This is a genomic window from Rahnella sp. ATs2 (assembly GCF_051851855.1).
GTDB lineage: Bacteria > Pseudomonadota > Gammaproteobacteria > Enterobacterales > Enterobacteriaceae > Rahnella > Rahnella variigena.
This window is the reverse complement of sequence record NZ_JBLYPL010000006.1, coordinates 1-230,686: the sequence shown is the minus strand read 5'-3', so window position 1 is coordinate 230,686 and position 230,686 is coordinate 1. Positions and strand designations below refer to the sequence as shown.

The following is a 230,686-nucleotide window of genomic DNA, read 5'->3' as shown; positions in this document are numbered from 1 at the left end:
ATTTGCCTGGGTAAGCTGGCAGGCCAGCAAAATTAAAACGGACTTCAATAATTTCATAAAAAGCTCTGTGTGCGATTCTTCAGGCAAAAAGGGATAGCGGTACAAACCACATCAATCTTTATGGTCATCGATAACGGCCAGCAATAATTTAATCGTTCCGAATAACAGGCAGCACACCAGCAGCCAGCTTGCGATCATATAAGGGATATTCGGGAACGTGGTTTCTTGCGGGAGCTGCGGTGAGCTGATCACCGAGAGCACCTTCAGTTTTCGTGCCGCTTCAACACGGGTTTTCTCCACCGATGTCAGCGTGAGTTTGTAGAGTTCAGTATCAAACTCGACTTTCGATTTAATGCTGTCGAAATCCACCGCCATGCTGTTCAGCTGATGGCCATCCGGCGCGGTGATTTTGCTTTTTTCCTGATCAATCTGCTTACCCAGAGAGGTAATGGCGTTCTGCGCGCTGATCACCTGCGGCGCATCATCGCGCAGGTAGGTCAGCAGATTGCGCAGTTCCGCTTCCATCTGGATTTTTTGCCCCATCAGCGTATTCACCAGCGTGGTCGCTGCAATCGCCTGAGCCTGCGGATCGAGAATATTGTTGTGGTTCTGATATGCCAGCAGCTGGGTTTTGCTTTCATCCAGACGGGCGCGGGCTTCACGCATTTCGTTTTCAGCAAAAGCCTGCTGATCACGGGCAATTTTATGCGTGATTTCGTTGATGAAACGTTCGGATTCTTTGAGAACGGCCTGGTTGAACTGCTCGGCAAATTCCGGGGTAAAACCCTGCGTGCCGATGGTCAGCATGCCCGATTTATCGTCATACGTGACGGCAATCCGGTCGCGGTAGTAATTCAGGAACTGCTCACTGCTCGCATCTTTTGGCAGGTGATACAGAAAATCCAGACCGCTTTTACCGAAAACGGAACGGAAATCGAGTTGCTTATCCAGAACGGCCAGCATGTCAGGCGAGTTGATGTATTCTTTTAAATACATAGCGTCCTGAGCGGTGCTGGGATTCCCTGCGCCCAGCAAGAGGCCAACGTTCAGGCTGGAACCGCTGATGTCGTTAGAGCTTTTGATGGCGACGGTAGATTCGCTGAGATAGCGCGGACGGCTGAAGATCACCAGATAGATGATCAGCAACGCCATCGGCAGGCCGATCACAATTTTGCCCAGATTGCGGTTCAGCGTGGCCATATTAAGATGAGGAGATCGACGAACCCGGGCAATGTGTTCCCCCGGCCATGCGGACTTCAATTTTTCAATAAACATTTATTATCATCATGACAAACAGCACGTTTTTAGTGTCGTGCTTTATTAAAAGTACCGTGAAAACCTCATTTCCCTCGCGTAAGGTTCACGGTGCGCAAAGAGTTTAATCGTGCTTTATCGTCAGTCGAAGATACGAACCAGGCCTGCGACGTTCTTTTCTTTATCCGTCACCAGCAACACCGAAACGCGGTGCTTTTGCATCAGCATTTCAGCATCCGTAATCATCATGTCAGCCGGTAAGGTCAGCGGCGAACGGGTCATCATGTCTCTGGCACACGCGCTGTCGAGCTGCGCATTCTTTTCCATATAACGACGTAAATCGCCATCGGTAATGATGCCGGCCAGCTGGTTCTGCGCATCATTTACCGCCACCATGCCCTGACAACCGCAGGTGATCGCCGAGATAACCTGGCGGAACTCCGTGTCTTCGGTAATGGTCGGCACATTTGCCTGCATCACGTCGGAAACGCGGGTCAGCAAACGACGCCCCAGCGAGCCGCCCGGATGGTAACGGGCAAAATCTGTCGGCAGGAATTTACGCTGATGGATAAGTGCCACCGCCAGCGCATCACCGATCGCCATGGTGAGCGTGGTCGATGTCGTCGGTGCCAGATTATTCGGACAGCTTTCGCTTTCCATCATCAGTTCAAGCGTCGCATCAGCATGTTTTGCCAGCGTCGATTCGCTGTGATTGGTGATCGCAATAATGCGGTTACCAAACTGACGTAATGAAGGGATAAGCTTAAGAATTTCGTCGGTTTCCCCGCTGGCTGAAATCAGGATCAGCAGGTCATACGGTGTAATCATCCCCAGATCGCCGTGGAAGGCTTCTGCAGGATGAATAAAGAAACTGGGGGTTCCGGTTGAGGCCAGCGTCGCAGAAATTTTGCGCCCGACATGTCCGGATTTTCCCATTCCGGAGAGGATCACGTGGCCTTTGCATTCAACAATCAGCTTCAGCGCCTTCTGGTACTGAACGCTGTCGAGGTGTGAAGAAAGACGGTGTAAGGCGTCAGCCTGTTCAGAAAGCGTACTGCGCACCGAATCAATCAGACCGGGCTGTAGTGATACAAGACCAGCGCTTCCAACTACCTGATTATCTGCCACTTTAATACCCTGAATACCCTTCCGGGATAAAACTCACTCAGCGACTACACTTAAGAGTGGTTATTTATTTTGGTTAGCCGATCAAGTAAATGCACGGAGACGAATTCCATTTCCTGGTCTGGCCGGTCGACGCTGCCTGGCAGCTGGAGGGAATTGAATGAGAAAAGCGAGAACCTGAACGATGCAGAGGCTCGCGAGCAAAATATGAACTTACAAACACGCGAAAAATGAAACAGATTCACATGGGTTATTGATAACCGAAACACATTCATTCAATTCACGCGTTTTTTAACATAGGGCACGAAATAACACAAACTCTATCAGACTTGTCCTAGGAATTTATGACATTTCGCTATGTTGTTGTGACAAATAAAAATTATCAACCCCCTGTTTTATAACCATTTACACTTAGCTAGCACAATTAATCATAGCGAATTAGCACTATAAGCAGCCTATTATTAACCAATAGAAATTTAGCCGTGAATAAATGTTTCAAATGAGTGATTTAAATTAATGTTTCGAGGAGGCCATTATGGCAAGCGGATGGGCGCAAGATGGCGCGGTACAAGATCAGATTGATTCCACAGTGAACGACGCAGTAGAACGAGCGCGTCAGTCGCTTGGCCATGGCGAAAGTGCGCATTATTGTAAGGAGTGCGGTGACCCCATTCCTGAAGCACGCCGGGAAGCGCTGCAGGGCGTGCAATATTGTGTGAAATGTCAGGCAGAGATAGACAAAAAACAGCAGGATCATGCCGGATACAACCGGCGCGGCAGCAAAGACAGTCAGTTGCGCTAGCATTTTTCCTTATGACCGGTTGCACCATTTTGGTTCACCCTGGGCGAATTCCGGCCTGAATTTCGCCCTTCCCTTCTTAACATCTGCTTCAAAACTGAGCACTGGTTTTGCTCAGGTTCTAATAAAGTTAGAGCGAGTTATCATTTGAGCAGCACAATTGTTAATTAATGATTGTTTAAAATACAACATCTGGTTAATGATGAAGCCATGCACCATCAAAGAACATTTCAACATGTAACAACGCACCATTATGGTGCTTTGGTTCATAAAAATGCCGCTTGATCGGTTCAGCAGCGCGATAACCTATTGAATTTTAATATGCATAAAGTCTCGCATAAATTCTGGCATAAATTTTGCATTAAAGCGCCGTAACCCAATGCCGTTCCCATAATATGTACAAAGGAAATTCACTGATGAAGTCACTGTTAAAAGTTTCCCTGGCCGCGTTGACTCTGGCCTTTGCCGTTAGCTCCCACGCAGCAGACAAAAAACTGATCGTAGCTACCGACACTGCGTTTGTACCGTTTGAATTCAAACAAGGCGACAAGTACGTCGGCTTCGACATTGACCTCTGGGACGCGGTCGCCAAAGAGATGAAAGTCTCTTATGAACTGAAACCAATGGATTTCGGCGGCATCATTCCTGCCCTGCAAACACACAACATCGACCTGGCACTGGCCGGTATTACCATCACCCCTGAGCGTAAAAAAGCCATCGACTTCTCTGACGGCTACTACAACAGCGGCCTGATGGTAATGGTTAAGAGCAATAACGACGCCATCAAAAGCGTTGCTGACCTGAAAGGCAAAACTGTTGCAGTGAAAAGCGGCACCAGCTCCGTTGATTACATGAAAGCCAACGTGCAGACCAAAGATCTGCGTCAGTTCCCGAACATCGACAGCGCTTACATGGAACTGGGCACGGGCCGTGCTGATGCGGTCATGCACGACACGCCAAACATTCTGTACTTCATCAAAACTGCCGGTAAAGGTCAGTTCAAAGCGGTCGGCGATTCACTGGCTGGCCAGCAATACGGTATCGCGTTCCCGCAAGGCAGTGACCTGCGTGAGAAAGCCAACGCCGCGCTGAAAACCATCAAAGAGAATGGTACTTACGCAGCAATCTACAAAAAATGGTTTGATACCGAACCTAAATAAGCTGTTTTTAATTTAAGTCGTTCCTTTTTTAAGAAAGAGCACTTGAGAAGAAGCGCCTGTCAGATGCAAATCTGCACAGGCGCAGTTTGTTGTTTTACCAGGAGATAATCCATGCAGTTTGACTGGAGCGTAATTTGGCCCGCTCTGCCTATCCTGCTCGAAGGCGCTAAAATGACATTGTGGATTTCGGTCCTCGGTCTGGTTGGCGGTCTGATTATTGGTGTGATTGCGGGTTTTGCCCGCGCGTTTGGTGGCTGGTTTAGCAGCAACGTCGCACTGGTCTTTATCGAGCTCATCCGCGGTACGCCTATTGTCGTACAGGTAATGTTCATTTATTTCGCACTGCCGATGATGGTTCCCGATCTGCGTATCGACCCGTTCAGCGCGGCGGTGGTGACCATCATCATCAACTCCGGTGCTTATATCGCTGAAATTACGCGTGGCGCGGTGTTGTCGATTCACAACGGATTCCGTGAAGCGGGTCTGGCGCTGGGTCTGTCGCGCCGTGCGACGCTGCGCTACATCATCATGCCGCTGGCGCTGCGCCGCATGTTGCCACCGCTGGGTAACCAGTGGATCGTCAGCATCAAAGACACCTCACTGTTTATCGTTATCGGTGTCGCCGAACTGACCCGTCAGGGACAGGAAATCATCGCCGGCAACTTCCGCGCCATGGAAATCTGGAGTGCGGTTGCTGTTATCTATCTGATCATCACGCTGGCTCTGAGCTTTGTTCTGCGCCGCTTAGAACGCAAACTGAAAATTATATGATTGAATTCAAGAACGTCTCAAAACACTTTGGTAAAACCCAGGTGCTCCACGACATCGATCTGAACATTTCTCAGGGTGAAGTCGTGGTTATCATCGGGCCATCCGGCTCGGGTAAATCCACATTGCTGCGTTGCATCAACAAGCTGGAAGAAATTACCTCCGGCGAGCTGATTGTTGATGGCCTGAAAGTGAATGACCCGAAAGTCGACGAACGCCTGATCCGCCAGGAAGCGGGCATGGTATTCCAGCAGTTTTATCTGTTCCCTCACATGACCGCACTGGAAAACGTGGCGTTCGGCCCGATCCGTGTGCGTGGCGCGTCGAAGGAAGAAGCCAATAAACTGGCGAAAGAGCTGCTGGCAAAAGTCGGTCTTTCCGAGCGCGGTAATCACTATCCGTCAGAGCTTTCCGGTGGACAGCAGCAACGCGTGGCCATCGCCCGTGCGCTGGCGGTTAAACCAAAACTGATGCTGTTTGATGAGCCAACCTCTGCGCTGGATCCGGAACTGCGTCACGAAGTGCTGACGGTAATGAAGCAGCTGGCAGAAGAAGGCATGACGATGGTTATCGTGACTCACGAAGTCGGCTTTGCCGAGAAAGTGGCTTCACGTCTGATCTTCATCGACAAAGGTCGTATCGCCGAAGACGGTAAACCGTCTGAACTGGTGAACAACCCGCCAAGCGAACGTCTGCGCGAGTTCCTGCAACACGTTTCCTGAGCGTGATGCTGCCCTTCTCCTCCCCCTGCGAAGGGGGAGGCAGGGAGGGGGTTTTAAGGGTTAACACCTTGTCGGAGAAAACTCTAACACCTTGATTTGACCTTAATACCCCACCCCAACCCTCCCCTTCGCAGGGGAGGGAGTTTTTCAGATTTACCCTTCAGGTTTGTGTCCCACTCACCCGCTTATGGCACGTCACCCCACAACTTTTTGCCACAAATTATCTACAATACGGCCACTTATGCTTTACCCTTAGGCAGCTTTACGCCGATTAATTGCTATTTTTGAGAGAGGAACAATGCCGCATAACGACAGGACTCCGTTGGCTCACCGCATCCAGACACACGTATTTTCCACCTTGCTGTTCATCACGCTGGCCCTGTTCAGCGCTTTCAGTCACGCGGCAGAACAACCTGCCGGTGCCGATCAGCAAAAAGCCTCATACACCGCGCTGGCCGATATACTTCAGGATGATAAGGCCCGGGCTGAATTAATTTCACATCTGCGTGAAGCCGCCAAAACTCAAACGGCAGAACCGGCTCCCGCCGCTGAAAAGAGCGAACCTAAGCCGGAACAGCTTTCCCTGATCGACGAACTGGTCGATACCACGCAAAGTACCGTCGCGCAGCTCAGACAGCGCGTAGAAAAACTCAAAGACACTATCGATTCCGGCCCGCAGCATAGCTTTCGCGCTGACCGCTTTTTTACGGCGCTGGGGTATTTCCTGCTCACCGTTGCCGTGACCTTTGCGCTGTTTCATCTGATCCGTAAGCTGGTGGGTCCGCTGTATGTGCGTCTTGGTCGCTGGGGAAATAACGCGCGGCTTAAACAGGCGCACTGGTATCAGCTGCCCGCCAGTATTCTGGGTGCATTCGTCATCGATTTGATTATTTTGCTGCTGACCGTCGCCGCAGGAAATCTGTTCACGCAATATATGAACGGCGGCAGCGCGCTGATTGCGCGTCAGCAGGCCTTGTTCCTCAGCGCCTTTGCGGTCATTGAATTCTTCAAAGCCGTATTGCGACTGATCTTTGCGCCCGGCTTCAGCTATCTTCGCCCGTTCCCGCTGACTGACATGACCGCCCGTTACTGGAATACCCGCCTGGCCTGGGTCAGCGGCCTGATTGGTTATGCGCTGATGGTCGGCGTGCCGGTAGTGGCAACGCAAATCAACTACACCACCGCCGCCGTGGTTAATTTTGTGGTGATGCTGGGGCTGACGATCTATGCCAGCTGGCTGATACTGCATAACCGGCGCACGATCCACCGCGAATTCAATCTGCTGGCCGAACGCTCGATGGCGTTTTTCAGCGTGATCCTGCGCGCCCTCGGACACGTCTGGCATCTGCTCGCGGTGAGTTATTTCGTGGTGCTGTTTTTCCTGTCACAGTTTGATTTTGCCGGCAGCCTGCGGTTTATGATGACCGCAACGGTGAAAAGTCTGGTGGTCATTGCGCTCGGCGCCCTGATTTCCGGCCTGCTTTCCCGCTGGATCAGCCGCCGCATTACCTTGCCTGATGACGTAAACCGCCGCTATCCGCTGTTGCAAAAACGCATCAACTCGTACATTCCGGCAGGACTGAAAATTATCCGCGTGCTGGTGGTGCTCAGCGTGACCTTGTTCCTGCTCGATGCCTGGCACATCTTCAATCTCAATAAATGGTTCATGACCGAAAGCGGCGAGAAGGTGATCAGCGGGCTGGGGCATATCCTGTTTATCTTGTGCTTTGCGATTGTCGGCTGGACGTTGCTGGCCAGCATGATTGAACACCGTCTGGGGCAGGAGCTGACTAACGGCGCACGACCAAGTGCCCGCGAGCGGACATTGCTGACGCTGTTCCGCAACGTGCTCGCTATCGTGATCTGCACCATCACCGTGATGATCATGCTCTCGCAAATCGGGCTGAATATTGCGCCTCTGCTCGCCGGTGCCGGTGCGCTGGGTCTGGCAGTCAGCTTCGGTGCGCAAACGCTGGTCAAAGACGTCATCACCGGGATCTTCATCCAGTTTGAAAACGGTATGAACACCGGCGAATACGTCACCGTGATGGGGATCACCGGCACGGTCGAAAGCATGACCATCCGCTCAATTGGCCTGCGCGATATTTACGGCGTGTTCCACATCGTGCCTTATTCTTCCATCACCACCCTCTCCAACTACGAGCGCGAGTTCGGCGTGTACCGCGCCAGCTATAACGTCAGCCGCGATGAAGACGTGGATAAGGCCAACGACGTACTGCGTCAGGCGGTAGAAGAGTTGCAGCAGGATGAGAAAATCAAACCACTGCTGCTCGGCGAACCGACCTTCCAGGGCGTCGTGGGATTAGGAGATCAGTTCTTCACTATCCGCGTACTGGTACGCACCAGAGCGCTGGAGCAATGGACGGTGCAATACGCGCTGGACAGACTGGTGAAAATTCACTTCGAGAAAGCGGGCATGGTGATGCCGAGACAGGCAGTGCAGATATATAAAGATGAAGGAGATGCTGGCGGTGGGGGCACCTTACCGGTTAGGGCTGAATTGTGAAAATTTCGGTTTCTTCACTCGCCGTGGGGGCTTGACTGAGAATATTTCGGTTTTTTAAGTGCGGTGAGGGCTTGATCGAGAATATTTCGGTTTTTTAAGTGCGGTGATCGCGCGGCCTCTCGCGCCGAAACCGCCCAAAAGGGGAAAGTGCTTTTCCCCTTTTGGATTTCCCCTCGCTTTTTACTCCGCCCTGCCGCTGGAACGACGGACATGTTCTGTTGCCTCGGCAAGTGGCGCAAAATGTCATCGCTCCGCGATTCCCTCATTTCAGGTTTCGAGCCTCGGGTCTCGAACCATTCATTCGGTGCCATTTTTAATCACGCCAATCAACTTTTCTAAAAGATGAATCCATCCCGTTTTTGAATTTAAGATCGTGCGGGCGCTTTCAGAAAACTTGCTGAACGGAGCGGCTTCGAGACTTATGGCTCGAAGACCGAGAGAAGGCACCGCGAAGCGGCAAGATTTCGCGCCTGTCGCTGTGATAACTGGAACATAGCCAGCCAGCGATAGCGCGGAGTAAAAAAGCGGGGAGAGATCCAAGAGAGGGAAAGCACTTCCCTCTCTTGGGCGGTTTCGGCGCAGCGCGTTGAGTGATCATCGCACTTGAGAAACCGAAATTTTCTCGCTCCAGCCCTCACGGCGAGTGAAATTCACTTATCCATTGGCCGCCTCGTTGCAGCGGCCCCCGTGCCACTAATGCCTCGTCTGCCCCTGATCCCCCGTGATAACGGAAAACTCCGCCATCATCCGCACCAGATCCTGCATCCCCAGGTTCACCTGATTGATCACATCACCCGCATTGCGGCTCAGCGCCACACCACCACCGGCGCGGTTGACGCAATTCCCCATGCCATCAATCGCCGCCATTACACCATCGCGGATGCTTTGCGTAAGCTGGTCAATTTCGACAGCGGCCTTGCGGGACTGATCGGCCAGTGAGCGGACTTCTCCGGCGACCACGGCGAATCCCCTGCCCTGTTCTCCGGCGTGCGCCGCTTCAATCGTTGCGTTGATGGCCAGCAGATTGGTCTGGGATGAAATCCTGCGGATGGTATCCACCATTTCGCCAATGCGTTCGGATGTCTGCCCCAGCTGCCCGATAATCTCAGAGGTCCGGCGCGCCAGCGCTTCCACTTCCTGCATATCTTCCACCGCTTTCTGCACGATGGTGACACCCTCAGCCGCCGTTTTATCCGTGGTCAGGGAAAGCTCATGCACATGCGTCATCATGCTTTCCTGCTGGCGCTGCTGCGCCATCTGACTGGTAATGTCCTGGGCGATTTTGACAATTTTTATCACTTTGCCGTCGTCGTCGATCACCGGGTTATAACTCGCCTCCAGCCAGATTGCCTGACCCCGGCCATTCATACGCTCGAAGCGCCCGAGAATAAACTCGCCGTTTCTGAGACGTTGCCAGTGATTGCGGTAATCGTGCGAATCGCGGTATTGCGCTAGACAAAACATCGAATGGGGATGACCCTTAATTTGCTGCAGAGAATAACCCATGACTTTCAGGAAGTTATTGTTTGCAGAAATTACATGACCGTCTGGGGTAAAGGTAATCAGCGCCATTGAACGTTCCAGCGCCTGAAGAATTCCCTGGTGTTCGTGAGATTCATTAATTCTTTCGGAGACATCACTGGCAATTTTAATTATCTCAGTGACTTTGCCTTGTTTATTTTTGACAGGTATGTACGTTGCTTCCAGCCAGATTAAGCTTCCGTTTTTCTGGACGCGTTTAATATTGCCGCTGACCGACTTTCCCTGCCGCAATGCTTCCCAGTGCAAACGATACGCATCGCTGGCAACAAACTCCGGCGTACAGAAAATCCGGTGTGGCTGACCCATTACCTCATTCCTGTTGTACCCCATGCTGCTCAGAAACAGATCGTTGACCTCAAGCACCACGCCTTCTGGCGTAAAAGCGATCATAGGAACTGCCTGCTGAATTGCAGCGAATTTATCACGCCATGCCGTACTAAACTGATGAGAAAATAATTGCATAGGACAGACACCCTGTGGCTGATAACGTGAATTAATGCGCGAACGCAATTAATTGAAATAAACACGTGCTAATTCCCGCAGGTTATTAGTAAGGTCACTAATAAATAGCGAAAAATAGTCTGGCCCCTGGGTGGGTGGCAGGAAGGTTGCTCAGGCAGTCAAAACATTATGCGGTGAAAAATAAAGTCACGCGCAAAATCATTACTTTGTTAATTAATCAATTTTCTTATAGTGAATTAAGCATAATTTATTCCACTGAAAAAGAAAGGGGGGCGCGGGAGTATTTTTTACAGCCTGTTCACCGTCAGATGAACAGGCTGAAATCAGGGCAGTTCACATCGTGATCAAACTGACCAGCGTTTGATTGCCCAGCTTTTTTGCTGTGAAGGCGTCAGGAATGTCCAGGCCACGAAACGGCTGATCTTGTTACCGTGAACCATTTCGACAGTGCGGACATCCGTCGCACCCTCTTCACTCAGCGCGTCATACAGTAACGGCAATGTCGTTTTTTTAGAAACCAGCACCGTGTACCAGAAACAGTTCTGCGCTTTACCGGCGCTCTCTTCGGCCATGCGAACCACAAACGCTTCTTCACCGCCTTCACACCATAATTCGTTGTGCTGGCCGCCAAAGTTCAGTTCTGCGGTACCGGCGCGACGATCCAGACCGAGATTCTGACGTTTACGCTGACTGCCAGACGCCGCATCTGCCGCCGAAGCATGGAATGGCGGATTACACAGCACCGCGTCATAACGCTCATCATGACGGATAATGGTGTCGAGAATACGCTGCGGTTTAGCCTGTAAACGGAAACGCACCTGATTGGTCAGCAGCGGATTGGTCGCGACAATTTTCTTGGCCGCCGCCATAGAAACCGCATCAATCTCACTGGCGGTAAAGCGCCAGCCATATTCACGCAGACCGATAATCGGATAAATACAGTTAGCGCCAACACCGATATCCAGCACGGAAATGTCTTTGCCCTGCGGGATCTTGCCGTTGTTGCTGCCTGCCAGTAAATCAGCCAGATGGTGAATATAATCCGCACGCCCAGGAATTGGCGGGCACAGGTAATCGGCAGGAATATCCCAGTTTTCAATCTGATAGCAATCGCGCAGCAAGGCACGGTTCAGGGCTTTAACTGCCTGAGCGTTGGCGAAATCAACGGACAAATCGCCCCATTTATTTTCGACAACAAACGGTGCCAGTTCCGGGCTGCTGGCAATCAGGGCCGGGAAATCATAGCGGCTGCGATGACGATTTCGCGGGTGAAGACCGCTTTTTTCCTGAGGGAAGACTTTCTTTTTTTCCACCTGAGTGACTCTCCGAGAGGTGTGCGCGACGCATAAAATATGCGATGGGGCGTTAGATATTCATCAATGGCGCACAAGATACCACAAAGCGCCGCCGCCTGCCGGATGCATCCGGGCTGACGCGGGCACATAAAAACGGTCAGCACCTGATTAAATCGGGTAATGTACAAATCATAGTCTTTATGAATTATTTGCTGAGGAAAATCATGAGCACTGATGAACGCTATTACTACGAACCAGCCAAAGGCCACGGCCTGCCCCATGACCCCTTAAACGCTATTGTCGGTCCGCGCCCGATTGGCTGGATTTCCTCCCGTAATGCCGCCGGAGAGCGCAATCTGGCCCCTTACAGTTTCTTCAACTGTTTCAATTACCGTCCGCCGATCATTGGTTTTGCCAGCAGTGGCTGGAAAGACAGCGTGGCGAATATCGTGGAAACCGGCGAATTCGTCTGGAATCTCACCACCCGACCGCTGGCGGTGAAAATGAATGAAAGTTCGGCCTCGCTGGAACACGGTGCGGATGAGTTTGATTTCGCCGGTCTGACACCGCAAGCGGGAACGCGGGTCGCGGCGGATCGCGTGCTGGAAAGTCCGGTGAACTTTGAGTGCAAACTGACGCAGTGTATTCAGCTTAAAACGGCCGCCGGTGGCGATATCGATACCTGGCTGGTGCTGGGCGAAGTGGTTGCCGTGCATATTGCGCCACATCTGCTGATTGACGGCATTTATCAGACTGCGCTTGCCGAACCGGTATTACGCGCCGGAGGCCCTTCCGCCTACTACGGCATTTCTGAAGATTTACGCTTTGACCTGATACGCCCGGACGCCCGCTGAGTTCTGATCTTCACTGTAAAAAAAAGCCACCGTGCGATTTACACCGCCGGTGGCTTTTTCATTAAAGGGATTATTTTGTAACCTGGCTATTTATGGTTGTAATTCTGCTCGACGAAATCCGCAAAATCCTGGCACATCGCGTCATCACCGTCGGCGCTGTCAGCTAAAATCCGGACACCATCCACCACGCGAATATGCACATTCAGGTCGAAATCGGCTGCGGGCTGCTCACGTTTTGAGGCCAGTTCAATGGTCTGCTGTGCATCCTGCCACGCCGCATCCACCGTCTGATTACAGGCCTGCGCCAGATAATCGGGATTGAACCCCTCGCCGGTCAGGCTGCGCAAGGTATCGTCGTGACTGACGCTGTTACCCGGCGTCCAGTAATGCTTCGCCAGATCCGGGCCGATAGCCGGATTGTCGGTCAGATAGCCATCGCGTTTCAGGAAGAAGGCGCGGGTCTGTTCCACGGCCATCATCGCCAGCAGATAGCCCTGATAAGAACAGGCGGACTCCATGGAAAGCAAATGCGGGATTGCCAGCGTCGGACGCGGGCTGCCGGTCACACCAAGAATATGCGTTTCAACGTCACGCGCCAGCGCCGTCATAGCTTCCGGCGTGCGTTTTTCATCCGGCCACTGATAAAGCTGCCACTCGAAATACGGCACCAGCAAAATGTGGCGCTCATTGAACGAACGCATCGGCTGACGGGCCTCGATACTGGCGCGGATCAGTTCGTCCGGCACCGGCTCACCGGCGGTATTTTTCGCATAACGCTTCAGCCAGTCAGCGTCATCGAGGAGGCTGTCGCAGAACATGGACTGCGTTTCAGCATACGCCATCGACGTCGGCGGGAATTCCTGTGAGAAGCACGGTGCGTTCTGGCGGATATTGGCGAAATGTGCCGCATGTCCTCCTTCATGGAACAAGGTGTTCAGGCCAGTCGCGCCGCTGCCAATCTGATCCGGTTTTGCCAGACTGGTGAAGTTAATCACCGCAGGCACCCATTTGCCGTTGTCATAGAACGGCGGCACCGGCCCGTGCATAAATCCGTTCTCGTATTTGCCTTCGCGGACCAGTAAATCGAGTTGCATTTCTGCGCCGTTAAAACCGATATTCAGGCGCTTGAAGCTGTCAATCCAGCGGCGCAGGGAATCGGCAAACGGGAAGTAAGGATCGAGCTGACGGGTGACGTCACCGGCGCTGGCGAAGCGGATATTCCACGGCAGCAGTGCGGCATCACCTTCGCGCGCTACCAGTTCATTGAGGCTGCGCGTGTTGCTTTCGCGGGTGCGTTCTTCGAACCGGTCGAGGATAGCGAATAACTGTTCCGGCGACATGCGCTCGGTTTTATTCACTTTATAGTCGAAATAGTTACGGTAACCGAGCTGGCGGGCAAAACGGTTACGCAGGCCGATCAGTTCAGGCAGTCCGTTGTGCAGCAGCCAGTCTTCCAGGTCGCGCAGCGCATTCTGGGAACTGCGGCGGTAAGCTTCATTTTCGTTATTGGCCTGATTAGTCAGCAGTTCGCCGAGAGAGGCACTGACGCGCTCGCCTTTGCTGTTGATGTGGGTCATGCGGTACTGCTTACGCTTACCAAACAGCACGGATTCGGCCTGAATGATTTCATCCATCAGCGCCTGAGCTTTGGGATCTTCAATCACATTACAGTCGAAGAAATTCAGCCAGCCGCGCAGACCGTGGAGCAGCGCATCACGCTCGTCGCTGGCACTGTGTTTTTCCAGACTGGCGATGGCGTCACGAATTTCCTGCGGACGGGAAGGCTCAGCGATAAAGCGTTTGTATGCAGTTTCGGCAGCGGAGAAAGCGTCCGAGACATTTTCATCACCGGTGCCCATGTAGTTTTGCCAGAACAAGTTTTCTTTGTTCTGATGCACGTTGAGGTAATCGCGATTGAGGGCGTTAAAATAGTCCTGAGCCTGTTTCATGTAATCTTCTCTGCTGAATGTTAAAGAGATTTTACATTGAGTGTATGTTCGCAAAGCGGTTATGTCGATATGGCAAAACCGCTTTTGAATGTCAGGCAGGATTGTGCGGAAATCAGTTTTTCTTCACGAACTCCGATTTGAGTTTCATCTGACCAAAACCGTCAATTTTGCAGTCGATATTGTGATCGCCTTCAACCAGACGGATACCCTTCACTTTGGTCCCGATTTTCAGCATCGAAGAACTGCCTTTCACTTTCAGGTCTTTGATTACGGTGACAGAATCGCCATCCGCCAGCAGGTTACCGTTGGCATCGACCACTTTCAGCACGTCATCCTCCGCGCTGTTTTCACCGCTCATTGACCAGACATGTCCACATTCAGGACAGTTAAGCATTTCACCGTCCTGCCAGGTGAATTCGGACTGACACGTAGGGCAAGCTGGCAACGTTTCCATATTTAAATCTCCATAAAACTTTATAAAAAAACGAATGAAATCAGTAAATAGATTTCGTAGTTCCTTTATTTTAGCCTTTAACCACACATTTGAACAGGGTAAGGGAGATTTTGGGGAGATGAGACAGGTATATGGAGTGAGTTTCTCGATGATAAATATGGTTTTTTAAGCTCCCTCCCCTGCGAAGGGGAGGGTTGGGGTGGGGTATTAAAGAAAAACTAAAAATTTTGAAGTATGCATTGACTATAGTTTTGACCTTAATACCCCCTCCCCGCCTCCCCCTTCGCAGGGGGAGGAGCTAACTGAGCTCATTCCCAGCTTTTAAAAAATCTGATCCACAATCATTTTGGCCTCAGCCATGTCGCCACACACTTCTGCTGCCACCAGACAACATGCCAGCTGATTCAGAATCGCCTGCGGGACAGCGCGTTCGCCCTTCAGGCATTCCTGAATGTAGTTAACGGTGGCGTCGACGTCTTTGGTCGACGGCACATCGGCGGCAAAAAACTCTTCTTTTTCTGCCAGCACACTCAGTTCACCACCGGCGATATAGTGCGTCTGCGGGAAACGTGACGGATTGGCATACACTTCCCCTTCCGTCCCTTGCGTCAGCAATGCACGGCCATCAATCTGGCGGAAAAACGAGGAGACGCGCTGAATATATTCGGGATGAGAAACGCTGGATAAACGCAACGCATCCTGCCCGATGAAAGGTGTGATGAGTTTCGCCAGCGTATGGCTGCTGTTGCGCACGCCCATCTGCCAGCGCAGTGCCAGTTGCTTTTCGATCGGCGCGCACAGAACAGAAACCGGCACAAAGACCGGGCCGTTTCCGGCATCAAGCTGCTGCTGAGCCTGTTGCTGATTTTGGGCAGCGTCGATACCTGATGCGCGGAAAATTTCCGCGCTGGTGATGCGGGTAGGATCTTCATCCACGCCATGCACCACCACCGGCAAACCCAGACGGCTGAGCAGCATCGCCAGCAACGGCGTCAGATTCGCCTGTTTGCGCGCGCCGTTATAGGTCGGAATGACCACCGGCAGCGGACGATTTACAGGTGCCTGCAGGCGCATAACGCGCTCTTCCATCGCCGCATAAAACCCGAGCATCTCTTCTTCCGCTTCGCCTTTGATACGAAACGCAATCAGCAACGCACCCAGCTGTAAATCCGGCACTTCACCGGCCAGAATTTCGCGGTACAACGCAAGCGACTGCTCACGATCCAAATCACGGGCATGATTTTTTCCACGCCCCACTTCTTTGATGAGTTTGGTGTAATCCATCGTAGCGTTACCTTCTCTGTGTAATGACTTTTCTTGAGGAAAAATTATCGCCGGCGGGCGCGACGGCGAACCGGATCTTTCTTCGCTGTTTTCAGGATATCAGGGCGTTTCACCGAACCGGGCGCTGGCATTTCACGCTGTTCAATGGGAAACACCGGTAATGCCGCGAGCAGGCGCGAACCGTAGCTTTTGGTCAGCAGACGCTTGTCATAAATCACGATTTCGCCAGTACATTCATGGCTGCGGATCAGACGCCCGACCTGCTGGATCAGGTTGAATGACGCACTCGGTAAACTCTGCACTTCAAACGGATAGCGCTTCAGCGTTTTCAGCCACTCGCCTTCGGTCAGGATCACCGGACTGTCGATCGGCGGAAACGCAATTTTATGGATGTGCACCTGCGTCAGCAATTCACCTTTCAGATCCAGCCCTTCCGCGAAAGATTGCAGGCCGATCAGCACGCTGGTCGTGCCCGCGGCGACGCGCTTGCGGTGCTCCTCGACCAGCCGGTAACGGGGCTGATCGCCCTGCACCAGCAGCATCAGGCGTAAATCCGGCAGCAAAGAAACAAATTGCTGCAACGCACGGTTACTGGCGAATAACACCAGCTGGCCGGTGTGCTGCCCTTTTGCCAGTTCTGCGCGGAAGAAATCGGCCATTTCCTGCAAATGCGCGGCTTCATTCGCCATCAGCGGCTCCAGCGTCATTTGCGGGATCACCAGTTTACCCTGCGTGACATGACTGAACGGCGAATCCAGGCTGACGAAAAGGTCGCCGGCTTTTTCCGTCAGGCCGGTCATTTCCTGCAAGCGGGAGAAACTGTTCAGCGAGCGCAGCGTCGCAGAGGTAATCACTACATGCGGCACTTTGCGCCACAGCATTTTTTCCAGCTGTTCGCTGACGCGGATCCCCGCGCAATGGAAGACCAGATGCGTCTGGTTATCGAAATAAGTCCGCGTCACCCATTTGCCAATCGGCGCATTGGACGCTTTATCCAGCGCCGCCAGCCGCCACAGTTTGCTCATGGTTTCGAGATAGCCCTGCATCCGGCTCATGTGCAAAATCGCGCGATGCAGACGCATAATGTCGTGTTTGCCGGTCTTCTCGCTGAGGTCATTCACCATGTATTCCGCCAGACTGCGCAAACCATCGGTGAGTTTAAACAGGCGGCTGCACTGCTCTGTCAGCTCCGGCGGCAATAGTCCCAGCTCGAAACGGTATTCGGCTTCCGGCTCATCCGGGGGTAAATACTGTCCCACGGTCTGTTCAATCGACAGCAGCAGTTCGCGCATTTCGGCGCAGTGATTATGCAGACGCTCGGCGTTGGTCAGCGGCGGCGGATTCTTCGGCGTAAACAGCGCCAGACATTGTTCAATCTGACGGACAAAATTATCGAGTTGCAGGTTGTTCCACATCGCGGTGATTTCCGCGTCAACTTCCAGCGCATCGCGGGCCACTTCCGGCAGATGATGTCCTTCGTCGAGCACCAGCAGCAGGTCTTTTGCCGGTGGCAGCACGGATTCGGATTCCAGCGCCGCCATCACCAGCGCGTGGTTGGTCACTACTACATCTGCGCTTTCAATTTCTTTGCGCGCCACAAAATACGGGCATTCGCGAAAGTAATGACAGTTACGGCTGAGGCAGTTGGCTTTATCTGTGCTGATTTTGATCCACAGCGGATCGTCGATGGTCTTCTGGTAGTGATCGCGTAATCCATCCCACTCGTAGCGTGACAGCGCGGTTTCCAGCGTTTTACACAGTTTCTGTTCTTCGCCGCTGGAAGGTGCCAGTTCATCACCAAGAAATAATCCCAGATCGCCCTGCGCGTTTTCATTGCTCATCGCCGCCAGATTTCGCGGACAAACGTAACGCCCGCGACCAAAAGCGCCGGTAAATTTAAGATCAGGAATGATTTTTTTCAGCAGCGGTAAATCCTTACTGAAAATCTGATCCTGCAACGCCACGTTTGCAGTGCTGACAATCAGCGGTTTTTCTTCCTCACGGCTGACAGCAATGCCGGGAATGAGATAGGACAAGGTTTTCCCGACGCCGGTCGGCGCCTCGATGGCCAGATGCCGTGCAGAATCCCCCGAGAACGCTTTAGCCACCTCAGCAATCATCTGACGTTGCGGAGCGCGGGAAATGAAATCCGGGATTTGCTGTTGCAGGGCTTTGTACCACTGGCTTATCTGATTTTTTACTGCGGGGGAAAGCGCCATGCATCTCTTTTTTGTTGGAAGTGAGACAGGAATGTCCCGGCTATTGTCCCACAGACCGGCTTCTGGCGCAGCCCGAAATCTTGGTTAAGGGCATTTCCTGTGGTGTAAATTTATGCAGAAAAAAAGGAGGACGTGTAAAAAAAGAAAAAGTTCATTTCTGACTGTCATAAATTGATCACAAATATACGGTAAAAAACTCTCGCTGAGAAAAATCCGAGTCCATACGGAATGCACAGCAAAAATGATGATTAGCGTCTTTCCACAAGACTTCATATAAAGCTTTTATGAAAAGCTTTTAATAAAGAATGCAGGGTAAAATTCATGAAACGTAATATTCTGGCACTTTTAATTCCTGGTTTATTGATTGCATCAGGCGCACACGCAGCGGAAGTTTATAATAAAGACGGCAATAAACTGGACCTGTACGGAAAAGTGAAAGGTCTGCATTATTTCTCTGATGCTCCCGGCAGTGATGGCGACCAGAGTTACGTGCGTTTCGGTTTTAAAGGCCAGACCCAAATTAATGACCTGATCACCGGCTACGGCCAGTGGGAATACAACGTCATGGCTAACCATGCTGAATCTGACAGCAAAACGCCAAGCACCACCGGCACCAAAACCCGTCTGGGCTTTGCCGGTCTGAAATTTGGTCAATACGGTTCCTTCGACTATGGCCGTAACTACGGCGCACTGTACGACGTTGAAGCCTGGACCGATATGTTCCCTGAATTTGGCGGCGACGGTTACACCAAAGCTGACCGCTTCATGACTGGCCGTACCAACGGCGTGGCCACGTACCGTAACCGCGGCTTCTTCGGCCTGGTTGATGGTCTGAACGTGGCTGTTCAGTATCAGGGCAAAAATGAAAATGACGGTCGTGGCAGCAGCACAGCCAACGGCGACGGCTATTCACTGTCTACCACTTACGCACTGGGTGATACCGGCGTGAGCTTCGGCGGCGCATATGCGTCTTCTGACCGCACCACGGCGCAGAGTAATTCCGCTTACGGCAAAGGCGATAAAGCTGACGCATGGACTGGCGGTATGAAATATGACGACAATGGCGTTTATTTAGCCGCCATGTATGCTGAAACCCGTAATATGCTGGCCATTACCGTGCCAGGCGGAATTGCAGGCGCACCGGCAGGAAGTGGTTTTGCAAATAAAACCCAGACCTTCGAAGCCGTTGCACAATATCAGTTCGAAAATGGCCTGCGTCCTTCACTGGGTTATGTCCAGACTAAAGCAAAAGATATTGAAAACATCGGTGATGCAGACCTGGTTAAATATGTTGACGTAGCAGCAACCTATTATTTCAACAAAAACATGTCTGCCTATGTTGATTATAAAATCAACCAGCTGTCCGACGATAATAAACTGGCTCTGAACAACGACGACATTACTGCCGTTGGTCTGGTCTATCAGTTCTGATAATTAGTTCTAAAAACAGGCGCTTTACCACCTCATTATTCTCTGTCTTGACATTCTTCGGCCGGACTCACCCTCCGGCCTTTTTTATTTGTGTTATTTTTCGGCACACCTCGCGTAAATCGCCATTTCGGCTTCCACACCCCGCTGAATCTGCTACAGTTTTAACGATTTTGATGAATGCGAATCTTTCTTAACAAGCAGGGATAACCCATGAATAAAATTTCGCTTTGCACCACCAGTGCTTTAATCATGCTGGCCCTCAGCGGCTGCGCGCAGCAAAAAACGGACGCCCAACAGAAACTGAACGATCAGTCGGTGATGGCGCTGAACTGGTTCCAGCAATCCGGCGAATATCAGGCGCTGGCGTATCAGGCATTTAACACGGCGAAAATGGCGTTTGATAACGCACAACCGCTGGCCGGACAGAAGAAAGCCGTCGTCGTCGATCTCGACGAAACGATGCTCGATAACAGCGCGTACAGTGCGTGGCAGGTGAAAGCGAATAAGCCATTCGACAGCAAAACCTGGTCCCAGTGGACAGCAGCGCGTCAGGCTACCGCCGTGCCCGGCGCGGTGGAATTTGCCAACTATGTCAACACACACGGCGGCACGATGTTCTACGTGTCTAACCGTAAAACCAGCGAATACGCCGCGACGCTCGACAACATGAACCGCCTGGGCTTTACCGGCGCGAATGAAAAAACCATGCTGTTAAGTTCAGACACGTCGAACAAACAAGCGCGTTTCGACTCGATTAAAGCCGCGGGTTATCACGTGGTGATTTACATCGGCGACAACCTGAATGACTTTGGTTCTGCGACCTATCATCAGGGTAATGAACAACGCCGTGCCTTTGTGAATCAGAACCATCAGCACTTCGGCACACAATATATCGTGCTGCCAAATCCGCTTTACGGCGACTGGGAAAGTGGTCTGGCGAAGGATTACAACAAGCTGACGCCTGAGCAGAAATTGAATGCGCGGGAGCAGAATCTGAAGGCGTGGAGCGGGAAGTAGGCTTTTAGAAAGCTAACAAATTTCTCACTTGCAGTGAGGGCAACACCTTGGGCTCGCCGCCCAAACTGGCCCAGAGGACGCGTAAGCGCGCGCCCTCTGGACTCCCGCGCTTTTTAACTGCGCGCTGTCGCGGGTATGACGGACATGTTCTGTTGCCCTGGTGAGTGGCGCAAAATGTCATCGCTGCGCGATTCCCGAATTTCAGGTTTCGAGCCTCTGGTCTCGAACCGTTCATTCGGTGCTATTTTTGATCACGCCAATCAACTTATCTAAAAGATAAATCCATTTCGTTTTGAATTTAAGATCGTGTGGGCGATTCAGAAAGCTTGCTGAACGGAGCGGCCTGGAGACCAGAGGCTCCAGGACCGAGTGAAGGAACCGCAAAGCGGCAAGATTTCAAGCCTGTCGCCGTGCTACCTGAAACATAGCCAGCGAGCGGTAGCGCGCAGTAAAAGAGCCGGAGATTCTTAAGAGGCGCGGCGATAGGCGCCTCTTAAGGCCAGTTTGGGTGGCAACCCAAGGTGTTGGTGTTGACCTTGAATTGGGCCCAGTTTGGGTGGCTTACCCGATGTCCCCCACTAATCCATCAATCAATATCTGCGGTGTCCCCTGCGAGCAGCGCTCAATCCGTCCGCGGACGCCGTAAACACGCGCCAGACTGTCGGCGGTGATCACGTCTTCCGGTTCGCCATCGGCAATCAGATTACCGTCTTTAAGCATCAGCACGCGGTCGCCATGGCGCAGCGCGATATTGATGTCATGCACAACTACCACGGTGACGATATTGCGTTTCTGCGTCTCTTTGCGTACCAGATCCATGACGTGGAACTGATAGTTAAGATCAAGCGCGCTGAGCGGTTCGTCGAGCAGCAGTAAGGAAGGCTGGCGGATCAGGGATTGCGCCAAACCGACCAGCTGTTTCTGACCGCCGGAAAGCTGATCGAGATAACTCAGAGCCAGATGCTCGATACCCAGCTGACGCAACAACGTCATCACTTTATCGGTGCCTTCCGAGACTTTGCCCTTCCCGCCAGACGCACGCTGCGCCACGATGATGGATTCCAGCACATGCAGATGCACACCCGCAGGCAGCGTTTGCGGCAGGTAAACAACCTGCTCCGCACGGCGCGCAAAAGGCATCGGCATTAAATCGTGCCCGTCGAGAAACAGCTGCCCTTCCGCGCGGTTAAGTCCGGCGAGGGAACGCAGCAACGTCGATTTTCCGCTGCCGTTTGGCCCGAGCAGCACGGTGATTTTTCCACGCGGTAGCATCGGCACATTGAGATGGCGGATCACATGGCGCTTCGGATAGCCAGCGTTGAAATCGCGGATTTGCAGCCCCTGCGTGGCCGCATTCAGTAAATCTTGTGGCTGCATTTCTGGTATTGCGGACATCAGACGTTCCCCCGGTGACGAAGAATAATACTCAGGAAGAACGGCACGCCGACCAGCGAGGTGACGATCCCCACCGGAATAATGACGCCCGGCACCAGATTTTTTGAGGCCACCGATGCCATTGAAAGCACCAGCGCACCAATCAGCGCACTGGCTGGCAGGTAGAAACGGTGATCTTCACCAAACATAAGACGGGCGATGTGTGGCGCGACCAGACCGATAAATCCAATCGGGCCGACAAATGCGACTGCCAGCGCGGAAAGAATACTGATACGCAGCAAGGTGCCGAGACGCAAACGGCGCACGTCGATACCAAAACTCACCGCACGATCTTCACCCAGACGCAGCGCCGTCAGCTTCCACGCGCTCATCATCGACCACGGCAACAGAACCAGGAACGCCAGCAGCATCACGCCCAGCTTCACCCATGACGCACGCGCCAGACTGCCCATTGTCCAGAAGACCAGTCCCTGTAAGGTGTCTTCGGTGGCGATAAACTGCATCAGAGAAACCAGTGCGTTGAAGGTAAACACCAGCGCGATACCGAACAGCACTACGCCGGAACTGGCGACACGCGTCCAGCGCGTGATCCCATCCAGCATCAGCGCGGCCAGTAAGGCAAAAATAAAGGCGTTAGCAGAGATAAACCACTGGTCGGGAATGCCCGGAATACCGATACCCAGCACAATCGCCAGCGCTGCGCCAAACGCCGCCGCAGAAGAAACACCGAGTGTGAACGGACTGGCGAGCGGGTTGTTGAGGATAGTCTGCATTTCCGCACCGGCAAGACCGAGCGACATACCGACTGCCACCGCCATCAGCGCATACGGCAAACGAATATCCCAGACAATCACGCGTGTACCCGGATCGGCTGCCGCCGCATCAAACAGGGTTTTCCACAGCGTACCGAGCGACAACCCCGACGGCCCCATAATGAAATCAATCACCAGCGAGACGACGATCGCCAGCACCAGGACCAGCATGATTAACAGACGGCGGCGTACGATATTCTGGTATCGCCCCATCACGCCGTCCGGGGCGTTGCCTTTCACCGCCAGGGCGGGTTCGGTTGTTGCACTCATTTTCGCTTCAATCTCATTAAGTTAAAAACTTATGGCGGGAACAGACGTTGTGTTGTTCCCAAAGAATGGGAACAAATGATAATAATTATCAATGTGTTTTGCAAAACCTATCAGACTCAGACGTTAAACGCAGCGGTAACAAAGCATGATGTTGTCCGCGTTGTTTTGCTGAATTGCAGACGTAAAAAAGCGGAGCCTGAGCTCCGCTAATTAACGATATGAATATTTCAAAATCCCAGCCGGTTACTTATCGACGTGATCCGGGAATTCCATTTCGCTGTATCTCACCACTTTGGTGCCTTTGGTCAGCTTGTAGCCGAACCAGATAATCAGGAACAGCGGCAGGCCGATGTAAGTCGCGGCCACGCCGTACCAGTCGATGGTGTCTTTCAGGAATGCCTGATAGTTCTGCCCCAGCGTAATAATCAGACACAACACAAAGGCAAACACCGGACCGAACGGGAAGAAGCCCGAAAGGTATGGCAGTTTTTTCAGGTCACGCCCCTGTGACACATAACCACGACGGAAGCGGTAATGGCTGATAGCAATGCCGAGCCAGGCAATAAAGCCGGTCATACCGGACGTGTTCAGCAGCCACAGGTAAACGGTCTGATTACCAAACATTGAGCTCAGGAAGCACAGCGCAGCCACAATCGTGGTGGCATACAGCGCGTTACGCGGTACACCGCCTTTCGACAGTTTGGCGAAAATGCGCGGTGCTTTGCCTTCGCTTGCCAGCGTAAACAGCATACGGGTAGACGCGTACATCCCTGAGTTACCGGCAGACAGCACGGCGGTCAGGATAACCGCATTCATCACCGCCGCCGCTGACAGCAGACCGGCATTACGGAACACCAGCGTGAACGGGCTGACCGAAATATCGCCGACTTCGTTACGCAGCAGGTTCGGATCGGTATAAGGAATGATCAGGCTGATGACCAGAATCGCCAGAATATAGAACAGCAGGATACGCCAGAATACCTGACGAACCGCACGCGGGATGTTTTTGCCCGGGTTTTCGGATTCACCTGCCGCGACGCCAATCAGTTCGGTGCCCTGGAAGGAGAAGCCGACGATCATCGCCACGCCTATCATCGACGCAAAGCCGCCTGCAAACGGCGCATCACCGATAGCCCAGTTATGCCAGCCAGCCGTTTCGCCGCCGCGCATAATGCCGGTGATCATCAGTACGCCCACGGCGATAAAGATGATGACAGTGACCACTTTGATCAGCGAGAACCAGTATTCCGCTTCGCCGAAACCGCGAACAGAAATGTAGTTCAGGAGGAAAATCAGGCCGAGGAACAAGGCGCTCCAGATCCAGCCCGGTGTGTCAGGGAACCAGTAGTTCATCACCAGTTGTGAGGCAACCAGGTCAACCGCGATGGTGACTGCCCAGTTGTACCAGTAGTTCCAGCCCAGTGCGAAACCGAAGCCTTCTTCTACATAGCGGGAACCGTAGGTGGAGAATGAGCCGGAAACCGGCATGAACGCCGCCAGTTCACCGAGGCTGGTCATCAGGAAGTACACCATGATGCCGATTAATGCGTATGAGAGCAGCGCGCCACCCGGGCCTGCCTGTGAAACTGTCGCACCGGATGCAACGAATAATCCCGTACCAATTGAACCGCCGATGGCGATCATCGTTAAGTGACGTGCCTTCAGCTCGCGACGCAGTGTGGGAGCCACCTGCGCATTTTTTGTAGGTTGTTGAGCCATTTTTTCCCTATATCCGCTCGTCATGTGGAAATTTAAGCGCGGATTGTAGCAAAACCTGCCGCTCTGAATAGCAGGAACGACCTGTTATAAGACACCTTCATAACAGGCCGTGGATCATTAGCGAAAGACCGTTATTGAACTTCACGGCAGTACGTTAAAAAACGCGATAACGCGCCGGAGATGTGTTTCTGACGATGATGTATAAGGTAAAGTTTGCGTACCAGCGGCGCGACCGGCAGGTGAATTTCCACCAGCGAGCCGCTGGCCAGCTGCTCAGCAATCACCCGCCGGGAGAGACAGCTAATGCCAATCCCGTGGCGGACGGCGTGCTTGATGGCTTCAGAATTACCCAGTTCCATCACCAGATTGAAATCAGGTAATTGCGGTAACAGCAAATGGTCGAGCACTTCGCGGGTACCCGAACCGCGCTCACGTAAGATCCACGGTTCACGCGCCAGTGATTCGAGCGAAACGACCTGCCCCGCCAGCGGATTTTCGGGGGCAACGAATACCACCAGCTCATCGTCCAGCCAGGGCTGAGTGATCAGCTCAGGCATCTGACAGGGGCCTTCGATCAGCCCCAGATCGACACGAAAATCCGCCACCGCATTGATGACGTCGTTGGTGTTGCCGACGTTAAGCTCGAGCGGCGTATGAGGAAAATCCAGCCGGTAATCAGCAATCATCCCCGGCAGCATATAGTTGCCAATGGTACTGCTGGCGCCAATGCGCAGCGAACCGTTGTCCTGATTAAACAGACGTTCGATTTCCCCCGCCTGTTCCAGCAATGCCAGGGCTTTCGGGTACAGCAGACGTCCGTGCTCATTAATCACCAGCCGCTTCCCGACACGGTCAAATAACTGCACGCCGAGCTGCCCTTCGATATCGGCCAGCGCCGCACTGACTGCCGATTGTGATAATGAAAGCACAACCGACGCCTGAGTGGTCGAACCGCTTTTCAGCACCTCGGCGAAAACTTCAAGTTGTCGCAATGTTATGTGCATAAATGTCCCGCTGTTCTCATGCGCCTGACTGCACGCTTGTTCTGTTTAGTATAGACCCTTGGCTTACAGGTCTCTTTTGAATGAAATTCTTATACCAGTTTTTCAGATAGGTTATAAAGTTATAATCAATTTCATTTTTATATAAGCGCGGCGTAGCCTTATGTCATCACTCCTGAACGAGGAACGGACGATGACCCAATTTTCACTCAATAAAAGCGACGCGCTTAAACATGATGTTGACCAGCCTGCGCTGCAAAAACGTGGCGGATATAGCCGCCTGCTGCCGGGCCTGGCCCTGACCGGTGCCATTACCGGGCTGGCGGTCTGGCTGAGTAATTTCCCGTCCCTGAGCCATCTCGGTCTCAGCGCGCTGACACTGGCGATTGTCATCGGCATGGTCGTCGGCAACACGGTTTATCCGGCCGCCAGACCCTGGTGCGACAGCGGCGTTACACTGGCAAAACAACGCCTGCTGCGTCTGGGGATTATCTTGTACGGTCTGCGTCTGACGTTCGCGCAAATCGCCGACGTCGGCGCAACCGGGATCCTCATCGATGCCCTGATGTTGTGCTCCACCTTCGCCCTTGCCTGCTGGCTGGGACAACGGGTATTTAAATTAGACCGTGATACGTCGATGCTGATCGGCGCAGGCAGCAGTATTTGTGGTGCTGCCGCTGTGATGGCGACCGAACCGGTGCTGGATGCCAAAGCAGAAAAAGTGACCGTCGCCGTCGCCACTGTGGTTATCTTCGGAACGGCGGCCATCTTCCTGTATCCATGGTTATGGCATCTGAATGAGCAATATCACTGGCTGAATTTTACCGCGTCACAGTTCGGGATTTACACCGGTTCGACGGTGCATGAAGTCGCGCAGGTGGTAGCCGCCGGTCAGGGTGTCAGCCCGGACGCTGAAAATGCGGCGGTGATCGCCAAGATGATCCGCGTGATGATGCTGGCACCGTTCCTGTTGCTGCTCTCTGGCTGGAAATCACGTAAAGAGGTTCAGCACGGCGGTCAGAACGGTGGTATGCGCAATATCACCATTCCTTGGTTCGCCCTGTTGTTTATTCTGGTCGCGGCGTTCAACTCGCTGGATATCCTGCCGCACAACTGGATCCCCCCGCTGATTACGCTGGATACCGTGTTGCTGGCGATGGCGATGGCGGCGCTGGGTCTGACAACGCATATGAGCGCCCTGCGTCAGGCGGGTCTCAAACCGATGCTGCTGGCGGCAATACTGTTCATCTGGCTGATTGTCGGCGGTGCGGGTATCAACCAGCTGGTTCATCATCTTTTTGGCTGATGTTGCGGCTTTTAACATTCCGATGCTGCGCCTCCTTCACGGAGGCGCTATCATTCGTGAATAAACGCGATGAAAACTGAGGAGCAAAAATGAAGTTTGTGGGAGCACACGTCAGTGCAGCCGGTGGTGTCGATCAGGCGGTATTGCGCGCACATGAGCTGGAAGCCACGGCTTTTGCGCTTTTCACCAAGAATCAGCGTCAGTGGAAAGCCGCACCTTTGCCAGAAGATGTGATTGAAAAATTCAAACTGGCTTGTGAAAAATACGGCTACAAGAGCAACCAGATTTTACCGCACGACAGCTATCTGATTAACCTCGGACATCCTGTGACGGAAGCGCTGGAAAAATCCCGTGAAGCTTTCCTTGATGAATTGCAGCGCTGTGAGCAGTTAGGTCTTTCACTCCTGAATTTCCATCCGGGCAGCCATCTGATGCAAATCGAGGAAGACAAATGCCTCGAGCGGATTTCTGAATCCCTGAACATTGCGCTGGATAAAACCAAAGGCGTCACTGCCGTTATCGAAAATACCGCCGGTCAGGGCAGCAATCTCGGTTTCCGCTTCGAACATCTGGCGAAAATTATCGACGGCGTGGAAGACAAAAGCCGCGTCGGGGTCTGCATCGATACCTGTCACGCGTTTGCGGCCGGTTACGATTTGCGCACGGCAGAAGAATGCGAGAAAACGTTTAAACATTTCGAAGAAGTTGTGGGCTTTAAATACCTGCGCGGTATGCATCTGAACGATGCGAAAAGTGAATTCAACAGCCGCGTTGACCGTCATCACAGCCTCGGTGAAGGGAATATTGGCAATACCGTGTTCAGCTGGATGATGAAAGATGTCCGCTTCGACGGTATCCCGATGATCCTCGAAACCGTCAATCCTGATATCTGGAAAGATGAAATCGCCTGGCTGAAAGCACAACAGACAGCGGATAACGACGAAGCCGCCGCTTAAGATATAGCATTTTCATGCGCTGTCATTGAGTAGGATTTCGGTCAGCTCCCTCCCCTGCGAAGGGGAGGGTTGGGGTGGGGTATTAAGGTCAAAAACGAAAGCTGAAGTGTGCATGGGCAAGGATGTGAGTCCTTAAAACCCCCTCCCCGCCTCCCCCTTCGCAGGGGGAGGCGTAAAAAAACAGAAAGACTCAGCTCCATACTCTCTTTTCTTTCGCAGGGGGAGGCGTAATAAAAAAGGCGCGACATACACATGTCGCGCCTTTCTGTTATTTACAGCCTGCTGATTATGCCGCGGCTTTCGCAGCTAACGCAGCATCTGAACGTTTGAGAATAGCGTAAGCACCGCCGGCCAGAACGGTACCGGCGATAATCGCCACCAGATAACCCAAGATCGGAGTGATTGCACCCGGGATTAACAGCACGAACAGACCGCCGTGTGGCGCCATCAGTTGTGCATGGAAGGCCATTGACAGAGCACCGGTCAGTGCGCCACCTGCGATACAGCATGGCAGAACACGCATCGGGTCACGGGCTGCGAACGGAATGGCACCTTCAGTAATGAAGCACAGACCCAGCACCATGGCAGCCTTGCCGCCTTCGCGCTCGCCCTGCTCGAACTTCTTACTCGCCAGAATCGTTGCCAGACCCATTGCCAGCGGTGGCACCATACCGGCAGCCATGATGGCAGCCATCGGGCCGTACACGGAAGAACTCAACAATGCCACGCCGAATGCGTAAGAGGCTTTGTTTACCGGGCCCCCCATGTCGGTACACATCATCGCACCGAGGATCGCGCCGAGCAGAACCGCGTTCGCTGTACCCAGAGATTGCAACCAGTTAGTCAGGCCAACCATGATTTTAGCGACCGGCGTACCAACGATATAAATCATCACCAGACCGGTAATCAGGCTCGCGACCAATGGAATGATCAGGATAGGCTTCAGGGCTTCCATACTTTGCGGTAATTTCAGCTTGCCGCTGATAGCTTTCGCCACATAACCCGCCAGGAAACCGGCGATGATACCGCCAAGGAACCCTGCACCCGTGCTCACTGCCAGCATACCGCCGATAAGACCCGGCGTCAGACCCGGACGGTCAGCGATGGAGAAGGCAATAAAGCCCGCCAGAACAGGTACCATCAGAGCAAAGGCTGAACCACCACCAATTTGCATCAGCGCCGCAGCCAGCGTGCCTTTCACTTCAAAGGCTTTGATACCAAACACGAATGAAAGCGCGATACACAAACCGCCCGCCACAACCATTGGCAGCATGTAAGATACGCCGGTCAGCAGGTGACGATAAGGCCCGGTGCCGCCCGCTTCTTTTTTCTTCGCACCTGTTGCCGCGCCCTGAGATTTCGGTTCAAAAACTTCAGCTTCAACCAGCGCTTTATCCAGTTCCTGTTTGGTCTTTTTCAGTGCCAGACCAGTAGAAGTGCGGTACATCGGCTTACCGGCAAATTTAGCCAGATCCACTTCGATATCAGCCGCGACAATCACCAGATCGGCCGCTGCAACTTCTTCAGGCGTGATGGCATTGCCCGCACCCACGGAACCGCGGGTTTCGACTTTTACCCACCAGCCACGTTTTTTCGCTTCACTTTCAATGGCTTCAGCAGCCATAAAGGTATGTGCTACGCCGGTCGGACACGCAGTCACAGCAACAATGCGTTTTGGACCGCTGGCAGCCTGAGCAGCGACAGCAGTAGCCACCGGAGCAACATAAGGTTTGGCTTCGGTCAGCGCACGTTGCAGGAATGCCTGCGGATCACGTACAGCATCCGCCACATCACCGGTATAAATATTTTTGCCCGCCAGTGCGGCGTCGTTTGGCACAGTTTCACCGGCAACAATGACGACTTCAGCGTCAGCGGCCTGTTCAACCACCTGATGCCCTGCCTTCACAGCAGCGGCAGCAAGCAAATTTTTCGCCAGATGGCTGCGAGCCTGTCCGAGCGAACTGTCTATCATCAGCAGCGTTTTCATTCTGCCTCCTGGGGATTAAAAGGGTTTCAGGTCAACACGGGCCATCATCGCCGCGAGCTGCGGACGATCGGTGACACCGACATTACTCTGGCTGACAGCCAGCGCGGCAACAGCCGTTGCCAGTCGCAGCGTATGTTCACTGGATTCGCGCATCAGTAAGCCGTAGATCAGGCCACCGACCATGGAATCACCGGCACCCACGGTGCTGACTACTTCACAGGCTGGCGGTTTAGCAATCCACGCACCGGATGCGTTAACCCACAATGCCCCTTCTGCGCCCAGTGAAATCACCACGTGGGCAATTCCCTGATCACGCAAGGCATGCGCAGCTTCTACCACATCGCTCAGTTCCGGCAATTTACGGCCAGCCCAGATTTCCAGTTCGCGACGGTTTGGTTTGACCAGCCACGGTGCCGCTTTCAGACCGGCGACCAGCGCTTCACGGCTGCTGTCAAAGATGATGCACGGACACTGCGCACGCAGGCGTTTCATCCAGTCGGTGAACGCGTCAGGATCAACGCCCGCTGGCAGGCTGCCACTGACGGCAACCATGTCAAACTGACCCAGCCAGGACAGAGAATCCGTCACGAAACGCTCCCAGTCGGCAGGAGTGACGTTGAAACCGGAGAAGTTGAAGTCGCTGACTTCGCCGTCTTTTTCGGTCAGTTTCACGTTGATACGGGTACGGCCATTCACCACCTGGAAGCGGTTAGCAATGCCCAGATCGCTGAATAACAGCTGGAACCCGTCCTGATTTTCTTTACCGAGGAAACCACCCACGGTGACGTCGATGCCGAGATCTTTCAGCACTTTCGCTACGTTGATGCCTTTACCTGCGGCGTGCAAACCAGTGGTTTGCACCAGATTGACTTCACCGCGTTCGATTTCCGGCACATAGCCGACTAAATCGTACGCCGGGTTTAAGGTAATTGTGGCAACTCTGCGGCTCATGCGCCCTCCCCAAGACCTTCTGAAATAGCTTCACCGATGGTTTTCAGCGCCAGTTCCGCGTCTTCACCTTTGGCGGTAAAGCGCAGGTGATGACCTTTTTTCACGCCCAGCGCCACGACTTTCATCAGGCTGCGGCCGTTGGCAGGTTTACCGCTGCCATCAAGATTCGTCACTGTGATTTCGCTGCTGAACTGTTTGATCACGTTCACCAGTGCAGTACCCGGACGGGCATGCAAACCGTGTTCGTTACGGATAACGTATTCCGCCGTCAGCACGTTGGCTTGTTCTTCGACTTCGCTGGTCAGCAATGCCAGCACACCCACAGGATCTGCCGTCAGCAAGCGTTCAGCTTTATTCGCTATCAGCAAATCACTGAGGTAATTCAGAATATTGAGCGGCTGATCATCTGCGACTGAAATCGTCAGCAACAATGAGACTTTTTCGCCATCGAGATCAAAGGCCTGCTTCGCACGGCTTACCGTTGCTGCACTTTTCAGGTTGCCTTCGGTGCTGTCACTCAGCCAGATGCCCTGCCCGAGGTTCAGCGGCTTACGGCTGATAACGTCGCTGACAAAAGCAGTATCCACTGCGCCGATCTCTTTCAGACGACCCGCGTTCAGCGCCTGTAAGGTGATCAGGTTTTCAGCAGCCACATCGACCGCGATCAGCTGAGTATCAAACAGGAATTCAGCGGCATTCTTTTCGCCCATCAGCAGGCTGCGTAATTCTTCAGCTGAATCTGTTTTTGCCAGACGGTCGGCCACGCTGTCGTCGCTTAAGACGTGCGTCAGCTGACGCAGCAAACCGAGGTGTTCGTCAGAACGCGCTGCGATACCGATAACCACATACGCGGTCTGGCCTTCGCCCCACGCAATACCCTGCGGGAACTGGAAAACTTGCACGCCGGTATCGAGCACCAGATCACGGGTATCAGTAGTGCCGTGAGGAATAGCGATGCCGTTACCCAGATAGGTAGAGGTTTGCAGCTCACGCGCTAACATGCCGTCTACATAGCCTTCGCTGACGCGACCGGCCTGTGTCAGTGCTGCTGCAACCTGGCGAATTGCTTCCTGCTTGTCGCTGGCAGCCGCACCGAGATGAATATCTTGCTGTGACAGTTGGAACATAATTCTCCTCTCCTGCTGAAATTGAATCGTTTCAGCTTTACTGAGAAAAAAGGAGCGCCATCAGATTTCATGAGAATAGCTGACAACGCTGAAACGTTTCAGGAAGTCTTAATCGGGGCTGTTTTTAAATCAAGCTTTCCCTGATTTTGCGTGACAATTTTTTGATGCTACGCACAGTTTACTTTCTAAACCCTTTCCGAAACAGATGATTTAACGTAAATGCTGAAGTCAGGCTGACGCGAAAAGCTGACGTAAGCTGAACCTCATTTGTGGTGACTATTTGGGTGGATATCAGAAACCTCGCCTGGTTGTTTTTGACACAAAGTGCGGTTTTATTATTCAGTATGGCAAATTCACTCCGGTTTACATTTTTGATGATCAAAACCTGTTTTTGTTTTTTTTAAACTGACGTAACATTCGCGCAAATTTCGTCCCCTTCCCGACTTCTGGTCCATATAACCCTGGTCCACATAACCCTGGTTCACATAACTCATGCGAATTTCTACAACGTCAGCCCGCCGTTTACCCGACATGACGTCGACCGCTTTTCTGATCATCGCTTTTCTGACCGGCATTGCCGGCGCTTTGCAGACGCCAACGCTGAGCCTGTTCCTGACATCTCAGGTTCACGTCAGTCCGTTCATGGTCGGGATTTTCTTCACCGGCAGCGCGGTGATCGGCATTTTCGTCAGTCAGTTGCTCGCGACGTGGTCGGATAAACGTGGCGACCGCAAAACGCTGATTTTGTATTGCTGCATTCTGGGGGCGCTGGCCTGTGTACTGTTCGCCTTCAACCGCAATTACTTCATCCTGCTGTTGATCGGCGTATTGCTGTCGAGCTTCGGTTCCACCGCCAACCCGCAGATGTTTGCTCTGGCGCGTGAGCATTCTGAAAAGACTGGCCGTGAAGCCGTCATGTTCAGCTCTATTTTACGCGCCCAGGTTTCGCTGGCCTGGGTCGTCGGCCCGCCGCTGGCCTTCGCCCTGTCGATGGGCTTTGGTTTTACCTTCATGTACTGCGCTGCCGCGCTGGCGTTCCTGCTTTGCGGAGTGATGGTATATATGTTCCTGCCCTCCATGCCTAAAGCACACATCAAAACCACGGCGACGCTGGAAGCGCCCCGTCGCAACCGTCGGGACACGCTGATGCTTTTCATCGCGTGTTCACTGATGTGGGCAGCTAACAGTATTTATCTCATCAATATGCCGCTGTATGTGGTGCGTGAATTAGGTCTGCCGGAAAAACTGGCGGGCGTGCTGATGGGCAGTGCGGCGTGTCTGGAAATCCCGACCATGCTGATTGCCGGATATCTGGCTAAACAGCTGGGGAAACGCTTCCTGATGCGTTTTGCGGTAGTCGCAGGGGTGATTTTCTACGGCTGTCTGTTGTTTACCACCGGCGCCGCCATGCTGATTGCTTTACAGCTGCTGAACGCGATTTTCATCGGCATTCTGGCCGGGATCGGCATGCTGTATTTTCAGGATCTGATGCCGGGCCAGGCCGGTGCGGCGACCACGCTGTTCACCAACTCCACCCGTGCGGGCTGGATCCTTGCCGGTTCTCTGGCGGGGGTGATTGCGCAGTTCTGGACATACCATGCTGTGTTTTATGCCGCACTGGCGATGGTGGTAGGTTCGGTGTTGTGTATCTGGAATGTGAAAAATGTCGATAAACCGGCAGAAGAAACGCCGGAAGCCGTCGCTTAAGGCGCGGTATCCGCTTCGAGCTTAATCAGATAAGTCAGCGCCTGGTCGCGATGGGTAAAACACATTTCGCGGCTGGCCTGTAAACTGGCGCACACTTTCGGGCGCAGCGGCGAGGTGAAAATCTTGCACATGAAATTATCAGCCAGTTGCACGCAACGGGTATTCGCCGGTTTGCCGTCAGGCATTCCGGGTATCGGGCTGGAAATTGAAGGCGCTATGCAACAGGCTCCGCAATCGGTACGACAGTCCATCAACAGCCTCCTCAGGCCTCATTTTGAGGCGCGACAATAGCAGGCGGTGATATGCGCCACCAGCGAAATATTTACTATCCTTTAACAGGCTATACCGAACATTTTTTACGCAGGCAGAACACACGCAAAAAATGCGTCAGAAAGCGGGTTTTTCGCGACTCTTTTTGCGCTATCTGCTTGCCTGAAATCAGCGGCGCGGGTAACGTGTCGCAAATTATTTATCTCTCTGCTGACAGGTTATTTATATGGCACGTGCTAACGAAATTAAACGCGGCTTCGTTGTGAACTACGACGGCAAATTGCTGCTGGTTAAAGATATTGATGTTCAGAGCCCAAGCGCCCGTGGTGCCAGCACCTTGTACAAAATGCGTTTCGCTGATGTACGTACTGGCGGCAAAGTAGAAGAACGCTTTAAAGGCGACGATATTCTGGATACCGTCAGCCTGACCCGTCGTAAAGTGAACTTCTCTTACGTCGATGGCGACGAATACGTATTTATGGATGATGAAGATTTCACACCATACACCTTCAATAAGGCGCAGATCGAAGACGAACTGCTGTTCATTCCTGAAGAAGGTTTACAGGGTATGCAGGTTCTGACGCTCGACAGCCAGCTGCTGGCGCTGGAAATGCCACAGACGGTAGATCTGGAAATCGTCGAAACGGCACCGGGCATCAAAGGCGCGTCAGCCAGCTCCCGTACCAAACCGGCAGTGATGGCAACTGGCCTGAGCATTCAGGTGCCGGAATATCTGAGTTCCGGCGATAAAATTCGCATTCATATCGCAGAACGCCGTTATATGGGCCGCGCGGATTAATCAGCGCCCTGCCTTGTCCCGCCAGGTTTGTCGCCAGGTAAGTTTGAAGGAACGCTCCGGCGTTCCTTTTTTATTGCCCTGATTTTGCCGTTAATGCGGCAGACTCTCGATCTGCATCACAAAATCAGTGGTCGTCCGGACTTACCAATTCCCCTTTCTATCATATGACTTTACACTCTAAGCCCTGATTTCGGCTTAAATCGTCGCTTTATCCAGCACAAAATTGAACTGACGGGTAAACTGCCCCAATTTGGCCTGACCAATTATTTATTTCTGACTTGCCTGGAGTATTGCATGAAAACTATTGCCACAGCGTCTCTGCCCGCAGCAGTGTCATTGCCAGCTTATGATCGCGATGCACTGAAAAGCCGCATCGTTCATCTCGGCTTTGGCGCATTCCACCGTGCCCACCAGGCGCTGCTTACTAACCGCGTCTTAAACCTTCAGGGCGGAGACTGGGGCATTTGCGAAATCAGCCTCTTCGGTAATGAAGCGTTGATAAAAAGTCTGCGTCAGCAAGATCACCTGTTTACCGTGCTGGAGAAAGGGGCGGAAGGCAATCAGGCGATTATCATTGGCTCTGCTCATGAATCTGTCCACGGCGGTATCGACGGGCTTGATGCCGTGCTGGAAAAACTGACCGAACCTCAGGTGGCGATTGTTTCCCTGACCATCACCGAAAAAGGTTACTGCATTGAGCCGGGAACGGGTGAACTTGATCTGCAAAATCCGAAAATTCAGCAGGATCTGGCCGGTGGTCAGGCGCCATGTACTGCGCCGGGTGTGTTAGTTGAAGCGCTGCGTCTGCGTCATGAACGCGGTCTGCCTGGCTTCACCGTTTTATGCTGCGATAACATTCCTGAAAATGGTCTGGTAGTGAAAAACGCCGTGCTGGGTATGGCGAAAGCACGCTCTGCAGAACTGGCAAAATGGATCAGCGAAAACGTCTCTTTCCCGAGCACCATGGTTGACCGCATCGTTCCGGCAGCCACAGAAACCACACTGGAAGAAATCACCGAAGCGCTCGGTGGTGTCACAGACCCTTGTGGTATCGCCTGTGAACCCTTCATCCAGTGGGTGGTAGAAGACCACTTCGTCGCAGGTCGTCCGGACTGGGAAAAAGCCGGTGCGCAGATGGTGTCCGACGTTCTGCCGTTTGAGCAGATGAAACTGCGTATGCTGAACGGCAGTCACTCTTTCCTCGCTTATCTGGGTTATCTGGCCGGTTATCAGCACATCAATGATTGTATGGATGACGATAACTATAAAGCCGCGGCGCATCACCTGATGCTGCATGAACAAGCGCCGACGCTGAGCGTTGAAGGTGTGGATCTTACCGCCTATGCCGACAGCCTGATTGCACGTTACAGCAATCCGGCGCTGAAACATCGCACCTGGCAAATCGCGATGGACGGCACGATGAAACTGCCGCAACGTATGCTCGATTCGATCCGCTGGCATGTGAAAAACGGGGGTTCTTATGAATTGCTGGCGCTGGGCGTGGCGGGCTGGATGCGTTATGTCGGTGGCACCGATGATGCCGGTCAGCCTATTGAGATTAAAGATCCGATGGCGGAAACGCTGGCAGAAATCGTCGCCTCTACCGCGGATGGCGAAGAACGCGTGAAAGCGCTGCTGGCGCTGAACGGCGTTTTCGGTGAGCAATTGCCACAGGAAGAGAAAGTGGTACAGGCTATTCAGGCCGCATATGCTGATCTGCAAAGGATCGGCGCGAAGAAAACCGTGGCTAAATACGTGGGTTAAGTCAGTACAGTGAGACGACTTAACGCGACATGACTATCGGTTAAAGAATATCGGTAAATATTGAACGGCTGCTCAGGCAGCCGTTTTTATTGGTGCTGCCGCCTCTCAGTCATTCAGCTCTGAAGGAACGGACGAAAACAGGAAACCATCAAAGGACGGATCGTCAGCGTCAGAAACCTGCAACAGCATATCTTTTACGTTCTCCAGATGCTGCCACATCGCCTGTTTCGCCGCTTTAGGATCCCGGCGTAAAACAGCCTGCAGAATGGTCTGATGATCCTGCAACCAGGTCTGATGGTAGCTTTTATCAACAACATGCTGATGGATCCCTTCCCACATCGAACTGCGCTGGCGGATCTGCCAGAGGTCATCGACCAGTTTTACCAGCACACTGTTCTGCGATGCCTGTGCCAGTAAAGCGTGAAACCGCTGGTCCTCCGCTTCGTCTGTCACGCCACGGGCAATGCAATCACGCTGGGCTTCAATCGCATCGCGCATCTGCAAAATATCCGTTTTCGTCGCCTGCATGGCGGCAAATGCGGCGACTTCGCTTTCCAGCAACTGACGCGCCTGCAGCAATTCGAACGGGCCGTAGCCGCTGTCAGCCAGTTCCGGCTGCGTGTTTTCAGGCTGATTCAGCACATACACACCCGAGCCTTTGCGCACTTCCACGATTTTCTCGAGCTCAAGCATGATCAGCGCTTCACGCACCACGCTGCGGCTGACGGAATAGGATTCTGCAATATCACGTTCAGGAGGAAGACGATCGCCGGACGTATATTTTCCGGCATGGATATCACGGCGCAAATGACCGCCAATTTCCTGATAAAGTCGCATATTTTCGCCCCTGTCTGTGACACGCACTCAATTGGTCTGACAACTGATGACATGCACTGATGCCTGAAATAAGAGAGAAAATTATAACATGTCGGCACAAAGGGAAAGGACGGGAGATGAAAACTGACGGCCCGATCAAAACAGGGCCAGCCAGTTTGCGAAGTTGTCCGACCAAATCAAGATAGATTGCGTTATCACGATCATTGTCCGGCGCGAAATGCATTAAAAATGTTAATTATTTACGGGTATTTAGTTATAGCTTACCGTGACCACTGCAAGATGAGGATCATTGTTGATATGCTTTGTGGTGACCTGTCCGAGAGACAGAGGCAGCGCAAAAGAAGAAGGTGTTTGCACATTCAACGTGTGAACTTGCGACACCTGTTTTCCACCGCGATCACAGTCGCTGATCACTCTGTTACTTGCGGCCTTGAAGTTACATCCCCCTTCAACAATTGCCCCAGTGAAATGTATGATGCCGCCTGTAGCAGCCGCATTGGCAAACTGAATCGTCCCTGAGGCCACAACTCCCAAAAACAGTAAAGCAGTCATTCTGTTCATGGTGACACCCCATTGTAATTATAGAATTTAAAATTCACGCAACCGCCATTTAACATTAATACATCTAATGGAATTTACATGGCGAACGGCAAAATAATTTATTGCCCTTTCGGGCTGAATTAAGCAATCCATGTTATTCATCGGCACAAAACTGGATTTTCTTAACCGGTCGCTGCAAATTGATGGGTGAATTTTTAAAAGGATGTGACCCATGACCAAAACCAACCTGATCACCGGCTTTCTGGGAAGCGGTAAAACCACCACGCTGCGCCACCTGCTGACGCTGAAGCCTGAAGGTGAAAAATGGGCCGTGCTGGTCAATGAGTTCGGAGAGATTGGAATCGATGGCGCGCTGCTGGCGGACAGTGGTGCAGTATTGAAGGAAATCCCCGGCGGATGCATGTGCTGCGTTAATGGCTTACCGATGCAGGTCGGGCTGAACATGTTATTGCAGCAGGCAAAACCTGACCGGCTGCTGATCGAACCCACCGGCCTGGGTCATCCGAAGCAAATCCTTTCTTTATTAACCTCTGACGTCTACAGCAACTGGCTGACGCTGAATGCCACTTTGTGCTTGCTCGATCCGCGCCAGCTGAGTGAACAGCGCGTGATTGAAAATGAAAACTTCCGCGACCAGCTTGCCGCAGCGGATGTGATTATTGCCAACAAAGCGGATGTGACGCAGGAAAGTGACCGGCAGGCGCTGGAAAAATGGTTCAGCGAACATGGCCGTGAACGCCGCCTGGTGGTGGCTTCTCAGGGTGAGATTGCCCCTGCCCTGCTGGATTTACCGCGCCTTAATCACACCGAATTGCCTGACGGCCAGCATCATCATGCTCATATATCAAAGCGCGGACTGGCGGCTCTGAGTCTGCCTGAAAAGCAGCGCTGGAGACGTGCGCTCAATGAAGCCGGCGGTTTTACCAGTTGCGGCTGGATATTTGATGGCGAAACGGTTTTTGACACCGCGGGCATACTCGACTGGGCACGAGCCGCGCCGGTTGATCGCGTGAAAGGCATCATTCGTATTAATGAAGGCGCGCTGATGATTAACCGCCAGGGCAATGATTTGGAAATCGAAACAAGGTCAATGGCGCCGTTAGACAGCAGAATTGAGCTCATTACGCAAAATGAAACCCAGTGGAATGTTCTACAATCGTCTTTGTTGAGGCTTCGTTTAAGTTGTAAGGATTAAGTTAACGTCCATTACTATAATCGTTACCCTGCTAAGAATAGGTCTTCATATATGTGGCGCCGAAATATTCCTGCAATCCTGGTACTCAATGTATTAGGTGTTGCTCTTTTTCTGTCTTTCTATTTACCTGCAAACCACGGTTTCTGGTTCCCGATTGATAAGTCGATCTTCTTCTTCTTCAACCAGCATCTGGCCACTGACGCGTGGTTCCTGCATCTGGTCGCAGTGACCAATAACCGTGCCTTTGATCTGATTTCATTGCTGGCCATGGGTTTGCTCTATCTGAGCTATTTCCTGAAGCAGGACACCGCCGGGCGCCGCCGTTACATCATTATTGGTTTCGTGATGCTGCTGACTGCCGTGGTGCTTAACCAGCTCGGTCATTTACTGCCGGTCAGTCACAAGAGCCCTTCGCTGAGCTTCCCGGGTGTAAACCGTGTCAGCCAGCTGACCGGTATCCCGACAAAAGATGCGTCATCTGACAGCTTCCCCGGCGACCACGGCATGATGCTGATTATTTTTTCCTGCTTTATGCTGCGCTATCTGAGTAAATCAGCCTTCTTTATTGCCCTGATGATCACCATCATTTTCTCGCTGCCGCGTGTGATGATTGGCGCACACTGGTTTACAGACATTGCCGTGGGTTCAATGTCAGTCGTCCTGGTCGGCGCAAGCTGGTGGCTGATGACACCGGCCAGCGATCTGTTGATTAACTGGCTTGAGAGCAAACTGCCGGGTAAAAAAATTCCTAAAACAACGGCGTAATTTTACATTCATACAAATAAATTATGGTCAGACGGATGTTGATGATCTGCCTGACCTTTTTTTCATACAATTCCCGGATATACTTTGCTGAAATTTGCACGTGGAACCCGCTTGTGACGCGGTTTTAACCCAAATTAGTATATAAATCACCCATTGTTTTTAACATCTTTACTTACATCGGCTTACATCACAATTTCTTATAAAAAATCCCACAAAACCTCTCGCAATCCCTTATTCATTACGGTACTCTCCAAATCGCCCGCATAGAAATGTGACAAAAACACCCGTATTGAAGGAAAAAACGTGCTCTAACGCACATTTTACCCGTCTGGTATTTGTCCCAGCTAATGGTGGCAGGTAGTCTCGCTTCGTTTGGCAATTTTAATAACGATTTCATCGTTAAGGACAGCAAGGGATAACAACAATAATGGTCAAGTCTCAACCGTTTATGAGATATATCACGCGGATGATTCCCGCAATTGGCGCAGCAATTCTTCTCTCTGCGTGTAGTGGTATGCATTCTTCGAACACAGAAAGCGCACAAACTGATATGCGTGCAGTAAATGACAAAGATGGTCTTCTACTGCAAGCCTCTCAGGATGAATTCGAAGCAATGGTTCGTAGCGTCAACGTTAAATCCAAAATTATGGATCAGTACGCTGACTGGAAAGGCGTTCGTTATCGGTTAGGCGGCGACAGCAAGCGTGGTATCGATTGCTCAGCGTTCGTTCAGGTAACATTCCGCGAACAATTTGGTATGGATCTCCCTCGTTCGACTTATGAACAGGAAGAAAAGGGCAAGAAAGTTCAGCGCACGAAATTGCGTCCGGGTGATCTGGTTCTGTTCCGTGCAGGTTCTACAGGCCGTCACGTCGGTATTTATTTAGGTAATGATCAGTTTGTTCATGCATCTACCAGCAACGGTGTGATGATTTCAAATCTGAAAGAGTCCTACTGGAATGCCCGTTATCGTGAAGCAAGACGAGTTTTAGCTAACGGTTAATCCCGTTAACTTATGATTTAGTTCTTGTTGTCCTATGCCAAGCGAATAAAAAAACGTCATCTCCGGATGGCGTTTTTTTATGCCTGTAATAAAGTGTATTTAGTGTCTGATGTTTTTTTGACTACGTTATACTTTTATTTCCTCGGCGAGAGAAAGGGCAAAACATATGGGTTTAAAAACGGCGTTAACACACACCGTATTACCCAAGCGCCGATATTTAAAACAAAGCATCCTTTTTTCAGCTCTGTTTTTTATTTTTTTTACTGCCGTCACCCTGACCGTCATTAAAACCAATACCCTTCGCGAGCAAGAACAAATCGCACAGCGAACCGCCCGTTATGCGGCTGACTATTTACATCAACTCTCCGACACGATGGGTAAAATTGCATTACTCACGGATGAGCCCTGCAACTCCATTGCGGGTGAATTAAATCGATATGCCGCATTCAGCGTAGGTGTGCGTGATTTTCAGCTGGTGCGCGATGGAATAGTTTTTTGTTCTTCTGCCTCCGGCAACCAGAGTATTCCCGCCAACAGTTCACTGCATGACATCAGTTTCGATAAAACGATGAGTATCGACCTGCAAATGGGGACGCCCGCCGTGCCTAATCGCGCGGTGATCATCGTCTGGCAGCGCAATCCCGGTGCGCATAATGATGGCGTGATTGCCACGCTCGAACTTACACTCTCGCCTTATATGCTGTTTGCTCAATCGGGTTCGGGTTATCGGGGATTCGCCTTGCTGGTCGGGGATTCAGCACTGATCTCAGCCCAGGATCAGCTGGTTCCAGTGAGTAAATTACCGGACAGCCATTTTACGGAGGCAAAAATTGAAGGCTATCCGTTTACCGTGCGTCTCTACTCCCCTACCCTGACCGGTGATGGCGTGCTGTTTACAATGTCCGGTGGATTGCTGCTCAGCCTGATGGTGTGCGCCCTGATTTATCACAGCCTGCTAAACCGCCATGATGTTGAGCGCGTGATCCTGCGTGGTCTGAAAAATAAAGAGTTCTTTGTTGAATACCAGCCGGTTATCGATTCAAAAAGCCTGAAAGTGACCGGCGTGGAGGCTCTGCTACGCTGGCAGCACCCGATTGAGGGCCGTATCCCACCGGATGTTTTTATCGGCTACGCCGAAAATCAGGGGCTAATCGTCGAACTGACCCAACACATGATGGCGCTGGTGGCGGCGGACGCCCATACCCTGCAGCATGCTTTTCCTGAACACGCAAAACTCAGTATTAACATTTCTCCTCATCATATGAATAAAATCAGTTTTCATGACGATGTGATGAATTTTATCGAGGCTTTACCGGAGAATGCTTTTCAGGTGGTGTTTGAAATCACTGAACGCGGCATGATTGATACCGAAGGTGCGTTAAGGGAATTTAACTGGCTGCGCCGTCATAAGATTGAAATCGCCATCGATGACTTCGGCACCGGCCACAGCGCCCTGATTTATCTTGAGAAGTTTACCCTGGATTATCTGAAAATTGACCGCGGTTTTGTAATGTCTATCGATCAGAAAACCCTGATTGCGCCGGTACTGGATACCGTCCTCAGGCTCACGGAAGAACTCAAGATCAAAACTGTTGCTGAAGGCGTCGAAACTGAGATGCAGGCAGAATATCTGCGCAATCACGGCGTGACCTATTTGCAGGGATATCTGTATAGCAAGTCGTTAGGCGTACCCGAGCTTCTGGTCTTTATCCGGGATTTCAATGAGAAAGATGCCACCTGGCAGATTTGACCTGCATCAGCCCCGCATCTTTTGTGCCATTTTTCTTTTAGGCGTCTGCATCCGGTTGTGATAAAAAGGCCGGAATCAGGGATGAAATCTATGGCTGATGCGTTACAAGGTCTTAGCGATCAATTGATTAAGCCCGAACAATAATCTGCGGCATTGCCGCACGATGCTCTCACCCTCACAGGAGTGCTGATTCAGGATGTTTTCTCGCGTGTTTGCCGGTGTGCTGTGCCTGCTGAGCCTTAGCGCACAAGCCGAAGTCATACAGGACAGCTATGCGTTTGCCATTTTGGGCGAACCTAAATACGTCTCTAACTTCACCAGTTTTGACTACGTCAATCCTGCCGCGCCGAAGGGCGGACAGATTACGCTGGCCGCTATCGGCACCTATGACAACTTTAACCGCTTCGCCTCACGGGGCAATCCGGCGGCACGCAGCGGCTCGCTTTACGACAGTCTGTTTACCACTTCCAGCGATGAAATCGGCAGTTATTACCCGCTGATTGCCGACTCAGCCCGTTATGACAGCCAGTACCGCTGGGTCGAAGTGGACATCAATCCGCGCGCACGTTTTAACGACAACACGCCAATTACCGCCAGCGACGTGGCATTCAGCTTCAAAAAGTTCATGACCGAAGGCGTACCGCAATTTCGTGTGGTTTATAAAGGTGTGGAAGTTAAAGCTATATCACGTCTGACGGTGCGGATGGTCTTGCCGAAACCGGATAAAGACATGATGCTCGGCCTGCTGGGTTTGCCTGTTTTGCCTCAGGTGTTTTGGGAAAAACATAAATTCAACGAACCGCTGAGCACGCCGCCACCGGGCAGCGGGCCTTACCGCATCAGCGATTATAAGCTCGGTCAGTACATCACTTATTCGCGAGTTCCTGACTACTGGGCGGCCAATTTACCGGTAAACCGCGGGCGTTATAATTTCGATACCATCCGCTACGACTATTATCTGGATGATAATGTCGCGCTGGAAGCCTTTAAATCCGGTGCTTTTGATTTCCGTATGGAATCCTCGCCAAAAAACTGGGCAACACAGTATCAGGGCGGCAATTTCAGCAAAAATTTCATCGTGAAAGCCGATGAAGAGAACCAGGCCGCGCAGGATACACGCTGGCTGGCTTTCAATCTTCACCGCCCGCAATTTGCCGACCGCAAAGTGCGTGAGGCCATTACTCTGGCGTTCGATTTTGACTGGATGAACAAGGCGCTCTATTTCGGTGCTTATCAGCGGGTGAACAGCTATTTCCAGAATACCGAATATGCGGCAAAAGATTATCCGAACTCTGCCGAACTGGCCTGGCTCGGGCCGCTGAAAGGTCAGGTGCCTGCGGAAGTTTTCACCTCGCTGTATCAGCCGCCACGTTCCGATGGCAGCGGCAATGACCGCGCCAATCTGCTGAAAGCCACAGCACTGCTGAAAGAAGCGGGTTGGGAAGTGAAAAATCAGGTGCTGGTGAATTCTAAAACCGGCAAGCCGTTTACGTTTGAACTGCTGCTGCCGGGCGGCGGAAACTCGCAGTACGTGTTGCCGTTCCAGCATAATCTGCAACGTCTCGGCATCAAAATGTCGATCCGCGAAGTAGATAACTCGCAGTTCGTGCGCCGTATGCGCCAGCGCGATTACGATATGATCCCGACGGTTTATCCTGCGACGTCTTATCCGAGCAGCGATTTGCGGATTTACTGGAATACCCAATATCTGGATTCCACGTATAACAAATCGGGTATCAGCGATCCGGCCATTGATAAACTGACCGATGAAATTGCTGCGAATCAGGGCAAACCCGACGCGTTGTTAGCGCTCGGACATGCGCTGGATCGCGTTCTGACCTGGAATAGGGTGATGATCCCGATGTGGTACACTAATCATGAACGCTATGCGTACTGGGATAAATTCTCGATGCCAGCTGTCGCCCCGTCCAACGGAATGGAACTCGACACATGGTGGTACGACGTAAACCGCGCAGCCCGTTTACCTGCGCAACGCCGCTGAGGAGCAGAGTGTGGCCGCCTATCTGTTAAGACGACTCCTTCTGGTGATCCCGACGCTGTGGGCGATCATCACGATTAACTTTTTCATTGTACAAATTGCGCCCGGCGGACCGGTCGATCAGGCCATTGCCGCCATTGAAATGGGGCAATCCAGTGGCTTACCTGGCGCCAGTTCCGGCAGTGGCAATGGTAAAGCGTCACCGGGTCTGGCGCAGTTTGGTGAAGGTCAGTATCGTGGCGCGCGCGGCCTTGACCCGGAAGTGATCGCCGAGATAACCCACCGTTTCGGTTTCGATAAGCCTCTGCATGAACGGTATTTTGAGATGTTATCAAACTACGTTCGCTTCGATTTTGGCGACAGCCTGTTCCGCGGTTCTTCCGTGATGGGTCTGGTGAAAAGCGCGCTGCCGGTTTCCGTCACTATCGGCCTGTGGAGCACGCTGATTATCTATCTGGTGTCTGTTCCGCTCGGCATTCGCAAAGCGGTACGCAACGGCTCACGGTTCGATACCTGGAGCAGTTCGGTGATTATCGTCGGCTATGCCGTTCCTTCCTTTTTATTCGCTATCTTATTGATTGTGCTGTTTACCGGCGGCAGCTACCTCGACTGGTTCCCGCTGCGCGGCCTGACGTCGCCGAATTTCGATACCCTGCCGTGGTACGGCAAAGTGACCGATTATCTCTGGCACATCACATTGCCGGTGCTGGCAACGGTGATTGGCGGATTTGCCACGTTGACCATGCTGACTAAAAACTCGTTTATGGATGAAGTGGGCAAGCAATATGTGGTGACCGCTCGCGCCAAAGGGCTGAACGAGAAACAGATTTTGTACCGGCATGTCTTTCGCAACGCGATGCTGCTGGTGATCGCCGGGTTCCCTGCCACTTTTATCAACATGTTTTTCACCGGCTCGTTGCTGATTGAAGTGATGTTCTCCTTACAGGGGCTGGGATTGCTGGGCTACGACGCCATCGTACAGCGCGATTTCCCGGTGATTTTCGGCACGCTGTATGTTTTCACGCTGATTGGATTGCTGCTTAATATCGTCAGCGATATCACTTACACGCTGGTTGACCCGCGTATCGATTTTGAGGGCCGCCAGTAATGCGCCTTTTTAAACTGAACTCCGTCAGTCAGGCGCGCTGGGCGCGTTTTTGCCAGAACCGCCGTGGTTACTGGTCACTTTGGATTTTCATGGTCATGCTGATCCTGGTGCTGTTATCCAACGTCCTCGCCAACGACAAACCGCTGCTGGCACGTTATCAGGGACATCTCTATGTGCCGTTTCTGGTCAATTACAGCGAAACAACCTTTGGTGGTGAGCTGGAAACGCCAACCGATTATCAGGATCCGTTTGTCGTGCGCCAGATTGAAGACCACGGCTGGGCGATCTGGGCACCGATCCGCAGCAGTTATAACTCCATTAACTTTTCTACCGCGCAGCCCTTCCCTTCACCGCCTTCTTCTCAAAACTGGCTGGGCACCGACAGCAACGGTCACGATGTGCTGGCGCAAATTCTCTACGGCCTGCGGATTTCTCTGTTCTTCGGCATTATGCTGACCGTGCTGACTTCAGTGATTGGCATTATGGCCGGTGCCACACAGGGCTATTACGGCGGGCTGATTGACCTGCTCGGGCAGCGTTTTATCGAAGTGTGGTCCAGTATTCCGACGCTGTTCCTGATTATCATTCTGGCAAGCGTCGTACAGCCGAATTTCTGGTGGCTGTTGCTGATCACGGTGCTTTCTGGCTGGATGACGCTGGTGAGCGTGGTACGCGCCGAATTCCTGCGTACCCGTAACTTTGATTACATCCGTGCGGCGCAGGCCATGGGCGTCAGTGACAGCGCTATTATGCGCCGCCATATGCTGCCCAATGCCATGGTGGCGACGCTGACGTATCTGCCGTTTATCCTGTGTGGTTCCATTACTACCCTGACGTCGCTGGACTTCCTTGGCTTCGGACTGCCGCTGGGTTCGCCGTCACTCGGTACCTTGCTGATGGAAGGTAAAAACAATTTGCAGGCGCCGTGGCTTGGCATCAGCGCATTCGTGGTGCTGGCTGCCTTATTGTCATTACTGATTTTCATTGGTGAAGCCGTTCGCGACGCCTTTAATCCGTCCGCACATCATCATGAGGCGCTCTGAAATGACAGACTCTCCTCTCTTACAAATCAAAAATCTCAGCGTCGCCTTCCGTCAGGGTAGCCAGCAGCGGGAAGTGGTCACCGATGTCTCGCTCGATATTCATGCCGGAGAAACCTTAGCGCTGGTCGGTGAATCCGGTTCCGGCAAAAGCGTCACCGCGCTGTCGGTATTACGCCTGCTGCCCTCTTCGGTGAGTTATCCGCAGGGCGATATTGTGTTTGCCGGGCAATCGCTTCTTCATGCTGACAGCACGACCCTGCGCCAGATCCGCGGCAATGAAATTTCGATGATCTTTCAGGAACCGATGGTGTCGCTCAATCCGCTGCATACGCTGGAAAAACAGCTCGCAGAAGTGCTGATGCTGCACCGTAATCTGCGCGGTGAGGCTGCACGCAGCGAAATTCTTCGCTGTCTGGATCGCGTGGGTATCCGTCAGGCCGCCTCGCGCCTGAAAGATTTTCCGCATCAGCTTTCCGGCGGTGAACGTCAGCGCGTGATGATTGCCATGGCGGTACTGACCCGCCCGAAGCTGCTGATTGCTGATGAACCGACGACTGCGCTGGATGTTTCCGTCCAGGCACAGATTTTATCGCTGCTCGACGAACTCAAGCATGAAATGGGCATGGCGATGCTGTTTATCACCCATAACCTGCGCATAGTGCGCCGTCTGGCGGACACCGTGGCGGTGATGCACAACGGTCGCGTGGTGGAACAGCAACCCCGCGCCACGCTGTTCAGCCAGCCACAGCACCCGTATACGCGCCAGTTATTACAGGCTGAACCTCAGGGTCGCCCGCAACCGCTGAAAGGTGATGCTTCCGTGCTGCTCGACGTCAAAAATCTGGATGTGGGTTTCCCGATAAAACGTGGACTGTTGCGCCGGACCGTGGGTATCAAACATGCGGTGAATCAGGTGAGTTTTCAGCTGCGTCGCGGCGAAAGTCTCGGCGTGGTCGGTGAATCCGGTTCAGGTAAAAGCACCACCGGTCTGGCGTTGCTGCGTCTGATGAGGTCACAGGGCGAAATCTGGTTCGACGGCCAGCCGCTGCACACCTTTTCGCGCAAAAAAATGCTGCCATTCCGCAGCCGGATACAGGTGGTATTTCAGGATCCGTTCTCGGCACTGAATCCGCGATTCACGGTCGGGCAGATTATTGCTGAAGGTTTGCTGGTTCACCGGAGAATCAGCGAACAGGAGCGGGAACAGGAAGTGATCCGCGCCATGCACGAAGTAGGATTAGATCCGGAGTCGCGACATCGCTATCCAACGGAGTTTTCCGGCGGTCAGCGCCAGCGTATTGCGATTGCCCGCGCGCTGATTTTACAGCCGGAAATGCTGATCCTGGATGAACCGACGTCATCGCTGGATAAATCGGTGCAGGCGCAGATTCTGACGATCCTCAGTGAGCTGCAACAGCGCCACGGCCTGACGTATCTGTTTATCAGCCATGATTTACACGTGGTGCGATCTTTATGCCACCAGCTGATGGTATTGCGAAACGGGGAAGTGGTCGAACAGGGAGATTGCGAGCAGATTTTTACCGCGCCGCAGCAGACTTATACCCGCGAGTTACTGGCAGCGTCGGACGCGTTCGACACAATCGAATAAGTGCCGCCTGAAAGCATGTCGTTTCAGGCGGTTCAGAAAGGATAAAGTGCGGTGACGGATTCTGCGATCGCGGCGCCGATATTCTTCAGGCAGCAAAGCGTGGCGCTTTCATCTTCACGATGAACAAACAGGCAGGGTTCACCGTCAATTTCTACGATTGCGGCTTTAACCTGAATATCTTCTAACGCATTCGTCAGCTGGTGCATAACCTGCCAGGCGAGTTCACCCTCATGGCTGAGCAGTTTCAGGCCAATCAGATTGTTATCTTCATCGTTACCAGGCAGCGGAATCGGTTCAACTTTGATACCGGCAAAACCCGACAACCAGCGATAACTTTGCGGTAAACGATGTACTACCGAAAGTTGGATATTATTCACGTGGTTCCCCAGACAGTGATTCACACATCTTATACGAGATGTTTTTACAAAATCGCTACAACCGTACAGCTTAAGTTATAGCCGACAGTCTTCGCTTTGCCCAACTTGCGCTCAAATAATTAACATTAAATTAACGTCGCCAGATACAAAACTACAGACTTAGCATATTTTTATGTCTGTCTCCGGATAATCTGAGAGGCAGATCTCATTTTGGCCTATTTGTAACCTTTTCCGGCTTGATCTACAACCATTTTAATCAACTGTCGTTACTTTTAATTGCCTATTTGTTTACATTTGATATACAAATGAAGTTTCATGAAAGCCCCGAATTCTCTTTTTATTGCTTAATTTTCAGATGAATAGAGATTAATCACGTGCCGTGACTGTCAAAGCCAGTTGTTAATTTCAGCCTGAAATGAACCAGTTGGTTACAAAATTTTCCGCGGCGCATCATACGTTAAAATCTGGATCTAATGTTAATAAATCCGCACAATTTGTTTGCACAAATCCCTCTTCTTTGGCTTATCATCCGCGCCGTTGTAAGTGGTATACCCTATCGGGACAGATATCGGCAGAAACTAACCCGCTGATAAATCTCGCATTACGCAGATTATAATAAAAATCAGATAAGCGAATTCACTGCCGTTTGGCAAAACAACCCATTCCCAGCGAGAAAGAGATGGAAAACGATCCTTCAATCATTGGAAGCAACTCACCCGAAAATGGAACCGGTTTCAGTCGTCGTGAACTGCTGAAAGGCCTCACCTCCGCGATGGTGGCGACCACCCTGCTCGGCTTCCCGTTTCTGAGCCTGGCGGAGAAAGAAACCGCCACGCAAGAGCCGGTCATCTTCGGTCAGTTCTATCTGGTATCACAGGCCATCACTGAGCATAAAAATATCAGTGAAGGTTCTTCCGCGCAGATTTTTAACGCCTTTTATCGTTCACAGCCTGATTTCCCTGCACAGGTCAGCAAGTTACATGCGCTGGTGAAACCGGGTCAGGCGGCGAAAGATTTGCAGGAAGTGGCAAAGCAAAACGGTCTGGGTGAACTGGTCACCAGTATCGTCACTGCGTGGTATACCGGCACGGTCGGACATGGAACCGATTCCATTTTGATTTCATACAAAGATGCGCTGATGTATCGCCCGGTGAGTGACGGCCTGATTGTGCCGACTTACTGCGGTAATGGTCCGCTGTACTTCACCGCTGCGCCTCCTGCCGCAGCGATGCCGGAATCCATGAACGCCGATCGTTTTACCAATCCTTCTGAAACAAATGTTGTGAGCAAAGCCTGATGAAAAAACCAGAATTTACTGCAGACGGCGATGCGTCTGCTGATGTGATTGTTGTCGGTTCCGGCATCGTGGGCGGCATGATTGCCGATCAGCTGGTCAGCCAGGGACATTCTGTGCTGGTGCTGGAAGCAGGCTTACGCATTGAGCGCGCTCAGGCTGTGGAAAACTGGCGCAATATGCCTTTCGAAAACCGCGCAGGCTCTGACTTCCAGGGTTTGTATCCGCAGTCAGAAAAAGCCCCCGCTCCGCTGTACTTCCCGGAAAATAATTACGTCCACCTGACCGGGCCGAGCGCCAGCAGTTTCAAACAGGGTTATCTGCGCACCGTCGGCGGCACTACCTGGCACTGGGCAGCGTCCTGCTGGCGTCACGTTCCTAACGATTTCAAAATGAAAACGTTATACGGCGTGGGCCGCGACTGGCCGATTTCATACGATGAACTCGAACCTTATTACTGCCGCGCGGAAGAAGAAATCGGCGTCGCCGGTCCGAATGATCCGGCGTTGCAATCCCCTTCCGAGCGCAGCAAACCCTATCCGATGGAACAGGTGCCTTACGGTTATGGCGATACGCGTTTCGCTGAAATCGTGAACCCGCATGGTTACCGTTCGGTGCCCATCCCGCAGGGTCGCAGCACGCGTCCGTGGAATGGTCGCCCGACCTGTTGCGGTAACAACAACTGCCAGCCGATCTGCCCGATTGGCGCGATGTATAACGGTATTGCTCACGTGGAGCGCGCAGAAAACAAAGGCGCCGTGGTGCTGGCTGAAGCGGTGGTCTACAAAATCGACACCGATGAAAACAACAATGTGACCGCCGTTCACTGGCTGGACAGCGATAAAAAATCGCACAAAGCCACCGGTAAAGTTTTCGCACTGGCCTGTAACGGTATCGAAACTCCGCGTCTGCTGCTGATGGCGGCTAACGAAAAGAATCCGAACGGCATCGCCAACTCGTCTGATCACGTTGGTCGTAACATGATGGACCACTCCGGTTTCCACTGTACGTTCATCGCCAAAGAGCCGCTGTGGATTGGTCGTGGTCCGGCGCAGAGCAGTTGTCTGGTCGGCCCGCGCGACGGCGATTTCCGCAAAGATTATTCTGCCAACAAAATGATCCTCAACAACATCAGCCGCGTGATCCCGGCGACGTCCAAAGCGTTGCAGATGGGGCTGGTCGGTAAAGAGCTGGATGAGGAAATTCGCCGCCGCTCGATCTTTGGCGTGGACTTATCTATCAGCCTGGAACCGTTGCCGGATCCGAATAACCGCCTGACGCTCAGCACCACCCGTAAAGATCCGCACGGTCTGCCGTGCCCTGACATTCATTACGATGTCGGCGATTACGTGCGCAAAGGTGCAGAAGCCGCGCATAAGCAGCTGGAACACATTGGCTCTCTGTTTATGGCCGAAGAATTCAACATCACCACCAGCCTGAACGCCAATAACCACATCATGGGCGGCACCATCATGGGCAGTGATCCGAAAGATTCCGTGGTAAACGGTGAATGCCGTGCGCACGACCACGCTAACCTGTGGTTGCCGGGCGGCGGTGCGATTCCGTCATCAAGCGTGGTGAACAGTACGCTGACGATGGCCGCACTCGGCCTGAAAGCGGCAGACGACATGGCGAAAAAACTGGCAGGTGCAGCATGAAAAAACTTCTCACCGCCTGTCTGCTGAGCGCTGCATTCGGGGGCTTTGCCGCCAGCGCGATGGCGGATGACACTCAGGCTGCACTTATCCATCAGGGTCAGGACGTCGCGACAGCCGCTGACTGTCAGGCCTGTCATACCGCGCCGGAAGGCGGTAAGCCGTTTGCCGGTGGCTATGAAATCCACTCGCCGATGGGTACGATTTACACGACGAACATCACGCCGTCAAAGCAGTTTGGTATCGGTAATTACACCGAAGAACAGTTTACCCGTGCGGTGCGTGAAGGCGTTCGCCCTGACGGTGCAAACCTGTATCCGGCCATGCCTTACACCTCTTACAGCCATATGAGCGATGCCGACATGCACGCGCTGTATGTCTATTTCCAGCAAGGGGTGAAACCGGTCGAGCAACCGAATGTTGAAACCGCCCTGCCGTTCCCGTTCAACATGCGTATTGCTATGGCGGGCTGGAACATGATGTACCTCGACAGCACGCCGTTTAAGCCGGATCCGTCTAAAAGCGAGCAATGGAACCGTGGCGCGTATCTGGTCAACGGTGCCGGTCACTGTGATACCTGCCACACGCCACGTAACCTGATGATGGGTTCGGTGACGGATAAACCCCTGGCGGGCGGCATGGTAGGCCCGTGGTATGCGCCAAATATCAGTTCTGATCCGGTCAGCGGTATCGGTAACTGGTCGCAGGCTCAGCTGGTGGAATACCTGAAAACAGGTCGTACCGCAGGCAAAAATCAGGCGGCAGGCGGCATGGCAGAAGCGGTGCAAAACAGCCTGCAATACATGTCTGACACTGACCTGAACGCGATTGCCTTCTACCTGAAAAACAGCACGCCGGTACGTGACCCGCGTGATACGCAGGCGGCGGATACTTTCGGTAAGCCGGTGAATGTCGAAGAAGGTCTGCGCGGTGCGCATCCGTATAACGCGAACAAAACCATCGATAACGGGGCGGCATTGTTCAGCGGCTATTGCGCCAGCTGCCATCAGCCGGATGGCTCCGGCAGCGAGAATCAGGCGTATCCGTCGCTGTTCAACAACACTGCGACCGGCATGGGCAATGCATCTAACCTGATTTCCGCCATTCTGTATGGCGTGGATCGTCAGGTCGGCGACCATCACGTGCTGATGCCGAAATTTGGCGTGGGTTCGTATGTCGGTCAGCTTGACGATCAGCAGATTGCCGATATCTCTAACTATGTGCTGAAGAACTACGGAAACGCGGCTATTCAGGTCAGCGCGCACGATGTCGCGGTGTTACGCGCAGGCGGGCCGGTCACCTTGCTGGCAAAACTGCAGCCGTTTATGGCTCCGGCAATGGTGGCTGGCGTCATAATTCTGCTGGTGCTGATTTTCTGGCTTGGCCGGAAACGCAAAACTAAAGCGGCATAATTCGTAAACTGAAATGCAAAACGGCCCATCACGGGCCGTTTTTTATGCCTGAAACTCAGCTTAACCGCGTCCCACCAGCGGCATGGCACTCGCCATCACGGTCATGGTCAGCACGTTGGTATCCAGCGGTAAACCGGCCATAAACGCTACCGCCTCGCCTACGCGTTCCACCGGGATCACCGGTTCTTCAGCAATATGCCCGTCGGCCTGCATTCTGCCCGCCAGCGCCTTATTGCCCATATCCGTCGCCGCATTGCCGACATCAATTTGCCCGCAGGCAATATTAAACGCGCGCCCGTCCAGCGCCGTGGACTTGGTCAGCCCGGTAATGGCGTGTTTGCTGGCGGTGTAGGGTACGGAATTCGGGCGCGGTGACTGTGCTGAAATCGAGCCGTTATTGATGATGCGTCCGCCCTGCGGCGATTGCTGTTTCATCAGTTTCACCGCCGCCTGCGTACACAAAAACGCACCGGTCAGATTGGTATTGATCACCGACAGCCAGTCTTCCACCGGCAGTTCTTCAATCGGCACATCTTTCACGTTATTACCGGCGTTATTGAACAGCAAATCCAGACGTCCAAAGGTTTCGTGAATATCCTGAAACAGCGCGGCGACCGATTGCGGGCTGGTCACATCCAGCTGACGCGCCACCGCCTGTCCCGGCGCAAACAGCGCAACGGCCTGCTCCAGCTTTTCTTTGTTTCGTCCGGCCAGGATCACGGTAAAGCCAGTCGCTTCCAGCGCTTTGGCAGCGCTCAGGCCAATACCGCTGCCGCCGCCAGTGATTAATGCGATTTTGTTCATTGGGCCTCCTATACCGCAGCCAGCATGCCGCCATCAATAAAGAGTAAATGACCATTCACGAAATCTGACGCCTTAGAGGACAGATAAACCGCGCCGCCGACCAGCTCTTCCGGATTGCCCCAGCGCGCGGCCGGGGTGCGTTTACACAGCCATTCGGAGAACTCTTTGTTGTCCACCAGTGCCTGGGTCATATCGGTTTTGAAATAGCCCGGCGCGATGCCGTTGACCTGAATATTGTAGCGCGCAAGCTCGACACACATGCCGCGGGTCAGCATTTTCACCGCGCCCTTTGAAGCGGCGTATGGCGTGATGGTGTCGCGCCCCAGCTCACTTTGCATCGAACCGATATTGATGATTTTGCCACGCTCGCGCTGGATCATGTATCGCGCCACCGCCTGAGAAACCAGGAACACAGATTTCTGATTCACGGCAATCACGTCGTCCCAGTCTTTTTCTGGAAACTCGGTGAATTTATGACGACGCTGAATACCGGCGTTGTTTACCAGCACATCAATCGGCCCGATGGTGCTTTCGATATGATCAATCGCCTGATTCACCGCCTGACTGCTGGTGACATCAAATGAGACGGCATGGGCGATAAAGCCTTCGGCACGCAGGGCTTCAGCGGCTTTTTGTGTCGATTCGGGCTGTGTGCCGTTGACGATAATTTCTGCGCCATGCTGCGCCAGCCCTTTCGCCAGCAGGAAACCCAGACCGCGCGTCGAGCCGGTAATCAGAATCTTTTTATTATCCAGTGAAAAGAGATTTGTCATGACGTTGGCCTTATTGAATGCTGATTTGAAAAGTTAGCTTCACTACACCGGTTTACCCCGCGCCAAACTGTGATGCAGATCACCTGCCGGAATGTTAAAAAACCCTGTTACTCTCGGTGTGATCCTCATCATTTTGATAACAATTTCCGGCGCTTTCTGTTTCAATAACAAGGTATCTTTGCAGGCCCAATCAGGAAAATCCCCCATGAGAAACCAGCGCGTGACACTACAGGACATCGCCCAACTGGCGGACGTCACAAAGATGACGGTCAGCCGTTTTCTGCGCACGCCGGAAAAGGTGTCTCCTGAAACCCGCGAACGTATTACAAAGGTGATGGAAGAAGTGGGATATCCGCTGGAAGAAGCCCGCGGACCGGCAAAAGCGCCGCGTATCGGCATCTTAGTGCCCTCGTTCAACAACCAGATTTTCTCCGATTTGCTGGCTGGCATTGAGTCGGTCACTTCCGCACAGGGCTTTCAGACGCTGGTGGTCAATTACGATTACAGCAAAGAACGCGAAGAAGAACATATCGTCAATCTGCTGGGTTATCAGCTGGCAGGGCTGATCCTGACTGATTCCGTTCACACGCTGAAAGCCGATAAGTACCTGAATGCTGCCGAAATCCCGGTCGCACAGGTGATGGATCTCGATGACACGCACGGGCGCATCGCGGTCGGTTTTGATAATCAGCAGGCCGGTTACGATATGGCGAATACGCTCCTCGCCAGCGGTAAAGAGCATGTGGTGTATTTCGGTTCTATGTCAGATGCCCGTGACCAGAAACGTTATCAGGGTTACAGCCGCGCTATGACTGAACGGGGTCTGACGCCGGTACATATCACGCCTAATAAAGTTTCATCGGTTTCTATCGGTGCCGGAATGTTAGCCATGGCGCGTCAGTTATATCCGCAAACCAACGCGATTTTATGTACCAATGACGATATTGCGGTCGGCGTGTTACAAGAATGTATCAAATTAGGCATCCGCGTTCCGCAGGACATGGCGATTTCCGGTTTCCATGGATTAGATATCGGGCTGGCGACCACACCATTACTGGCCAGCGTGATCACGCCGCGCTTTGAGATGGGTAAAGTAGTGGCGGAGATTTTGCTTAAAAAAATCAGAAAGTTGCCAACAATCGAACGCGTAGATCTGCACTACCGTATTTCCCTCGGCGGCACGATTTAATTCTTCTTTCAGCCTCCATTTCGCCCTTCCCTCCTGCACGCGAACTCCGGTGCAGGATCACGTATGTGGTAACACCTTTTCTTAACATAATTCAACGTGACTCCTGTCACGAAATACTTTCCTCAAAATGCTTTTATTAAGTCATCGCCGAAAGACGAAATAGTAATTAGTAAATTAAACGTCGCATTGAACATGCTCTAAATAATTCGGGTTGCGGGAAGGCGGCAAGGCCGTTAATCCCCGGGAGCTTACACAAGTAAGTGACCGGGTTGGCGGGCGCAGCCAACGCATCTGCAACCTGAAGTATGACGAGCATCACCGAGGATCACAGAATGGATAATAAGATTCCTAAGGCTCGCTGGCTTCGCGTAATAACACCAATACTTATCGCCTGCATTATTTCCTTCATGGACAGGGTTAATATTAGTTTCGCCATGCCCGGCGGTATGGACGCGGAATTAGGGATTACCGCTTCAATGGCCGGACTGGCCGCCGGTATATTCTTTATCGGTTATCTATTCCTGCAGGTTCCGGGTGGCAGTCTGGCGGTTCACGGCAGCGGACGGAAATTTATCGCCTGCTCGCTGATTGCCTGGGCGGTGATCTCCATCCTGACCGGCTTTATCACCAATCAGTATCAGTTGCTGTTCCTGCGCTTTGCGCTGGGTGTGGCAGAAGGCGGGATGTTGCCGGTGGTGCTGACCATGGTTAGCAACTGGTTCCCGGATAAGGAGCGTGGTCGCGCCAATGCTTACGTGCTGATGTTCGCGCCGCTCGGCGGGATGATCACCGCGCCGCTTTCGGGTCTGATTCTGGATACGCTCGACTGGCGCTGGTTGTTCATCATCGAAGGGGCATTGTCTTTCGTGGTGATGATTTTCTGGTGGTTCACCATCAGCGACCGTCCGGAAGAAGCGAAATGGCTGTCAGAGCGTGAACGCGACTACCTGGTGACTGAGCTGAACCGCGAACGTGAAGCCCTGAAAGCGCTGGCACCGGTGAATAACGCGCCGCTGAAAGAGGTGTTCCGTAACAAGTCTATCGTCAAACTGATCATCATAAACTTCTTCTACCAGACCGGGATTTACGGCTATACATTATGGCTGCCGACCATTTTGAAAAACCTGACCGGCGGTGACATGAGTTCAGTCGGCATGCTGGCGATTATCCCTTACGTCGGCACCATGCTGGGGATTTTGGCGATGTCGGTGCTGTCGGATAAAACCGGTAAACGCCGTATGTTCATCGCCCTGCCGCTGTGTGGTTTCGCAGCCTGCCTGGCGGCGTCCGTGGCGTTCGGTCATAACATTATGGCGGCCTACGGGTTCCTGGTCGGTGCCGGTTTCTTCCTGCAAGCCGCGACCAGCGCCTTCTGGACTATTCCGGGCAAAGTCACCACGCCGGAAGTTGCGGGCAGCGCACGCGGTGTGATTAACGGTCTGGGGAATCTGGGTGGTTTCTGCGGGCCATATCTGGTCGGCGTGCTGGTCAGCCTGTACGGTCAGAGCACCGCGATTTATGCGCTGGTAGCCTCATTGCTGATTGCCGCCGCAGTCACGACATTACTGCCTAAAGAGTGCGATATGGCGCTAGTGCCGGGCGCAAAAGCCAAAGCCATGGCCGACGAATATGCCCGTGCTAAAGCCGCGCGACGCGTTCAGGGAGTGAAAGCAGAAGTGATTTAATGATCCAGCACGAAGCAGAGAAAACGGTGCTGGTTTTGCTCCTCCCCCTGCGAAGGGGGAGGTTGGGAGGGGGTTTTAAGAGCTAACATCTTGTCAAAGCACACTTTGCCTTTTTGATTTTGACCTTAATACCCCACCCCAGCCCTCCCCTTCGCAGGGGAGGGAGTTATGCAGATACTGCTTTCGCCGGACGGCTGGCGTAGAGATACAGCAGCGTCGCAGCCAGAATACAGAACGCCATTGAACCGACCATCGGCCAGGCGCTTTTCGCGGTAAACAGTGACAGGACCGAACCAATCGCTGCACCGGTGCCGAAGCGGATCGTCCCCGCCAGTGAAGCCGCAGTACCGGCCATATGCGGGAAGTCATCCATAATCACCGCCATGGCGTTTGACGTGACCATCGCAATCACACCGACATATCCCGCCACACCAATCACCATCGCCCAGAACGGCAAACCGAAGGTACAGACGATCACCAGCCACATGCCCATCGTCAGCTGCACAAACAGCCCGAAGCGGAACATCTTCACCGCCCCCGCACGACGCACATTACGGCTGTTAATGAGGGTGAGGATCACCAGCGCCACAATGTTCAGCGCGAAGTAAAAACCGAAGTGCTGCGGCGAAACGCCATTCAGTTCGATATAGACAAACGGACCGGCGCTGAGGAAGGAGAACATCCCGGCGAACGAGAAACCACTCGCCAGCATATAGCTCAGCACGCGTTTATGACGGAACAGTGAGGCAAAGTTACCGACGCTGGTACGCAGATGAAATTTCTGCCGTCGTTCCCTGGGCAGCGTCTCTTTGATATAGACCCCCACCAGCGTGGCGGCGATCAGCGCGGCAATTGCCATCGCCCAGAAAATCGCGTGCCAGCTGAAAACCGCCATCAGCAGCCCCCCGAGCATCGGCGCCAGCAGCGGTGCGACGGTCATGACCAGCACCACAAAAGACATCATTCGCGAGAATTCGTCTTTGGTGAACATATCGCGCATCAGCGCATTGATAACGACACTGGCGGCGGCGGCGGCAAGACCATGCAGGAAGCGCATCCAGACCAGCTGTTCGACCGATTGCGCCAGCGCACAGGCACCGGCAGCGACGGCAAAAACCAGCACGCCCCAGAAGATAACCGGCTTACGCCCGAGGCTGTCCGCCATCGGTCCGTAAAACAACTGCCCTATCGCAAAACCCAGCACATAGGCGCTGAGCGTCATTTGCACACTGCCCGCCGGAACACCATATTCCTGCGCGATGACGGGCATACTTGGCAGATACATATCGATGGCCAGTGGCATCAGCATCGATATCAATCCCAGGATGAAAATCAGTCCGATGTGGGATACCGGTTTTTCTTGCACTTTCAGCTGCTCCAGTTTCAGGAAAAACTAGCGCGAGGGAACGCCAACGCTGGCAATTTCCTGCGCGGTTAAAGGCCGGTACTGACCCGGTTCTAAATCTTCATCCATCACGATTTCACCGATACGTTCACGATGCAGACCCACCACGCGGTTACCCACGGCGGCAAACATGCGTTTCACCTGATGATAACGGCCTTCGCTGATGGTCAGGCGCACCAGGCAATCTTCGATTTTCTCGAGTTGTGCCGGTTTGGTCAGGGAATCTTCGTTATGCAGCTGAACACCCGCTTCAAACTGCGCAGCGGTATCGTCAGCCAGCGGATGTTCGAGATTAACCAGATAGGTTTTTTCGCAGTGATGACGCGGTGAGGTGATGCGGTGTGACCACTGGCCGTCGTCGGTCATCAGTACCAGACCGGTGGTGTCGATATCCAGACGCCCTGCCGCATGCAGCTTGTAGGCCACCGGTTCTTCGAGGAAATACAACACCGTCGGATGATCAGGGTCATCGGTAGAACACACGTAGCCCTGCGGTTTGTTGAGCATGAAATAACGCGGGCCGGTGATTTGATCCAGTACGTTGCCGTCAAATTCGACACGCTGCTCAGGGCTGATTTTCATCGCACCCGTTTTAACGATTTCGCCGTCAACGGTGACACGTTTGTTGCGAAGCTCACGCAAAACCAGCGCGCGGCTTACACCTAATTGCTGAGATAGAAACTTGTCCAGACGCATTGAGTAGACTTGCCTTCATGGCGATCTGAGTGATCGCGTTACTGATAAAACACAAGACCCCGCCGTCGCTATAGGCAACTGACAGGGTTCAGGGTTGTTCGATTCGTAATAATTGCAACGAGTTATTATTACTTAGAGGAGGCAGACAGGCTGCCACATTGAGGCGAACAGTATAGCCGCGCAACCGGTCAGGAAGAAGGAAAATAAGCAGGCTAAACATTCACGTCAGGTGATTTTTTTGCTCATCGCTATGGGCCTGATTTCTTGGCATACTCCACTACTGTCTTTATTAACAGTAAAACTACAGGTGATTGTTGCCGTGACCGCTTTTACGCTTCGCCCCTATCAGCAGGATGCCGTGGATGCCACCCTGCGTCATTTCCGCCAGCATGACGAACCGGCAGTGATCGTATTGCCGACCGGCGCGGGGAAAAGTCTGGTGATTGCCGAGCTGGCGAGAGTAGCGCGCGGCCGCGTTCTGGTGCTCGCCCACGTCAAAGAGCTGGTGGCGCAAAACCACAGTAAATACCTTTCTTACGGTCTGGAGGCGGATATTTTCGCCGCTGGCCTGAATCTCAAGCAAAGCAGCGGCAAAGTGGTGTTTGGCAGCGTGCAGTCCGTCGCGCCTAATCTGGCAGAATTCAGCGGTGAGTTTTCCCTGCTGATTGTCGATGAATGCCACCGGATTTCCGACGATGACAACAGTCAGTATCAGCAGATCATCGGCCATCTTAAGGCACAAAATCCGCGTCTGCGCCTGCTCGGCCTGACCGCCACACCTTACCGTTTAGGCAAGGGCTGGATTTATCAGTATCACCATCAGGGCATTGTGCGTGGCGATGCGAACAGTCTGTTTCGCGACTGCATTTATGAACTGCCGCTGCGTTACATGATTAAAAACGGTTTTCTGGTGCCACCTGAGCGGCTCGATATGCCGGTGGTGAGCTACGATTTCAGCCGGTTACAGGCCAACAGCAGCGGGCTGTTCAGCGAAGCAGATCTGAATGACGAACTGCGTCAGCAAAAGCGTATCACGCCGCACATCATCAGCCAGATTGTTGAATTTGCGCAGGATCGCAAAGGCGTGATGATTTTCGCCTCGACGGTGGAACACGCGGGTGAAATCTTCGGGCTGCTGCCCGACGGCGAAGCGGCGCTGATCAGCGCACAAACGCACGCCGTCGAGCGCGACCGGCTGATCAATGCGTTTAAAGCGCAGCAGTTACGCTATCTGGTGAATGTGTCTGTGCTGACTACCGGCTTCGATGCACCGCATGTGGATCTGATCGCCATCCTGCGCCCGACCGAATCCGTCAGCCTGTATCAGCAGATCGTCGGCCGCGGGCTGCGGCTGGCACCGGGCAAAACCGACTGCCTTATCCTCGATTACGCCGGTAATCCGCACGATCTGTTTACGCCGGAAGTCGGCAGCCATAAGCCTGCGGGCGATAACAAACCGGTGCAGGTGTTCTGTCCCGCCTGCGGTTTTGCCAATATCTTCTGGGGGAAAACCACGGAAGACGGCACCATCATTGAGCATTTTGGCCGCCGTTGTCAGGGTGTGCTGGAGGATGACGAGGGCAATCGCGAACAATGCGATTTCCGTTTCCGCTTTAAAAGCTGCCCGCACTGCGGCGCGGAAAACGATATCGCCGCGCGACGCTGTCATCAGTGTCAGGAAATTCTGGTTGATCCCGACGATATGCTCAAAGCTGCGCTGCGCCTGAAAGACGCACTGGTGCTGCGCTGCGGTGGCATGAATCTGGAAAACGGCCGCGACGACAAAGGAGAATGGCTGAAGATCACCTATTACGATGAGGACGGCGCGGACGTTTCCGAACGTTTTCGCCTGACGACGCCCGCCCAGCGCATGGCGTTTTTGCATAATTTTCTGCGTCCGCATCAGCGTGCGCCGGGCGTGCCACTGGAATGGAATAGCGCTGCGGATATCGTCGCGCAGCAGGTTTTACTGCGCCATCCGGATTTTGTTGTGGCACGCATGAAAGGCCAGTTCTGGCAGGTACGCGAAAAAATGTTCGATTATGAAGGCCGGTACCGGCGCGCAAATGAGCTGCGCGGATGAGTAAACCGGCGATTTGTATTGCTGCCGCTGCCCTGCTCCGGTATCATACCGCCCGCTTTCGCCTTGTGTGAAAGCCGCAGTACTCAACTCGTCACTCGGTCGCAGGTGGCGGGGCACATTTTAGAAGTAGTTCTAATCGAGAAACATACAATGATCACTATCAATGTAGAAGTACGTCCACAGGACGAGCAGGGCAAAGGTGCGAGCCGCCGCCTGCGTACAGCTAACAAATTCCCAGCTATCGTTTACGGTGGCTCAGCTGCTCCGGTTTCTATCAAACTGGACCATGATTCTGTTAAGAACATGGAAGTTAAAGCGGAGTTCTACTCTGAAGCAATTACTCTGGTTATCGACGGTAAAGAAACCAAAGTTAAAGTTCAGGCTGTACAGCGTCACCCGTTCAAGCCAAAACTGGCTCACATCGACTTCGTTCGCGTTTAATCGCTGACTGAGTTGCTGCGCATCGGGACGCCGTGCGAGAACAAATAAAAAACACCGCCTGGGCGGTGTTTTTTATTGGGCGCTATTCTGATTTGCTCCTCCCCCTGCGAAGGGGGAGGCTGGGTGGGGGTTTTAGGGCTAACACCCTTTTCTAAAGCACACTTCAACATCTTGATTTTGCTTTAATACCCCACCCCAACCCTCCCCTTCGCAGGGGAGGGAGCGATTATTTATTGCCCGCTTTACGCTGTAACTGATCCCGCAGATTCGGCGGTGTGCCTTTAATGGTCAGGGTATCGGTCGCCGGATCCCAGAAAATGCGTTCGCCCATCAGCATGGCATCGAAGTTGATGCTCAGCCCGCCGCCGCTGCCGGCGAATTTGGTCAGCTGACGCAAGGTGCTGCGATCCGCCGGGAAGGTTTCTTCCAGCTGATAGCCCTGTTCCTGAGTAAATTCTTTGAATTTCTTATCATTCCACGGTGGCAGCTCTTCGGACAAATCATCCAGAGCGATTTCTTCACCCGCCTGCAACTGCTCGTTACAGTAGGTATAAACCTGCTGACGGTAATTCTGACGCTCGTTCTTATCGAGCTGCGCTTCGGTACAGAAATCATCAACCGCCTGCAACAGACCACGGTTCTGTGCTTTGGTATCCAGACCTTCAGACGCGCCCAGAAAATCCATAAAGAAGTCAGAGACTTTGCGCCCTACCCGGCCTTTGAGGAAAGTCAGGTAACGGGTTGATTCCGGATTGGTTTCCCATTCGGTCAGGTCAATACGCGCCACGATATCGGCATGATTGATATCGAGGTAATGAATGCTGCTGACATCCAGTTGCTCGTTGACGCGCATACTGCTGCGGCTGTTAAGCACCGCCACCAGTAAATATTCCACCGCCAGGAAGCGGTAATGACAAAACAGCACCACGCCGCCTTCGGCAAACGGATACTTCGCCAGCTCATCACGCAGACGGCCGGTCGCAGCGCGGCTGAATGACAGAAAATCATCGTCCCCTTTGCGGCAACTGCGCAACGCCACAGCCAGTTCGCTGTCTTCATTGAACAGACCGTAAGCTTTGCTTTTGGCGCTGTAGACGCGGTGCAGCTCGGCCATCATTTCATCAACGGCCGCATTCGGCGTCAGAAGCGTATCGCGCAGCACAACATCCAGCGTTTGCTCGTCACGTTTGTTCAACTGGTGCAGAGCAATCTGCTCAATATCCAGACTCATGGGGACTTTCTCCTGTGTGAATTGCAGCCGTGTAAGAAGGGTTTGCCTGCGGGGCGTATTCAAACACCGAAGCCCTAAAGCCGCAACCGCTCATACCTTAGAAATGGGGATTTAATGAGATAAAAACCCCAAAATAATTCGTGTTTCATGAAGGCGGCAAACGAAGAAATCCCGATGAGCTTACTCCGGTAAGTGATTCGGGTGACTGCGCGCAGCCAACGCATCTGTAACCCGAAGTATGAAGGGGTTATAAAAATGCGGAAAGTAGGTCTGTGATCGGCTAAGATATTGGACTTTGTCAGATCAAGAAGCACAATACTCTATGGCACAATCATCCCGTTACAGTGACGAACACGTTGAACAGATCCTTTCCGAGCTGGCGACTGTTCTCGAAAAGCACCGCGCCCCGACAGACCTTTCTTTGATGGTTCTGGGCAATATGGTGACTAACCTTATTAATACCAGCGTCGCTCCTGCACAACGCAAAGCCTTGTCCCAGTCTTTTGCTAAAGCGTTGCAAGCGTCGATAAGAGAAGATAAAGCCCATTAATTCACAAACTGCCCAATACCTCTCATGGTGACAAATCGTCAGCGCTATCGCGAAAAAGTATCCCAGATGATCAGCTGGGGGCACTGGTTCGCCCTGTTTAATATCCTGCTCATTCTTGGGCTCGGCAGCCGCTACCTGTTTGTTTCAGACTGGCCTTCTTCTTTGCAAGGGCGTATTTACGCGCTGGTTAGCTGGCTTGGGCATTTCAGCTTTATCGGATTCTCTGCTTATTTGCTGATTATCTTCCCGCTAACCTTTGTGGTGATGTCGCAACGGCTGCTGCGGTTCTTGTCTGCCATTCTGGCGACCGCCGGACTGACACTGCTGCTGGTTGATACCGAGGTCTTTACCCGTTTCCATCTGCATATCAATCCGGTGGTGTGGGAACTGGTGGTTAACCCCGGACAGGGCGAAATGGCGCGAGACTGGCAGCTGATGTTCATTGCTGTGCCGGTCATTTTCCTGCTCGAAATGCTGTTTGGCACCTGGGCATGGCAGAAACTGCGCAGCCTGAACCGCCGTAATTTCGCCAAGCCGATTGTGGTGCTTTTCATTGCCAGTTTCTTTGCGTCGCACCTGATGTATATCTGGGCGGATGCCAATTTCTATCGTCCGATCACCATGCAGCGCGCGAATCTTCCGCTCTCGTATCCGATGACGGCACGTAAATTCCTTGAGAAACACGGCCTGCTGAATGCCGAGGAATACCAGAAACGGCTGATCGAACAAGGGAATCCTGAAGCGCTGGCAGTGGAATATCCGCTGAACTCCATCAGCTTTGCGAAAACCGGTTCGAAGTATAATTTGCTGATGATTGTGGTGGATGGTGTTCATACCGCCACGCTGGATAAAGATATGCCAGCGCTGAGTGATTTCGCCAATCATAACATCCGTTTTGACCAGCATTTCAGCTCCGGCAACCGTAATGATACCGGCCAGTTCGGCCTGTTTTACGGGATTTCCCCAAGCTATATGCAGGGCATTCTGGCGGCTCGCAAACCTTCTGCACTGGTGACGTCGCTGGAGCAACAGGGTTATGAATTTGGTCTGTTTGCCTCCGACGGCTTTAACAGCCCGTTATACCGTCAGGCCTTGCTGACCGATTTCACCTTGCCGCCGCCGGTTAAACAGTCCGATGGGCAAACCGTGAGTCAGTGGCAGCAGTGGCTAAACGTGCGGGGTAATGGCCCGTGGTTCTCTTACGTCAATCTGAACGGCATCAGCGCGGCGTTACGTCAGGACAGTGAAAGTGTGCCGACAGGTAACACTTTCATTCACCGCTATCAGGCCGGTACTCTGAGCGTTGATGACCAGATCAAGTCCATCCTGCAATCGCTGAAAGACCGCGGTGAGCTGGATAAAACCGTTGTGGTGATCACGGCGTCTCACGGTATTGAATTCAACGAGAACGGCACCTGGGGTTCAGGCAATGCCATGAACCGCCGCCAGTTGCAGGTTCCGCTGATCATTCACTGGCCGGGCACACCTGCGCAAAGCATCAATAAACTGACTGACCATGCGGATGTGATGACGACGCTGATGCAGCGTCTGTTGCACGTCACGACGTCACCAGCGGATTATTCGCAGGGCGAAGATTTGTTTGCTGCCAAGCGTCGCCATAACTGGGTAACCACCAGCGATGACGGAACGCTTATCATCACGACACCCGATCAGACGCTGGAACTGGAAAGCAACGGCGATTACCGCGCCTTTGATACCGACGGCAAACGGATTAAAGATCAGAAACCGGAGCTGGGTTTACTGCTTCAGGTGCTGACCGACGAGAAACGGTTCCTCGCGAACTGATTTCCCTGCCATAAATGTAATATGAAGAAAGGCCTTCACCACGGTGAAGGCCTTTTGTTTTCTGAAAGCAGCAAATCAGGCGCGGATTTTCGCCCACCACATCCGCGCTTTCATCCCCCGGTAAGAGGTCCAGCCCGTTGTCGTGGCGATAACCTGCCCTTTATCAATAATGACAAACGTCGGGGTGACGCCGATATCCCATTGCGCCGACAAATCGCCGCGTGAATCGTTAACCACCGGCATCTGAATGCCCTTTCCTTGCAGATAACGCGCCAGCGCCGCGTTGTCGCCCGAACGCAACGCCACGGTCAGGACGTTCTCTCCTTCTTCTGCCAGCCGGGAAACTGAAGGTGTGGTCATTTTACAGACGCCGCACCACGTTGCCCAAAAGTAGACCAGCAGCGGGCGCTGCTGGCTTTGCTCGTCGAGCGTCAGGGACTGATTGCTGAGGGTCTGCAACGGCTGGCTGCCGAAACTTGCGGGAGCCAGCGGCGCACGCAAAAAATCCATTCCCAGCATCACCACCATAATCAGCACAACGAGAATTGCGCCTTCGCTCGCCCAGCGTTTAAGTCTGGTCATGTTTTGCCTTCGCCAGTTGTTCCTTCACGACTTTCTGCAAATCCTCATAAGAGATAGCGCCGGCGATCAGCTGATCGCCAATAATGGTCGCTGGCGTCCCCTGAATCCCCAACACTTCGGCAATTTCCACATTGGTTTTCAGTTCAAGATAGCTGGCTGGCGTCACGCGAATGGGTTCCAGTCCGGCATATTTCACGGCCTCCAGCGCGCTGGCTTCATCGTGTTGCCCTTTTTTAGACATCAGCCGCTGATGCACGAGCAGAAACTTTTCCGGATGTTGTTCCCACACGGTCATCGCCGCACGACCGGCAATAATGGAACTCGCACCGCGGAAAGGCAGCAGTTTAATCACCACTTTTACGTCAGGATTTTCTTCCGCGACCTTTTCCAGCATCGGGTCAAACTGCTTACAATAAGGACAGTTGTAGTCAGTAAAAGACACAATCGTCAGCCGGGGATTTTTCGCGCCAAACCACGGTGAGGCCGGATTATTAAACAGGGTATCTTCCGGCGTCATCGCCAGAACAGCCGGTGAAATAACCATCATCATAATCAGTATTAATGTTTTCATTATCGGGCTCCACGGGCATCTTCCAGCCCCTGTAATACGGCATCACGGGTAAGCAACGGCGATAAAATTTCACCGGCAGGATTATGCGGACCATAAATTTGATTAAACGGCACGGCGACGCTGCCGCGTTTTTGCAGGAATTCATTGATCGGTTTTGACGGTAACGTCCAGTCACCGCGCAGTGCAATGACGTCTTTTTCCGTCAGGGCTTTCTGCACGTCTTCACTCATCAGTACGTTGTATTTGTTGGCTTTACAGGTCACACACCAGTCGGCGGTAACATCCACAAAGACCACTTTTTTAGCCGCCAGCGCACTCTGAATCGCCTCTTCGGACAGCGGTTGCCAGGCAATATCATCGCGCAGCGGTTTGCCACCAGCGCCTGAAAACTGCGTGACAATCACCATCGCGGCGCCTGCCAGAAGTGCGCCCGCAACAGCAGTTAACGCACAATTGCGCAGGCCATAGCGTCGCAGGGATAAGGCAAACAGTGTCACCAGCAATACGCCCGCCAGCACGGCGACAAACAACGCAGAGAAATGGTTTTGCATCAGGCTCAGTAACCAGAGACAGGCCGACAGCATCAGCGCCCCGAGGAAAAGTCGCAGCCGTAACATCCAGCGACCGGGACGCGGCAGGCGCATCGCCAGTCCCGGCCACAGCGCAATCATCAGCCACGGCAGACTCATGCCGATGCCCAGCATCAGGAACATTCCCCACAGCACCGGCAGCGGTGCGGCCAGTGCAAACGCCACCGCGGTGCCGAGAAACGGTGCCGAACAGGGCGTCGCCAGCAGCGTGGCAAACGCACCTTCAGCGAAGTGTCCGCTGAGACCAGAACGCTGCTGCGTCGCCAGACGTGTCGTCATCTTTGACGGCAGATTGATTTCAAATAATCCCAGCAGATTGGCGGTAAACACCGCCGTGACCAGCACCATGAGACTAATAAACCACGGATTCTGAAACTGAATGCCCCAGCCCAGCGTCTGATTTGTGTAACGGAGCAGCGTCATCAGCAAGGCCAGGGCCAGAAACGAGGTGATGATCCCGCCTGACGACGCCAGAAATTGCACGCGAATGCTTTTGCGGTTGCGCTGTTCCACCTGCAAAATACTGCCCAGTTTCATGCCCAGAACCGGCAGAACACAAGGCATAAGATTGAGGATGAAGCCCCCGGCCAGCGCCATCAGTGCCACCTGCCAGAGAGCGATACTGCCGGGCGTGTCGGCGGGTAGCGCGCTCACGTCCAGGCTAATCTGCTGCGCCAGACCGTTATCAGACAACACAATACTCAGCGTTTTTCCGCTGATATCCTGTGCTTTATCGCCCCACTCGTCCGTCACCGGCAGCGTGAAAAGCGCCCGTTGCCCGTCCACTCTCACCACCGGTTTGCCCAGTGAACTGCCTTCCAGCGTATCGGTAAATAGCTCCGGATTTTGCCAGCCTTGCTCGCGGTGAGCGGCAATGTGCAATACGCCCGCACGATAGCCCGCTGTCACATTGTCCGCCAGACCTTCAGGAATCGGTACCTTGCCCATCGCTGCGGCGAACTGGCGCGCAAAATCTGCGTTGCCTCCGGCAGAACTGAGATCCAGACTAAAAGGATAGTCGGTGAGAATGCACACGTTGCTGCACACCGGCAGCGTCAGCGTTCCGGCGATTATGGCAGGCGCGCTGCCGCTGAGGGTGACAGGTAGCGTGACGTCATCGTGATAGCCCTGAGTTGTCATGCCCGCCACATCAAACCGTGCAGGCGTCGGCCAGAACCATTTAACCTGTTGCGCAGTGACCGGCTTTTGCCACTCTACCGACGGCGCAATACCGCCCTCGCCCGGCGAACGCCAGTAGGTTTTCCAGCCCTTTTCGAGGCTGACAGAAAGCAGCAGACGGGTTTCCTGCTCAGAAGAATCGGCGGACTGTGCCTGCAGGCGTACTTTTGCATGTGTATTTTGCGGGCTTTGCAGCCAGCCGGTATCAGCAGCATATCCGGTATGCAGCCAGAGCATCAGCAGGCAGCCAGCGGCCGCCCTGAATAAACTTCGCATAGATTTTCTCCAAAAATAAAATGTCACATCCTGATGAATAACAGGGGTGTTTTTATTCCCGGAGTTTTTATTCCCGAAATACACAGAGCCGCAAATGCACCCGCAGGCGCGGCACAGGGACGGCTTCCGGCACAAGCAGGCGGATCGCCGCCATATTGCCGCGCGACAAAAATGCCAGCAGCAGGATCAGCGCCAGAAACGCAAATTCTAAAAGGAGAGGAGGAACAGAAAGCAGCGATTTACTGCTGAGCTCACAGGGAGCCGGGATTTTGTCGATTTCGGAAATCGTGGATGACGCCTGAGCCGTCGTCGTTTCCTGATGCAGGATCGCGGACAACGCATTCAGCCCGGCAATACGCTGTGTCATACACGTCAGTATGACCAGACAGGCCAGGCAAAAAAATATCAGAGCTGAACGCCGTTGTTTATCCACATTTCCCTCACAGACTGGCCGCCATTCTAACGGCCGTCCAAACATTCACAAGATGTATGAATCATGAATTACATGAATTTACGCTCACAAATCTGTGCTGCATCTCCACGTTCAGGCGAAAAATCACTAGAGCGCCCCACGCGAATACTGTATATTTAGCCAGTTAATAAATTTATAAATAATGAGGAAAACCATGCGGGTTGAACTGATTTTTGACAAACGGAATGTCGCCGGCATCCCTAACGCCAGTGAAAAAATTGAAGCGGAACTGGTAAAACGCGTACACCGGATGTTTCCGGATGCGGAAGTTAAGGTAAAACCGATGCAGGCCAACGGGCTGAATACGCAAGGGGCCAGCAAGCAGGAACGTTCGCAATTAAACCAAATGCTGGAAGAAATGTTTGAAGAAGCGGACGAATGGCTGTCCGTCGAGTAAAAAAAAAGGTTTCGCCGTTGCACTTGCTTACAAAGAGCAATTGAAATAAACAATCCATCGCTATGGCTTAATATAAGATGTGCATGTACACGAAATTCATTATCTTTCAGAGCGATGAGCTGTATTTTATCGGACAACTAACGGCATCATTTGATGCGGTGAAAGGGTTCTCCGGCGCCATCGCTTTTCGCTTCAAACGCGTCAATGACTTTGCGAAACTGCCATGCCACCGAGCTCAAAAAAATCCAGCGCCCAACCGCATTTTTACACCAAGCGCTTTGCGCTGATTTGTCTCGGTATCGTCTTTTGTCTGGCGCTCCTCCTTGGCCGCGTAGGTTATCTGCAGCTTCTTAATCAGCCGATGCTGGAAAAAGAAGCCGATTCCCGCTCACTGCGCTCCAGCGTCATCCCTGCCGGACGCGGGACCATTGTTGACCGCAACGGACATCCGCTGGCACTGAGCGTCGCCTCCAAAGACATTATCGCTGACCCGTTCCGCGTGCTTGAATTGCACAGCGATCTGAACAGTCCGAAATGGCAATATCTGGCCTCTGCGCTGAATATGCCGCTTTCCCAGTTACAGCAAACCATCACCAGCGATCCGCAGCGCCGTTTTGTCTATCTTGGCCGCAAAATAGAAGAAGGCATTGCTGCCGATATCAGCCAGCTGCATCTGGGTGGCATCAGCACTCAGCTTGATGACAGCCGTTATTATCCGATGAGTGAGGCCGCAGCAAATCTGGTCGGCGTCGTCGGGACAGATAACGAAGGCCTGACAGGCGTGGAAAAAGGCTTTAACGCCCTGCTTCAGGGTAAACCTGGCATGCGCGAATACCGTCAGGATCGCCACGGCAATGTCATCGGTATTCTCAAAGAAGTCGCGCCACAACAGCCGCCGACCATTAATCTCAGCATCGACAGTTTTATGCAGTACGTATTGTATTCGCGGCTGCGCGATGGCGTGACGCTCAACCAGGCAGAGTCCGGCGCAGCAGTTCTGGTGGATGTGAACACCGGTGAAATTTTAGGGATGGCGTCCTACCCTTCCTATAACCCGAACAATTACGCCGGCGTGCAGCCAAAAAACATGCGAAATGTGGCGATCAGCGACAGCTTCGAACCGGGCTCGACGGTGAAACCGCTGGTGGTAATGGCGGGTCTTAACCGCCATATGATCCGCCCTGATTCCGTTCTCGATACTCATCCCTACACCGTTAACGGGCACCTGATCCGCGACGTTGGCCACTGGCCGGCACTGACCATCACCGGTATTTTGCAAAAATCGAGTGACATTGCGGTATCGCACATCGCGCTGGCGATGCCTGCGAACGTGCTGGTTCAGCTTTACCAGTCATTCGGTTTGGGTAAACCCACTGATTTAGGTATCGGTGGCGAGAGCAGCGGTTATTTCCCTGCGCACCGTGACCGCTGGGCAGATATCGAACGCGCAACTTTCTCATTCGGTTATGGCCTGCGCGTCACGCCACTGCAAATTGCCCGTGAATACGCCACGATTGGCGCGGAAGGCATTTACCGCCCGCTGTCGATTACCAAGGTTACACCGCCAGTGTTAGGCACCCGCGTAATGTCGGCTGACGTGGTCAGAACGGTCATTCATATGATGGAAAGTGACGCCCTGCCGGGAGGGTCCGGCCTCAGTGCGGCGGTGCCGGGATATCGTCTGGCGATTAAAACCGGTACAGCGGAAAAAATGGGGTCCAGCGGTAAATACGATGGCGGTTACATCAACTATACCGCCGGTGTAGCACCCGCCAGCAACCCGCGCGTGGCGCTGGTGGTGATGGTTAACAATCCGCAAGCTGGTAAACACTTTGGTGGTTCGGTAGCAGGGCCAATCTTCGGGCAAATCATGGGCGAAATTCTCAACCATATGAACATTGCTCCGGATGCGCTGGTACCCGAAACACCGCCAACCACGGTCATTAATGGCGGTCAGAAAACCGATCTGGTGCGACGCCCGGCAACCGATGGTTAAACGAAACCTATAAAAATCGTTTTAAATTCCTGACAGGCTGGATCTCAGCGTAAGAAGCGGTTAACGTTCGCAAGAATTAATCGTTGGCTAACGATCCACGCTGGAGGAAGAGCGCAAGCTCTGTAAAAAGAATGAAACGGCTTCTTATCGTTTTTCTGATATTTGTTGCGGTTTGTCTGGCTGTTATTGCATTGAATATGCGGGGCAGCGGCCCGTGGTAACCCAATTTTATGCCCTGCAAGGGGATGAAGGGAGGAACCACTTTGCCAACCGGTAAGAACTTTTACATCATCATTGTTCTTATCCTCGTCGGGATCGTTCTGGTGGACGACGGTATCGCCCGCTTGATTCACTGGATCCTGTTACGCTAAATCATGGCCCGTCAGGGTGTCTGCGCACTCCTTTCCCGCGGGCCATTTTGGTCACTTCGGTTGTCATACACCTCAGAGCAACACCTGCAACGCCATCACGGCGAAGTCGTGTATAATAGCGATATTCAACCTTAAAACAGACTGGTTATGGCTCAAGATATTCATATCGCTATCGTCTGCGCACTCAGCAAATGGATTGAAGGCCATCTTGGTCGTGTGATCCACCTTGAAGAACTGGCTGAGTATTCAGGCTATTCGCTCTGGCACATGCAAAAATTGTTCAAAGAATCGACAGGCATTTCTCTGGGGAAGTACATCAGGGAACGTCGTCTGGCGAGTGCTGTCTATCAACTGAGCAGCAGTGATACCCCGATTTTCGACATCGCGATGGATTTCGGTTTCGGCTCGCAGTCACACTTTACCTACATGTTCCGCAAGCGTTTCAATATCACGCCGCATGAATTCCGCCAGAATCCTGAAATCGAACTCGATGTTTCTCCCCCGCTGCATCTGATCCACCAGAAATCAGCCTGAGGCGGTCAGATCTCCTGCTTTTTGCCATAAAAAACGCGGCCATCAGAGACCGCGTTCTTTTTACTGCTTGTTCTTTTGACTCAAATCTAAACGCTATTCTGTGTCTGAGAAAGGCACGCTTAGAACTGATACACCAGACCTACAGCGGTAACGTCATCGGTGTTGATACCGGCGTTATCGGTGAAGGTGCTGCTGTCGATCAGGTTGATTTTGTAGTCAACATAGGCCGACATGTTTTTATTGAAGTAGTAAGTCGCACCCAGGTCGACAAATTTCACCAGATCCTGATCCTGGTAGTTGTTGCCCAGACGGTCGGAACCTAAATCTTTACCGCGAGTTTGGTTATAGGCCACGAACGGACGCAGACCGAAATCGAACTGATAGCTTGCGTAAGCTTCAAATGCCTGTGACTGGTTAGCATAACCGTAAGCTTCTGAATCGGTAGAACCGAAGCGTGAAGCGTTATAAGCCTGAGTAAACATGGCAGCAAGGTAAACGTTGTTAGCGTCATATTTCAGGCCACCGGTGTAGCCTTCCGCTTTTTTACCGTCGCCCATGATGCCCGGTGCACTATTTTGCTCATCAGTACGGTCAGAGTTGAAGAACGCACCTGCCACGCTGACGCCCGCGCCAATGTCGTAGCTCAGGGACATACCGTAACCGTCGCCGTTCTGAGTCAGCACATCACGTGTACCTGGCTCACCGCCGCCGCTGTCATTTTTACCCTGATATTGCAGAGCGAAGTGCAGGCCATCCACCAGCCCGAAGAAGTTGTCGTTACGATACGTTGCAACACCGTTGGTACGCTGATAAAGGAACTGGTCAGCGCCGTAGGTTGACCCATCGAACTCTGGCTGCAAGTCGGTCCAGGCGGCCACGTCATACATAACGCCGTTGTTACGACCGTAGTCAAAGGAACCCATATCGCCGAATTTCAAACCTGCGAAACCGTAACGGGTAAAGGCGCGGTCGCCGTCATCTGAGCTTTCAGCCTGGTTAGCCTGAACCTGATATTCCCACTGGCCGTAACCGGTCAGCTGGTCGGTGATCTGAGTTTCGCCTTTGAAACCAAGACGGATGTAGCTCTGATCGCCATCAGAACCCTTGTCGTTAGAAAAGTAGTGCAAACCATCAACTAAACCGTACAGGTCGAGTTTATTACCATCTTTATTATAAACTTCTGCCGCGCTTGCTGATCCTGCGACCACTAATGCAGGGATCATGAGTGAAAGAACACGGAGTTTCATTTTTCTGTCCTCGATAGGTGTCGGACCGTGCCACTGAATGTAAAGTACACGTTTTTACTGATTTGAATCTGCTTAACGCTTGTTGGTATCTGTATAAAAGTTGGCCCGACATGGCAAATCCATTCTCTTGATATAAATACTTTTAATCCAGAAAGAAAATGATACGAAATTAGTTTATATATTTCCGAAGCATTTAAAGGTGTAACATTTTATTAATATTGGATAAAATTAAACCTCAATTTAAATGTTAAAATAAAGCACGCAAAGCTAAATCAATAAATTAACCATAAATATCAATATTTTATTAAAAATAGTTACCGCACTAAGTGATAAAGCATCCATTCACCTTTAATATATAATGCTTTCGCTATCATCATTATTTGTTATTTATTACCCTCATTCCCCGTTTTGTGGAAACAACAGCCGACCCTTAGTGGTCGGTTTTTTTTTGTTTTGTTAAGAGATGATGACCGCCTGTGATATTCATCACTCATTATATTTTCCTGCTGAAATGTATTTCTCCATAATTACCTCAAACTTTCTCCATCTTTGATGATTCTGATTTTCTTAATAGATGATATCTAATCTCCTCGATTAATAAGGGATTTCAGGGGGATTATTAATCTTTATTATGCAGAGGCTTTGTTGGTCAGTAACGGTTCGGATCCGTTACTATAGCCAAAGTCAGACCAATCCCGCTGATCGCGCAGGGGGAGAAAGGTAGACTTCGGGTGCTGCGCAAACACCGTTTTTACTCAATAGCTCAGGGAACCTCATGCCACATCAGGACCAGCACGACAACATTTCCAAAGCCAGAATGCTTCTGGCGACCCGCCGTTTTCTTAAACTCGACGAGTGGCTGTTGTCACAGATGCGTGGCTGGCAGAATCAGGGCGAAGGTCACAGCGATTACGGGCTGCTGATGCATCCGGCTACACTGTTTACCGGCACGGAATCCCCCCCGCTCAACCCGCTGGAGATCCTCAGTGACTGGGCGCAGCAATGCCCGCAGAGCTATCATGCCCACGCTTTGCTGGGTATGGTCTGGCATGAAAATGCCTGGATTATCCGCCAGCCGCAGGAAGGTGAAGACGTCGCCGATCACCAGTGGCTGGGGGCACAGTTATGCTGTGATTACGCGGTACTGTCATTTTTACGTGCTATTGAACTGCACCCGCGCCCGACGCATGCCCTGCGCCACATGATGAATCTGAGTGGTGGTTTCGGGGAGCCTTACTGGCTGAAAGCGTTATTTGCCGGTGAAATCCCCAAACCTTTGCATGAAAAGTTTTCGATTCAGGGCAGTGAAATCTGGCTGGCGGGTGTCGCACACATTCACGCACTGGGATTCGAGCCCGCAACACACTGGCCGCAGATACTTCCCGCGGCGTTGCAACAAACCCGTAAAAATGATGAAGAAGCGCTGGATTACTGGCTGCGCATGGCGATGTCAGTCCGCCACGCCGACGTTGGCACCATGGAATCTTACCTTTTATTCCATTCCGCTTTCTGGGGGGGCAGTGACGCGCAACAGATGCAAATCATCGACAGTCCGCTGTGCGCAGAATTTAGTGAAGAAGAACGTAATCAGTTCCGCGCCAACGCGCTGTGCGATGCGCTTTCCGGTGATATCGCCGACAGAGAATCGCCTCAGGCGCTGGAACTCCAGTCGCGCTTAGCTGCATTACTGGCTCAACCGCTGGCGCCGGAAACGCGAGTCCGTCTGCTGGATCTGGCCGGGATCTGCATTGCCTACTGGCAGGACGACGATCAGGCGGGTCTGGCTGTCTATAACGATTTATTTGCTGTTTCACCCCAGGCGATACCCGGTCACGCCGCGCGGATGTTTATCTCCCGTGCCGTGCTGGCCAATGGCCATCAGGAAGGTTTGCCGGTACTGACCCAGCTGCTGACCCGGGGTCTGAGTCAGGCAAATGATCCGGTACTGGTGGCGTTTGCCGCAACGGCCTTGCAGTCAGGCCTGTACGGATTACCGGCGCGCCCTGAATTATGTCAGGGCCTGATGGAACATGCGTGGTCGCTTATTCAGCAAGCGGGCGATGAACAACCGGTAAACGATCTGGTGACACTGGCGCACGACATGGCGATCAATGACGATCTGGACGCCGCACATTTTCTGATGACCGAAATGGCCCGCCACGGCAGCGCGATCCACTGCTACGAGTTGTACTTTTTCTACCGCAACGGCTGGCATCAGGATGTTCCTGAGCAGTATCACAACGACAGTAATGCGATGGACTGCGTGCTGAGTGCCGCCCGTTCAGGCATGGTGCCCGCTATGTTCACCTGCGCCAATGCGCTGCGTGAAGGGCTCGGTGGCGAACCCGATTATGAACAAGCCATGCACTGGTATCAGCGGGCGATGGACGCCGGACATTTATCCGCCGCCTATTTCCGTGCGAGTTGCGCGCTGGATAACGGTTCAGACGCCGAAAAGCGTCAGGCTGCCGAAGTCTGGCTGCCGGAAATTCTGCATAACGCGCAACATCCCAATCGCGCCGAAGCCGCTTATACGCTGGGCATGGCGTGGCTGACCGGTACCGGCGTGAAGAAAAACCGTTATACCGCCGATAAATTCATGGAATTCGTTCTCGAACTCAATCCTGAATCCGAAGCCGCGAAGCAGGTGCATGAAGACCTCAGCGGCTCGCTGCGGGCGCGGATGAATTTGTGGCAGGACAAGCGGAAAGCGGAGGTGGAAGATCCGGTAGCCATTTACCACACCGTTCATCATGCTGACCCGGAAACTTCTCTGGAAGAAGTGCCGCAATCTGACAACAAGTAAAGCCCGTCCCCTCCTGCAAAAGGTTATTGTGGTTTACAGCTTGTAAACCACAACATTAACCTTTATATTGTTCACAGGATGTGAACTCAGGAGTGCTATGCATGTTATCGCCAAAGAAGCATTTGACCGGGCGATGCGGCAGTATCCCAATGATAAAACCGCCTTGCTGACAACCTATCGCGGGCTCAAAGAAGGCGACTTTCCGACGCCAGATTCCCTGAAATCCGTCTTTTCCAGCCTTAACAATTTCCGCTACCGGCCAAAATGGTGGGTTATGAACGTCGGCGGCAATAATCTTCGCCTCATTGCTTATATCAATTTCGTCAACAAGCGGGTGTATGTAAAACATATCGTCACTCATGCGCTTTACGACCAGTTGAACAAACATTACAGGACTTACACACAATGATTGCTGAAGCTATCGAAGCCAGTAAAGCGCTGGTTAAAGCGGTTCCTCTTCTGGGAGGAAGTACCAGCACAGCCGATTATAAAAGTGCGCTTGAGCTGATTGATTATCTGATTGAGCATGATGACGAAAACCCGCTAATCGAGTTTCTGAGTGCAAAGATTGAAAGCTATGAGCGCCAGCATACCGATTTCGTCCCCTTTAATCAGGCGTTGGAAAATCTCCCGCGCGGCGTGGAAGCACTTCGCCAGTTGATGAAAGATTACGGATTAAAGCAGAGTGATCTAAGAGAGGAAATCGGCGGAAAATCGCTGGTCAGTCAGATCCTGAGCGGTAAGCGTTCGCTGACTGTCGAACATATCCGGGCGCTGGCGGTGCGGTTTAATGTACCGACGAGTTTATTTATTGACTGAAGGTTTGCAGGAGCCGCTGCAATAGCGGGTGATATCCTGGGCTCGCCGCCCACACGGGCCCTAAGAGTTTTAAGCGAAACCCCTTGGAATCCTGCGTTTTTTAACTGCGCGCTATCGCCCGCTGGCATTGCGGTTTAATGTGCCGACGAGTGTGTTTATAGACTGAGGGTGGAAGCAGCAGAGGACAGCTCCCTCCCCTGCGAAGGGGAGGGTTGGGGTGGGGTATTAATGCAAAATCAAAAAGTTGAAGTGCTCACCTCAACTTTCTTTTCGCTTGTAAAACCCCCTCCCAACCTCCCCCTTCGCAGGGGGAGGAGCAAAATCAAAACCCCGGCCGACGCCCACGACCTTGAAGTTGAAGTTGAAGTTGAAGTTGAAGTTGAAGCCGCACAAGCAGCGGCCTCCCGCTTACCTCTCCCTCAATGATTCCTTCACCTTATTCAGCGGTTTTATCAAATAATCCAGCACACTTTTTTGGCCGGTTTTGATGTCTACGTTCGCCACCATCCCCGGCACAATCGGGAACTGGCGGCCGGCTTTGTTGGTCAGGAAGGCTTTGTCGGTGCGCACGTAGACACGGTAATAATACTGATCGCGTTTCACTTCATCCTGCAAGGTATCCGGCGAGACGCCTTCGACTTTGCCTTCGAGGTCACCGTAAATGGACGAATCGTACGCCGAGATTTTTACCGTCGCCGGTAAGCCCGGACGGATATAAGCGATATCACGCGGGTTGATGCGGGTTTCTATCAGCAGTTGATCTTCAATCGGCACGATTTCCATCAGCTTACCGCCTGGCTGCAACACGCCGCCGACGGTGGAAACCTGAATGTCTTTCACGATACCGTGAACCGGCGAATAAAGTTCGGAACGCGTCACCTGATCCTCTTTCCCTGCCATCACCTGCAATTCGGCGTCCAGATCGGCGTTGTTCTTCACCTGCTCCTCACGGGCGCGCACTGCGTACTGGTTCGTTGCATCGTCGATTTTGCCGCGCAGTTCGCTGGCCTGACGTTTAAGGCGGATCACTTCCACCTGCCCCGCCGCGCCTTTCGCCACCAGAGGCTGGGTCATGTTGATTTCATCATTCACCAGTTTGAGCGACTGCTGCAGGTTACTGACGGTTTCGTCGCGGTTCTGTTTACGCGATAAATACAGCTGGCGTTCACGCGCCACCAGCTCTGGCGATTTCATGGTCTCCGGGCTGAATTTCAGCGGCGCACCGGTCAGTTCAGCACTCAGACGTTCAGATGAGGCGCGCAGTGTCCGCACGCGGGAAGCGGCTTCACCGAAGTTCGACTGCGAGCGCGTCGGGTCGAGCTGCGCCAGCAACTGGCCGCGATTGACTACCGAGCCTTCCTGCACCATCAGTTTTAAAATAACGCCGCCGTCGAGCGAGTCGATTTGCTGCGCTTTACTCGATGGCGTGACCTTGCCGGTGCCGACAGTGACTTCATCGAGCAGGGCAAACCGCGCCCAGACGAAGAAAATCAGCAGGCAAGCCAGCGATACCCAGATGATCCACGACACTTTGCGACCTTCTGCTTCCAGTTCATCATGCAAAGTAAGATGTGCCATGCGATGTCCTCAGCAGCTCAGGCTGCGCCTTGTTTGTTGTCCGCCACCACGGCCGCAGCCGGAGCGGGCGTATTGCTGGCCGCTTTCGCGAGGATCTGATCCCGCGGTCCGTCAGCTACCACCCGTCCGTTGTCCATCACCACAATCCGGTCAACCAGCTTGAGCAGTGCCGGGCGGTGCGTGACAACAATCAGGGTGCGTCCGACCAGCCAGGCATGAAGCTGGCGGATCACATATTCTTCAAGCTGTTCATCCATCGATGCCGTCGGTTCATCCATCAGCACCACCTGCGGATTACGCAGGATCATGCGACTCAGCATCACCATCTGACGCTGCCCGCCAGACAATCCGCGCCCGCCCTCGTTTATGATTTTATCCAGACTCGAAGCATCGGCCTGCACCATACTCAGCGCGCCGCTGATGCGCAGCGCCTGTAGCATTTCCTGATCGGAGGCATGGGGATAACCGAGCATCAGGTTCTGGCGCAGCGTGCCGAAGAACAGCCGTGAATCCTGCGACAAATACCCCAGCTGACGGCGGATATCGGCCGGTTCGACTTTGGTCATGTCCACGCCGTCGATCAGAATTTTGCCTTGCGACGGGCTGGCCTGACCGGAGAGCAATTTCAGCAGCGTGGATTTCCCCGCGCCAACTTTGCCGAGGATCGCCACACGTTCACCAGGTTTGATTTCCAGCTGGCCGATGCCGAGCACATTCGGCGCATTTTCTTTGTCGTAGGTGTATTGCAGATTACGCACGTTGAAATGACCGCTGAGCGACGGACAATGCGACAGTTCCGCATCCGCTGGCCGGTCGATCGGTTTTTTCAGCAATTCATCCAGCCCGTGCATGGCACTTTTGGCATGCTGCCAGCGGGAAAACACCATCGTCAGCTGCATCAGCGGCGCAATGGTGCGTGAGGACAACATGCTGGCGGCGACCAGCGTACCGGTGGTGATATCACCGTTCAGCACCAGATACACCCCGAACACCAGCATCCCGCCATAGGTCAGCTGCTGGACGGTGGATGCCCAGCCGGTCAGGCGTGCGCCCCACAGACGCTGTTTCATGCCGACCGCTGCGCTGACTTCATGCGTCTGTTCCCACTGGCGCTGGAAATACGCTTCAGCCTGCAAGGCTTTGATGTCTTCGATGCCTTCGATAGTTTCCACCAGCACTGCGTTGCGCAGCGCACTTTCACGCATCCCTTCTTTCGCCAGTTTCGCCATCGGCCATTGGATCAGAATGCCGGGAATAACGATCAGCGGGATCGCCAGCAGCGGGATGATCACCAGCGGACCGCCGATGAAGAACATGATGCCGAGGAACAGCAGCACGAACGGCATATCAGCGGCGGCACTGACGGTCGTTGACGTCAGCAGTTCGCGCACCTGGTCGATCTCGCGTAACTGAGAGATAAACGAACCGGTGGATTTTGGCCGATCGTCATTTTTGATGTTCATCGCCCGCACGAAAAACAGCGAAGAAACTTTGAGGTCGATTTTCTTTCCCATTAAATCGGACACCAGCGTGCGCATCAGGCGGATGACATATTCCATACCTGCCGCCAGCACCACGCCGAAGAACAGCACCCATAAAGTCGGGAAAGATTGTGCCGGAATAACGCGGTCATAAACCTGCATTGAGAATAAAATCCCTGCCAGCGCCAGCACGTTGCCGAGAATAGATGCCAGCGAAATTTCCGCGATTTTCCGCCCGCTGCCGCGAAAGTTTTCCCAGAACCAGTGTTTTTTATGCGGCTGAACAAACTGGTCGATACGCTCATCACGCCCGCGCGCCGCCACACCCACCAGAAATACCGGCCCGGCGCTTTGTTCCAGCAGCGTAACCAGTTCCGCCGAGCGCAGCAGGTCACCGCCGTCACTCAGCCAGTAATCTACTTTGCCGTCATCGTGTAACTGCTCGAGCACCGCAATGCCGCCCTGTTCCAGGGTTATCACGGCAGGTAACACTTCCTGCCGCCAGCGCACCTGATTCCAGCTGACCATGCCCACCTGTAACCCCATCAGTCCGCTCAGACGGTCGAGCTGACGGCGCAGCGGCTGATGTTCAAACCAGCGCATTTGCTGGCGAAGATAGAGCGGATCTGCTGGCTTACCGAATGTTTCGGCCACGCGCCCCATGGCGCTTATCCAGACGTCGATCGACAAAGGTGTTGTTGTTTCGTTGCTCATTTCAACCTCGGTATCGAATGCTTCTGGGTTTTCCCACGGCCTGTTTCGCCTTACAGCGCCGGGATGGTGTCACCTGTTTGTTTCTGCCGGTCGATGCCTAACATATCGACCAGATTGTCCACGGCGGCGGCATAACGCACAGTGGCATCCCACCCGTCGTAGAGCGCGCCAATGCGCGATGTGTCGGCCTGAAATACGTCCTGCTCAACGCTGAGCAAATCGTTCAGGCTGCGTTTGCTGAGTTTGTATTCGTCCTGATAGACGCTGCGGGTGTGCGTGGCGCTGGCATACTGCTCTTCGCCCGCGACCTGCCGCTGCTGCCCGCCGATCATGTCGGCGTAAGCGGTGGACGCTTTTTGGTTGATATCCAGCTTGGCTTTTTCGACATCCGCCTGCGCGGCCTGCCGTTGCCCTTCTGCCGCCCGGACTTTGGCACTGACCGCGCCGCCCTGATACACCGGGGCATCTACCGCCAGCTGGAGCTGGTCATCCCAGTAAGAACCGGTGTTGCCGTTATTGTCATAACGGGTGCGACCGGCCTGAACTTTGACCGTCGGCCAGTGTTGCGCCTCCGCCTGATTGACCTGCTCAATCGCGGCCTGTTGCTTGGCCTGCGCGGCACGCACCAGTGTGCTGTTTTCGTAGGGGATTTTGTCGAGAGTGACTTTCTGATTGAGAAGACTTTCCGGCAGATCCGGCAAGTTATTTGAGACAACACCGGTCAGCACGGTCAGCTGCGCCTGTGCGGAACGCTCCTGAGCGCGATATTGTTCAACGGTGGCACGCATCCCGGCAATGCGGGTTTCCGCCTGCAACACGTCTGACTGAGAACTCAGCCCGGCGTCAGAGCGCAGTTTCGCGGTATCTTTCACGCGGGTGAGCGATTCGATATTGTCCTGCGCCGCCACGCTTAACGCCTGAAAGCGTTTCACCGAGAGATACGCCTGCATGGTGCTCAGCGCCACGTCAGTCATGGTGCTGTAAAGAGAAAAGCGATAGGAATCAGACAGGTATTCCTGCTCACCGATACTGCCGTTGGTTTTGCCAAAGTCCCACAGCAGCTGGCTGAGCTGAATACCCGCCGACCCGTTGCTGCTCTGATCGCCCGATGAATAGGTCTGCCGGGATTGCCCCGCTGACCCTTGTAATGAAACCTGCGGATACCACGCACTTTTCGCCGCATCCAGATTCCCGCCGCCCACGCGGATTTGCGCCGCCGCTTCCGCAATTTGCGGATTACGCGCGAACGCCCGCAAAATAGCATCCCGTAACGTCAGGCTGGCGCGCATTTCCTCCGTTGGTGCCGCCTGCCAGTTAAATTCCGGCTGTTTTTCCGCCGCCATCACACCCGTATTCCCTGTTAATCCCGTCAGACACAAGGTGCCCAACACAACGGCGATTTGCCGTATTGCTCTCTTTTTTTTCATTACCGACACCACTTAATTACGCCGATTTTTTTTGTTTTTTTACTGATTCCTCCCCTGCAAAGGGGAGGGTTGGGGCGGGGTATCAATGGCATCGCAGACGCCAGCAAAACCCCCTCCCCGCCTCCCCCTTCGCAGGGGGAGGAGTACAGAAATTAACTCTGTTGTACGTGCAGACCGTGTTGCACCAGAACGTCTCCCAGGGTGTTCGAGGTATCCATTGACGCGTTGTGGTAAACGTCGAAGGTCAGGCCATCCACCGTGCGTTGCCCGGTTTCGTTCCATGCGCCGTCGGTGCCCATTTGCAGATTGACCAGACTGCCCTCGCCCCCTTTGATGATCACTTCATCGGTCGGGTTATCCTTCACGTTCAGCGCCTCATGCAGGTTCAGGGAAATGCTGTTGGTGCCGGAATTGCCCAGGTCGAAGATGTCGATATGCTCGACTTTCAGCCCGAGTACGGTCAGATCCAGATGCTGATTGGTACCCGCCAGCAGTAAGGTATCGACACCGGTGCCGCCGTCGATTTGCGAGAAATCGAGGGTATGAACCGAGATGGTGTCGTCACCCGCGCCACCGATGGCCACGCCGTCAGTTGCCGTCAGGTCGATGGTGATACCGCCAATGGAGAACGCCGTGTCCGCGTGCGCGGTAGTGTCTGCCGTGGTGGTGTCGTGCGTGGTGGTGGTTGAAGCACTGGTGTCCGCAGTGACCAGCGGATCCGTCAGCGTGCTGGCGGCGTGCGTCACTGAGGTATCCGTAGTTGTGCTGGTATCGGTGGTGTGAACCGCCGCCAGCGTATGGGTATCGTCCACTGACAGCGACTGAACCTGCGCAACGTTGGCGTCCGCCGGCAATGTTGAACCTACCGTCAGCCCGACGTGCGCATCGAATCCGTTACCGGCCGCATCGACCGCTTTCAGTTCAACCACCGCGCCGAGCAGTGCGTTCAGTAAGCCCACCAGCCCGTAACTGCTCAGCAGCGCACTGGTCAGTTTCACCGTCCAGGTACCGTCCGCCTGCACGGTTCCCGCCAGCGTATTACCCAGCAGCGTGACGCTGACCAGACCACCTTGTGCGATGTTGCGGCTGGTTCCGCTCAGGGTCAGACCCTGACCACCCAAAATGCCGCCTACCACACCGAGCGTCAGCCCGAGCAGCGGGTTCAGCGCCACCAGCGGCAGTGCGTGCGTCAGTACGCTCAGCGGGTTAGAGATAATCGCGGTGTTACCCACAAGATCCGCAACCGAGACGGAAACCTGCGTTGAGCCATCCGCCAGCCCTTTCAGTTCTGCCGACGTAAACGGCACACTCCACGCACCGTTAGTGATGGTGCCGGTATGTGTCACGCCACCAATACTGACCGACACCGTGCCGTTGAGCAGGTTGGAGGTCCCGGTGATATTGGTGTTAGTGCCCGCTTCGGCGGCGTTCAGATAACCGTCACCGCCAAACAGTGAGCCGAGTGACAGCGTTGGCAGGGTGTGAATACCGACCGTTGCCGTTGCGCTGCCGCTGGTTGAATGGCCGGCGGCGTTAGTGATTGACGCACCGACATTCAGCGTCCCGTCGAGCAGGCTTGCCAGCGTCAGCTGCGGAACAGCGACGCTGAAGGTGCCATCCGCTTTTACCAGCGCCGTCAGGGTATTGCCGCCGACATTCAGGGTCACGGTCGATCCCTGCGCGTTAGTGGTGGTACCGCTGATGGTTTGTGTCAGCAATGCATCCGCCGCGTTCAGCAGGCCATCGCCAAACAGCGGATTCAGCGTAATGGTTGGCAGAGACTGCGCTACCACGCTCAGCAGATTGGTGACTGACGCCGTATTACCGGAACCATCCACCAGGCTGGCGACCACCGACTGTGTGCCGTTGAGAATGGCGCCCAGATCCGTCACCGGCACCGTCACGCTGAACACACCGCCGACACCCACATTGGCAAGGTAGTTTTTGCCATTCAGGGAAATCTGCACTTGTGTGCCCTGCGCGACATTAGTCGCGATACCGCTGATGATCTGGCCGGTCAGCAGGTCAACCACGTTCAGTACGCCATCGCCAAAGACCGGATTCAGGACAATCGACGGCAGATTGTGAATACCGACATTCAACCCCACGGTATTAGACGCCGTGTTACCCACTTCATCGGTCACGCTGGTGACAATGGTCAGATTGCCGTCAAGCAATCCGGCAAGTTGCAGCGGCGTCAGTGAAGCGGAGAATTTGCCGTCACTGCCGACGGTTGCCGTCAGGTTGATCAGGCCGCCGCCGACGTTAATGTTGACCGTTTCGCCGACATGCCCGTTGGTGACCGTACCGCTGATGGTTTGCGTCAGCAGTGCTTCCGCCGCGTTGAGGATGCCGTCTGCACCGAAAACAGGATCCAGCACAATTTTCGGTACTGCGTTGATGATGGAAGTCAGCGTGCTGCTGCTGGTGCTGGTATTACCGCCAGCATCCGTAACAGAAACCACGACCGGGAAGGTGCCGTCGCCCAGCGCTTTCAGGTCACCCGGTTGCAGGGTGATACTGAATGCGCCCGTACCATCGGTCGCGCCGAGGAAGGTTTTCCCGCCCAGCGAGACCTGCACCTGCGTGCCCGCCGCGACGCCGCCAACGGTACCGCCAATCACCTGCGTGGTCAGCGCGTCAGCCGCATTCAGCAAGCCGTCGCCCAGTACCGAGGTGAGGTTAATGACCGGTTGGACCAGATCCAGCACCGCGTTCGCCACAGCACTGCCGACGTTGCCTGCCGCATCCGCTACCGTCACGCTGACTGCTGCGGTCGTGCCACTCAGTAAGCCGAGAACGGACGGCGGAACGGTGACCAGGAAATGCCCCGTCGCATCCACTACGCCATTAATGGTTTGTGTCCCAACCTGCACCGCAATGGCTGTACCCGCCGCCACATTGGAAACAGTACCGCTGATGGTCTGATTAACCAGCAGATCGGCGATATTCAGCACGCCGTCGCCAAACACAGTGTTGAGCACCACCTGCGGCAGATTGTGGATGGCAATCCCCACCGGAATAGTGGTGGAAGAGGTGTTGCCTGCCGGATCTGTCAGGGTGATACCCAGATTCAGATTGCCATCAAGCAGTGCGCCCAGATCGCCCGGCTGAATCTGAATATTCCAGGTCCCCGCCGTCACGGTAGTGTTATAGGTTTTGCCGCCGAGGGTCACGGTGACCTGAGTGCCGTCAACCGCCGTCGCGACGCCGCCGATAGTTTGTGCCAGCAGGGATTCCGCCGCATTCAGCAGGCCGTTGCCACCGAACAGAGGATCCAGATTGCCCAGCACCGGCAGTGTTTTCAGCACATCAAGATTAAGTGCTTCAACCTTGGTGTTACCCGCCGCATCGGTCAGGGTCAGATCGATAACCTGCGCGCCATCGGTCAGTGCGCCGAGCACGGCTGCCGGTATGGTCATCGACCACACCCCGTTAGCGCCTACAACTGCCGACAGCGGCGTGCCGTCAATCACCGTCGAGATAACTGACCCGACACCCGCACCAATCGCCGTGCCGCTGATGGTTTGTGCTACCTGAGATTCCGCCAGATTGAGGAAACCGTCGGTCAGCCCCAGTCCGCTGGCCACGTTCAGGTCCAGCAATTTGTTGAAGAAGATATCCAGACCGGTACTGACGCTGGTGGTGTTACCCGCCTGATCCGTTACCGTCGCCGCCAGTGTCAGTGTGCCGTCGTTAAGCAGCAGCAACTGCGCTGGCGTCAGGTTGAGCGACCATGCCCCGCCCGGCTGAATAACCGCTGTACCGATGGACGCACCGCCCAGTGTGACGTTCACCGTCTGACCGTCAGCGCCGCTGGACGTCCCGCCGACCAGCACATTGAGCAAAGATTCCGCCAGGTTAATGACGTTATTACCGGCGACCACATCCAGCGCCAGTAACGGCGCGGCGGTATCGACGGTGACGGTGTGCGGAACGGCTGTTCCCACGTTGCCTGCCGCGTCCGTCAGGGTCGCGGAGATCACGTTAGTTGCGCCGTTGCCTTGTGGCAATGCCTGCAAATCGGCTGCCGGTACGCTGACCGACCAGGTGCCGCCCGTCTGCACGGTACCGTTGTAAGTTTTGCCATTCAATGTGACGGCGACAACACGCCCCACATCGCCGGTATCCGCCGTACCGGTAATCGCCTGCGCGGATTTCGACTCGGTACTGTTGAGGACATCGTCGCCAGTGAACGCATTGATCGTCAGGGTTGGCGCCGTGGTATCCACCAGTACGCCTTGTGTGGCACTGGTCGCCGGGATCAGTGTTGAAGCGGTAACGTTAGTGGTGGTGCCATTGACAAATTCAGCGGCAGCCACAGATACCGACCATGTTCCTCCAGTGACTGTCGCCAGATGCGGAACACCCCCGACCGTGATATTGACCAGCGTACCGTCAGGCACGTTGATTGATTTACCCGAAACGGTAATGTTCGCCGGATTGCCATCCGCCACGTTAATGATGTTATCGCCGGTCACCGGATCAATAGTGATGGCGAATGTTGGCGGCGTCAGGTTGACCGTAATGGCCTGAGGCAGCGGCAGATTTGCCGTGTTACCCGCCAGGTCATTAACAGAAGCGGTGATCGTGTCCGCGCTGTCCAGCGTTGCCAGTTCAGCAGGTGTAAAGGTGGCACTCCAGGTGCCGTCGCCCAGCACCGTTGCCTGATGGCTGATGCCGCCGACTGAAACCGTCACCTGCTGTCCGGCCTGCACGTTCACCGTGGTACCGGTGATAGTTTGCGTGCTCTGGCTTTCTGCATAGGTCAGGTCAAAACCGGCACCGGCAAAGGACGTAACCGCCACTGTCGGAAGTTGCGTCACGGCAATGCCGACATCGGCCGAGGCCGAACCGGTATTACCGCCAGCGTCAGTCACGGTGACGGAGATTTGCTGCGCGCCCTGCGGCAGATCGGCGATTTCACTGGTTGAAAGAGGTGCCGTCCAGTTGCCGTTCGCATCCACCGTCACGCCCGGAATTGTCAGACCGCCTATGGTGACCACCACCGTTTGTCCCGCGCCTGTCAGCCCGGTCGTTCCGGTAATGGTCTGTGCTGTCGCAGCTTCGGCGGCACTCAGATAACCATCGCCAAACGGCGTGTTGATAGTGACATCCGGTACGGTGAGGTAGCTGGTGAATGGCAATGTCGCTGGCGTGGTGTTGCCTGCAGCATCTGTCACCGTCACGTTGATATCGTGCGTGCCACTGCCCAGAGAGCTCAGCACGCCCGCAGGCAGGCTGACCGCCCAGTCGCCTGTCGTCGGATCGACGGTTGCGGTATAGGTGGTGCCGCCCACGTCGATGGTCAGTTTGACGTTCTGGTTGTCGCCGGTGATGCCGGTGTTACCGGTGATGACGTTCACACCCGCGGCTTCAGCGATATTCAGACTGCCGTCAAGGAAAGGTTCATTGATAACAGGTACCGGTCCGGACAGATGTGAAGTGAAGCTGATGGTCGTATCGTTATGGTTACCAACAGAATCGGTCGCCGTGACGGTAATATCATGCTGCGCGGTCGCCAGCCCAAGCGTTGCCAGCTGAGCCGGCGTCAGGTTCAGGGTCCAGTTTCCGGTATCCGGATCGACGGCTGCCGCAAACGGACTGCCGGTCATGCCCGCGATCGCCACGCTGACGGTTTGTCCTGTGCCAGTCACACCGGTGGATCCGGTGAGCGTCTGGCCGCCAACAGCCGCAGATTCCTCAATGTTCAGGGTGCCGTCACCGAATGGCAGATCAATCGTCGGTTGCGGAATGTTATTGATCCGCACATCAACCGATGCCGTCAGCGGCGAGGTGTTGCCCGCACTGTCGGTCACGGTCACGACAACCGGCCAGGTACCGTCCTGCAAGCCCAGCAACTGCGCTGGCGTCAGAGTGACAGTCCAGGTTCCGGCAGCAGAATCCACCACCACCGGCACTGCGTTACCGTTAATGACCACAGTGACGGTTTGCCCCGGCGAGGTGATACCGGTGGTACCGGTAATGCTGCCGCCCGCGGTCGCTTCATCCAGATTCAGAATGCCGTCACCGAATGGCACGTTAATGCCAGCGACTGGCAGAACCTGCGTCACCGACGTGAAATCAAGGGTACCGGCCGCACTGGTATTCCCCGCGCTGTCGGTGGCGGTCACGCTGATGGTGTGCGTGGCATCCGCCAGCCCCTGAAGCACGCCGGAAGGCACGGTCGCCGTCCAGGTGCCGTCATTGGCGACGGTGGCCAGCACCGGCGTGCCATCAACAGTCACCAGTACAGTCTGACCCGCGCCGGTAATCCCGGTTGTACCGGTAATCAGCTGATTACCCGCTGCTTCGGTGGCGTTAAGCACGCCATCCACAAACGGGGTATTGATGGTCGGTAAAGGCAGCGCAGACAGTTCGATATCCAGACTTGCGCTGGAAGACGCCGGGTTACCGGCCACATCTTCTGCCGTCACGGTCACCTGTACGATACCGGTAGTCAGCCCGCTGAGCAGGTTTGGCGCAACGATGGCAGTCCAGCCGAGTCCGTCCGGGTTCACCGTACCGGAAATCGGATCCGCCAGCCCAGGCACCGTAACCTGCACAACAGTTCCCGGCGCCAGACCTGAACTGCTTCCGCTCAGGTTAAAGCCGTTGGCCGCTTCAGTAATATTCAAAATACCGTCGCCGGCAATCACGCCAATGGTCAGCGTTGGTAACGCGTGCGAGGAGAGCGTGAAATCAGCCGAAGTAGTAAGATTGTTCCCGGCTGAATCGGTCACGCTGACACCGATGGTTTTAGTGCCATCAGTGGTAATGGCCTGCACATCCACGCCCGGAATGGTCAGGCTCCAGACGCCTGTACCGTCGGCGATGGTAGTGTAGTCTTTTCCGTTGAGCGTGACGGTCACGGTCAGGTTTGGATCCGTGGTGCCACTGACCGGAATACCCAGCGCAGCTTCTGCCAGATTGATGATGTCATCACCGCCGGTATCCACGGTCACAGTCAGTATCGGCGCAGTTGTATCAACAGCCACGTCATGCGTTGCAGTGGCGACGTTTTGCGCCACATCATCCGCAGTCGCGGTGAAGGTATTGTTGCCCGCCGGCATTGCCTGAACCTGCGCCGCCGTCATCGGGAAGCTCCAGCTGCCGTCAGCCTGCACGGTAGCGGTATAGGTCGCCGTGTAGGCTTCGCCGGTAATAACCACCGTCACCGTACCGCCCACAGGAACGTGGGTGGAGGTGCCGCTGACGGTCATCCCCTGATTGTGCTCAATGATATTGATGTAATCATCGCCGGAAATGGCGTTGATGCTCAGCGTTGGCAGGTCGCCCGGCTGGGCGATCACGGTGGCGTTATGCGACGCTGACGCCGGGTTACCGGCCAGATCAGCAGAGGTCGCTGTTACGGTAATTGGCCCGTCAGACAAGGTAGCCAGATCCGCCAGCGGCACGGTTGCCGTCCAGTCGCCATTCGCACCGACGAGGGCGTTGTAGTTTTTGCCGTTAAAGCTCACCACCACCGTCTGTCCGACTTCGAGATTGGTGGATGTCCCGGTGATCGGGATATCGGCGCCTTTCTCTGCCGCATTAATGTAATCATCTTCCGACACCGCCGTGATGGTCAGCGTTGGCAAGTCAGCCGCCGCTGCATCCACGGTGAAGGTATGATCGCCTGTGGTGGTGTTACCGGCTGCATCGGTGATCGTCGCTGACAGCGTGTAAGTGGTATCAGCCAGCGCCTGCACCACAGAACTTGGCAGCGTGAAACTCCAGGTGCCGTCCGGCTGGACGACTGCGGTATACGTCACGTTGTTGAAGCTCAGCACCACAGAAACGGTTTGTCCTGCATCCGGGATATCGGATGTGCCGCTGATCACCACCGGCTGCAAGGTTTCAGCAGCATTAATGATGTCGTCGGTCGCCACCGGATCAAAGCTCAGCGTTGGCAGCGTGTAATCCACGGTGATAGCGCTGTTGGCCGTGCCCGTGTTTCCGGCGCTGTCGGTAGCCGTGACCACAATGTTTTGCGGACCTTCGGTAATTAACTGCAAATCGGCCGCACTGATATTAACCGTCCAGATACCGGCCGCATCGACAGTCGCCGTATGATCCACACCGCCGATATTCACGACGACGGACTGACCTGCGCCCGTAACGCCGGTGGTGCCGGTGAGCGTCTGGTCGGTGTCTCCTTCGCGCTGATTAAGGAAAGTATCGCCAAATGGCGTGTCGATGGTCGGCACTGGAGGATTCGCGGCGACTACGGTGAACGTTTCCGGAACGGTCGTGGTATTACCCGCCAGATCAGCCAGCGTGGCTGTCAGTGTATAGCTGCCGTCTGCCAGACCGGCCAGCGCGCCCGCCGGAACGTTGGTTGACCAGGAGCCATCGCCCTGAACGGTTGCCTGATAGGTCTGACCGTTAAATTGCAGCGTGACTATCTGACCGGCATCCGCCACATCGGCAGTACCCGACAGCTCGATGACGCCCGCCACTTCCTGCGCGTTAATCACGTTATCCGTCGCCACCGGGTTGAGCGTCAGCGTTGGTGATGTGAAATCGACATTCACAGAACCGGTGGTGGTGCCCGTGTTACCTGCGGCATCAGTTACGTTGACTACCACCGGCGTCGGGCCTTCTGCCGAACCGGTTAATGTGCCAGCCGGTACGGTGACGGTCCAGGTACCGTCAGTCGCTACGGTACCTGTCAGGGTATTACCGTCAATCACCACGGTCACCGTCTGACCATCGCCGGTCAGCCCGGTAGAACCGGTCAGAGTCTGTGTTGCAGCCGCTTCGTCGGTGCCTAACTGACCATCGCCAAACGGCGGATTCAGGGTCGGTACCGGCAATGTGGTGTAAATGCCCAAATCCTGTGTGGTAGTCACCTGTCCCTGATCGGTGGTCACGGTGGTCACAATCACATGGCTGGTGCCATCCGCCAGATTGACGACATCCGTTGAAGGAACATTGACGGTCCAGTTGCCGTCAGCATCAGTCTGGGTGGTGTAAGTCACCGTGCCCAGCTGAACGGTAACGGCGGTTCCTTCCGGCACATTGACTGTTTTACCGCTAATGTCAAAACCGGTACCCGCCTCAGTGGCGTCGATTTTGTTATCGCCGGTGATCGGGTTGATGGTCACGCCGCCCAGCGCACTGTTAACGGTGAAGTCTTCACTGTTAACAGCAGGGTTACCGGCTATATCGGTGACGGATACCTCAATGGTTGCCGTGCCGTCCAGCAGCGTCTGCAAGGTGGCTGCCGGAACGCTAACACTCCATGCGCCGCTGGCCAGCACCGTGGCCTGATAATCAATGCCGCCGATGGTCACAGTGACGATTTGTCCGGCCTCCACGTGAGTGGTGGTGCCGCTGACGGTTTGCGGGTTGGTACGTTCCGCGCCGTCTAACGTGCCGTCTCCGGCAAAGAGATCAATGGCAATGGTCGGCAAAAGCGTCGGATCTGCGGTCACGGTGACCGGTGCCGTCGCTGTGCCTGCGTTGCCTGCGGCATCAGTGACCGTCGCGGTCAGGGTATAAGTCCCGTTTGCCACATTCGCCAGCGCATCGGCCGGAATGTTAACGGTCCAGCCGCCGCCTGCTGCTACGGTGCCGGTATAAGTGTGTCCGCCAAGGCTGAGGGTGACCGTGTCGCCCGCCTCACCCGCGCCCGCCGTACCGCTGACCGGAATAATCGCCCCGGCTTCGGCGGCATTGATGGTGCCGTCGCCCGCAACCGGGGTGGTGATGGTGACTACTGGCGCGACGGTATCCACTGATACCGGCACAGAAATGTTGCTGGTGTTGCCAGCCGCATCAGTCACCGCCACCTGCACAGCAGTCGGGCCTTGTCCGAGGGCCGTCAGTACTGATGACGGCACGGAAACCGAGAAGGAACCGTCGGCGGCGACAACTGCGGTGTAACCCTGCCCGCCAAAGGTCACAACAGCCGTCTGACCGCTGCCGGAAACGCCGGTATTCCCGGTCAGAGTCTGGCTGACACCGGCTTCGGCGGCATTAAGAATGCTGTCGCCAAAAGGCGTATCGAGTGTGGCATTGGGCAGATTGTTAATGATGACATTCAGCACATCGCTGCCGGTGACCGTTTGCCCGACGGCATCGGTCGCACTGACGGTGATGGTATGTTCACCGTCACTCAGCGTAGCCAGATCTGCCGCAGAGACCTGAGCACTCCAGCCGCCGCCCACGCCGACTGTTGCGGTATAGGTTTTGCCATTAAGGATAATCGTCACCACACCGTTGACCGGCACGTTAGCCGAGGTGCCGCTGATGGTGACGCCCGCTGCCGCTTCCTGGACATTCAGCTGGTTATCGCCGGTGACCGGATCCACAGACAGACCGCTTAGCGTGTTATCTACGGTAAACGATTCGCTGCCGGTGGCCTGATTTCCGGCCTTATCCAGTACAGCGACGTCAATTTGCAGTGTGCCGTTGGTCAGTGCGCCCAGCGCTGAAGACGGAATGCTGACGCTCCAGCTGCCATCGGCCTGCACGGTCGCGTTGTACACCACGCTGTTAAGGGTAATATTGACGACCTGCCCGGCTTCGACATGCGTCGTCGTCCCGCTGAGGGTCTGAGCCGTTTGCTGCTCTGCGCCATCAAGAATATTGTCGCCAGCAAAGGCATTCAGGGTGATGGTCGGCGCTGATGCCGGATCGGCTGCCAGCTGAACATTTGAAGTGATAGTGGTGCTGTTACCTGCGGCATCTGCAAGCTGCACGGTGACAGGATATTGCCCGTCCGCCACACCCGTCAGGGCGCCAGCCGGAACAGTCACCGTCCACTGACCGTTTGCCGCCACAATGCCGGTGTAAGGCTGGCCGTTTATCGTCACCGTGACGGTGTTGCCGGCCTCGGTAATCGACGCGGTACCGGTCACGGCAATATCAGCCGCAGCTTCGGCATTGTTGATATAACCATCGCCGGAAACCGGATTGATGGTCAGGGTTGGCGCGGTTAAATCGACAGTGGCAGTACCGTTAAGCGTCGCGGTGTTGCCCGCGCTGTCAGTCACATTCACCACAATCGCATTATTGCCTGGCGGTAATGCCTGCAAATCAGCAGAAGTCAGGCTCACCGACCATGCACCAGCACCATCCACCGTAGCGTTATAGGTATGCCCGCCAATCGTTACAGTGACTGTCTGACCATCACCGGCTTTGCCAGTGGTACCGCTCAGCGTTTCAGCCGTTGCCGCTTCGGCAATATTCAGATAGCCGTCACCAAATGGCGTGTTGAGGGTTGGCACGGGTGCCAGATTATCCAGCCCGACAGAGATGCTGTTATTCAGCGTGGTACCGTCTAGCGCTTCCACGCTGGCAGAAAGCGGCAGACCCGCCGGATCGGCACCCAGAGATTGCAGATCTGCTGATGACAGCGCCAGAGACCATTTGCCGTCTGGCTGAACCAGCGCCAGGCGGATCAGCGAACCGAAAGTCACCGTCACCAGCGCAAACGGCGCGACGCCCAGCGTGGTGCCGGTGATCAAAATACCGTCATTGGTTTCAGTCACGTTGATGACGTTATCGCCGGTCACCGGATCAATGGCGATGCCTTCCTGCGCAGTATCCACGTTAAAGGTGTCAGTGCCCGGCGCGGCTTCGTTCCCGGCTTTATCAGACACAGTAGCTGTAATGGTTTGCGGGCCGTTAGCCAGCACAATCATATCCGCCGCCGGAACAATCACGCTCCAGTTTCCGCTGGCACCGACGGTCGCCGTATAGGTGTGGCCGTTCAGGGTGATGGTGACAATTTGCCCGGCTTCAACGCGCGTCGTGGTACCGCTTAACGTTTGTGCGGTCTGGCGCTCGGCACCATCGACAATATTATCGGACGCGAACGTATTCACCGTGATCAGCGGCGGAAGGGTCGGGTCAGAAGCGACGTGAATAGTACTGGTATTGGTAGTGGCGTTACCTGCGGCATCCGTCAGCGTCGCAGTGACCGTCACATCCTGACTGAGATTGCTCAGGGAACCGGCAGGAATATTCACGCTCCAGCTGCCATCCGGCTGAACAATGGCGCCCGTATAATCGACGCCGTTAATAGTGACGACAACCGGACGACCGGCTTCAGACACCGACGCCGTACCGGTGAGGGTCATTTGTGATGCGGCTTCCGCCACGCTGATATATCCGTCGCCTTCCAGCGGATTGACCGTCAGGGTCGGCGCGACCGTATCCACGCTCACCGGCGTGGTAATGGTGTTGTGGTTGCCCGCCGGATCCGTCACGGTGACCACGATATTATTGCTGCCCTGCGGCAAAGTGCCGAGCACGGATGGCGGAACCGTGACGGTAAACGTGCCGTCAGGGGCTACGGTGCCGGTAATTTGCTGGCCGCCAATGGTGACGGTCACCGTCTGGCCGTCACCGGTCAGACCGGTGTGGCCGGTCAGCGTCTGGCTGGTGGTGGATTCGCTGGCATCCAGCGTATTGTCGCCACCGAATGCCGGATCAAGGGTCGGCGGAACACCGTGAATGGCGACAATCAGATCCGTCGTCTGGCTGATGGTATTGCCCTGAGAATCCACCATGCTGACCGTCACAGTTGTCGAACCGTCGGTGAGTGCCTGCAAATCAGCCGGGGAAAGGGTCAGGCTCCATCCGCCACCCGCCGTGGTGGTGGTGCTATACACCGTGCTGCCCACGGTGACGGTAATTGGTGTGCCGACGGGCACATTGGACGTCGTGCCGGTGATCACCAGCGCGCTTTGTGCTTCGCTGACATTGAGCTGCCCGTCACCGGAAATCGGATTAACGGTCAGCACGCCCGCGCTGTCACTGATGACAAAACTTTCCGGCGTGGAAGTCGAGTTACCGGCCGCATCGGTCAGGGAAGCCGTCAGCGTATAATTCCCTTCAGCCAGCGCAGAAACGACATTCGCCGGGATGGTCACAGACCAGACGCCGTCCGCGCCGACGGTGGCGCTGTAATGCACGCCGTTGAGTACCACATCCACTGACCGGCCCGCTTCAGAAACGGATGCCGTACCGGTGAGAGTCAGAGGTTGCTGATGCTCATTGGCATCAATCACATTGTCGCCGTCGATGGGATCAACGGTCAGCGTTGGCGGCGTGGTATCCACCACCACGGTCACGCTTTTAGTGACGGTTTCACCCGACGTATTGGTCAGGGTAACGGAAATAACATAAGTCCCGTCGGCCAGTGTTTGCAGTTCGCTGGCAGACAGCGGAACGTTCCAGTTACCGCTGCCATCCACCGTCGTGGTGAAGGTTTTGCCGTTGATGGTCAGCACGATGGTGCTGCCTGCTGCGGCGTTAGTTGAACTACCGCTGAAAGTCTGAGTACTTTGTACAGCAGACTGGTTGACGATATTTTCATTGGCAAAGGCTGCCAGCGTCAGGGTTGGTGCTGCTCCGCCGACAGTGCCGCCACCCGTATTGCCGCCACCGGTATCCCCACCGCCCGTATTACCTCCGCCGGTATTACCGCCACCGGTATTTCCCCCACCCGTATTGCCTCCGCCGGTATTGCCGCCACCGGCGTTTCCGCCGCCGTCGCTGCCGCCATTGTTACTGCTGCTGCCACCGCCACCACCACCGCCGCCACCTGCGGCAATGGCAATACCGGCACCGAGCGCAAGCACGCCCAGCACGGCACCTAAAACAGCGGGATCAAAATTAGAGGAGTCGATGACCAGCGCACCGACGTCAGGAATGGTTTCATACGCGGGAACAACCGGTACGGCTTCTGCCGTCGCGCCGGTATCGACAAACGCGGCATGTTCGATAGGGTGTACGCCGTCGTCAAAAATCAGTTCGCTGTGGTGCCCTTTGCCGTCGGTATCAAAGAAACTGTGGTAGCGGACTGTGCGGCCATCTTTCATGTGGATGACCAGATCGTTGCCGACACGCTCATAGCTGGTGACGGCGTCCCGCGTCGCGTGGACGCGTACGATACTGATTTGATTGAGGGTTACGTCCTGGCTGGCGTTTGAGACCTGAGAAACTACTGCGCCATTTGTACGAGAAAGAATATCAATAACAACGCTACCGTTCTGAGCCATGTTGTACCCCTGTTACACCAGTTGTTGCCCACACACGCTAAATACCGCTCTCTCCTTTTAAGGAAAAAGCGGCGTGTCGTGATGTGAAGACCATTAAAAAAAATGGGTATACTTCCAACTGGTGTCAGGGAATGCCATAGACTACAAATCGAACAAATTAAAGCGTGGTGAATACATTAAGATATTTTTTATGACTTTAATGATTCATTGTTTCGGTAGTTTTTGCCCGAAACTCCATAAGTTATATGCATGATTTGGGATAAGTGCTATAAAAAAACCAAATCATCATGACAAGAAAATTTCATCAATGAATTATAAAACATCCGTTTGACGAGGATTGGATCGTCATCTAGCTTACTGAGAATTAAAACAAATCCATAAAAAACAACATATTATTAACTTTTACGCAAAGAGTAAGCCAGATCATTATTAATGAAATCAAGCATTAGCCCGCTGAAACACCCATCAAAATGACTTACCAATTGTGTGATCGTGTTTTAGATTTTTTATCGCTAATGTATTGCCCTGAGAAATAATTAAGACTTTGTGCAATCACAGTAACTTATGCTTTCTGATAAAGTGTCCGGTCAGTCAGACAGGTGGAAACTGAGTCAGTGTTTTAGTATCGAAAAGGCATATCTGATAGGTACGCCTAAAAGGAATTTCCAAAGATGTCTTCAGAACCGATGACGACAGCTTCGTCACCTGAATATCCCCTGACTGCTGCGCCGGTTCCGGGCAGAGCGCAACAACATGCCACCCGGCTGATTTTCTTATTGTCCGGTTTTGCCATGGCCGCCTGGGCACCGCTGGTGCCCTTTGTTAAATTGCGGCTGGCAATCAGTGACGGCACATTAGGATTACTGTTGCTATGCATTGGCGCAGGTTCGACCTTTTCGATGCCGCTGACCGGTTTTCTCACCGGAAAACTGGGATGTAAAACCGTGATTTTGATTGCCAGCGTGTTACTGCTGCTGGCATTGCCCCTGCTGACGCTGATGGACAGCACCGCCGGTATGGCCGTGGTGCTGCTGGTGTTCGGTGCGGCGATAGGCATGATTGATGTGGCCATGAACGTCCACGCGATTGTGGTAGAAAAAGCCAGCAACCGCGCGATGATGTCCGGGTTTCATGGTTTTTTCAGCATGGGCAGTATTTTTGGCGCGCTGGCCGTCACCGGTTTATTATTTTTCGGGCTGACGCCTTTTGAGTCGGTGATGCTGGTCGTGATTTTACTGGCCGTTCTGACGGTGGTAACCAGCCCGCACTTGTGGCGCGAAACCCGTCATGATGGCGATGGCCCTATTTTTGTCCTGCCCCGCGGCTGGGTCATTTTGCTGGGCTTTTTATGTTTTGTGATGTTTTTGACCGAAGGGTCGATGCTTGACTGGGGCGCACTGTTCCTCACCACGGAACGCGGCGTTGCAGCACATCAGGCCGGACTGGGCTACGCTGTTTTCTCGGTCGCTATGACCGCAGGACGTCTGACCGGTGACAAAATTATCGCCGCGTTCGGGCGTTATAAAGTACTGATGTACGGAAGTCTTTGTGCCAGTCTCGGGCTGATTTTGCTGACGCTGGTGGATAATCTGTGGATTGCCGGTCTGGGCTTTGTCATGATCGGATTTGGTGCCTCGAATCTGGTACCGATTATGTTCAGCGCGGCAGGTAATCAGACATCAATGCCTGCCAGCATGGCTATCGCCTCCGTGACAACTCTGGGTTATGCCGGTATTTTGGCGGGCCCTGCGCTGATAGGTTTTATCGCACAGGTCAGTAGTTTGTCTTTTGCATTAGGTTGCGTAGCGGCGATGATGCTTTGTGTCACCGCCTGCGCCAGAGCCGTTGTCCGGTAAAGAGTAATAACAAGAATGAAGGAAAAAACTCATCATCATGGCTGGTAAATATTTATCGCTGACATCGACCAATATCACGCGCTTCTTTTGGTTGTTCATTGTCCTTCTGGTGATGGGACTGGGCCTGTATGGTTACAATTACACCAATGCCTATCTGAACGATAAGATGCGAACGGTGCAAAACACCGCCGAACTGCTGCAAAAACGTATCGATAAATTCCGTTACATGACCTACCAGATTTATGACAACTATTCGGGTCAGCCTATGACACCCGATGCGGTCAGTACGCAGGAAATCCGTCTGCGTCAGGACATGTATCTTGTCTCCAAACCTCATAAAAAAACCGATGCGCTTATTTTAGGCACCCATGACAGCTCTACGCTGGATTTAACCCTGAAAATCTCGTCGTTTCTGGATGATCAGTGGGGCTCAAACACACTGCCCTACTCGCTGTATTACCTGAATGGTCAGGATAACAGTATGCTGGTGGTGACGACCGTTCCCTTGCAGCAACAAGATTCGCGCCTGAAGGAAAACGCATTCACCAGCACATTGCAGGCGCGTCGCGCTGAAATGCTGCAACAGGCCAATACGCTGGATGAACGTGAAAGCTATTCCCCGTTGAGAAAATCGCGTCAGGGCAGCGACTACTCGTTCTCCCTGCGCACCACGTTTAATAATCCCGGACATCTGGCGACTGTTATTGCCTTTGATTTGCCGATAACTGACCTTGTGCCCTACAACATGGCGCGGGATAATTTCCAGTTAAACGGCAACACCACGGCGGTAAATGAAGGGGATCCGGAAGACGATAGCGCCGAGGCCAGCAGCATCGTGATGCAGGGCTGGACACTGGTGTTTGACGTTCCGCTGAGTAATTCGCCGCTGTCGCTGACCTATCATGTTCCCTTGTTCAGTCTGGTCGTTGACCTTTCACGCAATAACTTCTGGCTGATCCTGATTAATCTGTTCCTGATGGGTCTGGCGATGGCCAGCATTTACTTTATCCGCCATCAGTACATCCGCCCGAGCGAAAATATGGCCGCCCAGTTGCAGATGCAGCAGGCGCTGAACCAGGAAATCATCTCCGGACTGCCGCTCGGTTTGCTGGTGTATAACTTCAGCAATCACAGTGTGGTGCTGAGCAATAAAATTGCCGACCAGCTGTTACCGCATCTGAGCCTGAATAAAATCGCCAATATGGCCGAACAGCATCACGGCACCATTCAGGCCACGGTCAATAACGAAGTCTATGAAATCCGCATGATCCGCAGTCAGATCTCACCGGAAACTTACCTGTTTATGCTTCATGATCAGGACAAAGAAGTGATGGTGAACCGCACACTGCAACAGGCAAAACGCGAGTTTGAGAAAAACCTGCAGGCCCGTAAACTGATGCTGCACAATTTAGGCATTGAGCTGAATCAGCCATTGCAGGAGCTGAACGGACTGGCGGTGGCGCTGGTGGAAGAGCAAAGCCCGGAAGAGCGCCAGACGCTGGAAGGCAAGCTGCTCAATGAATCGCGCAATGCGCTGACGTTGGTAGACAACATCACATTGCTGACGCGGCTGGAAACGCAGGACTGGCAACCGGCTGGTGAAAAGTACGTGTTATCCGCCATGATTGATGAACTGTTGCTTGAAGCCCTGCCCCGCCTGAACCAGAAAGGTCTTGGCTTACTCAACCACTTCCAGATTGCCCCGGAAGCCACCTTTGTCGGCGACGTGCAGGCGGTGAAGAAAATCCTTTCGCTGCTGCTCGATTATGCCATCGTTACCACCTCTCTGGGTAAAGTGACGCTGACCAGCGAACAGGACGAAGATCGTCCGGATCAGTTGATTTTCCACATTAACGATACCGGTAGCGGAATTTCCAAGGAAGAATTAAGCAATCTGAATTATCCTTTCCTGAGCCAGACACTGGTTGACCGTTTCAATCACGGCTCCGGCCTGACATTCTTCCTGTGTAATCAGCTGTGTAAAAAGCTTGGCGGCCAGTTAGAAATCCGCAGCAAGCTAGATATTGGCACACGCTATACTGTACGTGTTAAACAGCGTCAGGAAGCGCAGGAGCTTGAAGCTGAGCATGAGAAATTACTGAATGATGTGACGGTCTTGCTCGACATCACGTCTGAAGAAGTTCGCGGTATTATCACCCGGACCATGAATGCTTATGGTGCCGTATGCATCGTGGCTGATGACCGGCAGGTCGCGCGGGAATACGACGTTTTACTGACAGATAACCCGCAGAACAGCGACAAATTTACGCTTTTGCTGACTGATGATGAGTCAGGTTTCCAGCAGCTTGAAAAGCATTATATTCGCGTCAATTACAACATCAGCAGTGCGCTGATTGACGCAACCCTACTGTTAATCGAACAGCAATTTTCTGTTTCCGATGACAGTGTTTCATCCGAAGAACCCGGTGAAGACTCTCTCGACTATTATGAAAAGCAGTTAAAATCAAGCGATTACTATCAGCTTTTCGTCGAGACAGTACCGGAAGATCTTGAGAAACTGTATAATGAGAACCAACGTCGTGATTTCACGTCACTTTCACAAACAGCACATCGTCTCAAGGGGGTGTTCGCTATGCTGAACCTGACCCCAGGCAAGCAAATGTGTGAATCGTTAGAGCAATACATCGCAGATGGCGATGCTTTACAGATTACTGAAACCATCAATCACATTGATTCTTTTGTCTCCAGACTGCTCCAGCAAGGTAGCTAATCACATGAATAATATGAACGTAATTATTGCTGATGACCATCCTATCGTCCTGTTTGGTATTCGTAAGTCCCTTGAACAAATTGAATGGGTGAATGTTGTAGGCGAGTTCGAGGACTCCACTGCACTGGTTAACAGCTTAAGCAAACTTGATGCTCACGTGCTGATCACCGACCTGTCCATGCCCGGCGATAAATTCGGCGATGGCATCACGTTGATCAAATACATCAAACGCCATTACCCGCAGTTATCCATTATTGTTCTGACCATGAACAATAATCCGGCGATCCTGAGCTCTGTTCTGGATCTGGATATCGAAGGGATTGTGCTTAAGCAAGGCGCGCCAACTGACCTGCCTAAAGCACTGGCTGCATTGCAGAAAGGCAAGAAATTCACGCCGGACAGCGTGGCTAAATTGCTGGAAAAAATCAGCGCCAACGGTTACGGCGACAAACGCCTGTCTCCGAAAGAAAGCGAAGTTCTGCGCCTGTTCGCAGAAGGCTTCCTGGTGACTGAGATTGCCAAAAAGCTGAACCGCAGCATTAAAACCATCAGCAGCCAGAAGAAATCTGCGATGCTGAAACTGGGCGTTGAAAATGATATCGCCCTGCTGAACTACCTGTCATCCGTCAGCTCACAGCCGGTGGATAAAGACTAACGTTTCAGTCTAAATGATTAAGAAATGAAAAAGGCACCTTCGCGGTGCCTTTTGTTTTGGTGTTTTAGCTGTCGCGCTTTCTGCGAACCAGCGCGCTGTAATAACGCAGCGTATCGCGCAGGGTTTCCAGCGTGACCGGCTTGGATAAACAGTTATCCATACCGGCCTCCAGACAGCGCTGACGCTGTTCGGCCAGCGCATTGGCGGTAACGCCAATCACCGGCAGCGTGTGACCGAGTTCGCGCAGTTTCTGCGTCAGGCCATAACCATCGAGTCGCGGCATGTTAACGTCGCTGAGCACAATATCAATTTCATGCGCACGCATGGCGTCCAGCGCATCCATCCCGTCATTTGCCGTCACCACGATATACCCCATGGTTCCCAGCTGGTCAGCAAGCAGACGACGGTTAATCGGATGGTCATCCACCACCAGCAAGGTCACATCGCTGTAATCCTGCGCCGTGGCTTCTGGAAGAGCCGGAATGCCCTCTTCCGTTTCAGCCTCAAGGCGGTAAATACGATTCAGCAGCGCGGTGATTTCCAGCGGCGTTGACGTGCTGTGAACCCAGTAACCCGGACGCGTTTCGACCGGCGGACCGATATGATCGATAGAAAACTCGATTTGCGCCGCCAGCTCACCATTATGGATGAACGGAGTATCGGTGATTAACACATCTTCACGCTGACTTTGCAGCCCCGCCTCGCAGCGCTGAACATTCGCACCGTAGTAGCGCATCAGTTGCATCAGATAGCTTTCCAGATACGCATTACGCACATCCAGCCAGACCGTTTTATCCTGCCAGTCATTCAGCGGCTCGCCCGACGGGAACGTGGCGTTATAGAGCGGAATTCGCACCGTAAACGAACTGCCCAACCCCGGTTCGGATTCAACGTCGATATCACCGTCCATCAGGTTAATCAGTTTTTCACAAATCGCCAGACCAAGACCGGTCCCCTGGAAGTGGCGCTGTACACCCGTACCGACCTGGAAGAACGGATCAAACAGACGGGTGATCTCACGTTCAGGGATCCCCACACCGGTATCGCGTACCTGGAATTCGAGGTAATTCCCGCAGGTTCTGACATTCAGGACAATGCAGCCGGTATCGGTAAATTTAATCGCGTTATTGAGAATATTGGAAATAACCTGCTGCAAGCGTACCGGGTCACCGTTAAATGACAGCGGTACGTTGTGTTCGATAAAGCAGTACAGCCCCAGACGCTTTTTCACCACCAGCGGCAAATAGTTACCGGCAATATGCGTGATCACTTCACGGCATGAGAATTCCTGTGGCTCAATTTTCAGCTGCTCGGATTCAATTTTCGAGAAATCGAGAATGTCGCTGATAATTTTCAGCAGCAGCGCCGAAGAGTTATTCATCGCCGTCACCAGCCGGTCAACGCCCTGCGGCAGCCCCTGCGTTTGCAGTAAATCCAGGTTACCGATGATGCCGTACAACGGCGTGCGTAATTCATGGCTGACCGTCGCGAGGAACATCGATTTCGACTGGCTGGCCTGCTCGGCGGCATTGGCCATTTCCTGCAAAGATTCTTCCATCCTGACCCGCGAACTGACGTCGATCAGCACACAGATCGCCACGTCTTCATTACGGTAACGCGAATGCACGAAGCTGAGCTGGATGTTGTTATTGTTCTTGGTGATGACATCGACGAAATTTGTTTGCTGATCGCAGATGATGCGCGTAATACGTTGCCGGTCTTCCTGCGTCAGCATATTGATGTAGTTATGCGCCAGTTCATTACTCAGAATATTGACGCCATCGCTGATACGCAGAATCGAAATACCGACCGGTGCCGAGGCCACGATTTTATGGTTGAACTGCTCATGCTCTTCAAGACGGAAGGCGTTTTCCTCGGCAGGTAAGAACATTTTGCGCTCAAAAACCCAGGCCAGAATAAACAGCAGCAGGCCTGAGAAAATGTTGAGTAACACGGCGTTGAATATCAGGATTTTAAAACGCTCGATGACGGTATTAAACGGCATCGAATACACCACGCTCAGCGAAGAAGGCGTCAGCGGCTTTTTATAGACCAGATCTTTATAGCCATTCACATAACCAAAGAATGAACTTTCTTCAGGAATATTGGCGATGGGCGCGGTGGCTCGGTTATCCTCAGAAATGTTGAGCAGCGGCTGATCGTCCGCATCCAGCAGCGTGACGGAGGTGTGTTGCGCATTCGGATTGACCAAATCTTCCATACGAAGATTTTGCTGAATGCCCATCAATGCTTCCAGCTTATTGCCGACATAAATCGGCGTCAGAACATACAGATAACCGGAATCTTTATTGCTGCCCTGCGACACCCAGTACAGGCTGTTTTCTTTGTCCTGGCTCTTGCCGTTGCGGTATTGCAGAATTTTTTCGTGCAGTGACTTGAGCTGATCCTGACTGGCGCGTTCGAACGGTTCGCTGCTGATACCAAAATCAACCAGGCACAGGTTCGCTCCGCCGATGAAGAACACCCGGTTCAGATCGTACGCATCGGAAAAATTATCTTTCCAGTAATGGATCATGTTACCGAGCGTACTCAGGGAGTTACGGTAGCTGTCATTAATCTGCGAACAATCGGACTCTGGGAAAAGGGAAAGATACGTCGGCTGAACGTTTTTGGTGCTGATCATGCCATTGATGATATCCAGCCCGTTCATTGAATCGCTAAGCCGTTTTTCCGCCATGAACTTAATACTGTGCATGACGTCATTAGAATTCTTGATGTAGCTCTGCGCGAGATCGTAATTGAAGTTGTCTTCATCACGGATTTCGGATTCTTTGTTGTGGAAAATATTGAGCACATAGAAGGTGGTGAGCAACACACCCAGTGTCCACAACATGAGCGCCAGCACCCGGAACAAATAGCGGGATATTTTTAGCGTTGTTCGAAACGAAGCAAGATATTTCAAGGATTAACCATTGATGTTACGGCTCTGTGAGCGGGTTAGGTTTTGAATTCAGAATACACTATTGTCGCAGTTTCTAAAAAATACGATGTTATAAAAAAGGGCATAACAATGTTATGCCCTTTTGTCATCTGACGAAGAAAACTTATTCTTCTTCGTCGTCAGCTGGCTGATCGTCTTCACTTTCCGCGTCGTCTGGCAAATCGGCTGCTTGTGCCGCTTCCAGTTCGCCCGCTTCGGTGGCTACGCCATCCAGTTCTTCGTCTTCTACCGGTTCTGCAACACGTTGCAGGCCGACCACGTGCTCATCGTCTGCGGTACGGATAAGCGTCACACCCTGGGTGTTACGACCTACAGTACTTACTTCGGAAACACGGGTACGCACCAGTGTGCCGGCATCGGTGATCATCATGATCTGGTCCGCTTCATCAACCTGGATCGCGCCAACAACCGGTCCGTTACGCTCGCTCACTTTGATCGAGATAACGCCTTGCGTTGCACGGGATTTGGTTGGGTATTCGGTGGATTCAGTACGTTTACCGAAGCCGTTTTCAGTCACAGTCAGGATACAACCGTCACCGCGTGGGATGATCAGCGATACAACGCTGTCGCCTTCGCCCAGTCGGATACCGCGAACACCGGTCGCCGTACGACCCATAGAGCGGACCGCTGCTTCAGAGAAGCGCACCACTTTACCGGCCGCAGAGAACAGCATGACTTCGTCTTTACCGTCAGTCAGGTCAACACCAATCAGCTCATCACCCTCATTGAGGTTGATGGCGATGATGCCGGCGCTGCGTGGACGGCTGAAATCGGTCAGTGCAGTTTTCTTCACGGTACCGCTCGCCGTTGCCATGAACACATGACGGCCTTCTTCGTACTCGCGTACTGGCAGAATGGCGGTAATACGTTCGTTCGGCTCAAGCGGCAACAGGTTGACGATAGGACGACCACGGGCACCGCGGCTGGCTTCCGGCAACTGATAGACTTTCATCCAGTACAGACGTCCGCGACTTGAGAACATCAGAATGGTGTCATGGGTGTTAGCCACCAGCAGACGGTCGATGAAGTCTTCTTCTTTAATACGTGCTGCTGACTTACCTTTACCGCCGCGACGCTGCGCTTCGTAATCGGTCAGAGGCTGATATTTCACGTAGCCCTGATGCGACAAGGTCACCACAACGTCTTCCTGATTGATCAGGTCTTCGATGTTGATGTCAGACGTATTGGCAGTGATTTCAGTGCGACGTGGATCGTTGTACTGATCGCGGATCGCTTCCAGTTCTTCACGAATGACTTCCATCAGACGGTCAGGGCTGGACAGGATGAACAGTAACTCGGCGATTTGCACCAGCAGCTCTTTGTATTCATCCAGCAGTTTTTCGTGCTCGAGGCCGGTCAGTTTCTGCAAGCGCAGATCCAGAATTGCCTGCGCCTGTTGTTCAGTCAGGAAGTATTTCCCGTCGTGAATACCAAACTGCGGCTCCAGCCATTCCGGACGCGCAGCGTCATCACCGGCGCTTGCCAGCATGGCAGACACGTTGCCCAGATCCCATGAACGCGCAACCAGGCCAGCTTTCGCTTCTGCCGGCGTCGGTGCAGCACGGATCAGTTCAATAATTGGGTCGATGTTTGCCAGCGCGATGGCCAGTGCTTCAAGGATATGAGCACGGTCGCGGGCTTTACGCAGTTCGAAGATGGTACGACGCGTGACGACTTCGCGGCGGTGACGAACAAATGCAGACAGGATTTCTTTCAGACCGAGAATTTTCGGCTGACCCTGGTGCAGTGCCACCATATTGATACCGAAAGAGGTCTGCAGCTGCGTCAGTGAATACAGGTTATTCAGAACCACTTCACCAACTGCATCACGTTTGATTTCAATGACGATACGCATGCCGTCTTTGTCAGACTCATCGCGCAGCGCACTGATACCTTCAACGCGTTTTTCTTTCACCAGCTCGGCGATCTTTTCGATCAGACGGGCTTTGTTCACCTGATACGGGATCTCGTGAACAATGATGGTTTCGCGACCGGTTTTTGCATCGGCTTCCACTTCAGCACGGGCACGGATATAAATTTTGCCACGGCCGGTACGGTAAGCTTCTTCGATACCACGGCGACCATTGATGATGGCCGCTGTCGGGAAGTCTGGCCCCGGGATGTGTTCCATCAGCCCTTCAATGCTGATGTTTTCATCTTCAATGTACGCCAGACAGCCGTTGATAACCTCGGTAAGGTTATGCGGCGGAATGTTCGTCGCCATACCTACCGCGATACCGGACGAGCCGTTAACCAGCAGGTTTGGAATGCGCGTAGGCATAACAGAAGGAATTTGTTCGGTGCCGTCATAGTTTGGCACGAAATCGACAGTTTCTTTTTCTAAGTCTGCCAGCAATTCGTGAGCAATTTTTGACATGCGGATTTCGGTATAACGCATGGCTGCTGCGGAGTCGCCATCCACTGACCCGAAGTTACCCTGCCCGTCCACCAGCATATAGCGAAGTGAGAAAGGCTGAGCCATACGAACGATGGTGTCATAAACCGCGGTATCACCGTGTGGGTGATATTTACCGATAACGTCACCGACCACACGGGCCGATTTTTTGTAGGCTTTATTCCAGTCGTTACCGAGGACATTCATTGCGAAAAGTACGCGGCGGTGCACCGGTTTCAAACCATCGCGCACATCTGGTAACGCACGTCCGACAATAACGGACATCGCATAATCCAAATAAGAGTTTTTAAGCTCTTCTTCGATGTTAATCGGTGTGATTTCTCTGGCAAGGTCGCTCATGGAGCTGCTATCCCTCTACTGATTATTCATGGCCGCTGCCCACGTAGGCATATATAGCGCAAAGGTGTAAAACTATACCACAAACCAGCCAAACGTGGAAAACAACCGCCCCCTTTTGCGTACTATTATCCAACGCGTTTCAAACCTTTGCACGCAGGGATTCATTTCGTATAAACATTAACCAAAACGACAAAACTGAGCCAAAGCAGATGGAATATGTATAATCCGCTAATCAAGTGATAAGGAGTTACTCACGCTCATGACAACCACACCGTCTGCAAAACCGCAAAACATCGACCACGAAGAAATCGCCAAATTTGAAGCCGTCGCCTCGCGCTGGTGGGATCTGGAAGGCGAATTCAAACCTCTGCACCGTATCAATCCGCTGCGCCTGAACTACATTCTCGAACGCGCTGATGGCCTGTTCGGCAAGAATGTGCTGGATGTCGGTTGTGGCGGCGGGATTTTGAGTGAAAGCATGGCGGTAGCAGGTGCGAATGTTACCGGTCTGGATATGGGCGGTGAGCCGTTACAGGTGGCGCGTTTACATGCGCTGGAAAGTGGCGTGAAAGTCGATTATGTACAGGAAACGGTAGAATCTCATGCCGACGCACATCCGCAGCAATATGATGTGGTGACCTGCATGGAAATGCTCGAGCACGTGCCGGATCCGGCTTCCGTCGTTGCCGCCTGCGCGCGTCTGGTGAAACCCGGCGGTCATGTGTTCTTCTCTACCATCAACCGCAATAATAAAGCCTGGCTGATGGCGATTTTCGGCGCTGAGTATGTGCTGAAAATGGTGCCTAAGGGCACGCACGACATCAAGAAATTCATCAAGCCTTCTGAATTGCTGGGTATGATCGACCGCACATCGCTGTTTGAGCGTCACATTATGGGTCTGCACTACAACCCGCTGACCGACCATTTCAAGCTTGGACCAAATGTAGATGTGAACTACATGATCCATACTCAGGCACTGTAATATTTTGCCTGCAAAAAAGGGTACAGTTTGCGCTGTACCCTTTTTTTATGTTGCAGCTATTCCACTGACTTACCAGCGAACACTCACACCTACTGACGCTTCGGTTTGTGAAAAATCATCTGACCCTTCCTGTTGCCCGATCTTGCCCCAGACCGTGGTATTTGCGCCCAGATTGCCACTGACCCCGGCACTCAGTTCCGCACTGTCTTTTGCGGTGTTGTCGGTAAAACTCACGCCATCGACATTCAGCGCTGTTTCCGCACTGTTATGGCGATAATTCGCTTCGATAAAGGGTTTGAGATGCAGCGCCGGTGCCGTATGAATATCCCATTCGCTGCGCAGCCCTAAGCGTGTCTGAACGTTATTATCGCCTTCTTGTGTCACTTTCGACTGATTCGAGGCGGTAAAGTCTTTCTGTTTCACCCCCTGATAAGTCACCTCCGCCTGCGGTTGCAAGGTCCAGTTCCACTGTTCTCCCTGCATCAGAGTAAAGCGATAACCGCCTTCCAGCGAGGCCAGAAGACCGGAGGAGTGATAATTATCGTCACCCGTGCCGTCTTCGCTGACGCTGTTATCAAACCAGGCATATTGCAGCCAGCTGTCGAGATACGCGCCCTGATGATCCCGCGCATCCTGATACCAGGAAGCGGTCAGCCCTGCGGCATAGCCCTGAATATCATTATCTGATTTTCGCCCGGTCAGCGCGCTGGTGCTGTCGCCGTGGCTGTTACTGTAGCCGCCGACGACACCGGCCAGAATTTCGCCGTCACCCACATTATCGCGCAGGAAATTGGCGCTGATCTGCGCGACGGTAGTGTCATTGCTGCTGTCAATCTGGTTGCTGAATGTGGAACTTTCATGCGCAGACTCTACACGCAATTTGATGTTGTCATGCGCTGCACCGGCGTGATCTTGTGCTGTCATGCTGAACGCATTATTGGCGATACGCAGGTTGCTCACGTAGCTGCCCGTTTTAGGGTTCAGCACCGGGGTAAAATCTTCCCCGCCAGAGGCTGGCACAGGTTGTGGCTGCGGTGCTGGTTGTGGCTGGACATCAGGATCGGGCTCAGGTTGCGGATCAGGCGTCACCACCTGCGACCGCAGATACCAGTCCTGATTATCCTGCACCAGCGAATAATCGTAGGCACCCATATTGATATATTGCTGATCGCCCGCCAGATGGAAATTTGCCGCGTTATTATAGTTTTGCGGATCAGCAGCAAAATCGACGACTTTGATGCCGGTTTCTGTGGCCTGCCCGACGCCGCTGACCGGCACAATCGCCAGGGCGGTATCACCGGAAGTATTGCCATTCAGGATCAGTTGATCGGTAGCCGATGCGTCGCCATTCATTTCCGTTTCCAGCACCACGGTACCGCCGCCGGTGTAATCACCGTTGACCGTCAGCGTATCGCCAACCTTGCCATTCTCCAGACTGGCGGTTCCTGCGCTGTTATCAAGGCTGCCGTTGACCGTCACGCCGGATAAATAGGTTAATGCGTCGAGGGACATATTAGTGTTCAGCGTGCCTTGCAACGCCATACCGGACGTGGCATTCACCAGTGTGCCGCCCGTGTCGGTAAACAGGCTGGCATCCAGCGCCGAGGAAGTGTCCTGATTTGTCAGGACCAGCTGAGTGTCATCGGAAATCAACACCGTACCAGCGGAATCTGTATCGATGCTTCGCACCTGCTGATCCATGCCGGTGACGAACATGGCATTTTCACCGACATACAATGAAGAGGCGTCAGCGATAATATTTTCAGCGCCGCCCTGCAAGCTGCCCTCTTCGACACGCACAGCGGAATGGCTGTTGCCCGAATCGTTCAGAATCAACGTACCGTTACCGGTTTTGGTGAACGTGCTGTCAACGTCTGCCTGCCCGCCGGTACTGTCAGCGGTTAAGCCGCCCCATTGCGTGGTCACGCCGTCGTCCACTTGCATCGTCCCTGAGGCCCGCATTTCAATATCTCGTGCCTTACCGGTTTGTGCTGATGTGGTATCAACCTGCCCGCTGGTATCGCCCGGCGCAGAAATCTCCAGCGTACTGGCCTGTGACGGATCGGTGAAAATGACCTGACGGTTATAGGCTTCGTCGCCCAACTGAGAGTTACCGGTGACCTGCAATGTCCCGGAAGCGATCTGCGTCGTGCCCAGATAAGTATTGTTATCTGCCAGCGTGACGCGTCCGTTTCCGGCATTAATCACCACATACACACCGTCACCGGCTGAGGTACCTTCACCGATGTGATAGTCATTGCCCGTACCAAGCGTAACCAGATCGGCATTGCCAATCACCGTGCCGCCGGAACCCGTGATCGTCAGGCCGTCGTTTATCTGATTCGTGGTACCGTTAAACGTCGACATATCTGATAAATCCAGTACACCGCCGTCTAACACAATGGACTGCGGGTCGGCCTGCAATATCGCTAAGTCTTCAGCATCACCCTGAACGCTGAGCACAGCGTTTTGTTCCACCACAATGTCGCCCTTCAGCCCCATGGACTGTGCGCCGTTGAGCGTGAAACTGCCGTTTTCGGCGACGGTCAGGTCGCCTGCGCCGGAAGTGGAACCCGCCATGGTGCCGCTGTTAACAATCACATTGCCGCCGTCATCAATATTCAGCGTGCTGTTTTCGTAGCCGGTAAAGGTATTTTTGAAGGTTTGCTCTGTACTGCCGACATTGAGGATCGCGGTATCATTCGCGGGAGAGTCGCTGCCTAATATTATGCCCTGACAGGAATCCGGTTCAGCCTGGCAATGGGTATCGCCGACGTTAATTAAGGTGTTGTCACGCCCGAGCGTGACCGTACCTTCTAAGACCTGGAAGATGCCGGTAAAGCCACTGTTATCAGCATTCAGTACCAGTTCACCCTCGCCGCGTTTGAAAATAGCCCCTTCACCCGCAATAGAGTCATAAGCACCGTCATTAGCCGTGTTGCCGATGATCAGCGTTTTATCTTTGGCAATATCAAAATCGGCCTCGCTTTGGCCGAGGTACATGAAACCACCGCCAGCCGCGTCCGCATCATTACCGTAGCTGTACGCAACATTATCGTGGTAATAGGCCACGCCGTCGTTATCTTCATAGTTTTCATCAATATTGATATCGACGAGGAACGGTGTGGATGCACTGTTAGTATAAATCGCACCGCCCTGCCCCTCTGCCTGATTGCCGGTAAATTCGCTGTTGGTGATTATCAGGTTGCCATGCGAATTTGTCGTATTGTCAGTGGCGTCTATCGCGCCGCCGCTGCCATTTCCGTTGTTACCGTTTCCGCTGGTTTTTGCCTGATTATCCTCAAATAAAACATTCGTCAGGCGAACTTTATTATTCAGAGAATAGATGGCACCGCCCTTCCCTTCACTGGCAATATTGCCTGAAAATACGCCATTGATAATGGTGAGATCACCCACACCACGGTCATTCGAACCATTCATATAAATGGCGCCGCCATAGTCATTGGCAACATTATCCGTAAAACCCGTGTTTTCTAAATAAACGGAAGAGTCTTCATTGGCATAAATCGCCCCGCCGCTGCCATTGCTTTTATTTTGGGAGAACAGGCTATAACCGGTAGAGTTTTCAGGAATGATCGCCAGTGACGTATTGCTGTCCAGGTGAACAGCGCCGCCGGATGCGTCTGAGACCGTCAGCCCGGAAAACTGCATTTCAGCGCCATCGGCAACGGTGTAGGTGTTGAGTGTTTCATTTCCCAGGGTGGTGGCATTTGCATGACAGCTTTCGGTAATTTGCATACCCGAACAAGCCGGCAGGGTTTCAGCAAAAACAACGTTTGCCAATGGCAGTAAGTTAAAGGCTAAAAATAAACACACCGTCACTTTATTGAACATCATTCAATTTCATTCCCACGCCTGATGAAGAGCGGGAAAGTTAATACTGACGCGGCATGGAGGCCACTTAATGATAAATTTAGAATATGTAAACATCATCATTTATTCATGATATGTATTTATAATGCAGCTCATTTTTCTCAAAAGTGCATCTTTCAGAAAGTGAACAAAAGAAGGGTTCTGATGTTGTCCCCGAGCGCCTTCCCGGTAGTACGGCAACGCTAAATTGTTAGCAGTTGCAAGTCATTTTTTGGGGTAGCCTGGTGTGATTTGCGTTAGGGAACGGCGAGTTTGAGTGTTAAAACCTTAGTTTTTAGGGCGTTGGTTCGCAGCGACGCCGGAACATGATTTTTTAGAATAGTTATCCAGATCAATATAGCGTTTTTTTCTAACGTTTAATAAACCGGCAGTCGATCACCTTTCTTAAAAATATAAGAAAATCGTATCTCAGATATTGACAGGATTGTCGCGCCAGCAATGGCGGACTCCTCAGGCAGGGCTCAAAAATTTCTCCCCAACTTATCCACAAATCTGCCCGTTTTGTTCACTTGCAAAAGGGCCATTCAGTCACTATCTTGTCATCAGAAAATAACAAACCCACAATATATTGTGTTTATATCCTGACCAGCACACTAGGGACCTCTTGTGCTGCTGCGCGTGTTTTACGCGGCCAGGTCAGACCCTTTATAAACCTTTGAGGTATCGCCCCGAATGAACCAAAGTCTGCTTGTAACTAAACGTGATGGCCGCACAGAACGCATCAATCTTGATAAAATCCACCGTGTCATTGACTGGGCAGCGGAAGGTCTTCAAAACGTATCAGTTTCTCAGGTAGAACTTCGTTCACACATCCAGTTCTATGACGGGATTAAAACCGCTGACATTCATGAAACCATTATCAAAGCAGCGGCTGACCTGATCTCTAAAGATGCACCGGATTATCAATATCTGGCTGCACGTCTGGCTATCTTCCACCTGCGTAAAAAAGCCTACGGCCAGTTTGAACCACCAAAACTGATCGACCAGGTAACCCGCATGGTTGAAATGGGTAAATACGACAAACATCTGCTGGAAGACTACACGACTGAAGAGTTCGAGCAGATGGACAGTTTTATTGACCACTGGCGTGACATGAATTTCTCCTACGCCGCTGTGAAGCAGCTGGAAGGGAAATATCTGGCACAGAACCGCGTGACCGGCGATATCTACGAAAGCGCACAGTTCCTGTACATTCTGGTCGCGGCTTGCCTGTTCTCCGGCTACCCGCGCGAAACCCGTCTGGATTACATCAAACGTTTCTACGACGCGATTTCTACCTTCAAAATTTCTCTGCCTACGCCAATCATGTCCGGCGTGCGCACCCCAACCCGTCAGTTCAGTTCTTGTGTTCTGATCGAATGTGGCGACAGTCTGGATTCCATTAACGCCACCTCCAGCGCCATCGTGAAATACGTTTCTCAACGTGCAGGTATCGGCATCAACGCCGGTCGCATCCGTGCGCTGGGTAGCCCGATCCGTGGCGGTGAAGCGTTCCACACCGGTTGTATCCCGTTCTATAAACATTTCCAGACCGCGGTGAAATCCTGTTCTCAGGGTGGCGTTCGTGGCGGCGCAGCGACGCTGTTCTACCCGATGTGGCATCTGGAAGTCGAAAGCTTGCTGGTTCTGAAAAACAACCGTGGTGTTGAAGGCAACCGCGTCCGTCACATGGACTACGGCGTGCAGATCAACAAACTGATGTATCAGCGTCTGGTGAAAGGCGGCGACATCACCCTGTTCAGCCCTTCTGACGTGCCTGGCCTGTACGATGCATTCTTTGCCGATCAGGACGAGTTCGAGCGTCTGTATGAAAAATACGAGCAGGACGCCAGCATCCGTAAGCAGAAAGTGAAAGCGGTTGAACTGTTCTCCCTGATGATGCAGGAACGTGCATCTACCGGACGTATCTACATTCAGCACGTTGACCATTGCAACACGCACAGCCCGTTTGATCCGGCTATCGCGCCTGTTCGCCAGTCCAACCTGTGTCTGGAAATCGCACTGCCAACCAAACCGCTGGACGATGTTAACGACGAAAACGGCGAAATCGCGCTGTGTACGCTGTCTGCCTTCAACCTCGGCGCGATAGAAAGCCTGGACGATCTGGAAGAGCTGGCAGTTCTGGCGGTTCGTGCCCTCGACGCCCTGCTCGATTATCAGGATTACCCGATTAAAGCCGCAAAACGTGGCGCGATGGGGCGTCGTACTCTGGGTATCGGCGTGATTAACTACGCTTACTATCTGGCGAAAAACGGCGTGCGTTATTCCGACGGCAGCGCAAACAATCTTACGCACAAAACGTTTGAAGCCATTCAGTATTACCTGCTGAAAGCGTCGAACGAACTGGCGAAAGAGCAAGGTGCGTGCCAGTGGTTCAATGAAACCACTTATTCACAAGGCATCATGCCGGTAGATACTTACAAGAAAGATCTGGATGCGATTTGCAACGAGCCGCTGCATCTGGACTGGGATACGCTGCGTGAAAGCATCAAAACGCACGGCCTGCGTAACTCCACGCTGTCTGCGCTGATGCCGTCCGAGACCTCTTCGCAGATCTCCAACGCCACCAACGGTATCGAGCCACCGCGCGGCCACATCAGTATTAAAGCGTCGAAAGACGGGATCCTGCGTCAGGTCGTGCCGGAGTATGAGCGTCTGAAGGATCAGTACGAACTGCTGTGGGATATGCCGAACAACGACGGCTATCTGCAACTGGTTGGCGTGATGCAGAAATTCATCGACCAGGCGATTTCGTCTAACACCAACTATGACCCGTCGCGCTTCCCGAACAGTAAAGTGCCGATGAAACAGTTGTTGAAAGACTTGCTGACAGCCTACAAATTTGGCGTCAAAACGCTGTATTATCAGAACACCCGCGACGGTGCTGATGATGTGCAGGAAGATATGAAAGCCGACGTGGCTGACGACTGCGAAAGCGGCGCCTGCAAAATCTAATCATCTGTTTTAACTAAATATATTATTCAAAACCCCCGTCAGGGGGTTTTTGCCGAGAATGTCGAGGAAGTTATGGCTTACAGTACTTTTTCCCAGAATAAAAACGATCAGCTTCTTGAGCCAATGTTCTTTGGCCAGTCGGTTAACGTTGCCCGTTTCGACCAGCAGAAGCATGAAATCTTTGAAAAACTGATCGAAAAACAGCTGTCCTTCTTCTGGCGTCCGGAAGAGATTGATGTTTCCCGCGACCGTATCGATTTTCAGGCGTTGCCGGATCACGAAAAACACATCTTCCTGAGCAACCTGAAATACCAGACGCTGCTCGATTCCATTCAGGGTCGCAGCCCGAACGTGGCACTGTTACCCCTCATTTCTATTCCTGAGCTGGAAACCTGGGTCGAAACCTGGGCGTTTTCAGAAACCATTCACTCACGCTCTTACACGCACATCATCCGTAACATCGTGAACGATCCGGCGATTGTGTTTGACGATATCGTCACCAACGAAGAAATCCTCAAGCGCGCGAAAGACATCTCCGGTTATTACGACACACTGATCGAGATGACCAGCTACTACCATCTGCTGGGCGAAGGTACGCATCAGGTCAACGGCAAAACGGTCGTGGTAAACCTGCGCGAGCTGAAGAAAAAACTCTACATCTGTCTGATGAGCGTGAACGCGCTGGAAGCCGTGCGTTTCTACGTCAGCTTCGCCTGTTCATTTGCGTTCGCTGAACGTGAACTGATGGAAGGCAACGCGAAAATCATCAAGATGATCGCCCGTGACGAAGCCCTGCATCTGACCGGTACTCAGCACGCGCTGAACCTGCTGCGTTCAGGTCAGGACGACCCGGAAATGGCAGAAATCGCGCTGGAATGTCAGCAGGAATGTCACGACCTGTTCGTGCTCGCGGCACAGCAGGAAAAAGACTGGGCGGAATACCTGTTCAAAGACGGTTCGATGATTGGCCTGAACAAAGATATTCTGTGTCAGTACGTGGAATACATCACCAACATCCGTATGCAGGCTGTGGGTCTGGACGCGCCATTCAAAACCCGCTCTAACCCAATCCCGTGGATCAACGCCTGGCTGGTATCTGATAACGTGCAGGTTGCGCCGCAGGAAGTAGAAGTCAGCTCCTATCTCGTGGGTCAGATTGATTCTGAAGTTCACGCAGACGACCTGAGTGATTTCGAGCTGTAAATGACGGACAGAACCATCACACTTTCAGCAAATGGCCAGCAACTGGCCTGCAAGTCAGAGCACCGAAATTTGCTGGAAGTGTTTGAACATCATCAGGTTGAAGTCGAATACCAGTGTCGCGAAGGTTATTGCGGATCTTGCCGGATGAAGCTGATCAACGGTGTCGTTGAGTACAGTGAGAAGCCTTTAGCTTTCATCTCTGACGGCGAGATTTTGCCGTGTTGTTGCATGCCGGTTGGGGATATTGAGATTGAGTTTTAGTCTTTACTCCTCCCCCTGCGAAGGGGGAGGACGGGAGGGGGTTTTAAGGGCTAACATCTCATCAAAGCCAACCTCAACTCTTTGATTTTGCTTTAATACCCCACCCCAGCCCTCCCCTTCGCAGGGGAGGAAGCTAAAGCTAAACCTTAGCAACCCGATCCAACCACGGATAATCCGCCACCGGTTCCCACCCGTTCAGATAACGCCTGAGAAGATCCATCGCCACCATTGCCATCGTCTCCTGCCGTAATGCCAGACCGTGACGCGTCGCGGTATAACGAATGGTTAATCCGCTGGTACCGGATGGCGTATGAAGCGCCAGACTGAGTTGATCCCCTGACAGCGCACCGACGGCAAGAGCCAGTTGTGCGCCGGTGCTTTCTGCCAGACTCTGCGCGCGCGCCAGCAGGCATTCGAGGGATTTCTCTGGTGAGGCTTCGTCGCCCTGTGGCAATAACTCGCCGTTGACCAGCGGAACGCCGGCGCTTTGCAGACGCCAGTTCAGCAGTCCGCCGGTGAAACTTTCGCTGACCGCCAGACGTAAATCCTGCGCCAGCAGACGCTCAGCCAGACGATCCGGCAGGCTGCCCAGTCCTTCGAAAATGGTGCTCTCCCCCGCCACTTCGCGCACGCGCTCAAATGCTTTGTGCATGGCGGCTTCCTGCGAGCGCGGGCCGGTGACTTTCAGCTCGATAATCGGTGAAGAAGAACGGTAACCCATCACCACGCCTTCCGGCAGTTCGAGTTTATCCAGCTCCGTCGCAAGATCACTTTCACCGCGACCAAACGTCGTGAGACGCAGACACAGCGGGGCTTCCAGCGCCGGAAACTGTTTATGCAGACGCGGAACGATTTGCTGCTCCACCATCACTTTGAATTCAGAAGGCACGCCCGGGGTGAAGAATATCTGGCAACGGTTAAGCTTCACGCTGAAGCCGCAGGCAGTGCCGACCGGGTTATCCAGCAACTCAGCATTGGCCGGGATCTGCGCCTGTTTACGATTAGATTCGGCCATCGGGCGGCCACGTTCGTTAAAGAACGCCTGCATGGTTTTAATCCAGCCGGCATCTTCAACCAGCTCAACGCCGCAGGCTTTCGCCGCAGCCAGCGCGCTTAAATCATCCGTCGTTGGCCCTAAGCCGCCGTTCACGATCAGCACATCGGCGATATGGCTGCGTTCTTCGAGAACAGCCACCAGCGCGTCCAGGCTGTCGCCCACGGTTTCACGGCTGGTCATCGGTAAACCCTGTTCGAACAGATAATTCGCCAGCCACGCCGAATTGGTATCCACAATCTGGCCATGCAACACTTCATCACCCGTACTCAGCATCTCAACCCTAAGCATCCCGTTCTCCTTCTGTTTTTTTGTCATTCCACTGTAGAAAGGCTGAGACAGAAAAACAATCTTTGGGGCACAAAGTGATATTACAGACAATAAAAAAGCCTGCTAAGCAGGCTTTAAACAGAGTAATACCCAAAAGATTTCATGGTGCAGGAAGGCGGCAAGCGCGCGAATCCCCGGGAGCTGACACAGGTCAGTGACCGGGGTGAGCAAGTACAGCTAACGCATCTGCAACTTGAAAGATGACGGGTATTTAGAAGTTGATGGCGCCGCCTAAATATGCGCCATCTGCCACCACGTTATCGCGGTTGCCGTCTTTGCCGTCCATCGCCATGTAGCGGTAACCCACGCTCACGGTCACCAGTGGAATGGCGGTCAGACGGATGCCTGCGTTCGCTTCTTCATAGTTTGCGATGCCACTGGAGAGTGAATCCGGGGAATAGTAATAGTCACCGTACAGGGTGAACATTTTTGCGATTGGCAATTGCAGACCACCGCCGACCGCAGCCGCGTAACCTTCGTCGCCGTCTTTCGGATTGGTATACAGACCTTTACCGCCAACGGTTGCCATGAAAGGCCCTAAAGGAATGTTGTAACCTAAACCAACGCCAGCCACATCACCGTCGTCATCGTTGTGAGTGTAGTCACCGCTCAGAGCCAGTCCCGGAGAAGTGGTACCAAAGCCCACGCCCAGGTGCGTGTAGTGTTCGCCGACTTCACCGTTAACACTGATGGCGTTCGCAGAAGCCGCGGCAAACATCAGGCTGGCAGCGGCGCCAGCGACAAGGATCTTTTTCATTATTTTTCCCAAATAATAGCTAAACGACATTAAATCTTCCGCTGGAAGTCTAAAGCAATTCACTCTGTTGTAACAACTTTTTGGGACTTTTAAACATTCAGCGGAGCATAGAAAATTGTAAGAAACATCGTTCTCATTGATGAAACGAAGTTTTCACGTCGAAATGATAACTCCCACCTATTTGCCCCTGATCAACATATGGTTTATTTGTAATGGGTAGAGTTAATTTGGCTTAGGAGAGCAACCCGCAAACAAGGAATGTTAACGATCTACAACGCTTCTTTTACCTACACACCCCGTTTTCACTGGAAGGAATTTGTTATGACCAAGAAAGGTTTAACTACTGCCGCTGGCGCGCCCGTCGTCGATAATAATAACGTAATAACGGCGGGTCGCCGTGGCCCGTTACTTCTGCAGGATGTCTGGTTTCTTGAGAAATTAGCGCACTTCGACCGCGAAGTGATCCCTGAGCGCCGTATGCACGCAAAAGGTTCCGGCGCTCACGGTACATTTACCGTCACCCACGATATTACCGCTTACACCCGCGCGAAAATCTTCTCCGAAATTGGCAAGCAAACTGACATGTTTATCCGTTTCTCGACGGTGGCCGGTGAACGCGGTGCGGCAGATGCAGAGCGTGATATCCGCGGTTTCTCGATGAAGTTTTACACCGAAGAAGGTAACTGGGATTTAGTCGGCAATAATACGCCGGTATTTTATCTGCGTGACCCGCTGAAATTCCCTGACCTGAACCACGTCGTTAAACGTGACCCGCGCACTAACTTGCGTAATCCGGCGTATAAATGGGACTTCTTCTCGCATCTTCCGGAAGCTCTGCATCAGCTGACCATCGACGTCAGTGACCGCGGTCTGCCCGCCTCTTACCGTCATATTCACGGTTTCGGCAGCCATACATTCAGCTTTATTAATGCAGAAAATGAACGTTTCTGGGTGAAATTCCACTTCCGCTGCCAGCAGGGTATTGAAAACCTGATGGACGACGAAGCAGAAAAACTGGTGGGCACCGACCGCGAAAGCTCCCAGCGTGATCTGTACGAAGCGATTGAACGTGGCGATTTCCCTCGCTGGAAGCTGTTCGTGCAAATCATGCCGGAAGCGGACGCCTCAAAACTGCCGTACAACCCGTTTGACCTGACTAAAGTCTGGCTGCATAGCGATTATCCGCTGATCGAAGTCGGTGAATTCGAACTGAACCGCAATCCGGAAAACTACTTTGCCGAAGTGGAACAGGTCGCTATGAGCCCGGCGAATGTGGTCCCTGGTATTGGTTTCTCACCAGATCGCATGTTACAGGGACGTCTGTTCTCCTACGGCGACGCGCACCGCTACCGTCTGGGTGTGAACCATCATCAGATCCCAGTGAACGCGCCAAAATGCCCGTTCCATAATTATCATCGTGACGGCGCAATGCGTGTGGACGGTAACAGCGGCAACGGCGTGACGTACGAACCGAACAACGCCGGTCTGTTCCAGGAACAACCTGATTTCAGCGAACCGCCACTGAGCATTGAAGGCGCGGCCGATCACTGGAATCACCGTGAAGATGACGATTACTTCACCCAGCCGCGTCTGCTGTTCAATTTGCTGTCTGAGGCCGAACATCAGCGCATGTTTGCGCGCATTGCCGGTGAGCTGAAACATGCGTCGCCGGACACGCAGGCACGTCAGGTCGCACTGTTCTATAAAGTCGACCCGGCTTATGGCGCAGGTGTTGAGAAAGCCCTGAAAGACTGATTTTAGCGCCGCATACATGACAAGGGCCGCAATGCGCGGCCCTTTCTATTTTTTGCAAAAGAATGTTTTCTGCAAAAGCATATTTTACGAAAGCATGTCTATCCACTGGCGGACGCTGGCCCGCGAGATTTTAATCCCGCCCTGTGCCAGAGTTTCAGGCAGCGAATGATAAGCCACCGGTAGCTGAAAGCGCGGGAGTTTATTGCTCAGCCAGAGATTGAGTTCCTCATACAGCAGCCCGGCTTGTGCTTCGAGCACGGCGACCGGCCGCTGTCCAAATTGCTCGTCTTCCACCGGTATCACAAACGCCTGAAAAACCTGCGGATGGCTTACCAGCACTTTCTCGATATCTTCAGGCTGTATCCCTTCCCCGCCGCTGAAAAATAGATTATCCAACCGCCCGGCGATCAGCAGTTCGCCATCCCGCCATTCTCCCCGGTCACGCGTATGTAACCAGCCGTCAGTACTGACAACCGGCGTCAGTGCGCCATTTTTCCAGTAACCGCAGGCCAGACTGTCGCTGCGGATCAGGACTTCCTGATCAACAATTTTGACGTCTTTACCGCTGAGCGCCAGCCCGACGCCCGCAGATCCATCTGCCCGTTTTGCCGTCACGGTCGACGCCGTTTCGGTCATGCCATATCCGCACCAGCAGCGGATACCGGCGCGTTCTGCTTGCAGGGTTAATTCCGGCGGGATCTGCGCGCCACCCAGCAGGACATCTTTGAGCTGTTCAGGCAACGGCGTGCCTTTGAGCAGGCGCCAGAGTTGAGTCGGCACCAGTGAGGCATGGCTGCATTCCTGCAGCGCCGCTTCAAACGGTTGTCCGTCAGCCAGCACCAGCGTCGCGCCAGCCAGCAACCAGCGCCAGATGATGCCCTGTCCGGAAACGTGGAATTGCGGCAACGAGAGCAGCCAGCTGTCGTGCTGTGTGAAATTAATCAGCCCCAGCACCCCGGCCGCACTGGCGAGATGAGCGGAGACGGTATGCGCGGCGGCTTTAGGTAAACCCGTGGAGCCGGAGGTCAGCGTCAGAGTTGCCACGCGATCCGGTTGCCATGCGACAGCGCTGACGGACCAGGCATTTTGCAGCGAAAGCGCGGGGATATTTAAACCCAGCGCCGTTTCAGCCAGGTCGAGCATAAAATCAATATTGAGCTGAGAAAGCAGTTCCTCGCATAACGTCTGAGGCAGTTGCGGATTAAGCGGCAATAAACGCGCACCGGTCTGTAACAGCGCCAGATAACACAGCAACGCATCCAGATTATTTTTACTGCGCAACACCACGCCGGTGCCTTCCGTCACGCCCTGCGCAATAAATCCGGCGGCCAGCGAATCAACGCGGTGCTGTAAATCGCGCCAGCACCAGCTGACGTCTCCGGCTTTGAGCGCCACAGCAAAAGGGGTTTGCGCAGACCTCTGACGCCACGGCCAGTCCGTCATTATTTGCTCTGCCATACTATTTATCTGCTTCTCTATCTGCTCTGCCATACAATCTCCAGCGCGGAAACATCGGTCAGCGGAAGCGCGGAATCCGGCCAGCGGCGAACCAGTTGCGCCTGCATCAGATCCAGCGTATCCAGACCGGGAACCGCATCCGGTGTCAGCCACTGCGCGATACGCGCCAGTTGTGTCAGTCCCAGACTGGATTCAATGGATGAGCTGATCACCGCTTCCAGCCCGGCGGCGTGTGCCTGCGCTATCAGTTGGCGGCAACGCATCAGACTGCCGGTGAGCGTAGGTTTAATGATAATCGCTGCCACACCCGGCTCAGCCTGCACGGTAAAACCCGTTTCACGCACGCTTTCATCCCAGGCGATTGCGATACCGGTCAGACGGGCAAAGTCGCGGGATTGATCGCGGCTCAGGCAGGGTTCTTCGATAAACGTGATGCGGGATCGCAGTTCCGGCGCGACGTGGCGGGCAAATCCTGCGGCTTTAACCGGCGTCCAGCTGCGGTTAGCATCGAGACGCAGATGCAAATCCGGTAAGGCTTCCAGCAGCATACTGACATTCAGGCCGTCACCGACAGATTCGTACAACCCGACTTTTACTTTGGCGACCTTGCGGCCATGCGCATCTGCGGGTAATGCACCGAGACGTGCATAAAGCTCATTCGGATCACCGTGGCACAAAGGCGCACAGCGCGTACTCAGCACCTGCGGCAGTTCATCGCGCAGTTCGGCATCGGCACAGCTCAGCCCGAAAGCCACTGAGGGCAGCGTGCTGAATGCTGACGCAACCGCCGTCAGCGACGCGCCCTGCATCCACTGACTCAGACCATGCTGAACGGCGTCCTGCGCTTGAGGCAAATCTTCCTGACTGAATCCGGGCAGCGGCGCAATCTCGCCCCAGCCTGTTTTATCGTCCTGCCACAATGAAACCAGCAGCCCGTCGCGCGTTTTGAGACGCTGGTTGCGCAGCACCACGCCCGCTTCCATCGGCAGGCAATACCGGTACACCGTGGCGCGGCGCATTATGGATTCCGCTTAAATGTGCTGAAGTCCGGCTGGCGTTTTTCGTTAAACGCGTTGCGGCCTTCCTGACCTTCGTCAGTCATGTAGAACAGCATGGTGGCGTTACCCGCCAGTTCCTGTAAACCGGCCTGACCGTCGCAATCCGCGTTCAGAGCCGCTTTCAGGCAACGGAGCGCCATCGGGCTGTTTTCCAGCATTTCACGACACCAGCGCACGGTTTCTTTTTCCAGATCTGCCAGCGGAACCACGGTGTTGACCAGTCCCATCTCCAGCGCGGCTTTAGCATCGTACTGACGGCACAGGAACCAGATTTCGCGGGCTTTTTTCTGGCCGACGATACGCGCCATATAAGATGCGCCCCAGCCGCCGTCGAAAGAACCGACTTTCGGGCCGGTCTGGCCGAAGATGGCATTATCTGCCGCAATCGTCAGGTCGCACATCATATGCAGCACGTGGCCACCGCCGATGGAATAACCCGCCACCATCGCCACAACCGGTTTTGGGCAGGTGCGGATCTGGCGCTGAAAATCCAGCACATTCAGATGATGCACGCCGCTGGCATCCTGATAGCCGCCGTAGTCGCCACGGACTTTCTGATCACCGCCGGCACAGAAGGCTTTTTCGCCTTCACCGGTCAGCACGATTACACCAATACCTTCGTCGTTACGGGCGTCATCGAGGGCGCGGATCATTTCTTTCACCGTCAGCGGGCGAAAGGCATTACGCACCTGAGGGCGGTTGATGGTGATTTTGGCGATGCCATCGGTGGATTTGTGATAACGAATATCTTCAAACTCACCGGTGCAGTCACGCCATTCGACCGGCGCGTAAAGTTCTTTTTCATCAGGATAAATCATGTGCAACGTCCTTTAAGACAGGTGAAGTAATAAATGCCAGCGCCTGACGGACAAATTCCGCCGGATTTTCACGGTGGGCGTTATGCCCGGCATTGGCGATAGTGCGCAGTTCGAAACCGGAATGCTGCGCGAGATGAATAAATTTGGTGTCATGACTGCCGCATAACCAGATCAGGGGCAGCGAAAGCTGATGCAGTTGTCCGCGCAAATCGGGTTGGACAGAAAGCGATGTCGCGGTGAGCATCGCAGCCACAGTGTGGGGATTGTTGTTTTCCCGCAGCAAAATCAGCTGCTGTCGCTGTTCATCGGTCAGGCCGGAAAACACAGGCTGGCGATACCAGCTGGCGAGCGCCTGTTTCCACGGCAGTTGCAAAAAGCGCGTCGCCCATTGCTGATCGTGATGACGACGCTGCGCGCGTTCGGCCTGACAGGTCAGCCCGGGATGCGCACCTTCGATCAGCACGCCCTGCAATCCGCTGCGATCCCCCTGGCACGCGTGATACAAACTGATGCGTCCGCCGAGCGAGTAGCCAATAAGCCAGTACGACGATATCCCCTGCTGATGCAAAGTATCGGTCAGTAACTGGCTGACATCCGCAAAACCGGCGGCGGTTAATTGCGCTGAACGCCCGTGTCCCGGCAAATCGACAAATAGACAAGGCCAGCCTTCGAGCGACGCCTGTAACGGCTGCCAGTCTTGCGCGCTGCCCAGCAGGCCATGGAGAAATACCAGCCACGGACGGCCTGTGGCTCCGGCATTTAGCGAAGTACAGGCCAGCGTCATGATGCGCTCATCTGGCGGACCAGCGTGCGCAGGCTTTCTGCTCCATCCGTCTCACTGACTTTCAGCTCGATCAGCTTCACGCCGCCGTGCTGCCAGCATTCGCTGACAGCCTGATACAGCGCAGGCACTGACGTCGGGCAGGCATAATCCAGACCAAACATCGCCGCCGCGTGACTGAAACTGACGTTCTGCGGCATGCAGTAAAATCGCTGGCGCTCAGCTTCCGGCGTCGGTAGCAGCGAGAAAATCTGTCCGCCGTTGTTGTTAACGATAATGATGACGGTTGGCGCTGAGCACTGACGCATCAGCGCCAGTGCGTTCAAATCATACAGCGCAGAGATATCGCCGAGCAGCACCAGCGTCGGTTTGCAGGTTGCGCGCTGCACGCCCGCAGCGGTGGAAAGCAAACCATCAATACCGCTTGCACCGCGATTGGCATAAACAGGATAACCGGCGGGCAGTTTTGCAAAGGCATCGACCAGCCGGACAATCAGGCTGTTGCCGAGGAATAACTGGCCGTGCGCGGGCAATAATGCCGGAAGCTGCCATGCGGCGGCGGCCTCTCCAAAAGTGCCATCGAGATGAGTTTTCACCGCCTGACTGGCACGTTGCGAACAGGATCCAAGCTCTTCCGCCCAGTCAGGCTGTGGCTGAGCCGGATGCGTCAGCAACCAGTCAGCGACGGTCGCCTGTATCCTGCGGCCACGGTGCTGCGCCGGATCCTGACGCCCCGGCAGCGTATCAATCAGCCAGTATTCCACGGGTTCGCACGCCGCCTGCCATTGCAGTAAACGTTTACCGGTTAAACCGCCGCCAAACTGAATCACCAGCTGAGCGCGTGCCAGCACAGCCTGCGCCTGCGGTGAAGCCAGCCAAAGATCGGCACAGGGAAGCGGGTTACCCGTTGAAGCCTGAACGTCGCTGATCAGCGGCCAGCCAAGCACTTCAGCCCAGCGGGCGACGGACTCGCTTTCCTGTGCTGAAATGCGACCGGCAATAATCACGCCGCGCTTTTGCCGCCAGGAAAACCAGTCTGGCTGTGCGGTCGTATGCTCAACCGGCGAGTAATTCAGCCACGGCTGATGCCCCTGCCACCAGTCGCCCAGCTGTTGCAACCAGTCCAGATGTTCACCGCTGTCTTCACCATACAGCGGTTCGGCGAACGGACAGTTAATATGCACCGCGCCGTGTGTCTGCTGCGCCAGTGCATTATCCAGCGCGGAGACCAGCCAGCGGGCGCTGATTTCCGGCGTCGGACGCGGCAAATCCAGGGTGTGTACAGGATGGCTGGCAAACATGCCGGTCTGGCGGATAGCCTGATTCGCGCCACAATCGATAAGCTCCGGCGGACGGTCGGCAGTGAGCAATACCAGCTTTTCGCCGGTCAGCCCGGCTTCGATCAGCGCCGGATAAAGATTGGCTACCGCTGTGCCGGAGGTGACAATGATCGCCACACGCTGCCCGCTGGCTTTTGCCAGCCCGAGCGCCAGATGGCCGAGGCCACGTTCATCAAAATGGGTATGGCAGATAAGGTGCGGATGCGCCGCGGCGGCAAGGGTCAGCGGCGTGGATCGGGAACCGGGCGCAATGCATACGTGTTGCACCTGATGGCGGGTCAGGCTTTCGAGGAGCAACGTCGCCCAGCGGCGGTTAAAAACGGCAACAGACATGGTCAACTTACTCCGGCAAAGGATTATCCGGCCTGAACGGCAGGCGTGTAGTGCTCTTCCAGCAAAGTACGCAGACCTGCGGCTTTGTTTTCGATTTCCTGCCATTCCTGTGCAGCGTCAGAACCCGCGACAATTCCCGCGCCAGCGTAGAGTTCCAGATGATGTCCTTTCACCGCCGCAGAACGCAGCGCGACGGTAAACTCCGTCTGTTCAGCGCTGATGTACCCGGCGGAACCGGCATACCATTCGCGGTCAAAAGGCTCAAATTCAGCGATAAATTCGCGGGCTGCCTGACGCGGCAATCCGGCGACGGCCGCCGTCGGTTGTAAACGTTGCAGACAACCGGCGTCATCGGATTCCGTCAGTTCGCCATGAATACTGCGGCGCAGATGCTGTACTTTGCGCAGACGTAAAATCTCGGCAGGCATGATGTCGAGCGTTTGCGCCCCGCCCTGCAAACGCTGGCAAATGTCATCCACCACCAGCAGGTTTTCTCGCTGATTTTTGCCGTCGTTCAGCAGCCAGTCGCCCAGTTCCTGTGCTTTAAAATCATCAGGATCGTTGGCGACGGTGCCCGCCAGCGCTTCGGTATATAACTCATCGTGGTTGCGCAGGAACAGGCGTTCAGGGCTGGAACCCAGGAAAGCCTGTTGTGGCGTGAATGCCAGCATAAAGTGATAGCAGTGGTGGTTCACCGCACGACTGGCAGCCAGAAATGCGCAGGCGTTCAGCGGCTGACTGAGAGTCAGCGTGGTTTTTCGCGCCAGCACGACTTTGTCGAATTGCTGCGCTTCAATGCAGTTCAGTGCGCGGGTAATCAGCTGATTCCACTGCGGCTGCGCCGGTAAATGCTGGTGCTGTAATACGCGGGAGGCGATCGGCGGTAAAGCCTGACTGGCGACCAGAGATCGCAGGAACAAACGTGTGCGGCGAGCTTCCTCACGTAAAGAGTGTGCACTGAAAAGCGTACACCGCAACCAGTAGCGGCTGCCCTGACGGCAAAGTTCGATGCGTGGGAGAAACAGTGCGTTGGCAGCAAAGGTCGAATTGTCGGCGCCGTTGAAGGCGTTCAGTCCCCAGATGTGCAGGTCAGGTACATCCTGATGCTCGCGAATGAAAGCCTGCGCCTGTGCCGTATCGCCAAAAGCGTAAGCATCGCCACAAACGGCGGCTTCTTCATTGCCATCACGCTGTTGCCAGTAGAATTTCGGGTAGCAGGGTTGCGCAGACAACCATTCCAGCAGGCCGGTGTCTGGCTGTTTTTGCAGGGAATAACTGAACTGCCGGATCCCCGCTGTATCAGGCCATTCGCCTGCCAGCGTTGTATCAAGCTGCTCAATGATTGCTGATATTTGTTTCACCGCTACCTCGGGCCATACCGGATGTTTAGTGACGGGTAGAAATACCCTTCTGGATCAAAAAACGGGTTGGATCAATTACGGATGAATTATGCGGCGATACGAAAAATGAAAATATGCGACAGATCAAGCTGAAGTGAGTGCTGTTAGCTAAGAGGGAGTATAGGAGCAGACAAAGGAGTTATCAAATGCGTTAAGAGCAGGAGCAGCAAGACGCTGCCCCTGAAGTAATGACATTAGCGACGCAACAACAGGCCTACAACCAGGCCGACGGCGGCACCGACGCCCACGCCATGCCACGGATTTTCACGCACATAGCTGTCAGTCTGTTCCGCGACGTGACGGGCTTTCTTGCAGTAAGAACGGGCGGAAGGGTCAATACGGGATTTAATGTCTTTCAGTGCGTTTTCAGCACGTGCTTTAATTTGCACGTATTTCTCATCCGCTTTATCGCCGGAAGATTTCAGCACTTCTTCCAGAGTTTCAGTCAGCATACGCAAATCGTCATCTAACGAATTCTGCTGTGTCTCAAATTGGTCAGCCATGGTTATCTCCTTATGATGTGTTCGGGTCTTCTAAAAACTTATGCTGCCATTAACCCTAGCGCAGTTCCGCCTGAATTGCCCGACAGATCATCAGAAAACTGTCGTAAAAACGGGGTTTTAAGAACCTTCTGACCCTTTAACGTCCGGGAAAATAGCAGCTTTTTTAGCGCCATTCAGCTGCTTTTCGCGCTGTTTCGCCAGCCATAATCCGCTGTTTTTCATCGCGTAACCAAACACCAGACCGACCAGCAATGACACCACCACCTGCCGCCAGTCGCCCTGTGCGGCGAAAGTCGCACAGGCACCGATAAAGGTGCCCGGAACAAACGCCAGCCACTGCTGACGCGCCTGAATACACATCAGGAAGGCGACGATGCCGGTCAGCATATAACCCAGAATGCTCCATTCGGGACGCATGGCGCTGCCCGCGATGATCACTACCGCCCAGAACACGCCGCTGAGACAGGTCAGCGTGCTGATAAGCAATCCGCGCAGCCCGCCCTGCGGACAGGCGAAATACGCCGTGCATCCGAGGAATCCCGCCCAGCTTATCAGGCCAAGGCTGATAGCCACCCAGCCCCAGATACCGGAGAGGATGCCGGTGGTAATGGCAATCATCACTAAAACATTCATGGTGTAATTCCATACGAATTTGAACAAGCGCGCAGTGTACGCATTGGCAGGAATAATGGAATGGGGAAGATCACAAAATGAATGTAATATTTAGCTGAACGTACATATAAATGTGATATGAATCACATTTATCAACTAATACGATTAAAAAAGCCGCTCATGTGAGCGGCTTCGTCAGCTTTTCAGACTGCATTTGCAGACTTTATCAGAGCAGCGGTTGCGCCATCTGTACCAGCGAAATCAGCGGTTGCGGGAAGATACCCAGCAACAGCACCAGAATCGCGGAAATCAGTACAACTACCCCACCCGCCGTGAGCGCCCAGTTGTTTGGCGTATCACGAACCAGTGTTTCAGGCGCGCTCAGATACAAGCTCACCGTTACACGCAGGTAGTAGTAAAGACCAATCGCAGAACCGACAACCACAGCACCGGTCAGCCACCACAGATGCGCGGTCACACCGGTCGCAATCACGTAGAACTTACCGATAAAGCCCAGCGTCATCGGAATACCGGCCAGTGACAGCATCATCACGGTCATTACCGCAGACAGGATTGGCTTATGCCAGAACAGACCACGGTAGGAGAACAGCGATTCTGCGTCCGGGCCTTTGTACGGGCTGGACATCAGGCTGACCACACCAAAAGCACCGAGGCTGCTGAACAGGTAACCAGCCAGATACACACCAACGGTTTCCATCGACAGCTGATGCGTTTGTACGGCAATCAGCGCCACCAGCAGATAACCCAGGTGAGCGATGGAAGAGTAACCGAGCAGACGTTTGATGTTGCTCTGGCTGATCGCCATCAGGTTACCGACCAGAATCGAGCAGAAGGCGATAATCGCCAGCACGATACGAATCGATTCGCTGTCAGCCACCGGCGCGTACAGGAACAAACGCATCACCACAGCGAAGATTGCGATTTTGCTGGCGGTTGCCAGGAAAGTCGAAACCGGTGCAGGTGCGCCCTGATACACGTCTGGCGTCCACAGGTGGAACGGAACCAGCGACAGCTTGAAGCCCAGACCGACAATCATCATGCCCAGACCGGCCATCAGCAACGGCTGGTGCAGCATCACGCCGTCGCCCAGGTTTTTGCCCAGTGACGCAAAGGACAAATCACCGGACTGTGCGTACAGCAGCGCCATACCAAACAGCAGGAAGGAAGACGCAGCAGCCGACAGCAGCATGTATTTGATCGCCGCTTCCAGCGAGCGTTTCTGGCGGTAGGCGTAACCAATCAGGCCGAACAATGGCAGGGAAATCAGTTCGATCCCGAGGAACATTGACGCCAGATGGTTAGAGCATGCCAGCAGAATGCCGCCCATGGCCGCAATGAGAACTAACAGGTAGAACTCTTCGCGGTTGTCCGGATAACCGGCCAGCCAGGGGTAAGCAAACGTACTGGTGGCCAGACTCGCCAGCAGCACCAGCCCGATGTAGAACATCGAGTAGCCGTCAACGCGCAGCAACGGTGTGACGTCCTGCGGGCCGACCTGCCCGACGTAGTAAAGGGAAAGTAAGGCAACGTTCAGCCCGATGACTGTCAGTGTGGCATTAAGAAAATGGTCGCGTCGCCACGCAATGGACAGCATCACCACCACCACCGTCAATCCGACGATCATCAGCGGTAATAGTGCGATCAGATTTTGAAGTGTAAATGTCATGGCGAGTTACGGCCTTGTCGTTGAAATAGTGGAAACTGAAGACCCGAACCAGTGCTGAATGTTGCTCATCGCAGCACTTGAAGTATCCAGAATTGGCTGCGGGTATAAACCCAGCGCCACCAGCAATACAACAAGTAACAAGATGATCGACAGTTCGCGTGAGGTCATGCCCGGCAGCGGTTCGTCAGATTTTGCTTTGCCGTAGTAAGCGCGCTGCATCATCACCAGTGAGTAAACCGAAGCGAACACCAGACCAAAGGTTGAGATGACAGTGATCACCGGCACAACCGGGTAGCTGCCGAACAGGATCTGGAATTCACCGACGAAGTTACCTGTACCCGGCATCCCTAAAGTGGCGACGGCGAAGAACAGAGACAACGCTGGCAGGTATTTAATACGGCCCCACAATCCGCCCATCTGGCGCATATCACGGGTATGCAGACGTTCGTACAGCTGACCACAGATGATGAACATACCGGCTGCGGACAGACCATGTGCAATCATCTGGATAACTGCGCCCTGGTACGCCAGCTGGCTGCCGGTGTAGATAGCAATCAGCACGAAGCCCATGTGCGAAACGGAGGTGTAAGCAATCAGACGTTTAATATCAGTCTGGCAGAACGCCATCCACGCACCGTAGAAGATACCAATCACCCCCAGCCACATAGCAATCGGTGCGAACTGGTGAGACGCTTCCGGGAACAGTGGCAGACAGAAACGCAACATCCCGTAGGCCGCGGTTTTCAGCAAGATACCGGCCAAGTCGACGGAACCGGCGGTTGGTGCCTGACTGTGCGCATCCGGCAACCAGCCGTGCAGTGGCACAACCGGCATTTTCACCGCGAAGGCGATGAAGAAGCCCAGCATCAGCAGATATTCAACACCGTGCGACATTGGCGTTTTCAGCAGGTCAGCGTAGTTGAATGTCCACACGCCGGTGGCGTTGTAATGCACAAACACCAGACCGAGGATGGCAATCAACATCACCAGACCGCTGGACTGCGTATAGATGAAGAATTTGGTTGCTGCGCTGATACGCGTTTTACCGTCTGACGCTTTGTGTCCCCACAAGGCAATCAGGAAGTACATCGGCACCAGCATCATTTCCCAGAAGAAGAAGAACAGGAACATGTCGATGGCGAGGAACACGCCGATCACGCCGCCGAGGATCCACAGTAAGTTCAGGTGGAAAAAACCCTGATACTTCTGGATTTCACGCCACGAACAGAGGATCGCCAGAACACCCAACAGACCGGTCAGAACCACCATCAGCAGGGACAAACCGTCCAGCGCCAGATGGAAGCTGATGCCAAAACGAGGGATCCACGGCACCGAAAACTCGGATTGCCACTGTGGAATACCCGCAGGCGTCGTTAATGAATATCCTCCCTGCAACCACAATTGCACGGAAAGAGCCAGCGTCAGCCCCATCGCAATTAACGCGATCCAGCGCGGTACTTTGCTCCCAAAGCGCTCAGTCTGCCAGCACAGCAGCCCGCCGATAAAGGGGATAAATATTAGCCAAGGTAATAGCATGGCGTGTCGTTCCCTTCTTTTATGCCCGAAGGCTATTTCACTTGCCGGTCGGTTACACGAACAGACCGGCATTGATAACTACACCCGTAATGCAGGCTTAAATCACCAGCAGCAGCGCCAGAACGACCACTGCACCGAGCCCCATTGACGCGACGTACCAACGAACCTGACCGTTTTCGCTGAGAGTCAGACCACGGTTACCCAGACGGGCAAACAGCGCAGGCAGATTCATCATTGAGTTCAGCGGATCACGTTGCAGGAGTTTCGCAACCAGCAGATAAGGTTTCACGAAAATCATGTCGTACAGCCAGTCGAAGCCCCAGGCATGGAACCACCAGGTCGTGAAGAAACGGCCCGGTGCGCTTTTCGCAATGCTGTTGACCAGCGAGCGTTTCCCCAGATACAGGGCAGCCGCCAGCAGAATGCCCGCAATTGCAATCACGCCTGATGTGATTTCCAGCGTCAACACACTGCCATGCGCCAGCTCAGTGGTATCCGGCAGTACGCCTTTCAGTGGCGGAACAATCATCGCGCCAATAAAGGTGGACAGAACCAGTAACACCAGCAGCGGCAGGTGGTGAGTGATGCCTTTACCCGCATGTGCTTTGATTTTCTCTTCGCCGTGGAAGACGATGAAGATCATGCGGAAGGTGTACAGCGAGGTCATAAACGCACCGACCAGCCCAGCAACCATCAGATTCAGGTGGCCGTTAGCCAGCGCACCCGCGAGGATTTCATCTTTACTGAAGAAGCCCGCAGTGATGATTGGTAAGGCGGACAGCGCCGCGCCACCGACCAGGAAGCAGATATAGACAAGAGGAATGGATTTACGTAATCCACCCATTTTGAAGATGTTCTGTTCGTGGTGGCAGGCCAAAATGACCGAACCGGAAGAAAGGAACAACAGTGCTTTGAAGAATGCGTGCGTCATCAGGTGGAAGATAGCGGCATCCCACGCCTGAACGCCCAGCGCCAGGAACATGTAACCAATCTGGCTCATGGTCGAGTACGCGAGAACACGTTTGATATCGGTTTGCACCAGCGCCGCGAAACCGGCCAGAACCAGCGTGACCGCACCGATAATGCCCACCAGATGCAGAATTTCAGGCGCCATCAGGAACAGGCCATGAGTACGTGCAATCAGGTAAACACCGGCGGTGACCATGGTCGCGGCGTGGATCAGCGCGGAAACCGGCGTCGGACCGGCCATGGCGTCTGCCAGCCAGGTCTGAAGCGGAAGCTGTGCGGATTTACCCACTGCGCCGCCCAGTAACATCAGGGTCGCCCAGGTAATTGCCGTGTCGCCTACTGCCAGTTTCTGCGGTGCCAGGACCATCAGTTCACGGAAGTTCAGCGTACCCAGTTCGCGGTACAGGATGAACAGTGCGAAAGCCAGGAACACGTCACCCACACGGGTTACGATAAATGCTTTCATCGCTGCCGCGCCGTTAGCCGGATGGGTATAGTAGAAACCGATCAACAGGTAACTGCAAAGACCCACGCCTTCCCAACCGAGGTACATCAGCAACAGGTTGTCTGCCAGTACCAGAATCACCATGCTGGCGATAAACAGGTTGGTGTATGCGAAGAAGCGTGAGTAGCCTTCTTCACCGCGCATGTACCAGGAAGCGAACATGTGGATGAAGAAACCGACGCCGGTCACCACGGACAGCATGGTCATCGACAAACCGTCGAGCGTCAATGTGACAGGAATATTGAAGTCACCGACCTGCATCCAGTTCCACAGATGCTGATTAAAGACTTCCACGCCCGCCGCTTTCTGGCTGAGGAAATTGATGCCCACATAAAGGGTGGTCACTGCTGCCAGACCAATGGAACCTACGCCAATGGTAGCAGAGGTATTTTCAGACCAGCGACCGCGTGAAAAGGCCAGTAACAGGAAGCCAATCAGCGGGAACAAAATTGTTAAATAGAGTAAGTTCATCCGCGCATCTCACTGACAGTATCAATATTGAGAGTGTGGCGACGGCGATACAGTTGCAGCAGCAACGCCAGACCAATACTGGCCTCCGCCGCAGCCAGGCTGATAGCCAGAATGTACATCACCTGCCCGTCTGCCTGACCCCAGTAGCTTCCCGCCACGATAAACGCCAGCGCTGCCGCGTTAATCATCACTTCAAGACTGATCAGCATAAACAGCAAATTACGACGAACCAGCAGCCCGGTAAGCCCCAAAACAAAGAGGATCGCGGCCAGTATAAGACCATGTTGTAGAGGGATCATGCTCTCTCCTCCGGTTTTCTTTTTGTTGCCATTTCGGTCGTGACCGGTGCGTCACCGAAGACTTCACCCGGTTTATGTTCACGACCAATATGGAATGCCACGACCAGACCGGCCAGCAGCAACATTGACGCCAGTTCAACAGCCAGAACGTAAGGCCCGAACAGCGCGATGCCCACCGCTTTCGCGTCAATCATGTCGCCTTTGATGCCGTGGTCATGCACGCCGAGGATTGACATGATCATCACCACCAGCAGGATGACTGACAGAACCGAAGGTCCGATCCAGGTAGCAGGTTTAAGCCATGCACGTTCCTGTTCTTCGACATTGCCGAGGTTGAGCATCATCACGACGAAGACGAACAGCACCATAATGGCGCCGGCGTAAACGATGATCTCCAGGGCACCGGCGAAATACGCACCGAGCGAGAAGAAGACCGCAGCAATCGCCAGTAAAGAGACGATCAGATACAGCAGTGCATGAACCGGGTTGGTATGCGTGATAACACGCAATGTCGCCAACACGGCCACCAGGGCTGCAATATAAAATGCAAATTCCATGCTTGCGGCTCCTTAAGGCAACAGACCTTTGACGTTGATCGGTTTGGCTTCGTTTTCAGCTTCGCCTTTCGACTTGCCGTCAATCGCCATACCGGCCATCCGGTAGAAATTGTATTCCGGATATTTACCCGGCCCAGAAATCAACAGATCTTCTTTTTCATACACCAGATCCTGGCGTTTGAATTCGCCCAGCTCGAAGTCCGGCGTCAGCTGAATGGCTGTTGTCGGGCAAGCTTCTTCACACAGACCGCAGAAAATGCAGCGTGAGAAGTTGATGCGGAAGAATTCCGGATACCAGCGACCGTCTTTCATTTCTGCTTTTTGCAGAGAAATACAGCCTACCGGACAGGCTACCGCACACAGGTTACAGGCAACGCAGCGCTCTTCACCGTCCGGATCGCGCGTCAGCACGATACGGCCACGGTAACGCGGAGGTGGATTGACCGGAACTTCAGGGTACATCTGGGTTTCGCGCTTGGCGAAGGCGTGCATGCCTATCATCCACAAGCTGCGAACCTGGGTACCGAACCCGACCACTATGTCTTTCAATGTCATGGTTTCATCACCCCTTATTGCGCGTTGTACAAGATGACCGCAGCGGTCGCCAGCAGATTAAGCAAGGTCAATGGCAGGCAAACTTTCCAGCCAAATGACATCACCTGGTCGTAGCGGGGACGCGGTAAAGCAGCACGGATCAAAATGAACATCACCATGAAGAACGCCGTTTTCAGCGCAAACCAGATCACCGGATACAGGAACGGCCCCTGCCAGCCACCGAAGAACAAGGTGACGATCAGCGCAGAGACAGTCACGATACCGATGTATTCCCCCACGAAGAACAGACCGAATTTCATACCGGAATATTCAATGTGGTAACCATCGGCCAGTTCCTGCTCGGCTTCCGGCTGGTCAAACGGATGACGGTGGCAAACAGCAACGCCGGCAATCGCAAAGGTCACGAAACCAAAGAACTGCGGGATGATGTTCCACATGTGCGACTGAGAAATGACGATGTCTTGCAGATTGAAAGAACCCGCCTGCGCTACAACGCCCATCAGCGATAAGCCGAGGAACACTTCGTAGCTCAGCGTCTGAGCGGACGCACGCATCGCACCCAGCAGCGAGTATTTGTTATTACTGGACCAGCCAGCGAACAACACGGCATAGACGGTCAGACCGGCCATCATCAGGAAGAACAAAATGCCGATGTTCAGGTCTGCGGCGAACCAGGTCGGACTGACCGGAACAATCGCAAAGGAGATCAGCAGGGACGTAAATGCAATCATCGGTGCCAGCGTAAAGATGGCTTTGTCGGTGAATTTAGGTACCCAGTCTTCCTTAAAGAACATCTTGATCATGTCAGCGACCAGCTGCAGGGAACCGCCCCAGCCGACACGGTTTGGCCCGTAACGGTTCTGGAACAGCCCCAGCAAGCGACGCTCACCAAAGCTCATAAAGGCCCCGCAGGTCACAACAACCAGCAGGATCACGACAGCTTTCAGAATGGCGATCAATGAATCAATGACTACAGGTGTAAACCAGCTCATTGTGCTGCCTCCCGCAGATTTTCAACCGTTGCGCCAACCAGTATCGGAGGAATGCCCGGCAAGCCCAACGGCAGGCCAACCTGGCCCTGACTCAATGTTTCGCTCAGACGAACCGGCAATCTGAGGGTCTGACCGGCACAGGTGAATTCCACCTGAGAACCTGCGTTCACCCCTAATTGCGCGGCATCTGCCGGGTTAACCATCACATACGCCTGTGGCATACGTTGCTGGATCACCTTAGAGCGCTGTGTCATTTCTTCGCTGCCGAACAGGTGATAATAAGGCGCAACACGCCAGTTATCGCTCTGCGCAGTAAAGGCAGCCGGAATAGTGGTGAAGTAATCGAGTGTCCCCTCACCTGCTTCAATCAAGCGCACACCCGGATCACCATGGCGCAGACTGCCGCCGACTTCGCTCTGGAATTTGTTCCAGGCTTGTGGTGAGTTCCAGCCCGGCGCCCAGGCGAATGGCACCTGATTGCGGTTGGCTGTCGGGCTGTTGTTCCCTTCCATTGAGAAGGCAAACATGGTGTCTTTATCTTGCGGCTGACGCGGTTCATGAACGCTGATGTTTGCGCGCATGGCGGTACGACCACTGGAACGTGCCGGAGAACGCGCCAGTTTCTGACCACGGATACGGAAGCTGGCGTTTGGCGCAGCTTCTACCATGCCTTTCAGCTGTGGCAGTGCTTCAACGCAGGCTTCAATGACGTGATCCAGCTGCGTCCAGTCAACATGGCGGCTGTTGATGGTGGAATGCAGCGAGTGCATCCAGCGCCAGCTTTCCAGCATGGCAACCGTTGTGTCGTAGTAAGCCGGATCGTAAACCTGGAAGAAGCGCTGTGCGCGGCCTTCCTGGTTCACCAGCGTGCCGTCGCTTTCTGCGAAACTTGCCGCAGGCAGGATCAGGCTGGCTTTATCCATAATGCGCGTACGCTGATGATCAACGACCAGCAAGTTCTGCACATTCGCTAATGCCGCATCAACTTTCGCTTCAGGCGCCTGACGGTATAGGTCATTTTCCATCACGATCGCGCTGTCAGCTTCGCCGCGGGTCAGCAATTCAAGAGCTTCGTCCAGCGTACCACCACCAATCATCGAAAGACCGATGCTGTTTGCCGCAGAAGCCACGAACGTAATGCCGACATCGCTGCCAGCCACTTTCAGGGCTTTGGCGATATTTGCAGCGGCTTCGATGATGGCATCAGAACCGGCGCTCGTACCGGTGATGATCAGCGGCTTGCGCGCACCGGTCAGTGCCTGCACGATCACGTCGATTTTCTTGTTCAGGCCATCAGCAAGGTCGCTGACCGCGGGCGCAGAATTATCCAGCGCATGGGCGATAGCAAAGCCGAAACGCGCCTGCTCATCGACCGGTGCACGGTAATTGTAAGCCGCGATATCGTCGAGTTTGGTGTTGTCCACGTTAGTGATGAACAGCGGATGTTTGGCGTGCTGACCGATGTTCTGGACAGCGGCGATTTGCCAGTCGGCTACGCGCTGAGCCGCAGCCATCGCACGGGCTTTGCCTTTAACGGCCTGACGAACAGATAACGCGATGCGCGCGCCGGTCTGAGTCAAATCTTCGCCCAGTACCAGAACGGCATCGTATTCTTCGATTTCACGCAGCGCCGGTGTGTGAACACCGCTGTTGCGCAGAACGTTCAGCATCAGTTGCAGACGGCCCTGCTCTGCCGCGTTGATACCGGTATAGAAGTTTTCGGCGCCGACCAGTTCGCGCAACGCAAAGTTGCTTTCCAGACTCGCGCGCGGAGAACCGATACCGATGGTTTTCTTCGCCTGACGGATAATGTCTGCCGCGCCCTGCATCGCCTGTTCAGCGTTAAGTTCGATCCAGTCGTTACCACGCAGCTGCAATGGTTTCTTCGGACGATCTTTCAGGTTCACGTAGCCATAACCGAAACGACCACGGTCGCACAGGAAGTAATGGTTTACGGTACCGTTATAACGGTTTTCGATACGACGCAGTTCACCGTAACGCTCACCCGGGCTGGTGTTACAGCCAACAGAACATTGCTGACAGATGCTTGGCGCAAACTGCATGTCCCATTTACGGTTATAGCGTTCGGAGTGCGTTTTATCGGTGAATACGCCGGTCGGACACACTTCTACCAGGTTACCGGAGAACTCGCTTTCCAGCGGGCCATCTTCCGGACGACCGAAATAGACGTTGTCGTGCGCGCCATAAACACCCAGATCGGTACCATCTGCGTAATCCTTGTAGTAGCGGACGCAGCGGTAACAGGCGATACAGCGGTTCATTTCATGGGAGATGAACGGACCGAGATCCTGGTTGTTATGGGTACGTTTGGTGAAACGGTAACGGCGCATACTGTGGCCGGTCATGACTGTCATATCCTGCAGGTGACAGTTACCGCCTTCCTCACACACCGGACAGTCGTGCGGGTGGTTGGTCATCAGCCATTCCACGACGCTTTCACGGAATTCTTTCGCTTCAGAGTCGTCGATGGAAATGAAGGTGCCATCAGACGCTGGTGTCATACATGACATCACCAGACGACCGCGCGTGTCTTCCGCGTTTTGGTATTGCTTAACCGCACATTGGCGGCAAGCGCCGACGCTTCCCAGCGCCGGATGCCAGCAAAAATAAGGAATATCGAGGCCGAGAGAGAGGCAAGCCTGTAACAGGTTGTCCGCTCCGTCTACGTCGTATTCTTTGCCGTCTACATGAATCGTAGCCATAGTCAGCATGCTTCCACGTGGCCCGCCTAAACGGGCGTTAATCAAAAATTCTTGCCGGGTTGGCGTATATCATTCGACAGCGCGTCCCTTGTTCCGGAAATTCGCGCACAGCGGGCTCACGTCCGCTGCCTGTTGCCTTCACTACCAGCGCTCTTTCAGCAGATTGTTTGGCTGAATGCCCGCAATCGCATGTGCGTTGTTGTAATGCTGTTTGGCGATACCCGCCTCAAACTCTTCCCGGAAATATTTAATCGCACTCTGCAATGGTTCCACGGCACCTGGCGCGTGTGCGCAGAAGGTTTTGCCGGGGCCAAGCTGGCGGCAAAGCTGCAGGAGAGTTTCGATATCCCCCGGCTGGCCTTCACCACGTTCCAGCGCACGAAGAATTTTCACACTCCACGGAAGACCATCGCGGCACGGTGTACACCATCCGCAAGATTCACGGGCGAAGAACTCTTCCAGGTTACGCACCAGCGGAACCATACCGATTTCATGATCGACGGCCATCGCCAGTGCGGTCCCCAGACGGCTACCCGCTTTACCAATGCTGGCAAAGTCCATCGGCAGATCCAGATGATCGGCGGTCAGGAAGTCAGTCCCTGCCCCGCCCGGCTGCCAGGCTTTAAATTTCAGGCCATCACGCATACCACCGGCATAGTCTTCGAGAATTTCACGTGCGGTAGTCCCAAACGGTAACTCCCAGACGCCAGGATTTTTTACCCGACCAGAGAAGCCCATCAGTTTGGTGCCGGCATCTTCACTTTTGCCCGCAGACATACCTTTGTACCAGTCCACACCGTGCTCCAGGATAGCTGGCACGTTGCACAAGGTTTCGACGTTGTTCACACAGGTCGGTTTACCCCATGCACCGGCAGACGCCGGGAACGGTGGCTTGGAACGCGGGTTAGCACGGCGGCCTTCCAGCGAGTTAATCAGTGCGGTTTCTTCACCGCAGATGTAACGCCCTGCGCCGGTGTGGACAATCAGTTCAAAATCAAAACCGGTGCCGAGAATATTTTTACCCAGCAGGCCCGCTTCTGTGGCTTCCGCAATCGCACGACGCAGATTCACAGCCGCTTCGATGTATTCGCCACGCAGGAAGATGTAACCACGATAAGATTTCAGCGCGAATGCCGAGATCAACATGCCTTCCACCAGCAGGTGCGGCATTTGCTCCATCAGCATACGGTCTTTATACGTACCCGGTTCCATCTCATCGGCGTTACACAGCAGATAGCGGATGTTCATGCTTTCGTCTTTCGGCATCAGGCTCCACTTCAGACCGGTGGAGAAACCTGCGCCGCCGCGCCCTTTCAGGCCAGCGTCTTTTACCAGATTGACGATTTCTTCCTGAGCCATACCTTTAAGTGCTTTTTCTGCACCGACGTAACCGTTTTTGCTGCGGTATTCGTCAATCCAGACAGGCTGCTTATCATCACGCATACGCCATGTCAGCGGGTGCATTTCTGGCGTGCGTTCGATGTGTCTTGGAATGTAGGTCATGCGTAGCGCTCCAGTAGCGAACCGATCGCTTCTGGCGTCAGATGGCTGTGCGTGTCCTCATCAATCATCATTGACGGGCCTTTGTCACAGTTACCGAGGCAGCAGGTCGGCAGCAGGGTAAAACGTCCGTCTTCGGTCGTTTCGCCCGGCTTGATGTGCAACTGTTGTTCCAGAGCAGCCTGGATCCCCTGATAACCGGTGATGTGGCACACCACGCTGTCACAGTAACGGATCACATGGCGGCCCACCGGCTGACGGAAGATCTGGCTGTAGAATGTCGCCACACCTTCAACGTCGCTGGCAGGAATGCCCAGAACATCGGAGATCGCGTAGATAGCGCCATCAGGCACCCAGCCACGCGCTTTTTGCACGATCTTCAGCGCTTCGATAGAGGCCGCACGGGCATCCTCGTAGTGATGTTTTTCGTGCTCAATCGCTTCACGTTCAGCGTCGCTCAGCACAAACACCGGCGGCGCGACGGGCTCGCTGACGTTGATGTACTGAACTTCTGAGTCTTTATTGATATCTGTCATCGTTAGCGGTCCACATCTGACATTACAAAATCGATACTGCCCAGATACACGATCAGGTCGGATACCAGGCTGCCACGGATTACGGACGGGATCTGCTGCAAATGCGGGAAGCTTGGCGTACGGACACGGGTGCGGTAGCTCATGGTGCTGCCGTCACTGGTCAGGTAGTAGCTGTTGATCCCTTTGGTTGCTTCAACCATCTGGAAAGATTCTTGCGCAGGCATGACCGGCCCCCACGACACTTGCAGGAAGTGCGTGATCAGGGTTTCGATGTGTTGCAGCGTGCGCTCTTTCGGTGGCGGCGTGGTCAGCGGGTGATCCGCCTTGAACGGGCCTTCCGGCATGTTTTTGTAGCACTGTTCCAGAATGCGCAAGCTCTGACGCAGCTCTTCTACTTTGAGCATCACGCGGGAATAGCAGTCACTGACGCCATCACCTGTCGGGACTTCAAAGTCAAAGTTTTCGTAACCAGAGTATGGACGCCATTTGCGCACATCGAACGGGATACCCGTTGCGCGCAGGCCAGCACCGGTGGTGCCCCAGGCCAGAGCGTCGTCTGCGTTATACGCAGCTACGCCTTTTGAACGGCCAATCAGAATGGTGTTTTTCAGCGCCGCTTTGACATAGGAATCCAGACGCGCTGGCATCCAGTCAAGGAACTCGCGCAGCAGACGATCCCAGCCCTTCGGCAGGTCATGCGCTACGCCACCAATACGGAACCAGGCCGGGTGCATACGGAAACCGGTGATCGCTTCCACCAGATCGTAGATTTTCTGACGATCGGTAAAGGCGAAGAACACCGGAGTCATTGCGCCCACGTCCTGAATAAACGTAGAGATGTACAGCAGATGGCTGTTGATACGGAACAGTTCAGACAGCATGACACGGATGGTGTTAACGCGATCCGGCGTCACGATACCGGCGAGTTTTTCAACGGCCAGCACGTAGGGCATTTCGTTAACACAACCGCCGAGGTATTCGATACGGTCGGTGTAAGGAATGTAGCTGTGCCAGGACTGGCGTTCGCCCATTTTCTCAGCACCACGGTGGTGGTAACCAACGTCCGGAACACAGTCGACAATCTCTTCGCCATCAAGCTGCAGGATGATACGGAAAGCACCGTGCGCGGACGGGTGGTTAGGACCGAGGTTGAGGAACATGAAGTCCTCATTTTCGGTACCACGCTTCATGCCCCAGTCTTCAGGCTTGAAGGTTAACGACTCCATCTCGAGTTCTTCTTTCTGCTTGGTCAGCTCGTAAGGATCGAACTCGGTGGCGCGTGCCGGATAGTCTTTACGCAGCGGGTGCCCTTCCCAGGTCTGCGGCATCATGATGCGCGTCAGGTGCGGGTGGCCATCGAAGGTAATACCGAACATTTCCCACGTTTCGCGCTCATACCAGTTAGCGTTCGGGAACACTTTGGTGATGGTCGGAACATGGAGATCGTTTTCTGCCAATGCCACTTTGATCATGATGTCGCGGTTACGCTCGACCGAGATCAGGTGATAGAAAACGGAAAAATCCGCGGCCGGTAAACCGTCGCGGTGAGTACGTAAACGCTCGTCAAAGCCATGCAAATCGAAAAGCATGACATAAGGTTTTGGCTGTTTTCGTAAAAAGGTAATCGCTTCCAGTAACTGTTCACGTTTGAACCACACCACGGGAATTCCGGTGCGGGTCGCCTGAACAGTAAAGGCCTCTGGCCCAAAACGGTTACGCAATTCGCCGATAACCGGATCATCGAGATGATCACGGGTATGCCATGCTGGCAGGGCGGAATCTTGCGTCGTCAAATCTGTCATATTTTTTTCACCACACTAAATGGTCATTTATGCCGTAAGGGGGATATTCATAAACACCTCCCCTCAGGGTTGACTCTCAGACCGCAGTGTTAAATCTCGTCCGGCGAACGCAGATTTGTCACTGCAATACGCTCAGCACGTTTACGCTCTTTTTCAGACTGCATATTCGCGCGGTAAACACCCTGATCGCCAACAACCCATGACAATGGGCGACGTTCTTTGCCGATGGATTCCTGCAGCAGTAACAGAGCCTGCATATAGGCTTCCGGACGCGGCGGACATCCCGGGATGTACACATCGACAGGCAGGAATTTATCCACGCCCTGAACGACAGAATAAATATCGTACATACCGCCGGAATTCGCACAGGCACCCATCGAAATGACCCATTTTGGTTCCAGCATCTGATCGTACAAACGCTGAATAACCGGCGCCATTTTGGTGAAGCAGGTCCCGGCTACCACCATAAAGTCAGCCTGACGTGGTGAAGCACGCAGAACTTCTGCGCCAAAACGTGCAACGTCATGCACCGCAGTGAATGACGTCACCATTTCCACGTAACAGCATGAAAGACCGAAGTTATACGGCCAAAGGGAATTCTTACGACCCCAGTTCACCATGCCATGCAGTGATTCCTGGAGATTTCCCATGAAGACGCTGCGTTTAACCTGTTCCTGAAGAGGATCGCCGACGACCTCCTGAGATTGCAGGGGGTAACGGTCGTTCTCACCGTCCGGGTCTATGCGGGTGAGCGTATAGTCCATCTTAATGCCTCGCTATGACTGCTTACTGAGGGTGACTGTTGGTATTAATCGCCGGGCTTGGTTTAACAGGTCCTTTCGAACGTGTTGGTGTCCAGTCGAGTGCGCCAATACGCACCAGATAGAACAAACCAGCCAGCAGTACCAAAATGAAAATGGTGGCTTCAACGAATCCGGTCCAGCCGCTTTCGCGAATAGATGTTGACCATGCATACAGATACAGGGCTTCAACGTCGAAAATGACGAAGAACATGGCGACCAGATAGAACTTGGCGGACAGACGCAGTCGGGCAGTGCCGACAGAGGCGATACCTGATTCAAAAGGCGTGTTTTTGTAACGCGCTCTGGCTCTCCCGCCAAGAAACGCGGCGCCCAGTAACATCAGGCAACAAAGACCCATTGCGACGACAAGAAAAACGGCGAACGCCCAGTGTTGAGCGATGACTTCAGTGGCTGTTGACATACTCATTGCTTACTCATCAAAAGTGGCACTTTGGCATCTGCTCTGTAAGGTCGGCAGCTTGCGCACCACATCGATTCAAGGGAAGGATTAAAAACCACACAGTTCACGGCTCAACAAGGCATTAAGCCAGTGATTTGTTGTGGGCTTTTTACCCTTTTCTATAACCTTTTGTCAACTTTGACAAAAGTATCTCCACATTAGTTTACATGCATAGCATTTAATTAACATATCATGCGCCGGTACTTAAGCTAAATCGTGTCAGTAAAATACTCTGGTAAAGCATGAGCCTGTGATGGGAGTTATGACATCTTTCGTACTTTCCTATTGTCGCAGGAATAGGCAGCGCTTCCACTCTCTTAATAGGGTTATTTTTTTGATCTGTGTCAGAGTTCTGTCAATTTTGATAGATAAAAAGGCACACTTTTAACAAGTTTTGTTGATTTTCAAAAAACGACAAGCGATTTACGGAAAAATTTGATGCTATTTTTTAACGTTGAAAAGTGCTGGATTTTTCGCCATTTAGTCGCTTAATTGTGGACGCGGAGTGTTGCAGACAGGGGTCTTTACGGATAGCGGAAAGAGATAAGGGTATAAAAGACGGCTTTTACGCGAAATAGTAAACAGAAGCACTAAAAGTATAACTCTTGCACCTCAAAAGAGGTAGGAGCCTTTACCCCCGCCCCGTTAAGCGGAGGCGGAAGGTAAAGCTGGGAGTAAATCTTAGTTTTGGGAATCTGCTAGGAACTCCTGATCATCATCCACTACGGGACGCGGACCATAAGCGCTAAGCGAATAAGGATCATTCCCCTGCTCAACGGCATTGAAAATCGCCATGGCCAGTTCATTTTCACAACGCGCATTTTTGTACAGCACATATTGCGTGTCAGGCAGTCGTGGTAAACCGTCCTGTTCGCCCAGAACACGTAACTCCGGACTCATCATTTCGATAGGTCGCGCAGTCACGCCCAGACCGGCACGCACTGCCGCACGAATGGCTGACAATGTAGAAGCCACATACGCAATACGCCACGGGATCCCCGCCTGATTAAGATGTTCTGTCGCCATTAAACGATAAGGGCTTGGCTCATCAAGCACCACCAGTGGCACGCTGTCCCCTGAAGGATAAGCGAAATCCGCTGAACAGTACCAGAGCGTTGGCGAAGTGCGCAGAACGATGTGCGGATGGTCGGTATTGGTCATCGTAGTGATGGCCAAATCCACTTCCTCACTTTCAAGCATCGATAGCATGAAAGGACTGCGTTTCACGCGGACATCAATCGACAACTTAGGATAGATCGACGTCACCCGGCTGAGCAGGAAAGGCAAAATGGTGTCAGCTGTATCATCTGACGCACCAATCGTTATCCCGCCCTGAACATTGCTGTACATCAAAGAGGTGCAGGCTTCATCATTGAAACGAAGGATTTTGCGTGCATACCCCAATAACTGAATACCATGTTCAGTTAATAATTTATTGCGTCCATGTCTGGCAAACAGTTCTTTTCCAACGAGTTGTTCTAGACGTTGCATTTGTTGGCTTACCGCCGACTGAGTACGACACACAGCAGCAGCAGCCGCAGCGAACGTATTTAAATCAGCAACAGCTACAAATGTCCTCAACAGGTCAAGGTCGAGATTGAGGATTGGACGATTTGCAATTGTCATAGTTTTTCTTCACTTTATAGAATCTAATAACAAGCTACCCTGATGGTGCGTCAAAGTACCCGCAAAAAGCAGAATACCAGATATGTCGGATACTCACTCATTTGATAAGCTAAATTGAGAAATATTTGTGCATGAAAATTTTCGCCATTGCGAGCATGCGGGCATTAACTTCGCCCACTCTAAATCCACATAAAGGCTAAATGATTAGAGCATCTTAATTAATATAGTCTGTCCTGCTGAACCCTTCCATAACCCGCCTGCGTGCGCTTTCTGTCTGCAACAGCCGAAAATCCGCACGATCTCACGCGCTGAAAACATAAGCCAAATTAATTAATAAAATCAGCCAGTGGAAATATAATTCAACAAATTCATTGAGTCACGCGAATAACGGAATTTCTCCTCCCTGTATAGTTAAAGCCAGATTAAGATTTTTCTAGTTTCTTCAAAATTTGTTTGCGCTGACAAATTAAAATATAGGGTACTAAAGCATTTACCTGCTTTAATAAAATAGCTTTCAGATATCATTAAGAACATGATCATCTATCCAGCATTAATTATTATACATTAGCGAAATAACACTGACTCTTGTTAAGAATGTTTATCAATAAAGCAGGACTGCCCAATTTTTTTTCAGAATTTATCGAGCTTTGGTAAGTTTTCATGATGTTCAGCTCAAAATTCGCTCTGATGGGATTAACGCATAAAGCGGCGCAGCCAGCGAAAACAGTGAATTTATTGTTCGCAAAGCGTACTTTTGCAAAATATAAAAACGCATAAAACACAAAAATAAGAATTAAAAACCACATGATGATTCAAACACTTTGTTAAAAGCCCGCCTCAGTTGACTTTACTGCTGTTTTTCACCAAAACGGTGCAAAGCCCTTCTCTTGCCCTCTGTCGGGGAGTAAATTGTGCCATTCGCACTGCTCTGCGGCCGCTCGTCGCCAGGGAAGAACAGGCTTTACTGCAAAAGGCTCTCATTTACATGTCCCCGATTGAAAAATCCCACAAACTGGACAACGTCTGTTATGACATTCGCGGCCCGGTGCTTAAAGAAGCAAAACGCCTTGAAGAAGAAGGTAACAAAGTCCTTAAACTGAACATCGGCAACCCGGCGCCATTCGGATTTGACGCACCGGACGAAATTCTGGTCGATGTCATCCGTAATCTGCCCACGGCGCAAGGCTACTGTGATTCCAAAGGTCTGTTTTCTGCCCGTAAAGCGATCATGCAGCACTATCAGGCGCGCGATATGCGCGACATCACGGTTGAAGATATCTATATCGGCAACGGTGTTTCTGAGCTCATCGTTCAGTCAATGCAGGCATTACTGAACACCGGCGACGAAATGCTGGTGCCTGCGCCGGACTATCCGTTGTGGACTGCAGCGGTTTCACTTTCCGGTGGTAACGCGGTGCATTATCTGTGTGACGAGGGCGCGGACTGGTTCCCGGACATCGCCGATATCCGTGACAAAATCACCCCGCGCACCCGCGGTATAGTGATCATCAACCCGAACAACCCGACGGGTGCGGTCTACAGCAAAGAATTGCTGATGCAGATCGTGGACATCGCCCGCGAGCACAACCTGATCATCTTCGCAGACGAAATTTACGACAAAATTCTGTATGACGAAGCCCAGCATATTTCAATCGCTTCCCTGGCACCGGATCTGCTGACCGTCACCTTTAACGGTCTTTCAAAAACCTACCGCGTGGCCGGATTCCGCCAGGGCTGGATGGTTCTGAACGGGCCGAAGAAACATGCGAAAGGTTATATCGAAGGTCTCGAAATGCTGGCCTCTATGCGTCTGTGTGCCAACGTGCCGATGCAACATGCTATACAAACCGCATTGGGCGGATACCAGAGCATCAGCGAGTTTATTCAGCCGGGCGGACGTCTGGTTGAACAGCGTGACCGCGCATGGGAGCTGATCAATGAAATCCCGGGAGTTTCCTGCGTGAAGCCGAAAGGCGCGCTGTATATGTTCCCGCGTATTGACGCCAAACGTTTCAACATCCATGACGACCAGAAAATGGTGCTCGACTTGCTGCTTCAGCAAAAAGTCTTGCTGGTTCAGGGTACCGCCTTTAACTGGCCGTATCCGGATCACGTCCGCATCGTCACGCTGCCGCGCGTGGACGAACTGGAAATGGCCGTCAACAAACTGGGCCGTTTCCTCGAGACCTACCGCCAGTAATGTTCAGGGCGCAGCATCCACGGCTGCGCCCTTTTCTCTTTCGCCTATTTACATCACTGCCCCGCACTGCTCACAATGGACGCTCATTCACCGTTGTTATTGAGAGTGCTATGAATCAGAGTCATTTTTTCGCCCATCTTTCCCGCCTCAAACTGATCAGCCGCTGGCCGCTGATGCGCAACGTCCGCACAGAGAATGTCTCTGAGCACAGCCTGCAGGTTGCCTTCGTGGCTCACGCTTTAGCTGTCATTAAGAACCGTAAATTTAACGGCAATCTGAGCGCTGAACGCGTTGCCCTGCTCGCGATGTATCATGACGCCAGTGAAGTGCTGACCGGCGATATGCCGACGCCCATCAAGTATTACAATCCGCAAATTGCGCATGAATACAAAAAGATTGAGAAAATTGCTCAGCAAAAGCTGATTGAAATGTTACCGAAGGAATTGCAGGAAGATTTCCGCCCGCTGATTGACGAGCATTATTACACTGAAGATGAAAAGCTGACGGTCAAACAGGCTGACGCCCTGTGCGCTTATCTGAAATGTCTGGAGGAATTGTCCGCCGGAAACAATGAATTCACCCTGGCAAAGGCACGCCTGGAAAAAACGCTGGCAGACAGAAAAAGCCCGGAAATGGACTACTTTATGGAAGTCTTTATTCCGAGCTTCAGTTTGTCACTGGATGAGATCAGCCTCGATTCCCCGATGTGATCAGAACGGGAAAAGCACCGGCACCAGAAACACGCTGACGACCATCACCATCAGCGTAAAAGGCACGCCGATGCGGATAAAGTCGCCGAATTTATAGTTACCCGGCACCATCACCAGCGTGTTCACCGGTGAAGATACCGGTGTCATAAAGGCAGCAGACGCGGCAATCGCGATGATCATGGTGAACGGGTAAGGCGAAACGCCCATCTGATGCGCCGCCGCAATCGCGATTGGCGCCATCAGCACGGCAGTCGCCGTATTGGAAATAAACAGCCCGATCCCCGCGCAGAGAATGAACAAACTCAGCAGCATCATATAAGGGCCGTAACCGCCGCTGACTTCCATTAACCCCTTCACTATCAACGCCACACCGCCGGTTTTTTGCAGCGCCAGCGCAAAAGGCATCATCCCGATGATTAACAGCAGGCTAGGCCAGTGAATGGCTTTATAAGCACCTTCCATCGTAATGCAGCGGAATTTGCCCATCAGAATGCAGGCGATAATGGCGGCAATCGCATTGGGCACGTCGTCGGTGAGCATCAGCGCGACCATCAGCGCCAGACAAAACAGCGCATGAGGTGCCTGGCTCAGCGCAGGCGCGACTTCGTCCACTTCAGCGGGAAGATTTAGCACGATGAAATCATGCATCTGTTGCTGAAGCTGGCGGATAAGTTTCCAGTCACCAATCACCAGCAACATATCGCCCAGCTGTAATTCCTCATCCACCAGTCTGCCTTCGAGCGCTTCCCCCTGACGGCGGATGCCGACAACGTTCAGGCCGTAGGTCGAACGGAAAGCCACGTCACGCAGTGTTTTGCCTAACAACTCGGAATCAGGGATTAACGACACTTCGGCCATACCGACATCTCTCGATTGTTCAGAGAAATACTCGCCGCGTAGCACCATCGGCTCAAGCATTTCATCGGTACAAAACTGCCTGAATGATATGCCGGAATCGGACATATCAATCAGCAAGACATCGCGGGCAAACAGTTCGGTATTCCCTGTCGCGCTGACCATCACACGGCGAAACTTACGCCAGCGTTCAATGCCCACCACGTTGGCGCCATAACGCGAACGCAGGTGTAAATCATCCAGCGTGCGTCCGACCAGCGGAGAACCGGGGCGGACGGTTACCCTTCGCGCCCGGCCGGTCAGACGATAGTCGCGGATCAAATCGCGAAAAGTCCGGCGTTTCCAGCGCTGTTTATCCTGCAAAGCGTTATCGGATGAGAGCCAGCGACGGGCGATCAGCATATAGCCAACGCCCATGACCAGCACGACCAGTCCGACCGGTGTGACCCCGAAGAAACCAAAACCATCAAATCCTTCACGCAGTAATTCACTGTTAACCACCATATTCGGCGGTGTCGCAACCAGCGTCATCATGCCGCTGATAAGCCCGGCGAAACTCAGTGGCATCATCAGCCGTGCGGGAGAGGTTTTCATGCGGGCAGAAACGCTGATGACAACAGGAATGAAGATCGCGACCACACCGGTGGAGCTCATAAAAGCACCGAGACCGGCCACCGTGAGCATCAGCAAAACCAGCATCCGTGTTTCACTGTTACCGGCGACTTTCATCAGCCAGTCGCCAACCTGATAGGCCACACCGGTTCTCACCAGACCATGCCCGACGACAAACAGGGCAGCAATCAGAATCACGTTGGGATCACTGAATCCCGCCAGCGCTTCATTGATGGTCAGCGTGCCGCTTAGCACGAAGGCAATGATCACCAGCAACGCCACAATATCCATTCGCAGCGTATTGCGTGCGAACAGCACCATAGCAATAACAAGTAACGTGACTACCCAAAATAATTCACCGGTCAAAACACACTCCGTTTGCGTTGAGATTGAGAGGCAGGACGGGTATCAGAATGGCATAAAAAAACCCCGCATAAGCGAGGTTTATATCAATTTAAAGAAGGAAACTGTGTTTTTTCTGTACTTAACGCAAGCTGACTTTTACGCCTTCGTCGGAACTGCTGACCAGCAGAATTTCCAGCGTCGACAGGTCAAAATCAACGTTTTCAATGCCCGGAGTGTCATCAGGCGCATTAACCGCAATGACTTTGCAGCCCGCAGCCAGACCTGCCATTACACCGGCAGCGGCATCTTCGACAACCACACAATCTTCCGGGGCCAGGCCTAAGCGTTCTGCGCCAAGCAGATAGGCATCCGGTTGAGGTTTGCCGTGTTTCACCTGCTCGGCAGTGATAAATACTTCGGGCTCTGGCAGATGCGCCGCTTTATGGCGGGCACTGGCGACAGGCATCGAACCGGAGGTCACAATCGCCCAGGGAATGTTCTGGCGGTTGAGCTCGCTTAACAGTAAATGCGCGCCGGGAAGCGCAGTGACGCCTTCGGTGTCGGTCGCCTCGATTTGTTCCAGTTTTATAAACTCTTTCTGAATTGTTTCTTCACTTTCGCCTTCCATGAAATGACGTAAGGAAGTAATCGCCTGTTTGCCGTGAATAAACGCCAGAACATCCTGAGGATTGACTCCCCAACTGAGCGCCCAGTTAATCCATGAACGCTCAACTGCCGGTAATGAATCCACTAACGTCCCATCAAGGTCGAACAAGAAACCTTTGCACTCCACAGGCAATTCCCCTTTGGTTATTTCGCATTAAGCATTAATGATTTGCGCGATCTCTACCGCACTCAGATGGTACTGACGCGGGCACGATTGCCATACCGCCAGCATACGCTGGTATTTATCCCACATTTTGGTCTGCGAGTTAAAGCCATGCGTGCCTGCATCGAAGTCAGTGTAACGCCCTTCGGTATTCACCATAAAACGAACATAGCTTAAATAACGGGATTCAGTGGCGGCATCGAAACCAAGGAAATCAATACGGCGACGATCCAAATCCTGTGTATCTTTCAGATTGGTCCATGACACCTGCATGGCATGGTGCATTTCCATAATATTAATCACTGTGCGACAGGTTTCTTCCGGCAGCTCACCGAAATCTCTGTCCAGCTCGCGCATTTGCAAACCAAAACCGCGTTCAATTACCGTCTGTAACCGGCGATACCGTTCCGCATTATCGGGATCCAGCATGGTCATCATTTTGTATTGATTCGATAAAATCAGGCGTTGAGCGTTAGTCATTTCCATCGTGAAAATCCTCATGTCTGCATAATGAGCAAAGCATGGCATAGCGCAAAGTTCTGCGAAATCGCAAGCACACCATTCTTTGATTTGAGTCGGGATCTCATCTGAAATAATCACCGGAGGGGACTTTCCTCCGGTGTCATGCAACTCATGAAAGACTATAGATGATGGCTGACAGGGTCAGTGGGGAAATCAGGCTTACAGATCGTCTAAAAATGTTTTATCGAGTTGCTTGAACGCGCGTTTAAGCACGTCAGCTAAAGACTGATAGGTCGGGGTGCCTTCAATCGGTGCCAGCGCTTGCCCGGCTTCTGCAAGCTTATTGCGCACATCATGGAACCAGCCGAGTAAACCAGGAGGCAGAGGCGTCACGGAACGGCGACCGAGCCACCACAAGCCCTGCATTGGCAAACTGCAGGCAAAAATCGCTGTAGCTACCGCCAGCCCGAGCTGACCACCGAGGGCAATTTGCCACGTCAGGGTAAATACCGCCACCGGCGGCATAATACGCACGGCAAAACGGGTGGCCGTAGAGATGCGGTTCTCCGGAAACATAGGAGCCAGGCGCTTATCTGACGGCCATGTCTTCATATAGTGCTGTCCGCGCTGGAAGATCTGAAACCAGCTTACGGAGCCTGTTGGCTTACTCGTCATCTTTGCACCTCAACTTCACGTATAAAATTTAAAAAATAGTTGTAAAACACAAACTGGAGTTTACCACGATAAAATATATTTTGTTTTTACTGACACTGTCGGTATTCTATCGCAGCCTCGCAACCCTCTCAGGCAACGACATCATAATAAAGTTGGGATACAAACGGTAATTTGCAATGTTTGCTCCCTATATTAAGCATAGTGCCTTGCTCTGGGTGGTTTTGTAATTAGTTATTGTATTTTTTGTTAGTGTTTTTACTGATTAGTAACATCCTGAAGGCGCATAACAGAGATACTTTGTGCCCGTGCACAGATTATTCCCCTGTTATCAGAGGGCTTGAACAACCAGAGCCCGGCGATTCTCCAGCTTTTTCATCATCATGCCGGTTTTGGCTCTCCGGCATGATGTTAATCATAATTGTCACCGCCATTATGCGCTACGCTTGATGTCAGATTGACGATTTATTAACCACGTGTATTGTTTTTCTTAAACAGCACCAACAATAAATAGGTACTTCCATGTCGAGTAAGCTTGTACTGGTTCTTAACTGTGGTAGTTCTTCCCTTAAGTTTGCCATCATTGATGCTGCAAATGGCGAAGAACACATTTCAGGTTTAGCCGAATGTTTCCATCTGCCAGAAGCACGCATTAAATGGAAAATGGACGGTGGCAAAGAAGAAGCCGCTTTAGGTGCGGGTGCCGCACACAGTGAAGCGCTGAAGTTTATCGTTAACAACATTCTGAGCAAAAAACCTGAGCTGTCCGCAGAGCTGGTTGCAATCGGCCACCGCATCGTTCATGGCGGCGAAAAGCTGACCAAGTCCATGCTGATCAACGACGCTGTCATCGAAGGTATCAAAGAATCTATCCCGTTTGCACCGCTGCATAACCCGGCTCACCTGATCGGTATCGATGAAGCGCTGAAATCTTTCCCTAAACTGGCTGATAAAAACGTTGCCGTTTTCGACACCGCTTTCCATCAGACCATGCCGGAAGAGTCTTATCTCTACGCCCTGCCGTACAGCCTGTATAAAGATCACCATGTCCGTCGTTACGGCGCACACGGCACCAGTCACTTCTATGTGACTCAGGAAGCCGCAAAAATGCTGAACAAGCCAGTGGAAGAAGTGAATCTGATCACTTGCCACCTGGGTAACGGCGGTTCTGTCAGCGCCATCCGTAACGGTAAATGTGTAGACACTTCCATGGGTCTGACCCCGCTGGAAGGTCTGGTGATGGGTACGCGTAGCGGTGACATCGACCCGGCTATCATCTTCCATCTGCATGATTCTCTGGGCATGAGTGTTGATCAAATCAACAAAATGCTGACCAAAGAATCTGGCCTGCTGGGTCTGACCGAAGTCACCAGCGACTGCCGTTATGTGGAAGACAACTACACCACCAAAGCGGATGCAAAACGTGCAATGGACGTGTTCTGCCATCGTCTGGCGAAATACATCGGTGCGTATACTTCACTGATGGAAGGCCGTCTCGACGCCGTGGTATTCACTGGCGGCATCGGTGAAAACGCCGCAATGGTTCGCGAACTGTCTCTGGCTAAACTGGGCCTGCTGGGCTTTGAAGTTGACCACGAACGCAACCTGGCTGCCCGTTTCGGCAAATCCGGCGCGATCAATAAAGAAGGCACCCGCACCGCTCTGGTCATCCCGACCAACGAAGAGCTGGTGATTGCACAAGACGCCGCGCGTCTGACTGCATAATCGATTCAAGACTGCCCGCGTCATGCGGGCAATTTTTCACTCAAAGGCAAACGCCGCCCGTTTGGACGCACCGCGCAGGATAATCATCGCGCTTATGCTGATCATTATCCCCTTTGCACAAACCTGCGAATGTCCCTGCCTGGCAACCGTTAAAGAGGTTTAGCCGTGTCCCGTACAATTATGTTGATCCCTACAGGCACCAGCGTTGGTCTGACCAGCGTCAGCCTGGGCGTGATCCGTGCCATGGAACAAAAAGGCGTCAGCCTGAGCATCTTCAAGCCAATCGCTCAACCGCGTGCTGGCGGCGATGCTCCTGACCAGACCACCACCATCATTCGTGCTAACTCTACCGTGACTGCAGCTGAACCGCTGAAAATGAGCCACGTTGAAACGCTGCTGAGCTCCAACCAGCAGGACGTGCTGATGGAAGAGATCATCGCGCGTTACCATGAAAATACCAAAGACGCAGAAGTGGTGCTGGTGGAAGGTTTAGTGCCTACCCGTAAACACCAGTTCGCCAACGCGCTGAACTATGAAATTGCTAAAACCCTGAACGCAGAAATCGTCTTCGTTCTGGCGCTGGGCAATGATTCTCCTGCGCAGCTCAAAGAACGTATCGAACTGGCCCGTTCCAGCTTCGGCGGCAGCAAAAATAAAAACATCACCGGCGTTATCATTAACAAACTGAATGCACCGGTTGATGATCAGGGTCGTACCCGTCCTGATCTGTCTGAAATCTTTGATGATTCAACCAAAGCCAGCGTGGCAAATATCGACCCGACTCAGCTGTTCGCCAACAGTCCGCTGCCGGTTCTGGGTTGCATTCCATGGAGCTTCGAGCTGATTGCCACCCGCGCAATCGACATGGCCAAGCACCTGAACGCCCGCATCATCAACGAAGGCGACGTTAAAACCCGCCGCGTGAAATCCGTGACTTTCTGCGCACGCAGCATTCCTCATATGCTGGAGCATTTCCGTCCGGGTTCCCTGCTGGTCACTTCTGCTGACCGTCCGGACGTGCTGGTTTCAGCCTGTCTGGCCGCCATGAATGGCGTAGAAATCGGTGCGATCCTGCTGACCGGCGGCTACGAAATTGATGAGCGCATCAACAGCCTGTGCGAACGCGCCTTCCAGACCGGTCTGCCAGTCTTCATGGTAGATACCAACACCTGGCAGACGTCCCTGAGCCTGCAAAGCTTCAACCTGGAAGTTCCTGCAGATGACCATCAGCGCGTAGAGAAACTGCAGCAGTACGTGGCGTCTCACATCAATGCTGACTGGATCAATTCCCTGAGCGCCCACTCCGAGCGTTCACGTCGTCTGTCTCCGCCAGCCTTCCGTTATCAGCTGACCGAACTGGCACGTAAAGCCGGTAAACGCATCGTTCTGCCAGAAGGCGACGAGCCACGCACCGTGAAAGCGGCAGCGCTGTGTGCTGAACGTGGTATCGCGGAATGCGTTCTGTTGGGTAATCCTGACGAGATCAAACGCGTTGCAGCGGCTCAGGGTGTGACGCTGGGTAAAGGCATCGAAATCGTTGATCCGGTTGTTGTGCGCGAAGAATACGTGGCACGTCTGGTTGAATTGCGTAAAAGCAAAGGCATGACCGAAGTGGTTGCGCGCGAACAACTGGAAGATAACGTGGTTCTGGGCACGCTGATGCTGGAACAAGGTAACGTTGACGGTCTGGTTTCCGGTGCTGTTCACACCACCGCAAACACCATCCGTCCACCGTTGCAGTTGATCAAAACCGCACCGGGCAGCTCACTGGTTTCTTCTGTGTTCTTCATGCTGCTGCCTGACCAGGTTCTGGTATACGGCGACTGTGCGATCAACCCGGATCCAACCGCTGAGCAACTGTCTGAAATCGCTATCCAGTCTGCGGATTCCGCTGCAGCATTCGGTATCGAACCACGCGTTGCGATGATCTCCTACTCAACCGGTAACTCCGGCGCAGGTAGCGATGTCGAGAAAGTGCGTGAAGCGACCCGTCTGGCCCAGGAAAAACGTCCTGACCTGATCATCGATGGTCCGCTGCAATACGACGCCGCAATCATGGCTGACGTTGCAAAATCCAAAGCGCCAAACTCGCCGGTTGCGGGTAAAGCGACCGTGTTCATCTTCCCTGACCTGAACACCGGTAACACCACGTATAAAGCGGTACAGCGCTCTGCGGATCTGGTCTCTATCGGGCCGATGCTGCAGGGTATGCGTAAACCGGTTAACGACCTGTCCCGTGGCGCACTGGTAGACGATATCGTCTATACCGTGGCACTGACCGCGATTCAGTCTGCTCAGGCAGAAGCTGCGGTTCCGGCTAAATAAGCCAGAATCTCTGAGCGTAAAGCTTCTGTACGCAAAACGCCGGGCTTAATGTCCGGCGTTTTTTTGTCGTTTTTTCGGTAAATCTCAGAGCAACGTTTTCGCGGCTTCAAGAATATGTTCAGCCGTCAGGCCATATTCCTGCTGCAAGAACTCCTGCGTCCCTACCTGACCGTAACGCTCTTTCACGCCCACACGGCGCATCGGCACCGGCTGGTTTTCCACCAGCACTTCCGCTACCGCCGATCCCAGCCCGTTGTGAATACTGTGGTTTTCACAGGTCACAATTTTGCCCGTTTTCGCGGCGTATTTGATGATAATGTCTCTATCAATCGGCTTGAGGGTGAACATATCGATGACCGCCGCACTCACGCCTTCGCGCTCCAGCATTTCTGCCGCTTTCAGCGCTTCTGCGACCATAATCCCGTTGGCGATCAGCGTAACGTCAGTACCGTCCCGCAGCAGATTAGCTTTGCCGATGGTGAACGTCGACCCTTCCTGATAAACCTGCGTGGCCTGTTTGCGTATGGTTCGCACCCAATAGAAACCTTTCAGATCCATCAGCTGCAACAGGATATTGCGGAACATCACCGCATCCGTCACTTCCATGACTACGGAATTCGCCAGCCCGCGCACGATGCCCATATCCTCAAACGACATATGCGTGCCACCGTTATGACAGGCGCTGACGCCCGCATCTGACGCGATAATTTTGACGTTATTCTTCTGATAATCCAGCGACATAAACAATTGATCGAAACAGCGGCGGCTGGCAAACGCGGTAAAAGTATGCACAAACGGCACGCGACCGGTCAGCGACAAACCTGCTGCAACGCCGATCACGTTGGCTTCCATAATGCCGCAGTTAATCACATGATCAGGATGATCTTTATGCACGCCGTCCATCGCCATCGAGCTCATCAGGTCGGCTTCAAGCGCAATAATCGGCGTATTTTCCACAATCTTTTCACGCACGGTATTGGCGTAAACTTTGCGCATTTCCACCGCGTCTTTTTGTAATTCAAGAGAGACTTCAAACATGGGTGGCCTCCAGCTCAGCGATAGCGTTTTCGATTTCCAGTTTCACATCCGGGGTTAACCGCAGATGGTGCGAGTTCGCCAGTTGTTCGAGATACTTCACGCCCTGCCCTTTGATACTGTCAAGTATCACCACCAGCGGACGCTGTTCGGCGTGACGAACCGGTGTGACCGCCTCGCTTATCGCTACAATGTCATCGCCTTTAATGGTCTCAACATCGAAACCAAACGCACTGAATTTTCCGGCCAGATCAAACGGTTTAATGACTTCATCCAGCGTGCCGTCGAGTTGCTGTTTGTTGTAATCGATGAACAGCGTCAGATTGTGCAAATTGTGGTGCGCAATAAACTGGAAGGCTTCCCAGCACTGGCCTTCGTTGAGTTCGCCGTCGCCAAGAATGCAGAATACACGGTTGCTGCGACCGGCCAGTTTATGCGAAAGCGCCATGCCTGCAGCAATGGAAACGCCCTGCCCCAGCGAACCGGTGGTAGCATCGACGCCGGTGGTGCGCAGCCTGTCCGGATGGCTCGGTAACCGGGTGCCATTCTGGTTCAGCGTTTGCAATTCACTGACCGGGAAATAGCCTTTCAGCGCCAGCGTCGCATACAGCGCCGGTCCCGCATGGCCTTTGGATAACACGAAATAATCGCGATCCTGCCAGTCTGGTTTTTTCGGGTCGATGCGCATGACATCGCCATACAGAACCGCCAGCGTTTCCACCACTGACATGCTGCCGCCATAGTGCCCGAATCCCAGACCGGTCAACATTTTCAGCGTCTCGATGCGGATATGGCGGGCCAGATCACGAACCTCCTGGACATCTTTCATCTTCATTGATCCTTATTTTAGTGAGCACTTATCCTGGCCTGTTATTTCTAACAGGCAGGACAGTGTTTCCCGGATGGTCTTACAAAACGTATTCGTTAAAAAACGGTGTGATGCAGGGATTTACTTCTCAGTGACTTCTTTCTCAGCTACCGGTTTTTTACCGAGATAGTTCCAGGCAACCAGTACCGCGAAGATACCGACGATCAGCGCCATGATGCCTTCCTTCGACATGAAGCGCGCCAGATTGCCCAGCAGGATGCCGATAACGCCGAAGTCCGCGTCAGAGAACGTTGCGTTGGCAAAGCCCAGCGCACCCAGCACCGGCAACAACAGAACCGGCAGGAAGGTAATCAGTATGCCGTTAGCAAACGCTCCGACCATCGCGCCACGACGTCCGCCGGTCGCATTACCGAACACACCCGCTGTTGCACCAGTGAAGAAGTGCGGCACCACGCCCGGCAGGATCAGCACCAGATGCATTTGCCCTAACAGGAACAGGCCGACCAGACCGCCGAGGAAACTGAACAGGAAGCCAATCAGCACAGCATTTGGTGCGTACGGATAAACCACCGGACAGTCCAGAGCCGGACGGGCATTTGGCACCAGTTTTTCAGAGAAGCCGACGAATGCCGGGACAATTTCTGCGAGGATCAGACGCACACCCTGCAGAATGATGAACACACCCGCCGCAAAGGTAATCGCCATGATGATGGCGTACACCAGATAGTTCTGGCCCGCGCTGTAGGTCGCTTCAACAAAGACCTGACCGGCGAACACCGCCATGATCAGATAGATAATGATCATGGTGAGGGAGATTGAAATGGAACTGTCGCGCAGGAAGCTCAGGTTTTTCGGCAGATTCATTTCTTCCGTAGAACGTGAACCTTTGCCAACTTTACTGCCGATCCAGCCTGATAAGACGTAACCGATGGTGCCGAAATGGCCGAACGCCACGTCATCGCTGCCGGTGATTTTGCGCATATAACGCTGCGCCAGCGCCGGGAAGAACGCCATGATAAGGCCGAGCGTCAGGGAACCGGTGAAGACCAGAGCAACCCCTTCAAAACCGGCAACGGTCAGAATGACGCTGATCATACAGGCCATATAGAACGTGTGATGTCCGGTCAGGAAGACATATTTCAGTCGGGTGAAACGCGCCACAATCAGGTTTGCCACCATACCGAACGCCATGATTAAAGCGGTCGGCGCACCGAATTTCTCCAGCGCGATGGAAACAATGGCTTCGTTATTTGGAATAATACCCTGGATATTAAAGGCGTGTTCAAACATACCGCCTAATGGATTAAGAGAGCCGACTAATACCGTGGCACCACCGCCCAATACTAAAAAGCCCAGTATTGTTTTTACGGTCCCTTTGACCACATCAGAAAAGTTTTTCTTTTGCGCGACCAGGCCGATTAATGCGATAAGCCCCACCAGTACGGAAGGTACTTTTAATATATCAACCACAAACTTGAGCGTTTCCTGGATAAACATATCCACCTCGTTTGTCTATTTGTTTTATTTGTAGGGTTATTCAGTGACGTCAGGACACTGGATGTTTTTCAAAATGCGCAATCAGTTTGGTTTCAAGTTCATTGATATCAATAATGTTAGTGATCACCACTAACTGATTTTCCGGGATGCTGGCGCTGGCAGCGATGTCTTTCGCCATCACGAACAGGTCAGCTTCACCGGGAATGGCAGAAGACAAATCAGAGTGCTGAACATCCGCCTGAATATTCAGTTTCTTCAGCACTTTTTTAATGTTCATTTCAACCATAAAGCTGCTGCCTAAACCGGAACCGCAAATCGCCATAATTTTCATTTTATTCACCTGTTCTTTATCTGTTTTTGAATGCGTAACATAGCGTATCAGTTGCCCGTATTCAGGCCTCTGACTGTTTATATTTCCTGATTGGAATGATCTTCCCTGTGACGGTATTAACTCAAATTAATAGTGGGAAATCACATCCTGTATTTCACTGATGCTTTTCGCCTGATGGATTTTCTGCATATCTTCATCACTGGAAAATAATTCAGCCAGCTCAGAAATTAGCTCAATATGACTGTGCTTATCAGGTGCGGACAACATGACGACCGTATACACGGGATCGTTATCCTCTGAATTAAATTTCACCCCCTGCGGTAACGTCAGCAGCGATAACCCCAGTCCATTAGCTCCCTCTTCCGGTCTGGCGTGTGGCATGGCGATGCCCGGTGCCAGAACAAAATACGGCCCCAGCTTTTCCCGCTGCGCAAAAATTGCGGTCAGGTAATCCGGGGTAATTGTCCCTTCTTTCAGCAGTGGCTCAGCGCTCACTTCCACTGCCTGCCGCCAGTCCGTGATATCCGTTCTGATCTGAATTCGTTCAGATGTCAGCCAATCATTCAGCATAGTGATGCTCCGTTATATTTTTGAAGATGGCCGGTCAAATTTCCCCCAGACCGCACCAACGATCCAGACTCTACTTCAGCGGTAGCGTTAACATCTGTGATATAACTCACAAAGATAGCGCTACCAAACTTCTATCATTGAGATCTGTGATAGCGCTATCAAAAATAATCGCGCTGCGGTATCACCGGCCAGCGGCTGTCACAAATAACGGTATACTTTGTCAGGAAATTGCCGATAATTTACCGAATTCTGCCGTAGTTCCCGTTATGCCGGTCCTGCTGCGGCCCGCTTTTTCGTTATGCCAGCAGGTATACATTGTGCGCAAGATGCGCAGTTAAGGTCAGGATCGTGAATGTCCATTAACAAGAAAAGACGCAGTACCGGAAGAGTCACACTAGCGGATGTCGCGCAGCTGGCCGGCGTAGGCAGCATGACCGTTTCCCGCGCGCTGCGAACGCCGGAGCAGGTTTCCGACAAGCTGCGGGAAAAAATCGAAGAAGCCGTCAGTCAGCTGGGTTATCTGCCTAATCAGGCCGCGAGTTCACTGGCTTCTGCCTCGTCCAATACCATTGCGATGATTGTGCCCAGCCTGTCTGAATCTGGCTGCGCGGAGATGTTTGCCGGATTGCAGAAAGTGCTGCAACCGGCGGGATACCAGATCATGCTGGCCGAGTCCCAGCACCGGATGGAGCGTGAGGAAAAGCTGCTGGAAACGCTGCTGTCTTACAATCTGGCAGCGGCTATTTTGCTTTCCGTCGAGCACTCCGCGAATGTCAGGCAATGGCTTGATAATCTGACCATTCCGGTTCTGGAAATCGGTGCGCTGACCGATTCACCTATCGACATGAATATTGGTATTGATTACGTCGAGGCGATGTTTCAGCTGACGCAGACCGTGGTGGCAAAGGGTTACCAGAACATCGGCATGCTGTGCGCTAATCAGGAACAGTGGATTTTCCAGCAGCATTTGCAGGGCTGGCGAAAAGCGATGCTGAAAGCGCACATGTCGCCGCACCGGGTGATTAATGCCGCGGAACCTGCCTGTTTTTCTACCGGAGCCCAGCAACTGCCTGAGTTTCTGCTGGCCTGGCCTGAACTCGACGCGCTGGTATGTGTGTCAGACGATCTCGCCTGCGGTGCGCTGTATGAATGTCAGCGCAGAAGAATCAAAGTGCCGGACGATCTGGCTGTGGTCGGTTTTGGTAATTCGGACGTCAGCAAAGTCTGTCAGCCACCGCTGACCACCATTGCTATTCCGCATAAGGAAATCGGGGTGCGTGCGGCACAGGCGCTACTGGCGAGGATTAACGATGAGGAATGGGAAGAGGTGACGATCGCATCGTCATTGTGCAAGCGGGACAGTTGCTAAAAAACCACGGGCGATAGTATATCGCCCGCGAGATGCCGATCAGATATCGTCTTCGGTCGACGAATCTTCATTAGCTTTCACACTTTCCACCGCCGGTGTTGCTTCTTCACGCGTAAGAGGCTTACCGTGTTCTTTCTCGTTATTGCGCGTCATCCACAATGACAGTGCTTTCAGAGAATCAGGCGTAAATTCATCACAGCGGGCAGTGATTTCTTCCGGAGTCATCCAGCGCACTGCGTCGATTTCTTCTTCCTGCAACGCGAACGGGCCATGAGATACGCAACTGAACAGTGCGCCCCAGACGCGGCATTTGTTCTCTTCCTCGAAGTAGAACTGACCGTGCTCAGCAAAAGGCACACCGGCAATGCCTAACTCTTCTTCGGCTTCACGACGCGCTGAATCCAGAATATTTTCACCGCTTTGCACCACGCCACCAGCCGTTGCATCCAGCCAGCCAGGGTAGAAATCTTTGGTTTCAGTCCGGCGCTGAATCAAAATGTTTCCCATGCCGTCATGAACCACGATATAGCTGGCACGGTGACGCAGGACCTGAGCGCGCATTTGTTGTCGGCTGGCCTGGGCAATGACTTCGTTATCTTCGTTGACGATATCAACCCACTCATCCGTACTGATGTTTTGCTCTTGTTCTGACATCCGCTGGAACCTTCTCTTTTAAGCGCTGGTCTGTGCGCAATAAGTCTGCGCGCTGTGATTTTGCAACACGTCGATAATGTCCGGAGATTCTATTGGGTCTGCTGGGTTGCTTCAATAGCTATGGGTGCGCAGATACACCGTAAAAGTTATGTCAGCCCACAAAGTTCGCCATCAGACAACTCTGACATAGACAGCCGTTCATATGCATTATGATAACCTATTACTCAGGATATAAAGTTTGTGATTATCAATCCCCCATTGGCGCATCCCGCCCCGCAAGTCGCGGAGTCTGATTAAAACGCAGGAGGCAATATGATCGATCTCTATTACGCACCCACACCCAACGGTCACAAAATTTCTCTTTTTCTTGAAGAGAGTGGGCTGCCCTACCGGCTGTATCGAATTGATATGAGCGCCGGAGAGCAATTCAGGCCTGAATTCCTGGCCATTTCTCCCAACAATAAAATCCCGGCCATTGTTGATAATCAACCCGTGGATGGCGGCGCACCGCTCAGCGTCTTTGAGTCTGGCGCAATTTTGCAATATCTGGCAGAAAAAACCGGCAAATTCCTCAGCCAGGAACTGCGCGAAAGAACGATCACACTGCAATGGCTGACCTGGCAGGTTGCCGGATTTGGCCCGATGCTGGGTCAGAATCATCATTTCACCCACTACGCCCCGCAGCCTGTGCCTTATGCCATCGAACGTTTCCTGCAGGAAACCCGGCGGTTGTATGGGGTGCTGAACCGCCAGCTGGAGAAAAATGCCTATATCGCGGGCGAGAATTACAGCGTTGCTGATATTGCCACTTACCCGTGGGTGGTGGCGCATGAGCGCCAGCGCGTTGATCTGGCGGAGTTTCCTGCCGTGCGCAACTGGTTTGAGCGGGTGAAAAGCCGCCCGGCGACGCAAAAAGCCTATGCGTTGGCGCAGGCATAATCCGCCCCGATGCCTCCGTACTTTGCCGGAGGTGTTTTCCCTTCTGCAAAATAAAAACACTTAATTGTGCTCCATATCGCGAGTTAATGGCGGTGACTCATCTATGATTATAGGCAGTTCATCCGCGAATTCAGACAGTTAAGGATCACGATATGAAAGTCCTGATAACCGGCGCAACCGGGCTCATCGGTCGAAAACTCACCGGGCGACTTCTTGAACAATCTCATCAGATTACCGCACTGAGCCGCGCCCCTGAACGAGCGGCGAAGCTGTTAGGCTCGCAGGTTCAGGTATGGGAAACGCTGGAAGGCAAAACCACCCTCGACGGTTTCGACGCCGTCATCAACCTTGCCGGTGAGCCGATCGCGGACAAACGCTGGACGAAAGAACACAAAGCCCGGTTATGTGAAAGCCGCTGGCAGCTCACTGAAAAACTGGCGACGCTGATTAATGCCAGTCAGACGCCACCTTCAGTCTTCATTTCCGGTTCAGCGGTCGGGTATTACGGCGATCAGGGGCAGGCGCTGGTGCCGGAAGATGAGCCGCCGAACAAGCAATTTACCTGGCAACTGTGCGCCCGCTGGGAAGCCCTGGCAATGTCCGCACAAAGCCCGTCCACGCGAGTTTGTCTGCTGCGAACCGGGATCGTACTGGCCGAAAAAGGCGGTGCGCTGGCAAAAATAGTGCTGCCCTTCCGCGCCGGTCTCGGTGGCCCGATCGGCGATGGTCAGCAATATATGCCGTGGATCCACATCAATGACATGATTGACGGGATCCTTTTCCTCCTCGCCCACGAAACGCTCTCAGGGCCGTTCAATATGGTATCGCCTTATCCGGCACGTAATGAACAATTCAGCGCCCTGCTCGGGCAAGTCCTCCACCGTCCGGCGTTTATGCGCGCACCTGCGCCTGTGGTTCGTTTGCTGATGGGTGAATCAGCGGTGCTGGTGCTGGGAGGTCAGCGAGCCGTGCCACGCAGACTGGAAGCCGCAGGGTTTGAATTTAAGCATCAGGAATTGAAGGAAGCACTGGAGGATTTGCTGGCGTGAAGGGTCTTGCAGCCCTTCACCCTGCTCAACCAGATGGGGATGTTTCGGCTTCTCATAGGTACAATGGCGCGGTACTGGCGCTTTTTAAAAACTGATCGGGGGGGATGTTTCGGTTTCTTAATAACTGAGATTACTTAACTTTCTGCACCGAAACCGCCCAAAGGAGGAAAGTGCTTTTCCTCCTTTGGATTCCTCCTCGCTTTTTCAACAAGCGCTTCGCTCGCTGGCTATGTTTCAGCTATCACTGCGACAGGCTGGAAATCTTGCCGCTGCGCGGTGCCTTCTCTCGGTCCTGAAGCCTTGGTCTTCAGGCCGCTCCGTTCAGCAAGATTTCTGAATCGCCCGCACGTTCTTAAATTCAAAAACAGAGAGGTTTTATCTTTTAGAAATGTTGATTGGCGAGCTCAAAAATGGCACCGAATGAACGGTTCGAGACCTATGGCTCGAAGCCTGAAATGAGGGAATCGCGGAGCGATGACATTTTGCGCCACACTCAGAACGATCAGAACATGTCCTTCGTTCCAGCGACAGCGCGCAGTGAAAAAGCGAGGGGAGTGCAGAGGGGAAAAGCCTTTCCCCTCTGCTCGGTTTCGGCGAAATATCTCGTGTGAGAACTGTTATTGAGAAACCGAAACGTCCACAATTCAATTCCCCCCCTCAGGTTCTACTCCTTCACATCCACCTGATAAAAAACATGTTTCCCAAACGGATCCACTTCATAGCCGGTCACTTCTTTGCGGACCGGTTCGAAAATGGTCGAGTGGGCAATCATCACCGCAGGGGCCTGATCGTGCATCATCTGCTGCGCCTGCTCGTAAAGTGCGACGCGTTTTGCATGATCGGTGGTTTCTTTCGCTTCGGTAATCAGCTTATCGAACGGTGCGTAACACCATTTGGCTGAGTTCGAACCGCCCTTCGCTGCATTACAGGTAAACAGCGGACCGAAGAAGTTATCCGGGTCACCGTTCGCCGTCGTCCAGCCCATCAGCGCTGCCATGTGCTCACCGTTACGGATACGGGTCTGATATTCGCCCCATTCGTAACTGACGATGTGCGCTTTCACACCGATTTTCGCCCAGTCCGCCTGGATCATCTCCGCCATGCGACGGGCATTCGGATTATAGGGACGCTGAACCGGCATCGCCCACAAGTCGATATCAAAACCGTTCGGCATTCCCGCTTCGGCCAGCAAGGCTTTGGCTTTCTCCGGTGAATAATCGTAATCCACCAGCTTGTCGTTGTAACTCCAGACACCCGTCGGCAGCAGCGTTTTGGCGACGGTTCCGGTGCCATGGAATACCGCTTCGATGATTTGCGGTTTGTTAATCGCCATGGTCAGTGCCTGCCGTACTTTCACATTATCCAGTGGCGCTTTCTGCGTGTTGAACGAGAGGAAACCGGTGTTAAGGCCAGCCTTGCTCATCAGATTGATGTCTTTATTTGCACGCATACGTTCAAGATCGGCCGGATTCGGGAACGGCATCACCTGACACTCGTTTTTCTCAAGTTTAGCAAGACGCATCGAAGCATCAGGCGTGATGGTATACACCAGACGGTCAATCTTAGATTTGCCCTGCCAGTATTCAGGGAACGCCTTGTACAGCAGACGCGTGTCTTTCTGGTATTGCATCAGCTCGAACGGGCCGGTTCCGACAGGATCCTGATCGACCTTTTCCGGCGTGCCGGCTTTAAGCATCTGATCGGCATATTCCGCAGAGAGAATCGATGCGAAATACCACGCCAGATCCGCCACGAATGGCGCTTCCGGACGGGTCAGATTGAAGCGGACAGTGTAGTCATCCACCTTATCAATGCTGCCGATAAGGTCACCCATTTTCAGGCTGTCGAAGTTCAGGTATGTGCCGCCGGAAATTTTATGGTACGGGTTATTTTCGTCTTTCTGGCGCATGAACGAGAAGATCACGTCGTCGGCGTTGAAGTCGCGCGTCGGCTTGAACAGTTTGTTGCTTTGGAATTTCACGCCCTTGCGCAAATGGAAGGTATAGGTTTTACCGTCCGCACTGACATCCCAGCTTTCCGCCAGGCTAGGGATCAGCTCCGTGGTACCGATTTTAAAATCCACCAGACGGTTATAAATTGGCGCCGCGCTGGCATCCACAGAGGTGCCAGAGGTGTAAAGTTGCGGGTTGAATTGCTCAGGCGAACCTTCAGAACAATACACCAGCGTTTTTGCAGAAACGCCACCTGTGATGGCCAGCGCCAGTAAACCTGTGCTTATTTTTAATATGTTGTGTTTCATTATTTTCCCTTTTTCCCTGTCCGGAGAGTGTTTAAATCTTCTTCATCGTGGAACATAAAGCAAAAACAGATTAACATCTGGATAACACGTAGTAATACTTTGTTATATATGAAAATCTTATAACAGGGAACAATATTTGCGCACATTCAGAGGTCAAGATGTCGACAACAATCGCAAAACAGCTTACCGAACGTTTCTACCGCTATCTCTCCGTAACATCACAAAGTGATGCCAGCGCGACCACTCTGCCAAGCACACCAGGCCAGCACGATATGGCGCGCTTACTGGCCGATGAGCTGCACCAGCTCGGTCTGGAAAACATTCAGATCGACGAATACGCGACAGTGACAGCAGTGAAATCCGGTACCAAAAAAGGTGGTCCGCGCATCGGTTTCATCACGCATATTGATACCGTGGATGTCGGCCTGCGCCCGGACATTCACCCGCAGACGTTGCGTTTTACCGGCGAAGATGTGTGCCTCAATAGTGAAAAAGATATCTGGCTGCGCCCTGCCGAGCGCCCTGAAATCCTGCCGTACAAAGGCGAAGACATTATTTTCAGCGACGGCACCAGCGTGCTGGGTGCGGATAACAAAGCGGCGGTGACTGTTGTGATGACATTGCTGGAAAACCTGACTGCTGAGCAGGAATACGGCGATATCGTGGTGGCGTTTGTGCCGGACGAAGAAATCGGACTGCGCGGCGCCAAGGCGCTGGATCTTGCGCGCTTCGATGTGGATTTCGCTTACACCATCGACTGCTGCGAACTCGGGGAAGTAGTTTACGAAAACTTTAACGCAGCGGCGGCGGAAATCACCTTTACCGGCGTAACCGCGCATCCGATGTCAGCAAAAGACGTGCTGGTGAATCCGCTGCTGATGGCACAGGATTTCATCAGTCATTTTGACCGTGCAGAAACGCCTGAAAACACCGAAGGCCGGGAAGGTTATGTCTGGTTCAATGGCATGAGCGCGTCGCAGCAAGGCGCTGAACTGAAAGCCTCCATTCGTGATTTCGACAGCGCCAGTTTTGCAGCACGTAAGCAAAAAATTCATGATGTCGCGAAAGAGATTGCCGCGCAGTATCCGACGGCGAAAGTCTCGGTTGAGATCAGTGACACCTACAGCAATATCAGCAGCGCCATCGGTGAAGATCGCCGGGCGATTGATCTGATCTTTGCAGGTTTGAAAGAGATCGGCGTTGAGCCAAAAGTGATCCCGATGCGCGGCGGCACCGACGGTGCAGCGCTGTCAGCCAAAGGTTTACTGACGCCGAACTACTTTACCGGCGCGCATAATTTCCACTCGAAATTCGAGTTCCTGCCGGTGAATTCATTTGTGAAATCCTATGAACTCACCGTTCAGCTTTGCCTGCTGGCAGCGAAAGGTTGATTCGACTCGCTTTTTATCTTGCTCCTCCCCCTGTGAAGGGGAGGAGCGTACGGATGTTACTTCAACGCACCTGAAAGGAACTGTTGCAGGCGGGCACTTTTCGGTCTGCCAAAGACTTCGGAAGGATCGCCCTGCTCTTCAATCACGCCCTGATGCAGGAAAATAACGTGGCTGGAGACATGACGGGCAAACTCCATTTCATGCGTTACCACCACCATGGTTTTCCCCTCCTCTGCCAGTTTTTGCATAATACGCAGCACTTCGCCAACCAGTTCAGGATCGAGCGCGGAAGTCGGTTCATCAAACAACAGCACTTCCGGTTCCATCGCCAGCGCACGGGCAATAGACACGCGCTGTTGCTGACCACCTGACAAATTCACCGGATACTTACCCTGTGCGCGGGCGTCAATGCCCACTTTATCGAGATACTTCACCGCACGTTCACGCGCTTCCGCTTTGCTTAACCCCAGCACCTGCACCGGCGCTTCCATAACGTTTTCCAGCACCGTCATGTGACTCCACAGGTTGAAATGCTGGAACACCATCGTCAGTTTGGTACGCAGCAGTTGCAGCTGTTTTTTATCAAACACTTTCAGCTGACCGTCGGTGTCGCGCACCATGCGGATATCCTGATTATTGACGCTGATCGAACCTTCGCTTGGTTTCTCAAGAAAGTTAATGCAGCGCAGGAAGGTACTTTTTCCGGATCCTGATGAGCCGATAATACTGATCACATCACCCGCATTGGCAGACAAAGAAACGCCTTTCAGCACTTCATGGTCGCCATAGCGCTTGTGGAGATCGAGAACCGCTAATTTGTTTTCTGGCATAGTTTTTATCCGCAATAATTATTGGTTGGCTTTTTTAATGGGCAGACTGAGGCTTAACATGCGCCAGCCAGCGTTTTTCCGCCTTGCGGAACAGACCAATCAGGACAAAAGAAACACAAAGATAAATCACTGCTGCGATCCCGAAAGCATAAAACGGCTGATAGGTCGCCGAGTTGATGTCGCGGGCGATTTTCAGCACGTCCGGTACCGTGGCGGTAAACGCCAGCGCGGTGGAATGCAGCATCAGAATGACTTCATTACTGTATGCAGGCAGCGCTGTGCGTAATGCCGACGGCAAAATAATGCAGGTATACAGTTTAAAGCGTGAGAATCCGTAGGCATTGGCCGCTTCAATTTCACCGTGCGGAACAGAACGGATCGCACCGGCAAAAATCTCGGTGGTGTACGCGCAGGTATTGAGCGTCAGCGCCAGAATCGTACAGTTCAGTCCGCTGCGGAAGAAGGCATTGAGAAAGTCTGTGCCACGCACGATTTCCAGGCTGTACATCCCGGAATAAAACACCAGCAACTGGACATACAGCGGTGTTCCGCGGAAAACGTAGGTATACAACCAGATCGGGTAGCGGATGAATTTGTTGGAAGACACGCGCCCCACGGCCATCGGCACTGCCAGTAACCCGCCGATAACGACGGAGCTGATCAGTAACCACAGGGTGATCGCCAGACCGGTGAAACGGTAGCCGTCGCTGTAGAGCAGGGACATTCCGTACTGTTGTAAAATCTCGATCATAGATCAGCCCTCTTCACACCCAGCGAATAACGGCGATCAAGCCATACCAGCACGCCGTTCGACAGCGTGGTGAAAATCAGATAAACCACACCCGCTACAATCGCAAAGTAGAACGGCTGATACGTGCCTTTACCGGCCAGCTGCGTGGCTTTGACCACGTCATTCAGACCGAGCAATGACACCAGCGCAGTGGCTTTGAGGATAACCTGCCAGTTGTTGGCAATACCCGGCAGCGCAAAACGCATCATGGCCGGGAACAGAATTCGACGGAAAATTTGTGAGCCGCTGAAACCAAATGCGGTCGCCGCTTCGATTTGCCCGCGCGGAACCGCCATAAACGCGCCACGGAACGTCTCTGTGAAATAAGCGCCGTAAATAAAGCCCAGCGTGATGATACCGGCGCTCATCGGGTCGATATCAATCTGCGACATGCCGATGGATTCGGTCAGGCTGTTGAGAGCAATCTGCAAACCGTAAAAAATTAATAACATCAATACCAGATCAGGTACGCCGCGGATAAGCGTGGTATAGCAACCAAAAAAACCAGAAATAATCCGGCTCTTCGACAGTTTCCCACCAGCCCCGATAAGCCCTATCACCAGCGCTAAAATAACTGACGAAATCGCCAGCTCCAGTGTCACCAACGTGCCCTGGATAATTACCTGGGAATACCCATACAGCATGGTTTTTTCCTGTCTTTAATGGATCCCTGCGCAGGCAAAACGGCAACCTGCGTCAGAACCGCAGGGAGCGGCAAACCGCTCCCTTTGGCTCATCTCACAGCGCAAATCAGCCGCCGTAAACGTCAAAATCGAAGTATTTTTTCGCCAGTTTGTCGTAAGTCCCGTCTTTACGCATGCTGTCAAACGCCTTGTTCAGTGCGTCTTTCAGGTCGGTTTCATTCTTGCGCAGACCCATGCCGGTGCCCACGCCAAAGAATTTATCGTCTTTCACTGAAGGGCCTGCAAACGCATAGTCTTTGCCCGCAGACTGTTTCAGGAAGCCTTCGCTGCCTGCCACTTCATCCTGAAATGCTGCGTCCAGGCGACCAGATGCCAGATCTGCATAAATCAGATCCTGGTTCTGGTAAGCCACTACGTTGATGCCTTTTGGCTGCCATTGTGCGTTGGCATAGGCTTCCTGAGTGGAACCCTGCAATACGCCAACGTTTTTGCCTTTCAGGGCATCCAGAGTAGGCAGAATTTTGGAGCCTTTAGGCGCGATAAGACGGGCGTTAGCGGCATATAGTTTTTCAGTGAAATCAATTTCCAGCTGACGTTTTTCAGTGATGGATAATGAGGAAATAATCGCATCAATTTTTTTGGCTTTCAGGGAAGGGATCAGTGCATCGAAATCACTTTCAACATAAGTACATTTGATGGCTGCACGTTTACACATTTCGTTAGCCAGGTCGATATCAAAGCCAACCAGCTTGCCGCTGGAGTCTTTTGATTCAAATGGGGCGTAAGTCGGATCAGTACCGATATTAATTGCTTTAGGCGCGGCAGCAAATGCACTACCTGCACTGGCTAAGACCAGAACCAGCGGAAGAACCTTGAACAACTTTTTCATACATTAGCCTCAGTGATTATTCATCTGTTGTGGTTGTGTGTGCGTGAATGAACGTCTTTTTATAGTTTGCTGAACGATGCAAATGGCTTTTTGCCAGATTTTCTCATGCACTTTTCGTGCCGTTTCTCAGCATAGCCACTTTCCGCTGTGAGAGAACGAAAACCGGTCAAAAAAGCATCGGGATAATGAAAGTTTTCAAAGGTCTGAAGAAAGAATAGCTGAAGGGGTGGCGAACACTGCACCTTAATGAATCAATTTGTGATCATTGTTGGTGCAATGTAACCGAACTGCGCGAAATGAGTGCGGATTGGGAGAAGAAAGATTAACGACTGCCCTGCCATCGAACAAATAAGTCTTCAGGGAGCTCAATATCAAACTGATCAATCACCCGGTTTACAGTCTGATCGATAATATCTTCGACAGATGTCGGGCGGTGATAAAACGCCGGAACCGGCGGCATAATAATAGCGCCTAGCTCAGCGGCCTGGGTCATGAGTCGTAAATGCCCGAGATGCAGCGGCGTTTCACGCACGCATAACACCAGACGGCGGCGTTCTTTAAGCACCACGTCCGCTGCACGGGTCAGCAGGCCGTCGGTGTAACTGTTCACGATACCGGAAAGCGTTTTGATTGAGCAGGGTAAAATCACCATACCTGCTGTTTTGAATGAGCCGGAAGAAATGCTGGCAGCGATATCACGTGAATCATGCACCACATCTGCCAGCGCCTGCACATCGCGCAGGGAGAGATCGGTTTCCAGGGTCAGCGTCTGGCGGGCGGCATTGCTCATCACCAGATGAGTTTCGATATCAGGCACGCTCTGCAATACCTGCAAAAGCCTGACACCATAAATTGCGCCGCTGGCGCCGGAAATACCGACGATAAGTCGTTTCATGAACACTGCCTTAGAAAATGTTACCAGACCTTATGCTGCCAATACTGACATAAATCCAGACATAAAAAAACGCGCCCGCCCGGTTGTTCACCGGAGGGACGCGTTTATGCGGATGTCAGCAACCGGCTAATCAGCCTTCGTTGTGCATCTCAAGGTTTTCAGCTTCCTGCTGACCACGCAATGCCTGAGCATCGTCGTTACGCAGGGCTTCGAGGTATTCCAGATAGTTCTGGTCAACGTCTTTAGTGACGTAAACACCGTCGAAGACTGAACATTCAAATTTCTCGATGTCGGTATTGTCTTCTTTCACTGCGGCGATCAGGTCGCTCAGATCCTGGAAAATCAACGCATCAGCACCAATCATCTGATTGATTTCGCTGACTTCACGGCCATGCGCAATCAGTTCATTGGCACTTGGCATATCGATACCGTAGACGTTCGGGAAACGAATTTCCGGCGCCGCTGACGCCAGATAAACACGTCTCGCACCCGCTTCACGCGCCATCTCAACAATCTGCTGAGAGGTGGTGCCGCGCACGATGGAGTCATCCACCAGCAGCACGTTTTTATCGCGGAATTCAGCACGGTTGGCATTCAGTTTACGGCGTACCGATTTACGACGTTCCTGCTGTCCCGGCATGATAAAGGTACGGCCCACGTAGCGGTTTTTCACAAAACCCTGGCGGTACGGTTTATTCAGGATACGGGCGATTTCCAGCGCGATATCGCAGGAGGTTTCCGGGATAGGAATGACCACGTCGATGTCCAGATCTTCCCATTCACGGGCAATTTTCGCGCCCAGCTTTTCACCCATACGAACACGGGCGCTGTAGACGGAAATCTTGTCGATGAAGGAGTCAGGACGCGCGAAATACACGTACTCGAACAGGCACGGATTGTACTGAGGATTTTCAGCACACATGCGGGTGTAGAGCTGGCCTTTTTCGGTGATGTACACCGCTTCGCCTGGCGCAACGTCACGCAGGAACTCAAAACCTAATGTATCGAGTGCCACACTTTCAGATGCCACCATGTACTCATTACGGCCACCTTCCAGCGTACGCTTACCGATAACCAGCGGACGGATACCGTGCGGGTCACGGAACGCCAGCATGCCGTGACCGATGATCATCGCCACACAGGCGTAAGCGCCACGGATTTTCAAATTCACCGCGGCAACCGCAGCGAAAATGTTATCGGCTTCCAGCGGGTAATGCTGGAAACGATCCAGTTCACTCGCCAGGATATTGAGCAGGATTTCAGAATCGGAAGTGGTGTTCACATGGCGGCGCTGACCTTCGAACAGGTTGCTTCGCAATTCGTGAGCATTGGTCAGGTTACCGTTATGCGCAAGGGTGATGCCGAACGGAGAGTTGACGTAAAAAGGTTGAGCTTCTGAAGCGCTGGAACTGCCAGCCGTTGGGTAGCGCACATGGCCAATACCCATGTTGCCCTGTAAGCGTTGCATATGGCGGGCTTCGAAAACATCCTTCACCAGGCCATTCGCTTTCCGTAAACGGAAGTTATTATTGGCATCAATGGTGACGATGCCTGCGGCATCCTGCCCACGGTGTTGTAACACCGTTAACGCGTCATAAATCGACTGGTTTACCGGCATGAAACCGGCGATACCGACAATACCGCACATGTTGTCTTTTCCTCTTCAGCGCTGCCAGAACTAAATATGTTTTGGCAAGAAACTCGACGTGCTCTGCAGGTAGTCAAAGAACCACCTGATGATATAACTGAATTGTGGGATCAACTGGGATTGTTTCCAGTCTTCACTTTGTGAAAAACTGGTGAAGGTATCCAGGAAGAACAGCATCGCAGAGACGATTAACACCCCGCGCAGTGCGCCGAAGCACACACCTAACACCCTGTCAGTGCCGGACAAACCGGTTTTTTCCACCAGCGAACTGATCACATAGTTGACAATTGCACCTACGATCAACGTCGCGATGAACAAGATGGCAATTGCGATCCCGTTTCGAACTAACTCATCTTCGAAACGCGTGAAGTAGATGGCGAGATAAGGGTAATAATGGCTGGCAACAAAGAAGGCGCAAGCCCAGGTTACCAGCGATAAAGCCTCGCGAACAAAACCACGGATCAAACTGACTAAAGCAGAAAATCCGATAACCGCAATAATGACGTAATCAATCCAGACCATTAACTATTCCAGTGTCTAATCCAGTCACGTCTACCCCGGCATCCAGTTCGCGGCGAATTCTAACAGAAAAAGAAAACGTTTGCGTAGGGGAAATCTGCCGGCCAGACAAATTAATAATAGCGATTAAAAAAACCTCAATCGCAGCATAAACCTATAAAAACCCAACCAGAGGATCTTATAGAAAAAGGGCACAAATCGCTTGTGCCCTCCGTGGTATTTATCATTATCAGACCCAGGCAATTGGAGTTGTAGCAAGGCAGCAAATGAGAGGATCCCGATGAGCTGACATTAGTCAGTGATTCGGGTCCTCGATTGCAGCGAACACAGCTGCGGCTTCAAGTGCGCAGGGTCAGTGAGCGCTGTATGCCCGAACCTGCCCGCCTAATCCGCTCAGCTGTTGCAATTGCGGAAGTGACGCTTCAAGTTTCTGCTTCGATGCATCAGGCCCCACATACAGGCGCGTGATCTGCCCCTGTACCGGTGTTGCAGGCACTGTGTAAGCACGGAAACCAGACAACCGCAGATTGGCCACAATCTCATTGGCTTTCGCGGCGTTCTTCAGCGCACCCAACTGCACAACATACGACTGCCCTGCCGGTGCTTTCTCTTCCGCCGCAGGTTTAGGTTGCTCAACAGGTTTTGGCTGCTCGGCAACCGCTTTAGGCTGCTCAACCGGCTTCGGCTGTTCAACAGGTTTAGGTTTTACCGTCGGTTTTGCTTCCACCATCGGCTTAGGCTCAATCGTTTTCGGCTTCTGCTGTACAGGTTTGACCGGAGCCGTCTGCACCGGTTTTTTCTGTTCAGGTATCGTGGTGACCGGCGGCTGCGATTCCACCGTGGTATTACCCGGTGCCACATTGCCATGATTGGCGGCGTTGGTGTTGTTGGCAGAACTGTCAGTGTTCTGCCCGCCCGTCATGGACTGATCTGCCCCTTCCGGTGGCTGAGCAGGCAGCGATTGCGTTACCGGAGGCACCGAATCCTGTTCCTCAACATCACCCGGTTTTGGCACCAGGGGAATCGACGCAAATTCGTCTTCGTAATGCTTTTTCTTGCCGTCGAGTAAACCGGGCAGAATGATGACGCCCAGCGCCACCAGAATAATGGTCCCGACCAGACGATTTTGAAACTTACTTGCCACTGGTTTTCCCCGTGTCTATAGCATCCATTACGTGAGCTACGGTATGAAACGAGCCGCAGACAATCACAATATCCTGAGGAGCCGCCTCCTGCATAGCCTGTCTCCAGGCAGACTCCACATCATCAAATGGGCGTGCCTGAGGTAAATGTACCGTCAGTTCGGCAACGCTGGCACCGCGCGGGCCTTCCAGCGGTGCGCAATACCATTCATCGACCTGAGGCGACAGACAAGCCAGCGTACCGGCAATATCTTTGTCTTTCAACATTCCGACGACGGCGCGCACCTTGCCGCCATTACGTGGCTGTTCAGCCAGGCGTCCAGCCAGATAAGCGGCGGCATGCGGGTTGTGTGCGACATCCAGTATGAGTCGCGGCGACTCACTCACCGTCTGGAAACGCCCCGGCAGCGCAGCGCGCTGTAAGCCGCTGCGGAGTGCGGCTTCAGGAACATTCAGACCGGAATAATGCAGTGCTGCCAGCGCGGTCGCCGCATTCGCCAGCGGCACATTAGGCAACGGCAAAGCATCCAGAATATTCACTTCTTTACCGGCGTCGAGTGCCGCCCAGCGCCAGCATCCTGCATCAGCAGAAAAATGCCAGTTCACACCGCGGCGGTATAAATCAGACTGTTTTTCCTGTGCGACGTCAGCAATAGATTGAGGCATATCCGGCTCACCGACTACAGCAGGTTTACCAGCACGGAAAATTCCGGCCTTTTCGCGACCAATGCTTTCACGGTCAGAACCCAGCCAGTCAGTGTGATCGAGGGCAATACTGGTGACGACAGACACGCTGGCATCAACAATATTGGTCGCATCCAGACGCCCGCCCAGACCGACTTCAAGGATAACCACATCCAGCTTAGCCTGTTTAAACAGATGCAATGCCGACAATGTGCCATATTCGAAATAGGTCAGAGAAATATCGCCCCGCCCGGCTTCGAGTACCGCAAAAGATTCGCAGTGCGCAGATTCCGGCAACTCTTCGCCCTGAATACGCACACGCTCGGTATAACGCACCAGATGCGGGGAACTGTAAACACCCACACGGTATCCGGCAGCCATCAGGACAGATTCAAGTGTCGCGCAGGTCGTGCCTTTACCGTTGGTTCCGGCTACGGTGAAAACACGCGGCGCAGGAGTCAGTAAATCGAGTTTTTCGGCAACCGCTCTGACCCGGTCAAGGCCAAGCTCTATGGCCTGAGAATGGAGATGTTCGAGATAATAAAGCCACGTGGCCAAAGGCGACGTGGCTTGGGGAATAAGTTGATTTTGCATGAGTCCCGTTCAACCTTATCAGGTTCACTTCGACACTACATCACCAGACTGTGAAAGCAGGCAATGCCCTCTTTGTCAGAATTCACCGACAGAGTAAAAGCACGGGCTGCCTGTTTTGCAAAGAAACAGCGGGCGGCACAACATCAGATGGCCGCCCGACTCACTGACCGGCTTTTACCCTGTTCGATCAGGCGTCCTGGTTGTCAGCGGCAGAACCGTTGACAGGAACATGGACGTCAACCACATTCGGCTCCGGATGTCCGGTCAGCTTCGCCAGAACGCTGCCCAGTTTGGCGCGCATATCCGGACGACGTACGATCATATCAATCGCACCTTTCTCGATCAGAAACTCACTGCGCTGGAAGCCCGGCGGCAGTTTTTCACGTACGGTTTGCTCGATAACACGTGGACCGGCGAAACCGATCAATGCTTTCGGCTCAGCGACGTTAATGTCACCCAACATCGCCAGACTGGCAGACACACCGCCCATGGTTGGGTCAGTCAGTACAGAAATGTACGGCAGGCCGCGTTCCTGTAATTTCGCCAATGCTGCACTGGTTTTCGCCATCTGCATCAGCGACATCAGCGCTTCCTGCATACGTGCGCCGCCACTGGCAGAGAAACACACCAGAGGACAGTTATCTTCCAGCGCCTGTTCGACGGCACGTACGAAACGCGCACCCACAACAGAAGCCATTGAACCGCCCATGAAAGCAAATTCAAAAGATGCCACCACAATTGGCATACCGTACAGGGTGCCTTTCATGACGATCAGTGCATCTTTTTCGTTGGTTTCTTTCTGAGCAGCCACCAGACGATCTTTATATTTCTTGGAATCTTTAAACTTCAGAACATCTTTAGGCTCAAGCTCGCTGCCTAATTCAACCTCACTGCCCTCGTCCATGAAAGTGGACAGACGCATACGCGCGGTAAGGCGCATATGGTGGTCGCACTTAGGGCACACCATGAGGTTGCGCTCAAGCTCGGCGCGGTAAAGAACCTGCCCGCAGCTGTCGCATTTAGTCCAGACGCCCTCAGGAATGCTTGCCTTACGGGTTTGCGAGTCAGTGCTCTTACTAAGAATTCGTTCAATCCAGCTCATCGATAACCTTTCTGTTTGAACCCGGCCGAAGCCAGTCCGCTGTTCATGCTGTAACAAGTCCCCTGAAACCTACCCAAAATCGCCTGTATGCGGGGTGATAAAAAATCTCACACACCGCGCCACAGAAGGGTTGTTCGCAGGAACAGACCATAAATTGTCGCTCATTAAACCATAACGGCCAGACACTGTGGATAAAAAACTGGTCTTACCCTCAGGTTTAATGCCTTAAATTTTAAAGCGCTCGCACAAAAAATCGTCAGAGATTAATCCTGCTGACGCTTTTCTTTCGCCGCTGCGCGTTTGTGCCGCCAGATTTCAACCACACCTGGCAGGATTGACACTACGATGATAGCGACGATCAGTAATTTCAGATTTTCCTGAACAATCGGCAGATCGCCGAAAAGGTAGCCAGCATAGGTAAATAACAGCACCCAAACCAGCGCACCAATCACGTTATATGCAGCAAAATGACGGTAGGACATATGTCCCATACCGGCCACGAACGGCGCAAACGTGCGGACGATCGGCACGAAGCGCGCAAGAATAATCGTTTTGCCGCCATGTTTCTCGTAAAACTTGTGCGTCTTGTCCAAATAACTGCGACGAAAAATCTTTGAGTCCGGATTACTGAACAGACGTTCACCAAATACCCGACCGATAGTGTAATTCACCGCATCACCCACGATCGCCGCAATCGCCATCAGTGCGACCATCACGTGAACATTGAGATCATTGCTGGGTAATGCCGCCAGCGCACCCGCCACAAACAGCAGCGAATCCCCCGGCAGGAACGGCGTGACCACCAGACCCGTTTCGCAGAATAAAATCAGGAATAAAATGCCGTATACCCAGATGCCATACTGCGCAACCAGTTCCGCTAAATGCACATCAATATGCAAAATGAAATCAATGACAAAGTGAATAAAGCCCATTAGATCCTCCACCTCTTCCTGGTCAAAAACGCTGTATTGATAAACGTTAATGCGATAAACGTTAAAAGTGTCCCTTAATCTTCCAGGAACAGTGGCCCCATATTCACCTGAGGTAATGCAAATTTCTCAGGATAATCAACAGACACCAGATACAAACCTTCAGGCTTGCCCGTCGCCGCCGCGAGATTACGATCTTTCGCCGCCAGCAATTCTGACATCCAGCCCACCGGCTGATTGCCCGCACCAATCTCAACCAGACTGCCGACAATATTGCGCACCATATGATGCACAAAGGCATTCGCTTTGATGTCCACCACCACGTAATTACCGTGACGGCTGACGTTGAGATGCATGACATAACGCCACGGCGTACGCGACTGGCATTGAGATGCGCGGAAAGACGTGAAATCGTTTTCGCCCAGTAACGCCTGCCCGGCCAGCTGCATTTTTTCCACGTCCAGCGGCATATGCACATGGGTCACGCCAGTGTGCAAAATCGCTGAACGGTAGCGGTTATTGTAAATAACGTAACGATACCGGCGGGCGGTGGCACTGAAACGGGCGTGGAAATCCTCGCTCACGTTTGCGCACCAGCGAACCGCAATGTCCTTTGGCAGATGGGTATTTACACCCATCGTCCAGGCGGCATCTTTACGCAGAACCGGCGTATCAAAATGCACCACCTGTCCGGTGGCACTGACACCGGCGTCAGTTCGCCCGGCGCAGAACACCACAATCGGCGTATTGGCCACACGGCTCAGCGCTTTTTCCAGACATTCCTGCACACTGGCCACGCCCTGCTGACGCTGCCAGCCAAAATACGCGCTGCCATTATATTCAACGCCTAACGCCACACGTCCGGCGACCGGAGCCGCACCGACGTCAGCGATAACTTCTTCGGACATAATCAGTACCAGTACTCGTTAATCAGCTTCTCGGCGGTTTCCACCGCCATCAGCGCGCCGCCGAAACGAACGTTGTCAGCCACTGACCAGAATTGCAGCAACTCAGGAATGCCGTAATCATTACGAATACAACCAATGCTCAGATTGGCGTTGCCGGAGGCGTCGCTGACCTGAGTCGGGAAATCATCTTCATCGCTGAGATTAATGTCATCAATGCGCTCAAGTTCAGCACGTGCTTCTTCCGCCGACAGCGGACGCAGACCTTCGAGATGCACCACCTGCGCATGACCGTAGAATACCGGCGACTGCACACAGCTGACGGAAATCGGCAGACCCTCGTCCTGCAACACTTTACGTACCTGATCAACCAGACGACGTTCCTGACGCACGCTGCCCTCTTCATCGCTCACCAGCGGTAAGAGGTTGAAAGCCAGCTGCTTGCTGAAAATACCTTCTTCTGCCGGAATACCGTTCAGCAGACGCGCGCTCTGACCGGCCAGATCGTCAACCGCGGCTTTACCCAGCGCTGAAACGGAAAGCAGAGAAGTAACGTGCAGACGGGACAAACCGGCCTGTTCGGTCAGCGGTTTAATGGCAGTCAGCAACTGGCTGGTCAGGCTGTCAGCCACGGCCACGATGTTGCGGTTGCGATAATGCGACAGCGCATCCGGATTCACACCCGGCACCACCAGAGGAATGTCGTGTTCAAGGGAGAACAGACCGCTGCTGTCGATCACCAGACAGCCCTGATTTGCCGCTTCTTCGGCATAAAGCGCAGAGGCTTCAGAACCGGCAACAAAAAATGCCAGCTGAACCTGCGACCAGTCGAATTCAGACGCCTGCTGCACGCGCAGGCTTTTGCCGTTAAAACGCACGGTCTGACCGGCGCTGCGCTCACTTGCCAGCGGGAAGAGCTCACCAACCGGGAACTGACGATCAGCCAATAATTCCAGTAACGCATCACCGACTGCGCCCGTTGCGCCAAGCAGCGCAATATTCCAGCCATCAGACATGTTGGTATTCTCCAGAAATAAAAGTACAAAATACAAAGGGGCGATGAATATTCACCGCCCGGCTATTCAAAATATTTATCGCATCACTGCAGATGAAAAAGCGTAAGGCTGCGTTAAGTCGTCGCTCAACTCAACCTAACTGGCTGTTGAAACCCAGTTTTTTCAGCACATCAGCGGTGGCTGCATCGTCGCAAATCACCCGTAAAGATGACCACTCACGACGTTCTTCATAGAACTTACGCAGCTTGTCGAATTCACCCGGTTTCCCGGCGACACGGCGCAAAGGCCGGTCATCGCGGCGCACATCATACACTAAGTGAATAAGACGCAGCAGTTTGGCTTCGCTCAGTGCGCCACTCAGCGTCACTTCGGCAAATTCCGGCGCCGGAAGTAAGGATTCCAGCGGCACGGTTTGTGGCTGACCGATAAACTGGCTGAATGCTTCAAACACCTGCGTGGTGCCGCGCGCTTTGCCTTCCAGGCTGTAACCGGCAATATGAGCGGTGCCAATGGCGACTTTATCCAGCAGCGCCAGCGATAAATCTGGTTCAGGTTCCCAGACATCCAGCACGGCGGTCAGTTTTTTATTGCCGCTCAGCGCATCGAGCAGTGCCGCGTTATCCACCACTTCGCCGCGACAGGCGTTGATCAGAATGCGATCCGCGGGCAGACGCGCCAGCAAATCCGCATCCACCAGATGATGCGTCGCATAAGGGCCGGACATATTCAGCGGCGTATGGAAAGTCAGGATATCCGCTTCTGCCACCAGTTTTTCCAGCGGCCAGAACTCACCGGCATCGCCACGGTCAGCACGCGGCGGATCGCACAATAACGTGCGCACACCCAGCGCTTCGAGGCGGGCATTCAGGCGTGATCCCACGTTACCGACGCCGATAATTCCGACCGTTTTGTCGCGCAGCTGGAAACCGTCGCGCTGGGCAAGGATCAGCAAAGATGAGAAAACATATTCCACAACGGCAATGGCATTACAGCCCGGCGCCGCAGAGAAACCAATCCCGGCGCTGGCCAGCCATGCATCATCAACGTGATCGGTGCCCGCGGTGGCGGTCCCCACAAATTTCACCGGTTTTCCCGCCAGCAAACTCTCGTTCACTTTCGTCACAGAACGCACCATCAGCGCATCGGCATCATTCAGGGCATCTTGCGGGATGGGACGACCAGGAACGGCCTGCACGTTCCCCAGTCGGCTAAAAAGCTCGACGGCATACGGCATATTTTCATCAACCAGGATTTTCACGTTTGTCTCCGGCAGCATGGCCTAAAGAAAGAATAGAAAATAAAGAGGGCATTGATTTTGCCACGATACGGGGGCAGATCCCAACTTTCAGGGCACAGCTTTACCTGTCGTTACGAAAACGCTGCGGCGTCGTGCCGGAAATCTGCTGGAACATGGCGATAAACGCCGAAGACGAGCTGTAACCCAGATCGAGCGAGACGTCGTGCACCGTTTTACCCTGCTCGAGCAGAGAGATCGAATGCAGAAAACGCAACCGCTGACGCCACTGTGCAAAGCTCATCCCCAGTTCCTGCTGACAGCGCCGCGAGAGAGTGCGTTCGGTGGTATAGACCTGCTTTGCCCACTGCGCCAGCGACGTATTATCCGCCGGGTTTTTCTCCAGCGCATTCAGAACCGGTGCCAGCAGCTTATTTTCAGACGTCGGTAAATAGGTATTTTGTCGCGGTGCCAGACTGATTTGATCCAGCAAAACGCGGCACATGCGCAGGTCCGCTTCAGTTTGCGGCTCGGTCATATTTCGCGAGAAACAATCATCGGCAATGGCATTAAAAATGGCCGTCGGTGTCAGCAGGCAAGGCTCAGCGGGCAAATCCGTATCGAGTTCCGGCGCAATATCGATGGCACAAAAACGCGTGGTCTTGCGGTTATAGCTTGAATGCTCAACCCCGGCAGGTACCCAGATGGCGAATTCACGCGGAGCCAGATAGCGCTGGCCGTTGACCAGCATGGCGAGAACGCCGGATTTCACGCAAATAATCTGGCTCCACGGATGTGAATGACGCACATATTCGGAATTCCCTTCCACAATCTCGCCGCGAAAAAGCAGCGTGACCGGCATTTTCTCGGGCAGTGGCGGATAATAACGGGGAGGCGCTGTACGGGGAGAAAGCATAAAAACCTTTTGTCTGTGACACGCGCGAGGGTTGTCTGAATTGCGCGATGTGTTGTCTGATTATCGTTATATCGAAGAAATAAGACAACCGTACACTAGCGTGACGATTTACTCAGGGATAATAATCAATGAATGCGCTGTTTCCTCTTTTTGCTGTACTCATCTGGTCGCTGAATGCGGTGGTGAGTAAAGCCTCGGCTTCCGCGATCGATCCGGCGGCCATTTCGTTCTACCGCTGGCTGCTGGCTTTATTAACGCTGACCCCATTTGTGCTGCCCGGCCTGCTGCGTAACCTGCAAGCGGTAAAACAATACTGGTGGAAACTGCTGATCCTCGGTCTGCTGGGTATGGTGCTGTACCAGAGTCTGGCGTATTACGCCGCCCACAGCGTCAGCGCGCTGTTTATGGGGATCCTCAATTCGCTGATCCCATTGCTGACCGTGCTGATTGGTCTGGTGGTGCTGCGCATCGTCCCTACCGTCGGCGTCGCACTGGGCAGTATTATTTCACTCGGCGGCTTATTGTGGCTGGTGAGTGCGGGTGATCCATCGCAGCTGTTGCAGCACGGCATCGGCAAGGGAGAACTGATGATGTTCGCCGCGTCTGCGTCTTATGCGTTGTACGGCGTATTAACCAAGCGCTGGGCGATACCGCTGCCGAACTGGCAATCGTTGTATGTGCAGATCATTTTCGGCGTGTTGCTGCTGTTGCCCAACTTCCTGCTCGCCAGTGATGTCAGCCTGAACGCACATAATATTCCGCTGGTGCTGTTCGCCGGGATCCCGGCGTCGATTATTGCTCCTTTCCTGTGGATCCAGGGCGTTATCCGACTTGGTGCCAATAAAGCGTCTATTTTCATGAACCTGTCGCCAATTTTCACGGCGGTGATCGCCGTGCTGTTCCTGCACGAACAGCTGCACAGCTATCATCTGATCGGCGGTGGTATCACGCTTGCCGGTGTGATCCTCGCGCAGCGTTTACGTAAACCGCTTTACTCCCGCAAGCCACCTGCGACACAAAAAGACCTCGGTTAAACCATTGCGCCATCCGGAAAAAGGATGGCGTTTCTTTCTGCTTTTCGCTTTCGCGCCCCGCAATACGTTTTCGCCCGCTGTTTTAAGCAACAATATCTTCAGGAATCTCCGCCAGTCAGCTTTTCACGGTGTCGGTGAAAACACTTTGCAGGTATGATGAGGCGCTTCCGCGCTCTGCGCCGTACTTGTTACTTTTAACCTGAGTTTATTAACCTTAAGTTTAAGTGACGTTTTTAATTTCCAGCGAAGGACGGTGATATGCAACCTTTGAGCGGCCCGGGTATGCCGGTTGGCGACAACAGAACACAACCACAGGGTCAAACCGTTCCTGCAAAAACAGGCGCTGAGCTGCCATTAACACCGGTACAGCGCACGACGCTGGAAAAACTGATCGTCAAGCTCATGGCACTGATGCCGGTCAAATCCGCTGAAATCTGGGCCAGCCTGCGCCACGAGCTTTCGCTGCCGCATGGCGCAGAAATCACCTCACAGCAGTTCCCGCAGGCTGAAAGCCTGTTACAGGGAAAGCTGACTCAGGCGCAGGACAGCCACGCCTCGCGCCAGCTGATGGTGCAACTGACCGAACTGTTGCCGCAGGGCAATAACCGTCAGGCAGTCAGTGATTTTATCCGCCAGAATTTCGGGCACACCGTACTGAGCCAGCTGACGCATTCGCAGCTGCAACAGGTGCTGGACCTGATCCAGACCCGTCAGATGAATATCCCGCAACCGCAGCAGACGCCGGTCACAGACCGTCCTTTACTGCCTGCCGAGCACAACAGCCTGCAGCAGCTGGTAACCCGTCTCAGTGCAGCGACCGGCGAAGCACCGGTCAAAGTCTGGCAAACGCTGTTTACACTGGTGGGCGTTAAAGTCGGTGAACCTATCCCGGCAAAACATTTCCAGGTGCTGAGCCAGTTCTTGCAGGTGAAAGCCTCACTCAGCCAGCAGACCACGGCCCCGACGCTGACCACGCTGCTCAGCGTGCTCAAGCAACCGGCCAGTACGCATGAAATCCATCAGCTGACCGAATATGCCGATAACCGCTTCAGTGCGACGTTGTCTACACCGCTCAATCAGGCGCAGATCAGCGACCTGATCGGTGTGCTGTTCAGCCAGCGTGTTGATCGTTCACCGCGTGCGGACGAGACCGACGATGTATTCACGACCGTTTCGCGCACCGATCCGCAGCCGATCATGAATCCGCTGATCGCTATGTTGCCGCCTTCCATGCAGGCGATTGGCGGCAAACCGCTGCTGTTTATTGCGTTCGTGGTCGTCGTGATCCTGCTGTGGATCGTGTTTTAAACGCAGCCGCAATCATCAGGGGCCTGTGCCTTTGAATAGTTTCCGCGTTCTTCGCCTGTCGCCAGCGGGTGCTGATCGCGGATCCAAAAATCCAGCCCGCCAATCATTTCCTTCACCCTGAATCCCAGCGTCGCCAGTTTGTACGCGCCCTGTGTTGAACCGTTGCATCCGATCCCGTCGCAATACGTCACATACACCTGCTCTTTACTGAGTTCGCGGGTGCTTTCTGCCGTCATCAGTTTATGCGGAAAGCTGACCGCACCCGGTACATGACAGCGCGCATAATGTTCAGCAGAACGGGTATCAATAACCACAATCCCGCTGACTTCATTTTGCAAATCCGCAGCGACATCAGCAGCATCGGTATAAAAACTGAGTTTCGACAACAGATAAGCCGCGCTGATTTCCGGCGACGGGGGTGCAAAACCCAAAACATAAGACTCTTGTTGCATAAACGCTTCCTCATAAGGTGATGGGACTAAAAACAGTTCCATCATCGCTGTTTTTGGTCTTATGATTAATGCCAATTCCTGATCAACAATAAGACCGATTATGCCCGCGTCCCCTCTGCCATCCGCACTGATTACGCTTTTCGAAAACACGGCAGCCACAGCGTCAGGTACCACCGCGGGTTTACGGGACAGGCTGTGTGCAGCGTTGCGTCAGGCAATAAATACCGGCGCTTTGGCTGGAGGAGCACGTCTGCCCTCTTCCCGGATGCTGGCGGCCGACCTCAAACTGTCACGCGTCACCGTGGAAGCCGCTTATGCACAAGTTGAAGCCGAGGGATATTTACAACGTCAGACCGGCAGGGGCACTTTCGTCAGCGCATCGCTGCCGGAAACTCGCGTGTCGCGCAAAAACAAAACCGCCACTTCGGGGCTTTCAAGGCTTTCAGCACGGGGACACAACATGGTGGCTACCGGCGGATGCCGTGATCCGCTGTCACCGGTTCCTTTCGCCGCCGGTTCCCCTGATCTGCGTGCTTTTCCGCTGAAGATCTGGAAGCAAATCACCGCCAGACAGTTACGGGCGCAGGGCGAACGGTTACTGGGGTATGGCGATCCGCAGGGGTATCAGCCTCTGCGTGAGGCGGTCGCCAGCTATCTGCAGCAATCGCGGGGCGTTTTGTGCAGCCCTGAACAAATCCTCATTACCACCAGTTCGCAGCAGGCGCTCCAGCTGCTGGCCATGTTGCTTGTCGATCCAGGTGATACTGTCTGGCTGGAACAACCCGGATACTTAGGCGCACGAAACGCCTTTGCCAGCGCAGGAGCCGACATTCGCGCTATTCCTGTTGATGGTCAGGGAATGGCGACGGAACCAGATTTACCCGTACCGCGCCTGATCTATCTGACGCCGTCGCATCATTATCCGACGGGTGTAAGTCTGAGTTTGCCACGGCGTCTGCACCTGCTCGATTATGCAAAACGTCACGCCAGCTGGATTATAGAAGACGATTACGACAGCGAATTGCATTACGACGGGCGACCATTGCCTGCCATGCAGGGGCTGGATAAGCATCAGCAGGTCATTTATCTCGGCACTTTCTCAAAAGTTTTATTCCCGTCTTTGCGGCTGGCCTACGTCGTATTACCGCCGGCCCTCGTTGCGCCAATGGTGACACTGCGCACGGTGAATGACGGTCATTCTTCGCAGCTGATGCAGGCCGTTACTGCGGAATTTATGCAGGCCGGACATTTCGCCTCGCATCTGCGTTTCACCCGCCAGCTTTATCACAGCCGCCGTGATCATCTGCTTGACCAAATCAGGCAGAAAGTTGAATGGCTCCGTCCGCAAATAGCGGCGGGCGGATTACAACTCGCTGCCCGTCTTCCTGCCGGACAGGAACAGTATTTCAGCGAACTTGCCGCGCGGGCTGGCATTGAAACACCGCGTCTTTCACCGTTATTTTTCGGTAATACCGGCCAGCACCAGGACGGCTGGCTGCTGGGGTTTTCAGCATTAACGCCTGCTGAAATCACCGCTGCCGTAAACCGTCTGGCCTCGCTAAAAGTGGCCGTTATTTAGCGAAAAGCGCCAGCAAAAACCAACCCGCAACACCGCTGAATAGCAGGAACGGGAAGGAATAATAGTGAAATCTGAGCCAGATCTTTTTGTCATTCGCCATGCGCAGCGCGATGAGATTTGCCAGCGACCCGATCGCCAGCCCGAACCCCCCCGCATTCACGGCGTAGGCCAGCAATGCGCCGGAAGGCAGATAGTTGATCATCAAAATCGTCGCCGGTACGTTGCTGATCACCTGAGAAAGTCCGATGCTGAGCAGATAATGCGCGTAATCCGGCAGGCCGTGGATCTGCGCAAATGCTGGCTGTAGAACCGGTAAGCCTACAATCAGGCGCACATCGATAAACATCACGATGAAAACCAAAATCAGCGGCCAGTCAATGCGCAGCAGAACCCCGCGTGCCAGCAGCAGGAAACATACAACCACCGCCAGCAAGCCATACAGCGCCAGCCCCAGATCCACACAGGCGATAAACACTACGTACAACGCCACGCAGCAAACCAGTAATCGTTTCTGGAACGGGTAGCCCTGATTGCTCTCCAGCTTTTTCAGGCTGTGTGAAGGAAAACAGAACCAGGTGACCGCCAGCAGCGCAACCAGCGTGATCAACGCCAGCGGTGCCATCTGCCCGATGAAATGCAAAAACGATAAACCGGACTTATTCCATAACAGGATGTTTTGCGGATTGCCTATCGGTGTGAGCAGCGAACCGGCATTCACCGCCAGTGCTTCAAATATGATCAACCGCGTCACCGGCAACGACGTCATTTTTTTCAGTGTGATCGTCAGCGGAATAACGATAAACAACGCCACATCGTTGGTCATAAACGTGGAGAGCACCGCCGCCGCCATCACCAGAAACAGCGCCAGCCTGCGTTCATTATCGATGGCGTTGATCATCTTGCGGCCAAAAAAATCAAAATAACCGCTGACCTCAACGCCTTTGGTCAGCATCAGTAATCCCAGCAAAGTGACGATGGTGTCCCAGTCAACAAACTGCGGGAACTGAAGTATTTTTGCAGGCTGAAACAGGGTCAATGCGATACCCAGCACAATCAGCAGATGCAAAAATCTGTCCCGTAAAAAAGGTTTCAATACAGTGCCAAACGCCGCTATCAACATGGTTATTCTTCGCTGAACAAGATGCGCTGACGTTACCCGAAGAATCCAACCTCTGCCACTGCAAAAATGATTTCTCCGCGACATCGCGCAAAAAAAACGAGGCTCATACAGAGCCCCGTCATGATGTTGCGGCACGTCCCGCAAATTGTTTATGTCACGTCACGTCCGCGCAGGTTTAACCGACAGCAGACCGGACTTTCACTGCACGCCTGTTTCTCTGCCAGCGGAAAACATCTATCAGCAGAAAAATCACCAGACTCGCCCCTATCACCGGCAGGGAAATCGCCAGCCCGAGAGTGATGACAAAAATCGGGCATTGCAGACTGAACGGCACGGTTCTCCAGGTTTGTAGCAGCGTAACAGCCGGATTACTGCCGTCATTACTGACCGTTCTGCGCAACCACCACAGACGATATCCCCAGGCAATCATCACGCAAAGCCCGATTCCAAAAATCACCAGAATGGCCTGATTCCAGATACCGAAGAGAATCCCCATATGCGCATCCACACCCCAGCGGGTCAGTTTGGCGAGCAAAGGAAAATCAGCAAAACGGGTGTGATCGACAATCTGCATCGAACGGGGGTCGACTGAAACCGCATCAACCTGCGTCGGCCAGCTGCGGTCCACTTCCGTCACCGTCCAGGCTTTACCGGCTGAATAAGCCGGGCGAATCTCGATTTTATGCGCCTCAATCCCCGAATCACTCGCCGCCTGAACAACGGCATCAAAAGCCGGAGACGAAACTGTGACAGCCTGCGGCACAGCAGGCATTGCGTGTTCTGACATGTTCATTCCCGGCATATCAGGCATGTCTGCCATTTGCGCATGATGCTCCGCATGTTCATCGGCCGGTACAGCCTCTGCCAGCGGATCCAGACTGGTTTTCACGGCAGGCGTCATCCAGCCCATATAAGCGCGCAGTACGCCAATATTGTCTCCAGCCCATTGTGACCACGTCAGACCGGTAGCGGAGAAGAACAGCAAGCCCGCCAGTAATATCAGGCCGAGCGAGCTGTGCCAGCGGCGGCTGTGCTGCTGTTTCTCGATTTTCTCACTCAGCTTGCGCGGCGTACGGGATTTGCGGCGGCTGGTCAGCCAGAGGACGACTCCGCCAAGCGCGGCAACCCACAGCCATGAAGCGGCGAGTTCGCTGTAAATGCGCCCTGCATCGCCCAGCAACAGGCCACGATGTAAATCATCCAGCCAGGTACGGAAAGGCAAAATACCGCTGGTGCCGTACACCGTCATGTCGCCTTTCACCGCCAGCGTGATGGGATCGATAAAAATCGCACGGCTTTTGGATGCCCCGAGTTGCGGATCAGAAAACATCACCCGCGTCGTTTCCCCCTCGGACGGTGCCGGTCTGACCGCATAAATCTTTTTATCCTGACCGGTTACGTTTAGCGCCGCATCAATCTGTCGCGAAAGGGGCTGTGGTTCGCCCTGTGAGGACGTAAAGAGCGCATCAGAGTAGAGATAATTTTCGAACTGAGGGGTCAGCACATATAACGTGCCGGTCAGTGCTGCGACAAAAATGAACGGGCCCACGAACAGGCCAATGTAAAAATGCACACGGCGCAGCAACGCCATAAAGGCCGCTTGCGCAGGCATTTTTTTACCTGCGCCGGAAGGCAGGTTTGCAGGTTGATTCATAAATCTGATTTCCTGAATTTCAAATAGCACGCCGTCAACAGCGATAAAAATCGCGGTTAACTTGAAAGAAATTATTCAGAGGCTGTTACAGAAAAACAGGTGGTGCGCGGGGTTGGGAATCCGTGAAGAACAGTGAAGGGATCAGACGTTGTATGACAGCGCGCGGTGGGGCACGGCTGGAGAAATCCAGCGACCACAGCATCGGCATGGCCTGTAAATCGAGCATCGGTAAATGCACCAGCAGCACGCAATAACCGCACGCGGCATCGCTCATGTCACCGGAAAGCATCGCTTTCACCGCATCCTGCGGCGCTGATTTACAGGTTTGCTTCTGACAATGTTCCATAGATGAGACGTGATGGTCTGACAACGCCATGTCAGCCATCTCTGCGTCCGGCATATCCATGTCCATATCGGACATCATCATGCCGGGCATCATCATATGCTGCGCACCCTCAGCCACCAGTGATTTGGAAATCACCGGCGCAATAAACAACATCAGGATCGCCACAATTCCGAGCCAGGCCGGAACATGCAGATGTCGATGATGGAGGTGTCTGAGTGAGAGCATTATGTCAACAAGGTGAAAATAAGAAGCGGCGAAATTGTACCTGAATTGTTGAGAAACATATCCAAAATCATTCGAGTTGCATCAAGGCGGCGAGAAAATGAATCCTCAGGAGCTTACAAAAGTAAATGACTGAGGTGAATGAACGAAGCCAACGCAGAGGCGGTTCGAAGGATGACAGATGTAAAAAAGCCCGCTCGGAAGCAGGCTTTTATTCAGACATCAACGACGGGAATTATTTGTCGTTTTTCAGCTTACGCATGACCAGCGTGGCGTTGGTGCCGCCGAAGCCGAAGCTGTTAGACATCACTGTCGTCAGCTCGCGCTGAGTCGGTTTAGTGATGATGTCCATGCCTTCTGCCTGCTCATCGAGATTATCGATGTTGATGCTTGGCGCGATGAAGCCGTGTTCAGCCATCAGCAAGGTGTAAATGGCTTCCTGAACGCCAGCGGCACCCAGAGAGTGACCGGTCATGGCTTTGGTAGAAGACAGCGCCGGGGTTTTATCGCCGAACACTTCACGGATAGCACCCAGTTCTTTCACGTCGCCGACCGGAGTGGAAGTTCCGTGCACGTTAACGTAATCGATTGGGGTATCCACGCCGTTCATTGCCATTTTCATGCAACGCACTGCGCCTTCGCCAGATGGAGCCACCATGTCTGCGCCGTCAGACGTTGCGCCGTAGCCAACGATTTCTGCGTAGATGTGTGCGCCACGTGCCAGAGCATGTTCCAGCTCTTCGACAACAACCATACCGCCGCCGCCTGCGATAACGAAACCGTCACGCGCTTTGTCGTAGGTACGGGAAGCTTTGTCTGGTGTTTCGTTGTAGCTGGTGGACAGTGCGCCCATCGCGTCGAATTCACACGCCATTTCCCAGCACAGTTCTTCACCGCCGCCTGCAAACACAACGTCCTGTTTGCCCAGCTGAATCATTTCTACCGCGTTACCGATGCAGTGTGCAGAGGTGGCGCAGGCAGAACTGATGGAATAGTTCACACCGCGAATTTTGAACGGCGTCGCGAGGCAGGCAGAAACGCCGGAGGCCATCGCTTTGGTCACCATATATGGGCCAACGCCGCGCAGGCCTTTGGCACGCATACCGTCGGAACCCGCAACCTGGTTGCGTGGTGAACCGCCGCCGGAACCTGCAATCAGGCCGGTACGTTCGTTGGAGACCATTTCAGGAGTCAGACCGGAGTCTTCAATCGCCTGTTGCATGGACAGGTAAGCGTAGATCGAGGCATCACTCATGAAACGCACAATCTTACGATCGATAAGGCCTGCGGTGTCTAATTTGACATCACCCCAGACGTGACTACGCATCCCGGCATCTTTCAGCTCTTGCGAGAAGGTGATCCCAGAGCGACCTTCCTGCAGAGATGCAAGAACTTCCTGCTTGTTGTTACCGATGCTCGAGATGATACCCAGGCCAGTAATCACTGCACGTTTCATTTAATACCTCTTGTACTATTCACCATTTGGGATTTCGTCACGCACTCTAGCGTACAGTTGTACGCCGAACAAGTCCGATCAGCAATTCCTTGTGTAAATCGTGGTAAATTTGCGCAGGGTCAAACGCAGCGTTAAACTCCGGCATCGCCTTGAACTGAGAGAGTTTCACGTGAGCCATAACCCGATCACGCCCGCCGAATTAAGCTGGAACGAACAGGGTACACCTGTTTCCCGACATTTTGATGACGTCTATTTTTCCAATCAGAACGGCCTGCTGGAAACCCGTCATGTTTTTCTCAACGGCAACCATTTTCCGGCGCGTTTTGCCGCGCACCCTCGCCCGCTGTGTATCATCGCGGAGACCGGTTTTGGCACAGGTTTGAACTTTCTGTCGCTGTGGCAGGCCTTCGATGCGTTTCACGCCGAAAACCCTGACGCCACGCTGCAACGCCTGCATTTCATCAGCTACGAAAAATTCCCGCTGTCTGCCCGTGATCTCGCGACAGCACACACGCAGTGGCCCGAACTCGCTGTGTATTCCGCACAGCTTTGCGAACAATGGCCGATGGCCTTTTCCGGCTGCCATCGCCTGCTGCTGGCGGGCGGACGAGTCACGCTCGATCTGTGGTTCGGCGATGTGACTACCCTGCTGCCCGCATGTGACACCAGTATGAATCAGCAGGTCGATGCCTGGTTTCTTGACGGCTTCGCGCCTTCCAAAAACCCCGACATGTGGACCGAAGACTTATTCCGTTCGATGGCGAAAATGACCCGCCCGCAAGGTACCTTCGCGACATTTACCGTGGCCGGCTTCGTGCGCCGCGGATTGCAGGACGCAGGTTTTGACATCAGCAAGGTGCCGGGATTCGGCGAAAAGCGGCATATGTTAGCCGGTGTGCTACCGGCAAAAATTGATGTACCGCATCCCGCGCCGTGGTATGTGCGTCCCGCAGCAAAAAATGCCACAGAATTCGCGGTGTCAGGCGGCGGTGTTGCCAGTGCCGTGTTATCGCTGGCGCTGCTTCGGCGTGGATACGCGGTCACGCTGTATTGCGCCGATGAAAAACCAGCACTCGGCGCTTCCGGCAACCGTCAGGGCGCGGTTTATCCACTGCTCAATGGTCGTGGTGATACGCTGGAAAACTTCTTTGCTCACGCTTTCACCTTCGCCCGCCGTCAGTATGCGCAGCTTGAAAAACAGGATGTGCCTTTCGATCACGGCTGGAGCGGCGTGACGCAACTCGGTTATGACGAAAAAAGTCAGGGCAAAATCGACGGGATCCTCAAAGGCGGCTGGCCGGAAGAACTGGCAAAAGGACTGAGTGAAGAAGACGTAGAAGCGTTGTGCGGATTACCGTGCGGCAGCGGCGGCATCACCTATCCGCTCGGCGCCTGGCTGTGCCCGGCCGAACTGACCGCCTCACTGATTTCACTTGCCGAAACACAAGGCTTAACCGTGCATTACGGTCATCGCGTGACCGCATTAGAATCTGACGCGGATTCGCAGTGGACGCTGACCTTCGCCGGCGGCCATACGACCCGTCATCAGGCTGTCGTACTGGCGAACGGCGCGGACATTACAGATTTCAGCCAGACGGAAAAACTGCCGGTTTACGCGGTCAGCGGTCAAGTCTCGCATATTCCGACCACACCGGTGCTGAGCAAACTGAAGCAGGTGCTGTGTTACGACGGCTATATGACGCCGGTCAGCCCGCAAAATCAGCATCATTGCATCGGTGCAAGCTATCACCGCGCAGACAAATGCACGGATTACCGCGACGACGATCAGCAGGAAAACCGCCAGCGTCTGATCAGCTGTCTGCCGGAACAGCAATGGCCGCATGACGTGGATGTCAGTGAAGGTGAAGCGCGTAACGGTGTGCGTTGTGCGACGCGGGATCACCTGCCGATGATCGGCTCCGTATCGGATTACGATGCGTTACTGGAAAGTTATAAAAAGCTGGATCTGGATGTTAAGCGCCATCGCCCTATTGCAGAAGCGCCGGTCTATGAAAACTTGTTCCTGTTTGGTGCGCTGGGCTCGCGCGGGCTAAGTTCCGCGCCGCTGGGTGCAGAAATACTGGCCGCGCAGATTGCCGGTGAACCGATACCTATGGACAGCGAAACGCTGGCAGCATTGAACCCGAACCGCATGTGGGTCAGAAAGCTGCTGAAAGGCCGCCCGGTCGAATCGCATTAATCCGCCCCTTCTCAGACAATAAAAAAGCGCAGCCGGTTAATCCGTCGCTGCGCTTTTTTTTAATGAAGAGAGATTACTGAGGGAGAGATGCCTGATACAGATTTTCCCACATCCCCTGCACCAGAAGCTGATCGCGCGGCGAAAGTTCACCGGCTCTGATGGCTTTGTCCAGACCATCCTGAACACGGATTTTCAACGCTTCAGCGGTGTGTTCACCGTTCTCTTCCGCTTCTGCCACGGCGACAGTCAGGTGGCCTCGCAGATAGCCACTGGCAAATAACTCATCGTCGCTGGCGCTTTCGACCATATCGTCGATCAGCGTTAAAATCCGCGTTTCAAATTCTGCGATCATTACTCTTCCTCTCGTGTTCAGTTCTTATTCGATCGGCTGCAATGCAGGGAAATCTGCAGGCGTCAAAGGGGCCGTATTGTAAAACGATTGTAACGCTTTAATAAAGCGCGCCGGTCTTTCAGGGATGCCCTGCTCCAGCATACGCAACACTTCTTCACGGACTTTATTCTGGAAACCCACGCGGTCCGGCTCGCAATCGCCGCTCAGGTTGTCACAACTGACGTTGAAATTAAAACCCGCCGCCGCGCAGAACAGCCATTCGTAAGATTGTGGTTTGATTTCCACTTTCTCAAATTCACTTTGCGTTTGTGCGTCACGACCGTCCGGGCAATACCAGTAGCCGAAATCCACCAGTCTATGGCGCTCAGCACCGGCCACGCACCAGTGGGAAATTTCATGCATGCCGCTGGCGTAATAACCGTGTGCGAACACAATGCGGTTAAACGGTTCTTGTTCATCAGCAGGCAGATAGATCGGTTCGTCGTCGCCTTTCACTAAGCGAACGTTGAATTCCTCAAAAAAGCAGGAATCAAAAATGTCGATCAATTGATGATAGTTATGTGTTGCAGTCGAATCAGACATAATTGCAGTGAAACTCGTTAAAGTAAGATCAGGGGCGACAATATACCCCTGTTTAAACGCGTGTTTTCATGACTTCGGGCAAGCATTCTGCTGCTCCGGACATTATAAATGCAGGCTTAACCACTGATGAATTTCGGCACCATGATTGTCGTAAATCAGCTTGCAGCTCATGACGACGGAAACAGCGACCACCATCGGGCGGATCATCTTTTGCCCCTTACTGAGTACCATACGTGCGCCCAGTCGTGCGCCGATAAACTGTCCGGCGGCCATGACAAATCCCAGCACCCAAATCACTTTTCCGCCCAGTATAAAGAAGATCAGGCCGCCCAGGTTTGAAGTGAAATTCAGGACTTTCGCATGTGCCGTGGCTTTTGCCAGGTTAAACCCGCATAACGTCACGAAGGCCAGCGCGTAGAAAGAACCGGCACCGGGACCAAAAAAACCATCATAGAAACCAACACAACCGCCGCCCACCAGCGCATACGGCAATGCGTTTAGGCGTCTTGCCCGGTCACTTTCACCCAGCCGTGGCGTCAGTAAAAAATATAAACCGATGCAGATGATCAGCAGCGGTAGCACCTGACGCAACATGTCAGCGCGAAGGTGCTGGATAAGGATCGCACCAATCACCGAACCGGCAAAGGTACAGGCAATATTCAGCTTCTGATCGTTAAGATCCACCACACCACGTCGCACAAAGTACAGGCTGGCAGAAAAGGATCCCCCTATAGACGATAGCTTATTGGTCGCAATCGCCTGAGCTGGCGGAACCCCCGCCGCGAGCAGCGCTGGCAGGCTGATCAGCCCGCCACCACCCGCGATGGAATCAATGAAACCGGCAAACAGTGCAACGAAAAATAAAACCACTAAAACCCACGGGGCAACAATCAACCAGTCCATTTTTCTGTCAGCTCGCTATGCGTGGCGAAGAGTAAGTGAAACCTGTTAAAGAACGTGTTTATCCAGCAGCGCCTGACATGAAGGCGGCAACGGAGGCGGCTCTTTTTTCACAGAAGTTCCGCTGCCCGGTTTCGGCGGCAGGAACCAGCTTTGCAGCTCAGCGCCACACCCATCACCCGGAGGTGGCGGTGCCTGATTCTCACACTCGAGATTACCGACCGGACAACGCAGGCGAACGTGCATGTGCGCGCGATGACCAAACCACGGACGCACTTTATGCAGCCACTCACGATCCGTTCCGGCATCCAGACATAATTGCTGTTTGATGGCCGGATTGACGAAGATCCGCACGACGTCTTTATCCTGCGCGGCCATTTTGATCAGCGTTTCAATCCGTGGCTGCCACTGGCTCTTCACAATGGATTTACCGTTAGCACTGACCAGATCGATAGGCTGCGGTTTGAGCAGCATCTGCTCGCTCCAGCGCTGGCGCGGCAGTTGCAGCCAGATATCCACATCCAGCCCTGACTGATGGCTGGCGTGACCGCTGCTGAAACGACCACCGGCTGGCATCGCCATATCACCGACCAGCATAGTACCCAGGCCTTTTTGCTGCGCCTGCGTGCCGAGACGGGTAATAAAGGCCAGTAAATCCGGCTGGCCGAAATAACGGCGCTGATCGGTGCGCATGACCTGATAAGCCGGCGAGTTCAGCGGCAATGGCTGAGCGCCAACCTGACAACCATTGGCATAGCTGCCGATCGCTTCAGGCGTGCCTGCGACAGGGTGGGTGATTTTCTGCCACGGCGTTGCTGCCATCGCAGGTGCGCAAAGCGCCAGCGCCAGAAGACCGGCGCTGACGGCTTTTATCGCTGCAAATGTGCGTAAGGTTTTCATCAATGAATTACCAGCGTGGCACGGAAGAATGAACGTCGCCATTCTGGGCGCGCTGACGCAATAAGTGATCCATCAGCACGATCGCCATCATCGCTTCGGCAATTGGCACCGCGCGGATACCCACGCAAGGATCATGACGACCTTTGGTGATCATCTCGACCTGCTCACCTTCACGGTTGATCGTGCGTCCCGGAACGGTAATGCTGGAGGTCGGTTTCAGCGCAAGATGAGCAACAACCGGCTGACCGCTGCTGATCCCGCCAAGAATGCCGCCCGCGTGGTTGCTTTCGAAACCGTTCGGTGTGATTTCATCACGGTTTTCACTGCCGCGTTTATTCACCACCGCAAAGCCGTCACCGATTTCCACGCCTTTCACCGCATTGATGCTCATCAGCGCGTGCGCCAGATCGGCATCCAGACGGTCAAACACCGGCTCGCCAAGACCGACCGGCACGTGATCTGCCACGACGGTGATTTTAGCGCCGATGGAATCGCCTTCTTTTTTCAGCGCACGCATCAGTTCATCCAGCGCTTCGAGCTTGCTTTCATCCGGACAGAAGAATGGGTTGGTTTCGACCAAATCCCAGTCTTTCAGTTCACAGGTGATATCGCCCATCTGGGACATATAACCGCGCACTTTAACGCCAAATTTTTCCAGCAGATATTTCTTGGCAACCGCGCCAGCAGCAACACGCATCGCGGTTTCACGGGCAGAAGAACGACCGCCGCCTCGATAATCGCGCACGCCGTATTTTTGTTCGTAGGTGTAATCCGCATGTCCCGGACGGAACACGTCTTTGATCGCGCTGTAATCCTGAGAACGCTGATCGGTATTCTGGATAATCAGACCGATGCTGGTGCCGGTGGTCACGCCTTCAAAAACGCCGGAAAGAATTTTTACTTCATCGGCTTCGCGGCGCTGCGTGGTGTAACGCGAGGTGCCCGGACGACGACGGTCGAGATCGTGTTGCAGGTCTGCTTCGGTCAGCGCAATACCCGGCGGCACGCCGTCAATAATACAGCCCAGTGCCACACCGTGGGATTCGCCAAAAGTAGTGACGCGGAAAAACTGCCCAATACTGTTCCCTGCCATCACGGCTCCTTAACCATTATGTTGATTGTTTTCTGAATGACCGGTGATGAACCGGCCATTATTTTTTAGTCGATCAATCGCAATTTTTTGATCAGTCGCGGTACGCTTTGAAATGTTCAGCGCAATCTATCAGCTGCTGCCTGGTCAGCATGAATACGCCGTCGCCACCGTTTTCAAATTCCAGCCAGGTGAACGGAATATCAGGATACTGGTCCATCAGATGCACCATGCTGTTGCCCACTTCGCATACCAGCACGCCGTTATCGGTCAGGTAATCCGGCGCACAGGACAGAATGCGGCGGGTGAGTTTCAGGCCATCGCTGCCGGAAGCCAGACCCAGTACAGGCTCGTGGCGATATTCCTGCGGCAGGTCAGACATATCTTCTTCATCCACATACGGCGGATTGGTCACAATCAGGTCGTACTGCAACGCAGGCAATTCGCGGAACAGGTCAGAGCGAATTGGGGTCACCCAGTTCTCGATGCCGTGCGTGTCGATATTGCGCTCGGCCACTGCCAGCGCGTCGGCAGAAATATCTACCGCATCCACTTCGGTTTCCGGGAACGCGTAAGCGCAGGCGATAGCGATACAGCCGCTGCCGGTACACATATCGAGAATGTGCTGCGGTTTATCCTGCAGGATCCCGGCAAAGCGGTTGTTGATAAGTTCACCAATCGGCGAACGCGGCACCAGCACGCGTTCATCGACATAAAACTCCATGTCGCAGAACCAGGCTTTATTGGTCAGATAAGCGACCGGTACGCGTTCGTTAACACGGCGGATCACGCGCTCAACGATGCGGTGGCGCTCGCTGGAAGTCAGACGCGCGGTGTGCATATCTTCAGGAATGTCGAGCGGCAAAAACACGCTTGGCAAAACCAGCTGCACTGCTTCGTCCCACGGGTTATCGGTGCCGTGACCGTAATAGACATTGGCCGCGTTCAGGCGGCTGACGGTCCAGCGCAGCATATCCTGAATGGTATGCAGTTCACTGACAGCTTCGTCGACGAAAATTTTGTCCAATTTTATTCTCCAGGCAGTGCACGGGTTTTTAACAGACGTTTAACCCATTATTTGCCGCATAGTTTGCCACGAAGCCCGCCACAAATCAGCAGCTAGTCAACGCACTTGCGCGATGTCTCGAAGAATTTAACCCTGAGTTTTCTTTAAACCGCAGGGCGACGGAAGGTACACTGTGTGGATTGAGCGAAAATGACGATGAAATGATGAAGAAAAAGCACCTGCTCAGCCCGGAAGAAACGGCGTTATTCCGCGAGGCTGTACCGGGCGTCAAGCGCCTGAAAAACGATACAATTACGCACCGCCCGCCGCGAAAAAAAGTGGCAGAACTGTCACCTAAAAAGCTGATTCAGGAGCAGGTGGACGCGAGTTATTATTTTTCTGATGAATTCCAGCCGATGTTGCAGGAAGAAGGTCCGGTTCGCCATATCCGGCCAGACGTCAGTCATTTTGAATTGAAAAAATTACGCCGCGGGGATTATTCGCCCGAGCTGTTCCTCGATTTACACGGCTTAACGCAGAAAGAAGCCAAGCAGGAATTAGGTGCGCTGATCGCCGCCTGCCGCCGCGAGCACGTCCATTGCGCCTGCGTGATGCACGGTCACGGCAAACATATTCTCAAGCAACAAACCCCGCTATGGCTGGCGCAGCATCCTGACGTCGAAGCCTTCCACCAGGCGCCGAAAGAACTCGGTGGCACCGCCGCCCTGCTGGTGCTGGTGGAACTGGACGACAAAATCAGCTGACCCATCCCCACCTTCAGAAACGAGAAAGGCACAGCCAAAGCTGTGCCTTTCTTTTGTCTGTCGCTGAACTGTCTGTCTCAGAACAGATCCCCTAAATAATTCGGAATGCAGCAAGGCGGCAAGTGAAAGCATCCCCGGGAGCATAGATAACTATGTGACCGGGGTAAGTGAGCACAGCCAACGCATCTGTAATGCGAAGTATGACGGGGATTATACTTTGGCCATCACCTGGCATGGGCTAAACTGCCAGTCAAAGCTGCCCTGCCCGGTTTCACCGTTTAACTCGATGCTGGCCATGGCTGACGTGGCGAACATCGGCGGGCAAACGCCAGGACAGAGTTCTGCAACCAGATAACCGACCAGCGGCAGGTGAGACACCACCAGCACGGCACTGACGCCGGTCAGCGCCAGATGTTGCAGTTCACTGGCGACCAGAGCAGGATCACCGCCCGGCGTCAGTTCCTTGAGAATATCAATTTCTACGTTTTCAGGCAGAGACAGACACTGGCGAACTTTTTCAAGCGTCTGCTGCGCACGCAGATACGGACTGACCAGAACACGATCAATTTTAACGCCACGACCATTCAGCCAGGCCGCCATATGTACTGATTCGTCACATCCGCATTCGCTTAACGGGCGAACTGAGTCGCTTGCAGCTTCGAGAACTGCATCACCGTGACGCATAATTACAACTTGCATATTGCACCGCTTTTGTTAACAAAAATAGCGCTATACAGAAACGCCGTGCGTGCTGTATTACCCATTGCCCAGCTGTTTTTCATCATGTTTCAAATGACCTTTCTCATTACAAGATAGCTGTAAGGCAGTACATCCACTTAACCGGCTGTGCCCACATGCTTTGCATGGTAAGTATCAGCGGTCGGGCATTTTGCCTGAAAGTTCACGTAAAGAAAACGCTGTTTTTTACACCAACACTTACTGCTTGTAAACTGTTCAGGCGATTATTTAACCACTCGGGTTGTAGATCAATCGTTTGGGATTGTTTCTGTACAAAGTCAGTCTCACCATAAAAAAGATCCCGCAGGCCTTCGGCTGGCCACAAGCAGGATCTATTCCAGATTCCCGCGAAACTCAGTAATAAGCAGTGACAGCTGTCACACTTTGCTGACCTTTTCGCCGGTGCCGTCTGCCGGGCCGTCTGTCAAAAAACAGGGCTCGCCCTGCTCAGCCCTGCGCACCAGCCCTTCGCATGGCCGGAAATGCTCGCCATAGCGTTGCGCCAGCTGATCAAGCGTTTTCACCACGTTCGCTGCACCGAGTGTATCGATGTAACGGAACGGACCACCACGGAATGGCGGGAAGCCAATGCCGAACACCGCACCCAGGTCACCATCCCGCGCACTGCGGATCACCTGCTCATCCAGACAGCGTACCGCTTCGTTGAGCATCAGCATCACACAGCGCTGCGCGATCTCTTCTTCTGACTGCTGCGCTTTCGGCGTGACATTCAGCAGCCGGTAAATCGCAGGATCGACCTGTTTCTTTTTCGCCGTCCGGCCTTTTTGCCCGTAGAGATAGAAACCTTTGCCGTTCTTACGCCCTTTGCGATCGTCTTTCAGCACAGCATCAAAACCTGATGGCGCAGCAAAACGCTCACCAAATGCATCCACCAGAATCGGACCGATTTTGGTGCCGACATCAATACCCACTTCATCCAGCAACTGTATCGGGCCGACGGGGAAACCAAAATTCACCAACGCTTTATCAATGTGATCGACAGGTTCGCCCGCCAGCAAACAGCGGGCAGCTTCATTGATGTACGGCGCAAGAATACGGTTTACGTAGAATCCGGCGCTGTCGCCGACCACAATCGCGGTTTTCCCCTGTTTCTTCGCCAGGGAAACTGTGGTCGAAATCGTCTGCGCACTGGTTCCTGCATGGGGTATCACTTCCACCAGCGGCATCTTATCCACCGGACTAAAATAGTGCAGGCCGATCACCTGCTCAGGCCGGCTGGCCTGCTCTGCAATCTTATGGATAGGCAGTGAAGACGTGTTTGAAGCAAATATTGTGCGCGGAGCGGCGTTATTCTCGATTTCCGCCACCATCGACTGTTTGAGAGACAAATCCTCAAACACCGCTTCCACCACGATATCAATCTGCGCAAAACCACTGTAATCGGTGGTGCCGGAAATCAGCATCATCTGGCGTTGCTGTTCGTTACGGGTCAGCCTGCGGCTGCGCACCTTTTTCTCCAGCAAATCCCAGCTGTATTTCAGCGCATGACGGATACCTTCCTGATTAATATCTTTGATGCGCACCGGCAGTCCGGCTTTGGTGGCAGTCACGTTGGCGATCCCACCGCCCATCAGGCCACCACCGAGAATGCCCACGCGGCGTACCGGCAAGGGTTCGGCGTCGCCACCTTTTTCTTTTTTCAGCGCAGTGGATGCGAAAAACAGGCCGCGCAATGCCGCCGATTCCGGCGTCATGACCAGTTCGCCAAAGGCTTTCGCTTCAGCCTGATAGCCATTGCCGCTGCCCTGATCGAGGCCGGTTTTCACCACATCAATAATCTTTTCAGTCGCCGGATAATTGCCATGCGTTTTGGCGCGGGTTTGTTTGCGCACAAAATGGAACAGCACACTTTTGCCCAACGGGCCACCCGCCAGCCGCGCCTGCCACGGCAATGGCGGACGTGACTGACGCCCTTTCGCCACGCGCTCAAGTGCCGTTTGCAGCAAAATTGAATAAGGTACCGCGTCATCCACCAGTCCCATTCTCAGCGCCTGTTTCGCGCGAATGCTGCGACCGGTTAACATCATATCCAGTGCTTTCGGCGCACCGATTAAGCGCGGAAGACGCTGTGTGCCGCCGGAGCCGGGCAGCAGGCCAAGCTGCACTTCCGGCAGGCCGAGCTGCGTTTTATCATCGAGGGAACAGACGCGTGAATGGCACGCCAGCGCCAGTTCCAGTCCGCCGCCCAGACAGGCACCGTGGATGGCCGCAACAACGGGCACCGGAAACGAAGCGATCTGTGACATTACCGTCTGCCCTTTTCGCGCCAGATTGCTGGCCTCATCGGCGCTCTTACAACCCGATATCATGGTGATATCCGCACCGGCAATAAATGAGTCGGATTTACCGGAAACCAGCACCAGCCCCTTCAGACTGGGATATTGCTGGGCTTTTTGCAGAATGGTACAAATTTGTTGAGCGAATTCAGCCTTTAAGGTATTCACCTTTTCGCCGGGAACATCGATGGTGATAATTCCGACGTGCTCCGCGGTGAACATCAGTGAAAAAGCAGAAACCGGTTCTGCCGGAGTGATTTCCGGAATGTTTGGGTTTTCCATATTATCCCTCATTGCGCTGCCTCCAGAATCATTGCTGCGCCTAAGCCACCGGCGGCACAGGCCGTCGTCAGCCCGTATTTTCCGCCACGACGGCGTAATTCATGCAAAGTCTGGGTGATCATTCGTGCGCCAGTCGCGGCAAAAGGATGGCCGTAAGCCAGTGATCCGCCCAGAACGTTAAATTTATCCCAGTCTATTTCGCCAACTGCCTGACTGCGGCCAAGTTTCTCACGGGCAAATTCATCACTGGCTAACATTTTGATATTCGCCAGGGTCTGCGCGGCAAATGCTTCGTGCATATCAATCAGGTCAAGATCACCGAGCGTCAGACCGGCACGATCCAGCGCCAGCGGCGTGGCATAAGCCGGACCAAGCAGCATGTCTTCCCACACATCGATGGCGGCAAAAGCAAAACTTTTCAGATAACCGAGAGGCTGCAGACCGAGTTCACGCGCCCGCGATTCGCTCATCATCAGTACCGCGGCCGCGCCGTCGGTCAGCGGCGTACTGGTCGCGGCCGTCACGGTGCCGTGTTTGCGATCAAACGCCGGACGCAATTTTGCGTATTGCACGATTTCAGAATTCAGGCGGATGTTGTTGTCTTTTTGCAGCACTTCACGGTAAGGCGGAACCTGCGCGGCCATCACCTGAGAATTCAGATAGCCCTGCTCCCACGCCTGTGCCGCCAGCGTGTGAGAACGGTGCGCGAGTTCGTCCTGTTGTTCGCGGGAAATATTATGACTTTTCGCCATCTGTTCCGCAGTATCGCCCATGCGCAGGCCGGTGGAATATTCAGCCACAGCAGGCGGCACCGGCATCAGGTCGCGCAGTTTAAGTTTGCTGAAAATGGACAGACGCTGCGACAACGTGCGCGCTTTATTGACGTCCACCAAGGCGCGGGCGAGACGTTTGCTGACGCCAATCGGCAGAACCGAAGACGAATCGGCTCCGCCTGCAATCCCGATGCTGATCGTGCCGCTCATAATGCTTTCCGCGACGTTGGCGACCGCCTGAAAACTGGTGGCGCAGGCACGAGAAACGCTGTAGGCGTCAGTCGATACATTCATGCCGGTGCCGAGGACGATTTCGCGCGCAATATTTGGTGCTTCCGGCATCTGCACGACTTGCCCGAATACCAGCTGATCGATGACCTTCGGGTCGATCCCACTTTTCGCCAGTAACTCACTGACCACTATTTTGCCGAGGTCTACGGCGGGAATGCCGTGATAGGCGGTGGCCTGTTTGGCAAACGGCGTACGCAAACCATCGACAATCGCAATGCGATCGCCTTCACGTGTCACCAGTGGAATGACTTTATTCATACAAGCTCCTGAGAAAAAATAGGGTCTTAAGAGGTCAGACCTGATAACTCAGTTTTAACTATGTATTTACATTTGGCAAAGTGAAAGGCAATGAAGTGCGAGCAACAGCAAATTTTTCTGAAATAAGAATGAGAAGAAAGGCAGCGGGCAGAAATAGCGGACAAAAAAATACCGCTTATATAAGCGGTATTACAATTTAAAACTTCCCCTAAATAATTTGAGTCTCAGAAAGGCGGCAATCGAAGTAATCCCGATGAGCTGACATAAGTCAGTGATTCGGGTTACTGAGTGCAGCCAACGCATCTGCGGCTCAAAGTATGACGGGGATCAGCGTAAGGCTAACTGGAAGATCATGGTTTCTGCCTGGCAGCTGAAAGTGAAATCGATATTCAGCTCAACGCCGCCTTCCACTTTTTCGATACGGCTCTTGATTTCGCAAGGCTCAGATTCGACGCCGCGTGCGCGTTCGGTCAGGGCTTCCAGCGTTTCTTTAGCCTGTGCTTCATTTTCAAAAACGCGGCTGTAAGATGCGGTGCAATCGGTGTTATCCATGATGGTGCCCACATCAACACAGCAGCAGGCTGCGGTTTCTTCTGCGCCGCATTTGTTGATGGAGTGCAGAGGTTGGGTGGATTTAGAGGACATGGTTACGTCAGACATAATTTTCTCCCCGGCATCAACGGCAACGTCCACCGTCTGGCCTGTTTGCGAATAAAGTTTTATTTCCAGCCTGTATTTTACGCCACCGTTCTGACAACACACTAGCACTTACTTATTATGTGCCTTTGAAGTGATCCAGATCACGTATATGTAAGTAATCGATTAAAACTAAGTCATCGTTCTCACTTTAACGTTTCTTAATTGAACTTTTATTGTTGGTTTTTTGTTAAGTGGATCCAATTTCTTGCATCATTTCTTAAATATCAATGAAACATTATTGCAACTACACCACAGGTCAGACCTATACTTCGCTCACTGGTCTGATTTGTCAGACTGATAACGAACCCTACAATCCCGCGCTCATTGTTACTTGATGTAACATTGTTTGATAAAAAACATAATATTGAGGTTTTGGTCATGAACCAGAAAAACCTGTTTAAAAGATCAGCTCTGGCAGCTGCAGTGGCAATTGTTTCCTCCAACGTATACGCGGCAGGTTTTCAGTTAAATGAATATACTGCTGCGGGTTTGGGTCGTTCATTCTCAGGCGAAGGTGCTATTGCTGACACCGCCGCATCCGGTAGCCGTAACCCGGCAACCATGACCATGTTTAATCGCCCGGCGTTTTCTATGGGCGCGATTTATGTCGACCCGGACGTCAGCGTGACGGGGAAATCCCCGGTCACCGGTGCCAGCACCAGTGATGATAATATTGCGCCAAATCAGTGGGTGCCGAATATCCACTTTATTATGCCGCTGGATGATCAATGGGCGGTTGGCGCATCTGCGACGTCTAACTACGGTCTGGCGACAGAATTTAGCGATAACTATCCGGCAGGCCCGATTGGCGGTGAAACAGATCTCACCACCATAAACACTAACTTAAGTGTTGCTTACCGTTTGAACCAGAATTTCAGCTTCGGTGTGGGCTTTGATGCTGTCTACGCGAAAGCAAAAATCCGTCGTACTGCCGGTGAACTGGTGCCGATTAAAACCGGCGGCCTGCTGCCAGCCGATACTGAAGCCGCCAAGCTGAAAGGCGACGAGTGGGGCTACGGCTGGAACGCCGGTATTCTTTATGAAGTCGATGACAATAACCGTTACGGCTTTACTTATCGCTCAGAAGTTAAAATCGACTTTGACGGCGAATACCGCAACGGCATTCCGCAGGCGTTAGGCGGCACGGGCGGTCACACCGTTCCGGGTTCCCTGACCCTGAACCTGCCAGAAATGTGGGAAGTGTCCGGTTATAACAAAGTGGCACCGAAATGGGCGATTCACTACAGCCTGGCTTACACCAGCTGGAGCCAGTTCCAGGAGCTGAAAGCTACCGGTTCTAACGGCCAGACCCTGTTCCAGAAAGAAGAAGGCTACCATGATGCTTATCGCATCGCGTTAGGTACCACCTATTACTACGATGATAACTGGACGTTCCGTACCGGTATCGCCTTCGATGACAGCCCGGTTCCGGCTGATAACCGCACCATTTCTATCCCGGATCAGGACCGCTTCTGGGTATCTGCGGGTACCACGTATGCCTTCAATAAAGATGCATCCGTCGATGTGGGTGTGTCTTACATGCATGGCCAGACGGTGAATATCAGCGAGAAAGTGGCTGACGGCGTGCCGAACTATGAATTCCAGGCTAAAGGCACCGCTATGCTGTACGGCGCTAACTTTAACTATAGCTTCTGATGAACCCCAGCTTCTGATGAACTGAATGTTACGTCAGATATGAAAAAAGCGCCGAAAGGCGCTTTTTTTATGTCTCCGAAACCGTTATTCCGAGTCGATATCTTTCAGGTCACCCTGAATCAATGCCGCGTTCGGGTTTTCCTGTGGCGTCAGCTGACCGCCTCTCGCCAGGAAGTCGTGACGCTGGAAGTAAGCTTCACGGATAAACAGATACGGATCAGAAGAGTTACGGATCAGACCATCTGAATCGAGAAGTTCTGCACGGGTTTCGACGCCTTCCAGTACCCATTTACCGGCTGACATCCAGAATGTCAGATAGCTGAGCATCGGATACAAATCATCCACCAGATCGCCACCTTCGTCACGCACAGTCGCGCTGCCGTAACCTGGCAGAACCACGTACGGACCGTAACCGACACCATAATGACCGAGCGTGCTACCGAAGCCCTGGGCTTCTTCGCGCGCCAGTTTCGGGTTCGCCATACCGGCCACGTCAATCAGACCACCCATCCCCAGAAGCGTGTTCAGGAAGAAACGGTTGAAGTGGATTGCAGCACGGTACGGATCGCCTTTCAGCAAGGAGTTGACCATGCTGGCGGGTTCATCGAGGTTGCTGAGGAAGTTACTGGTCCCGTTACGCGCCGGTTGTGGCACGTAATCACGCCATGCGACGGCAACAGGCCGCACAAGGTAAGGATCCATATAGTTATAGTTGAAGTCGAACATCACCCGGTTGAAACCTTCGAGCGGATCAGAACGTCCCTGCTGTTCGCTGTCCGAAGATCCGGATGTGCCGGCACAACCGACCAGTAAAACTGTCGCAAACGCCAGCCCAGTCAGGCGTAAGTTCATGGATATCTCCCTGTTTTTGATCGTCGGTTCCTGATTAAGGAACCTGCTGATTAATCTCAATGCTGACCTGACCGTTGCCGGAAAAATCAGTCAGCGGACTGTCGCCGTACCAGTCACCAGAGGCTGGCGTTGCCAGACCGTTCTGTGAAATACGAACGCGTACTTTTAATTGATGCAGCGAAGAAAGCAAGCGTTCCGGCATCATTGCGTTACTGTCATCGACAGTAATCGCCAGCGGGAAGCGGCTCAGCGGCAGCTTTTTCACCGCAACCGGTACCGGACTGCTGCCATCTGTTACGGAAATAAAGACCGTGCCATCCTGCGGAAGTTTCTCCTGCGCATCCGCAGAAAGCGTCACGTTTACCGCCAGTTTAACCTGATCAAGACCGGCTTTTTGTTTTGCCTGCGCAATACTGGCGTTAACCATCTCAAGGCGTTTATCACCGGCTGGCAGAATTTTCTGCATAACTTCCCACGCGCCAATGGCTTGCGGATAATGACCCTGCTCATATTCATTATAGGCCAGCAGACTTAACACACGCAGATCACCCTGAGATTTTTCCAGCATACTGCGTAAAAGATTGCCGCCGGTAAGGTTATCTTGCGGATCAGAAGAACGGGTCAGCACTTCGGCATAACCCAGTTTCACTGACATATCGTTCGGCGCAAGCTGATACGCATGAGCATAAGCCTGCGTCGCGGTGGCGGCATTATTGAGCGCCATCCCCACACGGCCAAGCATCACCCAGTCCTGCACATTATCTGGATTTGCCTGTAAATCGGTACGCAATCCGAGCCCTAAATCCTGCACATCCGCAGCCGTCAGCGGCGCACCGTGATCATCGGCAATACGATGGCGCAAATCCGGCATGTGCTGCATGACCTGATTCCACGCACTCACCTGGCCCAGCCCCCCGGCATAGAGATATAAACCCAGCGTGATGACAACCAGCAGGATAGCGCCGGGCACCAGCGTCCAGCGGCCAATCGGCTGAATGGCAGCAGGCGCCTGACCCGCCGGAATATCGGTCAGTAGGTTTTCCTGCAATTCCTGAATATGCGCCGGACGCTCGTCTACCACGCCTTGCGCTTCGTCTTCTTCCAGCTCAGTCAGACGGTGATGATAAAACGCTTTATTCAGCGCATCGCGGGACGTGTGTTCCGCGCGGTCGCCGCGAATAACCGGCACAATAAACAGCGCCAGGGCAATAACCAGCATCACTACAATGCACAGCCAAAAAATACTCATGATCCTTTCCTGTCGCTGTCTTTAAGTAACTGCGCCAGGCGCTGTCTCTCTTGTTCTGACATTTCTTCAGTCGTATTTTGCAAACGCACTTCGCCCCGGCGGGAACGCATAAAAATCATGGCTGCGCCGATAATGACCACCAGCACCGGCCCGAGCCACAATATAAAGGTGGATGGCGTCACCGGCGGTTCGTAGGTCACAAAGTTGCCGTAACGTGCGACCATGTAATCCACGATTTGCTGTTTGTTCTGCCCCTGCTGAAGCAGCTGGAAAACTTTGGTGCGCATATCCGCCGCGATAATAGAATCCGATGCTGCAATATTGGTGTTCTGACATTTCGGACAGCGCAGCTGCGCCGTGATATCACGGTATTCCTGCTCCTGAGCCGGAGAGGAAAACTGATAAGTATCAATCGCAGCGAAGGCGCTGATACTCAGCATCATGCCCAGCAGCAAAGCAGGTAATGAAGAAATCAGCTTCATACATTGCCTCCGTATTTTTTGTACAGCGGCAATACTTCGTTCTGCCAGACTTTTTCATTCAAATCACCGGCATGGCGATAACGGATTATGCCTTTTCCGTCGATCAGGAAGGTTTCCGGCGCGCCGTACACACCGAGATCCAGCCCTAACATGCCGTCGCCGTCGTACAGACTCAGCATGTAAGGATTGCCCAGTGTATTGAGCCAGCTGACCGCTTTCTGCCGGTCGTCTTTATAGTTCAGGCCAACCACGCGTACACCTTTCGCCGCCAGCGTATTCAGATAATCATGCTCGGCGCGGCAGGTCGGGCACCAGGTCGCCCAGACGTTGAGCAACATGGGTTTGCCGTCGCGCAATACCGACTGATCGTAGGTTTTACCGGCCTGTGCCAGTGATTCCAGTTTGAACACCGGCACCGGTTTGCCGATCAGCGCAGATTCCAGCAGCGTCGGATCGTCGCCGTTGGCATTGCGCGTCAGTTGCACCAGAAAAGCCGCAGCCAGCGCCAGGAACAAGATCAGCGGAATAAAGAGGAGTTTACGGTTCATGCTTCTTCAGCCTCCGCCAGACCTTGTTTCTTGAGTTTTTTACTCATGCGATAACGCGGATCGAGAATACACAGTACGCCGCCGGCCGCCATAAACAGGCCGCCCAGCCAGATCCAGCGGACAAACGGTTTGTAGTACAAACGCACCGCCCACGAGCCGTCGTCCATCTCTTCACCCAGTGCTGCATACAGGTCACGCGCCAGATTGCCGTCGATCGCCGCTTCAGTCATCATGCTGCGCGCCACACTGTAGAAGCGTTTTTCAGCATGCAGCGTGGTGACTTTCTTGCCGTTCTGCGTCACATCGATATTCGCCTCACCGCCGGTATAGTTCGGGCCGGTGATGTCGCGAACGTCGCGGAAGATAAAGTGATAATCATGAATATCCACGGTATCACCGGCCTTCATGCGCACATCACGTTCAACACTGTAATTCTGGCTAAAGGCGATGCCGATAACAGTCACCGCCACGCCGAGATGGCCGAGCACCATGCCCCAGTGGCTGCGGGAAAGTTTGGTCAGGCCGCGCCAGAACGTATGACGGTGCGTCACGCGCTCGTGCAGTTCCATCAGCGTGAGCACAATCACCCACACCGACATCAGCAGACCGACCACGGTCATGCCAACAATTTTGTCCTGCAACAACCACGGCAGAAGAATCGACAAGACCAGCGTGACGACCAGCGCAACACCCAGACGACGCCACAGTTTGCTGGGCTCATCACGACGCCAGCGCACCAGTGGTCCGATCCCCAGCAGCAATGCCAGCGGAGCCATCAGCCAGGTAAACATCGTATTAAAGAAAGGTTCGCCGATAGAAATACTGCCGAGTCCGAGTTGTTTGTGGATAAGCGGCAACAGTGTTCCGAGCAATACCACCAGCATCGCCGCCACCAGCAGCACGTTATTTCCCAGCAGATAGCTTTCGCGAGAGTGCAATTCATGACGGCTTGGCGCACGCACCGAGTTGCCTTTGAAGGCATACAGCAGCAACGAGCCGCCGATCACAATCACCAGATACGCGAGAATAAACATGCCGCGCGCCGGATCTGAGGCAAACGAGTGAACCGAAACCAGCACGCCGGAACGCACCAGGAAAGTCCCGAGCAGGCACAGCGAGAAGGCGGTGATCGCCAGCAACACCGTCCAGGCTTTGAACGTCCCGCGTTTTTCGGTCACAGCCAGCGAGTGGATCAGCGCTGTCCCGGCGAGCCATGGCATAAAGGAGGCGTTCTCAACCGGATCCCAGAACCACCAGCCGCCCCAGCCTAATTCGTAATATGCCCAGGCAGAACCGAGCACGATACCGATGGTCAGAAATACCCACGCAGCTTGTGTCCACGGACGCGACCAGCGCGCCCACGCGGTGTCCAGACGTCCGGCCATCAGCGAGGCAATGGCAAACGCGAACGCCACTGAGAAACCGACGTAACCCATGTACAGCAATGGCGGATGGAAAATCAGCCCGATATCCTGCAACACCGGATTCAGATCACTGCCGTCTACCGGGAAATTCGGCAGCGAGCGGATAAACGGATTCGACGTCAGCAGAATAAACAGCAGGAATCCGCCGGTGATCATGCCCATCACTGCCAACACGCGCGACACTGCATCCTGCGGCATACGGCGGCTGAACAATGCCACGGCGAGCGTCCAGCAACTGAGCAATAACACCCACAGCAGCAGCGAACCTTCGTGCGCGCCCCAGGTAGCCGCCACGCGGTAATACACCGGCAGACGGGTATTGGAGTTATTGGCGACATAGGCGACGGTGAAATCATTCACCACAAACGCATGGACCAGAATGGCAAACGCCAGCACGATGCAGGCAAACATCCCGTAAGACAACGGACGCGCCATCGCCATCATCCGGTTATCCTGCCGCGCCGCGCCCCATTGCGGGTAAATACTCAGTAACACCGCCAGACCTAACGCCAGACAGAGTGCAAATGTTCCCAGTTCCGGCATCATGAGCGGTCATTTCCTTTATCGTTACCCACATAAGCCGAAGCTGGCCCTTTGTGGTTTTCTTTCATGGCGTCGGCAACTTCCGGCGGCACATATTTTTCGTCGTGTTTCGCCAGAACCTGAATAGCATTCACTACATTTCCCGGCTCCATCACGCCCTGCGCCACTACGCCCTGCCCTTCGCGGAACAGATCCGGAAGGATGCCGTTATAAGTCACGGCAATCGCGCCGCGCGCATCATAAATTTTAAAACTCACCTGCAGGCTTTTCGGATCACGCTTCACCGAACCGGGCATCACCATCCCGCCGATACGCAGGCGCTGGCCGACCGTCGGCATCTCGTGGTTTTCGCCTTTACCTTGCAGAATTTCACTGGGTGTATAGAACAAATCAATATTCGAGCGCAGCGCGTACATCACCAGTGAAATGCTCAGACCAAGGCCAATCAGCACCACCAGCGCCAGCGACAAACGCTTTTTACGACGTGGATTCACAATAACTTCTCCGGGGAAGTGTCCGGTTCCAGCGGTGACGTCTGCGCGCCTTGCTGTTTTTTAGACTGAGACTGACTAATACGTTTTTCGCGTGCCTGACGGCGGCGAACTTCATCGAGGATCTGACGGCGCTGAATAAAGGTATGCGCCACCAGCGCAATCAGGGAAATCAGTGTCGCCGCGACCGACAGCCACACATAAAATGCATAGCCGCCCATCGCAAAGAAATCATGCCAGCTGGAGAATGCAGGGCTCATCCGCGGCGCTCCTTATTCACAAGACCGGCCACCCACGGACGCAGACGCTCCTGAACCAAAATCAGGTTACGTAAACGCATCAGCGTCAGGGTAATAAAGAAGAAGAGATAACCGAAAATCGCCCAGCGTAGCGGATAACGCATACTCGGGTCGATGGTCTGCTGCATGTTGGTCGAGCCCTGATGCAGCGTGTTCCACCACTGTACGGAGTAATGGATGATGGGAATGTTCACCACGCCGACCAGCACCAGAATACCGGCGGCACGGCCAGCCAGACGGCGGTCGTCGAAGGCGTTATACAACGCAATCACGCCAAGATAGAGGAACAGTAACACCAGTTCGGACGTCAGGCGTGCATCCCACACCCACCAGGTGCCCCACATCGGTTTGCCCCACGCGGAGCCAGTAACCAGTGCGATAAACGTGAAAACAGCGCCAACGGGTGCCATTGCGGATACCACCATGTCGGACATTTTCATCTGCCACACCAGCCCGATAAAGGCCGCAATCGCCATCGAACTGTAAATGCCCATCGACCAGATCGCCGCCGGAACATGGATATACATGATCCGGTAACTGTTCCCTTGCTGGTAATCTGGCGGTGCATAACCAAAGCCCCACACCCAGCCGATCAGCAGGCAGGCAATACCCAAAATTCCGAGCCAGGGAATGAACCGGCCACAGACGTGGTAAAGCCGTTCAGGCCTTGCGAGTTGATGTAACCATTTCCACATTGTTATCGTTGCTCACTATAAAATGTCACTGTGTGATGCCATGGAGCCTCACCGGGCTCTTATGCGGTCAGTTAAAATCATCCGCAGTTATTATCGGCGTCTCTATTGTTCACTATAGAGAAGTGTGATGTTAGTCAAAGGTTGCGATTTTTCTTCTCTATTGTAACGACACGTAAAAAAATTCTGTGTTAAGGCCAGCGTAAAAGTTAACCCTAAATAATTCGAGTTGCGGGAAGGCGGCAAACGACGTCATCCCGATGAGCTTACACAAGTAAGTGATTCGGGTGGCGAAGAGCAGCCAACGCATCTGCGGCTCGAAGTATGACGGGTTAGTGAACGCTGACTCGCAAGGCGGCGGCTGTCGCGAAAGGCGCTAACGTCGCACTGCCCGCCAGCATCGCACCAAGGATCGCCAGATAGCCGCCGATGGGCATCGACATCGACGCCGCATCAATCGCGCCGGTGGCAAAAATCAGCACCGGAATATACAACGGCAGCACCAGCAAACTCAGCAGAACGCCGCCCTTGCGCAGTCCGACGGTCAGCGCCACGCCAATCGCACCGATAAAACTCAGCGTCGGCGTCCCCAGTAAAATCGTCAGCGCGACGGCTTTCCAGGTTTCAAAATCCAGAGAAAGCAACAAGGCAATCAGCGGGGAGAGGATCAGCAATGGCAAACCGGTTACCACCCAGTGAGCACATACTTTCCCCAGAACCGTGAGCGCCAGCGGCGATGGCAATAACAACAGCTGCTCAAGCGTGCCATCGAGATAGTCATCACGGAACAACCTTTCCAGCGCCAGCAAAGAAGAAAGCAGCGCCGCGACCCAGACGATACCGGGTGCAATCCGAGCCAGCAGTTTCGGCTCAGGACCAATCCCCAGCGGGAACAGCGTAATGACAATCAGGAAGAACCACAGCGGGTTAATGATTTCGGCACTTTTGCGAAAGGCAATTTTCAGCTCGCGGCGCAGAACCTTAGTAAACATTCTGTTTATTTTCCTTTCGCGTCACGCCAGCTCAGCGCTGGTCAGACGAATTTTTCGCACATCGCGGTTAACGCCCTGTAAATCCTGATGCGTGGTCAGCAATACCATTCCGCCCTGCTGCGCGTGTTGTTCAAACAGTTCAATCAGCGTGGACACGCCCTGTTTATCAATGGCGGTCAGCGGTTCATCGAGGATCCACAGCGGTGCGTCACTCAGCCACAAACGCGCCAGCGCCACACGCCGCTGCTGCCCGGCGGACATCTGCGCCACCGTGACATCCTCATAACCCAGCAGGCCGACATTTTCTAACGCCTGGTAAATAGCATCAGCACTGGCAGTTCCGTTCACGGACTGATAGAAGGCAAGGTTTTCATACGCAGTAAGCACTGACTTAACGCCAGGCTGATGACCGAGATACAACAGTTGCTGATGGAAAACGTCGCGCTGGCGGCGGGTATTCACGCCCTGCCAGCGGACCTCACCGGCCTCCGGAGAAGACAATCCGGCAAGAATTCGCAGTAAACTGGTTTTACCGGCGCCGTTGCGGCCTTCGATTTGCACCATTTCACCCGGTTCGATCGTGAAACTTAAGCCGCTAAACAAGGTACGCTCATCGCGTACACAGCTCAGGTTAAGGGCTTCAAACATGGTGATGTCTCTTATTTTTCACAAGCGCGCATCATATCACAGGCGTCAGGCGCGACGCAGCTTAGGGGGCCACAGTTTACAGGGTTGAAAACCCTGAAATCCAGCAAACAATCCGCAAAATGTCCCATAAGGTTCATGGGTTAATGGTTTGTAACTTTTCTGTATATCTCTTCATAATCTCGCAGCCTCGCCTATGCTTATCTCGGAACACATTGAAAACCACTTTGACGTACTTTTGGGGAATTACCATGACCGCCGAGAAACAACATCCTGACCATAAAGATGTCGACAGCGACGAACATTCTCAGGGCAAAGAGATCGAAACCGGAGAAGAGAATTTACCGTCGAAAGCGGCTGCTGTGCATGAAGTCATCCGCATGGAGGGTGAGAAAGAACTTGAGCGTGACGGACAGGCATTGCTGTGGTCGGCGATTGCCGCCGGACTTTCCATCAGCGCCTCGCTGATGGCTAAGGGGATCCTGCACGCACGCCTGCCCGACAGCCCCGAACGTTTCTTTATCGAAAATATCGGTTATACCGTCGGGTTCATAATTGTCATCATGGCGCGCCAGCAGTTATTTACCGAGAACACGGTCACCGCCGTATTGCCTGTGATGCAAAAAACCACCGGCAGAAACATTCTGCTGCTGTTGCGGTTGTGGGGCATCGTGCTGGCCGGTAACGTCATCGGCGGCGGACTGGCCGCACTGGTGTTTCATCTGGTGCCGTTCTTCGATTCCGCCACTGACGAGGCATTTCGCACCATCAGTCTGGAGATCATGGAAAAAGACCCCGAGGGCATGTTCGTCGGCGGCATGGTGTCCGGCTGGCTGATTGCCACCATGGTCTGGATGATCCCGTCCGCAGGCACTGCCAAATTGTGGGTGATTATGCTGATGACCTACATGGTGGCGATTGGCGACCTGACGCACATCGTGGTCGGATCGGTAGAAGTGCTGTATCTGGTGTTCTCGGGCGCCATTCCCTGGTACGAATTTATCTGGCCATTCGCCCTGCCGACGCTTGCCGGAAACATCATCGGCGGCACCTTTATCTTCGCACTGATCAGCCACGCGCAGATCCGTAATGACATGAGTAATCAGAAGAAGGCCAAAGCGAAGAAAAAGGAAATGGAAGCGGCGAAGAAAGAAGCGTCAAAACCCTGACTGGCGACTAAACGACCAAACAGACCCCTGACGCCTTATTATTGCGAGAAAAACGAGTATACTACGCGGGCGCTTTCCACAGGCGCCCGTGTCTCCTTAGTTAAACGGATATAACAAGCCCCTCCTAAGGGCTAGTTACAGGTTCGATTCCTGTAGGGGACACCATATGTTAGCCCACCTAAGTATTTCAAAGTCTAGTCAACTCTTTAACTTCAAACACTTACCTCTCGTTAATAGCCCATTGACGTTTACCGCTGTATTTCAAAATCCACTCTGTTTAGTTGGTACATATGTTGGTATGTTAAGTTCGATATTGCAGATACCATCATCTGAGGGTTTTTAGTATGGCGCTCACAGAGTTAAAAGTAAGAAATACAAAGCCTTCTGATAAACCTGTCAAAATGACCGACGGTAATGGTATGCACCTGTTGATCACCACAAGTGGTTCCAAGTACTGGCGTTTTCAGTATCGCTTCGCTGGTAAACAGAAAATTCTCGCACTGGGTGTTTATCCTGAGGTTTCATTGTCAGAAGCCAGACGAAGAAGAGATGAAGCCCGTCAGCTCGTTGCAAACCATGTAGACCCAAGTGAGAAGCGAAAAGCGCAAAAGATTGAGAGCAAGGGCTTGCTAACATTTGAGCAAGTTGCACGACAATGGCATACCAGTAACAGAACCTGGTCAGAAAGTCATAGAACAACTGTTTTGAACAGCCTTGTTTCCCATGTGTTCCCTGTCATCGGCAAACGTAATATCAGCGAGCTAAAAACTCGTGATTTGTTGGTTCCTTTGAAAAAAGCAGAAGCTTCAGGACACAATGAATTAGCTTCCCGATTACAACAACGCATTACGGCGGTGATGAGGTATGCCGTTCACAATGCATTGATTGAACAGAATCCTGCAAACGACCTCGCTGGTGCAGTTGTTTCCGCTAAAAGTGTCCATCGCCCTGCCCTTTCTCTGGAACGGTTGCCAGAGCTTATGAACCGTTTGGAAGCATATAAAGGGAGAGGCATTACCCAAATTGCAGTGCAGTTAACACTCCTGACCTTTGTCCGTTCGAGTGAACTGCGATTTGCTCGCTGGTCAGAAGTCGATCTCAAAAATTCACTGTGGACTATCCCCGGAAGGCGACAACCTATGGAAGGGGTAAAATATTCTGCAAGAGGGGCAAAAATGAAAACGCCTCATTTAGTTCCATTAAGCTCACAAGCCAAAACACTTATGGAAGAGCTTCATACGATCAGTGGTAACAAAGAACTTATGTTCATTGGTTTTACCGGGGACGACAAACCTATTAGTGAAAACACTGTCAACAAAGCACTTAGGGCAATGGGCTACGATACGAAAGCTGAAGTCTGCGGGCATGGTTTCAGGACTATGGCATGTAGTGCATTAATCGAATCGGGATTGTGGTCGAGAGATGCTGTGGAAAGACAAATGAGCCACCAGGAACGCAACAGTGTCCGAGCTGCATACATACACAAAGCGGAGCATTTGGAAGAACGGAGACTCATGTTGCAATGGTGGGCTGACTACCTGGAAGCTTGTAAAGAAGAAGCACAGACCCCTTTTTCCTACTCTATTCAACAATAAGAAAAATGAGTAGCAAGCGATACGTATTTAATATTTTATAATCGATAATTCAATGGGGGTGCGAATATCTATCAAGAATTCAAAGCTCCCCTTTGTAAAATAGATAATTACATTAAAACATACATCCATTCAGCATAATCGTGGCAAAAACGATGATGGTTATTAATGAAATACTTCAAGAATCGATGTTTATAAATCATCCAAATAACACTGTAAATCAATAAGTTAACCCATCCTTATGTTACAAGATTTTCATTTCATTCTTATCACTCAACCATCCTCTCCCCCTGGTTCATAACAATGAATCTTCAAAAGCGGTTTTGTTTTGTAGCTGAAAAACAAACTTAATAAATTAATGCCAAAAAAGGTTGCAACCAGAACGAAATTGATCAATTTTTATACAGATTGATTTTCCACAGTTGCACTAAGGCACTGCAATGGATAATAAAAATGAGAAAAAACAGAAGGTTAAAGTAGCCCAATATCTACGGATGTCTACAAATCTTCAGGAATTTTCGTTAGATAACCAAGCTCAGTTCATAAAAAAGTATGCTGACGACAATAATATGGAAATCTTGCATACTTATGATGATGCAGGAAAAAGCGGTGTATCCACGTCAGGAAGGCATGATTTTAATAAGTTAATCAACGATATACTCACTAAGGAAATCAATATTGATGCTGTGCTTGTATATGATGTAAGTCGTTTTGGTCGCTTTAAAGATCCACAAGAAGGAATCTACTATAAATATCTATTAAAAATGAATAAGGTAGATGTCATCTACTGTGCTGAAAATCTTCCTGCGAATAGTGATACTGAGACGTTCATACTTTCATCACTTATGTATGCTGCGGGAGCCTTTAGTAAAAACCTTTCAATCAAAGTATTTGCCGGACATGTAAATCTTGTTAAGCGAGGATACTATCAAGGTGGAGTGCCTGGATACGGACTTAAAAGAAAGTTACTTGATAATAATAACAAAGCGAAAATGATACTCAACAATGGTGAGAGAAAGAGTCTGCAAACAGATAGGATAGTATTAGTGCCAGGAAGTAAAAAGGAAACGGAGTTAGTTAAGAAAATATTTAACATGTTTATTTTTGAAGGATTAAATGAGTATCTCATTGCTTCTAAACTAAACCAAGAAGGATATAAATACAGCGACAAATCGGATTGGACACGAAGCCGGATACATTCTGTGCTTATAAATAATCGCTATACTGGTAAGTATACATATAATCGAACATCTCAGAAACTGAAAACTAAAAGAGTTCAAAATCCTGAAGAGGATTGGGTTGAGTATAATTCCTTTTTTAAACCCATAATTTCAGAAGAAAAATTCAGGTTAGCGAAAGAGATTATTAATAACCGCTCAATAAAAATGAGCAATGAAGAGATTCTTGAATTTTTAAAAAAGATCCTTTCGACTCATGGAAAAATATCAGGTTTTATCATAGATGAGGAGGATAATGGTCCATCAAGCAGTGTAGTAGCAAGCCGCTTTGGAGGACTTCTACCAGCATATAAGCTGATAAATTACACACCCGAACGAGATTACCGTTATTTAGAAATAAACTCATCCCTACGTATTAAACATGACCATATTATAAATAAAATACACCAAGAAATTAATAACAGCGAAATTTCTATATTAGATAATAAACTAATCACCATAAACAAAAGCTTAACCTTTACCATAATACTTTCTCGATGTAGAAAAATGAGTTCTGGAAAATGTAGATGGATAGTTAGATTAGATAGGGGGCTAAATCCTGAAGTCAGTGTGATTGCAAGAATGAACAGTCTTAATACCGAACCTGTAGATTATTACATCCTGCCTTCGCTTGAAAGTTTTGAAAATGAACTGAGTCTAAAAGAGAATAATAACCTTCTATTTGAGATGTATAGATTTGATAACATCAGGACCTTCTTTGATATGCTTTCAACTACGGAAATGGAGGTGGCATAAATGAACGACGACCAAATTCACATGCTCGAAATATCAAAAATAAAAGTTGTAATTCCACGTACCCGGAACAAGTTCAAACATGCTGAGATAACAGATAGTATTGATACAAGTGGATTAAGAAAACCAATAACAGTAAGAAGAATTGCGGATAAAAAATACGAATTTGCCTTAATTTGTGGTCAGGGTAGACTTGAATCACTCTCAGCTTTGGGAGAAGAGCTAATACCTGCTTTCATACTGGACATTGATGAAAACAAAGCATACATAATGAGTTTGGTTGAAAACATGGCTCGCGTAATACCAAGAGCGGGCGAACAGTTCCAAAGAATAAAAGAAATGAATGAGCAAGGTTTATCTAACAAAGAAATATCCTATTCTACTGGCCTATCATTGCACTGGATTACCAGCCTGACTATGCTAATTAGCAAAGGAGAAAACAAACTATTATCTGCTGTAGAATCAGGAAGCATTCCAATCTCACTTGCAGTTGAAATTGCCAGAGTAGACTTCGAAGGTGGGCAAGAATTACTAATTAAAGCTTTTGATGAAGGTTTAATAAAGCATAAAGATGTTGGTAAAATAAGAGATATACTGGATTCCCGAGATGAAGGTTTAAAAGGTTTTCTGAACAATAGTTTCGGAGTTGCAAAGAAAAAGAAAAAACTCACTACTGATGAGCTTAAACAAATATACCAAGATAACATTTCACAGCACAGAAAAATAAAAAACAAAGCTGAATATGTCGAGAGAAACTTACTCATAGCCAGTCAAATATTTAAAGAGTTATCTGAAAGCGAAGAGTTTAGTAAAATTTTAAACGAAGAGAATTTAAATGGAGTAGTAAAGGTTATAATGAAAAATACTTCTTGCTGAGGTTAAAATGATTAAATACTGCTTTAATGAAAAAACAGTCAGCTTTAAATTATCTGATCTTATTTATACAAAAAAACCTCCTACCAACTATAAAAGTAGCCAAAAATACATTCAAATAAAGAGCACAATATCTGCACTTGGATTAGTCGAACCTATACTGATTTACATTGATGGGGCTGATGGCACTGCAAAAATCCTTGATGGTCATCTGAGAGTTGAGGCATTAAAAGATATTGGAGAAGAAAGAGTTGCTTGTCTCGTTTCAACTGTTTACGACACTTATACGCCTAACAAAAAAGTCAATAGAATAACAATAATTCAAATTCAAAGAATGTTAAAAGAGGCTGTTAGAATAGGGGTTCCTGAAGACATGCTTTGTTCAGCTTTGAATATAAGCTCCGATTCATTAAAGAGTAATCTATCAGTTCTTAAAGGCATATGTCCTGATGTTATAGAATTATTTAATGATAGAGATATACCTAAGAACACATTTATGATCTTAAAAAGAATGATCCCTTTTAGGCAAATTGAATGTGCAAACCTAATGATAAAATTTGATAATTATTCAAAGATTTTTGCTCAATCGCTTTATCACAGTTCATCACCTGAGCTTTTAAACGACAAAGGTAAACCTAACATTGATGAGAGATCCGGTAATAGAAAAGCAATTGAAAGGCTTGAGAAAGAGATGGCTCAGGTCCATTTCGATACAGAAAAGATAAAAGAAAACTACGGTTCCAATAGTCTGAAGCTAACGATTGTTATCTCTCACATAAAAAAAATACTCGAAAACCCTAAGGTTTTCCACTGGCTTCTTAGGAATAAACAAGATTATCTTAGCGAATTGACCAAGATATCTGACATTGATAAATTATCTTAGGCCTTGTTCTTTTGTGGCTTACATAACTTTTTTTTGTAAATATTGGGATCTACTGCTATTTTGCAAATCCTAACTTCGTATCCAAAGTTGCTAATGCTCTTATGAAAGTTTTTTAAATTTATTTTTGAAAACAGAGGCAGATCTTCAGGGATTTTTTTGTTCGTAGCTATAGCGAATACTAATTTATAGTTTTTAGCATCAGGCCGTATTATATGATCAGCTAATTTTATATGAACAGGAAGTTTCTCATTAAGTTTTCCTCGAAACTCTGAATCGCTTATGAAAAGTTCAGAACCGACAAATCCTTGTGAGAAAAGATGGCTCATACTTTGTGAGCCACTATAATACTTCACATGAATAAAATCTGATGCACCTTTTATAAGATCGCAAAATTCAATTTTACTTTTCCCACCACCATGATGAATAAATTTTTGATCCATGTGTGTAAATGATTTGTCACCAAGGCAAACATTTTTATTGTAATCTTCTTCTCTTTTATAGGAGTATACCGGAAACTTATCAGACTCCTCATAATGTAGAATCTTTTTCATCTCATCATCAACGGTTGTTACGAATTTCCTATCGGCCACATACCATATGGAGTCTCGCAGAATGTAGTTTTGATCGCCTTCTTTTATTTCAGCATAAATACATCTATACAAAGACCATTTCTTTATCGTTTCATAATCGGCATTTAAAACATGCAAGCAACTTCTTTTAAGTTCATCAACAGTAACATCCGCATTTTTGCCATCGAAATATTCACATATGTGATCGACTGACAGGCTTTCATAAATAATGCTTCTTTGCCTTCTCTCGAAACAATATCCTATTTGATTTTCCCAATCCACAATTTCTGGCTCACCTAGCCATATGTCACTGAAGTCTCTTTGCTTTATCAAATCAATCAAAAGCGAATCCAATATTTCAACTTCAGCTTCATCAGCTTCTTTGATATTGTTAACCCATTCGAATTCTTCAGGAAGGGGTAATAAATAAATAGAGTTTATTTTTGTTAATAGTTCAGAAATCGTTTTTAATTCAATGTCTGGCACAATTACAAAAGCGTCTTTCCCGGTTATTTTATTCCCTAAAACATCTTCAGTGGAAGTGCCCGTGAGGGTCGTGAGAATATCCATCTCAGAATCTATTTTAAGATTGTATATATCGACTTCTTTACTACTCTGACTACGAGTTAGAAGATTGGTTTCGTTATGACTACCTTTATCCAAGCTGCGGATTTTTTTATGCTCGATACAGTTAAGGGTTGTTTTTAGTCCAAAACCTTTGACAATGCTAATATCATTGATTAAGTGATGACCAGTTCCAAACGGAATAAGATACCTTGAGTTATCAACCTCAACCACCAGAACTGCTCCAGTGCTACTATTCATACCAAAAAAATCGGGTTTTATGTCCGTTTTTTGGCTTGTAAATAAAGTTGTCCATTCAGGTAGTACTGGGTCAGAAATTTGCTTTGCATAAAGGTATGCTCTTGCGTCATCCATTTCAAATTCAATAGGCTTTTGGACTCTTTCCAAATTCAAAACTTGGTCAATATCATCTGTAATTCTTTTTGTTTTATAAATTGAAAGTTTTATCTTCATTATATTTACCCCAAATATCTTATCGAGCCAGTATATTTAAAGAGTTCAATAACTGAGTGTCTAATGTTTCTCTTACTGGAGTAGGCAATCCATTTGCAACTCTATAATTCTTGATGGCAGTTCGTGTCGCAGGCCCCATACTTCCGTCAATGTTGCCGTTATAGAAACCTTTATCGAGTAAGGCAAACTGCACTCGCATGATTAACCGCTTACGTTTTTCAGTATCCGAAGTTAGCCCGCTACTCGCTCGGTTGGCACCTGTAGTTCCTGCTGAATTTGTTGTGGTTGTGCTATCTGTGTCATTAGAACGAAGTGAACGGACAGAGGAGGATGACGACGAACGAGTTCCTGAGCTGGATGAGTCTGATGTGCCAGGGGAGCTGTATGTTTTGGGATAGTAAGGAGTGCTTCCACCATAGTAGCCACCGCCTGATGAGGAACGGTGGGAGCTGTGGCTACGGTGAGAACTGTGACTTCTGTGTCCTGCAATGTAGAACGGCACTTCGGTGTTGAGTGGGGCTATCACCAAATCATGCTCATTCAGGGTCATACCAGGTAAGTCACTGGCACCAGTAGATGAATCACTTGCCCAAACAGAGTTATTAAGAGCCAAAAAACCAGGAAGCAGAGCCGCGAAATTAAATTTTTTCATATTATTGGTCTCGGAGGTTGATGAAAACGGCCTTTTGATGAACTGAAATAACCAGCACAGGAAGACTTCTGAGTGCATCCATCACATTCTTTGGGATAGTAATTTTTCCAGTCAGAGATTGACTGAGTTGCAAAACTCCATGCCCTTTCAGGAAGGTGGCATAATGGATAATTGAAGATGGTAAGAGGAATACCTGACCTGTGTGCATTGTCCACAGCCGAAAGAATTTGTTCGCTGTAGTTGTCGTGCTCTACGAAGATTGATGACCAGTTCTTACGGGCCCATCCAATCGACTCCAATCCCATAAGGGAGATCTGGTTAATGTTCGAGAACACACGACCAGCAAACTCAACGATGTCATCAAGCTCTGTGTAGTTCGCCTGAGTAGGGATGACTCTCAGTTCTATGTTGATCCCTGAGTTACCGGCATTAATCATTCCCCTGACTGTTTCATCAAATGCTCCCTCGCTTCCGACCAGGTAGTCGTGCACTGATGCTCTTGAAGAATAAAGCGGTATCCCAAACGTGATTTTGATCTTATCGCTTCTTTCCTTCATTTGCTGGGTAAAGCTGACATCCGCAAACTTCCTTCCGTTGGTTAGAACATGGAGGGCTGTGTCAGGGGAGTTTTCGATTATAAAGTCCAGAAAATGCAGGAAGTCTTCGCCATAGAGCAAAGGCTCTCCCCCACTCACTCCTACTACTCCATTCAGAGAGAAGGAAGCAATAGCCAGAGCTGACTGGTTGAGAAGCCAATCATCGTTTCCAGTTTTAGGGGGCTGAGAACAAAACAGGCAACTGTTGTTGCACCTTTCAGTGACAAGGACTGTGTTGTGGTTTGCTCTACGGGACAGTATCACCCGGAGCATGTTGCCGTTGTTGACGATCCCAATGTCACCATCTTCAATGGAATCGAAAAGTTCCTGGCTCACAATCGAGTCTGCAAAATATGCAGGCAGTCTGGAATTGAGTTGTGTCGCAGTGACAAGCAAATTTGGCAGATAGAATTGAGGATTCTCGGGCTTGGTTTTACACAGGAAATAGAAGCCTTGCTGAACTGGTAAGTCTGATGAAAACCGGAAAATATCGTTTCTCAGCACCTCAGACATAAGCCCACCTTTTGAGCATCTCAGCCATTGGTCCATCCTGAGAGATTTCATTCAGCAGGAAGCGGAACATCCCTTTGTGATACTGGCAGAAGGTTGACCGACTCTTGTCACCAACAGGCTCGCCATGAACACTGATGTTCTGACAAGGATCTGCTCCACAGAAAGGTTGGTAAGCACAGGTATCACAACCGGGCATGGCGAAATTAAATGAAGATGAGAGAGCGGAACGGTAGTATTCGTTGCTACTGAATGACAGTGAAGCAAACTCTCCTGCACTGAAATCTGCTTCGGGATTTACTTTCTGAAGCATACGGCTTTCGTCGCTACCGTAGACCTTGCCGTCATAGTTGAACAGGATGCAGTTCAGCACGACTCCACTTGGTGATTTCAGATCTGCATAACCACTGAAACCCGGATTAAAAATCCGCTTTAAATGGATAGAGGCTGAGTGCTCAACGACAGGTATGCCTTTCTGATTCTGAAGCAACACTTCCTGCATCAGCTCTTTATAAAAATCAAAATATTCCGGCATTGAAAAAGTGAAGCTCTGCTTCTGAGCAAACCCGTAGGGACTTACAGGCCGGATAAACATGTCAGTGAGTCCAAGGGACAGATGAGCATCCACTATGGAGGCTGGCTCTTTTGTCAGCTCTTTTGTAACTGTTGTAACCGTAGCTACCCGATTTGCTCCCAATTCTTCTGTGATTTTCTGAATGCCTGTCACGGCTTTGTTGTGAGCCTGATAGTCGGTGAGGATACGGTTTTTATTGTGGACGGCTTCATTACCATCAAGAGAGACAGAAAAAGTGATATTCCGTTCTTTAACCCAAGAGAGGATGCTTTCATCGAGTATTGAAAGACTCGTAGCAATAACCATTTCGAAAGCATCGCTACCTAACGAACTTTCGCACTCCTCATAAATTGACTGGACGAGATCGAACCTGAGAAGCGGTTCTCCGCCCTGCACTTCAATCTTGTATGGTGGAGTGCCCAGCTTCTTAATGGTGCTAACGATTTGCGGTATAAGTTCTGGGTTCAGGTCATAACCATCAGCAGTAATCGATGCTCTGCTGACCTGGCAATACTTGCAGGTGTGATCGCACCTGAGAGTCGGCACAATCATAAAGATTGGTCTGACGGCCAGTTCGTTCATCAGTCGCTTGGCTAAGGCAGAACTCAGTGAGGCTTTTGAAACTGCCTGAGTCGCATCTTCGGTAATGAACAATCTGCTCTCAAGAAGTCGGGAAGTGGTTTGCTCTGGAGGAAAAATGTTATTGGCAAGGAGGTTGAGTTCTTCGTTATCGACAAAGCTGTGAAAGCCAGCAAGGTTGCTGATAAAGACTTTGCCATTGCTAAGGCGGTCAAAGTTGAATGGCATCGTATTCATTGAGAGAGTCTCGAATCAATACTCCTCAGAACATTGTCGATGATAGAAGTCCTGACCTGTCCGGTATGAGCCTGAAGCTTCTCCCTGAGCTTGTAATCATTCAGCAGTCGTTCGAACTCGAACTCAATCTCGTCGTTCCAGAGTTCGAACGAAACGAGCCAGTTCTGATCGTTTTCATCAAGCTTCCAGTGGGTAACAGCACTCATCCAATAGAGGCTGTGTCGAAGCACCCATTCTGAATACATTGTTTTTGATAAGTTTTTTTCCATAACATTACCATCCAGAAAGTATTAAAGAAGGAATCCGAAAATTTTAGTTACCTTTCCAAGAAGGCAATGAACCTCGAAAAAGATGATTGCAAAAAGAACTATTCATCAACCATCTGTTTTTAATGTATTTTATTTTATAAAGTTACAGAACATTCCTATTCTGCAATAATAATCATCATGTTTTAGAATGTAAATTTGTTTTGAAAATTTTTATGACTCATGCCAATATGATTACATGAATTTATGTTTTGATTAAATTCCGCTCAACAAGAGTCGTTGGCTATGTTATTGATTTAAAATGTAATGGTGTAGAATCAATCTAATGTCTGAGAAAACAGCGGAAGATGTATGTTCCACATGTCAACAATCCCTGCATGATTCTGTAATAATCGAAAAAGATGGCGAGGTATTCAAAAGTTGCCCTTCATGCTCAAGTAAAACAGGCACTCATGTTTTCTATAAACATGATGATTTTGGTATGCGAAATATGGGTGATGGTCGATTCATCGTCCAGTCATGGTGTCAAGGATGTAGACTACAAGACGGTATGAAACCTAAATTAGTTTTCAAATGTTAATCATTATTTAATAGGTATTTTTTTTATGAGCACCACAGTAAAATCCCATACAATTGATACGAAATATCTTCGCCCCATTAAAATATAAGCCATCGCCATAAAAACCACTTCCTATATAAAAATTAATCTTTGCATCTTTACAGGATTCAAACCATCTAACCAGCATTATTTTATATGTGATTTTTTTATTTCAGTTTGTGATGTGCCCCCAGAAATGTCCCCCTTGCAAGAGTGGCCATATCTCGTGAGCACTTTCTGACTCTATACTTTCTTTTTTAAAATTACGAAAAATCAGCAAAGTCCAGCAAGATATCTAAAATATCCAATATTTACTTTCTCATGAAAGTCATACTCGATACAAGCTTTATTAATGTAATTCGATACCAGTTTGGTATAAAACCAATTCGGCATAATTTGTTTTATATTAAGTAAAAGACTAACAACATTACGTTCTTTAAAAAGCATTAAGAATTCTGAAACTTGATTAACCAAATTTTCACTATAAACATCATTATATAGACATTTATTTTTTTCTAATAGCGAAAAATACATCACAGAATAGTAAGGAACTGGCTTGCAATCTATATTACTACAAGTTATAAAATCCCTATCAAATAGCTTACCCAGTTTAACTTCAAAATAAACACACTCAAATTCAAAGTTCCTCTTTAATTCAATCACTTCAGCTAATAATTTTAGCTCATAACATCCATCAAATAGGGAGTCAAAATCAAGCTCAAGCCAAATGTCATTGAATCCTCTTATAAAAACATCCTCATCCTTTCTAATAAAATAACTTTGTGAAAAATCCTTAGAACAATATTTTCCAATAATCGTATTTAATGCTTCGATAATTTCTTTCATATTTATAAAACCTCAAAATATAACTAATATTTGTTTTCATTGAAAAGTCAAGAAGCCTGTGATAATAATAAAAATCCCACTTAAGCAGTTTGTTAGAGGTAAGTTTCAGTTATGGCTAATTACAAGATCATCCGAGTATGCATTCCATATAATTTCATTAGCGAATCTCCCTTGTTTTTAGATTTTTTACAGTCTTCTACCAGGGCATGTAAAGAGGGCTACTTTCCGTTATATTTATTAGTAAACAAAGAGTCTTTAGAAATAATCGAATCTTCTTATACCTTTAAAGGGCTGTTTATTAAATTGCAAAAAATTACTGATGAAGAAAAAGAAGATTTGAAGAAAAAAACACTTAGGATAAATTTAAAAATTGTTGATAAAAATAAAAAAACAATTGATTTTGATAATTACACCATATCAACGAAGACTAATTTAAATAATAAGGATGATATACAAATACTTGATAATTTGAGAGTTGAAATAATCAAGCACTTGGTTACATTCACAGAAAAATTTAGAATTCAAAAAGAAAATTTAATATTAACCTCTAAGCTTGGTCTTTAACATTTTTTAGCAAGGGCTAACTCATCGATGCTCCGCATCTTTGAGTTGCCTTGCTTTTTCTGCCCTTCGGTTGAAAAAGAAAGATCAAAGCCACCCCAAAATCAAAACCCAACCCATTGACGCGATTGATCTTTATGGTATTTATTATAGATAGCATATGGATTTGCTATTAATCAAAAATATCAAAAGGAGTTGATATGAAAAAAAACAATATTATATTCGACGATGAGTTTCCTTCTACATTTACCAATGATCCTATCGTTAAAAAATTACCCCCTAATCGTCTTCGCAGATATTCAGTGACTGTCAGATTAAACGAAGTCGAGCTGAGCAAAGTAAACCAATCGAGAGGACAGTTAAGCAGGAGCTGCTGGCTGAGATCTTCAGCTCTTAAGCAACTTTCCCCTTCTGTTCCCGAAATCAACAAAGAAGCCTGGCAGGAGCTTACTGGTTCCCTACAGAAACTGAATGATCTTACTTCGTTCCTGCTTCGCAGAGGCGAAGATGCTCAGCCACTATCGCAGGAAGTAAGCACTTTAAAATTGAAACTGTCGCATGTAAGAGATGCTCTGCTGACACTTGAAAAGTGATCATCCAAGATGAAGGGGATGAATAAAATAAAAAGGGGTAAAAACTTCCGAGGAGTCATCTCGTATGCTCTTGCCCCTGCTCCTCATCATATGACCACACCAATGGTGATTGGTGGCAATCTTGTGGGCATTACTTTAGACGAGTTGACCGCCGAGTTCGTAAAGACTCAGAAGCTAAGAGAGGATGTTACGAAACCAGTATGGCATAACTCCCTTCGTCTCCCTGTCAGTGAATCACTCACAAATCAACAATGGAGAAACATTGCTGATGACTACATG

General features: G+C 52.5%; 185 protein-coding genes and 1 tRNA gene (1 of these 186 cut by a window edge). 68 read left to right on the top strand and 118 right to left on the bottom strand.

Annotated elements, in window-relative coordinates; genetic code table 11:
* The 3 genes from ACJY2G_RS08215 to ACJY2G_RS08205 all read right to left on the bottom strand — a co-directional run.
* Positions 1-57: the start of a polysaccharide biosynthesis/export family protein gene (locus ACJY2G_RS08215; protein WP_439291621.1), read on the bottom strand. 1,620 nt of this gene lie to the left of the window's left edge; the window shows 57 of its 1,677 coding nt (coding positions 1-57); its start codon is at positions 55-57; the stop codon falls past the left edge of the window.
* 54 nt (positions 58-111) lie between these two features.
* The gene (locus tag ACJY2G_RS08210; protein ID WP_181955487.1) at positions 112-1,200 is read right to left on the bottom strand and encodes a capsule biosynthesis protein; all 1,089 of its coding nucleotides are present in this window, start codon (positions 1,198-1,200) and stop codon (positions 112-114) included.
* A gap of 195 nt (positions 1,201-1,395) precedes the next feature.
* Positions 1,396-2,382, bottom strand: coding sequence for a KpsF/GutQ family sugar-phosphate isomerase (locus ACJY2G_RS08205; RefSeq protein WP_129639012.1), 987 nt, complete (start codon positions 2,380-2,382; stop codon positions 1,396-1,398).
* A gap of 532 nt (positions 2,383-2,914) precedes the next feature.
* Between ACJY2G_RS08205 and ACJY2G_RS08200 the strand changes: the two genes are divergently transcribed.
* The 5 genes from ACJY2G_RS08200 (at position 2,915) to ybiO (ending at position 8,355) form a co-directional block, all read left to right on the top strand.
* A complete protein-coding gene (locus ACJY2G_RS08200) occupies positions 2,915-3,181 on the top strand; it encodes a DksA/TraR family C4-type zinc finger protein (RefSeq protein WP_112289429.1) in 267 nt (88 codons plus the stop codon).
* A gap of 413 nt (positions 3,182-3,594) precedes the next feature.
* Complete coding sequence (gene glnH, locus ACJY2G_RS08195; protein WP_013574683.1) at positions 3,595-4,338, top strand: glutamine ABC transporter substrate-binding protein GlnH; 744 nt, start codon at positions 3,595-3,597, stop codon at positions 4,336-4,338.
* A 111-nt stretch (positions 4,339-4,449) separates the two neighbouring features.
* Positions 4,450-5,109, top strand: a complete 660-nt coding sequence (glnP, locus tag ACJY2G_RS08190) for a glutamine ABC transporter permease GlnP (RefSeq protein WP_013574682.1) — start codon at positions 4,450-4,452, stop codon at positions 5,107-5,109.
* Positions 5,106-5,828, top strand: a complete 723-nt coding sequence (gene glnQ, locus ACJY2G_RS08185) for a glutamine ABC transporter ATP-binding protein GlnQ (protein ID WP_113877487.1) — start codon at positions 5,106-5,108, stop codon at positions 5,826-5,828. Before glnP ends, glnQ begins: the two co-directional genes overlap by 4 nt.
* 298 nt (positions 5,829-6,126) lie before the next feature.
* Positions 6,127-8,355, top strand: a complete 2,229-nt coding sequence (ybiO, locus tag ACJY2G_RS08180; protein WP_425061969.1) for a mechanosensitive channel protein — start codon at positions 6,127-6,129, stop codon at positions 8,353-8,355.
* Between the two features lie 693 nt (positions 8,356-9,048).
* Here ybiO and ACJY2G_RS08175 read toward each other — a convergent pair.
* Together ACJY2G_RS08175 and rlmF are read right to left on the bottom strand one after the other, a co-directional pair.
* On the bottom strand, positions 9,049-10,359 hold the full coding sequence (locus ACJY2G_RS08175) for a methyl-accepting chemotaxis protein (RefSeq protein WP_120162015.1): 1,311 nt from the start codon (positions 10,357-10,359) through the stop codon (positions 9,049-9,051).
* Between the two features lie 344 nt (positions 10,360-10,703).
* On the bottom strand, positions 10,704-11,672 hold the full coding sequence (rlmF, locus tag ACJY2G_RS08170; protein WP_112287765.1) for a 23S rRNA (adenine(1618)-N(6))-methyltransferase RlmF: 969 nt from the start codon (positions 11,670-11,672) through the stop codon (positions 10,704-10,706).
* Between the two features lie 206 nt (positions 11,673-11,878).
* Here rlmF and ACJY2G_RS08165 point away from each other — a divergent pair, with 206 nt between their 5' ends.
* Positions 11,879-12,508 carry a flavin reductase family protein gene (locus ACJY2G_RS08165; protein WP_439291620.1) on the top strand — a complete coding sequence of 210 codons (630 nt, stop codon included), beginning with the start codon at positions 11,879-11,881 and terminating at the stop codon, positions 12,506-12,508.
* Positions 12,509-12,594: 86 nt separating this feature from the next.
* On the opposite strand, the gene ACJY2G_RS08160 is transcribed toward ACJY2G_RS08165, so the two are convergent.
* The 4 genes from ACJY2G_RS08160 to dinG all read right to left on the bottom strand — a co-directional run bounded on the left by ACJY2G_RS08160 (position 12,595) and on the right by dinG (position 18,414).
* Complete coding sequence (locus tag ACJY2G_RS08160; protein WP_439291619.1) at positions 12,595-14,457, bottom strand: M3 family metallopeptidase; 1,863 nt, start codon at positions 14,455-14,457, stop codon at positions 12,595-12,597.
* Positions 14,458-14,569: 112 nt separating this feature from the next.
* Positions 14,570-14,911, bottom strand: coding sequence for a zinc ribbon domain-containing protein YjdM (locus ACJY2G_RS08155; protein WP_112287762.1), 342 nt, complete (start codon positions 14,909-14,911; stop codon positions 14,570-14,572).
* Positions 14,912-15,232: 321 nt separating this feature from the next.
* Complete coding sequence (gene ybiB / locus ACJY2G_RS08150; protein WP_439291618.1) at positions 15,233-16,195, bottom strand: DNA-binding protein YbiB; 963 nt, start codon at positions 16,193-16,195, stop codon at positions 15,233-15,235.
* A 44-nt stretch (positions 16,196-16,239) separates the two neighbouring features.
* On the bottom strand, positions 16,240-18,414 hold the full coding sequence (dinG, locus tag ACJY2G_RS08145) for an ATP-dependent DNA helicase DinG (RefSeq protein ID WP_112287760.1): 2,175 nt from the start codon (positions 18,412-18,414) through the stop codon (positions 16,240-16,242).
* Between the two features lie 321 nt (positions 18,415-18,735).
* On the opposite strand from dinG, the gene ACJY2G_RS08140 reads away from it, so the two are divergent.
* Together ACJY2G_RS08140 and ACJY2G_RS08135 are read left to right on the top strand one after the other, a co-directional pair.
* Entirely contained in the window at positions 18,736-19,845 is a 1,110-nt protein-coding gene (locus tag ACJY2G_RS08140) for a porin (RefSeq protein WP_439291617.1), read from the top strand.
* Between the two features lie 210 nt (positions 19,846-20,055).
* The gene (locus tag ACJY2G_RS08135; RefSeq protein ID WP_112287758.1) at positions 20,056-20,862 is read left to right on the top strand and encodes a 5'-nucleotidase, lipoprotein e(P4) family; all 807 of its coding nucleotides are present in this window, start codon (positions 20,056-20,058) and stop codon (positions 20,860-20,862) included.
* Positions 20,863-21,423: 561 nt separating this feature from the next.
* Here the strand turns inward: ACJY2G_RS08135 and ACJY2G_RS08130 are convergent.
* The 4 genes from ACJY2G_RS08130 to yieE all read right to left on the bottom strand — a co-directional run bounded on the left by ACJY2G_RS08130 (position 21,424) and on the right by yieE (position 26,062).
* Entirely contained in the window at positions 21,424-22,239 is an 816-nt protein-coding gene (locus ACJY2G_RS08130) for an ABC transporter ATP-binding protein (RefSeq protein WP_439291647.1), read from the bottom strand.
* 17 nt (positions 22,240-22,256) lie between these two features.
* A complete protein-coding gene (locus ACJY2G_RS08125) occupies positions 22,257-23,339 on the bottom strand; it encodes a FecCD family ABC transporter permease (protein WP_112287858.1) in 1,083 nt (360 codons plus the stop codon).
* 243 nt (positions 23,340-23,582) lie between these two features.
* On the bottom strand, positions 23,583-25,058 hold the full coding sequence (locus ACJY2G_RS08120; RefSeq protein ID WP_439291616.1) for an amino acid permease: 1,476 nt from the start codon (positions 25,056-25,058) through the stop codon (positions 23,583-23,585).
* A 131-nt stretch (positions 25,059-25,189) separates the two neighbouring features.
* Positions 25,190-26,062 carry a DNA-binding transcriptional regulator YeiE gene (gene yieE / locus ACJY2G_RS08115; protein ID WP_112287856.1) on the bottom strand — a complete coding sequence of 291 codons (873 nt, stop codon included), beginning with the start codon at positions 26,060-26,062 and terminating at the stop codon, positions 25,190-25,192.
* Positions 26,063-26,252: 190 nt separating this feature from the next.
* Here yieE and ACJY2G_RS08110 point away from each other — a divergent pair, with 190 nt between their 5' ends.
* Both ACJY2G_RS08110 and nfo read left to right on the top strand, forming a co-directional pair.
* Positions 26,253-27,365, top strand: coding sequence for a YeiH family protein (locus ACJY2G_RS08110; RefSeq protein ID WP_439291615.1), 1,113 nt, complete (start codon positions 26,253-26,255; stop codon positions 27,363-27,365).
* A gap of 89 nt (positions 27,366-27,454) precedes the next feature.
* Positions 27,455-28,321 (top strand): deoxyribonuclease IV, encoded by an 867-nt coding sequence (nfo, locus tag ACJY2G_RS08105; protein ID WP_439291614.1) that lies wholly within the window; start codon positions 27,455-27,457, stop codon positions 28,319-28,321.
* 286 nt (positions 28,322-28,607) lie between these two features.
* Here the strand turns inward: nfo and fruA are convergent, their stop codons facing one another.
* The 3 genes from fruA to fruB are packed head-to-tail and all read right to left on the bottom strand — an operon-like array spanning position 28,608 to position 32,386.
* Complete coding sequence (fruA, locus tag ACJY2G_RS08100; protein ID WP_439291613.1) at positions 28,608-30,308, bottom strand: PTS fructose transporter subunit IIBC; 1,701 nt, start codon at positions 30,306-30,308, stop codon at positions 28,608-28,610.
* Positions 30,309-30,323: 15 nt separating this feature from the next.
* On the bottom strand, positions 30,324-31,259 hold the full coding sequence (fruK, locus tag ACJY2G_RS08095; protein WP_056778537.1) for a 1-phosphofructokinase: 936 nt from the start codon (positions 31,257-31,259) through the stop codon (positions 30,324-30,326).
* Positions 31,256-32,386: a fused PTS fructose transporter subunit IIA/HPr protein gene (gene fruB, locus ACJY2G_RS08090; RefSeq protein ID WP_113877475.1), complete on the bottom strand. Its 1,131-nt coding sequence runs from the start codon at positions 32,384-32,386 to the stop codon at positions 31,256-31,258. The genes fruK and fruB overlap by 4 nt, the downstream gene beginning before the upstream one ends.
* A 492-nt stretch (positions 32,387-32,878) precedes the next feature.
* Here fruB and ACJY2G_RS08085 point away from each other — a divergent pair, with 492 nt between their 5' ends.
* Complete coding sequence (locus ACJY2G_RS08085; protein WP_129639022.1) at positions 32,879-34,093, top strand: sugar efflux transporter; 1,215 nt, start codon at positions 32,879-32,881, stop codon at positions 34,091-34,093.
* Here ACJY2G_RS08085 and ACJY2G_RS08080 read toward each other — a convergent pair.
* Complete coding sequence (locus ACJY2G_RS08080; RefSeq protein ID WP_112287851.1) at positions 34,090-34,344, bottom strand: YkgJ family cysteine cluster protein; 255 nt, start codon at positions 34,342-34,344, stop codon at positions 34,090-34,092. The two genes, ACJY2G_RS08085 and ACJY2G_RS08080, sit on opposite strands and share 4 nt — an antisense overlap.
* Before the next feature lie 245 nt (positions 34,345-34,589).
* On the opposite strand from ACJY2G_RS08080, the gene yeiP reads away from it, so the two are divergent.
* Positions 34,590-35,162: an elongation factor P-like protein YeiP gene (gene yeiP, locus ACJY2G_RS08075; protein ID WP_112287850.1), complete on the top strand. Its 573-nt coding sequence runs from the start codon at positions 34,590-34,592 to the stop codon at positions 35,160-35,162.
* 294 nt (positions 35,163-35,456) lie between these two features.
* Positions 35,457-36,926, top strand: a complete 1,470-nt coding sequence (locus ACJY2G_RS08070) for a mannitol dehydrogenase family protein (protein ID WP_113877473.1) — start codon at positions 35,457-35,459, stop codon at positions 36,924-36,926.
* A gap of 105 nt (positions 36,927-37,031) precedes the next feature.
* Here ACJY2G_RS08070 and ACJY2G_RS08065 read toward each other — a convergent pair whose 3' ends face one another.
* Both ACJY2G_RS08065 and ACJY2G_RS08060 read right to left on the bottom strand, forming a co-directional pair.
* A complete protein-coding gene (locus tag ACJY2G_RS08065) occupies positions 37,032-37,763 on the bottom strand; it encodes an FCD domain-containing protein (protein WP_430319243.1) in 732 nt (243 codons plus the stop codon).
* A gap of 249 nt (positions 37,764-38,012) precedes the next feature.
* Positions 38,013-38,324 carry a hypothetical protein gene (locus tag ACJY2G_RS08060; protein WP_113877471.1) on the bottom strand — a complete coding sequence of 104 codons (312 nt, stop codon included), beginning with the start codon at positions 38,322-38,324 and terminating at the stop codon, positions 38,013-38,015.
* A gap of 211 nt (positions 38,325-38,535) precedes the next feature.
* Here ACJY2G_RS08060 and ACJY2G_RS08055 point away from each other — a divergent pair, with 211 nt between their 5' ends.
* From ACJY2G_RS08055 to yejF, 8 genes are all read left to right on the top strand, one after another.
* A complete protein-coding gene (locus ACJY2G_RS08055) occupies positions 38,536-39,519 on the top strand; it encodes a CobW family GTP-binding protein (RefSeq protein ID WP_439291612.1) in 984 nt (327 codons plus the stop codon).
* 51 nt (positions 39,520-39,570) lie between these two features.
* Positions 39,571-40,284, top strand: a complete 714-nt coding sequence (locus ACJY2G_RS08050; protein ID WP_439291611.1) for a phosphatase PAP2 family protein — start codon at positions 39,571-39,573, stop codon at positions 40,282-40,284.
* Positions 40,285-40,711: 427 nt separating this feature from the next.
* The gene (gene mepS / locus ACJY2G_RS08045) at positions 40,712-41,287 is read left to right on the top strand and encodes a bifunctional murein DD-endopeptidase/murein LD-carboxypeptidase (protein ID WP_113877468.1); all 576 of its coding nucleotides are present in this window, start codon (positions 40,712-40,714) and stop codon (positions 41,285-41,287) included.
* A 166-nt stretch (positions 41,288-41,453) separates the two neighbouring features.
* Positions 41,454-43,037, top strand: coding sequence for a cyclic di-GMP phosphodiesterase (locus ACJY2G_RS08040; RefSeq protein ID WP_244220224.1), 1,584 nt, complete (start codon positions 41,454-41,456; stop codon positions 43,035-43,037).
* Between the two features lie 196 nt (positions 43,038-43,233).
* Positions 43,234-45,039 carry an extracellular solute-binding protein gene (locus ACJY2G_RS08035; protein WP_430319246.1) on the top strand — a complete coding sequence of 602 codons (1,806 nt, stop codon included), beginning with the start codon at positions 43,234-43,236 and terminating at the stop codon, positions 45,037-45,039.
* Between the two features lie 10 nt (positions 45,040-45,049).
* Complete coding sequence (locus ACJY2G_RS08030) at positions 45,050-46,144, top strand: microcin C ABC transporter permease YejB (protein WP_439291610.1); 1,095 nt, start codon at positions 45,050-45,052, stop codon at positions 46,142-46,144.
* Positions 46,144-47,187, top strand: coding sequence for an ABC transporter permease (locus tag ACJY2G_RS08025; protein ID WP_430319248.1), 1,044 nt, complete (start codon positions 46,144-46,146; stop codon positions 47,185-47,187). Before ACJY2G_RS08030 ends, ACJY2G_RS08025 begins: the two co-directional genes overlap by 1 nt.
* A 1-nt stretch (position 47,188) precedes the next feature.
* Entirely contained in the window at positions 47,189-48,796 is a 1,608-nt protein-coding gene (yejF, locus tag ACJY2G_RS08020; protein WP_430319249.1) for a microcin C ABC transporter ATP-binding protein YejF, read from the top strand.
* 32 nt (positions 48,797-48,828) lie between these two features.
* On the opposite strand, the gene ACJY2G_RS08015 is transcribed toward yejF, so the two are convergent.
* Positions 48,829-49,173, bottom strand: a complete 345-nt coding sequence (locus ACJY2G_RS08015; RefSeq protein WP_112287839.1) for a YejG family protein — start codon at positions 49,171-49,173, stop codon at positions 48,829-48,831.
* Positions 49,174-49,852: 679 nt separating this feature from the next.
* On the opposite strand from ACJY2G_RS08015, the gene ACJY2G_RS08010 reads away from it, so the two are divergent.
* From ACJY2G_RS08010 to ACJY2G_RS08000, 3 genes are read left to right on the top strand one after another with little or no spacing between them, the layout of a single operon-like run.
* Positions 49,853-50,470 (top strand): sorbitol dehydrogenase family protein, encoded by a 618-nt coding sequence (locus ACJY2G_RS08010; RefSeq protein ID WP_430319313.1) that lies wholly within the window; start codon positions 49,853-49,855, stop codon positions 50,468-50,470.
* Positions 50,470-52,125, top strand: coding sequence for a GMC family oxidoreductase (locus ACJY2G_RS08005; protein WP_120162034.1), 1,656 nt, complete (start codon positions 50,470-50,472; stop codon positions 52,123-52,125). Before ACJY2G_RS08010 ends, ACJY2G_RS08005 begins: the two co-directional genes overlap by 1 nt.
* Entirely contained in the window at positions 52,122-53,534 is a 1,413-nt protein-coding gene (locus ACJY2G_RS08000; RefSeq protein WP_430319250.1) for a c-type cytochrome, read from the top strand. The genes ACJY2G_RS08005 and ACJY2G_RS08000 overlap by 4 nt, the downstream gene beginning before the upstream one ends.
* A gap of 60 nt (positions 53,535-53,594) precedes the next feature.
* On the opposite strand, the gene ACJY2G_RS07995 is transcribed toward ACJY2G_RS08000, so the two are convergent.
* The gene (locus ACJY2G_RS07995) at positions 53,595-54,338 is read right to left on the bottom strand and encodes an SDR family oxidoreductase (RefSeq protein WP_439291609.1); all 744 of its coding nucleotides are present in this window, start codon (positions 54,336-54,338) and stop codon (positions 53,595-53,597) included.
* 8 nt (positions 54,339-54,346) lie between these two features.
* Entirely contained in the window at positions 54,347-55,111 is a 765-nt protein-coding gene (idnO, locus tag ACJY2G_RS07990) for a gluconate 5-dehydrogenase (RefSeq protein WP_113877461.1), read from the bottom strand.
* A gap of 205 nt (positions 55,112-55,316) precedes the next feature.
* Here idnO and ACJY2G_RS07985 point away from each other — a divergent pair, with 205 nt between their 5' ends.
* Complete coding sequence (locus ACJY2G_RS07985) at positions 55,317-56,300, top strand: LacI family DNA-binding transcriptional regulator (protein WP_112287833.1); 984 nt, start codon at positions 55,317-55,319, stop codon at positions 56,298-56,300.
* Positions 56,301-56,632: 332 nt separating this feature from the next.
* Entirely contained in the window at positions 56,633-57,985 is a 1,353-nt protein-coding gene (locus ACJY2G_RS07980) for an MFS transporter (protein ID WP_037036162.1), read from the top strand.
* 166 nt (positions 57,986-58,151) lie between these two features.
* On the opposite strand, the gene ACJY2G_RS07975 is transcribed toward ACJY2G_RS07980, so the two are convergent.
* Both ACJY2G_RS07975 and rsuA read right to left on the bottom strand, forming a co-directional pair.
* Positions 58,152-59,351 carry a Bcr/CflA family multidrug efflux MFS transporter gene (locus ACJY2G_RS07975; protein ID WP_430319251.1) on the bottom strand — a complete coding sequence of 400 codons (1,200 nt, stop codon included), beginning with the start codon at positions 59,349-59,351 and terminating at the stop codon, positions 58,152-58,154.
* A gap of 27 nt (positions 59,352-59,378) precedes the next feature.
* Positions 59,379-60,086 carry a 16S rRNA pseudouridine(516) synthase RsuA gene (gene rsuA / locus ACJY2G_RS07970; protein WP_112290097.1) on the bottom strand — a complete coding sequence of 236 codons (708 nt, stop codon included), beginning with the start codon at positions 60,084-60,086 and terminating at the stop codon, positions 59,379-59,381.
* A 319-nt stretch (positions 60,087-60,405) separates the two neighbouring features.
* On the opposite strand from rsuA, the gene ACJY2G_RS07965 reads away from it, so the two are divergent.
* On the top strand, positions 60,406-62,169 hold the full coding sequence (locus ACJY2G_RS07965; protein ID WP_430319252.1) for a DEAD/DEAH box helicase: 1,764 nt from the start codon (positions 60,406-60,408) through the stop codon (positions 62,167-62,169).
* 150 nt (positions 62,170-62,319) lie between these two features.
* Entirely contained in the window at positions 62,320-62,610 is a 291-nt protein-coding gene (gene rplY / locus ACJY2G_RS07960) for a 50S ribosomal protein L25 (protein WP_112290098.1), read from the top strand.
* 226 nt (positions 62,611-62,836) lie between these two features.
* Here the strand turns inward: rplY and yejK are convergent, their stop codons facing one another.
* Positions 62,837-63,841: a nucleoid-associated protein YejK gene (gene yejK / locus ACJY2G_RS07955; protein ID WP_119822553.1), complete on the bottom strand. Its 1,005-nt coding sequence runs from the start codon at positions 63,839-63,841 to the stop codon at positions 62,837-62,839.
* A gap of 322 nt (positions 63,842-64,163) precedes the next feature.
* Here yejK and ACJY2G_RS07950 point away from each other — a divergent pair, with 322 nt between their 5' ends.
* Positions 64,164-64,391 carry a YejL family protein gene (locus ACJY2G_RS07950; protein ID WP_104921319.1) on the top strand — a complete coding sequence of 76 codons (228 nt, stop codon included), beginning with the start codon at positions 64,164-64,166 and terminating at the stop codon, positions 64,389-64,391.
* Positions 64,392-64,415: 24 nt separating this feature from the next.
* Positions 64,416-66,197, top strand: a complete 1,782-nt coding sequence (gene yejM / locus ACJY2G_RS07945) for an LPS biosynthesis-modulating metalloenzyme YejM (RefSeq protein WP_430319253.1) — start codon at positions 64,416-64,418, stop codon at positions 66,195-66,197.
* 75 nt (positions 66,198-66,272) lie between these two features.
* Here the strand turns inward: yejM and ACJY2G_RS07940 are convergent, their stop codons facing one another.
* The 4 genes from ACJY2G_RS07940 to ACJY2G_RS07925 all read right to left on the bottom strand — a co-directional run bounded on the left by ACJY2G_RS07940 (position 66,273) and on the right by ACJY2G_RS07925 (position 69,762).
* Positions 66,273-66,779, bottom strand: a complete 507-nt coding sequence (locus ACJY2G_RS07940; RefSeq protein ID WP_430319254.1) for a thioredoxin domain-containing protein — start codon at positions 66,777-66,779, stop codon at positions 66,273-66,275.
* Positions 66,766-67,350, bottom strand: coding sequence for a DsbA family protein (locus ACJY2G_RS07935; RefSeq protein ID WP_430319255.1), 585 nt, complete (start codon positions 67,348-67,350; stop codon positions 66,766-66,768). The genes ACJY2G_RS07940 and ACJY2G_RS07935 overlap by 14 nt, the downstream gene beginning before the upstream one ends.
* Positions 67,350-69,395 carry a protein-disulfide reductase DsbD family protein gene (locus tag ACJY2G_RS07930; RefSeq protein WP_430319256.1) on the bottom strand — a complete coding sequence of 682 codons (2,046 nt, stop codon included), beginning with the start codon at positions 69,393-69,395 and terminating at the stop codon, positions 67,350-67,352. The genes ACJY2G_RS07935 and ACJY2G_RS07930 overlap by 1 nt, the downstream gene beginning before the upstream one ends.
* Before the next feature lie 67 nt (positions 69,396-69,462).
* Positions 69,463-69,762: a copper resistance protein gene (locus ACJY2G_RS07925; RefSeq protein ID WP_244220225.1), complete on the bottom strand. Its 300-nt coding sequence runs from the start codon at positions 69,760-69,762 to the stop codon at positions 69,463-69,465.
* A 259-nt stretch (positions 69,763-70,021) separates the two neighbouring features.
* Between ACJY2G_RS07925 and ACJY2G_RS07920 the strand changes: the two genes are divergently transcribed.
* The 3 genes from ACJY2G_RS07920 to ACJY2G_RS07910 all read left to right on the top strand — a co-directional run bounded on the left by ACJY2G_RS07920 (position 70,022) and on the right by ACJY2G_RS07910 (position 73,165).
* Positions 70,022-70,264 carry a DinI family protein gene (locus ACJY2G_RS07920; protein WP_120162043.1) on the top strand — a complete coding sequence of 81 codons (243 nt, stop codon included), beginning with the start codon at positions 70,022-70,024 and terminating at the stop codon, positions 70,262-70,264.
* A gap of 223 nt (positions 70,265-70,487) precedes the next feature.
* Positions 70,488-72,260, top strand: coding sequence for a penicillin-binding transpeptidase domain-containing protein (locus ACJY2G_RS07915; protein WP_120162044.1), 1,773 nt, complete (start codon positions 70,488-70,490; stop codon positions 72,258-72,260).
* A gap of 518 nt (positions 72,261-72,778) precedes the next feature.
* The gene (locus ACJY2G_RS07910; RefSeq protein WP_112289967.1) at positions 72,779-73,165 is read left to right on the top strand and encodes a helix-turn-helix domain-containing protein; all 387 of its coding nucleotides are present in this window, start codon (positions 72,779-72,781) and stop codon (positions 73,163-73,165) included.
* Positions 73,166-73,284: 119 nt separating this feature from the next.
* On the opposite strand, the gene ompC is transcribed toward ACJY2G_RS07910, so the two are convergent.
* Entirely contained in the window at positions 73,285-74,412 is a 1,128-nt protein-coding gene (gene ompC, locus ACJY2G_RS07905) for a porin OmpC (protein WP_120162045.1), read from the bottom strand.
* 775 nt (positions 74,413-75,187) lie between these two features.
* On the opposite strand from ompC, the gene ACJY2G_RS07900 reads away from it, so the two are divergent.
* The 4 genes from ACJY2G_RS07900 to ACJY2G_RS07885 all read left to right on the top strand — a co-directional run bounded on the left by ACJY2G_RS07900 (position 75,188) and on the right by ACJY2G_RS07885 (position 78,463).
* Positions 75,188-77,218 (top strand): DUF4034 domain-containing protein, encoded by a 2,031-nt coding sequence (locus ACJY2G_RS07900; protein WP_430319257.1) that lies wholly within the window; start codon positions 75,188-75,190, stop codon positions 77,216-77,218.
* 97 nt (positions 77,219-77,315) lie between these two features.
* The gene (locus ACJY2G_RS07895) at positions 77,316-77,627 is read left to right on the top strand and encodes a type II toxin-antitoxin system HigB family toxin (RefSeq protein WP_430319258.1); all 312 of its coding nucleotides are present in this window, start codon (positions 77,316-77,318) and stop codon (positions 77,625-77,627) included.
* The gene (locus ACJY2G_RS07890) at positions 77,624-78,037 is read left to right on the top strand and encodes a helix-turn-helix domain-containing protein (RefSeq protein ID WP_113877451.1); all 414 of its coding nucleotides are present in this window, start codon (positions 77,624-77,626) and stop codon (positions 78,035-78,037) included. The genes ACJY2G_RS07895 and ACJY2G_RS07890 overlap by 4 nt, the downstream gene beginning before the upstream one ends.
* A gap of 228 nt (positions 78,038-78,265) precedes the next feature.
* Positions 78,266-78,463 (top strand): hypothetical protein, encoded by a 198-nt coding sequence (locus ACJY2G_RS07885; protein ID WP_439291608.1) that lies wholly within the window; start codon positions 78,266-78,268, stop codon positions 78,461-78,463.
* On the opposite strand, the gene ACJY2G_RS07880 is transcribed toward ACJY2G_RS07885, so the two are convergent.
* The 4 genes from ACJY2G_RS07880 to ACJY2G_RS07865 all read right to left on the bottom strand — a co-directional run bounded on the left by ACJY2G_RS07880 (position 78,446) and on the right by ACJY2G_RS07865 (position 97,255).
* Positions 78,446-79,615 carry an HlyD family efflux transporter periplasmic adaptor subunit gene (locus tag ACJY2G_RS07880; protein ID WP_112289491.1) on the bottom strand — a complete coding sequence of 390 codons (1,170 nt, stop codon included), beginning with the start codon at positions 79,613-79,615 and terminating at the stop codon, positions 78,446-78,448. The two genes, ACJY2G_RS07885 and ACJY2G_RS07880, sit on opposite strands and share 18 nt — an antisense overlap.
* A 17-nt stretch (positions 79,616-79,632) precedes the next feature.
* Positions 79,633-81,810, bottom strand: a complete 2,178-nt coding sequence (locus tag ACJY2G_RS07875; RefSeq protein WP_430319260.1) for a type I secretion system permease/ATPase — start codon at positions 81,808-81,810, stop codon at positions 79,633-79,635.
* A 50-nt stretch (positions 81,811-81,860) separates the two neighbouring features.
* Positions 81,861-83,237 (bottom strand): TolC family outer membrane protein, encoded by a 1,377-nt coding sequence (locus ACJY2G_RS07870; RefSeq protein WP_120162048.1) that lies wholly within the window; start codon positions 83,235-83,237, stop codon positions 81,861-81,863.
* A 152-nt stretch (positions 83,238-83,389) separates the two neighbouring features.
* Positions 83,390-97,255 carry an Ig-like domain-containing protein gene (locus ACJY2G_RS07865; protein ID WP_439291607.1) on the bottom strand — a complete coding sequence of 4,622 codons (13,866 nt, stop codon included), beginning with the start codon at positions 97,253-97,255 and terminating at the stop codon, positions 83,390-83,392.
* Between the two features lie 686 nt (positions 97,256-97,941).
* Between ACJY2G_RS07865 and ACJY2G_RS07860 the strand changes: the two genes are divergently transcribed.
* The 3 genes from ACJY2G_RS07860 to rcsB are packed head-to-tail and all read left to right on the top strand — an operon-like array spanning position 97,942 to position 102,497.
* The gene (locus tag ACJY2G_RS07860; protein WP_430319314.1) at positions 97,942-99,111 is read left to right on the top strand and encodes an MFS transporter; all 1,170 of its coding nucleotides are present in this window, start codon (positions 97,942-97,944) and stop codon (positions 99,109-99,111) included.
* Between the two features lie 37 nt (positions 99,112-99,148).
* Positions 99,149-101,842, top strand: coding sequence for a phosphotransferase RcsD (gene rcsD / locus ACJY2G_RS07855; protein ID WP_430319262.1), 2,694 nt, complete (start codon positions 99,149-99,151; stop codon positions 101,840-101,842).
* Positions 101,843-101,846: 4 nt separating this feature from the next.
* Positions 101,847-102,497 carry a response regulator transcription factor RcsB gene (gene rcsB / locus ACJY2G_RS07850; protein ID WP_013574620.1) on the top strand — a complete coding sequence of 217 codons (651 nt, stop codon included), beginning with the start codon at positions 101,847-101,849 and terminating at the stop codon, positions 102,495-102,497.
* Between the two features lie 64 nt (positions 102,498-102,561).
* Here rcsB and rcsC read toward each other — a convergent pair whose 3' ends face one another.
* Positions 102,562-105,420, bottom strand: a complete 2,859-nt coding sequence (gene rcsC, locus ACJY2G_RS07845) for a two-component system sensor histidine kinase RcsC (protein WP_439291606.1) — start codon at positions 105,418-105,420, stop codon at positions 102,562-102,564.
* Between the two features lie 142 nt (positions 105,421-105,562).
* Entirely contained in the window at positions 105,563-108,214 is a 2,652-nt protein-coding gene (gene gyrA, locus ACJY2G_RS07840) for a DNA topoisomerase (ATP-hydrolyzing) subunit A (protein ID WP_112289497.1), read from the bottom strand.
* A gap of 259 nt (positions 108,215-108,473) precedes the next feature.
* Between gyrA and ubiG the strand changes: the two genes are divergently transcribed.
* The gene (ubiG, locus tag ACJY2G_RS07835) at positions 108,474-109,196 is read left to right on the top strand and encodes a bifunctional 2-polyprenyl-6-hydroxyphenol methylase/3-demethylubiquinol 3-O-methyltransferase UbiG (RefSeq protein ID WP_112289498.1); all 723 of its coding nucleotides are present in this window, start codon (positions 108,474-108,476) and stop codon (positions 109,194-109,196) included.
* Positions 109,197-109,265: 69 nt separating this feature from the next.
* Here the strand turns inward: ubiG and ACJY2G_RS07830 are convergent, their stop codons facing one another.
* Complete coding sequence (locus ACJY2G_RS07830) at positions 109,266-113,054, bottom strand: autotransporter outer membrane beta-barrel domain-containing protein (RefSeq protein WP_430319264.1); 3,789 nt, start codon at positions 113,052-113,054, stop codon at positions 109,266-109,268.
* Positions 113,055-113,762: 708 nt separating this feature from the next.
* On the opposite strand from ACJY2G_RS07830, the gene nrdA reads away from it, so the two are divergent.
* The 3 genes from nrdA (at position 113,763) to yfaE (ending at position 117,509) form a co-directional block, all read left to right on the top strand.
* Positions 113,763-116,045 carry a class 1a ribonucleoside-diphosphate reductase subunit alpha gene (gene nrdA / locus ACJY2G_RS07825; RefSeq protein WP_120162053.1) on the top strand — a complete coding sequence of 761 codons (2,283 nt, stop codon included), beginning with the start codon at positions 113,763-113,765 and terminating at the stop codon, positions 116,043-116,045.
* A 72-nt stretch (positions 116,046-116,117) separates the two neighbouring features.
* Entirely contained in the window at positions 116,118-117,248 is a 1,131-nt protein-coding gene (gene nrdB, locus ACJY2G_RS07820; protein ID WP_013574613.1) for a class Ia ribonucleoside-diphosphate reductase subunit beta, read from the top strand.
* A complete protein-coding gene (gene yfaE / locus ACJY2G_RS07815; RefSeq protein WP_430319265.1) occupies positions 117,249-117,509 on the top strand; it encodes a class I ribonucleotide reductase maintenance protein YfaE in 261 nt (86 codons plus the stop codon). It abuts the gene before it with no gap.
* Between the two features lie 139 nt (positions 117,510-117,648).
* Here the strand turns inward: yfaE and ACJY2G_RS07810 are convergent, their stop codons facing one another.
* Positions 117,649-118,854: a nicotinamide mononucleotide deamidase-related protein YfaY gene (locus ACJY2G_RS07810; RefSeq protein ID WP_120162055.1), complete on the bottom strand. Its 1,206-nt coding sequence runs from the start codon at positions 118,852-118,854 to the stop codon at positions 117,649-117,651.
* A 250-nt stretch (positions 118,855-119,104) separates the two neighbouring features.
* A complete protein-coding gene (locus ACJY2G_RS07805; RefSeq protein WP_112289960.1) occupies positions 119,105-119,650 on the bottom strand; it encodes a YfaZ family outer membrane protein in 546 nt (181 codons plus the stop codon).
* A 321-nt stretch (positions 119,651-119,971) separates the two neighbouring features.
* Here ACJY2G_RS07805 and ACJY2G_RS07800 point away from each other — a divergent pair, with 321 nt between their 5' ends.
* A complete protein-coding gene (locus ACJY2G_RS07800; protein ID WP_120162056.1) occupies positions 119,972-121,405 on the top strand; it encodes a catalase in 1,434 nt (477 codons plus the stop codon).
* 84 nt (positions 121,406-121,489) lie between these two features.
* On the opposite strand, the gene menE is transcribed toward ACJY2G_RS07800, so the two are convergent.
* The 22 genes from menE to lrhA all read right to left on the bottom strand — a co-directional run bounded on the left by menE (position 121,490) and on the right by lrhA (position 146,729).
* Positions 121,490-122,863 (bottom strand): o-succinylbenzoate--CoA ligase, encoded by a 1,374-nt coding sequence (gene menE / locus ACJY2G_RS07795; RefSeq protein WP_430319315.1) that lies wholly within the window; start codon positions 122,861-122,863, stop codon positions 121,490-121,492.
* 17 nt (positions 122,864-122,880) lie between these two features.
* The gene (menC, locus tag ACJY2G_RS07790) at positions 122,881-123,882 is read right to left on the bottom strand and encodes an o-succinylbenzoate synthase (RefSeq protein ID WP_430319266.1); all 1,002 of its coding nucleotides are present in this window, start codon (positions 123,880-123,882) and stop codon (positions 122,881-122,883) included.
* Positions 123,882-124,739, bottom strand: a complete 858-nt coding sequence (gene menB / locus ACJY2G_RS07785; protein WP_439291605.1) for a 1,4-dihydroxy-2-naphthoyl-CoA synthase — start codon at positions 124,737-124,739, stop codon at positions 123,882-123,884. Before menB ends, menC begins: the two co-directional genes overlap by 1 nt.
* On the bottom strand, positions 124,726-125,523 hold the full coding sequence (gene menH, locus ACJY2G_RS07780) for a 2-succinyl-6-hydroxy-2,4-cyclohexadiene-1-carboxylate synthase (RefSeq protein ID WP_430319267.1): 798 nt from the start codon (positions 125,521-125,523) through the stop codon (positions 124,726-124,728). Before menH ends, menB begins: the two co-directional genes overlap by 14 nt.
* Complete coding sequence (gene menD, locus ACJY2G_RS07775; RefSeq protein ID WP_430319268.1) at positions 125,520-127,193, bottom strand: 2-succinyl-5-enolpyruvyl-6-hydroxy-3-cyclohexene-1-carboxylic-acid synthase; 1,674 nt, start codon at positions 127,191-127,193, stop codon at positions 125,520-125,522. The genes menH and menD overlap by 4 nt, the downstream gene beginning before the upstream one ends.
* A 23-nt stretch (positions 127,194-127,216) precedes the next feature.
* The gene (gene menF / locus ACJY2G_RS07770; RefSeq protein WP_430319269.1) at positions 127,217-128,554 is read right to left on the bottom strand and encodes an isochorismate synthase MenF; all 1,338 of its coding nucleotides are present in this window, start codon (positions 128,552-128,554) and stop codon (positions 127,217-127,219) included.
* A gap of 233 nt (positions 128,555-128,787) precedes the next feature.
* A complete protein-coding gene (locus tag ACJY2G_RS07765) occupies positions 128,788-129,096 on the bottom strand; it encodes a DUF883 family protein (RefSeq protein ID WP_112289943.1) in 309 nt (102 codons plus the stop codon).
* Between the two features lie 117 nt (positions 129,097-129,213).
* On the bottom strand, positions 129,214-129,729 hold the full coding sequence (locus tag ACJY2G_RS07760; protein WP_120162062.1) for a DUF1097 domain-containing protein: 516 nt from the start codon (positions 129,727-129,729) through the stop codon (positions 129,214-129,216).
* Between the two features lie 205 nt (positions 129,730-129,934).
* Positions 129,935-131,395: an NADH-quinone oxidoreductase subunit NuoN gene (gene nuoN, locus ACJY2G_RS07755; RefSeq protein ID WP_112289939.1), complete on the bottom strand. Its 1,461-nt coding sequence runs from the start codon at positions 131,393-131,395 to the stop codon at positions 129,935-129,937.
* A gap of 6 nt (positions 131,396-131,401) precedes the next feature.
* Entirely contained in the window at positions 131,402-132,931 is a 1,530-nt protein-coding gene (nuoM, locus tag ACJY2G_RS07750; protein WP_112289938.1) for an NADH-quinone oxidoreductase subunit M, read from the bottom strand.
* A 97-nt stretch (positions 132,932-133,028) separates the two neighbouring features.
* Complete coding sequence (nuoL, locus tag ACJY2G_RS07745) at positions 133,029-134,876, bottom strand: NADH-quinone oxidoreductase subunit L (protein ID WP_112289936.1); 1,848 nt, start codon at positions 134,874-134,876, stop codon at positions 133,029-133,031.
* Entirely contained in the window at positions 134,873-135,175 is a 303-nt protein-coding gene (nuoK, locus tag ACJY2G_RS07740) for an NADH-quinone oxidoreductase subunit NuoK (protein ID WP_004936014.1), read from the bottom strand. The genes nuoL and nuoK overlap by 4 nt, the downstream gene beginning before the upstream one ends.
* Positions 135,172-135,732: an NADH-quinone oxidoreductase subunit J gene (gene nuoJ / locus ACJY2G_RS07735; RefSeq protein WP_120162063.1), complete on the bottom strand. Its 561-nt coding sequence runs from the start codon at positions 135,730-135,732 to the stop codon at positions 135,172-135,174. Before nuoJ ends, nuoK begins: the two co-directional genes overlap by 4 nt.
* Positions 135,733-135,744: 12 nt before the next feature.
* A complete protein-coding gene (gene nuoI / locus ACJY2G_RS07730; protein WP_112289933.1) occupies positions 135,745-136,287 on the bottom strand; it encodes an NADH-quinone oxidoreductase subunit NuoI in 543 nt (180 codons plus the stop codon).
* A 14-nt stretch (positions 136,288-136,301) separates the two neighbouring features.
* Positions 136,302-137,279, bottom strand: coding sequence for an NADH-quinone oxidoreductase subunit NuoH (nuoH, locus tag ACJY2G_RS07725; RefSeq protein ID WP_112289931.1), 978 nt, complete (start codon positions 137,277-137,279; stop codon positions 136,302-136,304).
* Positions 137,276-140,002: an NADH-quinone oxidoreductase subunit NuoG gene (nuoG, locus tag ACJY2G_RS07720; protein ID WP_430319270.1), complete on the bottom strand. Its 2,727-nt coding sequence runs from the start codon at positions 140,000-140,002 to the stop codon at positions 137,276-137,278. Before nuoG ends, nuoH begins: the two co-directional genes overlap by 4 nt.
* Positions 140,003-140,143: 141 nt before the next feature.
* A complete protein-coding gene (nuoF, locus tag ACJY2G_RS07715; protein WP_112289929.1) occupies positions 140,144-141,505 on the bottom strand; it encodes an NADH-quinone oxidoreductase subunit NuoF in 1,362 nt (453 codons plus the stop codon).
* Entirely contained in the window at positions 141,502-142,038 is a 537-nt protein-coding gene (nuoE, locus tag ACJY2G_RS07710; protein WP_226790007.1) for an NADH-quinone oxidoreductase subunit NuoE, read from the bottom strand. The genes nuoF and nuoE overlap by 4 nt, the downstream gene beginning before the upstream one ends.
* A gap of 2 nt (positions 142,039-142,040) precedes the next feature.
* A complete protein-coding gene (gene nuoC / locus ACJY2G_RS07705) occupies positions 142,041-143,840 on the bottom strand; it encodes an NADH-quinone oxidoreductase subunit C/D (protein WP_013574591.1) in 1,800 nt (599 codons plus the stop codon).
* Between the two features lie 89 nt (positions 143,841-143,929).
* Positions 143,930-144,604 carry a NuoB/complex I 20 kDa subunit family protein gene (locus tag ACJY2G_RS07700; protein ID WP_013574590.1) on the bottom strand — a complete coding sequence of 225 codons (675 nt, stop codon included), beginning with the start codon at positions 144,602-144,604 and terminating at the stop codon, positions 143,930-143,932.
* 22 nt (positions 144,605-144,626) lie between these two features.
* A complete protein-coding gene (locus ACJY2G_RS07695) occupies positions 144,627-145,070 on the bottom strand; it encodes an NADH-quinone oxidoreductase subunit A (protein ID WP_101076106.1) in 444 nt (147 codons plus the stop codon).
* Between the two features lie 714 nt (positions 145,071-145,784).
* Positions 145,785-146,729: a transcriptional regulator LrhA gene (lrhA, locus tag ACJY2G_RS07690; protein ID WP_120162064.1), complete on the bottom strand. Its 945-nt coding sequence runs from the start codon at positions 146,727-146,729 to the stop codon at positions 145,785-145,787.
* 985 nt (positions 146,730-147,714) lie between these two features.
* Here lrhA and ACJY2G_RS07685 point away from each other — a divergent pair.
* Both ACJY2G_RS07685 and yfbR read left to right on the top strand, forming a co-directional pair.
* Complete coding sequence (locus tag ACJY2G_RS07685) at positions 147,715-148,929, top strand: pyridoxal phosphate-dependent aminotransferase (protein WP_112289923.1); 1,215 nt, start codon at positions 147,715-147,717, stop codon at positions 148,927-148,929.
* Between the two features lie 110 nt (positions 148,930-149,039).
* Positions 149,040-149,639: a 5'-deoxynucleotidase gene (gene yfbR / locus ACJY2G_RS07680; RefSeq protein ID WP_112289921.1), complete on the top strand. Its 600-nt coding sequence runs from the start codon at positions 149,040-149,042 to the stop codon at positions 149,637-149,639.
* Here yfbR and ACJY2G_RS07675 read toward each other — a convergent pair whose 3' ends face one another.
* The 4 genes from ACJY2G_RS07675 to yfbV all read right to left on the bottom strand — a co-directional run bounded on the left by ACJY2G_RS07675 (position 149,640) and on the right by yfbV (position 153,417).
* Positions 149,640-151,472, bottom strand: a complete 1,833-nt coding sequence (locus ACJY2G_RS07675; protein WP_430319271.1) for an SLC13 family permease — start codon at positions 151,470-151,472, stop codon at positions 149,640-149,642. It abuts the gene before it with no gap.
* 118 nt (positions 151,473-151,590) lie between these two features.
* The gene (locus ACJY2G_RS07670; RefSeq protein ID WP_430319272.1) at positions 151,591-152,244 is read right to left on the bottom strand and encodes a sugar phosphatase; all 654 of its coding nucleotides are present in this window, start codon (positions 152,242-152,244) and stop codon (positions 151,591-151,593) included.
* Between the two features lie 27 nt (positions 152,245-152,271).
* Positions 152,272-152,766 carry a YfbU family protein gene (locus ACJY2G_RS07665; RefSeq protein ID WP_013574583.1) on the bottom strand — a complete coding sequence of 165 codons (495 nt, stop codon included), beginning with the start codon at positions 152,764-152,766 and terminating at the stop codon, positions 152,272-152,274.
* Positions 152,767-152,961: 195 nt separating this feature from the next.
* Positions 152,962-153,417, bottom strand: coding sequence for a terminus macrodomain insulation protein YfbV (gene yfbV / locus ACJY2G_RS07660; RefSeq protein ID WP_112289915.1), 456 nt, complete (start codon positions 153,415-153,417; stop codon positions 152,962-152,964).
* A 519-nt stretch (positions 153,418-153,936) separates the two neighbouring features.
* Between yfbV and ackA the strand changes: the two genes are divergently transcribed.
* On the top strand, positions 153,937-155,139 hold the full coding sequence (ackA, locus tag ACJY2G_RS07655) for an acetate kinase (protein ID WP_112289913.1): 1,203 nt from the start codon (positions 153,937-153,939) through the stop codon (positions 155,137-155,139).
* Between the two features lie 180 nt (positions 155,140-155,319).
* Positions 155,320-157,464: a phosphate acetyltransferase gene (gene pta / locus ACJY2G_RS07650; protein WP_181955538.1), complete on the top strand. Its 2,145-nt coding sequence runs from the start codon at positions 155,320-155,322 to the stop codon at positions 157,462-157,464.
* Positions 157,465-157,548: 84 nt separating this feature from the next.
* Here pta and ACJY2G_RS07645 read toward each other — a convergent pair whose 3' ends face one another.
* The 5 genes from ACJY2G_RS07645 to ACJY2G_RS07625 form a co-directional block, all read right to left on the bottom strand.
* Positions 157,549-158,502, bottom strand: a complete 954-nt coding sequence (locus ACJY2G_RS07645; protein WP_113877042.1) for a transketolase family protein — start codon at positions 158,500-158,502, stop codon at positions 157,549-157,551.
* Positions 158,495-159,328 carry a transketolase gene (locus tag ACJY2G_RS07640; protein ID WP_120162071.1) on the bottom strand — a complete coding sequence of 278 codons (834 nt, stop codon included), beginning with the start codon at positions 159,326-159,328 and terminating at the stop codon, positions 158,495-158,497. Before ACJY2G_RS07640 ends, ACJY2G_RS07645 begins: the two co-directional genes overlap by 8 nt.
* Positions 159,329-159,448: 120 nt before the next feature.
* A complete protein-coding gene (locus ACJY2G_RS07635) occupies positions 159,449-160,825 on the bottom strand; it encodes a PTS ascorbate transporter subunit IIC (protein ID WP_120162072.1) in 1,377 nt (458 codons plus the stop codon).
* A 49-nt stretch (positions 160,826-160,874) separates the two neighbouring features.
* On the bottom strand, positions 160,875-161,156 hold the full coding sequence (locus ACJY2G_RS07630; RefSeq protein WP_013574575.1) for a PTS sugar transporter subunit IIB: 282 nt from the start codon (positions 161,154-161,156) through the stop codon (positions 160,875-160,877).
* A 126-nt stretch (positions 161,157-161,282) separates the two neighbouring features.
* Positions 161,283-161,726 (bottom strand): PTS sugar transporter subunit IIA, encoded by a 444-nt coding sequence (locus ACJY2G_RS07625; protein ID WP_430319273.1) that lies wholly within the window; start codon positions 161,724-161,726, stop codon positions 161,283-161,285.
* 352 nt (positions 161,727-162,078) lie between these two features.
* Here ACJY2G_RS07625 and ACJY2G_RS07620 point away from each other — a divergent pair, with 352 nt between their 5' ends.
* Complete coding sequence (locus ACJY2G_RS07620) at positions 162,079-163,095, top strand: LacI family DNA-binding transcriptional regulator (protein ID WP_113877039.1); 1,017 nt, start codon at positions 162,079-162,081, stop codon at positions 163,093-163,095.
* Between the two features lie 39 nt (positions 163,096-163,134).
* On the opposite strand, the gene yfcD is transcribed toward ACJY2G_RS07620, so the two are convergent.
* Positions 163,135-163,749 (bottom strand): NUDIX hydrolase YfcD, encoded by a 615-nt coding sequence (yfcD, locus tag ACJY2G_RS07615; RefSeq protein ID WP_112289900.1) that lies wholly within the window; start codon positions 163,747-163,749, stop codon positions 163,135-163,137.
* A 312-nt stretch (positions 163,750-164,061) separates the two neighbouring features.
* On the opposite strand from yfcD, the gene yfcG reads away from it, so the two are divergent.
* Both yfcG and ACJY2G_RS07605 read left to right on the top strand, forming a co-directional pair.
* Positions 164,062-164,688 carry a GSH-dependent disulfide bond oxidoreductase gene (gene yfcG / locus ACJY2G_RS07610; protein ID WP_430319274.1) on the top strand — a complete coding sequence of 209 codons (627 nt, stop codon included), beginning with the start codon at positions 164,062-164,064 and terminating at the stop codon, positions 164,686-164,688.
* Between the two features lie 152 nt (positions 164,689-164,840).
* Positions 164,841-165,737, top strand: a complete 897-nt coding sequence (locus ACJY2G_RS07605) for a TIGR01777 family oxidoreductase (RefSeq protein WP_120162076.1) — start codon at positions 164,841-164,843, stop codon at positions 165,735-165,737.
* Between the two features lie 664 nt (positions 165,738-166,401).
* On the opposite strand, the gene ACJY2G_RS07600 is transcribed toward ACJY2G_RS07605, so the two are convergent.
* Positions 166,402-167,997, bottom strand: coding sequence for an ABC transporter substrate-binding protein (locus ACJY2G_RS07600; protein ID WP_129639054.1), 1,596 nt, complete (start codon positions 167,995-167,997; stop codon positions 166,402-166,404).
* A gap of 158 nt (positions 167,998-168,155) precedes the next feature.
* Between ACJY2G_RS07600 and pepT the strand changes: the two genes are divergently transcribed.
* Positions 168,156-169,388 carry a peptidase T gene (gene pepT, locus ACJY2G_RS07595; protein ID WP_430319275.1) on the top strand — a complete coding sequence of 411 codons (1,233 nt, stop codon included), beginning with the start codon at positions 168,156-168,158 and terminating at the stop codon, positions 169,386-169,388.
* Positions 169,389-169,444: 56 nt separating this feature from the next.
* Here pepT and hisP read toward each other — a convergent pair whose 3' ends face one another.
* The 15 genes from hisP to ACJY2G_RS07520 form a co-directional block, all read right to left on the bottom strand.
* Complete coding sequence (hisP, locus tag ACJY2G_RS07590) at positions 169,445-170,218, bottom strand: histidine ABC transporter ATP-binding protein HisP (RefSeq protein ID WP_113877034.1); 774 nt, start codon at positions 170,216-170,218, stop codon at positions 169,445-169,447.
* Positions 170,219-170,252: 34 nt separating this feature from the next.
* Positions 170,253-170,969: an ABC transporter permease gene (locus ACJY2G_RS07585; RefSeq protein ID WP_112288119.1), complete on the bottom strand. Its 717-nt coding sequence runs from the start codon at positions 170,967-170,969 to the stop codon at positions 170,253-170,255.
* Positions 170,966-171,652, bottom strand: coding sequence for a histidine ABC transporter permease HisQ (locus ACJY2G_RS07580; protein ID WP_112288118.1), 687 nt, complete (start codon positions 171,650-171,652; stop codon positions 170,966-170,968). Before ACJY2G_RS07580 ends, ACJY2G_RS07585 begins: the two co-directional genes overlap by 4 nt.
* A gap of 106 nt (positions 171,653-171,758) precedes the next feature.
* Positions 171,759-172,541 (bottom strand): lysine/arginine/ornithine ABC transporter substrate-binding protein, encoded by a 783-nt coding sequence (locus ACJY2G_RS07575; RefSeq protein WP_120162080.1) that lies wholly within the window; start codon positions 172,539-172,541, stop codon positions 171,759-171,761.
* A 322-nt stretch (positions 172,542-172,863) separates the two neighbouring features.
* Positions 172,864-173,436, bottom strand: coding sequence for a UbiX family flavin prenyltransferase (locus tag ACJY2G_RS07570; protein ID WP_426785724.1), 573 nt, complete (start codon positions 173,434-173,436; stop codon positions 172,864-172,866).
* 130 nt (positions 173,437-173,566) lie between these two features.
* Positions 173,567-175,084 (bottom strand): amidophosphoribosyltransferase, encoded by a 1,518-nt coding sequence (purF, locus tag ACJY2G_RS07565; RefSeq protein ID WP_112288115.1) that lies wholly within the window; start codon positions 175,082-175,084, stop codon positions 173,567-173,569.
* A gap of 30 nt (positions 175,085-175,114) precedes the next feature.
* Positions 175,115-175,606, bottom strand: a complete 492-nt coding sequence (gene cvpA, locus ACJY2G_RS07560; protein WP_112288114.1) for a colicin V production protein — start codon at positions 175,604-175,606, stop codon at positions 175,115-175,117.
* Positions 175,607-175,955: 349 nt separating this feature from the next.
* Positions 175,956-176,747 (bottom strand): cell division protein DedD, encoded by a 792-nt coding sequence (gene dedD, locus ACJY2G_RS07555; protein WP_430319276.1) that lies wholly within the window; start codon positions 176,745-176,747, stop codon positions 175,956-175,958.
* Positions 176,737-178,023: a bifunctional tetrahydrofolate synthase/dihydrofolate synthase gene (folC, locus tag ACJY2G_RS07550; protein WP_430319277.1), complete on the bottom strand. Its 1,287-nt coding sequence runs from the start codon at positions 178,021-178,023 to the stop codon at positions 176,737-176,739. The genes dedD and folC overlap by 11 nt, the downstream gene beginning before the upstream one ends.
* Before the next feature lie 187 nt (positions 178,024-178,210).
* Positions 178,211-179,125 carry an acetyl-CoA carboxylase, carboxyltransferase subunit beta gene (gene accD, locus ACJY2G_RS07545; protein WP_113877028.1) on the bottom strand — a complete coding sequence of 305 codons (915 nt, stop codon included), beginning with the start codon at positions 179,123-179,125 and terminating at the stop codon, positions 178,211-178,213.
* A gap of 263 nt (positions 179,126-179,388) precedes the next feature.
* Positions 179,389-180,057 carry a DedA family protein gene (locus ACJY2G_RS07540; protein WP_112287108.1) on the bottom strand — a complete coding sequence of 223 codons (669 nt, stop codon included), beginning with the start codon at positions 180,055-180,057 and terminating at the stop codon, positions 179,389-179,391.
* 74 nt (positions 180,058-180,131) lie between these two features.
* Positions 180,132-180,962, bottom strand: a complete 831-nt coding sequence (gene truA / locus ACJY2G_RS07535) for a tRNA pseudouridine(38-40) synthase TruA (protein ID WP_430319278.1) — start codon at positions 180,960-180,962, stop codon at positions 180,132-180,134.
* A gap of 2 nt (positions 180,963-180,964) precedes the next feature.
* Positions 180,965-181,975 carry an aspartate-semialdehyde dehydrogenase gene (locus ACJY2G_RS07530; RefSeq protein ID WP_112287110.1) on the bottom strand — a complete coding sequence of 337 codons (1,011 nt, stop codon included), beginning with the start codon at positions 181,973-181,975 and terminating at the stop codon, positions 180,965-180,967.
* 130 nt (positions 181,976-182,105) lie between these two features.
* Positions 182,106-183,233, bottom strand: coding sequence for a 4-phosphoerythronate dehydrogenase PdxB (gene pdxB, locus ACJY2G_RS07525; protein WP_113877024.1), 1,128 nt, complete (start codon positions 183,231-183,233; stop codon positions 182,106-182,108).
* Positions 183,234-183,333: 100 nt separating this feature from the next.
* Positions 183,334-184,125 carry an AraC family transcriptional regulator gene (locus ACJY2G_RS07520; RefSeq protein WP_112287112.1) on the bottom strand — a complete coding sequence of 264 codons (792 nt, stop codon included), beginning with the start codon at positions 184,123-184,125 and terminating at the stop codon, positions 183,334-183,336.
* Between the two features lie 128 nt (positions 184,126-184,253).
* Between ACJY2G_RS07520 and ACJY2G_RS07515 the strand changes: the two genes are divergently transcribed.
* The gene (locus ACJY2G_RS07515) at positions 184,254-185,159 is read left to right on the top strand and encodes a DMT family transporter (protein WP_129639059.1); all 906 of its coding nucleotides are present in this window, start codon (positions 184,254-184,256) and stop codon (positions 185,157-185,159) included.
* Between the two features lie 258 nt (positions 185,160-185,417).
* Positions 185,418-186,467, top strand: a complete 1,050-nt coding sequence (gene flk, locus ACJY2G_RS07510; RefSeq protein WP_430319279.1) for a flagella biosynthesis regulator Flk — start codon at positions 185,418-185,420, stop codon at positions 186,465-186,467.
* Here the strand turns inward: flk and ACJY2G_RS07505 are convergent.
* Positions 186,464-186,919, bottom strand: a complete 456-nt coding sequence (locus ACJY2G_RS07505) for a rhodanese-like domain-containing protein (RefSeq protein ID WP_439291604.1) — start codon at positions 186,917-186,919, stop codon at positions 186,464-186,466. The two genes, flk and ACJY2G_RS07505, sit on opposite strands and share 4 nt — an antisense overlap.
* Before the next feature lie 100 nt (positions 186,920-187,019).
* Here ACJY2G_RS07505 and ACJY2G_RS07500 point away from each other — a divergent pair, with 100 nt between their 5' ends.
* Positions 187,020-188,498: a PLP-dependent aminotransferase family protein gene (locus ACJY2G_RS07500; RefSeq protein ID WP_430319281.1), complete on the top strand. Its 1,479-nt coding sequence runs from the start codon at positions 187,020-187,022 to the stop codon at positions 188,496-188,498.
* Here the strand turns inward: ACJY2G_RS07500 and ACJY2G_RS07495 are convergent.
* The 4 genes from ACJY2G_RS07495 to fabB form a co-directional block, all read right to left on the bottom strand.
* On the bottom strand, positions 188,491-189,618 hold the full coding sequence (locus tag ACJY2G_RS07495; protein WP_430319282.1) for an SLC13 family permease: 1,128 nt from the start codon (positions 189,616-189,618) through the stop codon (positions 188,491-188,493). The two genes, ACJY2G_RS07500 and ACJY2G_RS07495, sit on opposite strands and share 8 nt — an antisense overlap.
* A 175-nt stretch (positions 189,619-189,793) precedes the next feature.
* Positions 189,794-191,272 (bottom strand): PepSY-associated TM helix domain-containing protein, encoded by a 1,479-nt coding sequence (locus tag ACJY2G_RS07490; protein WP_439291603.1) that lies wholly within the window; start codon positions 191,270-191,272, stop codon positions 189,794-189,796.
* 85 nt (positions 191,273-191,357) lie between these two features.
* Positions 191,358-191,843 carry a DUF2946 domain-containing protein gene (locus ACJY2G_RS07485; RefSeq protein ID WP_113877018.1) on the bottom strand — a complete coding sequence of 162 codons (486 nt, stop codon included), beginning with the start codon at positions 191,841-191,843 and terminating at the stop codon, positions 191,358-191,360.
* 232 nt (positions 191,844-192,075) lie between these two features.
* Entirely contained in the window at positions 192,076-193,296 is a 1,221-nt protein-coding gene (gene fabB, locus ACJY2G_RS07480; protein WP_112287120.1) for a beta-ketoacyl-ACP synthase I, read from the bottom strand.
* Positions 193,297-193,465: 169 nt separating this feature from the next.
* On the opposite strand from fabB, the gene mnmC reads away from it, so the two are divergent.
* Positions 193,466-195,496: a bifunctional tRNA (5-methylaminomethyl-2-thiouridine)(34)-methyltransferase MnmD/FAD-dependent 5-carboxymethylaminomethyl-2-thiouridine(34) oxidoreductase MnmC gene (gene mnmC / locus ACJY2G_RS07475; RefSeq protein WP_430319285.1), complete on the top strand. Its 2,031-nt coding sequence runs from the start codon at positions 193,466-193,468 to the stop codon at positions 195,494-195,496.
* A 73-nt stretch (positions 195,497-195,569) separates the two neighbouring features.
* Here the strand turns inward: mnmC and ACJY2G_RS07470 are convergent, their stop codons facing one another.
* The 6 genes from ACJY2G_RS07470 to prmB all read right to left on the bottom strand — a co-directional run bounded on the left by ACJY2G_RS07470 (position 195,570) and on the right by prmB (position 200,347).
* Entirely contained in the window at positions 195,570-195,848 is a 279-nt protein-coding gene (locus tag ACJY2G_RS07470) for a YfcL family protein (protein ID WP_112287122.1), read from the bottom strand.
* 24 nt (positions 195,849-195,872) lie between these two features.
* A complete protein-coding gene (locus tag ACJY2G_RS07465; RefSeq protein WP_430319286.1) occupies positions 195,873-196,430 on the bottom strand; it encodes an elongation factor P hydroxylase in 558 nt (185 codons plus the stop codon).
* A 102-nt stretch (positions 196,431-196,532) separates the two neighbouring features.
* Positions 196,533-197,333, bottom strand: a complete 801-nt coding sequence (locus ACJY2G_RS07460; protein ID WP_112287124.1) for a sulfite exporter TauE/SafE family protein — start codon at positions 197,331-197,333, stop codon at positions 196,533-196,535.
* A gap of 45 nt (positions 197,334-197,378) precedes the next feature.
* Positions 197,379-198,152: a penicillin-insensitive murein endopeptidase gene (mepA, locus tag ACJY2G_RS07455; RefSeq protein ID WP_369920529.1), complete on the bottom strand. Its 774-nt coding sequence runs from the start codon at positions 198,150-198,152 to the stop codon at positions 197,379-197,381.
* Between the two features lie 85 nt (positions 198,153-198,237).
* Positions 198,238-199,323: a chorismate synthase gene (aroC, locus tag ACJY2G_RS07450; protein ID WP_112287126.1), complete on the bottom strand. Its 1,086-nt coding sequence runs from the start codon at positions 199,321-199,323 to the stop codon at positions 198,238-198,240.
* Positions 199,324-199,414: 91 nt separating this feature from the next.
* Positions 199,415-200,347 carry a 50S ribosomal protein L3 N(5)-glutamine methyltransferase gene (prmB, locus tag ACJY2G_RS07445; protein WP_113877013.1) on the bottom strand — a complete coding sequence of 311 codons (933 nt, stop codon included), beginning with the start codon at positions 200,345-200,347 and terminating at the stop codon, positions 199,415-199,417.
* 203 nt (positions 200,348-200,550) lie between these two features.
* Here prmB and smrB point away from each other — a divergent pair, with 203 nt between their 5' ends.
* Positions 200,551-201,090, top strand: coding sequence for an endonuclease SmrB (gene smrB, locus ACJY2G_RS07440; protein WP_120162104.1), 540 nt, complete (start codon positions 200,551-200,553; stop codon positions 201,088-201,090).
* 210 nt (positions 201,091-201,300) lie between these two features.
* On the opposite strand, the gene sixA is transcribed toward smrB, so the two are convergent.
* The 4 genes from sixA to ACJY2G_RS07420 form a co-directional block, all read right to left on the bottom strand.
* Positions 201,301-201,789, bottom strand: coding sequence for a phosphohistidine phosphatase SixA (sixA, locus tag ACJY2G_RS07435; protein ID WP_112287128.1), 489 nt, complete (start codon positions 201,787-201,789; stop codon positions 201,301-201,303).
* Between the two features lie 416 nt (positions 201,790-202,205).
* Positions 202,206-204,419, bottom strand: a complete 2,214-nt coding sequence (gene fadJ, locus ACJY2G_RS07430) for a fatty acid oxidation complex subunit alpha FadJ (protein ID WP_430319288.1) — start codon at positions 204,417-204,419, stop codon at positions 202,206-202,208.
* Entirely contained in the window at positions 204,416-205,729 is a 1,314-nt protein-coding gene (gene fadI, locus ACJY2G_RS07425) for an acetyl-CoA C-acyltransferase FadI (protein ID WP_430319289.1), read from the bottom strand. Before fadI ends, fadJ begins: the two co-directional genes overlap by 4 nt.
* A 327-nt stretch (positions 205,730-206,056) precedes the next feature.
* Entirely contained in the window at positions 206,057-206,389 is a 333-nt protein-coding gene (locus ACJY2G_RS07420; protein ID WP_113877066.1) for a YfcZ/YiiS family protein, read from the bottom strand.
* 417 nt (positions 206,390-206,806) lie between these two features.
* Here ACJY2G_RS07420 and fadL point away from each other — a divergent pair, with 417 nt between their 5' ends.
* Positions 206,807-208,084, top strand: coding sequence for a long-chain fatty acid transporter FadL (gene fadL / locus ACJY2G_RS07415; RefSeq protein WP_112287131.1), 1,278 nt, complete (start codon positions 206,807-206,809; stop codon positions 208,082-208,084).
* Positions 208,085-208,168: 84 nt separating this feature from the next.
* Here fadL and mlaA read toward each other — a convergent pair whose 3' ends face one another.
* The 10 genes from mlaA to ccmA all read right to left on the bottom strand — a co-directional run bounded on the left by mlaA (position 208,169) and on the right by ccmA (position 216,304).
* Entirely contained in the window at positions 208,169-208,936 is a 768-nt protein-coding gene (gene mlaA, locus ACJY2G_RS07410; protein WP_112287132.1) for a phospholipid-binding lipoprotein MlaA, read from the bottom strand.
* 34 nt (positions 208,937-208,970) lie between these two features.
* A complete protein-coding gene (gene ccmI, locus ACJY2G_RS07405; protein ID WP_120162095.1) occupies positions 208,971-210,185 on the bottom strand; it encodes a c-type cytochrome biogenesis protein CcmI in 1,215 nt (404 codons plus the stop codon).
* On the bottom strand, positions 210,182-210,667 hold the full coding sequence (locus ACJY2G_RS07400; RefSeq protein ID WP_120162096.1) for a cytochrome c-type biogenesis protein: 486 nt from the start codon (positions 210,665-210,667) through the stop codon (positions 210,182-210,184). Before ACJY2G_RS07400 ends, ccmI begins: the two co-directional genes overlap by 4 nt.
* A complete protein-coding gene (locus ACJY2G_RS07395; protein WP_430319290.1) occupies positions 210,664-211,215 on the bottom strand; it encodes a DsbE family thiol:disulfide interchange protein in 552 nt (183 codons plus the stop codon). The genes ACJY2G_RS07400 and ACJY2G_RS07395 overlap by 4 nt, the downstream gene beginning before the upstream one ends.
* Positions 211,212-213,185: a heme lyase CcmF/NrfE family subunit gene (locus tag ACJY2G_RS07390; protein ID WP_430319291.1), complete on the bottom strand. Its 1,974-nt coding sequence runs from the start codon at positions 213,183-213,185 to the stop codon at positions 211,212-211,214. Before ACJY2G_RS07390 ends, ACJY2G_RS07395 begins: the two co-directional genes overlap by 4 nt.
* Entirely contained in the window at positions 213,182-213,676 is a 495-nt protein-coding gene (gene ccmE, locus ACJY2G_RS07385; protein ID WP_112287137.1) for a cytochrome c maturation protein CcmE, read from the bottom strand. Before ccmE ends, ACJY2G_RS07390 begins: the two co-directional genes overlap by 4 nt.
* Positions 213,673-213,933 carry a heme exporter protein CcmD gene (gene ccmD, locus ACJY2G_RS07380; protein ID WP_112287138.1) on the bottom strand — a complete coding sequence of 87 codons (261 nt, stop codon included), beginning with the start codon at positions 213,931-213,933 and terminating at the stop codon, positions 213,673-213,675. The genes ccmE and ccmD overlap by 4 nt, the downstream gene beginning before the upstream one ends.
* A complete protein-coding gene (locus ACJY2G_RS07375; RefSeq protein ID WP_113877006.1) occupies positions 213,930-214,667 on the bottom strand; it encodes a heme ABC transporter permease in 738 nt (245 codons plus the stop codon). Before ACJY2G_RS07375 ends, ccmD begins: the two co-directional genes overlap by 4 nt.
* Positions 214,668-214,996: 329 nt before the next feature.
* A complete protein-coding gene (gene ccmB, locus ACJY2G_RS07370; RefSeq protein WP_159281978.1) occupies positions 214,997-215,656 on the bottom strand; it encodes a heme exporter protein CcmB in 660 nt (219 codons plus the stop codon).
* A 21-nt stretch (positions 215,657-215,677) separates the two neighbouring features.
* Entirely contained in the window at positions 215,678-216,304 is a 627-nt protein-coding gene (gene ccmA / locus ACJY2G_RS07365; RefSeq protein WP_120162100.1) for a cytochrome c biogenesis heme-transporting ATPase CcmA, read from the bottom strand.
* A gap of 248 nt (positions 216,305-216,552) precedes the next feature.
* Here ccmA and ACJY2G_RS07360 point away from each other — a divergent pair, with 248 nt between their 5' ends.
* The 6 genes from ACJY2G_RS07360 (at position 216,553) to ACJY2G_RS07335 (ending at position 222,788) form a co-directional block, all read left to right on the top strand.
* Entirely contained in the window at positions 216,553-217,470 is a 918-nt protein-coding gene (locus tag ACJY2G_RS07360) for a formate/nitrite transporter family protein (RefSeq protein WP_430319292.1), read from the top strand.
* Positions 217,471-217,560: 90 nt separating this feature from the next.
* Positions 217,561-217,635 (top strand) — tRNA-Arg (locus tag ACJY2G_RS07355).
* A 179-nt stretch (positions 217,636-217,814) separates the two neighbouring features.
* Complete coding sequence (locus ACJY2G_RS07350) at positions 217,815-219,065, top strand: tyrosine-type recombinase/integrase (protein ID WP_439291602.1); 1,251 nt, start codon at positions 217,815-217,817, stop codon at positions 219,063-219,065.
* A 437-nt stretch (positions 219,066-219,502) separates the two neighbouring features.
* Positions 219,503-221,035, top strand: a complete 1,533-nt coding sequence (locus ACJY2G_RS07345; RefSeq protein WP_064690267.1) for a recombinase family protein — start codon at positions 219,503-219,505, stop codon at positions 221,033-221,035.
* Complete coding sequence (locus tag ACJY2G_RS07340; protein ID WP_439291601.1) at positions 221,036-221,908, top strand: ParB/RepB/Spo0J family partition protein; 873 nt, start codon at positions 221,036-221,038, stop codon at positions 221,906-221,908.
* A gap of 7 nt (positions 221,909-221,915) precedes the next feature.
* Positions 221,916-222,788 (top strand): plasmid partitioning protein RepB C-terminal domain-containing protein, encoded by an 873-nt coding sequence (locus tag ACJY2G_RS07335; RefSeq protein WP_287058875.1) that lies wholly within the window; start codon positions 221,916-221,918, stop codon positions 222,786-222,788.
* Here ACJY2G_RS07335 and ACJY2G_RS07330 read toward each other — a convergent pair.
* The 6 genes from ACJY2G_RS07330 to ACJY2G_RS07305 all read right to left on the bottom strand — a co-directional run bounded on the left by ACJY2G_RS07330 (position 222,785) and on the right by ACJY2G_RS07305 (position 229,253).
* Positions 222,785-224,395, bottom strand: a complete 1,611-nt coding sequence (locus ACJY2G_RS07330; protein ID WP_439291600.1) for a TIGR04141 family sporadically distributed protein — start codon at positions 224,393-224,395, stop codon at positions 222,785-222,787. The genes ACJY2G_RS07335 and ACJY2G_RS07330 overlap by 4 nt on opposite strands.
* A 19-nt stretch (positions 224,396-224,414) precedes the next feature.
* Entirely contained in the window at positions 224,415-225,047 is a 633-nt protein-coding gene (gene hxsA, locus ACJY2G_RS07325) for a His-Xaa-Ser repeat protein HxsA (RefSeq protein ID WP_287058877.1), read from the bottom strand.
* On the bottom strand, positions 225,044-226,156 hold the full coding sequence (gene hxsC, locus ACJY2G_RS07320; protein ID WP_439291599.1) for a His-Xaa-Ser system radical SAM maturase HxsC: 1,113 nt from the start codon (positions 226,154-226,156) through the stop codon (positions 225,044-225,046). The genes hxsA and hxsC overlap by 4 nt, the downstream gene beginning before the upstream one ends.
* A complete protein-coding gene (gene hxsB / locus ACJY2G_RS07315) occupies positions 226,149-227,543 on the bottom strand; it encodes a His-Xaa-Ser system radical SAM maturase HxsB (protein ID WP_439291598.1) in 1,395 nt (464 codons plus the stop codon). The genes hxsC and hxsB overlap by 8 nt, the downstream gene beginning before the upstream one ends.
* Positions 227,540-227,812: a His-Xaa-Ser system protein HxsD gene (gene hxsD, locus ACJY2G_RS07310; RefSeq protein WP_439291597.1), complete on the bottom strand. Its 273-nt coding sequence runs from the start codon at positions 227,810-227,812 to the stop codon at positions 227,540-227,542. Before hxsD ends, hxsB begins: the two co-directional genes overlap by 4 nt.
* An 868-nt stretch (positions 227,813-228,680) precedes the next feature.
* Positions 228,681-229,253 carry a hypothetical protein gene (locus ACJY2G_RS07305; RefSeq protein ID WP_132499762.1) on the bottom strand — a complete coding sequence of 191 codons (573 nt, stop codon included), beginning with the start codon at positions 229,251-229,253 and terminating at the stop codon, positions 228,681-228,683.
* A gap of 111 nt (positions 229,254-229,364) precedes the next feature.
* Between ACJY2G_RS07305 and ACJY2G_RS07300 the strand changes: the two genes are divergently transcribed.
* From ACJY2G_RS07300 to ACJY2G_RS07290, 3 genes are all read left to right on the top strand, one after another.
* Entirely contained in the window at positions 229,365-229,817 is a 453-nt protein-coding gene (locus tag ACJY2G_RS07300) for a hypothetical protein (protein ID WP_132499763.1), read from the top strand.
* A gap of 197 nt (positions 229,818-230,014) precedes the next feature.
* Positions 230,015-230,407: a hypothetical protein gene (locus ACJY2G_RS07295; protein WP_439291596.1), complete on the top strand. Its 393-nt coding sequence runs from the start codon at positions 230,015-230,017 to the stop codon at positions 230,405-230,407.
* A 9-nt stretch (positions 230,408-230,416) separates the two neighbouring features.
* Positions 230,417-230,686: relaxase/mobilization nuclease domain-containing protein (locus tag ACJY2G_RS07290; protein ID WP_439291595.1), on the top strand; the 270-nt coding region annotated here is incomplete at its 3' end.

Excerpts from the sequence above, each read along its gene's own strand:
- ACJY2G_RS08210 (WP_181955487.1), bottom strand. The coding sequence starts at position 1,200 with ATGGCCACGCTGAACCGCAATCTGGGCAAAATTGTGATCGGCCTGCCG.
- ACJY2G_RS08200 (WP_112289429.1), top strand. The coding sequence starts at position 2,915 with ATGGCAAGCGGATGGGCGCAAGATGGCGCGGTACAAGATCAGATTGAT.
- glnH (WP_013574683.1), top strand. The coding sequence starts at position 3,595 with ATGAAGTCACTGTTAAAAGTTTCCCTGGCCGCGTTGACTCTGGCCTTT.
- glnP (WP_013574682.1), top strand. The coding sequence starts at position 4,450 with ATGCAGTTTGACTGGAGCGTAATTTGGCCCGCTCTGCCTATCCTGCTC.
- glnQ (WP_113877487.1), top strand. The coding sequence starts at position 5,106 with ATGATTGAATTCAAGAACGTCTCAAAACACTTTGGTAAAACCCAGGTG.
- ybiO (WP_425061969.1), top strand. The coding sequence starts at position 6,127 with ATGCCGCATAACGACAGGACTCCGTTGGCTCACCGCATCCAGACACAC.
- ACJY2G_RS08175 (WP_120162015.1), bottom strand. The coding sequence starts at position 10,359 with ATGCAATTATTTTCTCATCAGTTTAGTACGGCATGGCGTGATAAATTC.
- ACJY2G_RS08165 (WP_439291620.1), top strand. The coding sequence starts at position 11,879 with ATGAGCACTGATGAACGCTATTACTACGAACCAGCCAAAGGCCACGGC.
- ACJY2G_RS08160 (WP_439291619.1), bottom strand. The coding sequence starts at position 14,457 with ATGAAACAGGCTCAGGACTATTTTAACGCCCTCAATCGCGATTACCTC.
- ACJY2G_RS08155 (WP_112287762.1), bottom strand. The coding sequence starts at position 14,911 with ATGGAAACGTTGCCAGCTTGCCCTACGTGTCAGTCCGAATTCACCTGG.
- ybiB (WP_439291618.1), bottom strand. The coding sequence starts at position 16,195 with ATGGATTACACCAAACTCATCAAAGAAGTGGGGCGTGGAAAAAATCAT.
- dinG (WP_112287760.1), bottom strand. The coding sequence starts at position 18,414 with ATGGCGCTTTCCCCCGCAGTAAAAAATCAGATAAGCCAGTGGTACAAA.
- ACJY2G_RS08140 (WP_439291617.1), top strand. The coding sequence starts at position 18,736 with ATGAAACGTAATATTCTGGCACTTTTAATTCCTGGTTTATTGATTGCA.
- ACJY2G_RS08135 (WP_112287758.1), top strand. The coding sequence starts at position 20,056 with ATGAATAAAATTTCGCTTTGCACCACCAGTGCTTTAATCATGCTGGCC.
- ACJY2G_RS08130 (WP_439291647.1), bottom strand. The coding sequence starts at position 22,239 with ATGCAGCCACAAGATTTACTGAATGCGGCCACGCAGGGGCTGCAAATC.
- ACJY2G_RS08125 (WP_112287858.1), bottom strand. The coding sequence starts at position 23,339 with ATGAGTGCAACAACCGAACCCGCCCTGGCGGTGAAAGGCAACGCCCCG.
- ACJY2G_RS08120 (WP_439291616.1), bottom strand. The coding sequence starts at position 25,058 with ATGGCTCAACAACCTACAAAAAATGCGCAGGTGGCTCCCACACTGCGT.
- yieE (WP_112287856.1), bottom strand. The coding sequence starts at position 26,062 with ATGCACATAACATTGCGACAACTTGAAGTTTTCGCCGAGGTGCTGAAA.
- ACJY2G_RS08110 (WP_439291615.1), top strand. The coding sequence starts at position 26,253 with ATGACCCAATTTTCACTCAATAAAAGCGACGCGCTTAAACATGATGTT.
- nfo (WP_439291614.1), top strand. The coding sequence starts at position 27,455 with ATGAAGTTTGTGGGAGCACACGTCAGTGCAGCCGGTGGTGTCGATCAG.
- fruA (WP_439291613.1), bottom strand. The coding sequence starts at position 30,308 with ATGAAAACGCTGCTGATGATAGACAGTTCGCTCGGACAGGCTCGCAGC.
- fruK (WP_056778537.1), bottom strand. The coding sequence starts at position 31,259 with ATGAGCCGCAGAGTTGCCACAATTACCTTAAACCCGGCGTACGATTTA.
- fruB (WP_113877475.1), bottom strand. The coding sequence starts at position 32,386 with ATGTTCCAACTGTCACAGCAAGATATTCATCTCGGTGCGGCTGCCAGC.
- ACJY2G_RS08085 (WP_129639022.1), top strand. The coding sequence starts at position 32,879 with ATGCGAATTTCTACAACGTCAGCCCGCCGTTTACCCGACATGACGTCG.
- ACJY2G_RS08080 (WP_112287851.1), bottom strand. The coding sequence starts at position 34,344 with ATGGACTGTCGTACCGATTGCGGAGCCTGTTGCATAGCGCCTTCAATT.
- yeiP (WP_112287850.1), top strand. The coding sequence starts at position 34,590 with ATGGCACGTGCTAACGAAATTAAACGCGGCTTCGTTGTGAACTACGAC.
- ACJY2G_RS08070 (WP_113877473.1), top strand. The coding sequence starts at position 35,457 with ATGAAAACTATTGCCACAGCGTCTCTGCCCGCAGCAGTGTCATTGCCA.
- ACJY2G_RS08065 (WP_430319243.1), bottom strand. The coding sequence starts at position 37,763 with ATGCGACTTTATCAGGAAATTGGCGGTCATTTGCGCCGTGATATCCAT.
- ACJY2G_RS08060 (WP_113877471.1), bottom strand. The coding sequence starts at position 38,324 with ATGAACAGAATGACTGCTTTACTGTTTTTGGGAGTTGTGGCCTCAGGG.
- ACJY2G_RS08055 (WP_439291612.1), top strand. The coding sequence starts at position 38,536 with ATGACCAAAACCAACCTGATCACCGGCTTTCTGGGAAGCGGTAAAACC.
- ACJY2G_RS08050 (WP_439291611.1), top strand. The coding sequence starts at position 39,571 with ATGTGGCGCCGAAATATTCCTGCAATCCTGGTACTCAATGTATTAGGT.
- mepS (WP_113877468.1), top strand. The coding sequence starts at position 40,712 with ATGGTCAAGTCTCAACCGTTTATGAGATATATCACGCGGATGATTCCC.
- ACJY2G_RS08040 (WP_244220224.1), top strand. The coding sequence starts at position 41,454 with ATGGGTTTAAAAACGGCGTTAACACACACCGTATTACCCAAGCGCCGA.
- ACJY2G_RS08035 (WP_430319246.1), top strand. The coding sequence starts at position 43,234 with ATGTTTTCTCGCGTGTTTGCCGGTGTGCTGTGCCTGCTGAGCCTTAGC.
- ACJY2G_RS08025 (WP_430319248.1), top strand. The coding sequence starts at position 46,144 with ATGCGCCTTTTTAAACTGAACTCCGTCAGTCAGGCGCGCTGGGCGCGT.
- yejF (WP_430319249.1), top strand. The coding sequence starts at position 47,189 with ATGACAGACTCTCCTCTCTTACAAATCAAAAATCTCAGCGTCGCCTTC.
- ACJY2G_RS08010 (WP_430319313.1), top strand. The coding sequence starts at position 49,853 with ATGGAAAACGATCCTTCAATCATTGGAAGCAACTCACCCGAAAATGGA.
- ACJY2G_RS08005 (WP_120162034.1), top strand. The coding sequence starts at position 50,470 with ATGAAAAAACCAGAATTTACTGCAGACGGCGATGCGTCTGCTGATGTG.
- ACJY2G_RS08000 (WP_430319250.1), top strand. The coding sequence starts at position 52,122 with ATGAAAAAACTTCTCACCGCCTGTCTGCTGAGCGCTGCATTCGGGGGC.
- ACJY2G_RS07995 (WP_439291609.1), bottom strand. The coding sequence starts at position 54,338 with ATGAACAAAATCGCATTAATCACTGGCGGCGGCAGCGGTATTGGCCTG.
- idnO (WP_113877461.1), bottom strand. The coding sequence starts at position 55,111 with ATGACAAATCTCTTTTCACTGGATAATAAAAAGATTCTGATTACCGGC.
- ACJY2G_RS07985 (WP_112287833.1), top strand. The coding sequence starts at position 55,317 with ATGAGAAACCAGCGCGTGACACTACAGGACATCGCCCAACTGGCGGAC.
- ACJY2G_RS07980 (WP_037036162.1), top strand. The coding sequence starts at position 56,633 with ATGGATAATAAGATTCCTAAGGCTCGCTGGCTTCGCGTAATAACACCA.
- rsuA (WP_112290097.1), bottom strand. The coding sequence starts at position 60,086 with ATGCGTCTGGACAAGTTTCTATCTCAGCAATTAGGTGTAAGCCGCGCG.
- rplY (WP_112290098.1), top strand. The coding sequence starts at position 62,320 with ATGATCACTATCAATGTAGAAGTACGTCCACAGGACGAGCAGGGCAAA.
- yejK (WP_119822553.1), bottom strand. The coding sequence starts at position 63,841 with ATGAGTCTGGATATTGAGCAGATTGCTCTGCACCAGTTGAACAAACGT.
- ACJY2G_RS07950 (WP_104921319.1), top strand. The coding sequence starts at position 64,164 with ATGGCACAATCATCCCGTTACAGTGACGAACACGTTGAACAGATCCTT.
- yejM (WP_430319253.1), top strand. The coding sequence starts at position 64,416 with ATGGTGACAAATCGTCAGCGCTATCGCGAAAAAGTATCCCAGATGATC.
- ACJY2G_RS07940 (WP_430319254.1), bottom strand. The coding sequence starts at position 66,779 with ATGACCAGACTTAAACGCTGGGCGAGCGAAGGCGCAATTCTCGTTGTG.
- ACJY2G_RS07935 (WP_430319255.1), bottom strand. The coding sequence starts at position 67,350 with ATGAAAACATTAATACTGATTATGATGATGGTTATTTCACCGGCTGTT.
- ACJY2G_RS07930 (WP_430319256.1), bottom strand. The coding sequence starts at position 69,395 with ATGCGAAGTTTATTCAGGGCGGCCGCTGGCTGCCTGCTGATGCTCTGG.
- ACJY2G_RS07925 (WP_244220225.1), bottom strand. The coding sequence starts at position 69,762 with ATGACACAGCGTATTGCCGGGCTGAATGCGTTGTCCGCGATCCTGCAT.
- ACJY2G_RS07920 (WP_120162043.1), top strand. The coding sequence starts at position 70,022 with ATGCGGGTTGAACTGATTTTTGACAAACGGAATGTCGCCGGCATCCCT.
- ACJY2G_RS07915 (WP_120162044.1), top strand. The coding sequence starts at position 70,488 with ATGCCACCGAGCTCAAAAAAATCCAGCGCCCAACCGCATTTTTACACC.
- ACJY2G_RS07910 (WP_112289967.1), top strand. The coding sequence starts at position 72,779 with ATGGCTCAAGATATTCATATCGCTATCGTCTGCGCACTCAGCAAATGG.
- ompC (WP_120162045.1), bottom strand. The coding sequence starts at position 74,412 with ATGAAACTCCGTGTTCTTTCACTCATGATCCCTGCATTAGTGGTCGCA.
- ACJY2G_RS07900 (WP_430319257.1), top strand. The coding sequence starts at position 75,188 with ATGCCACATCAGGACCAGCACGACAACATTTCCAAAGCCAGAATGCTT.
- ACJY2G_RS07895 (WP_430319258.1), top strand. The coding sequence starts at position 77,316 with ATGCATGTTATCGCCAAAGAAGCATTTGACCGGGCGATGCGGCAGTAT.
- ACJY2G_RS07890 (WP_113877451.1), top strand. The coding sequence starts at position 77,624 with ATGATTGCTGAAGCTATCGAAGCCAGTAAAGCGCTGGTTAAAGCGGTT.
- ACJY2G_RS07885 (WP_439291608.1), top strand. The coding sequence starts at position 78,266 with ATGCAAAATCAAAAAGTTGAAGTGCTCACCTCAACTTTCTTTTCGCTT.
- ACJY2G_RS07880 (WP_112289491.1), bottom strand. The coding sequence starts at position 79,615 with ATGGCACATCTTACTTTGCATGATGAACTGGAAGCAGAAGGTCGCAAA.
- ACJY2G_RS07875 (WP_430319260.1), bottom strand. The coding sequence starts at position 81,810 with ATGAGCAACGAAACAACAACACCTTTGTCGATCGACGTCTGGATAAGC.
- ACJY2G_RS07870 (WP_120162048.1), bottom strand. The coding sequence starts at position 83,237 with ATGAAAAAAAAGAGAGCAATACGGCAAATCGCCGTTGTGTTGGGCACC.
- ACJY2G_RS07865 (WP_439291607.1), bottom strand. The coding sequence starts at position 97,255 with ATGGCTCAGAACGGTAGCGTTGTTATTGATATTCTTTCTCGTACAAAT.
- ACJY2G_RS07860 (WP_430319314.1), top strand. The coding sequence starts at position 97,942 with ATGACGACAGCTTCGTCACCTGAATATCCCCTGACTGCTGCGCCGGTT.
- rcsD (WP_430319262.1), top strand. The coding sequence starts at position 99,149 with ATGGCTGGTAAATATTTATCGCTGACATCGACCAATATCACGCGCTTC.
- rcsB (WP_013574620.1), top strand. The coding sequence starts at position 101,847 with ATGAATAATATGAACGTAATTATTGCTGATGACCATCCTATCGTCCTG.
- gyrA (WP_112289497.1), bottom strand. The coding sequence starts at position 108,214 with ATGAGCGACCTTGCCAGAGAAATCACACCGATTAACATCGAAGAAGAG.
- ubiG (WP_112289498.1), top strand. The coding sequence starts at position 108,474 with ATGACAACCACACCGTCTGCAAAACCGCAAAACATCGACCACGAAGAA.
- ACJY2G_RS07830 (WP_430319264.1), bottom strand. The coding sequence starts at position 113,054 with ATGATGTTCAATAAAGTGACGGTGTGTTTATTTTTAGCCTTTAACTTA.
- nrdA (WP_120162053.1), top strand. The coding sequence starts at position 113,763 with ATGAACCAAAGTCTGCTTGTAACTAAACGTGATGGCCGCACAGAACGC.
- nrdB (WP_013574613.1), top strand. The coding sequence starts at position 116,118 with ATGGCTTACAGTACTTTTTCCCAGAATAAAAACGATCAGCTTCTTGAG.
- yfaE (WP_430319265.1), top strand. The coding sequence starts at position 117,249 with ATGACGGACAGAACCATCACACTTTCAGCAAATGGCCAGCAACTGGCC.
- ACJY2G_RS07810 (WP_120162055.1), bottom strand. The coding sequence starts at position 118,854 with ATGCTTAGGGTTGAGATGCTGAGTACGGGTGATGAAGTGTTGCATGGC.
- ACJY2G_RS07805 (WP_112289960.1), bottom strand. The coding sequence starts at position 119,650 with ATGAAAAAGATCCTTGTCGCTGGCGCCGCTGCCAGCCTGATGTTTGCC.
- ACJY2G_RS07800 (WP_120162056.1), top strand. The coding sequence starts at position 119,972 with ATGACCAAGAAAGGTTTAACTACTGCCGCTGGCGCGCCCGTCGTCGAT.
- menE (WP_430319315.1), bottom strand. The coding sequence starts at position 122,863 with ATGGCAGAGCAAATAATGACGGACTGGCCGTGGCGTCAGAGGTCTGCG.
- menC (WP_430319266.1), bottom strand. The coding sequence starts at position 123,882 with ATGCGCCGCGCCACGGTGTACCGGTATTGCCTGCCGATGGAAGCGGGC.
- menB (WP_439291605.1), bottom strand. The coding sequence starts at position 124,739 with ATGATTTATCCTGATGAAAAAGAACTTTACGCGCCGGTCGAATGGCGT.
- menH (WP_430319267.1), bottom strand. The coding sequence starts at position 125,523 with ATGACGCTGGCCTGTACTTCGCTAAATGCCGGAGCCACAGGCCGTCCG.
- menD (WP_430319268.1), bottom strand. The coding sequence starts at position 127,193 with ATGTCTGTTGCCGTTTTTAACCGCCGCTGGGCGACGTTGCTCCTCGAA.
- ACJY2G_RS07765 (WP_112289943.1), bottom strand. The coding sequence starts at position 129,096 with ATGGCTGACCAATTTGAGACACAGCAGAATTCGTTAGATGACGATTTG.
- ACJY2G_RS07760 (WP_120162062.1), bottom strand. The coding sequence starts at position 129,729 with ATGAATGTTTTAGTGATGATTGCCATTACCACCGGCATCCTCTCCGGT.
- nuoN (WP_112289939.1), bottom strand. The coding sequence starts at position 131,395 with ATGACATTTACACTTCAAAATCTGATCGCACTATTACCGCTGATGATC.
- nuoM (WP_112289938.1), bottom strand. The coding sequence starts at position 132,931 with ATGCTATTACCTTGGCTAATATTTATCCCCTTTATCGGCGGGCTGCTG.
- nuoL (WP_112289936.1), bottom strand. The coding sequence starts at position 134,876 with ATGAACTTACTCTATTTAACAATTTTGTTCCCGCTGATTGGCTTCCTG.
- nuoK (WP_004936014.1), bottom strand. The coding sequence starts at position 135,175 with ATGATCCCTCTACAACATGGTCTTATACTGGCCGCGATCCTCTTTGTT.
- nuoJ (WP_120162063.1), bottom strand. The coding sequence starts at position 135,732 with ATGGAATTTGCATTTTATATTGCAGCCCTGGTGGCCGTGTTGGCGACA.
- nuoI (WP_112289933.1), bottom strand. The coding sequence starts at position 136,287 with ATGACATTGAAAGACATAGTGGTCGGGTTCGGTACCCAGGTTCGCAGC.
- nuoH (WP_112289931.1), bottom strand. The coding sequence starts at position 137,279 with ATGAGCTGGTTTACACCTGTAGTCATTGATTCATTGATCGCCATTCTG.
- nuoG (WP_430319270.1), bottom strand. The coding sequence starts at position 140,002 with ATGGCTACGATTCATGTAGACGGCAAAGAATACGACGTAGACGGAGCG.
- nuoF (WP_112289929.1), bottom strand. The coding sequence starts at position 141,505 with ATGACCTACATTCCAAGACACATCGAACGCACGCCAGAAATGCACCCG.
- nuoE (WP_226790007.1), bottom strand. The coding sequence starts at position 142,038 with ATGACAGATATCAATAAAGACTCAGAAGTTCAGTACATCAACGTCAGC.
- nuoC (WP_013574591.1), bottom strand. The coding sequence starts at position 143,840 with ATGACAGATTTGACGACGCAAGATTCCGCCCTGCCAGCATGGCATACC.
- ACJY2G_RS07700 (WP_013574590.1), bottom strand. The coding sequence starts at position 144,604 with ATGGACTATACGCTCACCCGCATAGACCCGGACGGTGAGAACGACCGT.
- ACJY2G_RS07695 (WP_101076106.1), bottom strand. The coding sequence starts at position 145,070 with ATGAGTATGTCAACAGCCACTGAAGTCATCGCTCAACACTGGGCGTTC.
- lrhA (WP_120162064.1), bottom strand. The coding sequence starts at position 146,729 with ATGACAATTGCAAATCGTCCAATCCTCAATCTCGACCTTGACCTGTTG.
- ACJY2G_RS07685 (WP_112289923.1), top strand. The coding sequence starts at position 147,715 with ATGTCCCCGATTGAAAAATCCCACAAACTGGACAACGTCTGTTATGAC.
- yfbR (WP_112289921.1), top strand. The coding sequence starts at position 149,040 with ATGAATCAGAGTCATTTTTTCGCCCATCTTTCCCGCCTCAAACTGATC.
- ACJY2G_RS07665 (WP_013574583.1), bottom strand. The coding sequence starts at position 152,766 with ATGGAAATGACTAACGCTCAACGCCTGATTTTATCGAATCAATACAAA.
- yfbV (WP_112289915.1), bottom strand. The coding sequence starts at position 153,417 with ATGACGAGTAAGCCAACAGGCTCCGTAAGCTGGTTTCAGATCTTCCAG.
- ackA (WP_112289913.1), top strand. The coding sequence starts at position 153,937 with ATGTCGAGTAAGCTTGTACTGGTTCTTAACTGTGGTAGTTCTTCCCTT.
- pta (WP_181955538.1), top strand. The coding sequence starts at position 155,320 with ATGTTGATCCCTACAGGCACCAGCGTTGGTCTGACCAGCGTCAGCCTG.
- ACJY2G_RS07645 (WP_113877042.1), bottom strand. The coding sequence starts at position 158,502 with ATGTTTGAAGTCTCTCTTGAATTACAAAAAGACGCGGTGGAAATGCGC.
- ACJY2G_RS07640 (WP_120162071.1), bottom strand. The coding sequence starts at position 159,328 with ATGAAAGATGTCCAGGAGGTTCGTGATCTGGCCCGCCATATCCGCATC.
- ACJY2G_RS07635 (WP_120162072.1), bottom strand. The coding sequence starts at position 160,825 with ATGTTTATCCAGGAAACGCTCAAGTTTGTGGTTGATATATTAAAAGTA.
- ACJY2G_RS07630 (WP_013574575.1), bottom strand. The coding sequence starts at position 161,156 with ATGAAAATTATGGCGATTTGCGGTTCCGGTTTAGGCAGCAGCTTTATG.
- ACJY2G_RS07625 (WP_430319273.1), bottom strand. The coding sequence starts at position 161,726 with ATGCTGAATGATTGGCTGACATCTGAACGAATTCAGATCAGAACGGAT.
- ACJY2G_RS07620 (WP_113877039.1), top strand. The coding sequence starts at position 162,079 with ATGTCCATTAACAAGAAAAGACGCAGTACCGGAAGAGTCACACTAGCG.
- yfcD (WP_112289900.1), bottom strand. The coding sequence starts at position 163,749 with ATGTCAGAACAAGAGCAAAACATCAGTACGGATGAGTGGGTTGATATC.
- yfcG (WP_430319274.1), top strand. The coding sequence starts at position 164,062 with ATGATCGATCTCTATTACGCACCCACACCCAACGGTCACAAAATTTCT.
- ACJY2G_RS07605 (WP_120162076.1), top strand. The coding sequence starts at position 164,841 with ATGAAAGTCCTGATAACCGGCGCAACCGGGCTCATCGGTCGAAAACTC.
- ACJY2G_RS07600 (WP_129639054.1), bottom strand. The coding sequence starts at position 167,997 with ATGAAACACAACATATTAAAAATAAGCACAGGTTTACTGGCGCTGGCC.
- pepT (WP_430319275.1), top strand. The coding sequence starts at position 168,156 with ATGTCGACAACAATCGCAAAACAGCTTACCGAACGTTTCTACCGCTAT.
- hisP (WP_113877034.1), bottom strand. The coding sequence starts at position 170,218 with ATGCCAGAAAACAAATTAGCGGTTCTCGATCTCCACAAGCGCTATGGC.
- ACJY2G_RS07585 (WP_112288119.1), bottom strand. The coding sequence starts at position 170,969 with ATGATCGAGATTTTACAACAGTACGGAATGTCCCTGCTCTACAGCGAC.
- ACJY2G_RS07580 (WP_112288118.1), bottom strand. The coding sequence starts at position 171,652 with ATGCTGTATGGGTATTCCCAGGTAATTATCCAGGGCACGTTGGTGACA.
- ACJY2G_RS07575 (WP_120162080.1), bottom strand. The coding sequence starts at position 172,541 with ATGAAAAAGTTGTTCAAGGTTCTTCCGCTGGTTCTGGTCTTAGCCAGT.
- ACJY2G_RS07570 (WP_426785724.1), bottom strand. The coding sequence starts at position 173,436 with ATGAAACGACTTATCGTCGGTATTTCCGGCGCCAGCGGCGCAATTTAT.
- purF (WP_112288115.1), bottom strand. The coding sequence starts at position 175,084 with ATGTGCGGTATTGTCGGTATCGCCGGTTTCATGCCGGTAAACCAGTCG.
- cvpA (WP_112288114.1), bottom strand. The coding sequence starts at position 175,606 with ATGGTCTGGATTGATTACGTCATTATTGCGGTTATCGGATTTTCTGCT.
- folC (WP_430319277.1), bottom strand. The coding sequence starts at position 178,023 with ATGCAAAATCAACTTATTCCCCAAGCCACGTCGCCTTTGGCCACGTGG.
- accD (WP_113877028.1), bottom strand. The coding sequence starts at position 179,125 with ATGAGCTGGATTGAACGAATTCTTAGTAAGAGCACTGACTCGCAAACC.
- ACJY2G_RS07540 (WP_112287108.1), bottom strand. The coding sequence starts at position 180,057 with ATGGGCTTTATTCACTTTGTCATTGATTTCATTTTGCATATTGATGTG.
- truA (WP_430319278.1), bottom strand. The coding sequence starts at position 180,962 with ATGTCCGAAGAAGTTATCGCTGACGTCGGTGCGGCTCCGGTCGCCGGA.
- ACJY2G_RS07530 (WP_112287110.1), bottom strand. The coding sequence starts at position 181,975 with ATGTCTGATGGCTGGAATATTGCGCTGCTTGGCGCAACGGGCGCAGTC.
- ACJY2G_RS07520 (WP_112287112.1), bottom strand. The coding sequence starts at position 184,125 with ATGCTTTCTCCCCGTACAGCGCCTCCCCGTTATTATCCGCCACTGCCC.
- ACJY2G_RS07515 (WP_129639059.1), top strand. The coding sequence starts at position 184,254 with ATGAATGCGCTGTTTCCTCTTTTTGCTGTACTCATCTGGTCGCTGAAT.
- flk (WP_430319279.1), top strand. The coding sequence starts at position 185,418 with ATGCAACCTTTGAGCGGCCCGGGTATGCCGGTTGGCGACAACAGAACA.
- ACJY2G_RS07505 (WP_439291604.1), bottom strand. The coding sequence starts at position 186,919 with ATGCAACAAGAGTCTTATGTTTTGGGTTTTGCACCCCCGTCGCCGGAA.
- ACJY2G_RS07500 (WP_430319281.1), top strand. The coding sequence starts at position 187,020 with ATGCCCGCGTCCCCTCTGCCATCCGCACTGATTACGCTTTTCGAAAAC.
- ACJY2G_RS07495 (WP_430319282.1), bottom strand. The coding sequence starts at position 189,618 with ATGTTGATAGCGGCGTTTGGCACTGTATTGAAACCTTTTTTACGGGAC.
- ACJY2G_RS07490 (WP_439291603.1), bottom strand. The coding sequence starts at position 191,272 with ATGAATCAACCTGCAAACCTGCCTTCCGGCGCAGGTAAAAAAATGCCT.
- ACJY2G_RS07485 (WP_113877018.1), bottom strand. The coding sequence starts at position 191,843 with ATGCTCTCACTCAGACACCTCCATCATCGACATCTGCATGTTCCGGCC.
- fabB (WP_112287120.1), bottom strand. The coding sequence starts at position 193,296 with ATGAAACGTGCAGTGATTACTGGCCTGGGTATCATCTCGAGCATCGGT.
- ACJY2G_RS07470 (WP_112287122.1), bottom strand. The coding sequence starts at position 195,848 with ATGATCGCAGAATTTGAAACGCGGATTTTAACGCTGATCGACGATATG.
- ACJY2G_RS07465 (WP_430319286.1), bottom strand. The coding sequence starts at position 196,430 with ATGTCTGATTCGACTGCAACACATAACTATCATCAATTGATCGACATT.
- ACJY2G_RS07460 (WP_112287124.1), bottom strand. The coding sequence starts at position 197,333 with ATGGACTGGTTGATTGTTGCCCCGTGGGTTTTAGTGGTTTTATTTTTC.
- mepA (WP_369920529.1), bottom strand. The coding sequence starts at position 198,152 with ATGGCAGCAACGCCGTGGCAGAAAATCACCCACCCTGTCGCAGGCACG.
- aroC (WP_112287126.1), bottom strand. The coding sequence starts at position 199,323 with ATGGCAGGGAACAGTATTGGGCAGTTTTTCCGCGTCACTACTTTTGGC.
- smrB (WP_120162104.1), top strand. The coding sequence starts at position 200,551 with ATGAAGAAAAAGCACCTGCTCAGCCCGGAAGAAACGGCGTTATTCCGC.
- sixA (WP_112287128.1), bottom strand. The coding sequence starts at position 201,789 with ATGCAAGTTGTAATTATGCGTCACGGTGATGCAGTTCTCGAAGCTGCA.
- fadJ (WP_430319288.1), bottom strand. The coding sequence starts at position 204,419 with ATGAGGGATAATATGGAAAACCCAAACATTCCGGAAATCACTCCGGCA.
- fadI (WP_430319289.1), bottom strand. The coding sequence starts at position 205,729 with ATGAATAAAGTCATTCCACTGGTGACACGTGAAGGCGATCGCATTGCG.
- ACJY2G_RS07420 (WP_113877066.1), bottom strand. The coding sequence starts at position 206,389 with ATGTCTGACGTAACCATGTCCTCTAAATCCACCCAACCTCTGCACTCC.
- fadL (WP_112287131.1), top strand. The coding sequence starts at position 206,807 with ATGAACCAGAAAAACCTGTTTAAAAGATCAGCTCTGGCAGCTGCAGTG.
- mlaA (WP_112287132.1), bottom strand. The coding sequence starts at position 208,936 with ATGAACTTACGCCTGACTGGGCTGGCGTTTGCGACAGTTTTACTGGTC.
- ccmI (WP_120162095.1), bottom strand. The coding sequence starts at position 210,185 with ATGAGTATTTTTTGGCTGTGCATTGTAGTGATGCTGGTTATTGCCCTG.
- ACJY2G_RS07400 (WP_120162096.1), bottom strand. The coding sequence starts at position 210,667 with ATGAAGCTGATTTCTTCATTACCTGCTTTGCTGCTGGGCATGATGCTG.
- ACJY2G_RS07395 (WP_430319290.1), bottom strand. The coding sequence starts at position 211,215 with ATGAACCGTAAACTCCTCTTTATTCCGCTGATCTTGTTCCTGGCGCTG.
- ACJY2G_RS07390 (WP_430319291.1), bottom strand. The coding sequence starts at position 213,185 with ATGATGCCGGAACTGGGAACATTTGCACTCTGTCTGGCGTTAGGTCTG.
- ccmD (WP_112287138.1), bottom strand. The coding sequence starts at position 213,933 with ATGAGCCCTGCATTCTCCAGCTGGCATGATTTCTTTGCGATGGGCGGC.
- ACJY2G_RS07375 (WP_113877006.1), bottom strand. The coding sequence starts at position 214,667 with ATGTGGAAATGGTTACATCAACTCGCAAGGCCTGAACGGCTTTACCAC.
- ccmB (WP_159281978.1), bottom strand. The coding sequence starts at position 215,656 with ATGTTTACTAAGGTTCTGCGCCGCGAGCTGAAAATTGCCTTTCGCAAA.
- ccmA (WP_120162100.1), bottom strand. The coding sequence starts at position 216,304 with ATGTTTGAAGCCCTTAACCTGAGCTGTGTACGCGATGAGCGTACCTTG.
- ACJY2G_RS07360 (WP_430319292.1), top strand. The coding sequence starts at position 216,553 with ATGACCGCCGAGAAACAACATCCTGACCATAAAGATGTCGACAGCGAC.
- ACJY2G_RS07350 (WP_439291602.1), top strand. The coding sequence starts at position 217,815 with ATGGCGCTCACAGAGTTAAAAGTAAGAAATACAAAGCCTTCTGATAAA.
- ACJY2G_RS07345 (WP_064690267.1), top strand. The coding sequence starts at position 219,503 with ATGGATAATAAAAATGAGAAAAAACAGAAGGTTAAAGTAGCCCAATAT.
- ACJY2G_RS07340 (WP_439291601.1), top strand. The coding sequence starts at position 221,036 with ATGAACGACGACCAAATTCACATGCTCGAAATATCAAAAATAAAAGTT.
- ACJY2G_RS07335 (WP_287058875.1), top strand. The coding sequence starts at position 221,916 with ATGATTAAATACTGCTTTAATGAAAAAACAGTCAGCTTTAAATTATCT.
- ACJY2G_RS07330 (WP_439291600.1), bottom strand. The coding sequence starts at position 224,395 with ATGAAGATAAAACTTTCAATTTATAAAACAAAAAGAATTACAGATGAT.
- hxsA (WP_287058877.1), bottom strand. The coding sequence starts at position 225,047 with ATGAAAAAATTTAATTTCGCGGCTCTGCTTCCTGGTTTTTTGGCTCTT.
- hxsC (WP_439291599.1), bottom strand. The coding sequence starts at position 226,156 with ATGTCTGAGGTGCTGAGAAACGATATTTTCCGGTTTTCATCAGACTTA.
- hxsB (WP_439291598.1), bottom strand. The coding sequence starts at position 227,543 with ATGAATACGATGCCATTCAACTTTGACCGCCTTAGCAATGGCAAAGTC.
- hxsD (WP_439291597.1), bottom strand. The coding sequence starts at position 227,812 with ATGGAAAAAAACTTATCAAAAACAATGTATTCAGAATGGGTGCTTCGA.
- ACJY2G_RS07305 (WP_132499762.1), bottom strand. The coding sequence starts at position 229,253 with ATGAAAGAAATTATCGAAGCATTAAATACGATTATTGGAAAATATTGT.
- ACJY2G_RS07300 (WP_132499763.1), top strand. The coding sequence starts at position 229,365 with ATGGCTAATTACAAGATCATCCGAGTATGCATTCCATATAATTTCATT.
- ACJY2G_RS07295 (WP_439291596.1), top strand. The coding sequence starts at position 230,015 with ATGAAAAAAAACAATATTATATTCGACGATGAGTTTCCTTCTACATTT.